Below are 230,686 nucleotides of genomic sequence, written 5' to 3' on the forward strand. Positions count from 1 at the left end.
TGTGTGGATCTCGGCAAGACGTCTCCTCCCTAGGATCACGCACTTCGCCGCGCGGTCACGGCGTCACGGCGCGTCACCCGGGAGAGACTGGCACAAACCGGCGAATCCCGTCACCGTCCAAAAGGATGGTGGGCACCTATCGCGCCAGGCGCGTGAGCAGGAAGACCGGCAGCGGGCGGCCGGCCTCCCGCTGCTCCATCGCGTACCCCGGCCAGAACTCCAGCAGCTCGCGCCACATCGCGGCGTACTCGTCGCCGTGCAGCTCCCGCGCGAGGGTGTCGGACGGCTTCCCCGCCAGCGCCACCTGGCACTTCGAGTTCGCCCGGAGGTTCAGCGCCCAGGCCGGGTCGTTCGGGCGGCCCCAGTTCGACGCCGTCAGCACCAGCTCGTCGCCGTGCGGGAAGTAGAGCAGGTTGGTACTGCGGGGCAGCCCGCTCTTGCGGCCGGTCGTCGTGAGGCGCAGCGACGGCAGCCCGGCGAGCGCCACGAGGCTCACCCGGCCGCCGAACGCCCGGTGCAGTTTCTTGTCCGCCCACACGACGGCACGAGCCGAGCGCATCAGCCACGGCTTCGTGCCGACGAGCCGGGCGAGCGCCCGGAGAGGATTAGCCACGCACCGATCTTGCCAGGCTCACCCCGAACCGCTGCTGGGAGTCGGTCCACCAGCGCGCCAGGTCGAACCCGGCCGCGGCCAGCTCGGCCTCGACGCCGGCGGGCCGGAACTTGGCCGAGATCTCCGTGCGGACGTGCTCGCCCTCGGCGAAGGCCACCGTCAGGTCCGCGCCGGGGATGTCGACCGACAGTGCGCGGCGGGCCCGCAGCCGCATCTCGATCCACTCGTTCTCCGCGTCCCAGTGGGACACGTGCTCGAATTCGTCGACGTCGAAGTTCGCGCCGAGGCGGGTGTTGATCACCCGCAGCACGTTCTTGTTGAACTCGCCGGTGACGCCGGCCGCGTCGTCGTAGGCGCGCTCGAGGATGCCCGGGTCCTTGACCAGGTCCGTGCCGAGCAGCAGCCACTCCCCTTCGTCGAGCACCTCCCGCACCGACCGCAGGAAAGCCGCCCGCTCAGCGGGCAGGAAGTTGCCGATCGTGCCGCCGAGGAAGGCCACCACCCGCGGCTGGCCGCCGGGCAGCAGGTCGAGGTGCTGGGTGAAGTCGCCGACGACCCCGCGGACGGTCAGCCCGGGATAGTCCGCGGAGATGGCTTCGGCGGCCTCGGCGAGCGCGGACTCGGACACGTCGAGCGGCACGAACGCCTCCAACGTGCCGTGCGCGGTGAGCGCGTCGAGCAGCAGCCGGGTCTTCTCGGACGACCCCGAGCCCAGCTCGACGAGCGTGTGCGCGCCGGACAGCTCCGCGACGTCGGCGGCGTGCGCGGCCAGCACCTCGCGCTCGCTGCGGGTCGGGTAGTACTCCGGCAGCTGGGTGATCTTCTCGAACAGCTCGCTGCCCTCGGCGTCGTAGAACCACTTGGGGGGCAGCCACTTCCGCTCGGCGGTGAGCCCGGCGACGACGTCCTCGCGCAGTTCCGCGGTGACGGCGTCGCCGGACCGGTGGTGGTCGAGATCGATCTCGGTCATGAACGCTCCTGGGTCAGGGGAAGCAGGTCGACGCCGGCCGCGGTGGCGCGCACGGCGTGGTGGTCGGGGACGGGTTTCCAGCGCGGATCTCCGTCGAGGGGTTCGGAGGCCAGCAGCACGCCCGCCGGGGTTTCCAGCAGGGACAGCGCGTGCGTCCAAGCGGTGCCGATCAGCGTCGCGCCGTCGGTGAGCAGGAAGTTGAGCCGGGAGCCGGGCGCGGCCGCCTCGACGGCGGTGGTCAGCCCGGCCACCGCCGTCAGCGGGTCCTCCCCCGCCGCCAGCCGGGCCCGCAGCAGAGCCCACAGCACCGCCGAGTCCGTCGGCGCCTCCAGGGTCAGAAGCTCGGTGACGGGCAGGGTCTTGGCCAGTTCGGCCAGCGAGTCCGGCCAGCCGCGGACGACGCCGTTGTGGCTGAACAGCCAGGGCCCGGCGGTGAACGGCGCCGCGGCCGCCTCGGTCACCGGCATGCCGGTGGTGCCGTTGCGGACCGCGGCGACGAACGCGCCCGAGGTCACCGACGCGGCCAGCGGCGGCAGCGTCTCGTCCGTCCACAGTGGAGTGGACCGGCGGTGCCTGAGGGGCGGCGAGCCCGGGCCGGGGTACCACCCCAGCCCGAACCCGTCGGCGTTCACCGAGCCGCCGCCCCGCATGTCGGCCGGTGCGTACGACTGCACCAGCAGCGCGTGCGGCGCGCGGAAAACCGCCTCGGCGGGCGAAATCGGCTCGCCGAGGTAGGCGATGTGCCTGCACATGGCGCCTAGCCCACCTCGCCGGGTGCCGCGTCACGGGCCGTGCGGAAGCCGGCGAAGATCTGCCGCCGGATCGGGTAGTCCCAGTTGCGGAACGTGCCCCGGATCGCCGCCGAGTCGGTGCCGAACGAGCCACCGCGCAGCACCTTGTACTCCGGCCCGAAGAACACCTCCGAGTACTCCCGGTACGGGAACGGCGCGAAGCCCGGGTAGCCGTGGAAGTCCGTGCTCGTCCACTCCCAGACGTCGCCGATCAGCTGGTGCACGCCGGTCGGCGACGCGCCGGCCGGGTACGCCCCCGCGGGCGCCGGGCGCAGGTGCCGCTGGCCGAGGTTGGCGTGCTCGGCCGACGGTTCCTCGTCACCCCACGGGAACCGGCGCGAGCGGCCGGTCGCCGGGTCGAAGCGCGCCGCCTTCTCCCACTCGGCCTCGGTCGGCAGCCGCCGCCCGGCCCAGGCGGCGTACGCCTCGGCCTCGAAGTAGGAGACGTGCACGACCGGCTCGTCGGCCGTGACGCGCTCGTGGACGCCGAACCGGGTGCGCCACCAGCCGTCCTGCTCCCGCTTCCAGAAGCGCGGCGCGGTGATGCCGTGCTCACGCAGGTACGCCCAGCCGCCCGGGCTCCACCACCGTTCGTCGTCGTAGCCGCCGCCGTCCAGGAACTCGGCGTAGGCCCCGCACGTCACCGGGGTCGTGTCCATCCAGAACGCCTCGACCGCGATCTCGTGCGCCGGGCGCTCGTTGTCCAGCGCCCACGGCTCGGCCGAAGTGCCCATCGTGAACGCGCCGCCCGGGACCAGCGCCTCGGCGGGCAGCGGGCCCGACCGCGCGGGCGGCGGTTCCGGCGCGTGCAGCACCGGATCGCCCTTGCGCAGCTGGTGGGTGGCCAGCATGGTCTCGTCGTGCTGCTGCTCGTGCTGGGTGATCATGCCGAACGCGAACGCCTGCTCGGTCAGCCGTCGCCCCGCCATCGGGGCGTGCTCCAGCACGTCGAACGCCTTTTCGCGGACCTGCTTGACGTAGGCGCGCGCCTCGGCCGGGCCGAGCAGCGGCAGCTCGGGCCGGTCGGCGCGGGCGTGCTGGAAGGCGTCGTAGATGTCGTCGATGTCCGGGCGCAGCGGTTCCCGGCCGCCGACGTCGCGGACCAGCCACAGCTCCTCCTGGACGCCGATGTGCGCCAGGTCCCAGACCAGCGGCGACATCAGCGGGGAGTGCTGGCGGACCAGGTCCTCGTCGTCGACCGCGTCGGTCAGCGCCACGCTGCGCGCCCGGGCCCTCGTCAGTGCTTCGGCGGCCCGGGCACGCAGGTCCTGCGCGCTCAGGTCACCCAGTGCTTCCGTGCTCATGCTTCGCTCCTCGATCGGTACACGCGCCCCTGCACGCTCTCGCTGATCTCGGTGATCGACTCCGCCGCCAGCCCGGTCGCGCCCAGCTCGGCGCACCCGAGGTCGGCCAGCGCCGCCGCGACGGCCGCCAGGTCCCGGTCCGCCAGGCCGCGCCGCGCCGCCGTGGTCCACCGGTCGGCGACCGGCGCGCAGATCTCGCGCACCTTGTCCACAGTGGACTGACGAACGAGCAGCGCGGCGACCAGGGCCACCGGTGGCAGCCACGCGCCGGGCGGCTGCGCGTCGAGGTACCGGATCTCCAGGTACCCCTGCGGGCGGACCGGGGTGAACATCGTGGTGAGGTGGTAGTCGAGGTCCGCCGCCGTCGGTCTCGGCAGCAGGGCGGCCGCGCCCCTGCCGTCGATCCAGTCGGCGAACGTCAGCCCCTCCGGCGCGTCCCACGGCCGGTCGCCGCGGGGCAGCACCATCAGGGGGACGTCCATCAGGCGCCCGGCCCACTCCGCTGCCGGGTCGCCCGCCACGCGGGCCGTGCGGGTGCGGACCGCCTCCGTGTCGTGCACCGCGAGCCAGCGCGCGGAGGCGTGTCCCGTGTCCCGTCCCGCGTGGACCCGGGAGGTGGCGAAGAGGGCGAGCAGCGGCGGGCCCATCGCGTGGGCCGCCGCCCACCGGGCCGCGTAGTGCTCGGACTCCCCCGCGTCGACGCACACCTGCAGGCCCGCGGTGCTGCACATCATCGTGAGGCCACCCGGGCCGATCGGCGCGAACCGGCGTTCCATCGCCGCGTAGCGCGGCGTGTGCAGGACCCGGCGGGGCGGCCGGTGGGCGTCGATGCCCGTTTCGCCCAGCACGAGGCCGTGCCGGGCGAGGCGGTCACGCAGGTGGTGGAGGTCGGCCGTGACCACTGCGGCGAGGTCGCGCAGGGAGGCCTGGGGAAGAGCGGAGATCTCGACCTGGCACCCGGGTTCGAGGCTCACCGGGGAGCCGGCCGGGAGGGGCGAGGCGGGGCTGTCGGGGCGGAGCGTCCGCGGGGTGTGCGGACCCAGCGCCGTGGCGAGGAGATCGGGATCGAGGGGTCTTGCCGGGTCGTCGGCGTGGTGCACGGTGAACTCCAGCTCGACGCCGGTCAGGCGCGGTGGTCCGTGCTTGAAACACACCGAAGCGACGTACGCCTCCCCGGCCGCGCGGTCCGCCAGGACCCGCGCGGTGCGGTTCGACGCACTCCCCGACTTCTCGGGAAAATCGTGCATCGTGGACGCCTCAGTCATGTCCGTTCCTGTTCCGCGTGATGGAACTTCTTGACTTCGGACGCTACACGCGGGGTACGACAAAATCAGGCCGGATCTTGCGCTGCGGGAGCGGTTCACCACTCCGTAAGAAGTCCCGGATCAGGGCAAAGCGGACTCGGTGCCCAGGCCCAGCTCGGCCGCCGACGCCCGCACGGCCTCGATCACCAGGTGCAACGCCGGCCGCCGGAACGCGGTGCGCCGGTAGGCGATCGACACCGTCCGCAGCAGCGGCGTGGTGAGCGCGACGACGTCGATGCCGGGCGGCCGCAGCAGCCGCAGGCCCAGGTCCGAGACCAGGGTGACGCCGAGCCCGGCGCCCACCATCGCCATCGCCGTGGACTGCTCTTCGACCTCGTGGTTGATCTTCGGGGCGAAGCCGTGGCGCCGGCAGGCCGTGCGCATCGCCCGGCCGAAGTGCGACTTCGGGCTGGCCAGGATCCACGGGTGCTCGGCGAGCTCGTCCAGGGAGGCCGACCCGGCCGGAACCGCGCCCCGCGGCACCGCGGCGTGCAGCCGTTCGACGGCCACGACGGCGCGTTCCAGCCCGGCGTCCCACGACGTCGGCGCGTCGGAGTAGTCGATCACGAACGACAGGTCGAGCGTGCCGTCGCGGACCGCCTCGGCGGTGTCCTCCGGCGCCAGCTCGCGGGTGCGCACCTCGATGCCGGGGTGCTCGCCCGCCAGCGCGGTCAGCGCCGTCGGCAGCAGCCCGGACGCGACCGACGCCCACACGCCGGCGACCAGCCGGACCGTGCGGGACTCCTGGGCCTCCTCCAGGGCGAGCGTCGCGCGCTCCACCGAACCGAGGATCTCCTCCGCGTGCTCGGTCAGCAGGTTGCCCAGCTCGGTCAGCTGGACGCGCCGGCCGAGCCGTTCGAACAGCTTCGCGCCGACGTCGCGTTCGAGCTGCGCGAGCTGCTGCGAGACCGCGGACGCGGTGTAGTGCAGCGATGCGGCGGCCGCGGTCACGGTGCCCCGGCGGTGCAGCTCGCGAAGCATCCGCAAGCGGTGCAACGAAAGCTCCATACACCAAACCTAAACGAGATCGTGCAGGTTCGTTAAATGGACGCGGCCGCCGTCCGGGGCGCACGCTCGGGAGGCGGCACGAGGCCGCCCCGGACTTCCTGGAGGTGAGTGGCCCCGATGACCCCGCGCAACGCCGAGCCGCTGATGCGGCTGACGTGGACCGATCCCATCACCGGCGCGAACGGCTACCTGGTCGTGCACAGCCTGGTCTCCGGCGTCGCCACCGGCGGCACCCGGATGCGAGCGGGCTGCACGATGAGCGAGGTCGAGGACCTCGCCCGGGGCATGGCCACCAAGACCGCGACCTTCAACCTGCCGGTCGGCGGGGCGAAGGGCGGCATCGACTTCGACCCGAAGGACCCGCGGGCCTTCGGCGTGCTGAAGCGGTTCTGCGCGTTCCTGCGGCCGTGGCTGGACGCGCACTGGGTGACCGCGGAAGACCTGGGCGTGCCCCAGCACCTGATCGACGAGGTGTTCGCCGAGCTCGGGCTGGAGCAGTCGTACCACGCGGCGATCCGCCGTTCGGCCGACCCGGCGCGCACCCTGCGGCGCGTGCAGGCGGGCCTCAACGCGCCGGTGCCCGGCGGGTTGCTGCTCGGCGACGTCGTCGGCGGCTACGGCGTGGCGCAGGCGTGCCTCGGCGTCGCGGCGGCGTGGAACTGGGACGTGCGCGAGACGACCGTGGCGATCCAGGGCATCGGCACGATGGGCGGCGGCGCGGCCTGGTACCTGCACGAGGCGGGGATGAAGGTCGTCGCGGTGGCCGACGCCGCGGGCACGCTCCACGACCCGGCGGGCCTCGACGTCCCGGCGCTGCTGGAGCTGCGTGACCGCTTCGGCGAGGTCGACCGGTCGCGGCTGCCCGACGGCGTGCGGTCGCTGCCCCGCGAGGCGGTCGTCGGCATCGACGCGGACGTCTTCGTGCCGGCCGCGATCTCGTACGCGCTGCGGCCGGACAACGAGAACCTCGTCAAGGCGTCCGTGGTCGTCGAGGCGGCCAACGCGGCGACGACGCCGGAGGCGGAAGCGGCGCTGTCGGCCCGCGGTGTCGCGGTGGTGCCGGACTTCGTCGCCAACGCGGGCGCGGCGGCGTGGGCGTGGTGGCTGCTGCTGGGCGAGGTCGGCGCGGACCCGGCCGACTCGTTCCTGCGGCTGCGCACGGAGATGCAGGCCAAGGTCGCGCTCCTGCTGACCGAGTGGACCATGGACCGGCTGCCGCTGCGCCTGACCGGGCTGAAGCTGGCCGAGACCACCCGGGCGCAGCGCGCCGAGGCGGCGCTCGCGCCGGAGGGTGAGCCGGCGCTGCTCATCCCGTGAGCCGGGGCCGCGCGGCGCCCGGGTGGGGCACCGCGCGGTTCCTTCACCGCGCGAAGCGGTCGGTCGCGCCGACGAGCACGTCCTGCATCGGGGCGTCCTGCGTCGAATGCCCGATGTTCTCCAGCATCACCAGCTCACTGCCCGGCCAAGCGTGGTGCATCAGCCAGGGCGTGCCGACGATGTTGCTCGTGTCGAGCACGCCCTGCGCCAGCACCGCGGGGATGCCGGCGAGCTTGCCGAGGTTCCGCAGGATTTCGCCGTCGGGCCGGAACGCCCGGTTGCTGAAGTAGTGCGTGACCAGCCGGGCGAAGCAGAGCCGGTAGACCGGATCCGCGAAGACGTCGTGCGGCGGCACGCCCGGGAGCATCGCGTCCTCCCAGGCGCACCAGTCGTCGGCCGCCTTGCGGTGGACGGCCGGGTCGGGATCCATCAGCAGCCGGTGGTAGGCGGCGGACAGGTCGCCGTCCCGCTCGCTCTCCGGTACGCCCTGGCGGAACTTCTCGAAGGCCTCCGGGAAGTACGCTCCCAGGCCACGGATGAGCATTTCGATCTCGATGAAGCGGTCGGTCGCCAGTCCCATGAGTACCAGCTCGCTGACCCGCTCGGTGTGCCGCAGCGCGTACGTCAGGCTGAGCACCGAGCCCCAGGAACCACCGAACAGCAGCCACTTCCCGATGCCGAGCCGCGTGCGGAGCAGTTCGAAGTCGGCGACGAGGTGGTCGGTCGTGTTGGCGGACAGGTCGGCGACCGGAGCACCGGCGTGCGGCGTGCTGCGCCCGCAGCCGCGCTGGTCGACGAGGACGACGCGGTACCTCGCCGGATCGAAGTAGCGGCGGAGGTTCGTCGAGCAGCCCGAGCCCGGGCCGCCGTGGACGACCAGTGCCGGCTTGCCGTCCGGGTTCCCGCAGGTTTCCCAGTAGATCTCGTGCCCGTCGCCGACGTCGAGCAGGTCGTGCTCGTACGGTTCGATCTCGGGGTACAGCATCAGCGCGTCCTTCCACCGGAATACAACAGCGCTGTCACATTAGCCCCGACGGCGCCGCTTCGCGCGGCCTTTTCCGGCTCAGACGAGAGCGCCGGCCAGCTCCATGAGCGTGTCGGCCAGTTCGCGCGGGCCCGCCGGGCCGATGTGGATCACGGCGTCGTCGCCCGCGCCGGAGGTGTAGCTGAGGTAGCGGCCCCAGTCCGTGTCGGCGTAGTGCAGCGGCTGCTGCAGGCAGGTGTGGCGCCCGACGTCGTCCCGCCGTCCGACGTAGAGCTCCCCGCTGCCCGAGACCGGCCGCTGGACCAGGCTCACGACGTCGGCGACCGCCGGGTCGAGCGGATAGGCGTCCTGGCCGCGGCGCGCGGCATCGGTCAGGTCGGCCACCCGGACGGTGCGCGGGTGACCGCCGCCCGCCCCCACCGGCGGCAGCTGCTCGACGAGCGACTCGGCGAGCCGGTTCCGGTCGATCTCCTGGACGCCGACCTGCGTCCCGTCGGAGACCGCGAGGATCGCTTGGAGGCCTTTCGCGGCGGCGAGGACGCCGTAGGTCCGGCCGTCGACGCCGACCCAGCCGTAGCACTCCCGCGCCGGGTTCACCAGCAGCGGGAGCCAGTCGAGGAAGTCGACGGTGGCCCGGCCGCGCGCGTCGACCAGCCCGGCCTCGTTCAGCGCTGCGTCGACCCGCTTGGCCGCCTCCTCGCGCTCCTCGTCCGAGAGCCACAGCGGCTCCGGGCGGAGGGTGAGGTGCAGCTGACCGACCTGCTCGCGCTCGGCCAGTGCGGCCAGCGCCTCGACCGGAACGTCCACCCGGCCTGTTGCCACGTCCACCCGCCTACTCGCCGATGACCGGCGGGCTGGTCCGCTGGTCGGTACCGAAGATCGCGTCCGGGTCCGCTTCGATCAGGAAGTCCGGCCGCTGGTGTTCATCATCTTCCTCGCCCTCGCCCCGCCGGCCCCCGGGCCCCATCGGCCCCAGCGGCCCGGACCGCCCGCCGGCCGCCCGAGCGGCGGCGGCCTCCGCGGCGGCCGCGTTGCCGAGGCTGCCCATGCCGGAGCCGCGGCCGCTGCCGAGCCCGCGCTCCCCCGCCGCGTTCCCGCTCCCGCTGCCGCTGCCCCCGATGGGCCGGCCGTTCGAGTCGAGCAGCCGGCTCCCGGCGTTCCCGCTGTTCGGCCCACGGCCGCCGGTGCCCGATTCGGGGTCGCTCCCGAAGGTGGTCGAGTAGTTCTGGCCACCCCCGCCGCCGGTGCCGGTCGGGTAGAAGTCGACCGGGTCGACGTTGGGCGGCGTCTTGCCAGGCCGGTCGGTCGACTGACCCGGCCGGGTCGGCACGGTGGGCACGGACGGGCGGCCGGAGCCGGTGGTGTGGGTGGAGTCGTCGCCGGTGCCGCCCGTGCTGCCGGTTCCTCCCGTGCCGCCAGGCCCGCCCGTGCCACTGGTCCCGCCGGTTCCCCCGGTGCCGCCGGGCTTGTCGGGTCCGCCGGTGTGGCCGGGGTCGAAGCCGGTGGTCGAGGTGTGGTCGTCGCTCCCGGGATTTCCCCCGGGGCCCCCCGAGAGCCACTTGCCCTGATCGGTCGGTCCGACCCGGCCCGGGCCCGACGGGGTGCTCACAGAGATGGCGGCACCGTCGGACTCGAGGACGCCGTAATCGGTCGGGAGCACGGCGCGGGTGCCCTCCGTGGCGCTGCTGTACTGGTCCATGACGCGGACGTTCGTCTCGTTCGCCGCGTTGTACTTCGCCATGCCCTGTTGGTAGTTGTCGATGTCGTCCTGAGCCATGAAGGGCCCGGCGATCGGGATGGCGGCCTTCAGCCCGGTGGTCCAGGGGTTCGGCTTGTCCGGCTTCGGCGGGACGACCACGACGGATCGGCTCGAGCTGTCGAAGAGGTCGGCCTGCGTGTCGACCGACGCCTTGGTCACGTCCAGCGGCTCGGCCGTTTCGGCGAAGGCCATTTCGAGCGGGCCGGCCCCGGAGTTCGCGGCGTCGGCGGCGTCACCGGTCCAGGAGTTCACCATGCGCGCCTGCAGGGCCTTGATGCTCGAACCGCGCTCCAGGTAGGAGTTCGACAGGCTGGCGACCGTTTCGGCCGTCGCGCGCAACCCGTTCGTGTCGCCCCCGGTGAAGTTGTCGAAGATCTGCTTTCCGTCCACTCGTCATGCCCCCTGGAGTGTCTTGATCACCGCGGCCGACAACTGCGTGGCCGTACCGCAGGAATCGTCCTGCCCCTGGTAGCCCTGGGCCTGGACGCTGAACGAGAGATCGTCGGCGATCCCGACGGCCATGGTGCAGGTGCCCATCGAACGTTCGTCGGCGGCGTCGAAGTAGATCGCCGGATACCCTTCGACGTCCGGGGCCCGCTCGAGGAACCGGACGACCTTGCCCGAGCGGTACGCCGCGTACTGGCCGGCGAGACCGCCGGCGCCGTTGTCCCGGTTGCCGGTGCCCAGGATGACCTGGGCCCCGATGCCCTCGCCCTGGATCTTCCAGGCGCAGGACGGGCCGGCCTTCGTCAACGGGGTGTCGCCCGCCTGGTGGGGCTCGCCCGCGTCGGTGTAGCGCAGGGTCGCGAGCAGGTCCTTCGGCACCAGTCCGCAGGGATCGGTGGCGTACTTGCCCGCGTCGAGCGGGTGCGCGACCTTGGGCACGTCCGGGTCGGCCGACGAAGTGCCCGCAGCCGCCGAAGCGCTCGGCGCCGGCGAGGCCGCGCCACCGGTCGTCGACGTGCAGCCGGCCAGGAGCGCGGCCGGGACCGCGACGAAGACGGCGAGGACGATGAGTTTGCTTCGCACGGGATCCGTTCCGCCTAAGCCTTGAAGGTGCCGGACAGGTCCTGGTCGGTGACCACCGTCTTCGACTGCGCTTCCTTCAGCTTCTTGATGTACTCCTGCGCGTACTTGCGCATCGAGTCGTTCTGCTTCAGCAGCGAGGCGATGGAGTCGCCGGTGGTCGAGGCGAAGCTGCCGCTGGCCGGGTCCTTGCCCGGCGCGACGTCGAAAACGGCGACGAGACTGTGGATCTTCTGCCCGTCTTCGACGATCTTGTCCAGCAGGTCCTCCCACTGGCCGATCACCGCCGACAGCTCCTGGGGGTCCATGGTGAACTGGCCACCCTTGCCCCCGCCGCCGTACACGCGGCTGCCGGTGCTCAGGACGTCGCCCCACAGCGCTTGAGCCGCCTGCCCGGCTTCGCCGATGATCACGAGCCGCACCTTCCCCTCGGTTCACCCACCGTGACGGTGCAAAGATTAGCCAACTGTCTCACGTCGTGTCAGCGAATCGCCGCAACGTTCCGACGATGGGGCCTCGGGTTCGGTTCCCGGGCACTCCGGGTCACAGTACGTACGTACGGATTGCGAGATCCCGGTCCGCGGTGCCAGGATTTCAGGATGCCACGCGTAAGCCAGGATCACCTCGACGCACGCCGGCGCCAGATCCTCGACGGCTCCCGCGTGTGCTTCGCGCGCTACGGCTATGAAGGTGCCACAGTCCGGCGCCTGGAGGAAGCCACCGGGCTGTCCCGCGGCGCGATCTTCCACCACTTCCGCGACAAGGAGTCGCTCTTCCTCGCCCTGGCCGAAGACGACGCCGTCCGGATGGCCGACGTCGTCGCCGAGCAGGGCCTGGTGCAGGTCATGCGCGACCTGCTGGCCGGCGGCGACCACCCGGCCGACTGGCTCGGCACCCGCCTCGAGGTGTCCCGCCGGCTGCGCACCGACCCCGAGTTCCGCGCCCGCTGGGCCGAGCGCTCCGAGCAGCTGACCACCGCCACCCGCCTGCGGCTGCTGCGCCAGCGCGAGGCCGGGATCCTGCGCGACGACGTCGACGTCGACGTCCTGACCGCGTTCCTCGAACTCGTCCTCGAAGGGCTGGTTTCGCACCTCGCGATGGGCCTGCCCGCGGCCGGCCTCGGGCCGGTGCTCGACCTCGTCGAGGAGACGGTGCGGCGGCACCGGCCGGGCACCGCCTGATCCGGCGTGGTCGAATGGCCCGCGGGTCCCGGTCCACCGGGCGCGGGGCCGGCCACCCGGCTCGTGGCCCCTGCTGGGACGCGAACCGCGCTGAATCACCCGCCAAGGTGAGCGGGCCGAGGTGAGCGCGCCGACACACCGATATCCCCGCGAGCCGCGTCCGGGACACGTTAAGATTGTCCGCATAGTCGCAGTACACGCCGATTCACTGCTAGGAGTGACCGTTTCGTGCGCGCAGCGCAGTCACCCGGTGACAGTACCGGGCCGGGTGACCGACCCGGCTGTCCGATAGGTTCATCCCCCGCCGACCGGGCGGGTGCGGAATGATCCACATCCTCTTCGCCGTGCTCGGCGTCCTCCTCTTCGTGCTGCTGACCGTCGGCACCGGCCTGGCCGTCGCCGCCGAGTTCTCGCTCACCGCTCTCGAGCGCAGCACCGTCGACGCCGACGTCCGCCAAGTCGGTGATCGGCGCTCCCTGACCGTGCAGAAGGCCCACCGGACGCTGTCGTTCCAGTTGTCCGGTGCCCAGGTCGCGATCACGCTGACCACGCTGATCACCGGGTACCTGGCCGAGCCGCTCATCGGCGAGCTCGTCCGGCCGGTGCTGACCGGCGTCGGGCTGCCCGCGGCGTTCGCCACCGGCGCGTCGATCGTGCTCGCCCTGGTCATCGCCACCTCGCTGTCGATGATCCTCGGCGAGATGGTGCCGAAGAACCTCGCCATCGCGCGGCCCCTTTCGACCGCGCGCGCCGTCACGGGCTACCACTCGCGGTTCTCGGCGCTGTTCCGGTGGCTCATCACGCTGATGAACAACAGCGCGAACTTCCTCGTGCGCAAGTTCGGCGTCGAGCCGCAGGAGGAGCTGCGGTCCGCGCGCTCGCCTCAGGAACTCGGCTCGATCGTGCGGTCCAGCGCCGAAAGCGGCACGCTCGACACGTCGACCGCCGAACTGCTGGACCGCTCGCTGCGGTTCGGCGAGCGCACCGCCGAGGAGCTGATGACCCCGCGCGTGCAGCTCGAATCGCTCGCGGTCGACGACACGATCGAGGACCTCATCGACATCTCGCGCCGCACCGGGTTCTCGCGGTTCCCGGTGCACGCCGAGGACCTCGACGACGTCCGCGGCGCCGTGCACGTCAAGCAGGCCTTCGCCGTACCCGCGGCCGAGCGCGCCACCGTGCCGATCGGCTCCGTCATGCGGCCGGTGCCGACCGTGCCCGAGTCCCTGCCCGGCGACGACCTGCTCAACCGCCTGCGCGACTCGCGCTTCCAGCTCGCCATCGTCGTCGACGAGTACGGCGGCACGGCCGGGCTGGTGACCCTCGAGGACGTCGTCGAGGAGATCATCGGCGACGTCCGCGACGAGCACGACGACCACGAAGGCCCGGCGTCGCAGCAGGTCGGCACGGACAGCTGGCTCGTCTCCGGGCAGCTGCGCGCCGACGAGGTCACCGACGTCACCGGGTTCCGGATGCCGGACGGCGACTACGAGACCATCGCCGGGCTGATCCTCGAGCGGCTGGGCAAGATCCCCGCCGAGGGTGACGCCGCCGAGGTCGACGACTGGCGGCTCACCGTCACCACGATGGACAAGCGCCGGATCGCCGAGGTCGAGGTCGCCCCGGTCCGGGCGGCCGAAGAATCCCCGGCACCCGCCGTAGCCGAGGTGACGTCGTGAACGACTGGCTGAACATCGCCCTCGTCGTGCTCCTGCTGCTGCTCAACGCCTTCTTCGTCGGCGCGGAGTTCACGCTGATCTCCTCGCGGCGGGACCGGCTGGAAGCGTTGCTGGAGCAGGGCAAGACGCGCGCGAAGATCGTCATCAACGCGAGCAAGCACGTGTCGCTGATGCTCGCCGGCGCCCAGCTGGGCATCACCATCTGCTCGCTGCTGCTCGGCCGCCTCGGGGAGCCCGCGGTCGCGCACCGGCTCTCGGCGTTCTTCGACCTGCTGGGCCTGCCCGAGGCGCTGCTGCACCCGATCTCGTTCGCGATCGCGCTGGCGTTCATCACCGTGCTGCACGTGCTGATCGGCGAGATGGTGCCGAAGAACCTCGCCATCGCCGAGCCCGAGCGGCTCGCGCTGTGGCTGGTGCCGGTGCACGTCGGGTGGGTGAAGATCGCCAACCCGTTCATCTGGCTGCTGAACTTCGTCGCCAACTCGCTGCTGCGCGCGGTGAAGGTCGAGCCGAAGGACGAGCTGGAGACGGCCTACACGTCCGACGAGCTGGCCGAGCTGCTCAGCGAGTCCCGCCGGGAGGGCCTGCTCGACCAGTCCGAGCACCAGCGGCTCGCCCAGACGCTGTCGTCGGTCCAGAAGACGGTGGCCGACGTGCTGGTGCCGACGGCCGAGCTGACCACGCTGCCGTGCGGGCCGACCGTCGGCGACGTCGAGCGGGCAGTCTCGTCGACCGGCTTCTCGCGGTTCCCGGTGTGCACCGACGACGGGCGGCTGACCGGCTACATCCACGTCAAGGACATCCTCGACCTGGCGGGCCAGGACCCGGCGACGATCGTGCCGTCGGCGAAGACGCGGGCGCTGACCGAGCTGCGTGCCGACGCCCGGCTCGACGTCGCGCTTTCGGCCATGCGCAAGGAAGGCAGCCACCTGGCGCGGGCGCTCGACCCGGGCGGCAACGCCGTCGGCGTCGTCGCGCTGGAGGACCTCGTCGAGGAGTACGTGGGCACCGTGCGCGACGGAACCCACGTCGGCGCATGACCGGCGTCGAGGTGCTCGCCGAACCGGACTGGCTGGCCCGGGAGGCGGCGCACGCCGAGCGGATGCGGCGGTGGACCGTCCCGCACCAGGAGCGGCGATCGCGCGGCGAGAAGCACCCGGTGCTGGACTTCCTGTTCACGTACTACTCGTACCGGCCGTCGCACCTGGAGCGGTGGCAGCCGGGGCCCGGCGTCGCGCTCGCCGGGCCCGCGGCGCGGCGCTTCCTCGACCGGAAGGGGTACGTCGACACCCCGGACGGCGTCGTCCTCGACCCGGCGGGCTTCACCGCGGGCAAGGCGCGGACGGCCGAGTTCGTCCTCGGCCTGCTGAAGGCGACGGCGTCGCGCGCGCCGCGGTTGAGCTGCTTCGGACTGCACGAGTGGGCGATGGTCTACCGCGAGCCCGCCGGCTCCGTGCGGCACGACCAGGTCCCGCTGCGGCTCGGGTCGGCGGGCACGGACGCCGTCGTCGAGTCGCTGGACATCCGGTGCGGGCACTTCGACGCGTTCCGGTTCTTCACCGCGGACGCCCGGCCGCGCAACGAGCTGACGCCGTCGCGGGAGACGCAGGTCGCACTCGAGCAGCCGGGGTGCCTGCACGCGAACATGGACCTGTTCAAATGGGCGTACAAGCTCGATCCGTTCGTGCCCGCGGAGCTGGTGGCGGACAGTTTCGAGCTGGCCGTCGAGATCCGGACGCTGGACATGCGGGCGAGCCCGTACGACCTGGCCGCGCTGGGCTACCCGCCGGTGCGGATCGAGACGGCAGCGGGACGGGCCGAATACGCCAGGGCCCAGGGTGACTTCGCCCGGCGGGCAGCGCCGGTGCGTGCTCGCCTGATCGCGCACTGCCATCGCCTGGTCAGCGCAGCACCCTGAGTACGCGCCACTGTGAGTCAGATTATTCTCTCACCGATACTCACCTGTTAGGGTGATAACGGTTTCATTGCATCGCAGCGCGTACTTGACATGCGCAGACGCCGAAAGGACGACCATGGGGCGACACGCCCGGGACGACGAGCCCGTGCCGCACCCTCAGGACCGTGCCGGGGCGCGGAGCGGACGCCGCTCGCCCCCCGACGAGGCCGTCGGCTCGCCCCGCGCCGAAGGGCGCGGCGAGACGTCCGGCGCGTACCCGGTTGCCAGCCGGACACCGAAGCGCAGCTCCATCTCGGACGCCTTCGGGATCGCCGGCCGCGGCGACGCTTCCCGCAGCACCCCGTCCGGCTACTTCGTCTCTCAGGGCGAGTCGACCGGCTCGCGTCCCGCTGCCCGCCGGGGCGAGGCTTCCGGCTCGTACCCCGTCGCCGGCCGTGGCGAGACCTCCGGCTCCTACCCGGTCGTGGGCCGCGGTGAGACTCCAGCTGCCGGTCGCCGCGGCGAGGCCTCCGGCTCGTACCCCGTGGTGAGCCGTGGTGAGGCCTCGGGTTCCTATCCGGTCGCCGGTCGCGGCGACGCCACCGGCTCCCACCCGACGCGCCGTGGTGAGACGTCTGGTTCCTACCCCGTCGCGAGCCGCGGCGAAGCGTCCGGTGTCTACTCCGCCGCAGGACGCACCGAAACTTCCGGCGTTGCTCGCCGCGGTGAGGCCTCGGATGCCTACCCCGTGGCCGACCGCCTTCAGACTCCCGCCGGCGGCCGCGGTGAGGCTTCGGGCTCCCACCCCGCCGCGGTTCGCGGCGAAGCCTCCGACTCCCACCCCGCCGTCGGCCGCGGTGAGACTTCCGGCTCCCACCCCATCGCGGGTCGCAGCGAAGCCTCCGACTCCCACCCCGCCGCGGGTCGCGGCGACGGCACCGGGTCGGCTGCGGCCGGTGGCCGCCGCCGTGGGAAGGCCGCTCCCGCGCGCCGCGACGAAAGCGCGGCCGAGCGGACCGAGGTCATCACCCGGCACGGTGAGGCGTCCGGCAACTACCCCATCACCGCGCGGAGCGAGACGTCCGGTTCGCTGCGGACCGTCGAACGCGACGAGAGCACCCCGCGCCGTGGCCGCCGTCGTGCCGAAGCCGCCGAAAGCGAGACTCCGGGCCGCCGCCGCGTCCCGGTTCGCGACGACGCCACCGGCCCCTCCGGCAAGAGCGAGACCACCGGCTCGCACCGGACGCTCGGCAAGGGCGAGGCCACCGGGTCGCACCGGATCGTCGGCAAGAAGGCCCCCCGGCGGCGGATCGCCACCTGGCCGATCGCCTGTGCCGTGCTCGCCGCCCTCATCGGGCTCGGCGTGATCGGCTGGAACTGGGCCGACAGCGAGCTCAACAGCCGCGCCGAAGCGCAGGCCGCCAGCTGCTCCGGTGGCACCTCGCAGATGCGGATCCTGGTGACGCCGAGCGTCCAGAAGCCGCTGACCGCCGCGGCGAACCGCTGGAACCAGGCCGCCACCGTCGTCCACGGCCAGTGCGTGCACGTGACGATCGACGCCAAGCCGTCCTCGCAGGTGCTGGACGCGCTGGTCGGCCGGACGAACCTGGACGCGATCGGCGGGCTCCCGGCGGCGTGGCTGCCCGAGTCGTCGTACTGGGTCAGCGAGCTGACCACCAAGAAGCCCGAGATGATCGGCTCCCCCGCCCAGTCGGTGGCCAGCGCCCGCTCGGCGGACTACCCGTTCATCGGGCTCACCGGGCAGGGCATCGACGACACCGTGCTCCGCGCCGCCCAGACGTTCCGCGAGTACCTCGAGCAGCCGGCCCAGCAGGCCGACTTCGCCGCCGCCGGGATCAAGACCGCCTGATCAAGACCGCCTAGACGCGCGTGCCGTTGTCGAGCTCGGCCACCACGGCGAGGTCGTCGTCGGCCAGCTCGAAGTCGAAGATCCCGAAGTTCTCGCGGGTCCGGGTCGTCGTGGCCGAGGCCGCCACCGCGACCGTGCCGGCCTGCAGGTGCCAGCGCAGCACGATCTGGGCCGGGGTCTTGCCGTACTTCGCCGCGAGCGCGGTGACCGTCTCGTCGGCGAGCAACCCGGCGTTCGCGGCCGGGCTCGACGCGGCGGTCACGATGCCGCGCTCGGCGTGGAACTCGCGCAGCGGCTGCTGCTGCAGCCACGGGTGCAGCTCGACCTGGTTCAGCACCGGGACCGCGCCCGTGGCGTCGATCAGCCGCCGCAGCTCCGAGACGCCGAACCCGGCGACGCCGACCGCGCGGACGCGGCCGTCGGCCCGCAGCCGGCTCAGCGCGCGCCAGGTGTCGGTGAACGCGCCCTTCGTGCCGTCGAGGAGGCACAGGTCGACCCGGTCGAGCTGGAGCGCGGCCAGTGCGTGGTCGGCGGCTCGGCGGGCCGTGTCGTAGCCCTGGGCGGGCACCTTGACGCTGATGAACAGCTCGTCGCGGGGCACGCCGGCCAGCGCGTCGCCGACCGCCGCCTCGGTGCCCGGCGCGGTGTCGAACCCGCGGTAGCCGGTGTCGAGGGCGATGCGGACGGCCCGGCCGGTTTCGGCCGCGGTCAGCCCCGCGACACCGAACAGCAGCTGGGGGATGCGGGTTCCGTCGGACAGGGCGAGCGAAGGCGGGACGGCCATCTACCGGTGATCCTCACGTCGGATGCTGCGCGGGTGCTGCCCATCATTCCACCGACGCAGCCCGCTCGCGCAGGTATGCGGCCGTCGCCGCGTCGGCCGGGAAGAACGACTCGATGACCAGCTCCGCGACCGTGACGTCCAGCGGTGTGCCGAAGGTGGCCACCGTGCTGAAGAACGTCAGGTCGGTGCCCTCGTGGCGGAACTTCAGCGGGACGAAGATGTCACCCGGTCCAGGGACCTCCACCTCGGGCACCGGCTGGTCGCACGGGTAGCCGCGCAGCTCGTCCAGCAGGCCGGCGAGCCCGGGGTCCGCGGTCTGGCTCACCTGGCGGCGCAGCCGGCCGAGGAGGTGGGCGCGCCACTCACCCAGGTTGCGGACGTGCGGGGCCATGCCGTCGGGGTGGAGCGTCGCGCGCAGGACGTTGGTGGTCAGCTCGGCCGGGATCCCGGCGACGAACAGGCCGGTGGCGGCGTTGGCGTCGACGAGGTTCCAGTTCCGGTCGACGACGGCGGCCGGGTAGGGCTCGTGGCTCGCGAGCAGCTGCCGGACGGCCTTGCGGACGGCGGCCATCTCCGGGCTCCCCAGCGCGTTTTCGGTGTAGGCGGGCGCGAAGCCGGCGGCGAGCAGCAGCCGGTTGCGTTCGCGCAGCGGCACGTCGAGGTGCTCGCCGAGGCGCAGCACCATGTCCCGGCTCGGCCGGGAGCGCCCGGTCTCCACGAAGCTGAGGTGGCGGGTGGAGATGTCCGCCGAGATCGCGAGGTCCAGCTGGCTGATCCGGCGCCGGTCGCGCCATTCCCGCAGCAGTTCCCCGACGGGCCGCTGCCGCGCGGCCGCCTGCACCGAAGTCGTCACGCGAGCGACGCTACGGTGATCACCGGGTCGCTGCCATTACTTCGGGGGTAATGACCGCGGCCGGCTCGATCGCCCCCGCGGCATTACCTCGCGCGTAATCGACGGGCCGCCGCTCGTCCGCCAAAGTCGGTCCCAGCGAAGGACGACGACGAAACCGTTGTCCCCCAACCGAAGGAGCAAGTCATGACCGACGTCCGCGGCATCGTCGAGCAGTACATCGCCGTCTGGAACGAGACCGACGGCGAGAAGCGCCGCGCCCTCATCGCCGACGTCTTCACCGACGGCGCCGGCTACACCGACCCGCTCGGGGCGGTCACCGGGCACGACGGGATCGACCAGTTCGTCGGCGGTGCCCAGCAGCAGTTCGCCGGGCTGAGCTTCAGCCTGCCCGCCGAGCCCGACGCGCACCACGACCTCGCGCGGTTCCAGTGGTACCTCGGCACGCCCGGTGCCGAGCCGGTCGCCATCGGGTTCGACGTCGTCGAACTGCGGGACGGCAAGATCGCGAAGGTGCACGGGTTCCTGGACAAGATGCCGGGCTGAACGCAAGCGTGCGGGCTCCCGGGCAGGGGAGCCCGCACGCCACCCCGCACCGCTAGTCCTTCAGCGCGCCCCGCCAGCGCACGGTCGGGCGCAGCTTGTCCGGGTTCACCCGGTGCTTGTTCGCACCCACGATGTCGAACATCGACTCGATCAGCGTGTCCGAGAGCAGGTGCGGCTCCAGTCCCAGCCCGACCAGCCCGGTGTGCTTCACGTTGTAGTAGTGCTCCGGCGCTTCGGTGCGGGGGTTCTCCAGCTGCTCGATCTGCACCGGGCCCGGGAACCGCTCGGCGACGAGGTCGGCGATCGCGGCCACCGACATGCTCTCGGTCATCTGGTTGAAGACGCGGAACTCCCCCGCCTCGGCCGGGTTCTCCACGGCGAGCCGGATGCATTCGACGGTGTCGCGGATGTCGATCAGGCCGCGTGTCTGGGCGCCCTTGCCGTACACGGTCAACGGCTGGCCGAGCACCGCCTGGATGACGAACCGGTTCAGCACCGTGCCGAACACCGCGTCGTAGTCGAAGCGGGTCGCCAGCCGCGGGTCGAGCGCGGTCTGCGGCGTCTGCTGGCCGTACACCACGCCCTGGTTGAGGTCCGTCGCGCGCAGGCCCCACGCGCGGCACGTGAATTCGATGTTGTGCGAATCGTGGACCTTGGTCAGGTGATAGAACGACCCGGGCCGCTTCGGGAACAGCACGCGGTCCGAGCGCCCGTTGTGCTGCAGGTCCAGCCAGCCTTCTTCGATGTCGACGTTCGGCGTGCCGTATTCGCCCATCGTGCCGAGCTTGACCAGGTGAATCGCCGGATTGATCTCCGCGATCGCGTACAGCAGGTTCAAGTTCCCGATCACGTTGTTGTGCTGGGTGTACACCGCGTGCTCGCGGTCGATCATCGAGTACGGCGCCGACCGCTGCTCGGCGTAGTGGACGACCGCGTCCGGCGCGAAGTCGCGCACCGCCTCGAACAGGAACTCCGCGTCCAGCAGGTCGCCTTCGTAGCGGCCGATCGTGCGCCCGGAGACCTCCTGCCAGGCGGCGATCCGGTCGGCCAGTGACTCGATCGGGACGAGGCTTTCGACGCCCAGTTCGGCGTCGTAGCCACGGCGGGCGAAATTGTCGAGGACGGCGACCTCGTGGCCTTTGTCCGATAAGTGCAACGCGGTCGGCCAGCCCAGATATCCGTCACCGCCGAGAACCAGCACTCGCATTGTGCCGCCTTTCCTGTTCGTTTACGCCACAAGCATGCCGATCCGACGAACGAGCAGCGGCTTGCGAGAACCCGACGTTATCTACCACGTGCTGATGACGACCTGGCAATGAGCTGTGAATCTCCTATGCGTAGGGGACCCGGACGGCGGCGCGGCGGGCCCACGGGGAGGATGGGGGCATGACGACCGTAACCAACGGCGTGCGGCCCCGCACAACGGAGAAGACCCGCCGCCGCGGCTGGGCCAGGCTGGCGCGTGCCGCGGCGACGTCCGTCGCGGCCACGGTCGTCAGCCAGGTGGTGCTGCTGGCGGTCCTCGCCACCGGCGGCGCCGCGGCCCTGGCGAGCACGCTGGCCTGGGCGGCCGGCGCGGTGCTGAACTTCGTCGTCACCCGCCGCTGGGTGTGGGGCCGGACCGGGCGCCCGCGCGTGCGCCGCGAACTGCTGCCCTACCTGGTCGTCATCGGCCTCGGCGGGCTCGCGTCGATCGGCCTGACGACGCTGGCGGGCTCGGCCCTGACGCCGCTGGACCTGCCGCACTTCTGGTGGGTCGTGCTCGTCGACGGCGCGTACGTGGCCAGTTACGCGCTGGTGTTCGCCGTCAAGTTCACCCTGCTCGACCGGTTCGTGTTCGGCCGCGGCGCAGCACGTAGCCCCGCCACCACGTCCCGGTCATGACCCGGGCGTAGTTGGCGCCGTAGACGACGCTGCCGCCCTTCTTGCTCTTGCCCGCCTTGCGCAGCCGCATGCTCATCGGCAGCTCCAGGACCCGGGCGCCGCGCGCGGTCACGCCGAGCATCAGCTCCGACGACTGGTACTGCGGCTCGTTGAGCGGGACCGAGCACGCCAGGTCCGCCCGCATCGCACGGAACCCGAACGACGTGTCGGTGATCCGCCGCGCGGTCAGCACCGACGCCAGCGCGGCGAACACGCGCACGCCCAGCCACCGGACGCGGCTGTCGGCCTCCTCGTGCCCGAGCCGCCGGGAGCCGGTGACGAAGTCCGCGGTGCCGTCGACGACCGGGCTGACCAGGGCTTCCAGTTCGCTGTTGTCGTACTGGCCGTCCGCGTCGGTCGTCACGACGTACTCGGCGCCGGACTCCGCCGCCAGGTGGTAGCCCAGCCGCAGCGCGGCGCCCTGGCCGCGGTTGCGCGGCGCGACGCAGACGTACGCGCCGTGCTCCTCGGCGATCGCGGCCGTGTCGTCGGTGCCGCCGTCGACCACGACGAGCACGTCGACCCGCATGCCGAGGCACCCGTCCGGCATCTTCTCGAGGACTTCGCCGATGCCGCCGGCTTCGTTGTAGGCCGCGATGACGACGGTCAGCGGCGCCAGCTCGAGGTCCGGGTGGCGGCCGCGGAAGTCGTCGAGCGCGCGCTGGTCGACGTCGTCGGGGAACGCGGCGAGGCGCTTCCGGCTGGCCGACGTCAGCGTCGTGAAGCCGAGCGCCCCGGCGACCGGGAGCAGCACCAGCGCGGGGATCTGGTAGCGCCAGGAGAACTGGAACACCGCCGACGCGAAGAGCAGCACGAGCCCGCTCGACGCCGCGAGCAGCGCGCCCGCGCGTGCCCGGTCCAGGGGCTTCTTACGCCGGAACACCGTTAGCAGGCCGAGCAGCGCGCCGATGCCGAGCACCGCGCCCGGGACGTACCCGCCGCCGAGCTGGTAGTCGCGCAGGATCTCGGCCAGTGGCCGGTCGACGCTCGCGACGACGCCGTCGTTCTGCTGCGTGACGAGGTCGATCAGCGACTGGTCGGCCCACTGCGGGTCGCTCAGCTGGAACTGCCAGCGGTCCAGCGGAACGTCGGTGGGGTCCTGCTCGCGCGTCCACGCGAAGCTCTTGGAGAAGTCCTTCAGGATCGCTTTCGCGACGTCGCCGGGTTGCTCCTTCAGGACGTCGATCGCGAACTCGTGCGCCAGCGCGGCTTTGTCGGCGCCCGGCGGCAGCGGTCCCGGCCAGTTCGGGTCGAGGTCGGCGTGGGTGTAGTTGTCCACCAGCCGCGTCTCACGCGGCTCGGTGGGGCAGAACACCTGAAGCTCCGGCGAGAGGTGGAGGTTCGGGCAGTCGGCGACGGCGGCGGTGCGGCCGTAGAGCATGCTCCCGGACGGCCCGGTCAGTCCCCACTTCCCGGTCTCCGAGTGGACCCGCGCCGCGTACGGCACGAGCACGACGAGCAGGCCCAGCACGCCGGCACCCGCGCGGCGCCAGCCCGCCCAGTGCCGCCACGCGCCCCCGGCGGCGACCAGGAACACCAGCAGTGGCAAGCCCAGCGAGATCCCGATCAGCCGCGTCAGCACGCCGAAACCGAGCAACAGCCCGGCGGCGCCCGCACGTTTCCAGCCGGGCGTGCCCCAGCCGAGCAGCAGCCAGAGGAGCCCGAGCAGCACCGCCTCGAAGACGACCTCGGACATGATGTTCTGCTCGATCTGCAGCTGGTAGGCGTCGAGCAGCACCGGCACCGCGGCGAGTGCGCCGACCCACGGACGGCCGCCGAGGCGCAGCACCAGCGCGTAGACGCCGATCGCGACGAGGATCCCGCCGGCGTGCTGCACCGCCGCGACCCAGGCGAGGCCGCCGACCGCCAGCAGCGGGCGCAGCACGAGGTCGTAGCCGATCGGGTTGAGCTGGTCGGCGCGCAGCGCGTGCAGGTTGTCGAGGTAGCGGAACGAGTCGATGTAGAGCAGCGCGGGCCGGTACGCGAGCCAGGTCAGCACCCGCAGGGCGATCGCGGGGACCAGCAGGAGGAGCAGCAGCCAGTGACGGCGCAGGAACGTCGTCACGGTGTCGCGTTTGGACGGTCGAGGCCGGAGAAGTACTTCCACGCCGTCGCCAGGCCGTCGGTGAGCGAGACTTCCGGGCGGTACCCGATGGTCTCCGCGCTGGCCGAGACGTCGACGACCACCGCGGGCATCTCCCCCGCCGGTGCCGCGACGTGCTCGACCGGCAGCTCGGCGCCGGTCACCTCGCGCACGGCCTCGACCATCTCCAGCACGGACACCGAGCGCCCGGAGCCGACGATCGCGCGGCCGGTGTGGCCGCTGGCGAAGGCCGAAAGGATCGCGCCGACGACGTCGTCGACGTGCACGAGGTCGCGGCACTGCCGGCCGTCGCCGTAGATCTTGACGCCGGAGCCGGTGAGCGCGGCGCGCATCATGCGCGGCACGAAACTGTCCTTGTGGGACATTCCCGGACCGTAGACGTTGGTGAACCGCAACGCACACGTCGTCATGCCGTACGCGCCGGCGTAGCCCGAGAGCAGCATTTCGCACGCGGCTTTCGTGGCGCCGTAGGGCGTCAGCGGCCGCAGCGGCAGGTCCGGGGTGATCGTCGCGCTGCCGACGTCGCCGATCACCGCGTTGGTCGAGGCGAGCAGGAACTTCGGCACCTCGCGGCGGCGCGCGAGCTCCAGCAGTTCCTGGGTCACCAGGACGTTGTCGGCGAAGGTGTCTTCGGGCAGCTCCACCGACTTCAGCACGGATGTCAGCGCGGCGAGGTGCACGATGCCGGCGGTTTCCGGCGTCACGGCCTCTTCGCGGACGGCGGCGTCGCGGAGGTCGCCGGTCACGACGCGGACACCGCCGAGGTCGTCGGGGAACGGGACCCGGTCCACGACGGTGACCGGGACGCCCCGGTCGCGGAGGGCCCGCACGACGGCCCGGCCGATGAAGCCGCTGCCGCCGGTCACGACCACGGACGTCCGATCGGGACCGTGCGCACTCGACATGGGCGTCAACCTACCTCCCGTTCCTGTGCGCCTCCCGTGCGGCCACGGGTCAGGCGAAGGCCTCCGGGGGCGGGCACGAGCACACCAGGTTGCGGTCCCCGGCCGCGCCGTCGATGCGGCGGACCGGCGGCCAGATCTTCGCCGCCGTCACCCCTGCCGGGAACACCGCCGTCTCGCGGCTGTAGGGCCGGTCCCACTCGCCCGCGACGCACCGCGCCGTGTGCGGAGCCTGCCGCAGCGGCGAGTGCTCCAGTGCCCACGCCCCCGCCGCGACGCGGTCGATCTCGGCGCGGATGGCGATCATCGCCGCGCAGAACCGGTCCAGCTCGGCCAGGTCCTCGCTCTCGGTCGGCTCCACCATCAGCGTGCCCGCCACCGGGAACGACATCGTCGGCGCGTGCAGCCCGTAGTCCGCCAGCCGCTTCGCGACGTCGTCGACCGTCACGCCGGTCGCCTTCGTCAGCGGCCGCAGGTCGAGAATGCATTCGTGCGCGACCAGGCCTTCGTGCCCCGCGTACAGCACCGGGTAGTGTCCCCCGAGCCGCTTCGCGATGTAGTTCGCATTGGCCACCGCCACGAGCGTCGCCCGGCGCAGGCCGTCCGCGCCCATCATCCGGACGTACGCCCACGAGATCGGCAGGATCGACGCGCTGCCCCACGGCGCCGCGCTGACCGGGCCGACGCCGGTCGCTGGACCGGCCGCCGGCTGCAGCGGGTGGTTCGGCAGGAACGGCGCCAGGTGCGCCCGGACGCCGATCGGTCCGACGCCGGGTCCGCCGCCGCCGTGCGGGATGCAGAAGGTCTTGTGCAGGTTGAGGTGCGAGACGTCGGCGCCGAACCGGCCGTACTGCGCGACACCGATGAGGGCGTTGAGGTTCGCGCCGTCGACGTACACCTGCCCGCCCGCGTCGTGCACCAGCGCGCACACCTCGCCGACGGTGTCCTCGTAGACCCCGTGCGTCGAGGGGTAGGTGATCATGATCGCGGCCAGGTCGGCGCGGTGATCGTCCACGGTGGACCGCAGGTGCGCCAGGTCGATGTTGCCGTCGTCGTCGCAGCGGACGACGACCACCCGCATGCCGGCCATCACCGCGCTGGCCGCGTTCGTGCCGTGCGCGCTGGCCGGGATGAGGCAGACGTCGCGCTCGCCCGCGCCGCGCGAACGGTGGTAGGCGCGGATGGCCAGCAGGCCCGCGAACTCGCCCTGGCTGCCCGCGTTGGGCTGCAGGGAAACCGTGTCGTAGCCGGTGATCCGCGCGAGCCAGGCACCGAGGTCGGCGACCACTTCCAGGAGCCCGGCGGCGTCCTCGGCGGGCGCGAACGGGTGCAGCCCGGCGAATTCCGGCCAGGTGATCGGCTCCATCTCGGCGGTGGCGTTGAGCTTCATCGTGCACGAGCCGAGCGGGATCATGCTGCGGTCCAGCGCGACGTCCTTGTCGGCCAGCTGCCGCAGGTAGCGCAGCAGCGCGGTTTCCGAGCGGTGGGCGTGGAACACGGGGTGGGTCAGGAACGCGCTCGTGCGCCGCAGCGGCGCCGGAAGCGCGTCCGCCGTGTCCGCGTCGAGTCCGTCCACATCGGACACCGAGACGCCGAACGCCTTCCACACGCACGAAAGCCGTTCCCGGGTGGTCGTCTCATCGCAGGCGACGCCGACGTGGTCGTCGTCGACCCGGCGCAGGTTGACGCCGAGGTCGCGGGCCGCCGCGACGACCGTGTCCGCGCGCCCGGGCACCGCCGCGACGACCGTGTCGAAGAATTCGCCGTACACGACCTCGACGCCGCCTTCACAGAGACCGGCGGCGAGCACGGTGGCCATCCGGTGGGCGCGCAGCGCGATGCCGCGCAGTCCGTCGGGTCCGTGGTACACCGCGTACATCGAGGCCATCACCGCGAGCAGGACCTGCGCGGTGCAGATGTTCGACGTCGCCTTCTCGCGGCGGATGTGCTGCTCCCGCGTCTGCAGCGCGAGCCGGTACGCGGGGGCGCCGTCGGCGTCCTTCGACACGCCGACCAAGCGTCCCGGCAGCTGCCGCTCGAGGCCCGTGCGGACGGCGAGGTAGGCGGCGTGCGGGCCGCCGAAGCCGAGCGGGACGCCGAACCGCTGCGTCGACCCGACGGCGACGTCGGCGCCGAGTTCGCCGGGCGGCCGCAAGAGCGTCAAGGCCAGGGGGTCGGCGGCGGCGATCACGGCGGCGCCGTGCTTCTTCGCGTCGGCGATGGTCAGGTCCAGCTCGCGCACGGCACCCGAAGCTCCTGGGTAGGACAGCAGGATGCCGAAGAAGTCTCCGCCGAGGCCGAGGCCGGTGAGTCCCTGGGAGAGGTCTTCGACGATCAGCTCGATGCCCAGCGGCTCGGCCCGCGTCCGCAGCACGGCGAGGGTCTGCGGCAGGGTGTCCTCGTCGACGACGAACCGGTTCGAGGACGACTTGCCCGCCCGGCGCACGAGCGTCATGGCCTCGGCGGCCGCGGTGGCTTCGTCGAGCAGGGAGGCGTTGGCGACTGGCAGGCCGGTGAGGTCCGAGACCATGGTCTGGAAGTTGAGCAGCGCTTCGAGCCGGCCTTGGGAGATCTCGGGCTGGTAGGGCGTGTAGGCGGTGTACCAGGCGGGGTTCTCGAGCACGTTCCGCCGGATGACGGGCGGGGTGACGGTGTCGTGGTAGCCGAGCCCGATCATCTGCGCCATGGGCCGGTTCCGCGCGGCGAGCGCCCGGAGTTCGGCGAGCGCCTGCGCTTCGGTGGCGGCGGGCGGAAGTTCGAGCGGCCCGGCAGAGGCGCGCAGCGACTCGGGAACGGCACGTTCGGAGAGCTCGTCGAGAGAAGCGACACCGACGACGTCGAGGATGTGCCGGAGTTCGTCGGGACCGGGCCCGATGTGCCGATCAGCAAAGCCGACACCCTGCTCGAGCGAGGCAAGCGACAGATCCACGAGGGCCTCCTCCGAACAGCAGTGTCTGCCCAACCCGACTGTAAACGCGAAGGTGACCACGGCGGGGGTCCGGGGGCGGAGCCCGCCGGGCGGGGTGTGGGGGTTGTACCCCACCAGACACGCCGGAGGGTTCAGGCAAGCGCTCTCCGCGAGCACAGCTCACCCAAACCCGGAGGAATCCTCCCCACTCTGTCCGTACCCCGAGGGGCGCCTGAGAGTTTCGCCCGAGGTTGAGCCGGGCTTGCACCGTCGGCGGGGGCGTCAGGTTGTGTCCTGGCGACCCGCTTTCCAGAGGCGTCTCGTCCGCGCGGTCCAGGGTGCCTGAGAGGTTCCGGGGAGGACTTGCTCCTTCGGCGCCGAGCTCAGTATGAGGCTCGGACTCTCCCGCGCGGATTCGTCGACCGCACGGGGAACCTTACTCCGTCCGCCGCGGCGGTGATCACCCGGTCTTGCGGGCGTTGCGGCGCTGGGTCAGCTCGTCCGGTTCGTGGGTCTCGACGATGCCGCCGTCGGCGCGTTCGGCCGGGAACTCGTGGATGGTTCCGCTGATCTCCTGCATGGCGCCGCTGACCGCGATGCCGAAGACGCCCTGGCCGCCCTGGAGCAGATCGACGATCTCCTCCGGCGAGGTGCACTCGTAGACGGTGGTGCCGTCGGAGAACAACGTCACGCGCGCGAGGTCGCGGACTCCGCGGACGCGCAGGTGGTCGACGGCGACGCGGATGTTCTGCAGGGAGACCCCGGTGTCCAGGAGCCGCTTGACGACCTTGAGGACCAGGATGTCCTTGAACGAGTACAGCCGCTGCGAGCCGGAGCCGTGGGCCGTGCGGATGCTGGGTGCGACCAGCTTCGTCCGGGCCCAGTAGTCGAGCTGGCGGTAGGTGATCCCGGCGATCTGGCACGCGGCCGGGCCGCGGTAGCCCACCAGCTCGTCCGGCAGCGAGTCGTCGGGGAACAGCTCACCCTGCTCGCCACTCGCGACCTCAACAGGCTGCTTCTCGGAACCAGCCTCGACCACGCAAGCCTCCCCTCGCCCGACCTGGCGGCCGGCGAATGACAGCCGGATGGTCCCAGGAGCGGGACCCGCCGGAGATCAACCGCCACGGTCCGGCCCCAGACCGTGAATGACACCGTGGCGATTTACCTCCTTCGACGGTAAGCGCCCGGACAGGGCGGGTCAACGCGACGCGCGGCAAGCCTCAACGACCGGATGAGCCTTTGCGCCGTTCGCCGTACCCCGGACGAGGTGGTTCAAACCTGTTGCGCGGTTTTACTCAGCCGAGTAACTTCTTACTCATGCAGGTAAACACCGACCTCATGGCGGAACTGGGGCTCAGCGGAACCGAGGCGGCCCGGCGAGCGCAGATCATCGGGGCGACCATCGGTGTCCTCGCCGACCTGGGGTACCGCAGGACGACGTTCGCCAAGATCAAGGAGCGGGCCGGCCTCAGCAGCACCCGGCTGATCTCCTACCACTTCACCACCAAGGCCGGCCTGATGCAGGCCGTCCTGAGCACGGTGGTCGAGACGAAGAGCGAGTTCCTGAAGGAACGCACCGGCGGCGGAGTGGACCCGGCGGACCGCCCGGGCTACCTGCGCGCCCACATCGAGACGTCGATCGCGTTCCTTCGCGCGTACCCGGAGTGCGTCCGTGTGCTGACCGAGCTGTCGGCCAACGCGGACGACGCCGACGGCTGGTCGATGACGAAGGTGCTGGTCGACGACATGCGCGTGCACGGCCTCGCCCGCCAGCTCAAGCAGGGTCAGGCCGAAGGGGTGTTCGGCGAGTTCACGCCGGAGGTGATGGCGATGTCCGTCGCGCAGGCGATCGACGGGGTGGCCGCGGCGTACGCGGCCGACCCGTCGCTCGACCTGGAGAAATACGGGCGCGAAGTGGCGGACACCTTCGTCAAAGCGACGGCACCGTGAGGGCCCGGTCGAGGCGGTCCTCGATGCGGGCCTTCGGGAACGCGCCGACGATCGTCTCGACCGGCTCGCCGCCCGAGAACAGGATCATCGTCGGCAGCGACATGACCTGGTAGGAGCGGGTGGTCTCCGGGTTCTCGTCGGCGTTGATCTTGCGGACGGCGAGCTTCCCGGCCCGCTCGGCGGCCAGCTGCTCCAGCACGGGGCCGACCATCCGGCAGGGGCCGCACCAGGTGGCCCAGAACTCGACCAGCACCGGGACATCGCCGGCGAGTACCTCGGGGAACGTGCTGTCGGTGACTTCGAGGACTTCGGACACGGGGGTCTCCTTCAGGGGCGCGGGGAAGCGGGCACGACACACGGATCGGGCGCTTGCCGGGCGAGCGCGCCGACGAGCTTCGCGGCAAGTTCCGCCCGGATTCCGCCAAGGCGGGCGAGGAGCGCGTCGGCTTCTTCGAGCTTGCGCCGGTAGACCTCGATCGAACTCGCGCAGGAGTCCCCGGTCTCGTGGCCGCTGCGCAGGCACTCGACGAAGGGGCGGGTCTCCTCGAGGGTCAGGCCGACCGTCTGCAGGGTCTGGATCTCCTTGACCAGCTGCAGGTCTTCGTCGTCGTACTCGCGGTAGCCGTTCGCCGCGCGACGGGCCGCCAGGAGACCCTGGGCCTCGTAAAACCGCAGCGCACGGGTGGTGACACCCGTGCGCTGCGCAAGCTCTCCGATCCGCATGCCTCCGACGCTAGACGTTGACGTCCGCGTCAAGGCAAGTTCCTACGTGTCCGCTCCGCGGAAGTCTTCCGGAGACACGGAGTCGAGGAACTCGCGGAACTTCTCGACCTCGTCCTCCTGCTCGTCCGGGATGATCAGGCCCGCCTCCTCCAGCACCGCGTCCACGGCGTGGATGGGGACGCCGATCCGCAGGGCCAGCGCGACCGAGTCGCTCGGCCGGGCGGACACCCGGATGTCGCCGTCGAACACGAGCTCCGCGAAGAACGTGCCTTCCTTGAGGTCGGTGATGACGACCTGCTCGAGCTCCCGGCCGAGTGCCCCGATGACCTCTTTCAGCAGGTCATGCGTGAGCGGACGGGCCGGCCGGACTCCCTGTTGCTCCAAGGCGATGGCGGTGGCTTCGACCGAGCCGATCCAGATCGGCAGGTACCGTTCACCCTCGGTCTCCCGCAGCAACAAGATCGGCTGATTCGCGGGCAGCTCGACCCGCACACCGACGACGCGCATCTCGCTCATCGGGCTTCGCCTCCCTCTCGTGCACACGGGCCCAAACGCTGGAACGGCTCGACGCCGCCACTGCCGACGCTACCCGTCATCCCTGCGCTGTGCTCGCTGTCGAGACTATCTCGGTTCGCCTGCCGCAAACCCTTGCCTTCACGGTACGGCATGCGGCACCGAACATTCAGTCATTGACATGGGACCGCAAAGAGGATCTCACTGCCCCGTTACGGCTCAACACCCCGTGACGCCGCGGATTCCCGCCTTGACGAGGAGCGTGTGGAGGGTCACGGACAGTGCCGCGAGCTCGCGGACGACCTCGTCCGCCCTCGACTTCGCTTCCGGGTCACGGTGCCGATACACCGGTGTCACGATCTGCTCCAGCAACCCGACCTCGCGGTCGGCCGCGGCGCGGAAGGCACGCAGGTGTCTCGGCTCGATACCGAATTCGGTCATCGCCTTCACCGTCCGCGCGACCAGCACCGCGTCGGGGTCGAAGAACCCCGCGGGACCGGACCGGACGAGGCCGTACTGCTGCAGCTCGGCCAGCGCCGGCGCGTCGATGCCGGCCCGCTCCAGAAGCTCCTCCTGGGTCAGGCGCAGCTCCTTGCCGGCGGCGAAGTCCTCCGCCACCGGCAGGCCGACGTTGTCCGCCGGGGCGTCGATCGGTACCAGCCGGCGCGGCGGGCGGGGCAGGGCCGCGGCGGGCTCGGCGCCCGAATCCGCCGCGTCCAGCTGCTCCTTGATGACCTTCAACGGGAGGTAGTGGTCCCGCTGGGCGGCCAGGACGAACCGCAGGCGCTCCACGTCCGCCGCGGCGAACTGCCGGTACCCCGAAGCCGTCCGGCCCGGTTGGACCAGGCCTTCCGCTTCGAGGAACCGGATCTTGGAGATGGTGACATCGGGGAAGTCCCCGCGCAGCTGCGCGAGTACCGCCCCGATGCTCAGTCCGTGGTTCTGTGGCCGCCCGGCCGCCGTCACTGCGCCCCCTGGCCCCCGTGACCCGGGCCGGTCAGGAAGACCAGGCGGAACTTCCCGATCTGCACCTCGTCGCCCCCGGCGAGGACGGCCTGGTCGACCGGCTCGCGGTTGACGTAGGTGCCGTTGAGGCTGCCGACGTCGATGACGACGAACTCGCCGCCCTCACGCCGGAACTCGGCGTGCCGGCGGGAGACCGTGACGTCGTCGAGGAAGATGTCGCTGTCCGGGTGCCGCCCGGCGCTGGTGGTGTCGCGGTCGAGCAGGAACCGCGAACCCGCGTTGGGCCCGCGCTTCACGACCAGCAGGGCCGAACCGGGCGGCAGGGCGTCGACGCCCTGGACCGGTGCCTCCGCGGCCGGGGCGGACTCGTGGCCTTCGGCTTCGGCCAGGAAGTCGGCCCGGAAGACAGAGGTCCGCTCCGGAGACTGCTCCGGGGGAACGCCGCCGGGCCCGTCGTTCGTGCTCACCTGAGCTCTCCTCCACACATGCTGTGTTGCCTAGTACTCAAGAACGTGTAGCTGCCAACGTACCGTGCCTGATCGATTCTCCGAGCCCCGGCTCCCCGAACCGGCGCAGTGCCGGTCCGGGCGGCCCGGAGCGCGGCTCAGCCCTTGGTCAGGGCGTCGTACGCCTCGGCTTCGAGCAGCGCTTCGAGCCCCGCCGGGTCGTCGAGACGGATCTCGATCAGCCAGCCCTCGCCGTAGGGGTCGCTGTTGATCAGCTCGGGCGAGTCGGCGACGGCGTCGTTGACCGCGACGACCTCCCCGTCGACCGGCGCGAACAGCTCGGACACGCTCTTCGTCGACTCGACCTCGCCGAAGACGTCGCCCGCGCTCACCTGGCGGCCGACCTCGGGCAGGTCGACGAACACGACGTCGCCGAGCTGGTCCTGCGCGTACTCGGTGATGCCGACGCGGACGAGGGTGTCCTCGCCGCGGGTGGCGACCCACTCGTGTTCCTCGGTGTAGCGAAGCTCTTCAGGAGCGGACACCGCCGGTCCCCTTTCATGCCCTCACTGGCGAAAACGTGCTGGGCGAAGTCTTACACCCACACGGCGCAGCCGCCGGGCACGCCCCGGGAAAGGGGTCGCGCTCAGTCGTCATCGGCGCCGCGCAGCGCGGCGCGGGCCTGCACGACGTAGAGCACGCCCGACCAGACGTAGAGGACCCCGCCCCAGATGGTGAAGGCGTACCCGATCGGCCGGGCGACCGCGGCGACGTCCGAGCCGCCCTGCGCGAGCAGCAGGAACGGGAAGGCGTACATCAGCACGAACGTCGCGCCCTTGCCGATGTAGGTCACCTCGGGCGGGGCGAAGCCGCGGCGGCGCAGGGTCAGCACGCAGACGCCGAGCACGGCCTCGCGCAGCACCAGCGGCACCACGACCCACCAGGGGATGATGTCGCGGACCAGGAACGCGATGAGCGTCGCGAGGATGTAGAGCCGGTCGGCCGCCGGGTCGAGGAGCCGGCCCAGCCGGGACATCTGGTTGAGCCAGCGGGCCAGCTTGCCGTCGAGCCAGTCGGTCAGCGCACTGAAGACCAGCAGGGCGAGCGCCCAGCCGTCCTCCCGCGGCCCCAGCAGCAGCCACAGGAACACCGGCACGCCGGCCAGCCGCAGCAGCGACAGCATGTTGGGGACGTTGAAGGCCTGCTTCAGCAGGGACGGCTCGGCGGCGCTCGCCTGAGCGGCGGGTTCGGGTGCGGCGGTGCTCACCCGGCCAGCGTAGTCAGCAGGCGCGGCGGCGGCTCCAGCCGCGCCGCTGCAGTTCGGCGCTGCTCAGCGCCTCGGGACGGCCCCGGTAGTCGGTGCCCATCCAGCGGGTGCGGCCGGGGCGCGCCTCGAGGACGTACGGGCGCCCGCAGCACCAAACGACGCTGCTGGGGACGGTCGGCGGGCCGGCCGGGCCGGTGGTCTCGTCGGTGCTGGCTTCGGGGCTGGTCACAGCGTCGGCGTTCATCGCTCTCACGGGCTCGGGACGGGCGTCGGGGACGGGAAGCTCTTCGGCCTCCACCAAGATCTTCGGCGCGCGGGGCCGGAGTGTTAACCGGCGCGGCCGGAATTAGACCGATCGATTCTTGATGGCAGCGTGAGGTTTCGGAGCGTGAACGGAATGTTAAACGTCCATTGTGGACATTCTGCCGGCGGCCACCGGACCGGGCCGCCACCCGGCTGGAGTAATCTGCCGCACACCTGTGGGCGAGCCGGTCCACGGGCCCCGGCCCGGATGGGCCAGAATGACCGGGCCAGCCTGACCGGGGAGGAACGATCGCGGTGCCCCACCCGACCACCACGAGGACGTGGCGGCCGTTGCTCGCCGCCTGCCTCGCCGTGCCCGCGCTCGCGGCCTGCTCCGCCGAGCCCGCCGCGCAGGCGCCGCCGTCGTCCACGGCCGTCACGACTTCGGCGGCTCCGGCGTCTTCGACCACCGCTCCCCCGCCGCCGCCCGCCGGCAGCAGCTCGTCCGCGCCCGCGCCGGTGACGAAGCCGGCCGGCGTGCCGCCGTCGGTGCCCGGGTCCTGCGGCACGGTGACCGCCGCCAGCGGGCTGACGCTCTACGTGTTCGACAGCGGCTCCGCCGGCGTCAGCTGCGCCGCCGCGACGAAGCTCGTCGGCGACTTCCACCGCAAGATCGCCGGGCGCCAGGGCGCCGGGTCGAACGACGCGGTGAACGAGACCGTCGACGGCTGGCTGTGCACGTCCGGGCCGCCGGCCGCCCAGGGCGGCACCACCTGCACCAAGGGCGAGCAGACGGTGTTCGCCGCCGTCGTGCCGTCCGAGTGAGCCATCCCGATCCGTTCCCGCTCCTGAAGGGCCCATGAAGACACTCGCGTACCCCCTGCTGCTCGTCGCCGCTTCCGCCGTCCTGGCCGGCTGCGGCGGTGGCGACCCGGCGCCCGCCGCGCCCTCGTCCCCGGCTGCGGCGGTCCCGGCCGCGGCCGCCGCGGCGGCGTCGACCGCCCCGGGCGTGCCGTGCGGCGACGTCACCGGCGCGGGCGGCGCGAAGACGGCGGTCGTCGCGCACGGCCAGGTCGACTGCGCGGCCGCGGCGAAGCTCCTGAAGGACTACTTCGCGAAGCTGACCCCGGCCGAGGCGGCCTCCGCCGACGGCCCCGGCCCGGTCGTCCTCGACGAGTGGACGTGCGGCAGCGGCCCGAACGACCCGGTGACCGTCTGCTCCACCGAAGACGGCCGCCAGGTCGAGGGCACCCGCGCCTGACGAGCGGACCGGGACGCGAGGAGCGTCCCCGCCGGCTCAGCCCTTGAGGTCCGGGAAGTCCTCTTCGCGGTACTCGGTTCCCTCGGCGCGCTTCGGGTCGCTCTCGCGCCCACGCAGTTCGACGCGGCGGATCTTGCCCGAGATCGTCTTCGGCAGCTCCGCGAACTCGAGCCGCCGGATCCGCTTGTACGGCGCCAGGTGCTCGCGGCAGTACGCGAGGATCGCCTTCGCCGTGTCGGCCGTCGGCTCGTGGCCGGGCGCCAGCACGACGTACGCCTTGGGCACCGCGAGCCGGATCGGGTCGGGCGCCGGGACGACCGCCGCCTCGGCGACGGCCTCGTGCTCGATCAGCACGCTCTCCAGCTCGAACGGCGAGATCCGGTAGTCCGACGCCTTGAACACGTCGTCGGTGCGCCCGACGTAGGTGATGTAGCCGCGTTCGTCGACCGAACCGACGTCACCGGTGTGGTAGAAGCCGCCCGCGAAGGCCGCCGACGTGCGCTCGTCGTCGCCGGCGTAGCCGGTCATCAGGCCCACCGGCCGGTGCCGCAGGTCGAGGCAGATCTCGCCTTCCGACGCCCGCTCGCCGCTGACCGGGTCGACCAGCGCCACCACGAACCCGGGCAGCGGGCGGCCCATCGAGCCGGGCACGACGTCCTGGCCGGGCGTGTTGGCGATCTGGACGCTGCTCTCGGTCTGGCCGAAACCGTCGCGGATCGTGACGCCCCACGACTTCCGGACCTGCTCGATCACCTCGGGATTCAGCGGCTCGCCCGCCCCGACGACCTTCTTCGGCGGGGTCTTGAGCGCCGTCAGGTCGGCCTGGATGAGCATCCGCCACACCGTCGGCGGCGCGCAGAAGCTCGTCACGCCGCACCGGTCCATCTGGGCCAGCAGCGCGCCCGCGTCGAACCGGTTGTAGTTGTAGAGGAACACCGTCGCTTCGGCGTTGAACGGGGCGAAGAAGTTGCTCCACGCGTGCTTCGCCCAGCCGGGCGAGGAGATGTTCAGGTGGACGTCGCCCGGCTCCAGCCCGATCCAGTACATCGTGGACAGGTGGCCCACCGGGTACGAGACGTGCGTGTGCTGCACCAGCTTCGGCTTCGCCGTCGTACCGGAGGTGAAGTAGAGCAGCAGCGGGTCGGCGGCCTTCGTCGGTCCGTCCGGGGCGAACTCCGGCGACTGCGCGAACGCGGCCGAGTACGGCTGCCAGCCCTCGACCGGCTCGCCGACCGCGATCCGCGTGTAGTCGCCCTCGACGCCGTCGAACTTCGGCGCGTCCACCGAGCGGACCACGACGTGCCTGGCCGCGCCGCGCTCGACGCGGTCGGTGAGGTCGGCCGGGCCGAGCAGCGTGGACGCCGGGATGATCACGGCGCCGAGCTTGATCGCGGCGAGGAACGTCTCCCACAGTTCGCCCTGGTTGCCCAGCATGAGGATCAGCCGGTCGCCGCGGCGGACGCCGAGGGTCCGCAGCCAGTTCGCCACCTGGTTGGACCGGCCGGACAGCTCCGGGTAGGTCCACCGGTTCTCGGTGCCGTCCTCCTCGACGATCCACAGCGCGTACCGCTCGGCGTTGTCGGGATCGTGCGCGACGACGTCGAACCAGTCGATCGCCCAGTTGAACTCGTCGAGTTCCGGCCAGGCGAAGTCCCGGTACGCCGTGTCGTAGTCCTCGCGGTGGGCCTGCAGGTAGTCCCGCGCGACGCGGAACGCGTGGTGGACCTCCGAAGCGGTCACAGTGCCTCCTTCATTCGCCCTTGAACTCCGGCGGGCGACGCTCCATGAACGCCTGGACCGCTTCGCCGAGGTCCTTGCTGGGCAGGAACGCCGAGTTCCACGCCGCGACGTACCGGAGGCCGTCGGCGACCTGGCGCTCGGTGTTCGTCGCCAGTACCTGCTTCGTACCCTGCACCACGAGCGGCGGGTTCGCAGCGATCTCCCCGGCGAGTTCCCGCGCGGCCTCGAGCAGCGTCTCCTGGTCGGCGCGGACGTCGTTGACGAGGCCGATCTTCTCGGCGCGGGCCGCGTCGATGTCCTTGCCGGTCAGCGCGAGCTCTCGCAGGTGACCCTCGCCGACGATCGAGGCGAGCCGCTGGAGGCTGCCGAGGTCGGCCACGATGGCGACGCGCACCTCGCGGACGCTGAACTTGGCGTCGGCGCTGGCCAGCCGGATGTCCGCGGCGGCGACGACGTCGACCCCACCCCCGATGCACCAGCCCGAAACCGCCGCGATGACCGGTTTGCGGCATTCCGCGATCGAGCTGACCGCCGCCTGCAGCGACCGGACCTGGTCGAGGAACGCCGTGCGCGGCCCGGCCAGGTTGTCCCCGCCGAGCATCGGCGCCCAGTCGCCCATCATCGCCGGCAGGTCGAGGCCGTAGGAGAAGTGCTTGCCGCTGCCGGTCAGCACCACGGCCCTGACCTGCGGGTCGGCGTCCAGCGCGCGGAAGACCAGCGGCAGCTCGCGCCAGAAGTCCGGCCCCATCGCGTTGCCCTTCGACGGGCCGAGGAGCGTCACTTCGGCCACGGGGCCGGCGACGTCGACCTTGAGGGAGACGAGGTCGGGCAGACTGTCAGCAGTAGCGGTCATGGGGTCATCTTCACCCATGCCCGTGACGAGCCGCCATTGGCACGTCGTCAATTGACGCCGGTGTCACTGTGCCAACGTGGTCAGGGGATGTTTTCCTGGACACAGGTGACCACGACGCGGGGAGGACGGTGGGACATGAGCCCGGCCGGCAGCGCGACCCTGATCGAGCCCGAACCCCCGGCCGCCCCGGCGCGGCGGGCGTCCCGGCCGATCGAGCTGACCGGCTCGTTCGACCACGAGGGGCACCGGCTCTGGTACACGGAGTTCGGCAGCGGCGACAAGGTCGTGGTGCTGACGCACGGCATCATGCTGACCCGCCGGATGCACGCGCCGCTCGCGCGCCGGCTGGCCCGCGCCGGGTTCCGCGTCGTCACGCTCGACCTGCTCGGCCACGGCGACTCCGACCGGCCGACCGAGTCGTGGCTGTACTCGATGCCGTCGTTCGCCGAGCAGACGCTCGCCTTGCTGGACCACCTCGAAGTGGAGTCCGCGGTGGTCGGTGGGACGTCACTCGGCGCGAACGTCTCGCTCGAAGTGGCGGTGTCGGCGCCTTCGCGGGTCCGCGGGCTGATCGTCGAGATGCCGGTGCTGGACAACGCGATCGTCGCGGGCCTGATCACGTTCGCGCCGCTGCTGATGGCGGCCCGGTTCCTGCCGGTGACGGTCCAGGCGGTGGCGCTCGTGGCGTCCCTGGTCCCGCACGGCAACCAGTGGGTCGACGTCGTCACGGACACGCTCTCCCAGCGCCCGGCCCCGATGGCGGCGCTGCTGCACGGCGTCCTGTTCGGCCGCATCGCGCCCCCGAAGTCGGTGCGCCGCAAGATCACGACGCGCGCGCTGGTGATCGGCCACCAGGGCGACCCGATCCACCCGTTCGGTGACGCGGACACGCTGGCGGTCGACATGCCGGAGGCGGAGTTCGTCCAGGCCCGCAGCCCGGTCGAGCTGCGCCTGGACCCGACCCGCCTGTCGGACGCGATCCGCGACTTCGCCGCGAGCTGCTACGACGACTGAATCGGCGTCAACCCGGCTCTCGCGTGATCAGAGCCGGAACTCGCGTGATCGGGCACGTATCTCACGTGATCGGGCGCGCATCTCGCGTGCTTAGCGGGGCATCTCACGTGATTGGAGGGGCATCTCACGTGATTGGAGGGGCATCGGGGTGATGCCCCTCTGATCACGCGTGATGCCCGCTGGAACACACGTGATGCCCCGGTCGCGCGCGCTTCGTCCGCACCGCCGACCGGGCTCCGCCGCGGTGCGGGAAGGCGCAGAGCGTCAGCGCTACGAGGACCGGACCGGCGACAAGCCGGCCACCGGGCCGACCACGATGATCGCCGGGGGGCGGACTCCGGAGGCCGCCGCGTCGGTGACCACGGTGTCCAAAGTGGACCGCAACGTGCGCTGGGTGCGCATCGTGCCGTCCTCGATGATCGCCACCGGGGTGTCCGCCGGGCGGCCGCCGTCGAGCAGGGCCTTGGCGAACTGCGGGAGGCGCTCCACGCCCATCATCAGCACGATCGTGCCGCGCATGCGGGCGAGCAGGTCCCAGTCGACCAGGGACCGGTCGTCGCCCGGGGCGACGTGGCCGGAGACCACCACCACCTCGTGCGCCACCCCGCGGTGGGTGACCGGGACGTCCGCCACCGCCGGGACGGCGAACGCGCTCGTGATGCCCGGGACCATCGTCACCGGGACGCCCGCCTCGGCGCAGGCCAGCACCTCTTCGAAGCCACGGCCGAACAGGTACGGGTCGCCGCCCTTGAGCCGGACGACGAACTTGCCCTCCTTGGCCCGCTCGATCAGCGTCCGGTTGATGACGTCCTGGCTGGCCGCACGGCCATAAGGGATCTTCGCGGCGTCGACGACCTCGACCTCGGGCGCCAGCTCGTCCAGCAGCTCGCGCGGGGCCAGCCGGTCGACGACCACGACGTCCGCGCGCGACAGCAGCCGGCGGCCGCGGACCGTGATCAGCTCCGGGTCGCCCGGGCCGCCGCCGACCAGGGCCACGCCCGGCAGGACGCCTTCCGGATGCGGCTGACGGCCGTCCTCGATCGTCCCGTTGTGCAGGCCGTCCAGCACCGAGTCGCGGACCGCGGCCGAGCGCAGGGGCTCGCCGCCCGAGAGCACGCCGAACAGCAGGCCGCCGTGCCGCCCGGACGCCGGGGTCACCGCGCTGCCCGACTCGCCTTCGTCGGCGCGGACGCAGAACACCCGCTCACGCTCGGCCTCGGCGCAGATCTCGGCGTTCACGGCCGGGTCGTTCGTGCAGGCCAGCGCGTACCAAGCGTCCTTCAGATCACCGGCGGCGTAGCGGCGTTCGTGCCAGACCAGCTCGCCGGCGTCCACCATCCCCTGCACCGACGGCGTCGTGTGCGGCGACACCAGTTCGACGCGGGCACCCGCGCTGATCAGCCGGGGCAGCCGTCGCTGCGCGACCGAGCCGCCGCCGAACAGCACGACGCGGCGGCCGGACAGCTGGAGGCCGGAGAGGTAGTGCGGGTCGTCCATGGGCGGGAGTTTATTGGCGGTTCACCCGCGCGCCAGCCCAGCGTGGGTCACGCCACGCCGGAGACCGGCCGGGCGGGCGGGCGTCGCCGACCTGCGGGCGCGACGCCCGGACCCGGTCACCCACGGCACAAGCCTCACGGGAGCGCGCCCCCGACCAGCTCGCGGGACGGTCGGCGGTCAGCGTGACGGCGACGGTGCTCAGCCGGACTTCGGGCCGCCAGGCGTGACCCGCCCGGCGGCCCGCAGCCGTACTTCAGCTCGCGCGCCCCGATGCCGGATACGGCAGCAGGGCCATCTCACGCGCGTTCTTGATCGCCGTGGCGACCTGTTTCTGTTGCTGCGGGGTCAATCCCGTCACGCGGCGGGCGCGGATCTTGCCGCGGTCGGAGATGAACTTCCGCAGCAGGTCGGCGTCCTTCCAGTCGACGTGGGTGATCTTGTGGGCGTGCAGCAGGTTCACCTTGCGCTTGGCCGGGCGGTCGCGGTGTGGCTTCGGCATCCGGCTCACCAGCTCGACTTCGTGACGCCCGGCAGCTCGCCACGGTGCGCGGCGGCCCGCATCTTCACCCGCGACAACCCGAACTTGCGCAGGTAGCCGCGCGGCCGCCCGTCGGCCGCGTCCCGGTTGCGGATCCGGGTCGGGCTCGCGTCGCGCGGCAGCTTCTGCAGCGCGACCACCGCCTCGGCCTTCTCCCCCGGGGACGACGACGGCGAGGCGATGACGGACTTCAGCGCACGACGGCGTTCCACGTACCGCGCGGCGATCACCTTGCGCTGCTCGTTCTTCGCGATCTTGGACTTCTTGGCCATCAGCGCTCTTCCTTGAACTCGACGTGCCTGCGCGCGACCGGGTCGTACTTGCGCAGGACCATCCGGTCCGGGTCGTTGCGGCGGTTCTTCCTCGTGACGTACGTGTAGCCGGTACCCGCGGTGGACCGCAGCTTGACCACCGGGCGGACGTCGGTGCTCTTCGCCACTACAGCTTCACTCCCCTTGCCTTCAGTTCGGTCACGACGGCCTCGATGCCCCGCTTGTCGATCGTCTTCATGCCCTTGACCGACACCCGCAGCCGCACCCAGCGGCCCTCACTGGGCACGAAATAGCGACGGTTCTGCAGATTCGGCTCCCACCGCCGCGACGTGCGGCGATGCGAGTGCGAGACCTGCTTGCCGTAGCCCGGCTTGCGGCCGGTGACCTGGCACACGGCGGACACGGACCCTCCCGAGTTGATAGTGGTTTTCGTTTTCATCTACTCTACGCACCGTACCCCGCCGCATTCCCGGAGCCCCCGTGACCCCCAAGCGTGGACAGCGCCGGCCAGGTCGAATGGTCCCGCGGCGGCTGATGAAGCACTTCCACGCGTCACGGTGCCGGTCGCCGGGCAAAACGTCCTCGCTTACCCGTTAGGGCCGGTCCGTCCGGGTTGATCAACCCAGGTTTATCAGTCTAGGTTGATGATCGTGACGGACGAGGAGCTCCTCCAGGCGAGCGCCGACCTGCGCGTCGCGCTGGGCCGGCTGATCCGGCGGTTGCGCAAGGGGTACGTCGTCGGGGAGCTGACGCTGCCCGAACGGTCCGTGCTCTCCCGGCTCGATCGCGAAGGGGCGGCCACCCCCGGCTGTCTCGCCGACCTCGAACGCGTGAAGCCGCAGGCCATGGGTGTCACCCTCGCCGGGCTCGTCGACCGCGGGCTCGTCGGACGGCGCAAGGACGACTCCGACGGCCGCAAGGTGCTGATGTCGGTCACCGAAGCCGGCGTCCGGCTGCTCACCGATCGCCGTTCGCAGACCACCCGGCAGATGGCCACCGCGCTGGCCGAGAAGTTCACCGTGGCCGAGCAGCGCAAGCTCGTCGCCGCGATCCCGCTGATCGAGCGGCTGGCGGACGAGCTGTGACCGTCACCGAAACCCCGAGCCGCTACAAGTGGGTTGCGCTCTCCAACACGACACTCGGCGTGCTGATGTCCGCGCTCGACGGCTCGATCGTGATCATCTCGCTGCCGGCGATCTTCCGCGGCATCGGCCTCGACCCGCTGGCCCCGGGCAACATCGGCTACCTGCTCTGGATGATCCTCGGCTACCTGCTGGTGCAGGCCGTGCTGGTGGTGACGCTCGGGCGGCTCGGCGACATGTTCGGCCGCGTCAAGATGTACAACCTCGGCTTCGTCGTGTTCAGCGTCGCGTCGGTGGCGCTGTCGTTCGACCCGTTCCACGCCGGCGGCGGCGCGCTCTGGCTGATCGGCTGGCGGGTCGTGCAGGCCGTCGGCGGGTCGATGCTGACGGCGAACTCGGCCGCCATCCTCACCGACGCCTTCCCGGCCGAGCAGCGCGGAATGGCGCTGGGCGTCAACCAGATCACCGCGCTCGCCGGGCAGTTCCTCGGCCTGGTCGTCGGCGGCCTGCTCGCCGAGATCGACTGGCGCGCGGTGTTCTGGGTGAGCGTCCCGTTCGGGCTGTTCGGCACGATCTGGTCGATCCGCAGCCTCCGCGAGGCCGGCACGCCGAAGCGCGCGAAGGTCGACTGGGGCGGCAACATCACCTTCGCGGCCGGGACCGCTGTGCTGCTGGCCGCGATCACCTACGGCATCCAGCCCTACGGCGGCGCCGCCACCGGCTGGGGCAGTCCGTGGGTGCTCGGCGGGATCGGCGCCGGCGTGCTGCTGCTCCTGCTGTTCGGCGTCATCGAGACCCGCGTCGCCGCGCCGATGTTCCACCTGGGGCTGTTCAAGATCCGCGCGTTCGCCGCGGGGAACATCGCCGCGTTGCTGACCTCGGTCGCCCGGGGTGGCATGCAGTTCATGCTCATCATCTGGCTGCAGGGGATCTGGCTGCCCCTGCACGGCTTCGACTACGAGCGGACGCCGTTGTGGGCGGGCATCTACCTGCTGCCGCTGACCGTCGGGTTCCTCCTCGCGGGGCCGGTGTCGGGCTACCTGTCCGACCGGTTCGGCGCAAGGCTGTTCTCCACCGGCGGGCTGCTGCTCGTCGCGGCGGCCTTCCTCGGGCTCTTGGCGCTGCCAGTGGACTTCCCCTACCCGGCGTTCGCCGCGCTGCTCGTGGTCAGCGGCATCGGGCAGGGCATGTTCTCCGCGCCGAACACGTCCGCGATCATGAGCAGCGTGCCGACCGAGCAGCGCGGGGTCGCCTCCGGCATGCGGGCGACCTTCCAGAATTCCGGCACGTCGCTGTCCATCGGCGTGTTCTTCTCGCTGATGATCGCCGGGCTGGCTTCTTCGCTGCCGCAGACGTTGACCAGCGGCCTGCAGGCGCACGGCGTCCCGGCGTCGGTCGCCGACGGCGTCGCGCAGCTGCCGCCGGTGAGCACGCTGTTCGCGGCGTTCCTCGGCAGCAACCCGGTCGGGCACCTGCTCGGCCCGGACGTCCTTTCCGGACTGTCGCCGGCCGACCGGTCGGCGCTGACCGGCGGGGAGTTCTTCCCGCGACTGGTGTCCGGCCCGTTCCACCACGGCCTGGTGGTCGTGTTCACGGCGGCCGCGGTGATGGCCGTCGTCGCCGCGGTGGCGTCCGCCTCGCGCGGCGCGCGGTACTTCCACACCCCCGAGGGATCGAAGGAGTCTCAATGACCGACGAGATCGTCGCCGGGACCGTCACCATCACCGGCCACGGCGGTGACGAGCTCGAGGCCTACCTGGCCAAGCCCACCGACACGACCCCGCGCGGCGGCGTCGTGGTGATCCACCACCTGCCCGGCTACGACGCGGCGACGAAGGAGATGGTGCGCCGCTTCGCCGTCGAGGGCTACAACGCGCTCTGCCCCAACCTGTACACCCGCGAAGCGCCGGGCGCGGACCCGGACGACGCGGCCGCCACGGTCCGCGCGGCCGGCGGCGTCCCGGACGACCGGCTGGTCGGCGACGTCTCCGGCGCCGCGGACTACCTCCGCGCCCTGGAGAACGCGAACGGTCGCGTGGGCGTCATCGGACACTGCTCCGGCGGGCGCCACGCGTTCCTCGCCGGCTGTTCCCTGGACCTCGACGCGGCGGTCGACTGCTACGGCGCGTTCGTCGTCAACGACCCGCCCGAGTCCATGAAGATGATGAAGCCGCTGCTCGGCATGGCTTCGCAGCTGTCGTGCCCGCTGCTGGGCATCTTCGGTGCCGACGACCAGTTCCCGAGCCCCGACGAGGTCGCGGTGCTGGCGGCCGAGCTGGAGAAGCTGGGCAAGGAGCACGAGTTCCACACGTACGCGGGCGCCGGCCACGCGTTCTTCGCCGTCGACCGCCCGAGCTACCGGCCGGAAGCCGCGAAGGACGGCTGGGAACGCATTCTCGACTTCTACTCCCGCACCCTCACCGCCTGAGAGGACTCGCCATGTGCACCTACCTGACGGAGAAGTTCGCCCTCGAAGGCAGCGGCAAGGGCGCCCGCGGCTGGTTCCGCCTGAACGAGGGAACCGTGTATGTGGACCACCCGGTCCACGCGCCGTACGCGCACACCGTGAACATCGACTTCCGCAACCCGGGCCTGGGCGCTTCGGCGCGCGTCGCCCTGGAACTCACCGAGGAGGACGCGCTGGCGCTGGCGGACGCGATCCACGCCGCCGTCAAGTCCGCCCCCGAAGGGCTGGCTTCGCGGGACCAGTGACGGTCAGGGCGTGTAGAGGGCGCCCAGGAATTCCAGCAGCAACCGCTCCCGCAACGGCGCCGGAGCCGTTGCGAGGAGCGCGTTGATCGGGGCCATCCGGTCCGGGAGGCCGGAAGCGCCGCCGAGACCTGCCGCCGCGAGAAGACCGGCGAACTGCTCCGACGTCAACGTCGCCGGGTCGAGGGCGGCCACGAACTCGGCCACGGCGGCGTCGATCACCACGGGACCCGCCGCGCGGGCCGCGTCCAAGGACGCCGCCAGGTCGGTCAGGAACTCCTTCTCGCTGCCGTGGTTGGCCGCCGTCACGGTCAGGTGCAGGTTCACCGGCGACGACAGGTGCGCGAACTGCGGCTGGACGTACCAGCCGCGGGCCTTCATCTCGTCGGCCACCGTGAAGAGGTCGAAGCCGTCGTCGCCGGTGAACGCGATCAGCGTCGACACCGGGTCGCCGAGGATCCGCAGGCCGGGCAGCTCCGAAATGCCCGCGCGGATCCGCGAAACAGCCTCCCGGGTGGCGGCGGCCAGCGAGAGGTAACCCTCCTCGCCGAGGTGCCGCACCACCGCCCACGCTGCCGCCAGCGGGCCGCCCGAGCGCGTGCTCTGGATCGTCGTGTTCAGCATCGTGTAGCCGGGCCAGGCCGCGCTCGCGAAGTAGTGCGACCGCCGCAGCTCCGCCGACGCGTGCAGCAGCACCGACGTGCCCTTCGGGCAGTACGCGTACTTGTGCAGGTCCACCGAAATGCTCGTGACGCCGGGGACGCGGAAGTCGAACGCCGGGACGTCCGCGCCCAGGCGGGCGAAGTACGGCAGCACCCAGCCGCCGATGCACGCGTCGACGTGCATCCGGACCCCGCGCTCGAGCGCCGAAGCCGCAATCGAAGCGATCGGGTCCAGCACGCCGTGCGCGTACGACGGCGCGCTCGCCACCACCAGCACCGTCGAGTCGTCGATCGCCGCGGCCATCGCCGCCGGGTCGGCGCGGAACGTCACCGGGTCGACCGGGACGTCGATCCGGCGCAGCCCGAACAGGTGCGCCGCCTTGTGGAACGCCGCGTGCGCGGTGGTCGGGAGCACCACCGAAGGCACGGCGATCTCCGGGTGCGCGTCCCGCGCGGCAAGCACCGCGAGCAGGCACGACTCGGTACCGCCCGACGTCACCGACCCGACCACGCCCGGCACGGCACCCAGCAACCGGGACGCCGCGAGAACGAGGTCGTTCTCCATCCGCAGCAGGCTCGGGAACGCCGTCGGGTCGAGGCCGTTGGCCGACGACGCCAGCGCGTGCGCGGCGGCGCCGAGGGTGTCCACTTCGGACAGACCGCTGTCGTAGACGTAGGCGAGCGTGCGGCCGCCGTGCGTCGGCAGGTCGCCCGCGCGCAGCTCCCGCAGGGCCGCGAGGACCTCCTCAGGCGAGTTCATGGCGCGGTTCCAGCACCTTCCGCCGCAGCAGCGGCAGCGCCAGCGCGATCAGCACGCCGGGGACGATCGACGCCCCGATCAGGATCGCCACGATCGCGCTGTGCGGCTGGGCGGCCGTGGCGTCCGTGCTGGAGACGTACCCGCCGAAGGCGAGGATGAGCGCCCAGAGGCCGCCGCCGAAGGCCAGCCCGAGCGTCTCCCCCGCGGTCCACACGCCGGCCGCGATCCCGGCGCGGGTCTCGCCGGTGCGCTCCTCTTCGCCGGTGATCAGGTCGGGCAGGATGGCCAGCGGGAACACCGAAATCCCGGCGTAGCCGACCCCGCACAGCGCGACGAAGACGAACGACAGCACCAGCGGGACCGACTGGGCGAAGACCAGGCCCAGCAGCCCGATCGCGAACGCCGCGGTCGCCAGGCGGAAGCCGTTGAGCTTGCCGACGCGGTCGCCCAGCCGCGGCCACAGCGGCATCGTGATCAGCGCCGGGCCGACGAAGATGACGAACAGGATCGTGCCGTAGCCCTCGCTGCCGAGGATCCGCTGGGCGAAGAACGGGATCGCGGCGAGCACCGTGCCGATGCCCAGCGCCTGGATGAAGTAGGTGCCGAGCAGCCAGCGGAACGGCCGCCAGCCGGCCAGCGTCCGCGTCAGCTCCTTCAGGCTCACGGTGTTCGGCCGCAGCGAACCCACCGGCGCGTCCTTGAGCCCGAAGTACACGAGCAGTGTCGCGGCCAGCACGATCAGCCCGATCACCACGGCCATCACCCGGTAGCCGGCGACCCCGCCGATGCCGGTGCTGATCGCCGGCGCGCCGCCGCCGCAGATCAGGATGGTCACGGCCAGCACGCCGATCCGGACGCTGGTGAGCTTCGTCCGCTCGGTCGCCGAGTCGGTCAGCTCGGCGGGCAGCGCGTTGAACGGCACCTGGAACAGCGCGTACGCCGTGGCGCAGGCGGCGAACATCAGCGCGACGTACAGCGCGTCCGGCAGCGGGCTCCCGAAGCCGGGGTGGGCGAACATCGCCGCGAACAGGATCGCGACGCCGATGCCGCCGATGAGCAGGAAGCGGCGGCGGCTGCCGGTCTTGAGCAGGTCGGCGTCCGACAGCCGGCCGGCGACCGGGTTGAACAGCACGTCCCAGGCCTTGGGCACGAACACGATCGCGGCCGCCCACCCGGCGGGCACGGCCATCGTGTCGGTCAGGTACTTGACCAGGACCAGGCCGGGAACCGTCCCGAAGGACCCGGTGACGAACGAGCCGAGCGAATAGCGGAACCTCGTCCGGCCGGACAGCGTCGCCATGGTCCTCCTCCGATGCGTACCGGGTGCAGGCCATGAGTATTCGATCTCGGCGGGCACCCGGTAGTGGTCGAAGGGAATCGTGCCATCGTCGTGACCAAGGCCACGGATCGACCCGCGCTAGCCGAGCGCGCGGGCGATCTTCTCCAGCGTCGCGGCGTCCCCGCGCAGCAGCAGCTGGGTCACCACCGTCTCCTCCCAGGCCTGCAGCTCGGCGCGGATCTTCGCCGCCGGGCCGATCAGCGACGTGTCCTCCACCAGCGACGTCGGGATCGCCGCGGTCGCCTCGTCCTTGCGGCCCGCGAGGTACAGCTCCTGGACCTTGTCCGCGACGTCCTCGTAGCCGAGCCGGGCGAAGACGTCGTGGTGGAAGTTCACGCTCTTCGCGCCCATCCCGCCGATGTACAACGCCAGCGACGGCTTGATCCACGAAGCCGCCTCCTCGACGTCGTCGTGCACGATCACCGGGATCGAGCACGGCACCTCGAACGTGTCGAAGGTGTGCCGGGCGCCTTCGCGGGCGAACCCTTCCGCCAGCGCCGCCCTGTAGAAGTCGTTGCTCTTGGGCGAAAAGAACAGCGGCAGCCAGCCGTCGCCGATCTCGGCGGCGAGGGCGACGTTCTTCGGGCCCTCCGCGGCGAGGTGGATCGGGATCTCCGTGCGCAGCGGGTGCACCGTTGGCTTGAGCGGCTTGCCGAGCCCGGTGCCGCCCTTGAGCGGCAGCTGGAAGTGCTGGCCGTCCAGGGTCACCGGGGCCTCGCGAGCGATCACCTGGCGGACGATGTCCACGTACTCCCGCGTCCGCGCGAGGGGCTTCGGGTACGGCTGGCCGTACCAGCCCTCGACGACCTGCGGGCCGGACGCGCCGAGCCCGAGCACCATCCGGCCGCCGGAGAGGTGATCGAGCGTCAGCGCGCTCATCGCCGTGGCCGTCGGGGTGCGCGCGGCCATCTGGACGATGTTCGTGCCGAGCCGGATCCGGCTGGTCGACGCGCCGTACCAGGCCAGCGGCGTGAACGCGTCCGAGCCGTACGCCTCCGCCGTCCACACCGAGTCGAAGCCGAGCTCCTCGGCCTTGAGCACCGCTTCGAGTGCGCCCGGGGTCGGGCCGCTGCCCCAGTACCCGACGTGGAATCCCAGCTTCACGAATGCCTCCTAGACGTTCGGCGCGTAGTGCTCGGGCTTGCCCCGCTCGGACAGCGGCGGCAGGTTCCTGCGTGGAGTCTCGACCACGGGCGCGTCCGCGGCCACCGCGCCGCGCACCCGGCGCCAGCCGGCCCGGGCGCGGGGGTGGTAGCGGCGGTCGTGCGGGACGAGCCGGAACACGGCGTTGATCAGCTTCCCCGCCCGCCGGTGCCGCCGCGCGTCGCGGTCGGTCCAGCGGAAGCGCAGCAGGTCGCGGATCTCGCGGTCGTACAGGCCGACGGTCAGCCAGACGAAGTTCTTGGCGATCAGCGCGCTCACCGGGCGCCACAGGAAGCCGGGCAGCCAGGGCAGGAACGGGGGTTTCGCGATCCCGCCGAGGTCGAGGACGTCCCGGGTGGCCTTGTTGTCCTCCAGGACCTCGGCGCACATGTGCTTCCAGTAGCGCTGGAAGTCCTCCCAGCTCTCCGGGACCGGGCGCATCGTCATGTCGTACATCCGCCACCACGTGACGTGCTCGTCGAACAGCCGCCGCTTCTCCGCCTCGCCGATGCCGCCCATGAAGTGGTCGGCGATGAGGATCGTGCTGACGAAGAACGTCGAGTGCGCCCAGTAGTAGGTGTCCGGGTCGAGCGCGTGGTAGCGGCGGCCCTGCGCGTCGACGCCCTTGATGCGGTCGTGGTACCCGCGGACTTCCCAGGCGGTCCGGTGCGCGCGGGGGCCGTCGTAGACCACGCCGCCGATCGGGTAGAGCGAACGGAACAGCCGCTGCCAGCGTTCCTCGAAGAACCGCGAGTGCTGCTCGACGCCGGCGCCGAGGCCCGGGTGCATGTTCTGCATCGAGCCGGCCCACAACGCGATGAGCAGGCCCCGCCAGTCGCCGAAGTACTTCCACGTCAGCGAGTCGGGGCCCAGTGGCTCCGGCGTTTCCCGTGGCATCGTCGGCACTCCTCGTCGAGTCGAAAACTGACTACGGTTGTTGTCAGGCTAGGATCTGACAACACATGTAGTCAACCGAGGAGCCACCATGCCGGGCCGCACGTGGGCGGGCACGACCCTGGACGACCGCAAGGCGCAGCGGCGCGAACAGCTCGTCGCCGCCGGTCTCGACCTGCTGGGCACCGAGGGGTCGGGCGGGACGAGCGTGCGCGCGGTGTGCCGGCACGCGAAGCTCACCGAGCGGTACTTCTACGAGAGCTTCACCGACCGCGAGGAGCTGGTCGCGGCCGTCTACGAGCACGTCGGCGAGCAGGCCCGCCAGGCGCTGGTCGACGCGGTGCGCGACGCGCCGAACCCGACGCTGCGGGCCGAGCACGCGGTGCGCGCGTTCGTCGAGCTGATCGTCGACGACCCCCGCAAGGGCCGCATCCTGCTGCTCGCGCCGCTGACCGACCCGGCGCTGACCCGCCGGGGCCTGCACCTGCTGCCGGTGTTCGCCGCGCTCGTCGGCGAGCAGCTGTCCCACGGCGACGAGACCGAACGGCGGCTGGTCGCCGTCGGGCTGGTGGGCGCGCTGAGCAACGTCTTCATCGCCTACCTCGACGGCTCGCTGAAGGTCTCGCGCGACCGGCTCGTCGCCCACTGCGTGAAACTGGTGCTCGGCGCCGACGACCACTGACCTCACCTCCGACCTCGTGACACTCGCGCGGCGGATCGGGCACACTCAACCCATGCGTACCGCTGGGCGGAACGACGGCGCGAGCGGCGACGGTCTCGTCGCGGCCCGGCTCGCCGCGCTCCTGGAAGCCTTCCGGCCGGGTGACGAGGCCCTCGGCGTCTCCGAGCTGGCCCGCCGGACCGGGCTGGCCAAGACGACCGTGCACCGGCTCGTCGGGCACCTCACCGGAACCGGCCTGCTCGAACGCGACGACGGCTCGGTGCGGCTCGGGCTGCGCCTGTTCGAAATCGGCCAACTGGCCTCCCCGCGCCGTGGGCTGGTCGAAGCGGCCCGGCCGTATCTCGCCGACCTCCGCGAAGCGACGCGCAACACCGTCCACCTCGCGATCCTCGAAGGCACCGAAGTCGTCTACCTCGACGTGCTGCGCGGCCCGGACGCGCCGACGCTGCCGTCGCGCATCGGCGGCCGGTTCCCCGCGCACGCCACCGGCGTCGGGAAGGCAATCCTCGCGTTTTCGCCGGAATCCGTGGTGAATCAGGTGATCGACGCCGGATTGCCCAGGATGAGCCCCAAGACGATCACCGCTCCCGGACTGCTGCGCCGCCAGCTGACCCGGGTCCGCGAGGACGGGATCGCGTTGGAGCGCGAAGAATCCGGCGTCGGCGTCGTCTGCGCGGCCAGCCCGCTGCTCGACGCGCGCGGCGTCGCGGTCGCGGCGGTCTCGATCTCCGGCTGGGCCAACCGGATGCGGACCGAACGGGTCGCGCCCGCCGTCCGCACGGTCGCACTCGCGTTGACCCGGACACTCTCCGGATCCACTCGGGACAGTCGGAAATAATCTTGCGGGACAAGGCTTTTCCGTGCTCTAGGCCGTCCGGCTGACGTAACCCTCCCGAGCTGGACGGGTGATCGGGAGCGGCTACGATCCGTCCAATGGCCCAGCACAGCTGGGGGACGACGTTCTCGGGCCGCTCCCCCGCGACGCTTCCCGAGCCGGCGGCCGGACACCGGTTGCTGTCGCTCGACATCGTGCTCGCGCTGCTGGCCCTCGCCGGCGGCCTGCGGGTGCTCTACCTCGCCGCGCCCGCCCCGGCCCTGCCCGCCGAAGCCGCGAACGTCGCCCACGCCTACGCGCTCGGCCACCTCACGCCGTTCACCGACGCGGGCGGCGCCGGCGTCAGTCCGTTCGGCTGGTGGCAGCTTTCGGCGTACACGATGGTCTCGGACGCGTTCGGCCGCTCGGCGACGGCGTTGGCGGCGGTGCGCGAGACGATGCTCGTCGCGGCGGTCGCCGGTGCCCTCCTGCTGTGGTTCCTCGCGCGCCGGCTCGGCCTGACGCGGTGGGCGTCGGCGGCCGCGGTGCTGCTGCTCGCGGCGTCCCCGCTGGCGCTCGGCCTGCAGCGGCTGGTCGTCGTCGAGCACCTCGCGGCGGTCTGGGCCCTGGGCGCACTCGTGCTGATCACCAAGCCGGACGCCCGCATCCGGCACGACGCACTGGCCGCGGCCTGCCTGCTGGCCGCGGTGCTCACCTCGCCGCTGGCGCTGTTCTTCCTGCCCGCGGCCGGCTGGCTGCTGGTGCGGCGCGCGCCGGTGCGGGCCGCGCTGGTGGCGGTGCTGCTCAACCTCGGGCTCGGCATCGCCTTCGGCCCGGCGGCGGGGATCCTGCGGCCGCACCTCGCGGCCGCGGGCCGCCCGTCGGTCGCGGACTGGGTCGCGCTCGACCCGGGGTGGGCGGTGCTGTCGACGGTCGCACTGGTGGCCGCGCTGGCCGTGACGGCCCTGCGGCCGTTCGCGGTGACCGGCCTGCTGCTCGCCGCCACCCTGGCCGTCCCGGGCGTCCCGCACACCGCCGTGCTCGCCCTGCTGCTGCCGGTCACGCCGCTGCTGCTGGCCGGGGTCGTGCAGGCCGTGACCCGGCAGCGCACCCCGGCCCACCGGCCGGGACCGGGGCGCCGCCGCGGGGTCGCGCCGGCCGCGCTCGTCCTCGTCGCCGTCGTCGCCGCTGGCTGGGTACACGGCTACTCGGCCTTGCGGCCTTCGACCGATCGCGGCGGTCCGCTGGCCGACGCGCAGGAATGGTTGCGGGCCAACGCTTCCGGCTCGCGCGTGCTCGTCGACGACGCCGCCTGGGCCGAGCTCGCCAAGGCGGGCTGGCCGACCGGCATGCTCGTCGCGCCCGCCGCGTGCGCGGCCGCCTGCCCACCCGCCGAGTGGGCGGTCTTCGCGGCCGACGCGGCCGACCTCCGCGGCCGCTACCCGGCCCTCGGCGCCGCTTTCGACGGCGCCGGGGCGACCGCGGTGTTCGGCACCGGCGACGGACTGGTCACCGTCTCCCGGCTCGGCCTGCCCCCGGCCGACCCGGCGGCGGCGTCGGAGGCGTCGGCCCGTGCCCACGCCGGCGTGGCCCTCCAGGCGTCGGCCCGCATCACCTTCGCCCCGGACGCCGCCGCCCTGCTCCGCGCGGGCCGCGTCGACCCCCGGCTGATCGCCACGATCGCCGCGCTCGCGGCCCTGCAGCCGGTCCGGGTCGCGGCGTTCCCCGAAGTCCCCGGCGAGGACCGCGCCGGGCAACCCCGCCGCCGGGTCCTGCTGACCGGCGGCGAAGACGGCGTGGCCGCGTTCTACACCGGCCAGCGCGACCTGTTCCGCCCCGCGTCGGCCGTCCGGACCGGCGGTGGCGTGCTCGTCACCTACCCGCTGTTCGCGCCACCGGGACTGCTCGTCCCGTTCTCCTCCCCCTGACCGGCGAAAGGCCCTCCGATGCGCACTCTCCCGAAGCTCCTGCTCAGACCCGGCGGGCTGACCGCCGCGGCCCTCCTGCTGGTCGCGCTGACGCCGGTGACCGCCGAGGCGGCGACCGGCCCCGGCCCCGGCGTCGGCTGGATCCGGGTCGGTCACCTCTCCCCCAAGGTGCCGCCGGTGGACATCTACTTCGCGCCGTTCGGCCAGGCCGAGAAGCTCGTCATCCGCAAGGCGGGCTACGGCGCGGTGACCCCGTACTCGTCGCTCGACCCCGGCAAGTACACGCTGTCGATGCGGCCCGCCGACGCCGCGTCCAGTACCCCGCCCGCGCTGTCGGCGACGATCGACGTCGCCGAGCGCACCGCCTACTCGCTGCTGGTCTTCGCGAACGGACCGGACGGCACCCTGAAGGGCGACCTCGTGACCGACGACCTCAGCGCGCCGGCCGCCGGCAGGGGCCGGGTCCGGGTCGTCGAGGGGTCGGCGGCGATCGCCCCGGTCAGCGTCGCGGGCCCGACCGGCGTCTCGATCGCCAAGGACGCCGCCTACGGTCAGACGTCGTCCTATGTGGACGTCCCGGAAGGACGGTGGCCGCTGCAGCTGACCGGCGGCACGGTGCAGTCGACCGCGAACGTCGACGTCAGGGCCGGGACGTCGACGACGCTGCTGGTCACCGAGAACTCCGGGGCGCTCAAGGTGAATCCGATCTCCGACGGCGCGTCCCTGCCGGAGCCGCCGAAGCTCGGCGTCGAGACCGGGGGTGGCGGCACCGCACCGTCGTCCGGCCGGCCCTGGTGGCCGGCGTTCGCGGCGGCCGGCCTGCTGGCCGCGCTGCTCGTGGGGCGCCGGGCGGCTCGTGCGCGCTGACCTCGGCGCGCTGCTCGTCGTGGCGGTGCTGGCCGCGGGCTGCTCGGCGGCCCCGGCCCAGCCCGCGGCTTCACCGCCGCCCGCGTCACCGACGACCGTGGCGGGCGGCCCGCTGCCGCTGCCGCCGCCGGCCGACGTCCGCCCGGTGCGGCTGCGGATCCCCGCCATCGGCGTCGACGCGCCCGCGCTCGTCCCGCTCGGGCTGGGCGCCGACCACCAGCTCGAAGCGCCCGCCCGGTTCGAGGACGTCGGCTGGTACGCCGCCGGCCCGGTGCCGGGCGACCCGGGCCCGGCGGTGATCGCCGCGCACGTCGACTCCCGGTCCGGGCCGGCGCCGTTCTTCCGGCTGCGCGACCTGCGCGACGGCGACCAAGTTTTCGTCGCGCGGTCCGACGGCCAGGAGACCCGGTTCGTCGTGGACACCGTCGAGCGCTACCCGAAGAACGCGTTCCCGACCGACGCGGTGTACGGGCCGGCGCCGGGCAGCGCGCTGCGGCTCATCACCTGCGGTGGCAGCTTCGACGCGGCGAAACGGTCCTATCGCGACAACATCGTCGTCTACGCCTCGACGCGCTGGGGCTAGTACTCCTTGAGCAGCCCGCGGCGCGCGAGTTCGGGCCGGACGCCGTCGCCGAACCAGTACGCCTCTTCGAGGTGCGGGTAGCCCGACAGCACGAACTCGCTGACGCCGACGCTGTGGTACTCCTCGATCAGGTCGGCGACCTCGGCGTGGCTGCCGACCAGCGCGGTCCCGGCGCCGCCGCGGACCAGGCCGACGCCGGCCCACAGGTTGGGGTGGATCTCGAGCCCGCGGACGCCGCCGTCCGTCCGGCCGCCGTGCAGCGCGACCATCCGCTGCTGCCCGACCGACTCGCTCGCGGCGAGTTGCGCCTGCGCCTTGGCGACCTGGTCCGGGCTCAGCGCGTCCAGGAGCTTTTGCGCCTCCGCCCACGCTTCGGCGGAGGTGTCGCGCGAGATCGTGTGCAGCCGGACGCCGAACCGGATCGGCCGGTCCCCGGCCAGCGCGCGGACCTTGCCGATCTTCTCCGCGACCTGAGCGGGCGGCTCGCCCCAGGTCAGGTAGACGTCGGCGTGCCGGGCGGCGACCGGGAGCGCGGCCGCCGACGACCCGCCGAAGTAGATCGGCGGCACCGGGTCGGGCGCGGCCAGCGTCGTCGCGCCTTCGACGCGCAGGTGCTCGCCTTCGAAGCTGAACGGCTCTCCCGACCAGACGCCGCGCACGATGGTCAGGAATTCGTCCGTGCGGGCGTACCGGGCGTCGTGGTCGTGCCAGTCGCCGAAGCGCCGCTGCTCCACCGCGTCGCCGCCGGTGACGATGTTGAGCAGCACCCGGCCGCTCGACAGCCGCTGGAAGGTACCGGCCATCTGCGCGGCGAGCGTCGGCGAAAGGACGCCGGGGCGGAACGCGACCAGGAACTTCAGCCTGCTCGTCTCGCGGATCAGCGCGGCCGTGGTCAGCCACGCGTCCTCGCACCACGTGCCGGTCGGGGTCAGGACGCCTTCGAAGCCCTGCCGCTCGGCGGCGCGGGCGACCTGGGCGAGGTAGTCCAGGTCGGGTGCGCGTTGCGCCGACGGGCCCTGGGACCGGTTGGCGTGGAAGCGTTCCACGATCGTGCGGCCGTCGCCGCTGGTGGGCAGGAACCAGTGCAGCGTGATGGTCATCCGTTGCTCCTCGCCCGGTCCAGGTCGGCGGCGAACCGCCGGTCGGCGAACGCGGCGAAGTCCACCTTGCCCGGCAACGTCTTCTCGTTGGTGAACGCGTCCGCGAGCTGTTGTTCGGACGCCACCACGGAGTCGTCCAGCGGGATCGGCTGGTCGCGGCCCGCGTCCACGGCCTTCTGAGCGACCTCGAGCTTCAGCCCGGTTTCCTTGGCCCACGCCGCCGCCCACTCCGGACGGTGCGTGTCGGCCCACTTCTGCGCCTTGACCACCCGCACCACGAGGTCGCGGATCGCCGAGTTCTTGCCGGGATCGGCCAGGGCCGCGGTGCTCGCGGTCTCGAAGGCCAGGCCGTTGGACGCGCCCCGCCCGTCGGCGAGCACCCGCGCCTTGGCCTCGATCTGGGCCTGCGCGGTGTAGGGGTCCCAGATCGCCCACGCGTCGATCGCGTGCTGGGTGAACGCGGCGTAGGCCTCGGCCGGCTGCAGATAGCTCACCTTGACGTCCTGGGTGGACAACCCGTGGTTGTGCAGCGTGTTCAGCAGCTGGCCGTGTGCGGAACTGCCCTTCGCGACCCCGATCGTCTTGCCCTTGAGCGAAGCGACGTCGGTGAGCGGCGAGTCGGACGGGACGAGGATGGTCTCCCGTTCGACGTTGCTGCGTGCGACGCTCACGACCGCGATCTTCGCCTTGGCGGCGGCGGCGAAGATCGGCGGCGTGTTCCCCACCCGGCCGATGTCGATCGCGCCCGCCGAGGCCGCTTCGAGCAGCGGCGGTCCCGAAGTGAACGTGGACCATTCGATCTTGTACGGCGTGCCCTCGAGCAGGTTTGCCGCCGTGAGCAGCGACTTCACACCACCCTTCTGGTCACCGACCTTGAGCGTCACCTTCGCCAGGTCCGCCGCGCTGACCGGACCCGGCACGGTCTTTTGGTCCGAACCGGTCGCCGAGCCGCACCCGGCCAGCACCAAGGCCGTCACGACGACCGCGATTCCGTTACGCCACTGCATCTTCGGTCACTCCCAAGTCCGCCAGCACGCGCCGGCGGAGGTCGTCGTGGTCGGCTTCGCGCGGCCGGTGCTCGGCCACGATCCGCCCGCCGTCGAGCACCAGGACCCGGCCGGCGAGCCGCAGGGCCTCGTCGACGTCGTGGGTCACCAGCAGCACGCCCGGCTGGTGGCGCTGCCAGAGGTCGTGGACCAGCCCGTGCATCGCGATCCGGGTGAGGGCGTCGAGGGCGCCGAACGGCTCGTCGAGTAGGAGCAGGCCGGGTTCGCGGACCAGGGCGCGGGCGAGCGAGACGCGCTGCGCTTCACCGCCGGACAGCGTGAGCGGCCAGTCGTCGGCGTGGTCGGCCAGGTGGACCTCGCCCAGCGCCTTCTCCGCGAGCGCGCGGTTGCGGGACTTGGAAACCCCGTCCTGGCGCAGGCCGAGCACCACGTTGCGCCAGACCTTCCGCCACGGCAGCAACCGCGGCTGCTGGAAGGCGACCGAGACGGTCCCGCCCACCACCACGTGGCCCTCGACGTCATCGTCGAGACCGGCGAGGACGCGCAGCAGCGTCGACTTGCCCGAGCCGCTGCGGCCGAGCAGGGCGACGAACTCGCCGCGCTCGACGGTCAGGTCGAGTCCGTTGAGGACGGTCCGGTCGCCGAACCGCTTGGTGAGGTTACGGACCTCCGCTACCGGGTTCGCCACCGCAGCACCTTCCGTTCGAGCAGCCGGACCAGCGCGTCGGTGACCAGGCCGAGCAGGGCGTACAGGACCAGGCCGACGACCACGACATCGGTGCGCAGGAACTCCCGCGCGTTGTTGATCAGGTAACCGACCCCGGCGTCGGCGTTGACGGTCTCGCCGACGATCAGCGCGAGCCAGGCCAGGCCGAGCGACTGCCGCAACCCGACCAGCGCCTGCGGCAACGCACCGGGGAGGACGACGTGCCAGAGCCGTTCCGCCCGGCTGAACCCCAGCGCCCGCGACGCTTCGACGAGGTCCGGGTCCGCGCCGCGGATTCCCGAGTGGACGTTCAGGTAGAGCGGGAATGCCACGCCGAGCGCGACCAGCACGATCTTGGTTTCCTCGCCGATGCCGAACCACAGGATGAACAGCGGGATCAGGCCGAGGAACGGCAGCGTGCGCAGCATCTGCACCGGCGGGTCGACCAGCGCCTCACCCCAGCTCGACAGCCCGGAGACGATGCCCAGCACCACCCCGGCGACCAGGCCGAGCGCGAACCCGGCACCGACCCGGCCCAGCGACACGGCGAAGGCATCGCCGAGTTCGCCGCTGCGCGCGACTTCGGCGCCGGCCTGCACCACCGTCCACGGTGAACTGAGCTTGTCCGGCGGCAGGACGCCGGTGGCACTGGCGGTCTGCCACGCGGCGACGAGCACCACCGGGCTGATCCAGCGCCGCAGATCGGGCCGCCACGCGAGCTTGCGCGGCGGCCCGTCGGCGCGTTTCCGGGCGCGCGGAAGCACGCCCGTGGTGGAAATCGACACGGATTTCTCCCGGGGACGGGGATGTTCGGGCTTGCGTGGTCCCGACATTCGAGCCCCGGGCAGGCAAAGTCAATCGGTGCCCAGTCCGTGAAATCGCGGTGTTTCAGCCCGTGGAACGGCTTGCTCAGCCGCCGAACATGACCTTCCACTCGTCGAGCGACCGCGGCCGGTAGACGAAGTTGGTGCGCTTGACCTCCGACAGCGAGGCCGACGGCTCGGCCGAGTACTGGTGCCCGGGGTAGACGACGGGATCACCGGGCAGGCCGGCGAGGGCCTGCAGGCTGCGGTAGATCTCCTCGGCGTCCCCGCCGGGGAAGTCCGTGCGGCCACAGCCTTCCAGGAAGAGCGTGTCGCCGGAGACCAGCTTGTCCTCGACGAGGAAGCACTGGCTGCCGGGCGTGTGACCGGGGGTGTGCAGCAACCGGATCGGGATCGACCCGACCTCGAGGACGTCGTCGTGGTCGTGCGCGCGCAGATCGGTGCCGGAGACCCCGGTGACCCGCCGGACCCACTCGCTTTCGGCGCCGTTGACGTGGATCGGCACGGGCTGCAGGGCGAGCAGGTCGGCGATGCCCGGCAGGTCGAAGCCCAGCATCTGACCGCCGACGTGGTCGGGGTGGTGGTGGGTGGCGAGCACCCCGGTGAGCCGCATGCCGTCGGCCTCGAGGACCCCGAGCAGGTCCTGCACGGCGTAGGCGGGGTCGACGACGACCGCTTCCCGGGTGTCCCGATCGCCGATGAGGTAGGCGAAGTTCACCATCTGCGTCGCGACCGGGTCGCCCACGGCGAAGTCCCGCCCGGCGAGCAGCTGCCGGAAGTAGAGCCGATCTGCCATGGCCACACCCTACGGGTCAGCTTTCCGCCGGGGTCAGCACGATCCTCCCGAACACTTCGCCGTCCTGCATCTTCCGGTGGGCCAGTACCGCTTGCTCCAGCGGCAGCACGTCGTGCACAACCGAAGTCAGCTCTCCCCGGTTCGCCGCGGCGAACAGCTCCGCGTCACCGCGCGCCGGTCGGCCAGGGGCACGGTGTTCGCGCTGAACGTCGCGAACGACAGCGACTTCTGGAACGCCGCGAACAGCTGCCTGCCGAAGTCGGCCGGGGGGTCGCCGGCGACCGCGCCGATCGTCACCAGGCGCCCGTTCGGGTTCAGCTTGGCGAAGAACGACGGCAGCTCCGGCCCGGCGACGACGTCGATGACGACGTCGTAGGTGTCCGCCGACCCCTCGCCGGCGCGGTCCAGCACGCGGGTCGCACCCAGCTCGCGCAGGCGGTCGCCGCGCTCGGGCGACGACGTCGTGACCGCGATCGCGCCCGCCCCGGCGCGGGCGGCGAGCTGGACGGTCATGATCCCGAGGCCGCCCGCCGCGCCGCGGACCAGCACCGACTCACCCGCGGTGAAGCGGGCGTGGCGGAGGCCGAAGTGGGCCACGGCACCGGAGCTGCCGAGCGTCACCGCGTCGACGGCGGACAGGGCCGCCGGGAGCGGGACGAGCGTCTCGGCCGGGGCGACCGCCTGCTCGGCGTAGCCACCGCCGACGCCGGTGAACGCCCACACGCGCCGTCCGGCCCACGCGCGGTCGACGCCGTCGCCGACCGCGGCGACGGTGCCCGCGATCTCACCGCCGAGGACGTGCCCGTCCTCGAACCCGTACGCGGCGAGGGCGCCGCTCCGGATCACCGCGTCGACGCCGCCGACGCCGATCGCCTCGGTGGCGATCAGGACCTGCCCTTCGCCCGGCTCCGGGACGGGGAGATCGAGGACCGCGAGCCCCTCGGGACCGCCGAATGCTTGCACCGCAACTGCTTTCATCGGCCCGACGGTAGTGGACGCCCGCGTCCACTTGGCTAAAGTGAGAGCGTGACCGAGCAGGTGCCTCACGTGTTGCGCTCCGACGCCCGCGACAACCGCGAACGCATCCTGGACGCGGCCCGCGCGGTGTTCGCCGCCGACGGCCTGGACGTGCCGATGCGCGAGATCGCCCGGCGCGCCGGCGTCGGGCCGGCCACGCTGTACCGCCGCTTCCCGACCAAGGAACTGCTGGTCACCGCGGCGTTCACCGACCAGATGCGGGCGTGCTACGCGATCGTCGACGAGGGACTCGCCGACCCCGATCCGTGGCGCGGTTTCGCCATGGTGGTCGAGAAGCTCTGCGAGCTGCACGCGCGCGACCGGGGCTTCACCGCGGCCTTCACGTCGGCGTTCCCGCACGCGATCGACTTCGCGGCCGACCGCGAACGGGCGTTGCGGTCGATCGCGGAGCTGATCCGCCGCGCGCAGCAGGCCGGGCACGTGCGCGCCGACGCCGTCCTGGACGACGTGGTCCTGATCCTCATGGCCAACGGCGGCATCCAGGCGCCCTCCCAGGAGGCTCGCGTTCGTGCTTCACGGCGCTTCGCCGCGCTCGCGCTCCGGGCGCTGCGGGCCTGATCACCGGGTGCACGCTGCCCGGCGCAGAACTACGTGCCCCGTAGTGCAAACCGACCAGCGCTCTCCAGCCACCGTTCCCCGGCCGCGCGACCCGGTCCTCACCCCGTCACTCGCCCACCTCCCCGTCGGCCAGTTCGCGCAGCAGGTCCAAGTGCCCCACGTGCCGCGCGGTCTCCTGGACCACGTGCGCCACCACCCACCGGACCGTGAACTCCCCGCGCCGCCGGGTCCGGTCGTCCGGGCCCAACCTCTGCACCGATTTCTCCGACCGCGCCCACTCGGCCTTGTACGCCGCCACCACCGAGACCGGCGTGTCGTCGGCCGCCAAATCCCAGCTCGGATCCGGCGAGCCCGCCCACAACGACGGTAGATCCGCTCCCCCGGCCTCGATCGACAACCACCACCGCTCCACCGCCGTCAAGTGCTTCACCACCCCCAGCGCACTCAGCCGCGGCGAGGTCGGCAACGGTGTGGCCGCCGCCAACCCCTCAGGCAGCCCCGCCAGCTTGTTCACCGCCGTCGCGCGGAGGAACTGCAGGAAGTCCAGTTGCAGGCGCAGTTCGTCCCCGGCCAGCGGGGTGGGCCAGGACCGATGCGTCTTCGAACCCGTGTTCGACATGACCGGAAGGTACCGCACCGGTCCGACAAAATAGAGTGACCGGCATGTGGTGGGGACTGCTTTGCGCCCTGGGCGCGGCGATCGCGTACGGCGTGGCTTCGGTGATGCAGTCGGTCGCGGCCAAGGCGACCGACACCGGCGCCGACGGCGTCGACCCGAAGCTGCTCGTCCGCGTCCTCGGCCAGTGGAAGTTCGTGCTCGGCCTGTCGCTGGACCTCCTCGGGTTCGTCGCGCAGATCGCCGCCCTGCACGTCCTTCCGCTGTTCGTCGTGCAGGCCGCGCTCGCTGCCAGCCTCGCCGTGACCGCCGTCGCCGCGCGGTTCCTCGGGGTGCGCCTCGGCAGACGAGAGTGGCTGGCCGTCGCCGTCGTGTGCGCCGGGCTGGGACTGCTCGGCGCGGCCGCCGAGAGCGAAGGCTCCGACCCGGTCGGGCTCGGCTTCCGGCTCGGGCTGATCAGCGCCGTCGTGGTGCTGGCCGGCGCCGGGATCGTCGCGGGCAAGACGAGCCGGCACGTCCGGACGCCCGCGCTCGGGCTGGTCGCCGGGCTGAGCTTCGGCGTCGTCGCCATCGCCGGGCGGATCATCCCCAGCCTCGCCCCGCTGGACCTGCTCACCGACCCCGCCACCTACACCGTCGCGGTCGCGGGCGGCATGGCGATGCTCTTCTACGCGACGGCGTTGCAACGCGGCAGCGTCACCACCAGCACCGCGATGATGGTGCTCGGCGAGACCGTCTTCCCGTCGCTGGTCGGCGTGCTCGTGCTCGGCGACCGCACCCGGCCCGGGTTCGCGGTCGTCGCGATCGCCGGGTTCGTCCTCGCCGTGGCCGCCGCGCTCGCGCTGGCCCGCTTCGGCGAGCCCGCGACGGAGGGAAGTGAGACGAAGCCGACCGTGCTCCCGTAACTTCTTTACTTAGACTAGCCTTACCTAATCCCACGACAGGACAGGGAGGCGCGGGTGAGCACGACCGGACGGGCAGTCCTCCGCCGTTCGATCACCGGGCAACGACGATCGGTGGCGCTCGCCGCGCTGCTGACCGCGTGCCACCAGGGTGGCGAAGCGCTGGTGCCGGTGGTGATCGGCGTGGTGATCGACCAGGCGGTCGCGGGGGGCTCGGCGGGCACCCTCGTCTGCTGGCTGGCGGTGCTGGGCGTGCTCTTCGCCGCGCTGTCGACCAGCTACCGCCTCGGCGCCCGCTTCGGCGAGCGCGCCGCCGAGCGCGCCGCCCACGACCTGCGCCTCGACGTCGGGCGCCGCGTGCTGCACCCCGGCGGCGGCGCCGAGGCCCTCGCGGGCGAGCTGGTGAGCATCGGGACGGCGGACGCCAAGCGGGTCGGGCAGCTCGGCGGCGTCCTGCCGTTCGGCGTCGCCGGCCTGGCCGGGCTGCTGGTCAGCGCGGTCGTGCTGCTCACCATGAGCGTCCCGCTCGGCCTGCTGGTGCTGCTCGGGACGCCGCCGATGCTGTACCTGGCCCACCTGATCGGCAAGCCGCTCGAACGCCGCAGCGAAGCCGAGCAGGAGCGATCCGCGTTCGCCTCCGGCATCGCCACCGACCTCGTCGCCGGGCTGCGCGTGCTCAAGGGCGTCGGGGCCGAACGCGCCGCCGTCGACCGCTACCGCCGCACCAGCCAGGACTCGCTCGAGGCGACCCTGCGCGCCGCGCGCGCCCAGGCCTGGCACAACGGCGCACTGCTTGCGCTGACCGGGATCTTCATCGCCGTCGTCGCGCTCGTCGGCGGGAACCTCGCGGCGGCGGGCGACATCAGCGTCGGCGACCTCGTCGCCGCGGTCGGGCTCGCGCAGTACCTGATCACGCCGTTCTCGATCTTCTCGTGGGTCAACGGCGAGCTGGCGCAAGGCCGCGCGTCGGCCGGGCGGATCGCCGACGTGCTGAACGCGCCACCCGCGGTCGACACCGGTGAAGCGACGCTGCCGTCCCCGGCCGCCGGGCACGTGCGGCTGTCCGCGCTGAGCCGGGGCGCACTGCGCGACGTCGACTTCGAAGCACGCCCGGGCGAGCTGCTCGGCGTCGTCGCCACCGATCCGGCCGCCGCGACCGACCTGCTCGACTGCCTCGGCCGCGCCGCCGACCCCGCGACCGGCTCGGTGTCGGTCGACGCGGTCGATCTGTCCACTGTGGACCCGAGCCGGGTGCGCGAGGTGGTGCTGGTGGCCGCGCACGACGCGGACCTGTTCGCCGGGACCGTCGCCGAGAACTTCGGAACCGGGCCGCTCGCCGAAGAAGCGGTGACCGCGGCCGCCGTCGACGAGGTGGCCGCCGCGCTGCCCGACGGCGTCGCGACCGCCGTCACCGAACGGGGCCGCTCCCTGTCGGGCGGGCAGCGCCAGCGGGTCGCGCTCGCCCGCGCGCTCGCGCTCGACGCGCCGGTGCTCGTGCTGCACGATCCGACGACCGCCGTCGACACCGTCACCGAGGCCCGCATCGCCGCGGGCCTGGCCGCACTGCGGCGCGGCCGCACGACCATCCTCGTGACCACCAGCCCGGCGCTGCTCGCCGCGACCGACCGCGTCGTCCTCCTCGACGACGGGCGGATCGCCGGCGAGGGCAGCCACGCCGAGCTGGCCGGTCGCGCCGACTACCGGGCGGCGGTGCTGTCTTGACCCGCGAACTCCTCCCCGTGGCCGACGGCCGCCGGATCCGCGCCGTCGTCGGCGAGCTCGCCGGCCGGTCGAAGGGCCGCGCGACGGCCGCGTTCACCACGCTGGTCGCGGCCACCGCGATCGGGCTGCTCACCGCTCCCCTGCTCGGCCGGGTCGTCGACGTCGTCGCGACGCGGCGGCCGGCGGCCGAGCTCGTCACGCCGGTCGCCGGGCTGGTCCTGGTCGCGGTGGGACAGGCCATCGCGACCGCGATCGGCGTGTCGCTGGTGGCGCGGCTGGGCGAGACGATCCTCGCCGAGCTGCGCGAACGCTTCATCGAGCGAGCCCTCGGGCTGCCGCTCGACCAGCTCGAACGGGCCGGGTCCGGCGATCTCACCACGCGCGTGACGAACGACGTCTCGGTCGTCGCGGAAGCCGTCCGGCAGGCGCTGCCGGAGCTGGGCCGGTCGGTGCTGACGGTGGTGCTCACCCTGGGCGCGCTGGCGGTGCTGGACTGGCGGTTCCTGCTGGCCGCGCTGGTCGCCGTGCCGATCCAGCTGTGGACCGTGCGCTGGTACGTGCCGCGCGCGAAGCCGCTGTACGCGAGCCAGCGCGAGGCGGTCGGGGCGCAACAGCAGCAGCTGCTGGACACCATCGGCGGCGCGAAGACCGTCCGCGCGTTCCGGCTCGCGGACACGCATCTCGACCGGGTGCGCACGCGCTCCGACACGGCCGTCGACCTGGCGCTGCGCGGGATCCGGCTGGTGACGCGGTTCTACGCGCGGCTGAACCTGGCGGAGTTCGTCGGGCTGTCCGCCGTGCTGGCCGTGGGGTTCCTGCTCGTCGGGGCGGACGCGGTGACGGTCGGGGTCGCGACGGCGGCGGCGCTCTACTTCCACAGCCTCTTCGGCCCGATCACGACGGCGCTGGCCCTGGTCGACGACGCGCAGGCGGCCGCGGCGGGGCTCGCGCGGCTGATCGGCGTCGCCGACCTGCCCGCCGAGGCGTCCCCCGCGCGGCCGGCGCGGCCGGTGGACGCCTCGGTGAAGACGGCAGCGGCCGGTTACTCCTATGTGGACGGTCATCCGGCGCTGCGGGACATCGACCTCGGGGTCGCACCCGGCGAGCGGGTGGCGCTGGTCGGGGCGAGCGGGGCCGGGAAGACGACGCTGGCCAAGCTGATCGCCGGGATCCACCGGCCGTCGTCGGGTTCGGTGACGCTCGGCGGGGTTCCCCTGGACGAACTCGGCCCCGAGGCCACGCGCCGCACGGTCGCGCTCATCAGCCAGGAAGTCCACGTCTTCGCGGGCCCCCTGGCCGACGACCTCCGCCTCGCGCGCCCGTCGGCGTCCGAGGCGGAGCTGCGCGCGGCGCTGGCGAAGGTGGGCGCACTGTCCTGGGTGGACAGTCTGCCGTCCGGGCTCGCGACGGTCGTCGGCGAGGGCGGTCACCAGCTGACCGTGACGCAGGCGCAGCAGCTCGCCCTGGTCCGCCTGGTGCTGGCCGACCCGCCGATCGCGATCCTCGACGAGGCCACGGCCGAGGCGGGCAGCGCGGGCTCGCGGATCCTGGAGTCGTCGGCCGCGGCGGCCCTCGAAGGCCGGACGGCACTGGTGGTGGCGCACCGCCTGACGCAGGCGGCGGCGTCCGACCGGATCGTGGTCCTCGACGCGGGCGCGGTGGTCGAGTCCGGCACGCACGACGAGCTGGTCGCGGCGGGCGGTCAGTATGCGACGCTCTGGGCGGCCTGGTCGGGCCAGCGCGCCTGACGCCGTGTCGTCCCCTGAATCACGCGAGTCGACCCTCTGATCACGTGTGTCGCCCCTTCCGGAACACGGGACTCGCGTGATTCGAGACGGAACTCGCGTGATGGGGCGCGGATCTCGCGTGATGGGGCGCGGAACTCGCGTGGCCGAAGGGGCATCACTCGTGATTGAGAGGGCATCACGGGTGATGGGAGGGGCATCACTCGTGATTGGGCGGACGACACGCCGGGAGCCACGCGGGCTTCCGGCGTGTCGGGTCGGGTCGGGTCGGGTCGGGGATGGTCAGTGGTCCATGGCGTCGGCCAGGGACTTGGGCCGCATGTCCGTCCAGTTCGCTTCCACGTGATCCAGGCACTCCTGGCGCCCCGCCGGGCCGAACGTGACCGTCCAGCCGGCCGGGACGTCCACGAACTCCGGCCACAGGCTGTGCTGGTTCTCGGCGTTCACCAGCACCAGGTACGTGCCGGACGGGTCTTCGAACGGGTTGGTCATGGCAGGCCTCCTCAGGCGGTGATGTCCGTGCGGGCGCCCTGGACGACCTCGGTCAGCTTCCGGATGACCGGGGCCGCGAGCACCGGGTTGAAGCGGGGTTCGGTCGACCAGTCGGCGAGCTGGTTGGCCTTCACCGCGGGCAGCTGCGCCCACGTCGGGAACTGCGCCATCTGCCGGCGCGACAGCGCGTACGTGCGGCTGTCGGTCAGGATCAGGTCGGCCGGGTACTTGCCGGCCTGCTCCCAGCTGAGCGTCTCGAAGTAGTCGTCCGTGCCGCCGCCGTTGACGATGTCCAGGCCCAGGTCGCGGTAGTACGCCAGGTCCGCGAAGAACTCCGGCTTGCCGACGTACAGGTTGTCCTTGTCGCTGGACACCACGAGCACCTTGAGGCCCGGCTTGGCCTTGATCGCGGCCTCGAGGTCGTCGGACGCCTGCCGGAAGTCGTCCTTGCCCTTCTTGATGACGTCGGAGTTCGCGTCGCCGCCGAGCGCCACCGCGAGCTGTTCGTACCGCTCGATCACCTTCGGCAGCGTGACTTTGTACTCCGAGAGCGCGACGATCGGCGCGACCTGCTGGACCTTGGTGCCGAGGTCGTCCTTGAGCACCCACAGGTCGGTCGGCTTGGCGCCGGTGAGGCCGGTGATCACCAGGTCCGGCTTCGTGGCCGCGAACTTCTCCATGCTGAAGTCGTCCCACGCGTTGCCGATCGACGTGACGGCGGTCAGGTCGATGTTGCCGGCCTGGATCTCCTTGCCGCCGTCGGCCGTCTTCTGCGGGCCGAACACGCCGACCGGGCGGACGCCGTAGTCCCACAGCGCGGCCCCGGAGCTGACGTAGGCCACCACCCGCGCCGGGCGCTGGTCGCGCGACGCCTTCTGGCCGCGGTCGTCGGTGAACTCCCACGGGCCGGAGGAGGCGGCGGGCTTGCCGTCGCTGCCGCACGCGGTCAACGCGGCGGCCGCGGCGAGCCCGCCCGCCCCGATCAGGAATCCGCGCCGGCTGAGCCCGGCGGCGCCTTGAAACACGGACATGAGCACCTCTCGCAGCTTTTAGGATAGGCACACCTTATTTAGGGCACCCTACGAAAAGCAACCGCCGGGACTTCGCTGTGTCAGCGCCCACCCCGGCCCGAGAGCTGCGCTTGCGCGCCGGGCACCGGCTCGGCCGGGTCGTGGCCCAGGTGGACCTGGCGGTTGTCCGCGTCCACGTGCACCACCCGCGGCCGGTGCCCGGCGCGCTCGGCCTCGTCGACCTGGGCGTAGGTGATGATGATGACGAGGTCGCCGGGGTGCACGAGGTGCGCGGCCGCGCCGTTGACGCCGATGACGCCGGTGCCCGGCTCGCCGGTGATGGCGTAGGTCTCCAGGCGGGCGCCGTTGGTGATGTCGACGACCTGAACGCGCTCGCCCTCGACGATGTCCGCGGCGGCCATCAGGTCGGCGTCGATGGTCAGCGAGCCAACGTAGTGCAGGTCGGCCTGGGTGACGGTGGCCCGGTGGATCTTGGCGTTCATCAGGGTGCGCTGCATCGGCTTCCTCGTGTCTCGGTCAGCAGCGCGGCGAGGCCGGCCACGGTGGGGGTGCGGAAGAACTCGGCGATCGGGACCGCGGTCCCGAGCCGCTCGGCGATCCGGTCGCGCAGGACCACCAGCAGCAGGGAATGCCCGCCGAGGGCGAACAGGTCGTCGTCGGCGCCGACGGCCGAGACGTCCAGCACCTCCGCGAAGATTTCGCAGAGGGCCTTCTCCAACGGCGTCTCGGGCGCCCGGCCGCGAGCCCCGAATTCGGGCACCGGCAGGGCGGCCTTGTCGAGCTTCCCGTTGGGCGTCACGGGAAACGCGTCGAGCGGGACGATCGCCGCAGGCACCATGTACTCCGGCAGCGACCGCGCCACGAACTCCCGCAGCCGCGCGGGATCCGCCGTCGCCGGGGTCGGGTAGGCGACCAGCCGGTCCTCGCGGACGACGACCAGCGCCTGCTCGACGTCGTCGTGGCGCGCCAGGACCGCCTCGATCTCGCCCGGCTCGATCCGGAAGCCGCGGATCTTGACCTGGTCGTCGGTGCGGCCGAGGTACTCGAGCTGCCCGTCGGGCCGCCACCGCACCAGGTCGCCGGTGCGGTACATCTGCTCCCCCCGCGGCCCGAACGGGTCGGCGACGAACCGGTCGGCGGTGAGCGCGGGACGCCCGTGATAGCCGCGGGCCAGCCCCGCACCGGCCAGGTACAGCTCGCCGGGGACGCCGGCCGGGACCGGGCCCAGGCCGCCGTCGAGGACGTACGCGCGGGCGTTGTGCACCGGGCGCCCGATGACCGGGCGCTCCGCGTCGGCGAACCGGCCGACCAGAGCGTCCACAGTGGCCTCGGTCGGGCCGTAGAGGTTGTACGCCGCCGTTTCCGGCATCGACCGCAGCTGCTCCCACAGTGCCTGGGACACCGCTTCACCGCCGACGCCGACGATCCCGAGGGCGCACTCGCCGTCTTCGACGACCCCGGCCGCGGCGACCTGCGCGAAGTGCGACGGCGTCAGTTCCAGGAAGTCGAGCCGGCGCTCGCGCACCACCGCGGCCAGCCGGTCGGGGTCGCGGCGCGTGCCGTCGTCGACGACGTGCACCTCGTGCCCGTCGAGCAGCCACAGCTGTGGCTGCCAGGAGGCGTCGAAGAAGAACGCCCACGCGTGCCCGATCCGCAGCCGTCGTCCGCCGGCCGCGGCGACCGCCGGGCGGTAGAGCGTCTCGCGGTGGCTGTGGAACAGGTTCACCAGCCCGGAATGCGGGATCACCACGCCTTTCGGCGTGCCCGTGGAGCCGGACGTGTAGAGCACGTACGCCGGGTTGGCGGGCGACGGTGCGGTCAGTGGCGTGTCACTGTCCACAATGTCCTCGATGGACAAAGCCCCGGGAAGCCGTGACGCCAGTGCGCGGCTGGTGAGCACGAGCGCGGCCCCGGCGTCGGCGAGGATCGCCGTGATCCGCTCGATCGGCTGGTCCGGGTCGATCGGCAGGTACGCCGCGCCCGTCTTGAACACGCCGAAGATCGCCTCGACGACGGCGGCGGACCGCGGCAGCAGCAAGGCGACGACCCGCTCCGGAGCCGCACCCCGGGAAGCCAGCCACCGGGCGAGGCGATCGGTGCGGGCCGCGAACTCCGCGAAGGTGACGCTGCGGTCCGCGTCGCTGAGGGCGGTCGCGTCCGGTGTCGCCGCGACCTGCGCCGCCAGCCGGTCGACGACCGTGGGCGCCGACGTCGGCAGCGGCTCGCCCCGCCCCCACTCGGCGACGATCCGGTGGCGCTCCGCCGGACCGAGCACGTCGATGCGGCTCAGCGGCCGGTCCGGGTCCGCGACGACGGCCGCCATCAGCCGCACCAGACGCTCGGCGAGCGTCCGGGCGGCCGGCTCGTCGAACAGGTCGAGGCTGAACTCGAGGTCGCCGTCGATGCCGTCGGCCGTTTCGACCAGGTCGAACGACAGGTCGAACTTCGCTTGCCGCAGCCCGGTGTCCCGATAGGACGCTTCGAGGCCGAGCAGCCGTTCCGGCTCCGAATCCGAGTGGTAGACCGCGAGCATGACCTGGAACAGCGGGTGCCGGGCCAGCGACCGGGCCGGGTTGAGCAGCTCGACGAGGTGCTCGAACGGCACGTCCTGGTGGGCGTACGCGGCCAGGTCGGCCTCCCGGACGCGGTCCAGCAGCTCCCGGAACGTCGGGTCGCCCGCGGTGTCCGTGCGCAGGACGAGCGTGTTGACGAAGAACCCGGCGAGGTCCTCCAGCGCGTGGTCGGCGCGGCCGGCGACCGGCGTGCCCAGCGGGATGTCGGTGCCCGCGCCGAGCCGGGTGAGCAGGGCCGCGACGGTTGCCTGCAGCACCATGAACGCGCTGGTGTCGCTGCCGTTGGCCAGCGCGCGCAGTCCACTGTGGACACCGGCGGGCACGGTGAACGGCACGGCGGCGCCGCGGTTGGTCGAACGGGCCGGTCGCGGCCGGTCCGCCGGGAGCGCCAGCTCGTCGGGGATCCCCGCGAGCGTGGCACGCCAGAACGCCGCCTGCCGCCCGAGGACGCTGTCCGGGTCACCGGCCCGGCCGAACAGCTCGCGCTGCCACAGCGTGTAGTCCGCGTACTGAACCGGCAACGGCGTCCACTGTGGACGCTCACCGCGCAGGCGCGCGGCGTAGGCGGTGTCGAGGTCGCGCTTCAGCGGCGGCAGCGACCAGCCGTCACCGGCGATGTGGTGCACCAGCAGCACGAACACGTGCCGCTCCGGCCCGGCCGAGACGAGCGTGGCGCGGACCGGGATCTCGGCGTCGAGGGTGAAGCAGTACGACGCCGCGGCGGTGACCCGCTCGTCGAGGTCGGCCACCGTTTCGGTGACCAGCTCCGGACGGGCGCGAGCGTCGCCGGGATCCAGCACGACCTGCCGCGGCGTTCCGCGGTCCTCGACCAGCATCGTCCGCAGGATCTCGTGCCGGGCGACGACGTCACCGAGTGCCGCCCGCAAGGCTTCGACGTCGACGGTTCCGCTCAGCTCCCACGCCCACGGGATGTTGTAGGTCGCGCTCAACCCGTCCAGGCGGTCGAGGAACCACAACCGCTGCTGGGCGAACGACAGCGGCAGCACCTCGGGCCGCTCCACCGGGACCAGCGCGGGCCGGCTCTCGCGGCCCGGGTCGAGCAGGCGCGCCAGGCGGGCCGGGGTCGGCGCGTCGAACACCGCGCGGATCGGGACCTCGACGCCGAGCAGCGCGCGGATCCGGCTGACCAGCCGCGTCGCCAGCAGCGAGTGCCCGCCGAGTGCGAAGAACCCGTCGTCCGGGCCGACCTGGGAAACGCCGAGGACGTCGGCGAAGAGGTCGCACAGCGCCTGCTCGGCCGGGGTCCGCGCGACCCGGCCGGACGTGCGGGCCCGAGGGTCGGGGAGGGCCGCGCGGTCGAGCTTGCCGTTGGCGTTCACCGGCAGTGCGGGCAGGACGACGATCGCCGAGGGCACCAGGTACTCGGGCAGCCGCTCGCCGAGCGAGGCGCGCAGTGCCGTCGGGTCGGCACTGTCCCCGGACGGCACGACGTAGGCGATCAGGCGCTCGGAGCGGGCGATCACCACCGCACGGGCCACCGCGGTGTCGGCGGTCAGCGCGGCTTCGACCTCGCCCGGTTCGACGCGGAACCCGCGGATCTGGATCTGCTGGTCCGCCCGGCCGAGGAATTCGAGAGCGCCGTCCGGACGCCGGCGGACGACGTCGCCGGTGCGGTACATCCGCTCCCCCGGTTCGCACGGCGACGCGACGAACCGTTCCGCGGTGAGCGCCGGGCGGCCGAGGTAGCCCCGCGCGAGCCCGGCGCCGGCCAGGTACAGCTCGCCGCGGACACCCGGCGGCACGGGCCGCAGCGCCGCGTCGAGGACGTACGCGCGGGTGTTCGCGACCGGCCGCCCGATCGCCACCGGCCCGCAGACCTGGGCCAGGCTGTCGCCCGCGACCTCGGAACAGCCGTACAGGTTGACCAGCTTCGCGGACGGCCAGCGACGCGCCACCTTCTCCGCAAGCGCCTCGGAAAGCGGTTCGCCACTGGTGATCCACGTGGTCACGGCGTCGAACGCGTCGACCGGACCGTCGTCGGCGAAGCTCTCGAGGAGGCTCGGCACGACCGTCAGCACCTGCGCACCGGACGTGCGCACCAGCTCGGCGAGCGCGGGCGGGTCGGTGGCCGTCGCGTCGTCGGCGAGGACCACCGGGTCGCCCGCGACGAGCCCGCCGAGCAGCTCGGTCGAGCCGTCGATGAACGTCAGCGCGCTCTTCGCGACGCGAACGCCTTCGGCGACGTCCCGGCCCCAGTGCAGCCGGTTGGCCAGCGCCCGCTGGGTCCCGGCGACCGCCTTCGGGCGTCCCGTGGAGCCGGACGTGAAGATCACGTACGCCGGGTGGTCCGGGCTGATCGACGGCCACGCCGGTTCGGGCCCGGTGTCGCCCGGCCGGACCAGCCTGTCGCCGAAGCCGTCTTCGGCGATGACCAGGTGCGGGTCGGCGTCGGTCAGCATCAGCTCGACTCGCTCGGCCGGGTGGTTGAGGTCCAGGGGCAGGTACGCCGCGCCGGTCTTGAGCACCGCCAGGAGTGCGACGACCAGGTCGGCCGAGCGCGGCAGCGCCACGGCCACCACGCGTTCGGGCTTCGCGCCCCGAGCGAGCAGTGCCCGGGCGAGCGTCATGGCCCGCGTGCCCAGTTCGGCGTAGCTCAGGTGCTCTTCGCCGATCACGAGCGCGGTGGCGTCCGGGGTACGAGCTACTTGGGCCGCGAACAGCTCGGCGGTCGTCTCCGCGGGCAGGGGCGTCGCGGGACCGGCGGCGAGCTGCTCGCGTTCGGCGGCGGTCAGCAGGTCGATCGCGCCGATCCGGGTGTCCGGATCGGCCACCGCGGCCCGCAGCAGCGTCCGGAGCCGGTCGAGGATCGCTTCGACGCTCGCACGGTCGAAGACGTCGCTGTTGTATTCCGCCGTGCCGCGGATCCCGGCCTGGTGGCCGGGCCGCTCGCCGACGAAGAACGTCAGGTCGGCGCGGGCGGTGCCGGTGCGGACCGGTTCCTCCGCGACGGTCAGGCCGGGCAGCGCGAGGTCGGCGACGGCGGTGTTCTGCCAGGCCAGCATCGTCTGGAACAGCGGGTGGTACGCGAGCGAGCGCACCGGGTTCAGCGCCTCGACCAGCCGCTCGAACGGGACGTCCTGGTGGGCGTAGGCGTCCAGGCTGCGCTCCCGCACGCGGGCGACGAGGTCGCGGAACGACGGGTCGCCGCCGGTGTCGACGCGCAGCACGAGCGTGTTGACGAAGAAGCCGACGAGGTCGTCGAGGGCTTGGTCGGTCCGGCCGGCGATGGACGTGCCGAGCGGGATGTCGGTGCCCGCGCCCAGCCGGGTGAGCACGGCGGTGAGCCCGGCGTGCACGACCATGAACACGCTGGCACCGCAGGCGCGGGCCAGCTCGACGAGTCCACTGTGGAGGTCGGCGTCCCAGCCGAACGCGAACTGCTCACCCCGGTAGGACGCCTCCGCCGGGTGCGGCCGGTCGGTCGGCAGCTCGATGCGCTCCGGCAGGCCGGCGAGGGTTTCGCGCCAGTAGGCCAGCTGCGGTTCGATGACCGGCTCGCCGAGGACGTCCCGCTGCCACAGCGTGTAGTCCGCGTACTGAACCGGCAGCGGGGTCCACTGAGGAGCGTCACCGGCCTGCCGGGCGGTGTAGGCCGTCGCGAGGTCGCGCCACAGCGGCGCGGTCGACCAGCCGTCCGACGCGATGTGGTGGAACACCAGCACCAGGACGTGCTCGCGCGCGCCGAGCCGCAGCAGCTCGGCCCGCAGCGGGAGCTCCGACTCCAGTTCGAAAGTCACCCGGGCCGCCTGCGACACCGTGTCGGCGAGGGCGGATTCGGTGACCGCACGAACCGGGAGGTCGACCGTGACGCCTGCGAGGATCTGCTGCCGTGCTTCGCCGTCGATCTCGGGGAAGACCGTGCGCAGGGCTTCATGGCGTTCGACCACATCGGACAGGGCGAGCTTCAACGCGGAGACGTCGAGGGCGCCGGTCAGCCGGACCGCGGTCGGCATGGTGTACGTCGCCGACGGACCCTCCAGCCGGTGGAGGAACCACAGCCGCTGCTGGGCGAACGACAGCGGCAAGGCGTTCGGCCGCGGCTCCACGCGTTCCAGCGCGGGCCGGGCGACCGCGGTGTCCGATGTGGACAGCAGCGCGGCCAGGCCGGCGACGGTCGGCGTCTCGAACACCGACCGCACCTGCAGTTCGACGCCGAACACCGCGCGCAGCCGCGCGACCAGGCGCGTCGCCATGAGGGAGTGCCCACCCAAGGCGAAGAAGTCGTCGTCGACGCCGATCGACGCGGTGTCGAGGACCTCGGCGAACAGTCCGCAGAGGACTTCCTCCACCGGGGTCCGCGGCGCGCGCTCCGCGGTGACGGCCTGCTTGTCCGGGCTCGGCAGCGCGCGGCGGTCGAGCTTGCCGGAGGCGAGCAGCGGCAGCCGGTCGAGGACGACGAACGCCGAGGGCACCATGTACTGCGGGAGCCGGTCGCGCACGTGCGCCCGCAGTGCTGAGACGAGGGCGCTGGTGTCGCGTTGCCCGGCCGGGTGGTTGCCGAGCGTGTCCAGGGCGGCCCGGACCGCACGCGCGCGGTGGATCCGGGTCGACTCACCGGTGGTGAACACGACGTCCAGGGTGCCCTCGTGCGCAGGTGCCGCGTACACGCGATAGCCCAGGCGGGATCCGATTTCCTGCAGTGTCTCGGGGTCCACTCCGGACGGCGCACTGTCCAAAGCGGACAAGGCCGCGTCGGTGTCCCCCTCGGCGAGTGCGGCGACGGCGGCCAGCTCGGTGGACAGCCGGGCGTCCGGGACACCGGTGACGCGCAGCCGCGCCGGACCCGCTTCCAGGAGCCGTTCCAGCCCCGTCAGCGAATCGAAGGCCGCGACCTCTTCGTCGACCGGCCCTGGCTTGGGCGCCTTCCGCAGGACGACGTCGTAGCGGTGCCGGGTCAGCTCGTTGTGCGCGTGGCCTCGCTTCACCCACAGGTCGACGTCGTCGAAGCCGTCCAGACCGCGGGCCAGGGCGGCGAAGAAGTCCGGGTCCAGCACCAGTTCGCCTTCGCGCCCGATGGCCTGGTCGACCGCGGCCGTGTCACGACGGCCGTGGCGCAGCTCGGTCGCCGTCCGGAACGCCCGCAGCGACCGCAGGTTCCGGACGTCACCGAGGAAGACCACCCCGCCCGGCCGGACTCGGGCGGCGACGGTCCGGACGACCTCGGCGAGGTAGCCGACGCTCGGGAAGTACTGCGCGACGGAGTTGACGATCACGGTGTCGAACGGCTCGTCCGGCAGCTCGCCCAGGTCGTGCGCCGGGCGGGCCGCCAGGTGGACCTTGTGCGCGAACGGCGTCGCCGCGAGTTCGCGTCGCAGGTTCGCGATGGCCCGTTCGGACAGGTCTACGCCCCAGTACGTTTCGGTGTCGGGTGCGATCCGGGACAGGATCAGGCCACTGCCGACACCGATTTCGAGAACTCGCTTCGGGGTGAGGGCGCGGATCCGGTCGATCGTCGCCGCGTGCCACTCGCGCATCTCGCCGAGGGGAATCTCGGACCCGTCGTAGCTGGAGTTCCAGCCGGTGAAGTTCTCCTCCCACCCGCCGGACGCGGCTTCGGTGAAGACGTTCTCGTGCAGCTCACGCCACTCGCCGACGTGGTCCAGCTCCGCTTCTTCGTCGCGGCCGGCGGCCGGGACGGCATAGGCGACGAGCCGGCCGTCCTGCGCGAGGACGACGGACTGCCCGACCGCCGGGTGCTCGGCGAGCACGGCTTCGATCTCGCCCGGCTCGATGCGGTAGCCGCGGATCTTGACCTGGTCGTCCGCGCGGCCCAGGAACACCAGCCGCCCGTCCGGCAGCCATTTCACCAGGTCACCGGTGCGGTAGAGGCGGCCGCCCGAGCCGAACGGGTCCGCGACGAACCGCTCCGACGTCAGCGCGGCGCGCCCGAGGTAGCCGCGGGCCAGGCCCGATCCGGCGAGGTACAGCTCCCCCACCACGCCGGGCGGGACCGGCCGCAGCCCGGCGTCGAGCACGTAAGCGCGCGTGCCCGGGTCGGGGATGCCGATCGGGACGACGGTCGCGTCCGCCCGCTCGACGGGGTCGCTCTCGCCGAGCGTCGAGTTGGTGGTCGCCTCGGTCGGGCCGTAGGCGTTGAACATCCGCCGCCCCGGCGCCCACCGCCGGACCAGCTCCGGCGACACGCGCTCGGTGCCGGCCAGCAGGACGCTGTCCCGCGGCAGGTCGCAGTCCTCGGGCAGCGCGTCGAGCAGCGCGGGCGGCAGGATCATGAAGTCCACGCCGTGCCGGTGCGCGTACTCGGTCAGTGCGGGCCCGGCGACCCGGCGCTCGGCCGGGACGATCACCAGGCGGCCGCCGGAGAGCAGGCCGAGGCAGAGGTCCCAGAACGCGACGTCGAAGCTCGGCGACGCGAACTGCAGCACCCGGCTGTGCGGGCCCACCCCGAACCGCTCGACCTGGGTGGCGACGAGCTTCGCGACGCCCGAGTGCTGGAGGACGACGCCCTTCGGCCGTCCCGACGAGCCGGACGTGTAGATCACGTACGCCGCGTTCTCCGGCCTCACGACGACGCAAGGGTCCTTTGTGGACAGTGTGTCGAGGGCCGGGTCATCGAGGAGCACGCGCGGAATCTCCGTGGGGAGCCTCGCGTCGATCTCGCGGGTCGTGACGACGCAGGCCGGGCGCGCGTCCTCGACCAGGTACGCGATCCGGTCGCCGGGGTAGTCGACGTCGACCGGGAGGTAAGCGGCCCCGGCCTTGAGCACCGCCAGCTCCGCGACGATCATCTCGAGCGACCGCGGCACGGCCAGCGCAACCACCCGCTCGGGTCCGGCACCGCGTTCGAGAAGCAGGTGCGCGAGCTGGTTGGCGCGCGCGTCGACCTCGGCATACGTCAGCTCGACGTCTTCGAAGACGAGTGCGATCGCCTCCGGGGCTTCGGCGACGCGGCGGGCGAACAGGCCGGGGAACGTCTCGGTGCCCGCGGGGTCGAGCGATCCGGCCCATTCGGTCAGGACGCGGGCGCGCTCCTCGCCCGCGAGGAGGTCGAGGGCGCCGACCGGGCGGTCCGGCTCGGCCAGCGCCGCGCGCAGCAGCACTTCGAGGCGGCGCAGGATCGCGTCCGCGCCCGGGTGGTCGAAGACGTCGGCGTTGAACTCCAGGACGCCCGCGATCCCGGCGTCGCGCTCGGTCAGCGAGATCGCCAGGTCGAACTTCGCCGTCCCGGTGGTCACCGGGATCTCGGTGACGGTCAGGCCGGGCAGGGTGACGTCGGCGCGGGCGTTGTTCTGCCCGGCGATCATCACCTGGAACAACGGGTGGCAGGACAGCGACCGGGCCGGGTTCAGCACTTCGACGAGCCGCTCGAACGGGACGTCCTGGTGGGCGTACGCGTCGAGGTTGCGCTCGCGCACGCGCGCCACGAGGTCGCGGAACGACGGCTCGCCGCCGGTGTCGACGCGCAGGACCAGCGTGTTGACGAAGAAGCCGACGAGGTCGTCGAGCGCTTGGTCGGTGCGGCCCGCGATGGGTGAGCCGATCGGGACGTCGGTGCCCGCGCCCAGCCGGGTGAGCAGGGCGGCGAGGGCCGCGTGGACGACCATGAACACGCTCGCGCCGCACTCCCGCGCCAGTTCGGTGAGCCGGGCGTGCAACCCGGCGTCCCAGGTGAAGGTGTGCAGCTCGCCGCGGAAGGTCGCGGTCGCCGGGTGTGGCCGGTCCAGGGGCAGCTCGATGCGGTCGGGCAGGCCGTCGAGGGTCTCGCGCCAGTAGTCCAGCTGCGTGCTCAGCACGCTGTCCGGGTCGTCCTCGGCGCCGAGCAAGTCTTGCTGCCACAGCGTGTAGTCCGCGTACTGGACCGGCAACGGCGTCCACTGTGGAGATTCGCCGGCGCGCCGGGCGGCGTAGGCCGTGGCGATGTCGCGCCACAGCGGGGCCATCGACCAGCCGTCGGAGGCGATGTGGTGGAACACCAGGGCCAGGACGTGCTCGCGGTCGGCCAGCCGCAGCAGCTCCACGCGCATCGGCGCCTGCCGCTCGAGATCGAACGAGCCGCGGACCAGGCCGGTCAGTGCGGTGTCGAGGTCGGTGACGTCCCGCACCGGCAGGTCGACCTCGATGGCCGGGATGACGTTCTGGTACGGAACGCCGTCGCGCTGGGGGAAGCGGGTCCGCAGGGCTTCGTGCCGGGCGACCACATCGGACAGTGCGGTGCGCAGCGCCTCGACGTCGACCACGCCTTCCAGACGCATGATCAACGGGACGTTGTAGGTGGCCGACGGGCCTTCGAGGTGGTGCAGGAACCACAGCCGCTGCTGCGCGCCGGACAGCGGCACGAGCGCCGGCCGGTCCCTCGGAACGAGCGGCGGCCGCGCGCTCGCCGTGCCGTTGCCGACCAGCGCGGCGAGGCCGGCGGCGGTGGGCGTCTCGAACACCGAGCGGACTTCCAGCTCGGCGTTCAGCGTCGTGCGGATGCGGGCGATCAGGCGGGTGGCCAGCAGCGAGTGGCCGCCGAGGGCGAAGAAGCTGTCGTCCGGGCCGACCCGCGGGAGGCCGAGGACGTCGGCGAACAGCTCGCACAACTGCCGTTCGACGGGCGTGCGCGGTTCGCGGTCGGACGTCGGCGCGACGGGATCGGGCGACGGCAGCGCGCGGCGGTCGAGCTTGCCGCTGGCCGTCACCGGGAGCGCGTCGAGGACGACGATCGCCGACGGCACCATGTGCTCCGGCAGCCGGTCGGCGGCGAGGGTCCGCAGGTCCGCCGCGAGGGTGGCGATCCGGCGGAAGCGGCCGGGGTTGCCCGTGTACGACAGCAAAGAGCCGGTCCCGGGCCGGAAGGCACCGGCGGGATCCCCGGTCGTGAAGAGAACGTCGACCGAGCCGTCGCCGGCCGCGGACCACGTGACGACCGCGCCGAGACCCCGGTTCTCGCCCAGTTCGTACCAGTCTTCCGGCTGCACGCCGTCGGTGGTCCGTCCGTTCGGGACGCCGTTCACGCGCAGGCCGTCGGTGAGCCGGTCCGCAACCTGGTCCATAGTGGACACTTCGGTGCCCCAGACGAGTGTCTCGACGAGCTGTGGTTCGGCGGTGCCCGGCCGCAGGACCACGTCGTAGCGGTACTGGGTCAGCTCGTTGACGCCGCGGCCGCGCTTGACGCGGATGTCCGCGGCCACTCCGTCGAGTCCGGCGAAGAACTCCGGCGCGACGAGGAGTTCCTTCTCCCGCACCAGGCTCTGCTCGACATCGCCGCCGCGCGCCTGCGCCACCGCGGCGTGGAACGCCCGGACCTGGCGCAGGTCGCGCACGTCGCCGACGAAGAGCGAGCCGCCCGGCGCGAGCAGGTCCAGGGCCTTCCGGAGCACGTCCACGAGGTAGGTGCCGCTCGGGAAGTACTGGACGACGGAGTTGAGCACGATCGTGTCGAAGAACCCGATCGGCAGGCCGGCGACGTCGGCGGCGTCGCCGGTGCGCAGTTCGACGCACCCGGCGAGTGCTGGATCCCCCGCGACCCGCTCGCTCAGGGAAGCGATGACTTCGGCGGAGAAGTCCGTGCCCCAGTAGGACTCGCAGTGCGGGGCCAGCTCGGTCAGCAGCAGGCCGGTGCCGACGCCGATCTCGAGGACGCGCCGCGGGTTCAGGTCGCGGATGCGCGTGACGATCGCGTCCCGCCACTCCCGCATCTCCGCCCGCGGAATCGGCTCGCCGGTGTAGCTGGAGTTCCAGCCGGCGAACTCGTCGCCGTCGCCCGAGTACATCGAGTCGTACAGCGCGCGCCACTCGCCGACCTGCTCGGTCTCTTCGTCCGGCGTACTCGCCGTGTCGGCGGGCACGACGTAGCCGACCAGCCGGACGTCGCCCGGCCGGTCCTCCCGCGCCACGACCACGGCGTGCGCGACGTCGTCGTGCGCGGCGAGGGTCGCGGCGATCTCGCCGGGCTCGACGCGGAAGCCGCGGATCTTGATCTGCTCGTCGCCGCGGCCCAGGAACTCCAGGACGCCGTCGGGGCGGAAGCGGGCCAGGTCGCCGGTGCGGTACATCCGCTTTCCCGGATCGAACGGCGAAGCGACGAACCGCTCCGCGCTGAGCCCGGGGCGGCCGAGGTAGCCGCGAGCCAGCTGAACGCCCGCGAGGTACAGCTCACCCGCGGTGCCCGGCGGCACCGGCCGCAAGGCGGCGTCGAGGACGTAGGTCCGGGTGTTCCACACCGGACGTCCGATCGGGACGGACGTGTCCTCGGTGGACGTCCGGTGTGCAGTGACGTCCACCGAAGCTTCGGTCGGGCCGTAGAGGTTGTGCAGCTCGGCGTCGAGGACCTGGCCGAACTGGACGACCGCGTCGGCGGGCAGGGCTTCGCCGCTGCACAGGACCTGGCGCAGGCTCGTGCACTCGCCCGCGGCGGGTTCCTGCAGGAACACCTGGAGCATCGACGGGACGAAGTGGACGGTCGTGACCCCGCGGTCGCGGATCAGCCCGGCCAGGTAAGCAGGATCCTTGTGGCCGTCGGGACGCGCGACGACCTCGGTGGCGCCGGTGATCAGCGGCCAGAGGAACTCCCAGACGGAGACGTCGAAGCTGGACGGCGTCTTCTGCAGGACGCGGTCGTCGCCGGTCAGGCCGTACTCGTCCTGCATCCACAGCAGCCGGTTGACGATGCCTTCGTGCGGCACGACGACGCCCTTGGGGCGGCCCGTCGACCCGGAGGTGTAGATGACGTACGCCGGGTTCTCCGGCCGGAGCACGACGTCGAGCAACGGCGTGTCCGAGACGCCGGCCAAGGTGTCCGGGTCGTCCAGCAGGAGCGCCCCGGGCACGGCCGTCGACGCGGTGGCCAGCACCAGCGCGGGAGCGGCGTCCTCGAACATGAACGCGAGGCGCTCGGCCGGATAGCCCGGGTCGAGCGGCAGGTAGGCCGCGCCCGTCTTGAGCACCGCGAGGATGGCCGTGACCAGGTGCGCCGAGCGCGGCAACGCCAGGGCGACGACCCGCTCGGGCCCGGCGCCCCGCTCGGCCAGCACCCGGGCGAGGCGGTTCGAGACGGCGTCCAGCTCGGCGTAGGTCAGCTCTTCGTCCTCGAAGACGAGCGCGGTGGCGCCGGGTGTCCGCGCGACCTGGGCGGCGAACAGCTCGGGCACGGTGACCGCGGGGACGTCCTCGACGGCACCCGACCAGACCGCGGGCAGGGCGTCGCGTTCGGCCGGGGTGAGGACGTCGAGGCTGCCGAGCCGGCGGTCCGACGCGGAAACGACCTGGCGCAGCAGGACTTCGAGGCGGTCGAGCAGGCCGGTCACGGTGGCCTGGTCGAAGACCTCGGCGTTGAACTCGGCCTGGCCGTGGATGCCGTCGGCGCGCTCGGTGAAGGAGAACCAGAGGTCGAACTTGGCGGTGCCGGTGCCGACGGGCCGCTCGGTGACGGTCAGCCCGGGCAGCTCGACACCGGCGCCGGGGGTGTTCTGCCAGGCGAGCATGGTCTGGAACAGCGGGTGGTGCGCGAGCGACCGCGCCGGGTTCAGCGCCTCGACCAGCCGCTCGAACGGGACGTCCTGGTGGGCGTAGGCGTCCAGGCTGCGTTCGCGCACGCGCGCCACGAGGTCGCGGAACGACGGGTCGCCGCCGGCGTCGACGCGCAGGACCAGCGTGTTGACGAAGAAGCCGACGAGGTCGGCCAGGGCTGGGTCGGTCCGGCCGGCGATCGGGGTGCCGATCGGGATGTCGGTGCCGCCGCCGAGCCGGGACAGCAGCGCGGTCAGGCCCGCGTGCACGACCATGAACGGGCTCGCACCGCACGTCCGGGCCAGCTCGGCCAGGCCGGCCTGCAGGGCGGCGTCCCAGGCGAAGGTGAGGAACTCGCCGCGGTGGGCCGACACCGCCGGGTGCGGCCGGTCGAGCGGGAGCGGGATGCGGTCGGGCAAGCCGTCGAGGGCCCTGCGCCAGTAGCCGAGCTGGACGGACTCCTCCGCCTCCAGGAGATCCCGCTGCCAGAGCGTGTAATCCGCGTACTGCACCGGAAGCGGTGTCCACTGAGGACTGTCACCGCGGAGCCGGGCGCGGTAGGCCGTGGCGATGTCCCGCCAGAGCGGCGCCAGCGACCAGCCGTCGGCGGCGATGTGGTGCACGACGAGGACCAGCACGTGCCGTCGCGCGTCGACGGTCAGCAGCGCGGCCCGCACCGGGACCCCGGCGCCGAGGTCGAACACCCCGCGGACCAGATCGTCCACTGCATTGTCCACTTCGGACTCCGGCACCGCACGGACGTCGAGGTCGACCGTCGCTTCGGCCAGGACCTGCTGGTACGGCACGCCGTCCGCGGTCGGGAACACCGTCCGCAACGCTTCGTGCCGGTCGAGGACGTCGTGCAGGGCCGTCCGCAGCGCCTCGACGTCCAGCTCACCCGCGAGCCGCAGGACGAGCGGGACGTTGTAGGTCGCCGACCCGCCTTCCAGGCCGTGCAGGAACCAGAGCCGCTGCTGCGCGAACGACAGCGGCAGCCGCTCGGGCCGGTCGGTGCCCCGGGCGAGCGGACGCCGCTCGGTTCCGGTCACCGGCCCGGCCAGCACCTCGGCGAGCGCGGCCGGGGTCGGCGCGTCGAACACCGCGCGCACCGGCACCTCGGCGCCGACGGCCGCGCGGATGCGCTGGATCAGCCTCGTGGCCGACAGCGAATGGCCGCCCAGGGCGAAGAAGTCGTCGTCCGGGCCGGCCTGTGGCACGCCGAGGACGTCGGCGAACATCTCGCACAGCAGCTGCTCGACGGGGTTGCGCGGCGCGCGGCCCGGCCCGGCGGTGAACCGCTCCGGGCTCGGCAGCGCCTTGCGGTCGAGCTTGCCCGACGCGAGCACCGGCAGCTTGTCCAGCACGACGAACGCCGAGGGCACCAGGTACAGCGGCAGCCGGTCGCGCACGTGCGCCCGCAGCGACGCCACCAGCGCGCCGGTCTCCCGCCGGGCCGCCGGATTGTTCGCATACGACGCCGGCGTGCCGGTTTGCCGTCCCGGGCGGTAAGCGGGGCCGTCCTCCCCCCTCGAGAAGACGGCTTCCAGCTCACCGCCCTCGGGCGCCCACGTCACCGCCACCCGGTAGCCGGCCCGGTCACCGAGCCGGTGCAGGGCTTCGGGGTCGACGCCGTCGCGACGCTCGAGCGCCTGCCGGGCGGCGGCCGGATCGCCCGCGTCCAGCGCGCGTACCGCGGCCAGCTCGCCGGTCAGCCGCGCGTCCGGGATCCCGGTGACCCGCAGCCGGGTGGGCGCCTCGGCGGCCAGGAACCGTTCCACCGCACCGAGATCCCCGAAGGCGACGACCTGCTCGTCGGCCGCGTCCGGCTTCGGTCCCTTCCGCAGGACGACGTCGTAGCGGTGCCGGGTCAGCTCGTTGTGGGCCTCGCCGCGCTTCACCCACAGGTCGACGTCGTCGAAGCTGTCCAGGCTCCGGGCCAGTGCCGGGAAGAAGTCCGGGTCGAGCACCAGCTCGCCCTCGCGCGCGACCGCCTGGTCGACCGCCGCGACGTCGGCCCGGCCGTGCCGCAGCTCGACGGCGGTGCGGAACGCGCGCAACGACCGGAGGTTGCGGATGTCGCCGAGGAAGATCGTGCCGCCCGGCCGCACGAGACCGGCCGCGGCCCGGACGACCTCGGTCAGGTACTCCGCGCTCGGGAAGTACTGCGCGACCGAGTTGACGATCACCGTGTCGAAGGGTTCGTCCGGCAGCTCGCCCAGGTCGTGCGCCGGGCGGGCCGCGAGGTGAACCCGATCGGCGAACGGGGTCGCGGCGACCTCGCGCCGGACGTTCTCGATGGCGCTCTCGGAAAGGTCGACGCCCCAGTACGTCTCGGCGTCCGGCGCGATCCGGGACAGGATGAGCCCGCTGCCGACCCCGATCTCCAGCACGCGCTTCGGCCGGAGGGCGCGGATCCGCTCGATCGTCGCCGCGTGCCACTCGCGCATCTCTTCGAGCGGGAGGTCCGAGCCGTCGTAGCTGGAGTTCCAGCCCGCGAAGTTCTCCTCGATGCCGGTCGATCCGGCGAGCATCTCTTCGTGGACGGCGTGCCACTCCTCGACGTGGCTCTGCTCGGCCGCCTGGTCGCGGTCGGGCACCGGCACGGCGTAGGCGACGAGCTGCCCGTCCTGGGCGACGACGACCGTCTGGCCGACGCGCGGGTGCTCGGCGAGCACCGACTCGACCTCGCCCAGCTCGATGCGGTAGCCGCGAATCTTGACCTGGTCGTCCGCGCGGCCCAGGAAAACGAGACGGCCGTCCGGCAGCCACTTCACGAGGTCGCCGGTGCGGTAGAGCCGGCCGCCCGTGCCGAAGGGGTCGGCCACGAACCGCTCCGCCGTCAGGCCCGGCCGCCCGAGGTAGCCGCGCGCCAGGCCGGAGCCGGCGAGGTACAGCTCGCCGACGACGCCGACCGGGACCGGCGCGAGGAACGCGTCGAGGACGTACGCGCGGGTACCCGGGTCCGGGACGCCGATCGGCACGGCCGAACCGGGCGCGATCTCCGGGTCGCACAGCCCGAGCGTCGAGTTGGTCGTGGCCTCGGTGGGACCGTAGGCGTTGAACATCCGCCGTCCCGGCGCCCAGCGGCGCACCAGCTCCGGCGACACGCGCTCGGTGCCGGCCAGCAGCACGCTGTCGCGCGGCAGGTCGCAGTCGCCGGGGAACTCGGCCAGGAGCGCGGGCGGCAGGATCATGAAGTCGACGCCCTTGGCGTGCGCGTAGTCCGCCAGCTCGGGCCCGGGCACGCGCCGTTCGGCGGGGACGATCACCAAGCGGCCGCCCGAAAGCAGGCCGAGGCACAGGTCCCAGAACGCGACGTCGAAGCTCGGCGACGCGAACTGCAGGACCCGGCTGTGCGGGCCCACCCCGAACCGTTCGGACTGCGTCGCGACGAGCTTCGCGACACCGGCGTGGGACACCACGACGCCCTTGGGGCGCCCGGTCGAGCCGGAGGTGTAGATGACGTAGGCCGCGTTCGCCGGGACGATCGCCGCGCCCGGGTCCGGCGCGGGCTCCCACGAGACTTCGTCCAGCAGCAGGACTTCGCCGTCGAAGCGGTCGGCGAGCTCGCGAGTGGTCACCACACAGACCGGACCGGCGTCGGACACCGTGAACGCGATCCGCTCGGCCGGGTGGTCCGGGTCCACCGGCAGGTACGCGGCGCCTGCCTTGAGGACGGCCAGCTCGGCGACGATCATCTCGACCGACCGGGGCACGGCGAGCGCGACGACGCGCTCGGGCCCCGCGCCACGCCCGATGAGGAGGTGCGCGAGCCGGTTCGCCCGCGCGTCCAGCTCGGCGTAGGTCAGCTCCTGGTCCTCGAACACGAGCGCCACGGCGTCCGGGGCCGCCCGGACCCGGGCGGCGAACAGCTCCGGCAGGGTGGCCGGCGGCGGGTCGAGGTCGGTGTCGTTCCACTCGTCCAGCAGCTGCCGCAGTTCCGGCGCTCGCATCGGGTCCAGCCGCTCGACCGGCCGCTGTGGCCGCTCCAGCGCGTCGGCCAGGAGGTTCCCCAGGTGGCCGAGCATCCGGTCCACTGTGGACTCGTCGAGGACGTCGGCGCGGTAGTGCGCGCCGTCCTCGGTCAGGTTCAGGTCGAGCGGGAGGTCCGTCTCGGCGCCGAAGCCGACGCTGACGAGCACCGAACCCCCGCGCCCGTGCTCCGGCGCCACCTCGGCGACCAGGTCGGCGAACGGGACTTCGTGCGCCAGCGCTTCCTCGCGCGCCGCGCGCACGCGCTCGACGACTTCGGCGAAGCCGGGCGAGCCACCGAGATCCACCCGCAGCGGCACCAGGGAACCGATCCCGAGCAGGACGTCCGCGGTGCCCGCGTAACGGGACAACAGCACGGTGAACGCGGCCAGCAGGGTCAGCTCGTCGGCCGCGGGCAGCGGCCGGGCCAGCCAGGCGCGGACGGGCTCGCCGGAGTACGGCCGGTCGACCGGCAGCGCGAGTTCCTTCGGCGCCGAGGAGAGCCGGTCACGCCAGAATTCCAGCTCCGCCACCTCCTGCAGAGCGTCACCGTTGCTCACCGGTAGACCAGCCTCCCGCTGCTCACGACGCCCCGACCGGGACATCAACTTAGGGGACCCTAACAAACGGATGGTGAGGATGCACTCCTGTACCATCGGTTAGCCTTACCTAAATGAGTACCAGTCGGAGGTGCGGTGCGAACAGACCCCGGAGGGATCGCTCTCACGCGACGCCCGCCACACACGGGCCGCGCGCTGGGTCTCCTGGCCGCCGTCGCCGTCCTGGTCCTCCTGTGCCTGCTGAGCATCTGGCTCGGCTCCAAGGAGATTTCGTTCGGCGCCGTCTGGCGGGTGCTGTGGCACGACGACGGCTCGGCGGACGCGGTGATCATCCACAGTGTCCGGATGCCGCGGACGCTGCTCGCCGTCCTCGTCGGCGCCGGGCTCGGGCTCGCCGGCACGGTGATGCAGGCGCTGACCCGCAATCCCCTCGCCGACCCGGGCCTGCTCGGCGTCAGCGCCGGCGCCGCGTTCGCGATCGTGTTCTCGAGCACCGTGCTGGGGATCAGTTCCCGCTACGGCTACATCTGGTTCGCCTTCGCCGGCGCGCTCGCCGCGACGACCGTCGTCTACTACCTGGGCACGCGCGGGCGGGCCGGGTCGAGCCCGGTCAAGCTGGCGCTCGCCGGCGCCGCGGTCACGGCGTTGCTTTCTTCGTTCACCAGCGCGATGGTCCTGTCGGATCCGGTGGCGCTCAACCGCTACCGCTTCTGGTCGGCCGGCTCACTGTCCGGAGTGGACGCGAACGCGGTGCTCCAGGTCCTGCCGTTCCTGGTCATCGGCGTCGTGCTGGCGATCGCGAGCGGCCCGGCTCTCAACAGCCTCGCCCTCGGCGACGACGTGGCGATCGCGCTCGGCCGCAGGCTCGGCCCGCTGCGGCTGCGCGGGGCGCTGGCGATCATGCTGCTGACCGGGGCCGCCGTCGCCGTCGCCGGGCCGATCGTGTTCCTCGGCCTGATCGTCCCGCACGCGGTGCGGTTCGTGCTCGGCCCCGACCACCGCTGGCTGCTGCCCTACACCGCCGTGCTCGCCCCGTGCCTGCTGCTCGCCGCGGACATCCTCGGCCGCGTCATGGCGCGGCCGGGCGAGATCCGCGCGGGCGTGATCGTCGCGTTCGTCGGCGCGCCGTTCTTCATCTACCTGGTCCGCCGCCGCAAGCTCGTGGAGTCCTGAGATGAGCCTGCTGCAGGTCCGGCGCGACCGTGTCACCTTTCGCGTCGGCGCGGTGTCCGGCCGGGTGCGGCCACGATTGCTGCTCGTCTCGGTCGTCCTCGCCGTGCTCGTATTCGCGCTCTTCTGCGTGGGCATGACGATCGGCGACGTCCCGATGACCGTGTCGGACGTGCTGTCCGGGCTCTTCGGCGGCGGCGACAGCGGAAACGCTTACATCGTCCAGGAACTGCGGTTGCCGCGGGCGCTCACCGGGCTGCTGGCCGGGTTCGCGTTCGGCGCGTCCGGCGCGGTGTTCCAGACGATCACCCGCAACCCGCTGGCCGGCCCGGACATGATCGGCATCAACGCCGGCGCGGCGACGGCGGTGGTCGCGGGGATCGCGTTCGGCTTCGGCGGCGGGCTCGGCACCACCACACTCGGCCTCCTCGGTGGCCTCTTCACCGCGCTGCTGGTGTACGCGCTGGCGTGGCGGCGCGGCACCACCGGGTACCGGATCCTGCTGGTGGGCATCGGGATCTTCGCGATGTGCACCAGCCTCACCGACTACCTGCTCAGCAAGGCGCAGATCACCGAGGCGCAGGCGTCGATCGGCTGGCTGGTGGGCAATCTCGCCAACCGCGGCTGGGAGCACGTCGTCCCGTTGTCCTGCGCGCTCGTCGTGCTGTTCCCGCTGGTGCTGGCGCTGGCGCGGTGGATGGGCACGTTGTCGCTCGGTGACGACGTGGCCGCCGGGCTCGGCACGCCGGTGCAGCCGGTCCGGCTCGGCCTGCTGCTGGCCGGCGCCGGGATGGTCGCGTTCGCGACGGCGTCGGCGGGCCCGATCTCGTTCGTCGCGCTGACCGCGCCGCAGGTCGCGCAGCGGCTCGCCCGGCTGTCGACGCCGCCGATCACGGCGTCCGCGCTCACCGGCGCGGTCGTGGTGCTGGGCAGCGACCTCATCGCGCGTTCGCTGACCGCGTCGGCGCTGCCGGTCGGCATCGTGACCGGCGTGCTCGGCGCCCCACTGCTGCTCTGGCTGCTGGCCAGGGCCAACCGATCCGGTTCCGGAGGCTGAGAAGATGACACCGTCCCTGCGCGTGCAGGACCTGCGCGTGGCCTACGACGACCGGGTCGTCATCGACGGTCTCGACCTCGACATCCCCGGGGGGCAGATCACGGCGATCGTCGGGCCGAACGCGTGCGGGAAGTCGACGCTGCTGCGCACGCTGGCCCGGTTGCTCACGCCGAAGTCGGGCGGGGTGTACCTCGACGGCCGGTCGATCCACGATCTGCCGACGCGCCAGGTCGCCCAGCGGCTCGGGATCCTGCCGCAGTCGCCGGTGGCGCCCGAGGGCATGACGGTGGCCGACCTCGTCGGCCGCGGCCGCGCCCCGCACCAGAGCTGGTGGCGCCAATGGTCCACATCGGACGAAGGCGCGGTCGCTTCCGCGTTGGCGGCCACCCAGACGACCGACCTGGCCGACCGCCCGGTGGACGAGCTGTCCGGCGGCCAGCGGCAACGCGCGTGGATCGCGATGGCGGTCGCGCAGGGCACGCCGGTGCTGCTGCTGGACGAGCCCACGACGTACCTGGATCTGGCGCACCAGATCGACGTGCTCGACCTGGTCGTCGACCTCAACCGCGGTGAAGGCCGGACGGTGGTCATGGTGCTGCACGACCTGCCCCAGGCCTGCCGCTACGCCGACCACGTGATCGCGATGAAGTCCGGGCGGATCGTGGCGTCGGGCAAGCCGGTGGAGGTCATCACCGAAGAACTGGTCGACGAGGTCTTCGACGTCCGCTGCCAGGTGACGCCGGATCCGGTGAGCGGCACGCCGATGGTGATCCCGATCAGCCGGCACCACCCGGCGCCGGTCGACTAGCGCTATCCTGGGCTCTCGCCGACTCCGGCACTCCCCTTCCAGAAAGCTGGTTCTTGTGTACGTGCTGCCCGAAAAGACCGCCGGCCCCGAGCGCGAGCTGCTCGAGGCCATGCTCGACCGCAACCGGCTCGCCCTCGTCGAGAACGCGCGCGGCCTGTCGGAAGCCGACGCCCGGCGGCGGCTGGTCTCGTCCCTGACCACGCCGATCAGCCTGGTCAAGCACGCCGCCGTCGCCGAGCGCCGCTGGTTCCAGTGGCTGGTGGCCGGGCTGAGCGAAGCGGAGTGCGACGGCCCGTCGACCCCCGGCGACCCGAGTTTCGCGGTCGCCGACGGCGAGACGGTGGCCGACGTGATCGCCGAATACGAGCGGACGAGCGCGCGCTCCCGCGAGATCGCGGCAGGCTGCTCGCTCGACGACCGGTGGACGCACCCGGTCGTCGGCGAGGTCACCCTGCGGTTCATCTACCTGTTCCTGATCGAGGAGTTCGCCCGCCACACCGGCCACGGCGACATCCTCCGGGAGCAGATCACCGCGCGCTGACCGCGTACTCCGCCACCGGTTCGGCCGCCACCCGGCGGTCCACAACGGACTGCAGGATCTCCCCCACCCGCACCGCGGTGTTCGACAGCAGCGACGACGTGATCCCGTGCGTGTGCTCGGTGCCGCCCTGCAGGTAGATCCCGCCGCGCAGGGGCGGCTCCGTCGTGAGCCGGTAGTCGCGCTCGACGCGGAGGCGGCCTTCGCCGTCGCGCAGGCAGCGTGGGCCCAGCTCGCCGAGCAGCGGCGTCGGGTCCGCGGGCCGGTAGCCGGTCGCGTACACCACCGCGTCGGCCTGGAGCACGGTGCGCTCGCCGCCGGTCAGGGACTCGACCGTCACCGTGCCCGCGTCCGTCACCGCCACCGGCCGCGAGACGTTGAACAGCCGCAGCCGTTCGACGCCGAGCACCTTTTCGCGGTAGACCCGGCGGTACAGCTCGTCGATCAGGTCGAGGTCGACGGCCGAATAGTTCGTCGCGCCGTGGTAACGCATCAGGCGATCCTTGACCGGCTCGCCCGCGCGGTAGAACCGGTCGACCGCCTCCGGGTCGAAGATCCGGTTCGCGAACGCGCTGTCGTCGGCCGGGCTGTAGCCGTAGCGCGCGAACACCGCGCACACCTCCGCGCGCGGGAACTCGTCGTGCAGCAGCGCGGCGACCTCGGCGGCGCTCTGCCCGGCGCCGACCACGACGAACCGCCGCGGATCGGTGCCGCGCAGGGCCTCCACGCGGAACAGCAGCTCGCTGTTGTGCCAGATCCGCTCGCCGGCGGTGACGCCCTCGGGCAGCTGGGGCCGCAAGCCCGTGCCCACCACCAGGTTCCGGGCGCGCAACCACGAACCGTCGGAGGCTTCGACGTCGAAGTAGGCGACTTCCGCACCGGCGTACACCGGCTTCACCGCGACGACCTCGGTGCCGTACGAGACGACGTCGTCGACCTTCGCGGCCGCCCACTCGAAGTAGTCGTGGAACTCGACGCGCAGCGGGAACAGGTTCTTGTGGTTGATGAAGTCGACCAGCCGACCGGCCGCGTGCAGGTAGTTGAGGAAGCTGAACTCGCTGGTCGGGTTCCGCAGGGTGACCAGGTCCTTGAGGAACGAGACCTGCATGGTCGCGGTGTCGATCAGCATCCCGCGGTGCCAGCCGAAGCGCGGCTGCCGCTCGAGGAAGTGCGCGGTCACCGGGCTGTCCTGAGCGGCGTTGCCCGCGTTGTGCTCGGCGAGGGCGATCGCGAGGGCCAGGTTCGACGGTCCGAAGCCCACGCCGACGATGTCGTGGATCGGGACCTCTGCAGCCATGGTGCTCCCTCGCGCGCTCCGATACGGTTCAGGGAACCCTAACCTAACTTAGGTGAGCCTCGCCTAGTACGTTCGGGGTGATGTTCGTCCCCCGATCTTGAAAGGCACCCTCCCATGCGCGTGGCGATGTTCGGCTACCAGACCTGGGGGCACCGGACCCTCCAGGCGCTCATCGACGCCGGCCACGAGGTCGCCCTCGTGGTCACGCACCCGAAGAGCGACCACGCCTACGAGCGGATCTGGGCCGACTCGGTCGCCGACCTCGCCGAGGCGAACGGCATCCGCGTCCTGCTGCGCACCCGCCCGGACGACGCCGAGCTGCTGGCCGAGCTGACGGCGGCGGACCTCGACCTGATCGTCGCGAACAACTGGCGCACGTGGCTGCCGCCGGAGATCTTCGAGCTGCCGCGCCACGGCACCCTGAACATCCACGACTCGCTGCTGCCGTCCTACGCGGGCTTCTCCCCGCTGATCTGGGCGATGATCAACGGCGAGCCGGAGATCGGCGTCACCGCCCACATGATGGACGGCGAGCTCGACGCGGGCGCCATCGTCCTGCAGCGCGCGATCCCGGTCGGCCCGGCCGACACGACGACGGACCTGTTCCACCGCACGGTCGACCTGATCGCCCCGATCACCGCCGACGCGCTCTCGAAGATCGAGACCGGCTATCCGCCGGTGCCGCAGGACCGCGCGAAGGCGAGCTTCTTCCACAAGCGCGCGGCACGCGACAGCCTCATCGACTGGACGTCTTCGCCGGTCGAGATCGAGCGGTTCGTGCGGGCGCTGTCCGACCCGTACCCGAACGCGTTCACCCACCACCGCGGCTCGCGGCTGCGGATCCTGAAGGCGTCGGTGTCCCAGGGGAACTACGGGGGCACGCCGGGCCGGATCTTCATCCGGGAGGGCGACGGCGTGGTGATCGTGGCCGGGCCGGACGCGCGTCGCGGCCGGTCTCCGGGCCTCGTGGTGGAGCAGGTCCGCACGGCCGACGGCACGGACCTCGCCGCGGCCGACTACTTCAAGACCATGGGCGGGTACCTCACCGACCGGCCCTGACCGATGAGCGGGACATCCCTTGGCCGCCGCTCGTCGCGGCGCCAGGATGTCCCGCATGGCCGGGATCCGTTACCTCGCAGACCACCGCACCTGGGTACTCACCGGCGAGTCGAGCACCTACGCCCTGCGGCTCGACGAAGACGACGTCCCGGCCCACGTCTTCTGGGGCCCGAAGCTGCCCCCAGAAGACGTCGCGGAGCTCAGCGGGAAAGCGCTTCCCTGGTGGGACGGCTTCAACGACCCCAACGAAGGTCTCGACGAACTCGCGGCGGACGGCGGCACCAAGTACTGGACCCCCGCCCTTCAACTCCGCTTCGCCGACGGCACCCGCGCCCTCGAATGGCGCTACGCGACCCACGAGATCGACCGGGACCACCTGACGATCCACTTCACCGACCGCCACTACCCGCTCCGCGTCAGCCTCCACTACCGCTGGAAATCCGGCGTCCTCGAACGCTGGACCGAACTGTCCGCCGACACCGACGTCGAGGTCGTCCGCGCCGACTCCGCGTCCTGGGTCCTGCCCGTCCTGGACGACTACCGGCTCAGCCACGTCACCGGCCGCTGGGCCGCCGAGACCCAGCTGCACCGCACCCCCGCGGCCCACGGCGAGACGACGTTCGCGAGCCGGCGCGGGATCACCGGGCACCACGCCAACCCCTGGGTGATGGTCGACGACGGCACAGCGACCGAGCGGCACGGCGAGGTCTACGGTGTCGCCCTCGCTTGGAGCGGTTCCTGGCGGCTCACCGCGACCCGCTCCTCCACCGGCCGGCTGACCGTCAGCGGCGGCTTCGGCCAGGAGGGCGTCGCGCACCGCGTCGGCCCCGGCAAGCCCCTGACCACGCCGGTGATCGCCGGTCTCTACACCGAAGGCGGCTTCGGCGCCGCCAGCCGCGCCTGGCACGCGTACGTCCGCGAGCACGTCCTCCCCCATCCGCAGGAACTCCGTCCGGTGCTCTACAACTCTTGGGAGGCAACGGGATTCGACGTCTCCGAAGAACAGCAGCGCATCCTCGCCGAGCGCGCCGCCGCCCTCGGGGTCGAGCTGTTCGTGATGGACGACGGCTGGTTCGGCGCCCGCACCGGCGACCACGCCGGGCTCGGCGACTGGCACGTCAACCGCCACCGCTTTCCGGACGGCCTCGAGCCCCTCGTCGACGCCGTGCACGGGCTCGGCATGAAATTCGGCATCTGGGTCGAGCCCGAGATGGTCAACCCCGACAGCGACCTTTACCGCGCCCACCCCGACTGGGTGCTGCACCACCCGCACCGGCGCCGGTCGGAGCTGCGCAACCAGCTCGTCCTCAACTTCGCACGGACCGACGTCGCCGAGTGGGCGCACGGCTGGCTCGACCGGCTCGTCGGCGACCACGGCGTCGACTTCCTCAAGTGGGACATGAACCGCCCGTTCAGCGAAGCGGGCTGGCCCGGCGACGCGGACCCGGACCGGCTGTGGGTCGAGCACACGCGAGCCGTGTACGCGCTCATGGACCGGCTCCGGGCAGACCACCCGGGCCTGCGGCTCGAGGCGTGCAGCGGCGGGGGCGGCCGGATCGACCTCGGCGTGCTCGCCCGCGCCGACCAGGTCTGGACGTCCGACAACACCGACGCCCTCGACCGGCTGCGCATCCAGCACGGCTACGGCCAGCTGTACCCGGCCGGCGCGATGTCGGCCTGGGTCACCGACAACCCGAACTTCGTCACCGGCCGCTCGGTGCCGCTGCGGTTCCGGTTCCACGTCGCCATGGCCGGCGTGCTCGGGGTCGGCGGCAACATCGTGGGTTGGCCTGAGGACGACCTCGCGCTCGCCCGCGAGCTGATCGCGCTAGCCAAGGACATCCGGCCCGTCGTGCAGCACGGCGCGCTGTACCGGCTGCGGCCGCCGGTCGACGACGGCGTCACCGCGCTCCAGTACGTCCACGAAGACCGCGCGGTCGTCTTCGCCTATCGGCAGGCCGCGCACTTCAACGCGCCGGAGCGGCCGATGCGGCTCGAAGGCCTCGATCCCGCTGAGCGGTACCTCGATTTGGACGCCGGCACCACGCACAGCGGCGCCGTCCTGCTCGCCCGCGGGCTGGCCCTCGGCCTGCCGACCGGGGACTTCGCGAGCAAAGTCGTCCGGTTGGAGCGAGTTCCCCGCTAGAGATCCGATCTCTCGGGCCGACATCGACGTTTTCTCGCGCACGACTCGCTTGACACCACATCAGACGTCCGATCAAATGCGTCGTACATCACATATGGTGGGTGGCATGCGGGAGGAACGATGAGGCGGTCCCTGGCGCTCGGAGCGGCGATGCTCCTGGCGGTGAGCGGGTGCTCGGTCGGCTCGAACGCCGGTGGCGGCGGCGGTGACCAGGAGATCACCTTCCTGACCTTCGAGACGCCGAACCTCACCCCGGCCTACTGGGACGCGGCCATCAAGCGCGTCACCGACAAGAACCCGGGGATCAAGGTCAAGAAGCTCGTCGCCCCGACGGCCGACGGCCGGACGTCGTACGCGAAGCAGCTCCTGCAGTCCGGCCAGTTCCCGGACGTGATGATCGCCGTCGATTCGGCGGGCTTCGCCGAAGCGGGCAACCTCTACGCCTGGACGCCCGACGAGCTCAAGGACTTCCAGTTCCCCGACGCCAACCCGGTGAAGGGCAAGTACTACCAGCTGCCGGCCAACACGCAGACGATCCCGCCGATCTACTACAACAAGAAGATGTTCGCCGACGCGGGCATCACCACCACGCCGAAGACCTGGGCCGAGCTGGAAGCCGACGCCGGCAAGCTCAAGGACAAGGGCCTCGCGCCGTTCACCATCGGCGGCGGCAAGGACGGCTTCCCGTCCTCGATGATCCTCTCCGGCCTGGTCAGCACCGAGGTCTACGCCACCATCCCGGACTGGCTGACCCAGCGCCGTCAGGACAAGGTCAAGTTCACCGACCCCGCGTTCCAGAACGCGTTCTCGAAGCTCGCCGACCTGGCCGCGAAGGGGTACGTGGACAAGACGAGCGTGTCGCGCGACTACGCGGCGACCGAGCAGGCCTTCCTCGACGGCAAGAGCGCGATGTACCCGATGGGCAACTGGTTCGCCGCCAACGCCGACACGAAGAAGCACGACTTCGAGGTGGGCGTGTTCAACTTCCCCACCGAGGACGGCAAGCTCGTCGTCCCGGCCTACACCGGCGGCGGCATGATCGTGAACGCCAAGGCGGCCAACCTCGACGCGGCCAAGAAGTTCGCCCTCGGCTTCCAGCTCGACAAGGACCAGCTCGACGCGTCGGTCAAGGCCGACGGCCTCTTCCCGGCCATCAAGGGCTACACCCCGCCCGCGGACGTCGGCCCGACGTTCAAGGCCGGCTACGACCTCTACACCCAGGCCGTGCAGCAGAACGCCGTGGTGCACGCCTTCCGCTGGGAGACCGCCGACGACGGCCTGCTGCCGGGCATGAAGGACAAGGTCGACCAGGCCGCCCAGGACGTCATCACCGGCCGCAAGTCGGTGGCCGACGCGTGCGCGTTCCTGGACACCGAGTGGGCGAAGGCGGGCTGACCGACTTGGCCGCCGTCATCAGCCCGCCCGCTCCCCCGAAGGCGCGCCGGACGTCCCACCGCGGCAGGCGGCGCAAGCCGATCCTGCCGCGGGTGGGGCACTTCGCGTCGTTCGGCGCGCCGGGCGTGCTCGTCTACCTGTGTTTCGTGATGGCCCCGATCCTGATCAGCTTCGGCTACAGCCTCACGAACTACAACCCGTTCAACCCGCCGGTGAAGTTCGTCGGCCTCGACAACTACCGGCTGCTCTTCACCGACGAACAGTTTCTCACGGCATTGAAGGTCACCACGATCCTGACGCTGATCGTGGTGATCGTGCCGAACGTGCTGGGCCTGGGCGTGGCGTTGCTGCTGGACCGGAAAGGCTGGCTGTACAACGCTTTGCGCAGCGTGTTCTTCACGCCGGTGATCCTCAGCTCGGTGGTCGTCTCGATCGTCTGGTCCCGGCTGCTCGACGACCAGGGTCCGCTCAACACCCTGTTGCGGTCCCTGGGGATCGAGCACCCTCCAGGCTGGCTGTCCGATCCGGATATCGCGCTCTACTCGGTCGCGTCGATCGTGAGCTGGCAGATGCTGGGGTTCTGCGTCGTCGTCTACCTCGCCGGACTGCAGGGCGTTCCGACGGAACTGCTGGAGGCCGCCGAGATCGACGGCGCCGGCCCGCTGCGGCGGTTCCGCGCGGTGACGTGGCCGCTGCTCGCGCCGTCGCTGACGATCAACACGGTCGTGCTGCTGATCTCGGCGTTCAAGACCTACGACTACGTCAAGGTGATCACCAACGGCGGCCCGGGTTCCGGGGCCACCGCGACGATCGCGTTCGACGTCCTGCAGACCGGGTTCGACTCGAACCACGTCGGCTACGCGTCCGCGATGGCCGTGCTGATGCTGGTGATCGTCGCGGTCGTGACGACCGTCGTGCTGAACTTCCTGCGCCGCCGGGAGGTGGACCTGTGACGCGGTCCTGGCTGCGGCCCACGGTCGCGCTCGTCGTCAGCGCGGTGTTCTTCGTGCCGCTGTATTTGGTGCTGGCGAACGTCGTGAAGCGCGGCGACCTGATCGCCGCGCAACCGGCCGCGCTGCCGCTGCCGCCGACCCTGGCCAACATCCACGCGGTGCTGACCCGGCCGGACGGGCTGTTCTGGGTCAGCCTGACCAACAGCGTCGTGGTCACCGTGCTGTCGATCCTGGTGCTGACCGTGCTGTCGGCGATGCTCGGCCACTACCTGGCGCGCTCGGGCAAGCGCTGGACCAAGGTGCTGACGCTCGTGCTGCTGGCCGGGCTGATGATCCCGCCTCAGGTCATCCTCATCCCGATCACCGACGTCCTGCGCGTCACGCACCTGATGGCGACGCTGCAGGGGCTGGTCCTGTTCAACGTCGGGTACTACGTGCCGTTCGGGGTGTTCATGTTCACCGGGTTCATCCGCGGGGTCCCGGTGGAGCTGGAGGAGGCGGCGCTCCTCGACGGCGCGAGCCGCATGCAGGTGTTCTGGCGCGTGGTGTTCCCGCTCCTGCGCCCGGCGACGGCCTCGGTGCTGATCTTCCTCGGCGTCTGGATCTGGAACGACTTCATCGACCCGCTGATCATCCTCGGCCCCAGCCAGGGCACGACGATCACGACCGGCATCTACCGTTCGATCGGCCAGTACCAGGCCGACCTCGGGAGCGTGTTCGCGCTGATGTTCCTGGCGACGCTGCCGGTGCTGATCTTCTACGTGGCATTGCAGAAGCAGTTCGTGAAGGGCCTGACCGGCGGGGCGACAAAGGGTTGAGCGGCGCTCTCGCGTGAGAGCGCTGCTCACACGCTGCGCGCAGCGGCGCTCACAACCGAGAGCACCGCTCTCTCCAGGGTCCGAGCCGTATCAACGAGATCACCGCTCACACGGAGCGGTGAGCAGCCGCGAAGAAGCAGGTCCCGTTGGCCATAGGTTGCGGGATCACCACGTTGCCGTCAGGGGGAACCACCAACGGCAGGTGATCTGCCAAGAGAACGTGTTCCAGATCTGCCGTGCGAACCCGATCATGGCGATGCGACCGAGGTCCGGTAAGGCCGACGAGTCTTGCAGCTGGCCTGCAGCCAGGTTGACCGGGGGTTGTACGCTTGCTACGTGGTGGTCTGTCGGGTGTTGGGGCCGACGGAGGTCGAAGCCGGCGGCGCTGGCGTGGATCTTGGGGGGCCGCTGCCCCGGCGGCTGTTCACCGCGCTGGTGATGGCCGAGGGGGAACCGGTTTCCGACGGGCGGCTGGCTGAAGCCGTGTGGGGTCCAGACCCGCCGTCTCGGGCGGCGGCCGCGCTGCAGGTATATGTTTCCCGGCTCCGCGCGGCGCTTGGTAGCGGCGGGCGAGATCTGTTGGAGCGCACCGGATCGGGCTACCGGTTGCGAGTGCCGCCGGGGGCCGTCGACGCGGATCGCTTCGTGCAGCAGGTCGAGCGGGGGCGGCGGTTGCTCGCCGAGGACAACGCCGCACCGGCGCTGCACGCGTTCACCGAGGCGTTGACCTGGTGGCATGGTGAGCCGTATGCGGATCTGCTGGCTGGTCCCGATGTGCTGGCCGCCCGCAGCCGGCTGGCCGAGCTGCGCGAGGTGGCGATCGAGGAGCGGCTGGCCGCGCGACTGTCAACAGGGGACGCACCGGGTGCGGTGGCCGAGTTGGACGCGGCGGTGCAGGCCGCGCCGTACCGCGAGCGACGGTGGGCGCTGCTCATCCTCGGGCTGTACCGCTGTGGCCGGCAGGGCGACACGCTCGCCGCGCTGCGTCGCGTGCGTGCGCTGCTCGCCGACGAGCTCGGCGTCGACCCCGGGCCGGAGCTGCAGCGGCTGGAGCGGCTCGTGCTGGCCCAGGACCTTCGGCTGCTGCTGCCCGAAACGCCCTCGACAGCCCCGCCCGCACCGGCCGGCGGCCTGGCCGCGGCGCGTTGCTTCGGGCGGCCGCTGTCCTCCTTCCTCGGCCGCGACCGTGAGCTGACCACCGTGGCCCGGCTGCTGGCCGAGCAGCGGCTGGTCACCCTTGTGGGCCCGGCCGGGGTGGGTAAGACCCGGCTGGCCGTCGAGTACGCCACCACCCTGCCCGACGCCGACGGTCCGTGGCTGGTCCGGTTGGCCGACGTCGGCCAACCCGAGGTGATCGTCCACGCGATCGCCAACGCCGTCGGCCTGGCGCAGGTGGCCGATGAGCCTCGGCATGCCCTGCGCGATGCGCTCGCCGGTCGGGTCGGGCTGCTCGTGCTGGACAACTGCGAGCACCTCGTCGACGCCACCGCCGAGCTCACCATCGAGCTCCTCGCCGCCTGCCCCATGCTGCGGGTCCTGGCCACGAGCCGGGAACCGCTGGGTATCGACGGCGAGGCCACCGTCACGGTGCACCCGCTACCGCTGCGATCCGGCGACGGCGCGGACGGCTCGGCGATGACGCTGCTGCTGGACCGGATCAGGGCGGTTCGTCCCGGCTGGACACCCTCGGATGAGGAACGAGCACAGGTTCGGCAGGTATGCGCGGCGTTGGACGGCCTGCCCTTGGCCATCGAACTGGCCGCCGCCCGCGCGCGGCTGCTCGGGCTCGGGGAGATCGCCGAGCACCTGCACGACCGGTTCGCCCTGCTCGGACCGGTCGCCCGCGGCTCGCTGGCCCCGCACGCCACGCTGCAGGCGGCGATCGCCTGGAGCGTCGAGTTGCTCTCCGACGACGACCGGGGCCTGCTGCTTCGGCTCTGGCCGTTCGAGGGCGGATTCCCGCTGGAGGCGGCCGAAGCGGTTCGCCCAGTGGGCTCGGCCGGCACCTCGGCGTTGGAGTCGTTGTCGTCGTTGGTCACCCGGTCGGTGGTCAGCGCGGACACCACCGTGGCACCCACCCGCTACCGGCTGCTGGAGACCATTCGGGCCTACTGCCAGGCCATCGACCCCGATCCGGGCGACACCCGGAAGGCGCACGCGACCTGGGTGCGCGACCTGGCCGCCCAGTGCGCAGCGGACGTCCGCGGACAACGACACGGCGGTCGGGCCTTGCGAATCCTCGACCGGGAGCTACCGAACCTGCGCGCGGGCATCGCGCACGACTTGGCCCACCAGCCGGAACACGCCCTGCGCACCGTCGGCCTGCTCGACTGGTTCTGGCTGCGGGGCGGCCACTCGGCCGAGGGCCGCCGGCTCATCGACGCCGCCCTACGCGCCGCACCCCACGCATCACACGCCAACCGCGCCCGCGCCTACCTGGCCCGCGTAATCAGCGCGGCCCTCTTCGCCGACGAGGCCGAGGTGCGGCGGATGTTCGAGGAAGCCCGTGTCGCGATCGGCGAGCCGACCGACGACGAACACCGTGCGCTGTACGCAAGCCTGCAGTACTACTGCGCCATGTTCTGGCAGACCACCGGCCAAGTCCAGGCCTCACACGACGCTGCCGACGAGGCTGCCACCCTCGGCACCCAACTGGGGCTGGACTGGATCCGTATCGCCGGGCTCAGGACCCGCAACGCTGCGCTCATCCATCTTGGACACGTCGCCGCCGGCGAAGCCGGACTCATCGACACCATCATGCAGGCCCAGCAAACCGGACAGCTCTGGTCAGCCGGCTGGTCGGAGCTCGCACTCGCCCTGTCCTACCTCAACCGCGCAACCGCGCATGCCGACCCGAGCAGCCGTGCGGCCCGCGGCATCGACGCGCTGTGCCGCGCACTGGCACGGTTTCGCCACCAAGAGGACAGCGTCTTCACTCTCGCCGTGCTCTATACCGGCGTCCATGCCCTGGTCCTCGCGGGGCGCCCGCACGACGCGGGACAGCTGCGCGCCGCCGTACACCACCACGCCATCCGGCTGGGCTTTCGACCCGACCTGTTGCGGCGCTTCAGCTCTCCCGACAGCGACCACATGGTCGACACCGCACTCAGCCCTGACGACCGCGACACCGCTGCCGCCGAAGGGGCCGACCTGAGCTGGCTCGACATGATCAACCTGCTCACGTCAGCGCGAACAGCCATCGGCTGAGCACATCCACCACACGGCTCACGGCATCCACAACGCGGCCATTCGTCGGGCAGGCGGGTCGCCGCCCGTGCGGTGGGGCAGGGCGGGCGCCATGGCCCGCAAGGCCGTCTTCGAGGCGTTGACCCAACGGTTGGACACCGTGCCGGCCCCCGATGCAGGCTGCGTGTTTCAGGCGCGTGGCCGACGTTGATCGCTGTCAGGTCACGTTTCGGGAAGACCTACGCGGCGGCTGTGGTGAGCAGCGCGGCGATGGCGGGGTGGCGGCGCAGGCGGCCCAGGCAGCGTTGCCGGGTTGGTCCGATGGCGCCGACGGGTATACGAAGCGTCATGCTGATCCGCGTGTAGGGGGTGGGCGGGTCGCAGAAGAGCATCGACAGCAGGTGCCGATCCCGGTCCGGCAGCGTCGCGATGGCGTGCTGCAGTGCGGTTCGCCGCTCCAGCTGCAGAAACCGTGCGTCGGGCTGCGGTTGGGTGTCGGCGACGTCCCATTCGTCGTGGCAGGTCTGACGAGTGTAGTGGCGCAGCAGGGCGAGGCATTCCCGCTGGGTGGTGACGGACAGCCAGCCGGGCAGTGCGGCGGGCGTGCGCAGGTCGGCCAGGTGGGTCACCAGTCGCAGCCAGACCACGCCGGCCACGTCGTCGGTATCCGCGGCGGCCAAGCCGTAGCGGCGGCACACCGACCGCACCAGCGGGGTGTAGCGCCGCACAATCTCCTGCCAACTGGATGGGTTGCCGCGCACCGCATCGTGCACCAGAGGCGCCACGAGATCGTCGTTGTTCGACATGGTGTCTCCATCGATGAGGATTCGGCCGTTTTCCGACCGGAATCGGTGCCCGCCTTTCTAAGCGGTCCAGCCTGCAGGCCGCCTGCAATACACATGCAGGAGCGGCGCGCGGTGGAGTCGCTGCCCGCCAACGCCCGGGTTCCTGCCCCACGACGAGTTGTTGCCGAAGGCCGACGTCTACGTCACCACCGGCGGTGCACCCCGGCAACGACACCAGAAACGTCCTCTTCTGCCGCTGACCGCGCGCAACGAGCACAGCTGGTCAGGGAGAGCGCGTATGGCGCGCTCGCGCTGCGTTGCGCCGGGCGTGCTCTTGCCCAGCATGAGGTCATGGAGCCCCTCAGACCTGGACGAAACGGTGTTACGACTGGCGGCTACGGCGTACCTGGGTCGTTATACGGGCGTCTCGCGGACGCACTCGGAGTCGGACCTGCGAATCTTCTTCACCTGGTGCCACGAACGCGAGCTCGCCCCACTGGCAGCGCGTCGGCCGCAGATCGAACTGTACGCGCTGGATGCAGGAGGTGCGAAGGTGCAAGCCCTCTACGGTGTCCGCAGGATGTCAGTGGTCACCGGCTTCTACCGGCACCTGCGTCATCGACACCGTGCTCGAGCACTCGCCGGCGGAGTACGTCCGGCGCCCGATGGTGCCCAACGAGTCACCAACCCTTGGTCTGTCGCACCTTCAGTTCGAGGCCCTGCTGAGCGCGGCGCGGGAATCGGTCAGCCCGTTCGACTTCGCACTGGTGGCGATGCTCGGGCTACTCGGCCTCCGCGTGTTCGAGGCCTGCGGCGCGAACATCAGCGACATCGGTGAGGAACACGGACACCGGGTACTGCGCGTGGTCGGCAAGGGCAGCAAGGTCGTGCCGGTGCCCTTGCCGCCGGCGGTCGGACGGGCAATCGGCCGAGCCGTTGGCGACCGCAATCACGGCCCGGTCCTGCTCAACCGACGAAGCGTACGCATGGACCGGCACTGCGCCACCCGGCGGCTCCGCCGGCTGGCCGAAACGTCAGTCGTGCGGCTACCTCGGATGCACCCCCACATGCTCCGCCACACTTCGTCACCACCATGCTCGACGCCGGCGTCGACCTCCGCGACGTCCAGATCGCAGCCCGCCACGCCGACCCACGCACAACCATGCGCTACGACCGCGCCCGCAAGAACCTCGACCGACACCCCAACTACATCCTCGCCGCGTACATGGCATCCGCAACCTGACACCCAACGCACTGTCTTGCCGAAACGAGACTTGTGGCGATGATCGGCAGGTCATACCCGATAGGGATAGATTTTGATCTTCTCCGGCCCGAGGTGGATCTCGACCTATGCGCCTGCCATCCCTTGCGGCAGGGCGTCAACATGACCGAGGTCGATCACCGCGTCAGCCAACTCCAGGTGCGCGAACGGCTGCGCCTCCGCAATCCCGGTGAGGCCGAGCCGTCCCCGGCAGCAGACTCCGCGTCCATCCTGGTACAGGCGTGGTTCCTCGACTGCGGCCGGCAAGCAGGTGAATCCCCACCGGAACTCTTCGTCCAGTTCCCACTCGACGTGGTACTCGCCCGCGGCCGCCTCCCAGCTCCCACCCCAACAGACCGGCACGGTCCCGAACGAGGTCCGCAGCGTGACTAGCGCGGCATCGCCGGGATTCGGGGAGCTTCGCTCTACCTCAACCAGCACTGGATCATCGTTCCGGATGCTACGCGCCCTGCCAAGTGCGCGCTCATGCCGAAGAGCGTTGCGACACGAGGTCGCACGTGGTGAGTGAGCTCTGTTGATTGGAGGTTCGGTCTAGTGCCGGAGACGTAGCTCCTGGTCAGTGTTCGTGACCGGTCCCCGCCTTGACGTGCGTGGCCAGTGATGGCTGGGTGCGAAGCTCAGGGAAAAGCCCAAGGGTTCCCGCTCCGTCCGGGGACCACAGGTCAGGGGAAGGCCGGAAGGGTGAACGTCAGTGAACCCTCGCTGATGCCTCGTTACGGCAAACTCCCGGGTCGGGTTGTTGTGCCGGGAGAGAGAAGAGGCCAGCCGCTGAGAGTCGGCAGACGACGGCCGAGGACGCTTCTACGGCCGTGGGAACACCGTCGCCTCCGGGGTACAGAGGGCACCCGACCCGGTCGCATCTCACACGCGCGGAACGTGGAAACCCCGTCCAGGTCCGCGACACCTCCGTGGTGTCGCGGTAAGCCGACCGCAAGGAAAGCCCAATCCCTGGGCGGGAACAGGACGCCCAAGAAGCGAACGCCGGCGGCCGAAAGGCAGCAGGAAAACGGAAGCGATATGACCGGTCCTCCACCGGTTGGTCTCCGCATAACTGGCCGGATACCGGGCCTGGTGCCCGGCTGCGAAAGCAGGCTGACATGTGGCGGGTGAGCCCGTGAAAACGAAGCACCGAACCCACCGGAACCGAAGGGCAAGTTAGACACCCATGGAGGTGAACGGACCCGAGGACGACATCCTCAACTGGGACGTCATTGACTGGCGGCACCACGAGGACAACGTACGGCGGTTACGGGGCAGGATCTTCACGGCGACGAAGGACGGGGACTGGCCCAAGGTCAGGAACCTGCAGAAGATGATGCTGCGAAGCTGGTCGAACACGCTGGTGAGCGTACGGCAGGTCGCGCAGCGCAACGCTGGCCGCAACACCGCGGGGATCGACGGGCAGGTCGCGCTGACCTCCCCGGTCAGGGCGGAGCTTGCGGTGCGGACGCATCGCACGGCCCGGTCCTGGAAACCCCGCGCGGTGAAGCGGGTGTTCATACCGAAAGCCAATGGGAAACAGCGGCCACTCGGAATTCCCGTGCTCGCCGACCGCGTCCACCAGGCGCGGCACCGCAACGCGTTGGAGCCCGAGTGGGAGGCCCGGTTCGAGCCTAGATCGTATGGGTTCCGGCCAGGCCGCAGCTGTCAGGACGCGATCTCGGTAATCCACGTGATGGCCTGCGGCAAGACCGCGAAACGCCTGTGGGTGCTGGACGCGGACCTCAGCGCCGCGTTCGACAGAATCGACCACGACCGGCTGCTTGCCGCGATCGGATCGTTTCCCGGTAAGGGAATGATCCGTGACTGGTTGCGGGCAGGCGTGTTCGAACCGGGCAAGGGATTCACCCCGACCGAGGAGGGAACCCCGCAAGGCGGGGTGATCAGTCCGCTGCTGTTGAACGTTGCGTTGCATGGGCTGGAGGAAGCGGCCGGAGTCCGCCAGGAACGCAGTGACACACGGCGAACCAAGCGAGGCTCTCCCGCGCTGGTCAGGTATGCCGACGACATGGTGGTGCTCTGCCATTCCAGGCAGGAGGCCGAGCAGGTCAAGGCGAAGCTCGCCCTTTGGCTGGCGCCCAGAGGTCTGTCCTTCAACGAGGACAAGACGAGGATCGTCCACCTCGACGACGGATTCGACTTTCTGGGATTCACCGCCCGCCGCTATCAGGGCAAGCTGATCATCAAACCCAGCAAAGCCGCTATCGCACGAGTCACCCAACGCCTTGCCGCGGAAATGCGTGCCCTGCGCGGCGCGAACGCGGCGATGGTCCTCGTCACGATCAACCCGATCACGCGAGGCTGGGCGAACTACTACCGCGGGGTGGCATCGTCGAGGGTCTTCGCGGCCCTGGACACCTACCTGTGGCGGCTCACTTACAAGTGGGCCTGCCACTGCCATCCCGACAAACCGAAGTCCTGGGTCATCACCCGGTACTTCGGCCGGTATCACAAAGCCAGGCAGGACCGCTGGGTGTTCGGCGACCGCGACAGCGGCGCCTACCTGCCCAAGTTCGCCTGGACCAAGATCGTCCGGCACCGGTTGGTCCGCAGCGAGGCGTCTCCGGACGACCCCGCACACGCCGACTACTGGGCCGACCGGCGACGCAAGCGCGCACCTCCGCTCGATCGCAGCGCCCTTTTCCTGCTACGCAAGCAGAAAGGACGTTGCCCGACATGCGGGGACCTGCTCCTGCACGCCGACCGTGAGCCACAAAGCCCCCGTGAATGGGAACAGTGGCACCGCACCACCCGCAAGGCGATCACCAGACAGCACATCATCGCCCATGGGACACGCGGCACGCCGGACGACACCCGACTCGTTCACTCCCACTGCCAGCGCCGGGCAACCGGCGCCGACAGGGAACCAGCAACTCTGTATTCCTGAAGCGCCCCAAGGGGCTTGCTTGAGCCGTGTGCATCGACGAGATGCACGCACGGTTCTGAGGGGGGCGGGGCGCAGCAATGCGTCCCGCCTACCCGGCGACACTTCCGCGCTGCTGTCGGTCGCTCCACGACTGGCAACGTGGTGGCCCCGCAACTCGCGGACATGATCAGCAGCGTTCGGCTCCAAGAGCACTGCTCACTCGCAACAGTGGACGCACACGTTCGCAAGAGCACCTGGCCGTGGCATCGTGATTTGGCCCCGGTTCGTGAGCGGGCCCCACCGATCGGGCGAATTCCTGCTCGTGGTGTGCGAGTCGGTGAGTCGAGGTGAGGGTCCTGGGTGGACAGTGCCAGTGAGGGGCCGTCCGCGTGGGAGCCGGGATGGTGTCCAGGGTGGAGTTGTTCGCACTGATCCGGCGGGATGCCCGCGTGGAGGGGCTCTCGGTCCGGGCGCTGGCTGAGCGGCACGGGGTGCATCGCCGCACGGTGCGCCAGGCGCTCGGCTCGGCGGTCCCGCCGCCGCGGAAGACCCCAGTCCGGTCGTCACCGGTGACGGATCCGTTGCGTGAGGCGATGGACGAGATGCTGCGGACCGATCTCGATGCGCCGCGCAAGCAGCGGCATACCGCGCACCGGATCTGGGAACGGCTGCTCGACGAGCACGACGCGACGATCGCCTACCGCACGGTGTCGAAGTATGTCGCGAAGCGACGTCCGGAGATCGCGCTGGAAGCGCGCAGCCGCGCGGGCGTGGTTGCCGGTTTCGTTCCCCAGACGCACCTTCCGGGGCAGGACGCCGAGGTCGACTTCGCCGAGGTCTGGGTCAACGTCGGTGGCGTCGACACCAAGTGCTTCCTGTTCACACTGCGCATGTCGTTCTCTGGCAAGGCAATCCACCGCGTCTACTCGTCGCAGGGTCAGGAGGCGTTCTTCGCCGGTCACATCGCCGCTTTCACTGAACTCGGCGGTATTCCAGCCGGAGAGATCCGATACGACAACCTGTCCTCGGCGGTCCGACGGGTCTGCTTCGGACGGTCCCGGGTCGAGACCGATCGCTGGGTGCTGTTCAAGTCCGCCTACGGGATCACGACCTTCTATTGCATGCCGGGCAAAGAAGGTGCTCACGAGAAGGGTGGGGTCGAGGGCGAAGGCGGCCGCTTCCGGCGCCGCTGGTTCGTCCCGGTCCCGAAGATCGCTGACATCTCCGGCCTGGCCGGGATCAACGACAAACTCGCCGCAGCGGATCGGGCCGAGGACGCCCGCCACATCGACCAGCGGACCGCCACGATCGGGCATGACTTCGCGCTCGAGGCGCCGCTGCTGGCGGCGTTGCCGACCGACGAGTTCGACATCGCGCTGACTACGACACCGCGAGTCGATCGCTACGCCAGAATCACCGTCCGCCAGGCGCTCTACTCGGTTCCAGCCCGGTTGATCGGGCAGACGGTCCGCGCGAAGCTCGACGCGGAAGAGCTGGTGGTGCTACACGGCTCCACCGAGGTCGCCCGGCACCCGCGGCTGACCACGAAAGGCGGTCAGCACTTGATGCTCGACCACTACCTGGAGGTCCTGGCCGGCAAACCCGGCGCGCTGCGCGGAGCGACCGCGCTGGTCCACGCGCGGCAGAAGGGCTGGTTCACCGCCACCCACGACGCGTTCTGGGCCGCTGCGCGGTCCAAGCACGGTGACCAGGCCGGGACCCGGTTGCTGATCGAGGTTCTGCTGCTGCACCGGCGGATGAGCCATGCGCATGTGATCGCCGGGATCCGCGTCACGCTGGAGGCCGGGTCGGTCTCACCGGACGTGGTCGCGATCGAGGCCCGCAAACACGCCGCCGCAGCCGGCGACACGGTGACGGTCGAGCCGCCGCGCCCGCGGCGCAGCCGCAGCAAGGTCGTCTCGCTGCCCGAGCGGCGCCGTGACACCGAGCTGCCGCAGGACTCCCGGCCGGCGCCGTCGGTCGCCGCCTACGACCAGCTGCTGCGCAACACTCCGAGGAAGGGAACTGCGTCATGACCCGCACCACCACCCGCGGCCGGGACCAGATCACCGAGGAAGCCGCCGATGCCGCGATCGAGCAGGCCTGCCGGATCCTGCGGCTGCCCACGATCCGCGACCGGTTCGGTGACCAGGCTGCTGCCGCGGCCCGTCAGCAGGCCACTTACAAAAGCTTCCTGTCAGAGCTGCTGTTCATCGAGTGCGAGGACCGCGAGGTCCGCCGCAAGGCCCGGCTGGTCAAGCAGGCCGGGTTCCCGCGCACCAAACGTATCGAGGACTTCGACTTCGCCGCGAATCCGAACGTCCCTCCCGCACTGGTCCACACCCTGGCCAAGGGCGCCTGGATCCGCGCCGGGCAGCCGGTCTGCCTGATCGGGGACTCCGGCACCGGCAAGAGCCACCTGCTGATCGGGCTGGGCACCGCCGCGGCCGAGGCCGGGTTCAAGGTCCGCTATGTCACCGCCGCCGCTCTGGTCAACGAGCTCGTCGAGGCCGCCGACGACAAGCACCTGTCGAAGACGATCGCCCGCTACGGCCGCGTCGACCTGCTCTGCCTGGATGAGCTCGGCTATCTCGAGCTGGACCGGCGCGGCGCGGAGCTGCTGTTCCAGGTGTTCACCGAGCGTGAGGAACGCTCAAGCATCGCCATCGCGAGCAACTCCGCCTTCAGCGAGTGGGCGCGCACCTTCACCGACCCGCGGCTCTGCGCCGCGATCGTGGATCGCTTGACCTTCGACGCGTCGATCATCGAAACCGGCATCGAATCCTTCCGGCTGCGCACCACCAAACGCCGACGCACCAACCGCGCCAGCTGACAACATCTGCCTGATCTTCGACCAGCCATATGCCATGCCCACGGCCCGGCATACGAGATCGTCGACGGCGCCCGTGTCATCGTGGTCGCTCGATATCAGGTGCGACACGGGGTGTGATCACGATGCACGAACTGCCCGAGCAGGTCCGGCGCTGGGTGAGCGACGCGGTGGGAGGCGGCGCCCACGTGGCCACAGCCACCGGCCTGCGCCAAGGAGCCAATCCTTGGTCTTTGACGTTCGAACCGGCTGGTCGGGTCGAGGCGGCCGTGCTGCGACTCGGGGACCCCGCTGATCCCGACCATCGCGAGCGGTTCGCCACCGAAGTCGCGGCACTGCAGGTCGCCGGCAACCACCAACTGCCCGCGGCCAGGCTGATCGCCACCGATCTCGACGGTTCCGCAGCAGGCGCCCTCGCAGTGCTGACCACCGTCCTGCCCGGACACAGCCGGATCCCATCGGTCGCCTCCACCGAGCGGCTCCAAGGCTTAGGGGCCACAGCCGCCGCTCTGCAGGCAGTTCCGTTGACGCCCCGAGCTGCACTTCCGCTGCGGACCCGCTCGATCGCCGACGTCGACTTCGCGGCCCAACGCCGCGAAAAGGGCACCACCGCGCTGCTGACGGCCGCCGAAGAACGCCTCGAACAGTTGCCCCCGCCGGGCGGCCCGACAGTCTTCGTGCATGGCGACCTGTGGTTCGGCAACACCCTCTGGTCCGGTGACCGCTGCACCGGCCTGGTCGATTGGGACTGCGCCGGCGCCGGATCGCCGGGAATCGACCTCAGCGGTGTACGCTTCGACGCTGCCCTGATGTTCGGGCTACCCGCCGCCGAGCAGGTCCTGGAGGGCTGGCAGCGCACAGCCGGCCGACGAGCCGAGCGGCTCGCCTACTGGGACGTCGTCGCGGCATTAGGCACCCTGGCCGACATGGCGTTCTGCGTTCCGGCGCTCCACGACCAGGGCAGACCAGACCTCGACGCGGACCTTCTCGGACAACGGCGGGACGCATTTCTCAGCGCCGCACTGAGCCGACTCGACGTCGACGATCAGTAGCCAGCTCGTCACTGGCGAGTGCAGGTCGACCAGCAGAAACGCGCGAATGAGGTGGGGCCAAATCAGAGGGCCGACCCCGTCTCGACCACAGGAGGTGGGGCCACAACAAGATGCCGACCGATCCTGCAACCCAGCTTCCGGGGCCAGATCAGAGTGCTTGGACCGGGGCCGATTCGACTTGCCGAAATCAAGCACCGCCCACCCGCGAGGCGGACAGCGCACGACTCGAGAGCACCGCTCTCTCCAGACCTGAGCCACGTTCCGAAACGAGAGCACCGCTCACCCAGAGCAGCGACCAGTATTCCGGTTCGAGAGCACCGCTCACACGACCGCAGACAGCACGCAACCGCGAGAGCGCCGCTCACGCACGGCGGCGAGCATTGCTCAGGTTCGAGAGCACTGCTCACCAGCACTTCCAGCGCAGCGCTCTCACCCGAGAGCACCGCTCACCAGCACCAGAGCCGACACACGCCGGGGGTCACAGCTCGCGGACCTTGCCACCGTCGACCTCCAGCCGGCGGGTGACGTGGACGGCGTCGAGCATCCGGCGGTCGTGCGTCACCAGCAGCAACGTCCCCGGGTACCTGTCCAGCGCCGCCTCGAGCTGCTCGATCGCCGGGAGGTCCAGGTGGTTGGTCGGCTCGTCCAGCACCAGCAGGTTCACCCCGCGGGCCTGCAGCAGCGCCAACGCCGCACGCGTCCGTTCGCCCGGTGAGAGCGTCGCGGCGGACCGCAGCACGTGGGCGGCCTTCAGCCCGAACTTGGCCAGCAGCGTCCGGACGTCGGCGTCGGGCAGCTCCGGCACCTCCTGCGCGAACGCGGAAGCGAGCGGGACGTCACCGAGGAACAGCTGCCGGGCCTGGTCGACCTCGCCGACCACGACACCCGGGCCCAGCGCGGAAGAACCCACGTCCAGCGGCACCCGGCCGAGGAGCGCGGCGAGCAGCGTCGACTTCCCGGAGCCGTTCGCGCCGGTGATCGCGACCTTGTCCGCCCAGTCGACCTGCAGGTCGACCGGCCCGAGCGTGAACTCGCCGCGGCGGACGACCGCGCCGCGCAGGGTGGCGACCACCGCGCCCGCCCGCGGGGCCGCGGCGATCTCCATCCGCAGCTCCCACTCCTTGCGCGGCTCCTCGACGACGTCCAGCCGCTCGATCATCCGGTCGGTCTGCCGGGCCTTCGACGCCTGCTTCTCGGTCGCCTCGGTGCGGAATTTGCGGGCGGCCTTGTCGTTGTCGGGCTGCTTCCGGCGGGCGTTCTTGACGCCCTTCTCCATCCACGCCCGCTGCATCCGCCCGCGCGCTTCGAGCGAAGCCTTCGTGTCGGCGTACTCCTCGTACTCCTCGCGCGCGTGCCGGCGCGCGACCTCGCGTTCCTCGAGGTACGCCTCGTAGCCGCCGCCGTAGACGTTCACCTGCTGCTGCACCAGGTCCAGCTCGACGACGCGGTCGACGGTCCGGGCCAGGAACTCGCGGTCGTGGCTGACCAGGACGGTCGCCGAGCGCAGCCCGGACACGAACCGCTCCAGCCGGGCCAGGCCGTCCAGGTCGAGGTCGTTGGTCGGCTCGTCGAGCAGGAAGACGTCGTAGCGGCTCAGCAAGAGCGACGCGAGCCCGGCGCGGGCCGCCTGCCCGCCCGACAGCGACGTCATCGGCTGGTCCAGGTCGACGGCGAGCCCGAGGTCGGCCGCGACTTCGGCGGACCGCTCGTCGAGGTCGGCGCCGCCCAGGTCGAGCCACCGGTCGAGCGCCACCGCGTAGCGGTCGTCCGCGCCGGCTTCCTCCGCGGTGAGCGCTTCGGTCGCCGCGTCGAGGTCCGCCTGCGCCGCCGCCACGCCGGTGCGGCGAGCCAGGAACGCGCGCACCGACTCGCCTTCGCGCCGCTCGGGTTCCTGGGGCAGGTGCCCGACGGTCGCCGTCGGCGGGTTCAGCCGGATCTCGCCGTCGTCCGGTTTGGCCAGGCCGGCCAGCGTCCGCAGGAGCGTCGACTTGCCGGCGCCGTTGACGCCGACCAGGCCGACGACGTCGCCGGGCGCGACCACGAGATCGAGGCCGGAGAAGAGGATGCGATCGCCGTGGCCCGCGGCCAGGTCCTTCGCGACGAGGGTTGCGCTCATGAGGTGGCCAAGTCTACGGGCACGTGCTGAACTGTCAGATCAAGGTCAAAGCCACCGACTGTGTGTGTCCGGTGGCGCTTTGATCACTCAGTGTGGGTAACCTGTTCGGTTGTCGATACCCCCGCGCAGTGAGGTGAAGCAGCATGGGCGAATCCGGTCCCCCGGTCACTCTCGGCCGCAGGCCGAAACCGAGGGAAGGCCGCCCCGCCGCGCCCCGGCCCACGGTGAGCCGTCGCCGGGAGGTCAGCCACGCGAGCGCGCGGTCGCTGTTGATGACCGTGCTCGGCGAGTACTCGCTGCCGCGGGACCAGCCGGTCTGGACGTCGATGCTGGTCGAGGTGCTCGGCATCCTCGACATCGAGGAGAAGTCGGCGCGGCAGGCGCTGGCCCGCTCGGCCGCCGAGGGCTGGGTGGTCTCCGAGCGCGTCGGGCGCCGGGTGCGCTGGTCACTGACCCCGCCGGGCCGCCGGCTCCTCACCGAGGGCGCCGACCGGATCTACGCGTTCGGCCGCGAAGAGCGGCCCTGGAACGGGCAGTGGCTGATGCTCATCGTCTCCGTCCCGGAGGCCAAGCGCGACCTGCGGCACCGCCTGCGCACGCGGCTGACCTGGGCGGGCTTCGGCTCGCCCGTCGCCGGCGTGTGGGTCAGCCCGGACCTCAGCCGGCAGCGGGAGGCCCAGCAGATCGTCAGCGAACTCGGTCTGGACGCCCAGGCGATGTCCTTCGCCGCCACCTACGGCGAGGTCGGCGAGCAGGACACCATGGTCGCCCGCTCCTGGGACCTGACCGAGCTCAAGGACCGCTACGAGGACTTCATCGACCGGTTCACCGGCCTGCACCCCACCGGCGGCCGCGCGGTGCTGCGCGCGCAGACCGAGCTGGTGCACGAGTGGCGGCGGTTCCCGTTCCTCGACCCGCAGCTGCCCGCCGAGCTCCTGCCGGCGAAGTGGAGCGGGACGAAGGCGGCGGAACTGTTCCATCACAAACACGTCGACTGGCGCCCCGAGGCCCAGCAGTATTGGGACGACATCGTCGCCGCCGAAGAAGCAGGGTGAACATGACCGACCAGGTCCGCCTCGACCGTGACGGCGGCCTCGCCGTCCTGACGATCGACGCTCCGCCGTTGAACCTCTACACGGCCTCCCTGCAGTCTTCGCTGGCGTCGGCGATCGATTCCCTGGAAGAGACGCCCGCGCGAGCACTGCTGATCCGCGCCGAGGGCAAGATCGTCAGCGGCGGTGTGGACGTTTCGCTGTTCGACGCGCAGGGCTCGCCCGCCGAGGCCAAGGTGCTCTTCGACGAGATGCTCGCGGTGCCGGACCGGATCGCGGCGCTGCCCTTCCCGACGGTGTTCGCCGCCCACGGCCTGTGCCTGACCTGGGCGTTCGAGGTCGCCGTGGCGTGCGACATCGTCCTCGCCGCGTCACGCGCGAAGTTCGGGCTGGTCGAGAAGGTCGTGGGGCTGACGCCGACCATGGGCGGCACCCAGCGGCTCGCCGCCCGCGCGGGCGTCGGGCGCGCCAAGGAGTTCGTGCTGACCGGCGACACCTACGACGCCGCGACCCTCGAACGCTGGAACGTCGTCAACCGCGTCCTCCCCGACGAAGGCTTCGACGACGCGGCCCGCGCTTTCGCCCAGCGGCTGGCCGACGGCCCGACGCGCGCCCACGCGGCGACCAAGCAGGTCCTCGACCACTTCTCCACCGGGGGCGTTCCGGAAGCCAACGCGCACATCACTTCGATCGCCGCTTCGCTGTTCGAGACCGAGGACCTGCGCAACGCCGTGAAGTCGTTCCTCGCCGACGGACCCGGGAAAGCGACCTTCTCGGGCCGGTGACACCTCCATCGGCGGTGTCGCGACGCTCGCCGCCGCGGCCGGTTCGCTGACCGCCACCCTGGCGACGAGCGGGACGACCGGCACCTACACCGTCGCGAACACCGGCACCGCGTCGGTGAGCAACACGGCGGCGGGCATCTTCGACGGCATCGACCTCGACCGGGAGTGGCCCGGCAGCGCCGACGGCCATCCCGACAACGGCTGACCCTCGGACTGGGGTTCAACGGGCGTGGCCGGCATGGCGAATGGCAGTCGGCGACCGGCGCGGCGCGGAGCTTCGCCGAGGAAGCGGGCACGCGCGGGTACGCGAACCTCGTGGCGAGCGTGCCGGCGTGGAAGATGTCGGGGGACATCGGGACGTTGATGAACGCGGTCACCGCGGGTCTCGGCTGATTCGTTCAGCCTGCTGAACGGAAATACTCGTCCGTTCAGCGGGCTGAACATTTTCCGGCTCTTTTCTTCACGAGACAAAGAAAGGGCTGTCCGGTTCTTGACGGGCGTTGGTCTGGACCATGACACTGTCCGCAGCGCGCTGCCCCGGACACCGTCGTCTCGAGGAGAGCCATGTCCCGCTTGAGAAAAGTCGTCACGCTCGCCGCACTGGTGCCCCTAGCCCTCGGCCTGGTCGCGACCCCGGCCCCCGCGGCACCGGCGACGTTCACCCACCCCGGCGTGCTGGTCAGCCGCCCGCAACTGGACTTCGTGAAGGCACAGGTGAACGCCGGCGCCCAGCCGTGGAAAGCCGCTTACGACCAGACCAAGTCGAGTGGGTACGCGTCGCTTTCGCGGACGCCGAAACCGCGCGCGGTCGTCGAATGCGGGCCGTATTCCAACCCGAACAACGGGTGTACCGACGAGCGGGAAGACGCGATCGCGGCGTACACGGACGCCCTGATCTGGTACATCTCCGGCGACGCCCGCTACGCGCAGAAAGCGATCGCGCTGATGGACGCGTGGTCGGCGACGATCACGAGTCACACCAACAGCAACGCGCCGCTGCAGACGGGCTGGGCGGGCTCGTCCTGGCCCCGCGCGGCGGAGATCATCAAGTACACGTACCCGAGCTGGCCCAATTCGGGCCGCTTCGGCACGATGCTGCGCACTGTGTACTTGAACAAAGTCATCAACGGCAGCAACAGCAACGGCAACTGGGAACTGTCCATGATGGAGGCCGCGGTCGGCATCTCGGTGTTCCTGGAGGACAAGGCGAACTTCGACAAGGCGGTGACCCGTTACCGCAACCGCGTCGCGGCATACGTGTACCTGTCTTCCGACGGCGCGCTCCCGAAGACGGTCCCCGGCAGCGGACTGTCCACGCGCGACCAGATCGTGAGCTACTGGCAGGGCCAGGCAACGTTCGTGGACGGCCTCACCCAGGAGACCTGCCGCGACTTCACCCACACGGGTTACGGCATCGCGGCGATAGCGGACGTGGCGGAGACGCTGCACATCCAGGCCCAGGACGTGTACGGAACGGACGTCGGCGAGCGCCTGCGCCAGGCGCTGGGGTTCCAGTCGAAGTACCAGCTGGGCACGGCGGTGCCGTCGTGGCTGTGTTCCGGTCACCTGAACCTCGGCTTGGGCCCGGTGACGGAGGTGGGCTTCAACGCGCTGCACACGCGCCTGGGCATCGCGATGGCGAACACGCAGACGTTGACGGAGCGCCAGCGCCCGGCGGGCTCGAACAACCTGTTCGTGGCGTGGCAGACGTTGACCCACGCCGGCAACACTGCGTGAGGCATCGCGATCCGCCTGCCCTGTTTCCGCAGGTCAGGCGGATCGAGGCCCCGCGTGCAGAAGGCTCGGGCGGGCACGCTAGAGTACTTCTCACGCACTCAGCGAGTGCGGGTCCGGGCTGTGGCGCAGTTTGGTAGCGCACTTGACTGGGGGTCAAGGGGTCGCAGGTTCAAATCCTGTCAGCCCGACCGGATAGGCCACGTTCACGCAGGTGGACGTGGCTTTTTTCATTCCCGAGGTAGCTCTGGACGCGACTCAGCCCCGGGGCTGCCCACATGCCCCGGGGCTGATCATCACGCCGCCATGCTCGCCAGCGCTTGGGTACGCCGGGCGTCGAGCACGTCCGCGACCTCATCGAGGCGGTCCGGGAACAGGTGGCCGTACCAGTCGTTGACCACCGCGATCGAGTCGGCTCGGTCGTCGAGGCCCAGGCGTTCGAGGGTTTCGGCGAGCCGGAAAGCCCGGCGGTCACCTCGGATGGCCTGCGCCCGGACCGCGGCCAGTAGTGCGAGCCCGGCCGGAATCGCCGCGAACACCCACAGCGCCGCGCTGCCGAACCGGCTTCGCCGGGCTCAGCCGCCGCCGGACGGCACTTTCGATGCGGTTTCTGCTCGCACGGCAACTGGTGAGGAGTGCAGGCTCACGGGTCTTCTACCGGAACGACGGACGGCTCAATCCACCCGTCGTGAATGGGGTGACAGGAGCCTTGCGTGCCGCACTCCGACCGTCGCGGGACACTGGCCGCGCGTCCGCTTGACTTGGAACTGCCTGGCGTCCCTGACGGCTCGGATCGGTTTCCCCCTGGGGCGAACCGCAATTCGCCCGGGGAACGGCCTCCTGCGTCAGGCCCGGACCCGGGTAAGCGCCGGAGACCCGCGCCGGTCAGGCCGGAAATGCGTAGCCCAGCAGGTGCTCGGTCGTCTGGCCTTCGCAGTCCGCGCTCGGCGAGATGAAGTGGTCGTCGCCGGCGATGCGGCAGCGAAACACCGGCCCGGTGCCCGGCTGCGGCGAGGTGTAGAGGAACCCGACCGGCCCGAGCGGCAGCAGACCGCCTTCGCAGCCCGGATCCTGGGTGAGCAGGTTGTGCGTGTTCACCTTGCACTCATACAGCGCGATCGTGCCCGGAACCTGCTCGCGGTAGAAGTGCCAGCGCTTTTCCACGGCGAACCCGGCGGGCAGCGCGCGGCTCGACGCCCAGTGCCCGCGACTGCCCGAGTACCCCCGGGTCACGGTGGTGTAGGGCAGCGTTTCGAACCCGCAGGACAGCTGCGGCGGATTGAGGTCGTTGCGGTTCGCCAGCGCCCACGTCGCCCACGCCGGCTTCGCGGCGCCCTGGGTGTCGTGCAGGCCCAATGCCAGCCCTGCAGCGACCTCGACCGGGTGGTCAGTCATCCGGTGGTAGACGTAGTTGCTGATCCCCGGCGTGCCCAGCACGTTGCGGAACGCCGTACAGATCGCGTTCGCCTGCGTCTGCGGTGACGACGGACTCAGCGAGTTGATCCCGCTCTCGGTCAGCTGGACGTCCCACGCGCTCGGCGTGCCGGGGAAGGTTGCGTGCAACCAACCGAGCAGGATCCCGACGTCGCCGTAGGTCACGTACGGGTAGTCGTCCGGGCCGAAGACCGCCGACCGCAACGGGTTCGGGTACGGGTGCATCGCAACCCGCCACGCCCGTCCGCCCGCGCGGGCGGCGAGCCCGCGCAACACGGTCGTCCCGGCGAGCACCGGCGCCGGACCGCCGGTGTGTTCCACCTCCTGGCCGAACTGGTGGTCCAGTGAGATCAGCACCTTGGCGTAGGGCTGCTCGGCGACGACCCGATCGTAAGCGCCGTCGTAGAGCGCGCCGATCTCGTCGAGCCAGCGATTCGTGTCACACGGCGCGTTCGCGCCGCAGCCGTAATCGAACCAGTCGTGCGTGTTGACCTCGTTCTGCACCACGAAGTCCGCCACTCGGCCGTGGCCGTGCAGGCCGTCGTAGCGTTGCGCGATCATCCCGGCGAACCGCGCGAAGTCGGCGGGGTCGGCGGGAGTGCAGAACTGCGGGCCGGACGCGGCCGAGCACGGCTTGCCGCCGAGCGCCCACGATGGCGTTCCGTACAGGACGCCGGTGACGACCAGCCCGCGCGCGGTCCAGTCGTGGATCGCGGAGTCGACGTCGGCGGGGACGGTGAAGCAGTGGGCGTCGTACTCCTGCTGCCCGTCGGCGCAGGGCGCGGCCGTGACCTGGCCTTCCCAGGCCGCCCAGACGAGGTTCATCGCGACGCCGCCGGTGTTGTTCCCGGCGATCTCGTCCTGGTTGGGCCAGAAGTCCGGCTGGATGGCCTTGATCCGGTAGTCACCGCGGTCCGGGTACGGCAACGGCACCGCCGCGTGCGCCACGGACGGTGCGACGAGGACGGCCAAGAGCGCGGCGGCGAGCACCGCTCCGGCTCGGCTGCGCAGGCGGTTCATCGAACTCCGTTTCCGGTTCGTCGGGAGGGCGACCGGTCCCAGCGGAAATGGGCGGGGACCGGCCGCTCGATCACAGGACTGCCGGGCGGCCCCGTCCGCAGGGCGCGGACGGGGCCGCCCGAATGCTCACGGCCGCAGGAGCAGGTAGCCGAGGGCGCCGTCGAGGTGGCTTCCTTCGCAGTTCGGATCGACCGAGTCGAAGTGATCGCCGTTCGGGACCGAGCACCGGAAGATCTGGGTGCTCGGGACACCGGCGGGTGGCTGCTGCCAGATGTTGCCGAGCAGCCCGTTCACCTGCCGGCCTTCGCAGTTCGGGTCGAGGGAGTCGAATTCGCCGCCGTTGTACCGGCAGCTGGTGAGCGGTTTCGTGCCTGGCTCGGCGTTCCAGGACAGGTAACCGAATGCTCCTTCGAACCGGTACCCGGACGGCAGGCCGCCGCCGTTGGTCGAATGGTGCCCGTCGCCGCGGTTGGTGCGGGACAGGACGGTCCGCGCGAGGAGGTAGCCGAGCTGTGCTTCGACCAGTTGGCCCTCGCAGTTCGGGTCGAAGGAGTCGAAGTGTTCCCCGGATGGGTTCTGCCGGCATCGGTAGATCGCGATGCTTTGTTTCCCGGCCGGCGGGTTCGTCCAGATCCAGCCGAGCGGCGCGACCTTGGCTTGCCCTTCGCAGTTCGGGTCGAGTGAGCTGAACTCGTCTCCGCCCATCATGCAGCTCGTCAGCAGCCGCGTGTCGGGCAGCGCGACCTGGGACAGCATCCCGAACGTCCACTCCGGACGGTACCCTGCGGGCAGGCCGCCGACGGTCGACCAGTGGTCGGCTCCGTTGTTGTACCGGGTGAACGTCGCGTAGCCGATGGTGTAGCCGAGCAGGTGCTCGACTCGCTGCCCTTCGCAGTCGGACGTGGTGGAGTCGAAGTGCTCGCCGGTCCCGGTCACCTGGCACCGGTACAGCGGCAGCGCGGGCTGGCTCGCGGGCGGCGTTTGGTAGAGGTAGCCGAGTGCCGCGACCTTCGCCTGGCCTTCGCAGTTCGGGTCGGTGGACAGGAACTCGTCCGATCCGGACATGCAGGCCATCAGTGCGACCGTGCCCGGATCCTGTACGCGGTCCAGCAGGCCCAGTGGCAGCTCAAACCGGTAGCCTGCCGGGACCGAGCCGACTGCCGAGTAGTGGTCCGCCCCGTTGGAGTACCGGGCCAGCTCGCCGTAGCCGGGGCCGTGGTTGGCCACCGACTGCGCGATCGGATCGATCGAGGACTGGTTCACCACGTTCAGGCCGGTGCAGTTGCCTGACCCGTTGCAGGTGTCCAGCAGGTCCGCCTCACCGCCGGAAACCTGGTAGATCGTGCCGCCTTCCACTGCGACGACCTTCGTGCCGTCGGCCGGGACCGCGTTCATGTGGTCTCGGGAGTCGACGCTCCATTGCGTGATGCTCACCGGGTTTCCGCAGTCCGCGTTGCAGTCCGACAGCCACAACGGCGAGCCGCCCACGATCTTGTAGATCGCGCCGGTCTCGGTGCGGACCGTGGTGCCGTCAGCCGGCACGGACCGCATGTGCTCGGTCCCGATGATCGACGCGCCGCTGATCCGGACCCAGCTCTGGCAGCCGAGATCACACGCGGACAGGTGGATCGGTGCGCCGCCGGCGAACCGGAACACGTCACCGGGCTCGTCGATGACGGTGGCACCGTCCGCGGGTACCGGGTTCATGTGGTCGAGCCCGATGATGGACGCGCCGCTGATCCCCAGCGGCTGACCGCAGTCGACCGCGCAGCTGGCCAGGTGGATCGGTGCGCCGCCGACGAACTTGAAGATGTCGCCCGGCTCGTCGACGATCGTCACCCCGTCCTGCGGGATCCGGGCGAGGTGGTCGAACTGGCTGATCACCGTGCTCGATACCCGGACCGGGCTGCCGCACCCGACCGCGCAGCTGGCCAGGTGGATCGGCGCACCGCCGACGATCTTGAAGATGTCGCCCGGCTCGTCCACGATCGTCGTGCCGTCGACCGGGACCGGGTTCATGTGGTCAAGCTGGACGATCGACGCGCCGCTGACGTGCACCGGGTTCCCGCAGTCCACCGCGCAGCTGGCCAGGTGCAGCGGGGCGCCGCCGGCGAACTTGAAGATGTCGCCGGGCTCGTCCTGGATGGTCGTGCCGTCGGCGGGCCGGGACCGCATGTGCTCGTTGTTCACGATGCTCCACGCCGTGATGGCCACCGGATTCCCGCAGCCGACCGCACAGCTCGCCAGATGAATCGGCGCACCGCCGGCGAACTTGAAGATGTTGCCCGCCTCGTCTTTGGCTGTCGCGCCGTTCGCCGGCGTCGCCGGCCCCGCGTCGATCACGCTCTGCTTGGTGGGCAACGGGTTCGGGCACAGGTTGGTGGCACAGCTGGAGACCCAGACCGGCGCGCCGCCCACCATCTTGTAGACGCGCTGTGAGTCGCGGGTCCACAGCACGGTGCCGTCGGCCAGCCCGTACACCGACGTCACATCCGGCGGCGGGCCACCTGGCGGCACGGGGCTGCCTTGCGGCGGGTTCGGATAGGAGATCGCGGTCATCATCCGGCCGGCGACCTGCTCACTGGTGAAGTCGACCCAGTCGGTGGAGCCGCAGCAGTCTGGGTACCTGCCGTGGACGCCGGAGTTGAAGGCGCCCTGGAGCAGCTTCCCGAACAGCACCTGCGGTGAGTCGCACACCGGGTCATTGAGAATGCACAGCTCGGTGGCGCGGTCGCGGATGTCCGGCGTCAGCCCGTTCCGGCCGAGGATCCCGCCGAGCTGCGGCCGGGGAACGCCCGCGCCATCCAACACCGGCAGCGACACGTTCGGCGTGTACTGGCCGAGAGGGTCGGACAGCAGCAGCACCGCACGCACGTGTCCGAGGTCGTAGCCGCCCAGGACGTTCACCGTGTTGTGGATGACCATGGCCCCTTGGGAATACCCGATCAGGCCGAACTTCTCGGCCGGGCACTTCGACGCCAGGTACTGGATCGAGTGCACCAGGTTTTCGACGCCGGTCTGCACCGACGCGGAGAAGTTGCCAAGGTCGCTGATCGCCGTCGCCGGGTAGTACAAGGAGTAGAACTGGGTGTTCAAGTTCGGGTTGAACCCGCGCAAGTAGACCCTCACCAGCCCGTAGTACGGGTCCACGGTGCCGCCCATGCCGTAGGCACCCTGCCCGTCGACCTGGCCCGAACCACGCACGCCGATGATCAAGTTGTCGGAACAGTCCGTGGGCAGTCCCGGAGCGAGCGGGAAATCGGCCGGTTTGGCCGGTGCCGCGACTGCCACACCGGGCAGCCAGGTCACTGTCATGAGCAGAACTCCCAATACCGCGGCGAGTCTGCGCCATCTCGGTCTTTTCATCAGCTTCCCGCTCCAGTCCTTGCCTAGGCCGGCTGATACGTGGCGGGCGCCCGGTGTCACCGTTTTCGCGGAAATCGCGCAGGGATATGACTTACAGAAGAGCTGTTCCCGGCTGCTGGTACATTTCGCGCACCGGTTCTGGTCTGCCTTCCAACGGCTTTCGATCCCCCAAGATCACTAGTTCCCCAGAACGCGCCCGCCGGAGCCTGGCACAGCCCGCGACCGCGCTGCAAGGACTTCGAGCCTCATCGAAACCCTGGCGCCCGGCGGGCAGGGCAGCTAGCGTCTGTCAAGCGAGCGGGTGCAACTCGGTTGAAGCGGAGCTACTTGCGTCCGGCGGCCAGGCGGCCGTCGAAGGTGTTCAGTGCGGATGGGACCGGCGGACAGAAAGCGCTTACCATGCGTGCCATGACCACCGACCTGCGAGACCGGATCGGGCTGTGCTCGGTCACGTTCCGGGCGTTGCCCGCCCGCCGGGTCGCCCACGAGGCCGCCGCAGCCGGCCTGCGCGTCGTTGAGTGGGGCGCGGACGTGCACGCTCCGCCGCGGTCGGCGGACGTCCTGCGCCAAGTGCGTGCGCAGACCGCCGCGAGCGGGTTGACGACGTGTTCCTACGGCTCGTACTGGCGTGCGGGCGTCGACCACGCCGAGGCGTTCGAGGTCCTGGCCGAGGCCGCGGCCGCGCTCGGGACCACGCGGATCCGGGTGTGGGCCGGTGCCGAAGGGTCCGCGGACGCTTCCGGCGCGCTGCGCTCCCGCGTCACCGGCGCACTGCGCGAAGCTGCCACCATCGCCGCTGCTCACGGGCTGTCGGTCGCGCTGGAGTTCCATTCGGGGACGCTCGCCGACACCGCGTGGGAAGCGTTGCGGCTGCTGGACGACGTCGGTCACGACACGCTCTCCACCTACTGGCAGCCCCCGGTCGGCGAACCCGACGACCGCGCCCTCGACGGCCTCCGCCTGATGCTCGACCGCGTCAGCGCCATCCACGTCTTCTCGTGGTGGCCGGGACAGACCCGGCTGCCCCTGCACGACCGCGACCGGCTCTGGCGCCCGGCGCTCGAACTCGCCGCCCGGGCCGCGCCGGTGGACCTCCTCCTCGAATTCGTCCCCGGCGACGACCCGGCCGTGCTGCCGCGGGAGTCCGCGACCCTGCTGCGCTGGCTGGCCTGAAGCCCGCGGCCGGGCCGGGCCGCCGTGGATCAGCCCGCCGCGACGATCCGCCAGCGCTGGTTCGGGCTGCTGCTGCCGCTGTACTGGCCGAGGTCGGCGCCATCGGCGGTGCGGCCCATGCTGTCGAGGTACTCGCCGGTGCCGACGTTCCTGATGCGGACGTTGTCGGCGTCGGTCACCACCGTCCACTTCTGGTTGGCGCTGCCGCTGTCCGCGTACTGGCCGACCACCGCGCCGTTGGCCGTGCGGCCCGCGCCGTCGAGGTAGAGGCCGGTGGCGCGGTTCTTGATGCGCACCGCGTTCCCCGAGTTCTCGACCACCCACTGCTGCCCGTCGCCGCCGCTACCGCTCGACTGGGCCGCCGTCGAACCGCCGGCCGTACGCCCCAGGCCGTCGATGTACAGCCCGGTCGCGGCGTTCACGATCTTCACGGAGGTGCTGCCGCCGTTGCCGATGCCCCACGCGTACCGCAGCCGCGTCAGCCCGGACGGGTTCACCAGCGACAGCTTGGTCCCGGCTCCGGTTCCGGTCCTGGTCGTCATGCTGTACCAGTCGCCGTCGCGCAGGCCCGGCCAGTAGACGCTGCCCATGCCGAGGCTGCGCAGCTTTTCGCTGACGCCGCGGACGTAGTCGGCGAAGAACGAGCCGCTCGGGATGCTGTAGTCGATCGCGTTGTAGTGGACGCCGTTCTTGGTGCCGGGGCCCATCGGGGCGCCCCATTCGGTGGCGACCGTGCGGTCGGCGTACGCGCCGATGGAGCCCGCGATGTGGTTGGCCCACTCGGTTTCGCTTTCGTAGCCGGCGAAGAACGAGTAGTCGTGCACCGCGAGGAGCGTGCCGTCGAGCCGGCTGTCGCCGCCGACCGCGGGGACGTTCTGGGCGTCGCCGGTGCCGTCGAGGATCACCCGGCCGCGCGGCACGCTCGGGTACCGGGCCAGCCAGTCGCGGTAGAAATTGGTCAGATCGCCGGCGTTGTAGGCGTACGGCTCGTTGATGACCTCGAAGTAGGCGTTCGGGTTGGCGCCGTACTTCGCGACCACCTTGTCCCACATCTGCTGGAACCCGGCCACGCTCGCGGGCTTGCCGCCGCTGTACGCCCAGTAGGCCAGGATCACCCGGCCCTTCTCCAGCGCCTTGTCGATGGCGCCGGTGTACGTGGCCCAGTAGCCCGAGACGGTCGGTTCGTTGATCGGCAGCCGGACCGTGTTGGCCCCGGTCATCGCGTACATCTGGCCGATCACCTGGTCCGCGGTCGCGGCGGCCGAGGAATACGTGTCCCCGGAACCGAGCCCGGACACGTAGAGCACGCCGTTGACGAAGTTGTCCCGCTGGTCGGCCCAGTTGACGCCCCGGAACCCGGCGGTGGACGCCCCGGCCGGCTCCGGGCCGGCGGTCAGCATCCCGCCCGCGAGCACGAGCAGGACCAGCAGTCGCACGGCCGCAGAAAGCGTTCTCCGCGCCGCGGTGCGATTCGACGATTTCACTGGCTCATTCCTTTCCGGCGGTTGTCCGGTACTCGTAACAGAGGCACCGGCGGTGAGCCAGGACAGCGAAACGAAACGCTCAGAATCGGTCAGGGAAGAACATCCGCCGGCCGATCATCTTGACGGCGTCGGTGCAGCAGGCGACACTCGCCGTCATGCGCCGTCGCCTGTCCGCCCTCGCGCTCGCCGTGGCCACCCTGGCCGGGATGTGCGCCGCACCAATGGCTTCCGCGGCACCCCGCCTGCCGGAGCGGCCCCGGCACCAGATCACGTTCGACAGGTATTCGCTGCTGCTGGACGGGCGGCGGCAGTTCGTCTGGTCCGGGGAGTTCCACCCGTTCCGGCTGCCGAGCCCCGGCCTGTGGCGGGACGTGCTGCAGAAGCTGAAGGCGAGCGGGTACACCGCGGTGTCGATCTACTTCGACTGGGACTACCACTCCCCCGCTCCCGGCGTCTACGACTTCACCGGCGTGCGCGACATGGACCGGCTGCTCGACCTCGCGCAGGAATCGGGCCTGTACGTGATCGCGCGGCCCGGGCCGTACATCAACGCGGAGGTCTCCGGCGGCGGCTTCCCCGGCTGGTTGTCCACCCAGACCGGCAAAGCCCGCAGCGACGCCCCCGACTACCTCGCCGCGGCCGACGAGTGGCTGACCGCGATCGACCGGGTCATCGCCCGGCACCAGTACGTCGACGGGCGCGGACCCGTGATCCTGTACCAGATCGAGAACGAGCTGGCCGCCACCGGCACGTCCCAGCGAAACTACATCGCGCACCTGTACGACAAGGTGCGTGCGGACGGCATCGGCGTGCCGATCTTCCACAACGACAAGGGACGCAACGGGATCTGGGTGCCGCCGAGCTCGGGAGTGCCGGGCACCGTGCCCGGCAAGGTCGACCTGTACGCCTGGGACACCTATCCCGGCGGCACCTGCCACACCGACGGCACCCCGGGCAGCCCGAGCACCGCACCGGACTGGGGGCTCTACGGACCGGGCGGGGCGAAAGGCGGCGCGAGCGCTTCGCCGGACACGCCCGGGTTCACCGCCGAGTTCGGTGGCGGCTGGTTCGACTACTGGGGCAGCAACGGCACCTACCCGTGCACCGCGGTGCGCGAGGGCCCGGGCTACGAGCGCGTCTTCTACGGCACCAACATCGCGAACGGCCTGAGCATCCAGAACTTCTACATGACCTTCGGCGGCACTTCGTGGGGCTGGCTGCCCGCGCCGGTGGTCTACACCTCGTACGACTACGGCGCGGCCGTCGACGAGGCTCGGCAGCTGCGCCCCAAAGCGGCGACGATGAAGGAGCTGGGCTACTTCCTGCAGGCCGTCCCGCCGATCACCAAGCAGGACAAGGCGGATCCCGTCACGCCGACCTCGACGGCCGTGAAGGTCTACCACAACGTCAACCCCGACACGAAGACTCATTTCTACGTGCCGATGCACGCCCCTTCGAACGCCACGACGAACGACACCTTCACCTTCCCGGTGTCCACACCGGACGGTTCGTACACCGTTCCGCAGGCCGGCACGCTGCGGCTGAACGGTCAGGACGCCAAGCAGCTGGTGGCGAACTACGACCTCGCGGGCCAGCACCTGGTGTACTCGACGTCGGAACTCATGACCGCGGTGGCCGGGACCGTGCTGCTGCACGGGCGGCCGGGCGAAGACGGCGAGACGACGCTGCGCTACGCCCGGGAACCGAAGGTCGAGGTGCTGGCCGGGACCGTCGCCGCCACCTGGAACGCCGGCGATCTACGCTTGAACTACGTCCACAATGGACTGGCCAGGGTGCGGATCTCCGGCGGCGGCCGGCCGCCGGTCACGCTGCTGCTCGCCGACGACGCCACCGCCGACACGTTCTGGCGGCAGGACACCGCGGCCGGGCCGGTGCTCGTCCGCGGGCCCGCGCTGCTGCGCACCGCGCGGTCGTCCGGCGGTCTCCTCGAACTCACCGGCGACACCGCGCAGGCCAGTGCACTGGAGGTGTGGGGCCCCGGCGCGGCGGTCACCTGGAACGGACGGTTCGTCCCGGCCCGCCGCACGCCCTCGTCGAGCCTGCTGGCGACGTCGCCGCTGCCCGGCCCGGACGCGGTCCGGCTGCCGACGCTGACCGGCTGGAAGCAGGCACCCGGGTCCCCCGAAGCCGCGGCCGGCTACGACGACACGGCGTGGCGCTCCGCGGACCTCACCACCACCGCGAGCACGACGAAACCGCCGGCCGGGCAACCGGTGCTGACCGCCGACGACTACGGCTTCCACACCGGCGACGTCTGGTATCGCGGCCACACCCGCGGTGCGGTGCCGGCCCGGCTCGGCTTCACCTACGGCGGCGGGGGCGCCGGAATGCTGCAGGCGTGGCTCGACGGCCGGTACCTCGGCCAGCACGTCTTGCCGAGCGCGCTCGCCTCCCCGCCGACGACCGGCACGGCGGCCTTCGACGTCCCGGAAGACCTGCGCGGGGACGGCGACCACGTCCTGTCGGTCATGGTGCGTGGCGACGGGCGCACCGAGGACGGCGGGGTCAACGACGCCCACAAGGAAGGCCGCGGGCTCATCTCCGCGTCCCTCACCGGCGTCGCGTGGAAGATCCGGGGCGGCGTCGCCGATCCGGTGCGGGGCCCGCTGAACAACGGCGGCCTCGACGGCGAACGGGCCGGCTGGACCCTGCCCGGCTACCCCGATCGCCGCTGGGCCCCGGCCGAGGTGCCCACCACGACCGCGGCGCCGGGCACCACGTGGTACCGGACCGGCTTCACCCTCGACGTTCCCCGGGGTCACGACGCGTCGCTGGGCCTGACCATCGGCGACCCGGCCGTGCCGAGGTCCGGCGGGCACTACCGGGCGCTGGTGTTCCTCAACGGCTGGAACCTGGGCCAGTACATCGCCGACGTCGGGCCGCAGCACACGTTCGTGCTGCCGACCGGGATCCTGAACCCCCACGGGCCCAACACCCTCGCTCTCGCCGTGACGAGCGACGGCGGCCCCGGCAACGGCCTGGAACCGGTGGCACTGACCAACCTCGCCACGGTCCGCGGCGGCGTACCCGTCAGGCTGGTCGATTCACCAGGCTACCGGCGCTGAATCGGCGGCGGCGCCGCAGGATTCGCGCACCACGAGCGTCGGCCAGAGCTGGACGCGGTGGACCGGGCGGTCGGCTCCTTCGGCGAGGCGGGCCAGGGCGAGTTCCGCGGCCAGTGCCCCGAGCCGGTGCTTCTGCGGGCGGACCGCGGTGAGCGGCGGGTCGGACACCGCCGCGACCTCGTCGTCGTAGGAGACCACCGCCAGTTCGCCGGGTACCGCGATGCCGCCGTCGCGGGCCCGCTCGATCAGGCCGATGGCTTCGCGGTCGGAATGCACCAGCAGGGCGCGGACGTCCTCGCGGCGGCAGCGGTCCAGCACACCGTCGTAGACCCCGGCCCAGTCCGGCGAGCCGTACGCCGGGACGTCGAAGTCCACGCCGGGTTCCTGGCCGAGCGACTCGATCGTCTCGCGCCAGCCGGTGCGCAGTGCGCGGCTGGTCGGGCTGGACCGGGACGTCACCAGGCCGACCCGGTGGTGGCCCAGCGACACCAGGTGCCGGACGGCCAGCCCCGCGCCGAGGGCGTGCGCGGTCGTGACGGCGTCCAGCGCGAGGGTCGGCAGTTCGGGCGGGGGCAGGCGTTCCACGAGGATCACCGGCACGGGCAGGGAACCCAGCCAGCGCAGCAGGTCCCGGGCGCCGCGGCCGCCGGTGTCCGGGGCGGCCAGCACCGTCTGCACGCCCCGTTCGAGCAGCTTGCCGACCTGGCGGCGGTCCTCCGCGGCGTCGTAGCGCGACGCCCGCAGGACCAGCCGCCCGCCCGCACCGGCCACTGTGGACTGCGCGCCCTGGATCACCGGCGGCCAGTAGTACTCCACCGACGGCGCGACCATGCCGATCAGCGCTCCCGGCGCGCTCCGGCCGGGCTCCGGCTGCGCGCCCCGCGGCCGGGCGAGGGTGACGCCGCCGTGGACCCGCGTCAGCAGGCCGCGGTCCGCCAGGTCGGTGACGTCGCGCCGGACCGTCACGGAACTGACGCCGAGCCGGCCCACGAGGTCGGCCAGCCGGACCGTGCCGTGCTGGCGCAGCAGCGACAGGATGATTTCGTGCCGTTCGGACGCCAGCATCACGGGACGCGCTCCAGCCGGACGCGGACCGGGCCGGCCCGCACCACCAGCGTCAGCCGGCCCAGGCGCTCGCCCCAGGCCGCGCGCAGCAGCGGGTCGTCCAGCTCCCGGTACTCGAATTCCGGGGTGGCGGACAGGGGGTCCCAGCTCAGCCGCAGCACCGGGGAATCGCCGTGTGAGACGACCGCGGACCCGGCACCGACCTCGACGTCTCCGGCGAGCACGTAGCGGAGCAGCCCCGTGGCGCCTTCGTCCTCGACGAGAACGCAGGCCTCGTCGCGGACCAGCCGGACGGTCCGGATCCACCGGCGCACCACCCCCTCCGGGTACGCACCGGCGAGGTCGGCGGACAACCCCGTCGCGGCCGCGGTGAGCTCCACGCGGACGTCCCGCGCGCCGTGCTCCGAGCCCGGTTGCTGCGGCGCGCCCGGCTCCGGCACGTTGTGCCACTCGCTGCGCAGTGGCCACGCCCGGTAGCGGTCCGGGCCGAAGCTGGCCGCGGTGTAGGTCGGCTGGCCGACGTCGGCCACCACGGGCACGCCGTCGACGGCGACCCAGAACGACCCGACGTCGAGGTGGTTGTGCCGTTCGCCGTTGTGGCCCGCCTTGACGGCCACCGTCAGCCCGGCCGGCGTCCCGGCCGTCTCGCGCGCGACGACCACCTGCACCCGCGGCAGCCATTCCTCGCGGGCGAACCAGGTTCCGGTGGGCTCCTCCCCCACGGCCCGGCGCCACCGCGGATCCGCCAGTCCCGCGAGTGCCCGGCCGAGCCCGGCGGCCGGCCACACGAGCCGCCCGCCCGCTCGCGCGCGACTGGCCGCATGGGCGCGGACGTCGGCGTCGCCGAGCCGCTCACCCCAGCGGTGGAGCACGTGCCACGGCTGCGCGGCCGGCAGGCGCGCGGGCGCGTCCCCGGCGTTGACGTAGGCGGCCCCGCCCAGGTGCATCCGGTGCGGGAAGCGGATCAACGGCGCCAGCACCGGGAGGTCCCGGGCGTCGAGGCCGGTCGCTTCGGCCAGGAGGTCGAGCGCTTCCAGCAGCCGGCAGGCGCCGTGCCACCAGTAGGCGACCCCTTCGTCGATCCCGCCGTCGTCGGGCAGCACGGCGACGTAGTGGTCGAGTCCCTCGACGACCAGCCGGACCAGCCGCAGGCGCCGCTCGCGATCGGGTTCGAGCAGGAGCGCGGCCGCGAGGACGGCGTGGTGGATCCACGGGTTCCAGTTGTGGGCGTCGCCGTGCAGGCCGAGCCAGTGCCAGTCGCGGACGCGCTCGAACGGCGTCAGGACGCGGCGGTCGGCTTCGCGCTGTAAGCGCTTTCTCAACCCCGGCGCGCGGGCGTCGAAAGCCGGGCCGAGGACGTGGTCCGCCCAGGCGAACAGCGTCACGACCTCGGCCGCGCCCAGGTCGAGGAACGGCTCGTCCGGGTCGGCCAGCACCTCGCCGCGCCCGGCGGCGAACCGCTCGTGCGGCGCCCAGCACCATGTGGTCGTCTCGGCCAACGCGACCAATCCGTCGATCGCGCCGTCGAGGAACGGCAACCCCTGGTCCAGCACCGCGGCGAGCACCAGCAGCGTCACGCGTTCCCGCAGGTCACCGGCCGCTTCTTCGTACTCGGTCCGGACGCCGTCGCGGAACGTCCGCGCCCACGCCGTGGCCGTCAGGACCGGCGCCGGGCGGGCGAGCACCGCCGCGGCCTCGGCGAGCAGGAGTTCGCCGTCCACCGCGTCCCAGACGGCCCGGTTCCGCACGTCCGGCACCGATTCCGGCGCCCGCAGCGGCACCGGGGAACCGTCGAAGAGCGCACTCAGCCGACCGCGGAGCGACATGGGCCTCCCTTGCGGTTCTGATCGCTTCTGATCGAATTTGTCGTTAATTGTTGACTCGAACTATGCCACACGATGGAGTGGCCGACATCACTCTCACGGAGGAGCAATGACGCTTCGGGGTCCGGCGGCCTTGTCCCGCCGAGGTTTCCTGGCCGGGTCGGCCGGTCTCGCGGCCGCAGGCCTGCTCGGCGGCTGCGCGTCGCCGACGACGGCGTCCGGCGCCACGCGCGTGCGGATCTGGTCCTGGCTGACCGGGATGGACAAGTACGTCGCCGCGTTCAACGCGGCGCAGCACGAGGTGGCGGTCGAGCTGAACGTGATCGCGTCCGGTCTGAAGGGCGGGTACGCCCAGCAGACGAACGCGCTGCGCGCGCACAACGCCCCGGACATCCTGCACGCCGAGTACCAGGGCCTGCCGCAGCTGCTCACCACCGGCGGGCTCCGCGACCTCACCGCGGACCTCGCCGACCTCGAGCCCGGCTGCTCCCCCGCGGCCTGGCAGGGCGTCCGCCCCGGCGGGCGCACGTGGGCGGTCCCGATGGACCTAGCGCCGATGGTGCTCTACTACCGCAAGGACCTCTTCGACCGGCACGGCATCCCGGTGCCGCGGACGTGGGACGAGTTCCGCACCGCGGCTCAGGCCGTCCGCGCGGCCGACGCGGCGGCGCGCATCACGACGTTCCCCCTCAACGACGGCTCGTTCTTCGCCGGGATGTGCTGGCAGGCGGGCGATCCGTGGTGGCGCGTCGACGGCGGGGCCTGGCGCGTGAACGTCGACGGCGAAGGCACCCTGCGCACCGCGGACTACTGGCAGCGGATGATCGCCGACGACCTGGTCGCCGCGGTGCCCACCGGGGACCAGGGCTGGATCGGCGCGATGCACCAGGGCCGGCTGTGGGGGCTGCTGGGCGCCGCCTGGAGTGTCGGCACGCTCGGCAAGTCCGTGCCGCAGGACAAGAACCGCTGGGCCGTCACCACCATGCCCACCTGGAACGGCCAGCCCGCCACCGGCGTGCAGGGCGGCAGCGCCTTCGCCGTCTCGGCCGAGAGCGACGTGCCGGCCGCGGCGGTGCGGTTCCTGCGCTGGCTGAGCACCGATCCCGCCGTGGCGAAGATCGGCACCACCTTCACCACCCCGTTCCCCGGCTACCTGCCGAGCCGGGCCGTGGCCGAAAAGGCGTACAAGGGCGGCTATTTCCTCGGCGACCCCGTCTACGGCGTGCTCGACGAAGCCGCCCGCCGCGTCCCGGACTGGACGTGGGGGCCGAACGCGCTGGGCCTCTTCTCCACCATCGCCGACCACCTGGGCGGCGTGAAGACCGGCAGCACCACCTTGACCGCCGCGGTCCGGCAGACGCAGGCGGACGCCGTCGCGAACCTCCGGTCGCGCGGGTTGACCGTGCTGGAAGGGACAGGGTGATGACCGTCCTCACTCCCGAACGGACCGTGAGCGCCCCGGCCGCTCCCACGGACGCCGGGCGGCCGCGGCACCGCCGTGGCCGCGCCGGGCTCGCGCTGGCGGCACCGTTCGCGCTGCTGCTGACCGGCACCGTGCTCGTGCCGATCCTCTACGCGCTGTACCTGAGCCTCTTCACGGACCGCCTGTCGGGCCTGGGATTCTCCGGGCCGCACCAGGTGTTCGTCGCGCTCGGCAACTACCTCGACGTCCTCACCGACCGCGCGTTCCACGCCGGCCTCGGCAACGTGGCGCTGTTCGTGCTGATCCACCTCCCGATCATGCTCGGCATGGCGCTGGTCCTGGCCCTGCTGCTCGATTCCGCCGTGGTGCGGCTGCGGCGGGTGTGGTCGCTGGCGATCTTCCTGCCCTACGCCGTTCCGGTGGTGATCACCGGGCTCGTCTGGGCCTACCTGTACAGCCCCGGCTCCGGCCTGTCCGCGCTGCTGCCGTTCGACCCGCTGGGCAAGAACGGGATCCTGCCCGCGATCGTCAACATCGCCACCTGGCAGTGGGTCGGGTACAACATGATCATCTTCTACACCGCGCTGCAGGCGGTGCCGCGCGACGTGCTCGAGGCGGCCCGCGCCGACGGCGCCGGGCAGCTGCGGACCGCGTGGTCGGTCAAGGTCCCGATGGTGCGGCCGACGCTCTTCGTCGCGCTGGTGTTCACCGTCATCGGCTCGCTGCAGCTGTTCACCGAACCGCTGGTGCTGCGCGGTTTCACGGGTTCGGTGACGAGCTCGTGGTCGCCCAGCCTGTACGTGTACGAAGCCGCGTTCGTCGAGGGCGACTACGGGCGGGCCGCCGCCGCGTCCGTACTGCTCGCCCTCGTTTCGGCCCTGCTCTCGGCGCTGGTGATGCGCCTGTCCGCCCGGAGGTCGCGTTGATCCACTCCCCCGCCGCTTCGACATCCGAGGCTCCGCCTCGGGCCGGGGGCTCCGCCACCCGGAACCCCCGGAAAGCAGGCTCGCGGTGGACGTCGCGCACGGTCGTGCACGTCCTGCTGGTGCTGGCTTCGCTGTACGCGGTCCTGCCGCTCGTCTGGCTCGTCACCTCGGCCACCAAGTCCGTCGGCGACTTCTCCACCACCAGCGCGTTCGAGTTCGGCCAGTGGAATCTCGGCGCCAACCTCGGCGCGCTGTTCACCCAGGACGGCGGCGTCTTCCTCGCCTGGATCCGCAACTCGCTGCTCTACGCCGGGCTCGGCGCGGTGCTCGGCACGCTGATCTGCGCCGCGTGCGGGTACGCGATCGCGAAACTCGACTTCCCCGGCCGGCGCACGCTGTTCGCGGTGACGCTGGCCGGCGTCCTCGTGCCCACCACGGCGCTGGCCCTGCCGCTCTACCTGCTGGCCTCCCAGCTGCACGTGGTGGGGACGTTCTGGGCGGTGTTCGTTCCCCTGCTCACCAACCCGTTCGGCGTCTACCTCGCCCGGGTGTACGCCGACGCCGCCGTGCCCGGCGAGGTCCTCGAAGCCGCGCGGACCGACGGCGCGAGCGAGCTGCGGACGTTCTTCACCATCGCGCTGCCGATGATGCGGCCGGGGCTCGTGACGATCTTCCTGTTCCAGTTCGTGGGGATCTGGAACAACTTCTTCCTGCCGCTGGTGATGCTCACCGACCCGAAGCTGTTCCCGATGAGCCTCGGCCTCTACCAGTGGAGCACCCGCGTGACCCAGTTCCCCCAGTACACCCCGCTCGTCATCACCGGTTCGCTGCTGGCGGTCGTGCCGCTGGCGATCGCGTTCGTGGTGCTGCACCGGCAATGGCGCTCCGGGCTGGCGGCGGGCAGCGTCAAATGACGCGGCGGCCGGAAACCCTGCTCGTGATGGCTCACGACACGATGCGCCTGCAGTTCGGCGAAGCGGAACTCGCCCGGTTGCGCGCCACCGCGCGCCTGGGCGAGCCGGTCTGCACCGACGAACTTCTGTCCGCGCCGGTGCGGGCGCGGCTGGCCGAGGCCGAAGTGCTCCTCACGTCCTGGGGGTGTCCGCCGCTCGACGACGCGGTGCTGCGGGCGGCGCCGAACCTGCGTGCGGTGCTGCACGCCGCGGGCAGCGTCCGCGACCACGTCGGCGCCGCGGTCTTCGACCGGGGGCTGCTGGTCACCACCGCCGCCGGGGCCAACGCCGAGCCGGTCGCCCAGTACACGCTGGGCGCGGTCCTGTGGGCGTTCAAGAAGGTGCCGTTCCTCGCCGCCGACGCCCGCGCGTACCGCGACGACTGGCGCTACCGCGAGCGGCACGGCGAGCTGTCCGGCCGGAACCGCACGGTCGTGCTCGTCGGGTTCTCGCGCGTCGGGCGGCGGGTCACCGAGCTGCTGCGGCAGCTCGACCTGGCGCGCGTCCTCGTCGTCGACCCGGTGGTCGCGCCCGCCCGGATCCGGGCCGCCGGTGCCGAACCGGCCACCCTGGCCGAGGCCCTGCCGCGGGCGGACGTGCTGAGCCTGCACGCGCCGTCGCTGCCCCAGACCCGGCACCTGATCGGCGCGGCCGAGCTGGCCGCGCTGCCGCCGGGCGCGGTGCTGATCAACACCGCGCGGGGCGCGCTCGTCGACACCGCGGCGCTCGAGCGCGCCTGCGCCGGCGGCCTGCACGCCGTCCTCGACGTCACCGAGCCGGAACCGCTGCCCGCCGGTTCGCCGCTCTACGACCTGCCGAACGTGGTGCTGACCCCGCACGTGGCAGGGTCGCTCGGTTCGGAGACCCGCCGGATGACCGCCGAGGCGCTCGACGAGCTCGAGCGGTACGCCGCGGGCACCCCGCCCCGGGCGCCGGTGACCCGGCAGGCGCTGGCCGTGCAGGCATGACCGCGCTTTCGCCGTACACCGGCTGGACCCGGCGGGACTGGACGGCGCTGGCCGACCGGATGCTCGCCGCAGTGGACCCGTACCGCTCCCCCGGCGGCGCCCGGATCGACCTCCCGGGCCCGGCCAGCCGCAACGGCCGCGTGTCGGACGGGCTGGAGGGCTTCGCCCGGACGTTCCTCCTGGCGGGCTTCCGGATCACCGGCGAAGCCGGCGCGGACCCGGGCAACCTGCTGGAACGCTACGCGGCCGGGTTGGCGGCCGGGACGGATCCCGCGTCGCCGGAAGCCTGGCCGCGGCCGGACGAACTCGGCCAGGCCAAGGTGGAGGCCGCGTCGATCGCCTTGGTGCTGCAGCTGACCCGCCCGTGGCTGTGGGACCGGCTCGACGACCGGGTCCGGGAGCGGACGATCGGCTGGCTGGGAACCGTGGTCGGGCAGCCGTACCCGCCGATCAACTGGGTCTGGTTCCGGCTCGTCGTCGAGTCGTTCCTGCGCGAGGCGGGCGGCCCGTGGTCGGCCACCGACGTCGAGGAGGACCTGGCCGTGCACGCGTCGCTGCGGCGGCCCGGCGGCTGGCTCAGCGACGGTGCCGAACGCGCCTACGACCACTACACGGGCTGGGCCCTGCACGTGTACCCGCTGCTGTGGACGCACCTGTTCGACGTGACCGGCAGCCTGTGCCCGCCGGTGCTGCGCAAGCAATGGGAAGCGGATCTGCGCCGGTACCTCGACGACGCGATACGGCTGGTCGGCGCGGACGGCTCGCCGTTGCTGCAGGGCCGGAGCCTGACCTACCGGTTCGCCGCGGCGGCCCCGTTCTGGGTCGGCGCGCTCACCGGCGCGGGACTGCGGCCCGGGCTGACCCGGCGCGTGGCCAGCGGCATGGTGCGGCACTTCACGGGCCACGAAGCCCTCGAACCGGACGGCCTGCTCGGTCTCGGCTGGCACCGCGCCTGGCCCGCGATGCGCCAGTCCTACTCCGGCCCCGGCTCCCCGTATTGGGCCGCGAAAGGGATGCTGGGGCTGGCGCTGCCTGCGGACCATCCCGTGTGGACGGACGCCGAGGAGCCGCTGCCGGTCGAGACCGGCGACGTCGCCCGGATCGTGGCCGCGCCCGGCTGGCTGGTCTCGGCCCGCCGCCGCGACGGCATCGCGGTGGTGCTCAACCACGGCACGGACCACGCCGCACCGGGCGACCGGCGGACGGACTCGCCGCTCTACGCCCGGCTCGGCTACTCGACGGCCACGGTCCCGCCGCTGACCGGGCCCACCGTGGCCGGCCCGCTCGACAACTCCGTGGTCCTGCTCGACGAACACGGCCGGGCTAGCCACCGCGCGGGCTTCGAGGCCTGCTACGCGACCGAACTCCCCGGCGGGGTCCTGGCCGCTGCCTCGCGCGGCCCGGTGCGCTGGGTCGACCCGGCCGGGGACGACTCGCCCGACCACGGCTCGGGCCGCTCCGGCCCGGTGGTGGCCGGCCCGGTCGTCACGGTCGTTTCGGTCGTCCGCGACGGCGTCGAAATCCGGCTCGTCCGGCTGGACACGATGAGCCCGGCCGGGCGGCGGTTGCGGCTCGGCGGCTGGCCGGTCGCCGGCGACACCCGTCCACTTCGCCGCGTCGACGGCACCGCCGCGACCGCGTCCGCCGGCGGCCTGCGGTCTTTCGTGCACGGGCTGCGCGGCTTCGCCACCGCGGAGGTCACCGTCGAGCAGGGCACGTCGCCGCTGGGCGCCTGGACGGCGATCCCGGCACTGTCCACAACGGACGTTCCCGCGCTGGGCGACGTGCTCGCGGCCGCGGTGGTCCTGGACCGCGGCGGCGCGCATTCTGCCGACGTGACCGTGGACCACGACGGCGACGACGTCACCCTCACCTGGCCGGATGGGCTGCGCACCACGGTGCCGCTGCCCCGGGGCTCGTGAGCGTGCGCTTCAGCCGGCTTGCCAGGCGCCGAGGCCCGGCGCCTGGCCCAGCGTGACCTTCGCGGCCGCGATGGCGGCAGCGAATGCGGATGGTCATCCTGCCCTCCGGCGAACTCGGCGGACTGGGCTTCCTGCCGGTTCCCGCACGAACCTCCATGCAGCGAACCCATCCTCGGAGATCGACGCAGCTGCTCCATCGAGCGGTATGGGGCTGCGCCGGCAGCTACCGATCTTCGGGTACGCCGCCGACAGCGGGGACCACCGCGAAGGTCTCCACGTACTCGATGGCTGCCTGCAGGGCGTCTTTCAGCGGGGCGATGTCGCGGGCGACCTGGGCGAGGAGCATGCCGCCCTGGAAGGCGGAGAGCAGGAGATGGGCCAGCCGGGTGGGATCCGCCTCGGCGCTGATGCGGCCGAGCCGCTGCATCCGTTCGAGGCCGTCTCGGAAGATGTCTTTCCACTGCTCGAACGCGTTCGCGAGTTCCGTGCGAACGTCCAGGTCGGTCTTGATGATCTCGCCGGCGAGCGAGCCGAGGGTGCAGCCTTCCTGGTAGGAGTGCTCGTAGGCGATGTAGTGGCCCGCCCACTCCCGAAGCGCATCGAGGCTTTCGAAGTGGGCGAACCGCGCACTGCGATGGAACGTGAGGACGCGCTCGGCCTGCCACTCGATGACCGCGAGGACAAGGCTCTCCTTCGTCGGGAAGTAGTGGTTGAGCTGTGACCCGCTGACGCCTGCGGCGCGGCGGAGCTGCTCGTTGTTCGTCGCGTGGACGCCCTTGGCGTAGATGAGCTCCGCGGCGTGCTCGAGGATGCGGGCTCGGGTCGCCTGCCCCTTGCCCGTGAGCTTCTGCGGCCCCCGAGCGTCCGTCGTGGCTTCCATGCCTCACACGGTACCCCAGATTGGGCTTGACAGCCCACTTCGGGTCGTGTTCACTGCCGTTAGTGGGCTAGCAGGCCCAAAATGGCGAACACGAGCTATCCGGAGGCACCGATGAAGGCAATCGTCGCGACGGACCAGGCCGCGGAAGCGGCCGGGATCACCCTGGCGCAGCGGCCTGAGCCGACGGCGGCGATCAACGACGTCGTCGTGGAAGTCCATGCGTCGGGCTTCGTCCCCGCAGAATGGGAGTGGCCCTCGACGTGGGTCGACCGCTCCGGTCACGATCGAGCCCCGGCGATCATCGGCCACGAGTTCGCCGGAGTGGTCTCCGCCCTCGGCTACGGCACGACGGGGCTCTCGCTGGGCCAGCGGGTGTTCGGGATCACCGACTGGCACCGCGACGGAACCCTCGCCGAGTACACGGCCGTGGAGGCACGCGACCTCGCGCCGCTGCCGGGGAACGTCGACTTCACGGTGGGTGCGAGCCTGCCCATCTCCGGCCTGACCGCGTGGCAGGGCCTGGTCCAGCACGGTCGCCTTCAGGCGGGGCAGAGTGTCCTGGCCCACGGCGCCGCCGGCGCGGTCGGGTCTGTGGTGACGCAGCTCGCCCGGGAGTTCGGCGCCTACGTCATCGGGACCGGGCGCGCGGCGGACCGCCAGGCGGCGCTCGACTTCGGCGCGAACGAGTTCCTCGACCTCGACCACGACGATCTCAAGGACATCGGCGGAGTCGACCTCGTCTTCGACGTCATCGGCGGTGAGACCCAACGGCGCTCGGCGAGCATCATCCGGCCCGGCGGGACGCTGGTGTCGGTGGTCGGGCCCGCTGAAGCCCGCCCTGCCGACGGCCTCGCGATCGACTTCGTCGTCGAGTCCGTGCCGAATCAGCTGGTGGAAATCGTCGACCGGGTGCGGGACGGGCGCCTGCGCACGCACATCGGAACGGTCGCACCCCTCGACGACGCCGTCCCCGCGCTCAACCCGACCGAGCGGCGCAAGGGAAAGACCGTCATCCGCGTGCGCCCCTGAACACGCTGGAACGCGTCCGGCTTGAGCTTCTGCCACGAGCGCTCGAGCTGCGGATCGTGCGGCTTGTAAATTCGTTGTAGAGGACGGCCAACGCGAGCTGAGCGTCGACACCTGCCTCACGCGACCGCGCGACGACCTGCGGTACGAACTTGGCCGGGCGTCGTTGCGAACAGCGCGAGCGCAGGCAGCAGCGTCGGCACCAAGCCGGCGACCAGCCGGTCCCGCGACGCCGCCAGGATGTCGGTGGACAAGGTGGCGACGTCGGCGGGCGGCCCCTTCGAGGCCGGTTCGCCGGGTCAGTTCCGCGTCCACTTCTGGTTGCTGCCGCCGGTGCAGGTGGCGAGGTCCACCAGCGTTCCGTTGCCGGTGCCGTTGGCGATGGCGTCCAGGCACAGGCCCGACTGGGTGCCCACGATCGTGCCGTCGGACTTGGGTGTCCACTTCTGGTTGGTACCGCCGGTGCAGGTCCAGATGATCGCCTTGGTGCCGGGGGTCGTGCCCTGGCCGCTGGCGTCGAGGCAGCTGCTGCCGTAGACGCGCAGCTCACCGGCGGCGGTCGCGGTCCACTGCTGGTTGGCGCCACCGTTGCAGTCCCACAGTTCCACCTGGGTGCCCGACGTCTGGGAAGCGTTGGGCACGTCCAGGCAGCGGCCCGACCCGGCGCCGACGACCGTCGACGTCGTGCCGCCGTTTCCGCCGCTGCCCGGGGTGACGGACAGGTTGTCGAACTGCGCCGTCTCGCCCTGGCTCGTCGCGTAGCCGACCTGACCGGCACCCCAGGTGGAGTCGTTCGCCGAGCCGACGGTCGCGCCGTCGACGGCGGCGGTGATGGTGCTGCCGGAGAAGGTGAGCGCGAGGGTGTGCCACCGGTTGGTGCCCAGCGCGGCGACCGTGCCGTGCGCGAGGGTGGCGACGTTGCCGTTGGTGTTCGAGTTCAGGATCGACCAGTTCCCCGTGTCGCTCACGCGCAGGTGGTAGGCGTTGAGCCCGGCGGCCCCGCTGTAGCTCTGGGTGCCGGCGCGCCCGATCACCTCGGCGTACCCGGGCTTTTCGAGCATCGCGTCGGACGAAACGGTGTAGTTGCTCCACCCCAGCTCACCGAGGAGGGTGTGCGGGTCGGTCAGCGGGTCCCAGGTGATCGGCGCCTGCGCACTCATCTGGCGGACGCACTGGCCCGCGCGGCCGCCGCCACAGCCGGCCACCTCGAACGAACCCTGCCAGTCCATCAGGTACTTCGCCTCCGTACCGGTCGCGTCGCTCTCGAAGGAGTCGCTGTAGGGCAGGCTCAGCGCGCCCGGCGCCGGGCCGGCCGCGGTGCCCTTGCCCTGCCCGGTCGTGGTGGTGAGGGTGTAGACGTACCCGGGTTGCACGGTGAGGCTGAAGCTGCCGCCGGAAGGGGTGAGGTCGGTGGTGTGCAGGAAGTAGTCGGCGGCGTTGCCGGAGTTGACGTTGGTGGCCCACACGTGCACGGCGCCCGTCGACAGGCCACCGGTCGCGGTGAAGGCCAGCGTCTGCGGCCCGCCCGCGTCCATCGTCTCGATGACCGTGCTGTAGTCCCGGTTGTTCGGCGACTTCAGCGAAACGTAGCTGCCGTTGTTCCGGTTGCCGCCGAGGTAGCCGCTGGAACCGTCGAGGTACTGCCAGCCGGGCGCGGTGAACTGACTGGTCTGGGCCATCACCCAGGCGTTCTTGCCGATCGCGTAGTGGCCGGACCACGGCTGCGCGGCCAGCGCGACACCCATGGTCGGGTACGGCAGGTTCGGGGTGATCGCGGCGATCACCGGCCAGTTGAGGTACGCGGTCATCTTCCCGTCGAGGTACCCGCGGTTGAGGCCGCGGGCCATCGCCTGCGCGCCGCCGTTGTAGTCGTCGGAGCCGTTTTCGCTGGCCCACAGCGCTTTTCCGGACGAAAGGGCCGCCGCCGGCACGCCACAGTTGGACTGGGACGAGCGGTAGCCGCACGGGTAGTGCGTGCCGATGATGCCGATGGCGGAAGCGAAGGAGGGGTTGGAGTCGACGTCGTTGGCGATCGTCCAGTCCGAGTCGGCGCCCACGATCTTCACCGCCGGATAGCCGGACGAGTTCAGCGTGGAGCGCAGGTTCTCGTACCAGCCGACGTTGTAGCCGCGTTCGTTCCACCCGCCGAGGTAGTCGATGGCCAGGTTGTGCTGCTTGGCGCAGCCCAGCCACGTGGTCAGGTAGCCGAGTGTGTCGGTGGACCAGAAGTTGCCGCCGCCGATCCAGCCGGGCGCTCCCCAGGCCAGCCCGTAGAGCTTGATGTTCGGGTTGCGGGCCTTGGCCTGTTCGGCGAGCCAGAACTCGTAGCCGACGTCGCAGTTGACGGTCCCCCGCGTGTGCTCGACGCTCGGCTCGGCACCGGAGGTGGAGTTGGTGTCGCCGCCGATCTCGATCTTGAGGATCTGCACCGAAGCGCCGTAGCCGGGCTTGAACAGGTAGTCCAGGATCTGGCCGCGCTCCGGCTCCGGGTAGTCGATCAGCAGGCGGGAGTTGCCGCCACCGCCGCTGATCGCGCCGACGCCGTCGAACGTGCGCCCGCCCGACGAGCCGTTGATCGTGATCGAAGTCGCGGCTTCGGCCGGCGCGGCGGTGACGGCCGCGACGCCACCGGCGGTCAGGGCGAGGCAGCCGAGCACGACCGCCGGGGCCCGCAAGCGCCGGACCAGCCTGCTGAACCTTGACATGACGAGTTCCTTTCCCAGCAAGGGCAAACGGGGGTGGTCGTGGCTACGCGGCTATCCGAGGGTCCATTGCTGGTTGTTCCGGCCGGTGCAGGTCCACAGTTCGACGAGGGCGCCGTTGGCGGTGGACGCGCCGGTGACGTCCAGGCAGAGCCCGGACTGCGCGCCGGTGACCGTGCCGTCGGAGTTGACGGTCCACTGCTGGTTGGCCTGGCCGTTGCAGGGCCAGATGATCACCTTGGTGCCGGGACTCGTGCCCCGGCTGCTGGCGTCCAGGCAGTCGCCGCCGCTGTACACGCTGAGCGCACCCGAGGAGGTGTGGGTGAAGGTCTGGTTCGATCCGCCCGAGCAGTCCCGGATCTGCAGCTGGGTTCCGGCCGTGGTGGTCGAGTTCGGCACGTCCAGGCACTTCCCCGCACCCACCGCGTGCAGCGGACCGGTTGCGCCACCGCCGCCCGGAGAGCCCCCGAGAGCCGTCGCGGTGGCGTTGTAGGCGGGCTTGGGCTGGTAGTTGCTGTCGTACACGGTCGCGGCGCCGTAGCCGGGGAAGGTGCCGGGGATCCAGGAATCGGCGTCGCCGACGCCCCACTGCGAGACGCCGGGGCAGCGGGTGACCGCCAGGCAGTCCTTCACCACGGTGGCGTAGTCGGTGGCCTGCTGCTGAAGGCTGCCGCTCGAGGCCGGCAACGGGACGCGGTCGTCGAGCTCGGTGATCGCGACGTCCAGTCCCAGTGCCGCGAAGCGCTGCATGTTCGCCAGCATGGACGACGGGACCTGGCCGACGATGAAGTGGCTTTCCAGGCCGATGCCGCCGAGCGGCACACCCTGGGACAGCAGGGACTGTGCGAGGCTGTAAAGAGCGTTGCTCTTGGCGTTCTCGCCTTCGATGTTGTAGTCGTTGATGTACAGCTTGGCGTTCGGGTCCGCGGTGTGCGCGGTGCGGATCGCGTCGGCGAGGTAGCCGGTGCCCATGGCGCCGGTGAAGGCGTCCTGGCGCAGGCTGCCGTCCTCGTTGAAGGGCTCGTTGATCACGTCCCAGGCGTAGATCTTGCCCTTGTAGTGGTTCACCTCGGTGGTGATGTGGGCTTCCATCGCGCCCTGGACCTGGGTGCGCGGCAGACTGTTCACCCACCCGGGCAGCTGTGCGTGCCAAACCAGGTTGTGCCCGCGCACGCGCATGGTGTGCGACTGTGCGACGGACACCACGTTGTCGCCGGGGCCGAAGTTGTACGCACCGTTGGCCGGCTCGGTGGTGTCCCACTTCATCTCGTTGCCGGGGGTCACCATGTCGAACTGGGTGCCGGCGAGCGAGGTGATCGTCGCGTTGTTCACCATGCCGCCGGTCAGCTCGGTGCCGATGTACCTGTTCTGGGCCTCGGCCAGCGAACGCAGCGTCGACGCCGCGTCCGCGGGCGGTGCCGCGGCCAAGACCGGCGCGACGGCGAGGCCCAACGCGACGGCGAGCGCACCGGGCCGGGAGCGGGGTGATCGACGCGGTTTGCGGGCGAAGGGGCGCATGCGAACTCCGATGGCGTCGTTGACATCTCTGGGGGTGGCGCGATCCCTGGTGTGACAGCGAAAACAGGAAACTCCCCGGCGGTGATCGCTGTCAAGTGACGCGTGAAAGGTGCACGGCAGACGGCCGGCCGCGACTGAAACTTTCATCGGCGTGCGGCCGAAACCCAGTGGTAGTCCGGTTTTCGGCTGTCCGCACGTTGACCGTGTCCGGCTCACGACGTAACGTCCGCCCGACCTTGCCGGTCGAACCGGTTCGATCCCGCCGGTCTGTTCCGGCGGTCGCGTGCAACGCAGGAGGACCCATGAGGACGAGAACCAGGCGCGGCCGGCTGCGGCCGGTGCTGGGTGCGGCGCTGGCGCTGGCCTGGTCGGTGCTGGCCCCGGCCACCAGCCAGGCGGCGGGCGAGTCGCTGTCGGTGGACCTTTCCGCGACGCGAGGACCGGCGACCGGTGTGGGGGAAGGCTTCCTCTACGGCATCACCCAGGACGGCAGCCAGCCGGCCGACCCGTTGCTCCAGCCGCTGAACATCAACGCCTTCCGGGGCGGCGGCTGGTTCTCCGGCGGCTGGATCAAGGACGGCTACCAGAACGGCTCCGCGACGAAGGCCGACCTCGACTCGATCACCGCGCAGGCGAAACGGCTCACCCGGCCGCCCTACCACGCGCAGTACCAGGTGCTCGTCACCGACATCTACGGCCTCAACGGCGGGCAGCCGTCGAACACGAGGTACCCGTGCGACAACGGCGACTGCTCGAACTGGATCAGCTTCATCGACGCCACGGTCGGCGCGTTGCAGGCGTCAGGGCTGAAGTTCGCCTACGACATCGACAACGAGCCGGACATCTCGGTGTTCTGGACGCGGGGGGTGAACAGCGCCCAGTACTTCCAGATGTGGGACACCGCCTACCGGGAGATCCGCCGGCTCGCGCCGGGAGCGCAGATCGTCGGGCCGTCGTTCGCGTACACCCCGCAGGGCCGGCCGGACCAATGGCGAACCTGGCTGGCGCACGTGAAGACGGCCGGCACGGTGCCGGACATGATCACCAACCACGACGAGGGCGACGTCGACGACCCGGTCGCCGTCTCGCAGTCCCTCAACACCGCGCTGACCGCGGCGGGGATCGGCGCGGTGCCGCTGTCGGCGAACGAATACCAGCCCGCCGACCGGCAGACCGCCGGCGTGACCGCGTGGTACCTCGCGCGCTTCGCCCAGTCCGGGTACACCAACGCGATGCGCGGCAACTGGGTCTGTTGCGTCACGCCGAACCTCACCGGTGTCCTCACCCAGAGCGGCGGAACCTGGCAGCCGACCGGCAACTGGTGGGTGATGCGCGACTACGCCGACCTCACCGGAACGCTCGTCGGCACCGCCGGCCAGGTCGGCTCGACGGCGATCTCGGCAGCCGAGGACGCCACCGCCAAGCACGCGGTCGCGATCATCGGCGACTCCAACGGGTACACCGGCGCCGCGTCCGTCACCTTCACCGGCTTGGGCTCGGTTCCCTGGCTGGCGAACAACGGCGGCGTGAACGTCACCGTGCAGCGCATCCCCGACCAGGCGCCCCTGGCCGCACCGCAGGTGGTGTACAGCCAGAACGTCGCCGCCGGCGCCGCGATCACCGTGCCGCTCACGTTCCAGGCGTCGCACGACGCGTTCGCCGTCTACCTGACACCCGCGTCGACGTCCGGCGGCGGCGGGTTCCCCGCCGGCTACCACCGGCTCGTCGCCGCCCACGACAACCTGTGCCTCGACGTCTACGGCAACACCTCGGCCGCGGGCGCGGCGATCGACCAGTGGACCTGCAACGGGCAGGCCAACCAGCAGTTCCAGTTCGTCCCGGGCACCGGCGGCTACGGCGAACTGCGGGCGCAGAACTCCGGCCAGGACGTGGCGGTGTCGGGCGGTTCCACCGCCCAGGGCACGCCCGACATCGTCCAGCAGCCCCCGAACACGGCCGCCGGCAACCTCTGGCAACCGGTCGCGCAGTCCGACGGCTCGTACGCATTCCGCAACCAGCACAGCGGGTTGTGCCTCGACGTGCCCAGTGCCGGCAGCAGTCCCGGTCAGCAACTGGATCAGTGGCCGTGCAAGGACGCACCCGGCACGAACCAGGACTTCCTGGTCGGCTGACCGGCCGGGAGCGCCGGAGGTGCCGGTCCGGAACGGGGGGGTAGTGCGGGCAAGCGGTTCCGGACCGGCCTCGATCGCTCACGCCACCCCGACCCCCGAGAGCACCGGCGGCGTCGCGCTCCGCCTCGGCCTCGCATGCGTCTGCCACCTCGGCGACACCGTGGCCGCCGCCGACTCGACCGCCGCACCCAAACAGCCCGGCTTCCGTGAGCGTCAACGGAACCCGGAACAACCGTCACCATCGACAGCCGGACATCACTGCCGGACCTCCTGCGCGTCCAGGACATCCCTTCACAGCAAGGAAAAGGTGTCCGCCGGGAACTGTTCCCGGCGGACACCCTCGCGCGCGGCGGAGTCAGGCGCGCTGCAACTGGAACCGCTGGTTGGGGTTGCCGGTGAACGTCCACTGGGAGATCCGCGCGCCGTCGGCGGTCGACACCCCCCACACGTCCAGCGCCAGGCCGCTCAGCCGGTTCACCAGGCTCACCGTGCCGCCGCCCTGGTCGACCACCCGCCACTGCTGCGCGGTCGAGTTGGCGTCGGCCTGCTGGCTGATGTCCGCACCGCTGCTCGCGTTGGCCGCCTGCAGGACCAGCCCGCTGTTGCGGGCCCGCACCCGGTAGTAGCCGTCACCGGAGTCGACGAAGTCGAACTGCTGGCTCAGACCGCCGGTGGCCGACTCCTGCTCGATGAGCGCCCCGGCCGCGGTGGAGGCGCCGGTGATGCCCACGAGCTTGTTGCTGTGCTGCGCCACCAGCTTGTAGTTCACGCCGGTCTGGACCGGCGATCCCGGTGGCTGGGTGGACGAGTCGAACTGCGTGATGAACTTCCAGACCTCACCGGAGGTCCAGGTCTGCCAGCCGTCGCAGGTGCAGCCGTCCCGCGGGCCGGGGTCGTGCCCGGCGCCGTCGAACGCGGCCCAGGTCACCGGATACCCGGGCTTGCAGCCGGAGTACGTCGTCACGATGTGGGTCAGGCTGCCTTGAGCGGGCTCCGGCGGGTTCTGCGGGGTGCAGCCGTTGTTCCGGACGAACTGGTCACGCAGGGCCCGTCCCGAGGCGATCGGCAGGACGTTGTCCCGCAGGCCGTGCAGGCCGATGTAGGCGACGGGCTGGGTCCCGCCGCTGCACCCGCTGAGGTTCGCCCCGGAGTAGACGGCGACCGCGCGGAACACCGTCGGCCGGGCGCAGGCCAGCGCGTAGCTCATCGCGGCGCCGTAGCTGAACCCGCCGGCGAAGACCTGCGAAGTGTCGACGCACAGGGCTCCTTCGAGCTGCTTCAGCAGGTCGTCGATGAAGGTGACGTCCTGGCCGCCGGGGTTGGCCCAGCCGTTGCCGTTGCCCTGGGGCGCCACGAAAATCGTGCCGTTGCCCGCATTGTCCGCGAGCCGCCGGAGCCCGTAGTAGGACCAGTTGTAGCCGTCGGTCCCGCCGGAGTCGACGTCGTTGGCCGTGCCGCCCCGCCAGTGGAGCCCGACGAACAGCCGGTAGTTGTGGTTGTTGTCGTAGTTGTTCGGCACCCGCAGGATGTAGCTGCGGTTCTGGCCGCCGCTGGAGATCGTGTGGCTGCCGCTCGCCAGTCCCGGAGCCTTCCCGCAGCCCGCGGTCCCGGCGGCGGGCGCGGCCGGCGACCGCTGCTGGGGAGCGGCGGCCTGCGCGGTGCCGGACGCCGCCAGCGCGAGCACGGCCCCGACCGCGATCGACGCGAACAGGGATCTATACCTCACCATCACCTGGCTCCCTTCGGTCTTCGGACATGGCGTTCTCCTTCGGTCGTCGTGGATCCCGCGTCAGGTGCGGGTCCACTGCTGGTTGGTGCGTTGCCGGTCTGGGTCAGCCGACCGGGGGCGGCGTGGTCCACTTCTGGTTCTGGCCGCCGGCGCAGGTGCCCAGCCGCACCGCGGTGCCGTTGGCGGTCGAGCCGGCGGCGACCTCCAGGCAGAGCCCGGACTGCGTCCCGGTGACGGTGCCGTCGGCGTTGACCTTCCACTGCTGGTTGGCGCCGCCGTGGCAGGCCCAGATGATCGCGGCCGTGCCCGGGCTGGTCCCGCCGCCCTCGGCGTCGAGGCAGCGCAGCGTGTCACCGGAATAGACGGTCAGCTGACCGGCGGCGGTGACCGTCCACGTCTGGTTGGTGCCGCCGTTGCAGTCCCAGACCTGCGTCCGCGTGCCCTGCGTAGTGGTGCGGCCCGGCACGTCGAGGCACCGGCCCGCCGCCACCGAGCGCACCGGGCCACTGGCGCTCCCGCCGCTGGTGTCGAGGCCGAGGAAGGAGATCGCGTACGCGAGCATCCCGGCCTGCGGCAGGGTGTGCCCGGTGCCCGCGATGACGACACCCTCGACAGTGGCCCGGGTACCGGTCTCGCCGTAGCGGGTCCGCGTCCAGGACGACTGCGGGTGGTCGGTGAAGGACGGTGTCTGGTTCAGCGAGTGCAGGGCGGTCCACTGCTTGATCTCTTCGCCGTAGTTCGGGTACGCCAGGGTGGTGTCCTGGTTCCCGTGCCACAGCTGCATCCGCGGGTAGGCGCCGGTGTAGCCGGGGTACATCGCGTGGGCCTGATCGGCCCACTGCTGCGCGGTCTTGATCACGTTCCCGCCGGCGCACTGGCTGTTCCACAGTGAGCCGTCCGTCGTCGCGAAGCACCCGGCGGGCACGCCCGAGAAGGCGGCCCCGGCGGCGAACACGTCCGGGTACTCCGCGGCCAGGACGTTCGTCATCATGGCCCCCGAGGAGAAGCCGCTGACCACGACGCGACCCGGGTCCACGTTGTAGTGCTGCCGGGTCCAGGCGACCATCGACATGATGCCGGTGGAGTCGCTGCCGCCGTTACGGGTCAGGCCCGCCTTCGTCGACACGTCGAAGCAGTGCCCGTCACGGGTGGCCTCCGGCACGACGATGACGTAGCCGTACCGGTCGGCCGCCGTCACGTAGTCGTGGCCGTTGCCGGTGAAGATCGCGCTCGCCGAGCCACCGCAGTAGTGCACCAGCACGAGCAGCGCCGGCTTGGGCGCCACGTTGTCCGGCACGTACACGTACATGCCGAGGTTGGTGGGGTTGGCGCCGAAGTCGCCGACCCGGGTCAACGTCGCGGCCGCGGCCGGACCGGCGGTCAGGACCGCCGCGGTGAGCGTCACGACCATCGCCAGCAAGGCGCGAAGAGTACGGGACAGCATTGTCACGGGTACTCACTTCCGGAGTGAATTCGTTCAGTTACCGAACTAAACAGGCAAGAGTCAAGATAGGAGCGGCGCGCGCCATGGTCAATGCGCCATTCGCGCCATGCCAACGGAACCGGCGTGAGGACCCCGCCGAACCGTTGCCATGCAAGCAAAGCAAGCACTGGAGCGGCACGTCAGACGTCCGAGTGAGCGCGCAAGACAATGAAAATTACCCGACCACAACGGGTTGTCTCCGCCGATCCACAAGGGAGTGAACGCGCGGCCGCGACCAGGACGGGCCACTTACGTGACCCTGCCGACAGGTCTCGGCGGCGGCCTCGATCGCGCACGCAGCTTGCTCGTCACGGGTCACGCGATAAGTATGACTTACTGCTCGATCCAGCACCCTACCCTGTTGCCCGCCGATCCGGTCGAAGATTGACAGTACGGCGTGAAACTTACATTCGGGCGGCCCGGCAAGCGCCGCGATACGGAGCAATGAGCATGCTCATTGCTTGACGCCGGGAACCCGCCCTGTTCTCATGGATCACCGAGCCGACAGCGGGAACCCGTCGCCGACCATCGAATCAGGCGGCGCCCGATCGGACTCGCCGCGCCGAATGAGTCATACACATCCTGCACCGGTTCGCCCACGGGGACCACGACGAAGTGGAGTAGCTGATGAGGGGCAGGAGCCGCACGTCCGTCATCACCGCGCTGTTCGCCACGGCCGTCGTCCCGGGGTGCGGGACCGGCACCGCACCGCAGGGCCGGAACGGTTTCACGCCGGCGCCGCAGGCCGCCGCGCAGCTGCTCGACACGCTCCTCAAGGCCGGCAGCGCCCCGGACTGCCGCCGTCGGTGGCCGCGCTCGTCTCCCGCGTCCACCCCGAGGCGACCGTCGTCGAGCTGGTCAACCTCGCCCCGGCCGCCGACCACACGGTGGTCGTGCCGGCCGGGGCGTTCGGCGAGCACACCATCCGCACCGCCTGCGACGACCCGTCGTGGGTCGGGGACCTGGACGACTACGGGCATTCCGAGCCCCGGGTGACGTCGGCCTCGACCCGCGTCGACGGCCCCCGGCTCGAGGTGCGGCTGCCGCGCTCCGCCACCGTCCGGCTCGGCCTGCGCACCCACCCGCCCTCGGCCCGCACCCCGTTCGACACCCCCAACCCCATCCCCTGAGAGGTCCCCACCATGCCGCCGCGCACCAGATCAGTGGCTGCCGCGCTCGCCACCGCCTTCGTGGTGACCGCGCTCGCCACGCCGCCCGCCCGGGCCGCGACCGTCACCATCGCCGTGTCCCCGGCCGGCAACGACGCCAACCCCGGCACGCCCGACCAGCCGGTCGCCACCCCCGCCAAGGCCCAGCAGCTCGCCCGCGCCCAGTCGGCGGGCAACGACGTGGTCGTGCAGCTCGCCGGCGGCACCTACCGGCTCTCCGCCCCGCTGGCGTTCACCAGCGCCGACTCGGCGCCGAACGGCCACACCGTCACCTGGCAGGCCGCCTCCGGCCAGACCCCGGTCCTGTCCGGTGGCAGCCAGGTCTCCGGCTGGACGGTGCAGGACTCCGGCCAGAACATCTGGATGGCTTCCGTGCCGCAGGGCGCCGACTCCCGGCAGCTCTTCGTCGACGGCGCGCTCGCCCCGCGCGCGTCGATCCCGCTGTCCCGCAACGACGTGCAGTTCACCACGAGCGGCATGAACATCACCAATTCCGCGCTGAACTACCTCGCCACGCTGCCGCAGCAGAACCGGATCGAGGTGGAGAGCCAGAACTCGTTCACCGACCGGTACTCCCCCGTCGACCACGTCGGCGGCACGACGATCACCATGCAGCAACCCGCCTGGAACAACAACAACTGGGGCTACGACACCCTCGCCAAGCCGTTCGGCGGCGGCCAGCTGTTCCTGGAGAACTCGTACTCGTTCCTCAAGAACGCCGGTCAGTGGTACCTGGACCCGCAGGCCGGGAAGCTCTACTACAAGGCGCCCTCCGGGTGGGTGCCCGGCAGCCACGACGTCGAACTGCCGCGGTTGACGTCGCTGCTGCAGATCAGCGGCAGCTACGACAACCCGGTGCGCGGCCTCGCCTTCAAGGGCCTGCACTTCGAGCACACCACCTGGCTCACGCCGAGCACGTCGGTCGGGTACGCGAACCAGCAGACCGGGACGTTCATCCCCGCCGCGGCCCCGATGCCGGCCGACTTCCTGACGTCCTGCCAGTCGGGCTGCCAGCAGTTCGAGGGCGCACGCGGCAGCTGGGCTCAGGCGCCCGCCGCCGTCCAGGTCTCGGCCGCGAGCGGGATCACCTTCAGCGGCGACACCTTCACCCACCTCGGCCAGGTGGCGCTGGGCATCGGCAACGACGCGAACGCCCACGCGTCCGGGATCGGCCTCGGGGCGTCGTCGATCACCGTCGACCACAACACGTTCACCGAGGACTCGGGCGGTGGCGTCATCGTCGGCGGCGTCCGCGCCGACTCGCACCACCCCTCCAACGCGGCGATGACGAACAAGGACATCACCATCTCGAACAACACGGTGAGCCGGGTCGCCCTGGACTACCGCGAAATGGCCGGCATCCTGTCGACCTACGTCACGCACGCCGTCGTCACGCACAACGACGTCTCGAACCTGACCTACGACGGCATCGACGTCGGCTGGGGCTGGGGTGCCAACGACCCGGGCGGCAGCCAGGACTACCGCAACCGCGGCCTGTACAACTACCAGCCCGTCTACACCACGCCGACGACGCTGCGGGACACGGTCGTCAGCTACAACCGGGTGCACGGCACCAAGAAGCTCATGCACGACGGCGGCAGCATCTACAACCTCTCCGCCAACCCCGGCAGCTCCATCGACCACAACTACGTCTACGACAACAACCGCACGGTCGGCCTGTACCTCGACGAAGGCTCGCGGTACGTGAACCTCTCGGCCAACGTGATCCAGGACTCCGGGGTGTGGGCCTTCACCAACGCCAACGGCAGCAACAACACCAACGACAACACGTTCAGCGGCAACTGGCTCAACGGCGGCGCGACCCAGGTGGCCACCGGGCCGCCGCACAACAACGTCCTGAGCGGGAACGTCCAGGTCAGCGGGACCAACTGGCCGTCGGGCGCCCAGCAGGTCATCGCCGCCGTCGGCCCGGGCGGCGGCAGCGGCCCGCCGGCGGGCCCGGTGCACGCGGTGGGTGCCGGCAAGTGCCTCGACGTCACCGGCGTCAGCACCACCCCCGGCGCCGCGGTCGAGATCTGGGACTGCAACAACGGCACGAACCAGTCCTGGACCCGCACCGGCGCCGGCGAGCTGTCCGTCTACAACGGCACCCGGTGCCTCGACGCCAGCGGCCAGGGCACCAGCCCCGGCACCAAGGTCGTCATCTGGAACTGCAACGGCCAGGCCAACCAGCAGTGGCAGGTCACCGCGAACGGCACCATCACCGGTGTCCAGTCCGGGCTCTGCCTCGACGTCACCGGATCCGCCACCGCCAACGGCACCCTGGTCCAGCTCGCCACCTGCACGGCCGCGAACAACCAGAAGTGGACGCTCGGCTGACCACGAATTCGCTGAGAGAGGTTTAGCCATGGCTTCAACGCTGAGAAGGAAACTGCTGACCGCGATCGCGGCCATCCCGCTCGTCACCGGCACGCTGCTCGGCATCGGCCCGGCGGCCCAGGCCGCCGGCCAGCAGGCGTGCGACATCTACGCCGCCGGCGGCACCCCGTGTGTGACGGCGCACAGCACCACGCGCGCGCTCTTCGGCGCCTACAACGGGCCGCTGTACCAGATCCAGCGCGCGTCCGACCAGAAGTACCTCGACGTCGGCCTGCTCTCGGCCGGCGGTTACGCCGACTCCGCCCCGCAGGTCTCCTTCTGCGCGGGCACCCGGTGCACGATCACGAAGATCTACGACCAGACCGCCAACCACAACGACCTGCCGATCTCGTGGGGCGGGTTCTGGAAGGGACCCGGCCCGAACGGGTCCGACATCGGCGCGGACGCGATGGCGCTGCCGGTGACCGTCGGCGGGCACCCGGCGTACGGGGTCAAGGTCAACCAGGGCGTCGGCTACCGGGTCGACAACGCCAAGAACGTGCCGGTCGGCGCCCAGCCCGAGGGGATCTACATGATCACCTCGTCGAACTACGTCAACCAGTGGTGCTGCTTCGACTACGGCAGCGGCGAAATCTCCCACAACGACACCGGCAACGCCACCATGAACGCCATCTACTGGGGCACCGCCTGCTGGTTCAACAACTGCACCGGCACCGGGCCGTGGGTCGAGGCCGACCTCGAGAACGGCATGTACCACACCGGAACCGGGTCCAACAAGGACCCGAACAATCCGGGTGTGCACCACCCGTTCGTCAGTGCGTGGGAGAAGAACAACGGCACCAGCAACTTCACCCTGAAGTACGGCGACGCCACCACCGGCGGTCTCACCACCCCGTACTCCGGCGGGCTGCCGCGCGGCTACTCGCCGATGAAGCTGGAGCCGTCGATCCTGCTGGGCACGGGCGGGGACAACAGCGTCTCCGGGGTCGGCGAGTTCTTCGAAGGCGCGGTGACCAGCGGCTTCCCGTCGGACGCCACGGAGAACGCGGTGCAGGCCAACCTCACCGCGGCCGGTTACAGCACCGGTGGCGGCCCGACGTCCACCGGACCGATGCACGCGGTGGGCGCGAACAAGTGCATGGACGTCAACGGCGTCAGCACCACCCCCGGCACCCAGGTCCAGATCTGGGACTGCCACAACGGCACCAACCAGACCTGGACCCATTCCGGCGCCGGCGAGCTGACCGTCTACGACGGCACGCGGTGCCTCGACGCCAACGCACGGGGGACCAGCCCCGGCACCAAGATCATCATCTGGAACTGCAACGGGCAGAACAACCAGCAGTGGACGTTCAACGCCAACGGAACGGTCACCGGCGTCCAGTCCGGGCTCTGCCTCGACGTCACCGGATCCGCCACCGGCAACGGCACCCCGCTCCAGCTCGCCACCTGCACCGGCGCCGGCAACCAGAAGTGGACCCTCGGCTGACCGCTCCCCTGAAAGGCTTTCCATGTCTTCGTCCAATTTCGAGCTGTCGCGGCGCAGGCTGATCGCGGTGGCCGGCGTCGCCGCGGCCACCGGCGTCTTCCGCGTCCGCACCGCGTGGGCCACCGACGGCCCGGGCAGCTACACCCCCAGCTGGTCGTCGGTCGACCAGCACCCCCCGGCCCCGGAATGGTTCCAGGACGCCAAGTTCGGCATCTACTACCACTGGGGCGTGTTCAGCGTCCCGGCGTTCGGCAACGAGTGGTACCCGCGAAACATGTACGTCGGCGGGTCGAACGAGAACAACCACCACAAGGCGGTGTACGGCGATCCGTCGGTGTGGCCGTACCAGAACTTCATCAACGGTGCCCGGGACAAGGCGGGCAACTGGGTCCAGTTCGCCCCGAAGCTGAAGTCGGCGGGCGGCAGCTTCGACCCGAACGAATGGGCGCAGCTGTTCGCCGACGCCGGCGCGAAGTTCGCCGGCCCGGTCGCCGAGCACCACGACGGCTTCTCGATGTGGAACAGCACCGCGAACGAGTGGAACTCGGTCCGGACCGGGCCGCAGCTGGACCTGCTGCGGCTGCACGCGGACGCCATCCGGGCCAAGGGCCTCAAGCTGGTGACCGCGCTGCACCACGCGTACCACTTCAACGGCTACTACGACCACGTGCCGAACCAGCCGACCGAGTCGCTGCGGCGGCTGTTCGGCCAGAACGGCCGCGCGGCCGAAAACCAGCTGTGGTACGACAAGCTCCGCGAAGTCGTCGACGGCTACCAGCCCGACCTGGTCTACCAGGACTTCGACCTGAACCTCGTGGACGAGTCACAGCGGCTCAACTTCCTCTCGCACTTCTACAACCAGGCCGTCGCGTGGAACAAGGACGTCGTGGCCAGCTACAAGGACGGGTTCGACACCCGCGGCGAGGTCTTCGACTTCGAACGCGGCGGCCCCGGAGACATCCTGAACCCGTACTGGCTGACCGACGACAGCATTTCCAGCTCCAGCTGGTGCTACACCGTGGGCATCGGCTACTACTCGGTCAAGGCCATGCTGCACTCGCTGATCGACCGGATCAGCAAGAACGGCACCATGCTCCTCAACATCGCCCCGATGGCCGACGGCACCATTCCCAGCGGCCAGCGGACGATCCTGCTCGGCATCGGCGACCACCTCAAGCGGTTCGGTGAATCGCTCTACGCCACCCGCGCCTGGGCGGTGTACGGCGAAGGGCCGACGAAGATGGGCGGCGGGTCGTTCACCACCCCGGTGGAGGGAACCAGCACCGACATCCGGTTCACCCGCAGCAAGGACAACACCGTGCTGTACGCGACCGTGCTGGGCTGGCCCGGGAGCACGTTGCACATCACGACCCTCGGCTCGAACCGGATCAACCTGGGCACGCTGGCGTCGGTCCAGCTGCTCGGCCCGGACGCCGGGGCCGCCACCACCCTGACCGGCCGCACCCAGGACGGCTCGGGGCTGCACATCACCATGCCGTCGTCGAACCCGCCGTTCGCCGCGCTGGCGTACGTCGTGAAGCTGACGTTCTCCGGACCGGTTCCCACGCCCGGCACCGGGCCGCTGCCGACCGGCTGGGCCCGGATCGCCAATGTCACCACCGGCCTGGTGCTCGACAGCGGCGGCAGCGTGGCGGCCGGCTCGGTGCTCAAGCAGTGGAACTACGACGGCAGCACCAACCTGCAGTGGCAGCTCGTCGACGCGGGCGGCGGCTACTACCGGATCGTCAACCGCACCAACGGGATGGTCGCCGACAGCGGCGGCAACAGCGCCAACGGCGCGAACGCCGTGCAGTCCGCGTGGACCGGCGGCAACAACCAGCAGTGGCGGCTGAACAGCCTGGGCAACGGCCGGTACCAGATCGTCAACCGGGGCACCGGGACGGCCCTCGACGGCATGGGCAACGCGACCGTGGGCTCGACGGTGGGCCTGTGGGCGCCCAACAGCAGCACCAACAACCAGTGGACCATCACCGGCCTCTGACCGCCCGAAGGCCCCGGCACTTTCGGAGTGAAAGTGCCGGGGCCTTCGTGGTCCGAACCGAAAGGAGAAGCATGCGCACGAAACTCGGGTCGCTCGCCGCGGCGGCGGCCGTGCTCGCCGGTGTCCTGCTGCCGGCCGCCCCCGCCGCCGCCGAATCCAACGGTGGCGTGCGGGTCATGCCGCTGGGCGACTCCATCACCGAAGGCACCCAGGTCCCCGGCGGCTACCGGATCGGGCTCTGGCAGCGGCTCACCGCGGGCGGCTACCAGGTCGACTTCGTCGGCTCGCAGTCCAACGGACCGGCGAGTCTCGGCGACCACGACCACGAAGGACACCCCGGCTGGCGCATCGACCAGATCGACGCGAACATCGTGTCCTGGCTGCGCACGACTACGCCGCACACCGTCCTGCTGCACATCGGCACCAACGACATCCTGCAGAACTACGACGTCGCCGGTGCGCCCGGCCGCCTGTCCGGGCTGATCGACCACATCACGGCGACCGCACCGGACGCCGAGGTCTTCGTCGCCCAGATCATCCCGCTCGCCAACGCGGGCCAAGACTCCGCGGCCCGCACGTTCAACACCGCGATCCCCGGCATCGTGCAGAACAAGCAGAACGCGGGCAAGCACGTGCACCTGGTGGACATGCACTCCGCGCTGACCGCCGCCGACCTGACCGACGGCGTCCACCCCACGGCCGCGGGCTACGACAAGATGGCCGCGACGTGGTTCACGGCGCTGCGGTCGGTCGCCGGGAGCATCGGTACCCCGGGGACCTCGCAGGCCAAGCAGCTCGTCGGCACGCAGTCGGGCCGCTGCGCGGACGCGTCCCCGGCCGCGAACGGCACCCAGCTGCAGCTGCAGGACTGCGGCGGCCAGACCGGCCAGGCGTGGACGGTGTCCGGCAAGCAGCTGACCGTCGCCGGGTCGAAGTGCCTGGACGCCTCCGGCCAGGGCACGGCCAACGGCACTGCGGTGATCGTCTGGGACTGCCACGGCCAGGCCAACCAGCAGTGGACCGTGAACGCGAACGGCACGATCACCGGCGTCCAGTCGAAACTCTGCCTCGACGCGAGCGGGCAGGGCACCGCCAACGGCACCAAGCTCGTCCTGTGGGCCTGCAACGGCCAGGCGAATCAGCAGTGGATCCTGCGCTGACGCTCAGCGCCCCGCTTCCCGGATCGGTCGGTTCGGGAAGCGGGGCGCCGGTCGTCAGCCGCAGGCCTTGCCGTTCACCGTGAAGGCCGCCGGGTTCGCGTTGGTCCCGGTGTAGCTGCCGGTGAAGCCGATCCAGACCGACTTGCCCGGCGCCACCGCGGCGTTCCACGGCAGCGCCGCGGCGGTCACGTCCCGGCCGGACTGGGACCACGTCGCCGACCAGCCCTGCGTCACCTTCTGGGTCCCTGGGAAGGCGAACTTCAGGGTCCAGGCCGGCCACACCGTGGTGCCGGTGTTGGTGACGTTCAGCGCGGCCGTGAAGCCGCCGTTCCAGGTGTTCGCCGTGTACGTCACCGTGCAACCGCCCACGGCGGACGTCGTGAAGCGCGCGGCGGGCGAGTCCGGACCGGCCAGGCCTGCGCCGTTGTGCGCCACCACGACCACGGAGTAGGCGGTCGACGGCGTGAGGCCGGTCAACGTCGCCGTCGTCCCGGTCACCGTGGCGAGCACCGTGCGGGTGGTTCCGTCGACACGGACCACGTCGTAGCCCCTGACCCCGCTCTCCGGATCCGCGGCCGCCGGCCACGTCACCGTCGCGCCGGTGGCGGACACCGCGGACACGACCGGCTGGCCGGCGGCGGACGGGGCGGTCGTGTCCACTCCGGACGGTGACTTCTCCGCGGTCCAGTTCGCCAGCCACGCCAGCGCCGAGTTCCAGTTGATCGCGACCTCGTTGACCGAGTACGCCTGGATGTCGTCCACGAAGCAGCGCTGAGGCGCGCAGCCCGCCAGCAACCGGGCCGCGGTCGGGTCCTGCAGACCGCTGTTGGGGCCGCCGGACAGCGCGCCGGGCGGGGCGATCGGCAGCGACGGGTCCAGCTCGTGCGCCCAGAACCGGTGGTGGACGTTCTGCACCGGCTGGGTGCCGTGGCCGGCGACGTACGAGTAGTTCGCGGGGTTGCGGCCCAGCAGGTAGTCCATCGCCTGGAACGCGCCGTCGCGGTACTTGTCCTGCTTGGTGAAGTCGTAGGCCAGGGCGAGCACCACGCCGTTGTTGGCCACCAGGCCGTTGGAACCCCACTCGTACGTGCCGTCGGCCGTGCGGTAGGGCGCCGGGTAGCCCATGGTCCGCATCTGCGCCAGGTGGCTGTCGGCGGTCGTGGTGATCGCCGTCCGGATCGCCGCGACGTCCGCCGCGGGCAGGTCGGTGGGCACCAGGGCGAGCGTGATGTCGCCGAGCGCGCCCGTCGAGCCCCAGTCGAAGCCGTGGGTGGTGAAGCTGACGCCGCGGTAGAGCGGAGAACCGGTGACGTCAGTGCGGTAGGTGCTCTTCCCGGTGGTCGTGTACAGCTCCGCGGCCGCCCAGTAGAACTCGTCGGTCACGGTGTTGTCGCTGTAGGTGCCGCCGCCCGTGCCGTCGTTCGGGTCGGCGAGCACGTTCGGATTGGCCTTCGCTGCCGCATAAGCCTTTTCGGCCGCGGCCAGCAGCTTCGCCGAGTACGCCGCGTCGATGGTCCGCCACAGCCGGGACGCCTGAGCCGCGACCGCGGCCAGGTTGAGCGTGGCCGCCGTGCTCGGCGGGGACAGCCGCCGCGCCTGGGCGTCCTGGTCGGGCCGGGTGGGCAGGGCCGTCCACTGCTCGTCGTGGATCTTGTGGTGCGCCATGCCCGCGTTCGGCTTGCCGTCCGGCACCTGCATTTCGAGCAGGAAGTCGACCTCCCAGCGGGCTTCGTCGAGGATGTCGGGCACGCCGTTGGCCCGTTCCGGGATCGCCAGCTTCCCGTCGCCGAGGGCACTCGCGTCGCCCATCCGCAGCGCCCGCTCGTACTCGTCGAGCAGCTCCCACGCGGCGATGCCGCCGTTGACCACGTACTTGCCCTGGTCGCCGGCGTCGTACCAGCCGCCGCGCACGTCGAGCGTGTAGCCGCAGTTCAGGTCCGACCGGCACGGAACGTTGTCGTCACCCTGGTTCGGTGCGACGTTCAGGTGACCCGCCGGCCGCGCGCGGTCGGCCCCGACGTACTGGGCGTCGATCGCGATCCCGCTGCGCTGGTTGTAGAAGAACGCGAGCGCGTCGTAGCGGAGTTTCTTCCGCGCGTCGGGCGAGATGGCGAACGGGAAGCTGGTCTGGCCGCCGGCGGTCAGCGTGTAGCGGGTGCCTGGGGTGGTGTAGGCGGAGAAGTCGATCTCGTGCACGTTCGCACCGGATGGAGCGTCCGCACCCTTCGGCGTCGTCTGCCCGGTGGCCACGGCGGTGCCCGCGGAGTTCTTGAGCGTCCAGGCAACCGGGGTGGTGGAGTCGCTGACCAGGGTGGCCCGTTCGGGCACGCCGGGCACGTAGCCGTCCTGGTCCACCTGGATGCCGCTGATCGGCTGCTGGCCGCCCGGCGGGAGCACGCCGCCGGTCAGGGAGATGTTGTCCAGGCAGATGGTGTTGTCGGCGGCCTGGCCGCCGAACCAGAAGGCCAGCTGGCCGTTGTCACCGTTCGGAAAGTCCAAAGTGGACGTGAAGGTGACCGAGAAGTGTTGCGTCGCCGGGGTGACGGTCAGATCGTTGCGCGCGATCTGCCGGTACGGCGACACGGCTTCCCCGGCGACGGCGGAGATCTGCTGGCTGGTCTTCGCGTGCGCGTCGAAGGTCAGGGTGTACTGCTGTCCGGTCTCGTAGGGCACGCCGTTCTGGCCGACCAGGGCGTCGTAGCCATTGGCCGTGCCGCCGGTGACGTCGGTGCAGAACTCCCCGTTCGCGACCCGGCCGCTGGTGCCCGCCCCGGCCCACCACGGATCGAGGGTGCCGCTGGAGAACGAGCCGTTGAGCAGCCGCTCGTAGTCCGTGGCGGCCGCGGGTCCGGCCCCGGCCGCCACGCCAAGCACCACCACGGCCAGCAACGTCAAGCCCCGGCGAAACTTTCGTACCCGCATGCACCGTCTCCTCGTCGTCGCCGATGGTCGTTCGCGGGCGAAGTCCGGTCGCCGCGGGGCCTGGGAACGCTCCCAGTACCGGAATGAAACCATTCCAGCCCGCGCTTTGGCAATCGACGAAAGGCAGCCTCGTGACGGAAGCGGAAAATTGATCACGGCCAGACCCTTTGCCGCGTGCTTTCACTGTGGTTACATCGGATGGCGTCACGCTGAGAGCGTTCCCAGAGCGCTGACCACGACGAAGTGGAGACGGCACGATGAAGCTCAGGCACACCCTTTCCGCGCTGGCGCTGGCCGCGGCCGGCCTCGCGGTCCCCATCGTCAACGCGCCGGCCGCGCACGCGGACACGCTGATCTGCGACCAGTACGGCTCGACCACGATCGGCGGCCGGTACGTCGTCATGAACAACCGCTGGGGCAGCAGCGCGCAGCAGTGCATCACCGTCACCGGCAGCGGGTTCCGCATCCAGACCCAGCAGGGCTCGACCAGTGGCGGCGCACCGCTGTCGTACCCGGCCATCTACGTCGGCTGCCACTACAGCAACTGCTCCCCCGGCACGAACCTGCCCCGGCAGCTCAGCCGGATCGGCAGCGCCCCGTCCTCGATCTCGTACAACTACGTCGGCGGTTCGGTCTTCGACGCCTCCTACGACATCTGGATGGACCCGACGGCGAAGACCACCGGGGTCAACCAGATGGAACTGATGATCTGGCTCAACCACACCGGAAACGTCCAGCCGGTCGGCGGCAAGGTCGGCACCGTCAGCCTCGGTGGCCGGAACTGGGACGTGTGGCAGGGCAACAACGGCGGCAACGACGTCCTGTCCTACGTGGCCCAGTCCCCGACGGCGAACTACTCGTTCAACGTCATGGACTTCGTGAACAACGTCGACGCCCGCACCCGCGTCGACCGCTCCTGGTACCTGACCAGCATCCAAGCCGGCTTCGAGCCGTGGAGCGGCGGCGTCGGGCTCGCGGTCAACTCCTTCTCCACGAGCGTCAACTAGCAGCACCCGCGAGGGGGTCTTCCACCCGGAAGCCCCCCTTCGTCGTCTCAGGACCCGCCGCAGCTCACCACCGTCGGCGTGCCGGACCCGGTGGCCTGGAAGCCGAACTCCGTGTACTGGCCGGTCGCGAGGTGGCCGTTGTAGGCCACGTTGGACCAGCCGTCGCCGCTGTGCTGGACGTTCCACGCGTTGGTCACCGAAGCGCCCGGCGGCAGGTTGAGCGTCACCGTCCACGAGTTCAGGTCCGCCGAACCGGCGGTCACCCGCACGGTCGCCACGAACCCGCCGTTCCACGCGTTCATCGAGACCGTCGCCGAACACGCGCCAGGCGGCGGTGCGCTCGTCGTGGTCGTGGGGGTCGTGGTCGGGGTCGTCGGCGTCGTGGAGACCGGCGGTGCACCGTTGAGCGCGTCGAGCACGCTGGTGTACGCGGCCTTCTTGGTGCCGTTCCCGTCGAACAGGAGCGGGTTCTCCCCCGAGCGCCAGGAATCGCTGTCCCGGATGCCCCAGGTGGTGATGCCGGTGCACCGCGGCACGTTCAGGCACGCGCGGGTGGTGGCGGCGTAGGCACTGGGGGACGCCTGGGCGATGTCCAGTTCGGTGAGCTGCACGTCCACGCCGAGGGCGGCGAAGTTGCTCAGCGTCGTCTGGAAGTTCCCCGGCGGGCCCCCCGCGCCGAAGTGCGCCTGGAAGCCGACGCAGTCGATCGGGACGCCGCGGGACTTGAAGTCCTGCACCATCCGGTAGACGCCCTGCGTCTTGGCCGCCGACCAGTCTTCGATGTTGTAGTCGTTGTAGCAGAGCTTGGCCCCGGGATCGGCGGCGCGTGCGGTGCGGAAGGCCACTTCGATCCAGTCGTTGCCGGTCCGCTGCAGGTTGGAGTCGCGGCGGCCACCGGACCCGCCGTCGGCGAAGGCTTCGTTCACCACGTCCCAGGCGTAGATCTTCCCGCGGTAGTGCCCGGCGACCTGGGTGATGTGGTTCAGCAGGGCAGACCGCAGCGGGGCGCCCTCCATGCTCTGCATCCAGCCGGGTTCCTGCTGGTACCAGGCGAGGTTGTGCCCGCGTATCCGCATGCCCGCGCTCAGCGCGTGGTTGACGATGCGGTCGGCGTTGCCGTAGCTGAACTGGCCCTGCTGCGGCTCGGTGGCGTCCGACTTCATCTCGTTCTCGGGCGTCACCATGGTGAACTCCCGGTCCAAAATGGACGTGTAAGTGGCGTCGGAGAGCTTGAAGGCGGCGACGGCGGTGCCGAAGTAGCGCCCGCTCTGCGCGGCGGACGCGCCGAGCGTGGTCGCCGCGCTGGCGGTGTGGGCGGTGAGCACCACGGCGCCCACCGCGACCACCGAGACGGTGGCCGCGGCCGCGGCGCGAAGTGCTGGTATCGAAGACGAGGTCATGTTCGGACACTTTCGGGATTCGGGTGGTGCTCCGGCGGTGCGAGATCGACCGGAACCGGGAAGCGGCTGCCCCCGCTGCATTCCGAGAGCGCTCCCAGTCCGGGTGACGCGCACACGGTAGCCACGCGAACCGGCTCGGTCAACGCCGTGAGCTGCGACGCAGCCCGCGACCGGCGGCGAACCCGGCGAAGCAGCGGAAGCCGGGCCCGCGCCGGAGCACGGCCCCGTGAAACTTTCACCTCGCCGGGCCCGTCCGCGGGCGAGATCGCGGCAATGTTCGCGCAGCTCACCGGCAGAGTGCCGGCAGCGCCTCCCTCGCCGACACGCTCGAGGGCCGCGTCAGGGAGCTCGCAGACGCTCAAACCGTCGTGCTCGGCTTCCCGGGTGAAGGTCTGGACGAGGTGGCTGTCCTGGCCGGCTACAACGGATCGCTGTGAGCGGCGCTGCTGATCACCAAGGCCGCGCCGGTCGACCGGCTGAGGACCACCGGCTCCGCCGCTCCCGTCGGCGTGTCCGCCGTGCTTTCCTATCCCTGCCAGGGTGTGGTTGCCACCTCAGGCGGTTGCCGATACTGGGGACATGGAAGCGAAACGACGGCTCGGCGAGTTCCTCCGGACCCGCCGCGCCGACCTGCGGCCCGACGACGTCGGCCTGGCCACCTACGGGGACCGCCGTCGCGTGCCGGGGCTGCGCCGCGAGGAACTGGCGCGCCTCGCCGGGGTGAGCGCGTCGTACTACTCGCGGCTCGAGCAGGGCCAGTCGGCCAACGCCTCCCCCGAAGTGCTCGACGCCATCGCGCGGGCCCTGCGGCTCGACGACACCGAACGCGCCTACCTCCACGAGCTCGCGACCGGCGCCCGGAGCCGGGTCCCGCGACGGCGTCCCGCCCCAGAGCGGCTCACCCTCGCCGTGCGGCAGCTCCTGACCGCCCTGGGCGACGTCCCGGCGATCGTGCTCGGCCGGCGCGGCGACGTCCTGGCGTGGAACCCCGCCGGGCACGCCCTGTTCGCGGGACACCTGCCGCCGGACGCCCCGGACCGGCCGGGCGAGCGTCCGAACATGGCGCGGCTGGTGTTCCTCGACCCGCACACCCGTGAGCTGTACGCCGACTGGCCCGCCAAAGCCCGTGCGGTGGTGGCGACGCTGAGGATGGCGTCCGGGCGCCACCCGGACGACCCGCTGCTGGCCACCCTGGTCGGGGACCTGTCGGTCCGGAGCCCGGACTTCCCGGCGCTGTGGGCGAACCAGCGGGTCAAGGCCGGCGGCGACGCGGTCTACGAGATGCGCCACCCCCTCGTGGGCACGATGGCGGTCACGCAGCAGGCGCTGCGGACCGAGCAGGACCAGCACGTCGTCGTCGCCACGACGGAGCCCGGGTCACCGTCGCACGCGGCGATGACCTTGCTGACCCACGCCGCCGCCACCACGCGCGCGGTGCGCCACAACGCGCCTGCGCACGACTAGAAACTCCCCACCCAAGCCAGGCACTCAAGAGAGTGCCGGACCGAGCGCGCCCAAAAAACGCGCAGGAAACGATCGAGAGAGAAATGTCCAAGAAGATCCTGACCACCGCCCTCGGGCTCGGCCTCGCCTCGGCCCTCGGGGCCGCACCCGCCACCGCCGCCGAACCGGCGCACCCGGCTCCGTCCCGGGTCGCCGTCCACTTCGGACTCGCGGCGGGGCAGCTGCCGGAAAACGTCGCGCTGGCACCCGATGGCACCGCCTACGTCACGTTCGCGGCCGCCCGCCAGGTCGCCTCGGTGACGCCGCAGGGCGTGATCCGCGTCCTGGCCACCCTGCCGGCCCCGCCCGACGGCGGGGCGGCGACCCCGGTGCTGAAGTTCGCCCTGACCACCGGCATCGTCCGCCTCGGCGACGGCACGCTGTACTTCCTCTACGCCAGCGGCGACGCGGGGACCACCGGCCTGTACCGGCTCCCGCCTGGCGGCACCCCGCAGCGCGTCGCGGCCCTGCCCGCCACCGGGTTGCCGAACGGGCTGGCCCTCGACGAACGCGGCCGCGCCTTCTACATCACCGACTCCGTGCTCGGCGTCGTCTTCCGCGTCCCACTCGGCGGCGGCACGGTGACGACCTGGTCGTCGGCGCCGGAGCTGGCGTCGACCGGTTTCCTCGGCGCCAACGGCGTGAAGGTGCACCGCGGCGCGGTCTGGATCACCAACCTCGACCGGGGCACCCTGCTGCGGATCCCGCTGCGGCCGGGGCCGGTCGCGGTCCGGGCCACCGGGCTGGCCGGCATCGACGACATCGCCTTCACCGGCGACGGGGACGAGGTGCTCGCCGCGCTCAACGGCCCGAACACGGTGGTGCGGATCGCCGCCGACGGGCGGGCGAGCACCGTCCTGACCGCCGCCGACGGGCTGCAGAACCCCACCTCGGTCGCCGTGCGCGGCACCACCGTGTACGTCTTCAGCGCCGCGTACACCACTCAGACCGATCCGAACCTGATCCTGACCCCGCGGCCGCGCTGCTGAACCCGGCCCGGCCGGTCTCGAGCCGGTCAGCCCGGCCCGAGACCGGCCGACAGAGGCGATCCGGTCACCCGGCCACAGCGCCGGTCCACCGGCACGTCCTCGCCGGCGGCACTCAGCCGAGTCGTGCCTTCACGAACTCCGCCGCCCGGTCGAGCGCTGCCGCGGCTTCGTCGAGGAGCCCGGCATAGCCCTGGAACACGTGCGGGACGCCCGGTACGACCTCGAGCGTGACCGCGACCTCGGCCATGGCGGCCCGCGCCGCGAGCCGGAGCGCGTCGCTGAGCAGGATCTCGTGCGATCCCCCCTGGATCAACAGCGGCGGCAGGCCACCGAGATCGCCGAAGATCGGGCTGATCAACGGGTCGGCGGCGTCGGCACCGGCGACGTACTCCGGAGCCCGGACGCGCAGTCCTTCGGGGGTCAGGATCGGGTCGAGCGACGGCCGTTCGGTCACCGTCTCGCCGGACAGCGTCAGGTCGGCGTACGGCGACATCAGGACCGCACCGGACGGCAGCGGCAGTCCGGCCTCCTTCGCCGCGAGGAGGGTAGCCACCGCCAGCCCACCTCCCGCCGAATCGCCGGCGAGCACGATCCGACCGGGGTCCACGCCTCGTGCGAGCAGTCCCTGGTAGGCGGCGAGCGCGTCTTCGACGGCGGCCGGATACGGGTGTTCGGGAGCGAGCCGGTAGTCGAGGGTGACGGCGGTGCCACCCGTTCGCCGGACGAGCTCGCCCACCAGCGGGACCGAGGTCGCCGCCGAGCCGATGACGTAGACACCGCCGTGGAAGTAGAGGAGTGCGCCCCCGGGCTCGGTGCCCGGGACCGTGACCTCGATGCCGCCGACCCCGCCGATCTCCACCGGCTTCTGCAGCACGTCCGCCGGCACGGGGACCTGGGCCATCAAGGCGGTGAACGCGGCTCGCACCGACGCGACGTCGGCGGCCGTGTCGAACCCGCCCTGGCGCAGGATGGCGTCCAGCCGGCCCTGTTGTTCTTTGCTCATCGGCAGTTCTCTCCTCGAGCGTCGGGCCCGGCTCGGCGCAGTTCGACGAGCTCGAGCCCGAGGGCCTCGATCTGGGCGAGGACACCGAACATCGCGGACCGGTCTTCGAGCACGCCGGTGAGGACGGTCTCGGTGCCGGTCAGCTCGGCCGCCATCATGGGGAAGGCGGACAGCGCGGTCGCTCCGAGCCGTCCCCGGATCCGGATCGTGTACACCCTCTGCGGCGCGGCCACTCCGTGATCGTGCGCCCTGGCCTGGTGAATCGGCGACGCCGGAATCCGGCGATCCGGCCGGCTGCTACTTCGGTGAAACTCGGCGTGACAGGAGCCGCAGCTCCCGGGCGCGCCGGACGGCGGCAGACCGGTCGCTCGCGCCGAGTTTGGCGTAGAGGTTGCGGATGTGGGTGTTGACCGTGTGGATCGACACGTGCAGATCGTGCGCGATCTCCGCCCGCGTCAGGTTCGTCGGAAGCAGTCCCAGGACGCGCAGCTCACTGGGGGTCAGATCGCCCGGGCGGGGAAGCGGCTCCTGGCCGGTGTTCGGCGGCGCCGCGCCGTTCAGCTGGTCGGCGATGTCGGTGCGCAGGGCACCGTGGGCCGTCTCGTGGTGCCGGAGCACGCCGAGCAACTCCGCGGCTTCGGTCAGGGCGAACGGGAAGATCAGCCGGTCGGGCTCGGCGGCCGCGAGGGCGGCCGCGGTGGCCGCCGCCGCGGCGTCCCGATCACCCAGCCGCAGATACGCGGTGCCGGCGAGCAGGTGCGCTTCGACGAGGGTGAACGATTCGACCGGGGGCCTGGCGTCCCGGACCGGCCGGAGTGCGTCCACCGCCATCCCGGGGTCCCCGTCCAGGAGGCCGATCCACGCTCGCGCGTTGGACAGGGCGCCCGTCCGCTCCGGTTCGGCGGAGAACCCGGCCAGCGTCGCGCGCGCTTCGGCCGGCATTCCCAGGCGGGCTTGCGTGGTGGCCAGCCAGCCGGCGATCCGGGGCGCGAGAGCATGCACACCGGTGAGCAGGGCCTGCGTCCGCGCGGCCGCCGTGAACGCCTCCAGCGCCGATCGCTGCTGCCCGCGACCGGCGTGCAGCATGCCGCCCGCCAAGTGCAGGAGCACCGCGATGGCGGGCTCGACGTGGGCGGAGCCGACCTCCCAGGCACGGTTCAGCCAGCGTTCCCCTTCGTCGAACTCACCCATCCAGATGGCCATGCCGCCGACGGCGCCCAGGGCGGGCGCGAGGATCGGCCGATCCGCCAGGCCATAATGTTCGGCCAGGGCCACCGCTTGGCGGCCGCGGTCACGTGCGGCCAGGACCGAGACCTGTTTCGACGGAAAGCCTTGGTGCGCCAGGCACGCGACTTCCAGGTAGGGCCGGCCCGTCCGGCGGGCGAGCGCGGCGCCGTCGGAGAGGTGCCGCTCGGCTTCGAGGAGCCGACCCGTCCACGTTTCGACGATCCCGAGGTTCAGCAGCGCGACCCCGTGCAGCTCACTTCCCATCGCGAACTGTTCGCTCGAGGTGTCCGCCACCGAGGCATCGAGCACCTCCACCTGCTCGATCACCTCGCTGAACCGGCCGCTGCGCCGGGCCACCGCCAGCCGGAGGGACGCGATCGCCACCGCCAGCCGGCCACGGCGCGCCGGCGGAGCGCTGGGGAGGCCGGCCTCGGCCAGCACCAGCTGAGCAGCCGCTTCCTGCGTCCGTCCCAGGTTCAGCTCCGCCGCCGCGTGGGCGAGCGCCAGGTCGGGATGATCGACCGAAGCGCCTTCGGGAAACGCCTGCAGGACAGCGCTGATCGTGCCCGCTTGCCCGTCGAGCACCCACCTGAACGAGTGATCCGCCACGAGCCGGGCGGCATCGGGCCAGTCGCCCGCGGCGATCGTGTGCCGCACCGCCTCGACGACGTCCCCTCGGTCGGCGAACCACCGCGCGGCCCGGCGGTGCAGACTGGGCACCTCGCCGGCGGACGTCCGGCGCAGCTCCAGGCGCAGGAAGTCCGCCAGGAGCTGGTGGTAGCGGAACCAGGTGCGCGCAGCGTCGAGCGAGACGACGAACGCGTTCGCTTCCTCCAGGGCCAGCAGCAGCTGCTCGGAACCCGAGCGGTCGGCCAGCAGGTCGGCCAGTTCGCCGTTCATCCGGTCGACCAGCGAGGTGCGCAGCAGCACGCGCTGCACCTCGCTCGGCTGGCGTTCGAGCATCTCGGCCATCAGGTACTCGCCGATGGCGCGGTCGGTCCCGGAGAACTCGGCCACGAAGCGCTCGGGCTGCGGGTGACCGCTCAGCGAGATCACCGCCAGGCGCAGGCCGGCCGCCCACCCTTCGGTGCGCTGGTGCAGCGCGGACACGCCTCGGCCGGACAACGTGATCGCGGAGCCGGCCAGCAGTTCGCGCGTCTCGTCCTCGGTGAACCGCAGATCACCGGCGCGGATCTCGGCAAGCGCGTCGGCCAGCCGGAGCTGGTGCAGCTTGATCGGCGGATCCCGGCGAGAGGACAGCACGACGCGCGCCGTGCCCGGCAGCTTCGCGAGAAACTGTTCGAGCTGTTCGACGACGTGCGCCGACTTCAGCTCGTGGAGGTCGTCGATGATCAGCACGACAGGTTCGGCATGGTCGGCGATCTCCGCCAGCACGCTCTCGATCACGTGGTCCACGTCGAGTGCCGCGTCGGCTGCCGTGCGCGCCGCGCCGCGGACGGCGTCGAGGACAGCACACCAGAACCGCTGATCGTCACGCTGGTCGCGCTCGACGGACACGAACACGACCCGGCGAAGCTTCCCGGCGTGGTCGGCCCACGCCCGCAACAGCGACGTCTTGCCACTCCCCGGAGGTGCCGAGACGACCGTCAAGCGTTTGGTCATGGCGCGGTCGAGCAGCCGAAGGAGATCTTTCCGGTCGAGCAGACCCCGCGTGCCCGTCATGGTGGCCTTCCAGCAAGCCCGGTCCGATACTACTGTCGAGCATCGCCCGCAGAAAGCCCTCCGCGGGCCGCCCCGGCATCACCGGAACCCGGCGATGCCACCTCACCCGCGCGACGGGGACGATTCGCCTTTCTCCTCCCATCCCGGAAGACAGGAGTTCGACATGAGCGACCCGCTCGATCGGAACACGAAGACCATCGCGGAGTTCCGGGCGAACGAGGGCAAGGTCGGCGGGGTCTTCGAGGGCGCTCCGCTGGTCCTGGTGCACCACCGCGGCCGCAAGAGCGGGCGGGAGTACGTCACCCCGATGATGTACCTCCCGCACGAGACCGAGCCGGACCTCGTCTACGTCTTCGCGACCATGGGCGGAGCGCCCGTCGACCCGGCCTGGTACCGCAACCTGACCGCCGCCGGTGCCGGCACTGTCGAACGCGGAACCGAGACGTACGACGTGACCGTCCGCGAGGTGACGGGCGGCGAACGCGACCGGATCTACGCCGAACAAGCACAGCGCTACCCGGGCTTCGCCGAGTACGAACGGCAAACCGACGGAATTCGCACGATTCCGGTGCTCGAACTCGGTCGTGTCCGGAGTTAGTCCGCTGCTATCGCGCGGTCATCGCGTCGGCGATGTTGTCCAGGATGCCGAGCTGGCCGAAGATGATCGTGCCTTCGGGGTAGCAGTCGAACCGCTTGATCTTGCCGTCCACGATTTCGAAGACGTCGCAGCACGGCGCGTCCATCTTGGTCCCGGTCGGCGGGAGCACGCCCATCGGCGTGGCGAGCGGGCCGGTCTGCGTGCCCTGCAAGGCAAGCTGGACCACGACGACGTTTCCGGCGACGTACACCTGGTACAGCTCGCGGTGCATGTCGGGGAACGCTTTCGCGTAGACCACGACCGTGTCGCCCAGCTCCTGCCCGCGGTAGGTGACGCCGATGGAGTTGTCGGTGAAGGTGCCGTCTTCGGTGAAGAGGGCGATCCACCCGGGAACGTCCTGCTCCTCGGCGACACGGTAGGCGTTGCGGACGACCTGTTCGGGATCGAAACCCATGGAAACTCCTGGATGCGCGAGGGGTGCTGAACCCAGGCTGCGCATCGGTCCGGTGAACCGGCGTCGCCGGATCCCGGTGATTCCGGTCGGCGGCCTCGGTGCGGTGTGGGTCAGGCGTGCGTCTCCGTTCGCCGGGCGGGAAAACTCCGCTGCAGCTCGGCACGCGCGTCGTCGTCGAGGACGACGTCTCCGGCACGGAGGTTCTCGGCCAGGTGGGCGCGCGTGCGGGTGCCCGGGATGAGCAGGACGTTCGGCGCGAGGTCGAGCAGCCACGCCAGCGCGACCTGCGTGGGCGTGGCCGCCAGCCTCGTCCCCAGCTCGGCGAGCACCGGGTTGTCGAGGATCCGCTGCCGTACGGCGAGCGGCCAGCCCAGCGGGCAGTACGGCACGAACGCGATGCCCCGCTGCGCGCATTCTTCGAGCACGTCGAGGGATCGCTGGTCCAGGAGGTGGAACAGGTTCTGCACGCAGACGACCTCGGTCTGCTCCAGTGCCCTGAGCAGGTGCTGCCGGGAGATGTTGCTGAGGCCGACGCCCTCGGCCAGTCCCTGTTCGCGCGCCTTCACGAGCGAGGCCAGCTGGGCGTCGAAGCCCCGGTCCGGCAGCGCGAACGGGTCCGGCACGCGCAGGTTGACCGCGGCCAGCCGGTCCAGGCCGAGCGCCCTCAGATTGTCTTCGATGCCCCGGTGCAGGTCGGCGGCGCGGGTGTCGTGGCCGACGGCCACCTTGCTGACGATCGCCAGGCCCGCCGGGTACGGGTGCAGCGCCTCGCGGATGAGGCCGTTCACCGTGCCCGACCCGTAGAACTGCGCCGTGTCGATGTGGTCGACCCGGCCGGCCACGGCGGCACACAGCACGCGGAGGGCCTCGTCGCGATCTCGCGGTGGCCCGGAGAATCCGTTCCCCGCGAGTTGCATGGCGCCGTAGCCGACCCGGCGGACGCGCCGGGAACCCAGCCCGAAGGTGCCGCCGGAGTCGACAGCCTCCGGCGAGGAACGATCGGCGGTTCGAGGGGACATGGGATCCTTCCGGGTTACGCGCAGGAGCACGCCACGCTCAGGGTCGCGGCGCGGCAGGTGAGCGGTCGCCACCGGATTCCGGCGATCCGCGATTAGGCTGGCCGCGTGTCCGACCTGATCGAGCGTCGTGACCTGGTCGCCGCGCTCGACCGCGCCGCCGGGAGCCGGGTCACGGTCGTTTCGGCGCCCGCCGGCAGCGGAAAGACGTCGCTGCTGCGCCTGTGGTGCGACCAGTACGGCCGGGGCCGGCGGATCGCCTTCATGTCGGTGCAGCCGGGGCAACACGACGCGCAGCTGTTCTGGCACACCTTGCTCGGCGCGGTGCACGCCGCCACCGGCGCGGACCGCGTGGAGCCGTCGACGACCCCCGGCTTCGACGGGCAGGCGATGGTGGACAAGGTGCTTTCGGCGATCGGCCCGTCCGGCGAGCCGATCTACCTCGTCATCGACGATCTGCACGAGCTGGGCTCGGCCGAGGCCGCCGACCGGCTCACGGCTCTGCTGACGCAGCTTCCGCCGCACGCGCACGTGATCGTCGCGACCCGCGGCGTCCCGCCGCTGCGCCTGCACCGGCTGCGGCTGGCCAGGGACCTGGCCGAGATCCGCGTCGCGCAGCTGCGCTTCACCGAAGCCGAAACCCGGGAACTCCTGGCCACGGCCCGGATCCCCCTGCGCGACGACGTGGCCGCCACCCTCCACCAGCGGACCGAGGGCTGGGCGGCCGGGCTGGGACTCGCGGTGCTCTCACTGGCCGGGCACCCGGACCCCGAACGGTTCGTGGCCGAGTTCTCCGGCAGCGACCGGACCGTCGCCGAGTACCTGATGGCCGAGCTGCTGGACCGTCAGCCGGCCGACGTGCGACGCCTGCTGCTGCGCACCTCGCTGCTGGACCGGGTCGACGGCGAGCTGGCGGACCTGCTCACCGGCGCGGCCGGGTCGGACCGGATCCTGCTGGAGCTCGAGGACGCGAACGCCTTCGTCGTCTCACTCGACGCCACTCGCACCTGGTTCCGCTACCACAACCTGTTCGCCGGGCTGCTGCGACTGGAGCTGCGCCGGACCCAGGCCGCCGAAATTCCGGCCCTGCACCGGCTCGCCGCGCGCTGGTTCGCGGAGCACGCGCTGCCCGCCGACGCCGTCCGGCACCTCCAGGCCGCCGGTGACTGGCCCGCGGCGGCCCGGCTGCTCGCCGACCATGCGCTCAGCATGACCCTCGACGGCCAAGGGGGCAGCGTGGCGGCCCTGCTGCGTGCCTTCCCGGCCGGGACCGGTGCGCGGTCCCCGGAGCTGGCCGTGGTGCACGCGATCGCCGACCTCGACCGGATGCACCTCGACGAGGCGGCGGCCCACCTGGCGATCGCGCGGTCCCACGCCGGCACGTCCGCGTCGCGGATGGTGATCACCGCACTGGACCTGCTGCTGGCCCGGCTGCGCGGCCACTTCTCCGCGGTCGTCGAGCAGGTGGAGGCGCTGCCGTCGCCGGTGACCGGCCGGTCGGACGCCGACATCGCGCTCGTGCGCGACCTGCAGGCCGTCGCCCTGCTGAACCTCGGCGTCACCGAGGCGTGGTCGATGCGGCTCGCCGAAGCCGAGCGTCACCTCTTGGACGGCGCCGCTCTCGCCCGGGACATCGGCCGGCCCTACCTCGAAGTGGCGTGCCTGGCCACCTCGGGTTCGCCTCCACGTTCCGGTCCTTCGCCCTGGCGCGGCGGCGCTGTGAAGAGGCGATCGCGCTGGCGGCCCACCACGGCTGGGAGGCCGAGCCCGTGATCGCGCCCGCGGCCGCGACGCTCGCCGGGATCTTCGCCGGGACGGGCGAGTTCGACCGGGGCGAGCAGTGGCTGGCGCGGGCCCAGCGCCTCACCCGGACCGAGGGCGAGCCCGGCACCCGGCTGCTGGTGCACCTGGTCGCCGGACTCCTCGCGGCGGCCCGCGGCCACCATCGCGAGGCGTTGCCCGAATTCGCCGCCGCGCGCCGGGTCCAGGCCGACATGGCGGGCGAGCACGCACTGAGCGCCCGGGTCACCGCGTGGCTGATCGCCACGCAGGCCCGTGGTGGGCTGATCGAAGAGGCGAAGGCGACCCTCGAGCACGCCGCGGGCGACGAGCTCGGCACCGCGGCGGCGGTCGTCCGGCTCGCCGAGGGCGATCCGGCCGGCGCTCGCGAGGAGTTGCGCACGGTTCCCGAGACCGCGTCCGTGCCGACCCGGATCGAGGCCCGGCTCGTGGCGGCGCTCGCCGGCTGGGAGCTGGGCGACAAGCGAGCGGCCGGAGCCCTGGTCGAAGACGCCTTGAACCTCGCGGAGCAGGACCGGCTGATCCTGCCGTTCGCGATGACCGGAGCAGGGGAACTGCTCGAGTCCCTGCGGGAGACGTCGCACGCCGCGCTCGTCGCCGACATCCTCGACGTCGTCCGCGGCGGCGCGCCCGCGAACCCGCTTCCCGCCGCAAAACTCAGTCCGAGCGAGCTACGGGTGCTGCGCTACCTGCCGACCAACCTCACCCGGCCCGAGATCGCCGGGCAGCTGTCGGTTTCGCTCAACACCGTCAACACGCACATCCGCCACATCTACGCGAAACTCGGCGCCACCGACCGGACGGCCGCCGTCCGGCGCGGCCGCGAACTGCGGCTGCTGGCTTCCGGCCGCGCCTGAACCATCGCGATCGCCCGGTGTCAGAGGACCCGCATGGTCCTGGCGATGGGCAGCCTGCGGATGCGGGTACCGGTGCCGGCCGCGATGGCGTTGGTCAGGGCGGGTGCGGCGGTGGGGACGCTGACCTCGCCGACGCCGGTCGGCGGCTCGCCCGACTCGATCAGGTGCACGTCGATCCGCGGTACCGACTGCATCCGCATGATCGGGTAGCGGTCGAAGTTCCGGGTGACGATCTCGCCGCCGCCGAGCACGACCTCACCCCACGCGGCGGCGCTCAGCGCGTAGATCAGGCCGCCTTCGACCTGCGCCCGGACCAGGTCCGGGTTGACGACGATGCCGCAGTCCAGCACGAACGTGACGCGCTCGACGCGGACGCGGTCGCGCCGGTCCAGGGAGATCTCGGTGACCTGGGCGCTGTGCGACAGGAAGCTGCTGGCGGCGATGCCCCGCGCCCGGCCTTCGGGCAGCGGGGTGCCCCAGCCGCCCAGCTCGGCGGCCAGCTCCAGCGCGTGCAAGGTGCGCGGATTCTCCGCCAGCAGGTCGCGGCGCAGGTCGACCTGGTCGCGCTCGGTGGCGATGGCGAGCTCGTCGAGCGCCGACTCGCGGGCGAACTCGGTGTGCGAGTTGCCGACCGACCGCCACACCATGATCGGCACGCCGGTCTCGACGACGCTGGTCTCCAGCTTGAAGTCCGCCACCGCGTACGGCGAGTTCACCGCGCCGCTGGTGGTCATGTAGTCGACGCCGTCGGTGAACAGGAAGTTCGCCACGACCGGCAGGGTGACCGAGGTCGGCTGGGCGGCGATCTGCTGGTGGAACGCGCGCACGCGACCGTCGGCGTCGGCTCCGGCGCGGACCCGGTGCACGGCCATCGCCCGGTACCGGCCGCTCTTGAACTCCTCCTCGCGCAGCGACTGGAGCTTGACCGGGTACTTCCAGTCCAGCGCCTTCGCGACCTGCACGGCCTCGCTGACCGGGTCGCGGCCGGACGAGCTGTGCAGGCCGAACGAACCGCCCGCGTACGGCACGTGCACCCGGACCCGGTCCTTCTCGACGCCGGCCGCGGCGGACGCCGCCATGCGGACGTATTCGGGTCCCTCGGTGCCCGCCCAGACCTCGAGAGTGCCGTCGTCGGCCATGCGGCACACGGCATTGTTCGGTTCCATCGGGGCGTGTGCGAGGTAGGGCAGCTCGTAGCTCGCGTCGACGACGTGCGCCGCCCGCGCGAGTGCGCCGTCGACGTCGCCGTCTTCCTTGACCACCAAGGCTTTCTCGCCGGACTCGAGCAGACGCCGGTGTTCGGCGAGGAGTTCCTCCGTGCTGCGCCGCTCGGCGTTCCGGTCGTCCCAGTCCACCCGCACCGCGCGGACGCCCCGCTGCGCGTCGTCGAACGTCTCGCCGACCACCGCGACACCCTCGTCGATCGGGATCACGGCGCTCACGCCGGGCAGGGCCAGCGCCGCGCCGTCGTCGATCGTGGCCACGGTGGCGCCGAACTTCGGCGGGTGCAGCACCACCGCGGTCACCATGCCGGGATGCGTGACGTCGATGGTGAACCGGGTCGTCCCGAGGATCTTCCCGGGAGCGTCGACCCGGAGCCGGCCTTCGCCGCCGATCAGCTTGTAGTGGGCCGGATCCTTCGGGCTGACGTCGTCCGGGACCGGCACCTGTTCCGCGCGGGCGGCCAGTTCGCCGATGCCGGCGCGTTTCCCACTCGGGTGGGTCAGCACGCCCGAGTCGATCTCGACCTCGTCGGCCGGCACCTGCCACACCTGCGCCGCGGCCGCCACCAGCCGGGCCCGCGCCTGCGCGGCGGCCAAGCGGTACCGGGCCCAGTACCCGACGGTCGACGTGGACGCACCGGTGAGCTGGAGGAATCCGCCGCCGGCGGGAGTCGCGTAGACGTCTCCCCCGGCGTTGCCGCCGTTCGCCGCGTTGACCACCCGGACCGACGCGAAGTCCGCGTCCAGTTCCTCGGCCACGATCGTCGCCAGCCCGGTGTGGGCGCCCTGGCCCATCTCGATCTGGTTCGAGAAGGCGACAACGGTCCCGTCCTCGTGGACGCGCACGTACGGATGGACCGGGTCGGCGAGTTCCTCCGGCGTCAGCCGCGGCGCCTCCACCTCCCCGGCAGCGGCCACCTGTTCCGGAGCGTCGCCGGCGGCCAGTGCCTCGGCCGCCGCGCCGATCGCCTTCCGGATCCGCGGATACGTGCCGCACCGGCACAGGTTCCCGTTCATCCAGCGGCCGATCGCCGCGTCGTCCGGCGCCGGGTCGGCCGTCAGCAGCGCGGTGGCGGCCAGCGTCTGGCCGGGCTGGCAGTACCCGCACTGCACCACGTTGCCCCGGTGCCACGCGTCCCGGACGGCTTCGACGACCGGACCCGAAGCGCCTTCGACCGTGGTGATCGCCTTGCCGGCGGCGGTCCCGGCCGGCGTCTGGCACGCCTTCGTGTTGCGGCCGTCGATCAGCACCGTGCACGCGGCGCAGAACCCGATCCCGCAGCCGTACTTGGTTCCCGTCAACCCCAGCACGTCGCGCAGCACCCACAACAGCGGGCTGGTCGCGAACCGGTCGTCCACGTCGACATCGGCGCCGTTCACCTTCAGCTTCACGAGAATCTCCTGGGCGGTACGTCCACATCGGACTGAAGTGGAGGCCGGTGCCCGGTCAGGCGGGCATGCCGGCGTCGATCCACCGCTGCAGCTTGTCCACCTGCTCGGCGGGCCACGCGCCGTCGCACGGCATCTGCCCGCTGCGCAGCGATCCCACGATGGCGTCCGCCTTCTCGACGACGTCGTCGTAGTCGAACAAGTCGAAGCCGGCCAGCATCGCGTCACGGTCCTTCTGCCGGAACAGCGGCTTGATGTCCTGCTCGAAGCCGAGCTTGTCGCCGGGTGCCGTCATGTCACGTCCTCGCTTTCCGGTCAGACCACTTCGGGTGTGCCGAAAGGGCCGGCCGTCAGCCTCACGGTGAGGGAGGTGAGACGTCCTCACCGGAATCCGATGATTCGCTCCCCGGCCGGCCGAGAGCCGCCATGGCGGCGAAACGTGTCGCGTTGGTGGCCGGTGCGGGCCGCTGGGCCGGGTTCACGGTGGTCGGGATCGACCGCGGTGAAGCGGGCGTGGCGCCTGACCCTGGCCAACATCGTCGGCGTGCTGACCGGCCGCCGGGGTGGCCGGCCTCCAGGCAGGCGCGCAGCCACCCGAGACCGGCGACGACGCACGGGAGCAGTAGCCAGCCGAAGTCACGTCCCAGGTCGGTGTTCCCTTTTGAGTGATCCTGAGTGACAATGGTGGAATCTGAGTTTTTACAACGTTGTAAATCCCGCTGGGAGGGCTCGATGCGTGGGCGACCGTCTTGGAGAAGAGCCTGGCCGCGCCGAGTGGCCGGCATCGCCTTGCTCGGACTCGCCGCGCAGGTGGCGTTCCTCGGCGTAGCGGACGCAGTCGAGGACACCGCAGTGCCCCGGCCGGTGGCAGCCACCGCGGGAACGCATTTCCTCGACCATGCCTCCGACCTGGCGGGGTTCGCGGATCCCGCGTGGTACGAGGCGAACATCCCGTTCGTGGACCTCCCGGACGCCACGATGCAGAGCGTCTACTACTACCGGTGGCGCGTCTTCAAGGAACACCTGCGTTACACCAACCCCGCCGACGGCTGGATCTCGACGGAGTTCCTCGACTGCTGCGGGTATGCCGCGCCCTACCAGGCGATCAACGCGGCGACCGGACACCAGCTGACCGAAGGCCGCTGGCTGCGCGACCCGGGCTACGGCCAGGACTACCTCAAGTTCTGGCTCACCGGCCCGGGCGCGGGACCCAAGCCCGCCACCGATGGCGTCAACGCCGACACCACCGACTGGGCGCACGAGTACAGCGTCTGGCTGGCCACCTCCGCCTACGGCCAAGCCCAGGTGACCGGCGACTTCGCGCCGCTGCGCGAACTGCTCCCATCGCTCGTGCGCCAGTACCGCGGCTGGGACAAGCAGTTCACCGCCGACCTCGGCCTGTACTGGTCGGTGCCGGTGTGGGACGCCATGGAGTACTCCGCCTCCTCCTACGAGTCGTCCGACCCGTACCACGGCGGCGCCGGGTACCGCCCGACGCTCAACTCCTACCAGTACGGCGACGCCGTCGCGATCAGCCGCATCGCCGACTCGGTCGGCGACCACCAGCTCGCCACCGAGTACGCCCAGCGCGCCGCCGGGCTCAAGACCGCGCTGCAGAAATGGCTGTGGGACCCGCAACGCGGCTTCTACTACGCCAAGGCCCGCGACAACAACCCGAGCCACCGGCTGTCCGGCAGCCGAGAGCAGATCGGCTTCCTGCCGTGGATGTTCGGCGCCGCCCAGCCGGCCGACAGCTCGGCGTGGTCCCAGCTGCTCGACCCCGCCGGGTTCGCGAGCGCCTACGGCCCGACCACCACCGAGCGCCGCAGCCCGTCGTTCATGAAGGACGCCGGCGGCTGCTGTCGCTGGGACGGACCGAGCTGGCCCTTCGCCACCTCGCAGACCCTGACCGGCCTCGCCAACCTGCTCGACGACTACCCCGCGCAAGGCTCGGTGTCCAAAGAGGACTACGCCGCGGCGCTGGCCACCTACGCCCGGACCCAGACCAAGAACGGCAAACCCTACGTCGCCGAGGCGCACGACCCCGACCGCGACACCTGGATCTACGACGGCCAGAACCACAGCGAGGACTACAACCACTCGACCTACACCGACCTGGTCCTGTCCGGACTGATCGGCCTGCGCCCGCAAACCGGCGACACACTCGACGTCCGGCCACTCACACCGTCCACATGGGACCACTTCGCCGTCGAAAACGTGCCCTACCACGGACACGACGTCACCGTGCTGTGGGACCGCGACGGCAATCACTACGGCCAGGGCGCCGGGATGCGTCTCTACCTCGACGGACGGCTCGTCCAGAGCTCCGCCACGCTGCGGAACACCACCATCGACGTCGGCCGCGCCCTGCTCCCCCGCCCCGACGACTTGGTCAACGACGCCGCCAACCCGCTGCGCACCGGCTACCCGCGGCCGATCACGTCCTACACCTGGACCTACGACAACGCGTGGAACGCCCTCGACGGCAAGGTCTGGTACAACGAGGTTCCCGAAAACACGCGGTGGACCAACTACGCTTCGCCGAACTCGAACGACTTCTACGGCGTCGACTTCGGCGCACCCACCCCCGTCGGCGACATCCGCTGGCACGGCTACGACGACGGCGGCGGAGTCAAGCCCGCCGCGGCCTACGCCCTCCAGTACTGGACCGGCTCGGCCTGGCAGGAGATCCCCGGCCAAGTCCGCGAGCAGCCGAGCCCGGCGGGCAACGGCGTCAACCGCATCACCTTCCCCACCCTGACCACCAGCAAGGTCCGGCTGGTGTTCACCAACCCGCCCGGCGCGTTCGTCGGCGTCACCGAATTCCAGTCGTGGGCGCCCTCGAGCCCGGCCGCCCGGATCGCCGTCGCCCCGGCCAACGCCAACGGCGTCGTCACCGTCAGCCGCACCACACCGCTCACCGTCACGGTCCGCAACACGACGCCGTCCCCGCTCATCACCCCGCGAGTGAGCATCGCCGCGCCGGACGGCTGGTCGGTCACCCCGACCAGCCGGCCCCCGGCCACGATCCCGCCCGGCCAGACGCGGACGGCGACGTACACCTTGACCGCACCGCCGGACGCGCCACCGGGCAGCGCCGCGGCCCTGACCGCAACCGTGTCCTACCACGGTCCCGGCGGGCAGACGGAAACCACGCACCAGCACCAGAACCTCCAAGTCGCCCACCCGGCCGGGCAACGCGCCCCGGTCGGCGCGTGGACCCTCGACGAGGGCAGCGGCACCACTGCCCACGACAGCGCGGGAACCCACGACGCCACCACGACCGGCGCACCCGCCTGGGTCCCCGGCGTCAGCGGCACCGCCCTGCAGCTCGACGGTTCCGGCCAGTACGCGGAAACGAGCGCCCCCGTCGTCGACACCACCGGCAACTTCTCGGTCAGCGCGTGGGTCCGGCTCGACCACACCGGTTCCTGGGCCACCGCGGTCAGCCAGGACGGCGACCCCAGCAGCGGCTTCTACCTCCAGTACTCCGCGGCCGACGACCGCCTGGCGTTCTCAACCAGCGCCGGGCGCGCGCTGTCGAACCTCGCCCCCCAACCCGGGCGCTGGTACCAGCTGACCGGCGTCCACGACGCCGACGCCGGCACCTACGTCCTCTACGTCGACGGCGTCGCCCAGGCCAAGACCTGGAACCAACCCGTCGGAGACGCCGCAGCCGGCCCGCTGGCCATCGGCCGTGCCGTCTCCGGCGGCCACCACAGCGACTTCTGGCCCGGCAGCATCGACGACGTCACCGTGTGGAACCGCGTTCTGACCGCGGCCGACGTCGCCGGCCGCTATCAGCCGCCACGCTGAACGCCGCCGCAGATCCGTCGGTGCCGTGGTGCCACCTCCGGCGGACCGGTCAACCGAGTTCGGGGCGCCGGTCCCGGACCGGGCTGACCGCCTCGAGCGCCGCACCCAGGCGCAGGATCGTCGTCTCGTCGTACCAGCGGGAGACGAGTTGGACGCCGATCGGCAGGCCCTCGGCGCTCACCCCGAACGGCAAGGCCAGCGCGGGCAGGCCGGTGAGGTTGAACGGAACGGTCGCCCGCATGATGCCGCGTGCCGGCACGGTGACGTCCCCGACGAGGAACTTCGACCGGGCATGCGGCGGCGCGGGAACGGGACACACCGGACACAGCAGCGCGTCGTAGTGCTCGAAGTATCCGGTGAACATGCCACTGAGTGCTTCGACCTGCTGCTGCGCGGCGACGTACTCGGCCAGGGCCGGCTCCGGCGCGCTGATCGTCCGCTGGATGACGGTGTGCACCTCGGTCTCTCGCCCCGTGACGACCCGGCGGAAGTACGGCACCACCTCGGCGGCGAACAGCACTGCACTGAACGCCGTCGAATCCACCGAGGCCAATCGGTCCAGCGGGGCGCGGTCCACCGTGCACCCCAGGTCCCGCAACGCATCGGCCGCAGCCATGACGGTCGCCGTCACCGCACGATCCACCGGGCCGAACACGGGCTCGCCGGCCCAGCCCACCCGCATCCCCGCCACCTCCGCCGGCCCGGGCGCGAGGGGCGGCGAAGACCGGACGTAACCGTCGATGCCATCGGGCCCGGCGAGGACGCCGAACGCGGTCCTGATGTCCCGCACACTGCGCGCCATCGGCCCGACATGCCAGTAGCGGCGCGGCACCTCCGGCCAGTGCCCGGTGACCGGTATCCGGCCCCGAGTCGCCTTCAGCGCCACGATGCCCGTGTCGTGAGCCGGTCCGCGCACCGAGATGGCCACGTCGCTCCCGAGCCCCAGCGGCGACATCCCCGCGGCGATCGCGGCCGACTCGCCGCCGCTGGAGCCACCGGGGGTCCGGTCCCCGTGCCACGGATTGCGGGACCGTCCGATCAGGAGGTTGTCGGTCTCGGTCCAGTAGGAGAACTCAGGCAGGTTGGTCTTCGCCAGTGGCAGCCCGCCGGCCGCCCGGAGCCGGGCGACCGCGGTGGCGTCCGCCGCCGGCACGTGGTCCCGGAACACCACCGAACCGCGCGTGGTCACCGCACCCGCCACGTCGAGCGCGTCCTTGACCGTGAACGGCACCCCGTGCAACGGTCCCAGTGGCTCACCGGCCGCCACCGCCTCGTCCGCCACGCGGGCCGCAGCGAGCGCTTGCTCGGCCAGCACCGTGATCATCGCGTTGACCACCGGATCGACCGCCTCGATGCGATCCAGGTGCGCCTGGACCACCTCCACCGCGGACACCTGCCGGGTGCCGATCAGCTTCGCCAGCCCGGTCGCGTCCTGGCGCCAAAGCTCCTGCTCGCTCATCAACCGGCCCTTCTCCGACGCCGTCGACAAGATCACCTTACAACCGGAGCGTGGCCATTCCGGGTGGGCGCAGCGTGGTCACGCTTTGCCCGGCGCGCTTGGGGAAAACATCTCGGCGTGGTCGGCGACGAACTGGCGGAAGGCCCGCGCCGGCCGGCCGAGCAGCGACGGTACGTCCTCGGTGACCCAGTCGGAGTCCCCCTCCGCGAACAGGCCGAGTGCTTGGGCGTTCATCCCGGCGACAGCTTCGGGAAACCCGGCGTCGATCATGGCCTGCCGCTGCTCTTCGAACGTAAGGGGATGGAAGGTGATCGGCCGGCCGAGCACGGTCGAGAGCACTCCTGCCGCGTCCGGGTAGGAGAGGCGCTCGGGCCCGGTGAGCCAGTACGTCTTTCCCGCGTGGGGAGCGGGTGAGACGGCGATTTCGGCGGCGACGGCAGCGACGTCGGGCTCCTCTCGCCGAGCGAGCGACAGCGCCGCCGCCGAGCCCACCTTGCCGGCGGTCGTGATGAGGATCATGGTTCGAGCAGGCCGTCGCGGAAGAGACCGACCCCCGTCAGCGCATCCGGACCTACCTCGCGGGCGTCGGCACCGCGATGCGCCTGCACGGCCCCGCGTTCTACGACGACATGGTCAGCTACGCACCGACGGCCCGGATCTACCGCAAGAACTCCGACGTCGCCGCCCGCCGGGTCCACGAGATGATCGACGAAGGCATCCGGGCCGGCGCCTTCCGCGATGTCGACGGGAACTTCGCCGCCCAGGTCGTCGCCATCACCATCGACGCGGTCCAGTCCGGCGCGCTGCTGCAGAGCACCGGACTTTCCGCGGGCGACGCGTTCTCCCGCCTCGGCGACCTCATCCTGGACGGCCTCAGCCTCCCGGCCACCTCGGAGCAATCCCTTATGCTCCCGCGGGAGTCCGGGAAAGCAAGCGAGCGGGCCGCCCCGGGAGTGGCTACGCGCCGGAAGCCGGGGGCGGCTCCGTGGCCGTGCGCCGGGTCAGCTGCTGCGCCAGCTCGAACACCGCCTTCGCCCGGGCGAACTCCGCCGGGGTGAACGGCAGCAGCCGGCGAGTGACGACCACCAGGCCGCCATCGCCGGTGACCAGCCGCATCGCGCTTCCCTCGAAGCCCTCGCCGGACCGCCGCCCGATCCCCGCCGGGGCCTGCTCGACCACGCAGTCCCCGAGCAGGCCCCGCAGTACCTGCGCCAGGTCGGCCTCCGCCGCCACCAACCGCGTGGCCAACGTCAGCACCCGGGCCGGCAGGTCGACGAACTCGTGCACATCGGCCGGCACGACCCGCACGTCCCGGCCGCCACCCAGTTCGGTGACCTCGGCGATCTCGTCCGCCGTCGCTCCGGCCGGCGCGCGCACGAGGAACTCGTCGATCGCGCCCTCCTCGGCCGCGAGGACCTGCATCGACACGATGTCGTACCGGTGGGCCGCCAACGCGGCCGTCACACCCGCGAGACTCCCGGGCACGTCCCGCACGGTCGCCCGGACCCGCCACGCCACCCCGGCCGGCGCTTCGCCCTCCGCGCTTTTCACCCGGGCACACCGGCGATGGGTCCACCACCGACGCCCGGCCGCCGAGACGACGAGCAGCCCACCGAGCACGAACAACACCACCGGCCCGACGCGGTTGTGCGACAGCGTGCTGACGAACAAGTCGGCGACGCCCGTGGCGATGAACAGGGCCGCGAGCTCGATCAGCTCACGCGTCGTGGACCGCTTCGCGTCGTCGGCGGCCGGCCGCCGGGTGTCGGATTCAGTCATGCGGACCAGCATCGGCGCCCGTCCTTACCTCGAACCTGCCCATCTGTCACGATTCAGTTAACCGCCGCGACAGAAACTCCGCGGCCGGCAACTCACCTGTTACCGCGACCGGGTCGTCGATGGGCCCAGTGCCGGGATCCGCTCCGGGCACCGGCGCGTCTTCGGCTCGGCGGCAAACGCTCCCGGTTGCCGCCGAGCCCCCATCTCCCTGCCGCCCTTGACAAAGCTGAGGTCGGCTGACGGCATTCAAGGTTCTCGCGGCCAGGGCAGAGGTGATCCATCGTGCGCCGTTCGATCCGGCAGCTGGGGAGAGTGCAAGCTGCGTCGGCCGATCGTCGCGCGGATGCTGTCGATCTGAATACCGAGGTACCCGCCGGCGGGCTTGTCGCCGGCCCGGCGGCTCCTTCGGGTCAGGCTTTGGCCACGCGTTCGCGGACCGCGGGGACGACCTCGGCGGCGAACCGGCGCAGGACGTCCGCCGAGTCGGCGCGATAGAGGAAGAACGTGTCGATCCGCTGGGTCAACGCCACCTCGGCGAGCTGTTCGGCCCACACCTCGGGCGCCCCCTGCAGGAACCCGGAGCCGGCGTCGATTCGGCCTTCGATGTTGTAACCGCGGCGGATGTTCGCCGGTGAGCGGCCGGCGGCCAACGCGGCTTCGTCGATGACCTGGTTGGCGGCCGGCAGGGCTTCCGGGGGAAAGAACGGCGAGCTCGGGATCCAGCCGTCGGCGATGGCCCCGGTCAGGCGCAGCAGTCGTGGCTGGTAGGCGCCGAACCAGATGCCCAGCTCGTGCAGCGGCGCCGGACCGGGCTTGACGCCGCCCAGCTGGTAGTGCTTGCCCGCGAATTCGACGTCCGCCTTGGCTGTCCACAAGGCACGGATGACGTGGACGGCTTCCTCCAGTGCCTCGATCGACTGACCGGCGGTGCGCCGCGGTCCGCCTTCCGCGACGATGTCGTCCCACATCTGCTGGGCGCCGGTCCCGAGGCCGAGTTCGAAACGTCCGCCACTGAGGATGTCGAGGGTGGCTGCAGTGCGGGCCAGCACGGCGGGCGGGCGCAGCGGGAGGTTGAGCAGGTTGGGCAGCACCGTGATCCGCGTCGTCCGGGCCACGATCGCGGAGAGCAGCGCGATGGTGTCCAGTCGCTCCGGCCAGTACGGGTGATCGGACAGGGTCACGACGTCGTAGCCGAGTTCTTCCATCAGCTCGGCCAGCCCGACGACGTCCTGCGGGCGATCCGCGGGCGGCTCGAGCAGGGCACCGAACTTGAGGTCGTGGGCGGTCACCGCGCTCCTCCGATGCGCTCGGGCGTGGCGGTGCCGTGCACCCGCTGGGCGTGCGCCGCGAAGGCTTGGGAGGCCAGGTCTCCGATGACCGCGCCGACCTCGGGCGGCAGGGACGCGACGATGTCCCGGACGGTGCCGGGGTCGGCCTCGTAGGCCATGAGCCCGAACATCAGCGGCATCTGCTCCGGGGCGACGTCGGCCGCGCCGGCGGCGACCATCTGTCCCCATTCGGCGGCGGTGATGTGCTTCTCGATGAGGGGAAGCGCTTTCTCCTCCTCGACGGCGAGGTGCTCGACGAGCCGCGCGTGCAGCCGGGTCACCGATTCGGCGAGCGCCGCACCCCGCGCGGGGTCGGCGCTGTCACGCCAAGAAGCCAGCTCCGCGCGCACCTCGCCCAGCAGTGCGTCGATGGCCTCGTGCTGTTCTTCCATGACCCGCACGACAGGCTCCGCGTCAGCGCCGGCTCGGTCGAGCAGCCGGTGCCAGAGGTGTTCGTCCTCGCTCGCGTGGTGGTGATGCAGCACAGTGTCCACGAGCCGGACGTGATCGGCGACGACCGCGGCGCGCTCGAGGTCTCCGTCGGCGACGCCGCGGATCAGTGCCGGGGCCAGGCCGATCTCCCGGCGGAACATGGTGTGCGCCAGATACATGTCGCGCACGTCGGCCAAGGGTTCGTTGGTCATGATTGCTTTTCTAACAGGAAAAAAGCCACCGGTAACGGAATTGTCCAGGATGCGAATCAGTTTATCCGCGAAGCGTACGCAGCGGTTTCTGGCCGTATTTGGCCTCGTGCGCGGCGGCGAACCGGCCGAGGTGGGCGAAGCCCCAGCGGCGGGCCACGTCGGCGACCGAGTCGGCGGACGGGTCGGCGGCGCGCAGCTCCTCGTGCGCCCGGCGCAGCCGGACGTCGCGGACGTATTCCATCGGAGACATCCCGAGGTGCTGCTGGAACCCTTTCTGCAGGGTGCGCGGGCCGACCCCGCACCGGGTCGCCAGCAGGGTCAGCGTGAGCGGCGCTTGCGGGTCCGATTCGATGAGGTCGATCGCGGCGCGGACCGACGCCGGCCGCGCGGCGACGACGGGTCCGGCGAGCGCCTCGGCGTGGGAGTGCGACGCCGCGAGGACGAAGCCGTTGAGCAAGCTCTCCGCCAGCGGCGCCGCGACCAGCGGCTGAGACAGCAGCCCACCCGGGAGCGAGAGCTGCCGATTGACGGAGAACAGCAGGTCGGCCCAGCTGCGGCCATAGCCGTCCCGGGTGTTCATGACGGGGTCGAAGGTGACCCGGCTCGAGGTGCGGTCGCCGACCAGGCGGGCCAGTGCGGTCTCCACGGCCGGCAGGTCGATCCGCACGCACAGGGCGCGATAGCCGACCGGCCACCGCCCGGTGAACTCGCCGCCGCCCGGCAGGTACACCGCCGAGGATCGGCTGTTGACGATCATGTCGACGCCGCGGTGCCGGGACTCGAACCGGCCGGTGATCGGCAGGTGGACGTAGAACCCGGTGCCGACGTCGTCGGTTTCGAGCCGCAGCTCTTCCTGGAACGCGACCTCGCCGATGGTGATCGGCCCGAGCGCGGCGTCCCGGTAGGTCGACACCGTCATCTCCGCCTGCGGCACGGTTTCGATCGTGGACGTGCGCACGAACATCTGCTACCCCCGCCGCGACGCGTTTCGTCGCTTTCAAGGATACGGACGGTCCGTCCTCCGGCGGCGACGGGCGGGTCGGGCAGTGGTCCACCGCGTCAGACGGTGTTCCCGGGCCGGGTCGCCTCGATCGCCTCCCGCAGTGCCCGGCGGCTGAGTCTGCTCAGCACCGTGCCGATCGGCACCTGCAGAATCCGAGTAGTCCCGGCCGAGCTACAGCTCCAGTTCCTGCCGGGCTGCTATCAGCTCCACCGATCAGAAATCCGCCGCCACGTCGTCAGTTCTGGTAGCCCCCTCGCACCGGTGGAAGGATCGACGACCATGACCGACGCCAGACCGCTGGGCGCCGACGAGGCCACGTTCATCGCGGTGGTCCGCTCAGGCGATCCGGCACGGTTCGCGCTCATCACGGAGCGCCACCGGCGTGAGCTGCAGGTGCACTGCTACCGGATGCTCGCGAACTACGAGGACGCCCAGGACATGACGCAGGAGACGTTCCTGCGAGCGTGGCACAAGCGGACGTCGTTCAAGGGCCACGCCGCGCTGCGGACCTGGCTGTACCGGATCGCGACGAACGTCTGCCTCGACTTCCTCGAGAAGCGCAATGACCGCACCCCCGTACCGTCCGAGCTGCCGGACGCCGGCTCCGAGCCGGCGTACCTGCAGCCGTACCCCGACCGGATGCTCCCCGAGGACCCGCAGGAATCGGTGGTGGCGCGGGAGACGATCGAGCTGGCGTTCATCGTCGCCGTCCAGCACCTGCCGCCGCGGCAGCGGGCGGTGCTCATCCTGCGCGACGTCCTCGGCTGGCCGGCGTCGAAGGCCGCCGACGCCCTCGAGCTGACCGTCGCCTCGGTCACCAGCGCCCTGCAGCGGGCGCGGGTGACGATGCGCGAGCAGCTGCCCGGCCGCCGCCTCGACTGGCGGAGCCCCGCCACCCACGAGCTGTCGAACGACGAGCGCGGCGTGGTGAAGGCCTACATCGACGCCCATGAGCGCAACGACCTCGACGGGCTGATGTCCCTGCTGCGCGACGACCTGCGCTTCGCGATGCTGCCCGAGCCGGGCACCCTGATCATGGGGGCCAAGGACGCGGTGGACGGCTGGGTCTCCGGCGGACTCTTCCAGCGCGGCAAGGACGACTGGCGCTGCATCGCCACGACGGTCAACCGCATGCCTGCCGCCGCGCTGTACCTGCGCACCCCCGACGACCCGGAGTACCGGTTGTTGAACATCGCGGTCCTGCACATCGTGGACGGGAAGATCGCCGAGCTCACCGGATTCGACGTGACCGGCAAACCATGGCTGGACCTGCCCCCGACACTGGGAAAGGTTCCCTCATAGCCGAGGGGCCCGTGTTCATCGCTTCGTCTCGTATCGGGTCAGCACCACGCCGCCGGGAAACGTCCGTGTCTCCACGAGGTCCAGGTTCACCCAGCTGTCCAGCGCCGTGAAGAACGGCGTGCCGCCGCCCACCAGGACCGGATGGGTGACGATCGCGTACGCGTCGATCAGCCCGGCCCGCATGGCCGCCCCGGCGAGCGTGGCGCCGCCGATGCCCATCGGGCCGCCGTCCTCGGCCTTGAGCCGGGTGATCTCGGCGACCGGGTCCCCGGTGACCAGGCGGGTGTTCCAGTCGACCTTGTCGATCGTCGAGGAGAACACCACTTTCGGCGTGTCCCGCCAGTTCCGCGCGAACTCGATCTGCGCCGGGGTGGCACCCGGCTGCTGGTCGCCGGTCGGCCAGTAGGAGCTCATCGCCTCCCACAGCTTGCGCCCGTACAGCGACAGATCGTTCGCCCGCTCCCAGTCGAGCCACCACTGGAACAGCTCGTCGCTCGGCGGCCCGCTCCAGCCGATGTCGACGCCGGTCGCGGCGATGTAGCCGTCCAGGGTCACGTTCATGCCGAAGATCAGTTTTCGCATCGTGCCAGCCTCTCGTGAGTCGATTTCACACGTTTAGACGGGTGCGGCGCGAAAACCTGATCGGTGCGCGATCCGCATCCGCAGGACCCCGGTATCGGCGGCACGGCTCAGCGACCGGGCCGGAACGCCGCGCGCCGGCCGAAGCCCACCGCGACGAGTGCCGCGGCCGCGAGGGCGACTATCGCCGCAGGCAGGGCCTTCGCTCCGACGCCGTCGACGAAGACCGCCCCCACCGCGCCGGCCGCGAAGATCGCCAGGTTGAACGCCGTGGTGACCATGGCGATGGCCGCGTCGGCGTGCTCGCCGGTGGCCGCGCCTGCGGCGGTCTGCAGCTGCGTCGCCGAGCCACCGAAGGCGAGTCCCCACAGGATGATGGCGAGGATCGCGAACGGCGTGGACCCCAGCGCCGGCAGCGGAAACCGCGGCGGTGGTCGATAGGACGTGGGCATGGCGCCGGTAGCGGCCGGCGCCTGGGTGATGTCGGACATGGTGACTCCTTGTGGTCCTTGCCGCGCCGGGTGGCCGGCGCGACAAGGACGGTGACGAAGGGGCGGCGGCGCTCAGGCGGAAGTGGTGACGCCGAGGGAGAAGTCGAAGTTGCCCGCGCCGTGGCGGCCCAGGCCCATCATCACCAGGCCCGTTCCTTCCAGCCAGCGCGCCATTTCCAAGGGGCCGGTGTCCAGCGGGCGCAGCCCGAGGCTCGTGATGAACGTCGACACGGTCGCCTTGGGCTGGGCGTCGTCGCCGGCGATGAGCACGTCCAGCGGGCCGCCCCGGGCCAGGACGTGGCCGAAGACGGTGTTGAACGCAGCGACGTCGGCGCCAGCGGGCCGACGTGTGCGGGCTCCGCCTCCGCGGCTGTGGCGGGCACGACCGCCGCGGCGAGCGCGAACGCAACGACGACGGCCCGTCTCTTCATCGAGGTTCACGACCGGCGCATGAACGTCTCCTGACGTCATAAAACGTTTCAATCAGCCGAGGGACTTCTTACACCTTCGTCGCGAGGAAACAAGGAATCGCCTCGATCCTGTCCGGAGGACGCCGAACAGGACATTCGATCAGCTCAGCGCGCCTTGTTCGCGCAGGTGATGCAGATCCGCGTCGCCGGGAGGGCAACGAGCCGGCCTTCCGCGATCGGTCCCCCGCAGCGTTCGCAGGTTTCGTAGACGCCGGCACGCACGCGCTCGAGGGCGCGGTCGAGGTCCGCGAGGTCGTCCTGTGCCTGCCGCAGCAACGCCTGGACCTGCGCCCGTTCGAACGCGATCGTGACCCCTTCCGGATCGTGTTCGTCGTCGTTGCTGGTGAACTCCGACGCTGCCACGATTCCGTCCCGCTGCCGGGCGAGCGCGCCGGCGAGCCGCGCGGTCTCGGCGCGGGCGCGGGCGATGAGGTCCGCCGCGGCGTGATCGTCCATGCGCGAAGTCTGCCACGAACCTTGACGAGCGTGACCCCCGTAGGTTGCCACGTTGAATCGTTTCATGTACTCCGCTGAGCGAGGCAGGAGACCACCCATGAGGATTCTTCGCCCGCTCGTTCTCGCCCTCGTGGCCATGCTGACCCTGGCAGTCCCCGTGAGCGCGTCCCCGTTCACCACCACCGTGACCAACTTCGACGCGCAGGGCCACCCGCCCGGCGGGGGCGGCCGGCCGCTCGTACCTGCCGATCGCCGGGGACTCCGCGCCGGCAAAGGCGGCGGTGACCGAATTCATCGAGTCCATCGGGTACGGCGTGGTGGATGCGGGACCGCTGGCGACAGCTGGCGGCAGGCGACGGGCACGCCGGTGTGGGGAACCCCATACGGGCCGTACACGGACGAGAAGGGCCAGCCGGTCGACGAGGACGCCATCCGCGCGGCACTGGCCACCGCGACGCGGTAGCCGCAGGTTGGCGCGGGCGGCGGTAGGGGCCGCCGCGTCGTGGCCCCGTCGGGTAGGCGCCGGGCGGGGCCACGACGCAGAAGTCGTTGCCGTCCGGAAGCACGGCCACTCCCAAGCTGGTGTCCCGGCGGACCTCATCGGTGATCACAACCGGCCGGTACGCGCGATCACCTGGCCGGCGAAGTCCAGCATCTGGTCAAGGCTGGTGAACACCGCGAAGGCATCGAAATACGCCTCATCGACACCGGACTCGGCGTACCGCTGGAGCTTGTCCGCGAGCGAGCCGGCGGACGTGCCCGGTCGAGGTTGATCCGCATGGCCGTCTTCAGCGCGTCGGGATCGCGGCCGGCGTCCCTGCGCCGCTCGGCGCGCGATCGACCACAGGCGGTCGGCGCCCTCGTCATGACCGGTGCTCGACGCGGCGGGCGCCGCCCCGTCGACCGCGAGCCAGCCGACCCCGCTGCGGCCCACTCGGCGCATCGCGGCCTCGCTGGCACCGCCGATCCAGATCGGTGGCCTGCCCGCCTGGACCGGGCGCAGGTCGGCGTGGACCGGTGGCAAGGTGAAGAACTCGCTGTCCCAGGACACCGGATTGGTCGTCCACCACGCGTGCAGGAACGCCAGCACGTCGTCGAGCATCTTGCCGCGCCGGTGCCAGTCCGCGTTGCGGGCGGTGTCGTATTCCTGCTTCATCCACCCCAGCCCCACCCCGACGCCGAGGCGGCCGTCGCTGAGCACGTCGAGCGTGGTCAGCAGCCGGGCCAGGTGCGGCGGCTCGTAGTAGAACGTGCTGAGTGTGCTGGCGTTCAGGCGCATCCGGCTGGTCGCCGCCGCGGCGACGGTCCACAGCAGCACCGGATCGAGGGAGCGGGTCATCTGCGGCCCGTGGGCCAGGTAGCTGCTGTCCACGTCGACCGGCGTGATCAGGCGATCGCCGACCCACAGGGTGTCGTAGCCGAGGTCCTCCAGCCCGCCGCAGAACGCGCTCAGTGCGGGGGCGCCGCGGACGGCGGGCCCGACAATGGGAATCACGAAACCGAGCTTCATCGCGTCTCAGCCGGCGAATTCGTTGACGCCGAGGGCGAAGTCCCCGTGACCGACCCCGTTTCCGGCGAGGCCAACCGTGACCACTCCCATTCCTTCCAGCCAGTGCGCCATTCTCAGGCCGCCGACGTCCAGCGGGCGCAGCCCGAGGCTCTTGACGAACGCCGCCACGTCCGCCTTGGCCTGTGCGTCGTCGCCGGCGAAGAAGACATCGGGCCGGCCCTTCTCCAGGACACCACGGAAAATCGTGTTGAACGCCTTCACCACGCTGGCGCCGGCCGGGGCCACCTTCGCAACTTCCTGCGCGATCGACGTCTCCTCGCCGTGGGCCAGTCCGTCGAACGTGGCGTTGAAGGGATTGCTGATGTCGACGATGACCTTGCCCGCGAGCGCGGCTCCGTACTCGGCGACGACCGGAACGACACCGTCGTACAACAGGGCCGTGATGACGATGTCCCCGGCCGGTACGGTGCCCCACTTGCCCGTCGTCGCGCCGCCGCCCAGCGCCTCGGCCAGGTCGTCGGCCTTGGCCTGATCGCGGCCCATGACCTCGACGGTGTTTCCGCCCGCCACCGCGAGCGCGCCGATCGTGCGGGCCATGTTGCCCGTGCCGATGAGGGTGATGCTGCTCATGAGATGTGCTCTCTTCCCGTTCTCGAGGTGTCCGCGTTCGAAATCAGATGGCGGTGGTGCCGCCGTCGGTGACCAGCTCCAGGCCGTTGACGTAGCTGGAGTCGTCGGAGGCGAGGAACAGCGCGACGGCGGCGATCTCCTCGGGGCGGCCCATCTTTCCCCGCGGGATCAGGGATTCGAACGCGGCCCTGGTGGCCTCGTCGAACAGTTCTTCCTGCTTGGCCGTGGCGACCTGGCCGGGGGTCAGGACGTTCACCCGGATCTTGCGGTCCTTCAGCTCGTTGAGCCACACGCGGGCCCAGGCCTGCTGCACGGCTTTGCTTCCCGCGTACAGGCTCCAGCCGGGGAAGGCCCCGAGGGACGCGTTCGACCCGGTCATCAAGATCGAGGCGCCGTCGTTGAGCAGCGGCAGCGCCTTCTGCACGGTGAACAGGGTGCCGCGCGCGTTCAGCGAGAACGCGCGGTGGAACTGTTCCTCGGTGATCTCGCCGAGAACGGCGGGTTCGCCCATTCCGGCGCTGGCCCACAGCACGTCGATCGAGCCCTTTTCCCGCTTCACCGTGTCGTACAAGCGATCCAGGTCGGCCAGTTCCGCCGCGTCGCCCTGCACGGCGGTCACGTTGCGGCCGATCAGCTCGACGGCCTCGTCCAGCGCGTCCTGCCGCCGGGCCTGGATGAAGACGTGCGCTCCTTCCTCGACGAACGATTTCGCGCCGGCCAGTGCCATCCCGGTCGATCCGCCGGTGATCACCGCTACCTTGCCATCGAGCTTGCCCACGAGCACTCCGTTGAATTGAGGGATTTCCGGATCACGCCGGTTCTTAAGTACACCGCTCTGTGTAGATAACGTACCCGACGGCCGGCGGGGGACGCAAGCTACGTACACCGTTCGGTACCGAACGCTCTATACTGCGAGGATGACGGAGTTGGAGAAGGGCCCCTCGGGCCGGCGCCGCGGCCGGGGCGCCCGCGAGCGCATCCTCGGCGCGTCCCAGCAGCTGTTCCGCGACCAGGGCATCAACCGCACGGGCATGGACCAGCTCTGCGCCGTGGCCCAGGTGTCCAAACGCACGGCCTACCAGCACTTCACCAGCAAGGACGACCTCGTCGCCGAATACCTGCGCCGCTTCGATCCCGACGTCATGCCCGAGGTGTTCGACCGCACCGACCTCACCCCTCGCGAACGGCTCCTCGCCGCCTTCGACATGCCCGCCTCGACGCCGCTGTGCCCCTACATCGGGGCAGCCGTCGAACTCCACGACCCCGATCACCCCGCGGCCCAGTACGCGCGCGACTACAAGAAAGCCATCGCCGCGCGGCTCACCGAAACCGCCCGCGAAGCCGGCGCCACCGAACCCGAACAGCTCGGCGAACAGCTGGCACTGCTCATCGACGGCGCCTCCGCCCGCACCCGGGTCCTCAACAGCGGGTCATTCCCCACCGCCGCCGCCATCGCCGCCATCCTCATCGACAACGCCCTCCCCGCCTCACCGCCTCGACAGTCCAGCGATGCCACCGGGCCTGCTCAGGACGCGCCGCCGCGAGGCCGATGACGGCTCGCCGGCCGGAAACCGACGCCGAGTTCGTTGAGGCCGGAGTCCGGCAGCTGCCGGACTCCGGCTACCTGCACTGTCGACGGATTGTCGACGGCGGCTGGCACCGTGGCCTGTGAGCGGCACATCCGGCGTGGGGCAGCTGGCACGAACCCCTTCCTCAGTGCCCTTTTCCGAAGCACGACGTCGCCGGGGCAGTAATCCACGATCAGGAGGGTCACCATGAAATTCCGCAAACTTCCCGTCACTGCCGCTGCCGCCGGCGCGGTCACCGTGCTCGGCGCCGGCGTTTTGGTCACCACTCAGGCGGACGCCGCGGACAGCAGCATCAGCTTCGCCATGGTCAGATCCGGCGTCGCCGCCAACGCCAACTGCCTCGCGGCGGCCACCGCGAAGGTACGTGTGGTGACGCACGGGCAGAACGAAACCATGACCCTGCACGCGGCCGGGCTGCCGGCCGACACCGGGTTCGACCTGTTCATCACGCAGGTGCCGAACGGGCCGTTCGGCGTGTCGTGGTACCAGAGTGACCTGCAATCCGGCGACGACGGCACCGCGTCGGTCACCGTGATCGGCCGGTTCAACGTCGAAACCTTCGCCGTGGCGCCGAACACCGCACCGGCGCCGGTGGTCCACCCCGGCGACGCGGCGAGCAATCCGGCGTTCGCCCCGATCCACACCTTCCACGTCGGCTTCTGGTTCAACTCGCCCGCCGACGCGGTCAAAGCGGGCTGCCCCGGCACGGTCACTCCGTTCAACGGAGAACACAACGCCGGAGTCCAGGCCATGAGCACCCGCAACTTCGCCGACGACAACGGGCCGCTGCGCCAGCTCGTGTCCTGAGAAGAACGCTACCGAGTTCGCGGCCCGACCCGGTCCCGGCGTCACCGCCGGCTGAATTCGTCCCGTTCGCCGAGGTGAAGAGCGTCAGCCGGTGCAGGCCGAGGCCGGGATCGCGCAGGTGGGTGCGTTCGAGCAGGACGGCGGGGTGGGGGTCGTCGTCGGCGACGGCGATGGTGAACATTCCGCGGCGCAGCTCGAGGCGAAGGTCGGTGCGGCGGATCGTGCACTCGGTTCGCCGCCGGATCGTGTGCGCTGGTGGCGTTCCTGGCCGTTCTGACGGATCCCGATGGCGAGCAGATCGTGGCTGCCAGGCGATCCGGCCATGGCCGTCAGGGCCCTCCAGGCGCATCCTGTGAAGTGCGCGGAGTGGGCGGGCGTGGCCAGAGCATGCTGGGTTCTGGCCGGCGAGGAGGAATAAATGGAAAGCGCGCCGAGCAGGACGGCGATGTTTGCGGCCGTGTCGCGCGGATTGTTTCGCCTGGAGACGGCGTCGCCGTGGGTACTGGACGATGTGCTGGCCCTGGTGCTTGTCGGCCCGGTGTGGCAGCAGCTGCGAGACCAGTTCGATCCGCTGTTCCCCGCCCCGGTCCGCCGCGAGTCACGAGCGGCTGTCTGCACCCGCAGCCGGTACGCCGAGGACCGGCTGGCTGCCGGTGCCTTCACGCAGTACGTGATCCTTGGCGCGGGGCTTGACTCGTTCGCGTGGCGGCGGCCGGATCTGCTCGGCTCGCTGACGGTGTTCGAGGTTGATCACCCTGCCTCCCAGGCCTGGAAGCTCGAGCGGGTCAGGGAGCTCGGCCTGCCGCTCAGCGACTCGCAGGTATTCGTGCCGGTTGATTTCGAGGCCGGACCGGTTCAGGATGCGCTGGGCCCGGCCGGGTTCGACTGGGCGCAGCCGGCGATGTTCTGCTGGACGGGCGTCGCCCCCTATCTGACGGCACAGGCGATCGAGTCGACGTTGCACACGATCGCGGCGGCTGCTCCCGGGTCTGAGGTGGTGTTCTCCTACCGGGCCGAGGACGGTGCGCTCGACGACGTGGGGACGGAATTCGCCCGTATCTACACGCCGATCGCGGCTTCTGTCGGCGAGCCTCTTCAGCCTGGCTGGCCGGTATCCGAGATCGAGAGGCTGATCAGCCGGTGCGGGCTCAAGGTCGTGGACCACCCCGCACGGGCAGACCTCCAGCAGCGGTACTTCGCCGGCCGTACCGATGGCCTGCGGCCCTATGCCTTCGAGACCCTGGTGGCCGCGCGGGTCACCTGAGCGAGCGCAGGCCACGTCGGCAACTTCACCGTCTGCGAGGGCCAGGCGGTGACGGTACGGCAGAGGTGTACCGCAACCTCCAGGGCCTCGGCGTCGCCGCGTCGCGTCCGTTTTGCTCATGCTGGGCGCAGTCCGAGGGTTTCGAGGATCCGGGTGGCGTCCCGGGCGTGGTGCCTGCAGGCGGCGATGCTGGCGTGCCCGGCCGTTTTCAAGATGCCGATGGCCAAGTTGCGCAGGGCGGCCATGGCCTGGGGTCCGCTGCCGGTGCGGATCTGGGCGGCCGCGGTAACCGGTCACGACAAGCCCTGCTGTGGTGAGTCGTTGTCAATCTCTTGACAGTTACCGGCAAATCTTGTCGTCATCAGTTAATCGAGTGAATCCGGCGATCTGCGCAGTCACCGTCGGCAGCGTCGCAGTACTGTTTTCCATTCTGAGTGCGATTCGGCTCGACCAACGCAGAGGCGGCGGATTTACGGCATGGATGCGGACGGCCCGCTGACCTGTGAACTGTCCCAGCTGCACGGAGCGATGATCGTCCGACCGTCGGGTGTCCTGGACGTCCGCACCTATCCGGTGCTGCGTGATGTGCTGCTCAAGTGCGCGGCCGACCAGCCCCGCGCGGTGATCGTCGACCTCGACGAACTCGAGATCGCCAGCGACTACCTGGCCAGCGTGTTCGTCACGGTGTGGCTGCGCGTCTCGCAATGGTCGACGGTGCGGCTGGTGGTGGTTCCCGGACCGGTGCACGCGGAGTTGTCGTGGCGCGGCCCGATGCGACGCTTCCTCACGATCGAGCCCACTGTGCTCGCCGCGCTGGACAACCTCGACGAGCCGGCGCCGCGCCGCCGCACCGAGTTGTGGCTACCGCCTTCGCCACTGAGCGTGCAGCCGGCAACGCGGTTCGTCACCGACACCTGTGCCAACTGGAGCATCGAGCCGCTGACGGCGCCGGCCGCCACCGTGGCCGGCGAGCTCGTCGAAAACGCCGCCGAACACGCCCGTTCACCGGCGCGCCTCCGGCTGGAACTGCGGCTGGGCCGCTTGACCGTCGCCGTCGCCGATGACGACACGCGACCGGTCTCGCTGCCCCGGCCGCGCCCGGAAAGGGGGGAACCGCGCAGCGGCCTGCAGCTTGTCGCGCACTTGGCGCACGCCGCCGGCTGGTCTCGGACGCAGTCCGGCGGCAAGGTGGTCTGGGCCGTACTCCGGCAGCCACGCGTGCGGACACCTTCGGCGATCGACTCGAACAGCGACTGAGCTGCGTGGCACGACACCGTCTTCTCAAAACCACGGCCCTGCGAACCAAGGGCTGTGCCCGCGAGTGTGGGCGTTGCTGCTCGCCACTCTCGGGCTCGAACCCGCCGACGGCATCGGCGATCCACCACGGCCGCCGGCCCGTCCCGCAGGCCCAGGCAGCCGAACCTCGGACCCGGCGAATGTGGTGACCTGAAGTCCACAGTGAACACTGTGCGCCGGCGCACCCGGCAGTGCACTGTTCAGTCACCCCGTCGCAGAGGAACACCGCACCGGAGCGCTCCAGCGTGGGTGCCAGGCGCTCCCCAGGGGGCGCCGGAACCGCTACCACGTGCCCCCGCGGTGACGTGCCCGGAGCACAGTAGTACCGCGGTACTACGGGCGGCGCCGGATTCCCTCCTCCGGTACCACGATCTCCCTCCCCGCCGTCCCTAGCGTTGGGCAGCGAACGGACCGGGCTGTCCGGTCCGGGATCTCAGGGGATGAGCGATGATCGAGGCACACCAGCTGACGAAGCGATACGGGGAAAAGACCGCGGTGGACAGAGTGGACTTCACCGTCCGGCCGGGCACCGTCACCGGATTTCTCGGGCCCAACGGCGCGGGCAAGTCGACCACGATGCGGATGATCGTCGGGCTCGACGCGCCGACCAGTGGCTCGGTCCTGGTCAACGGCCGCCGCTATGCCGAGCACCGCGCGCCGCTGCAGGAAGTCGGGGTTCTGCTCGAGGCCAAGTCGGTGCATCCCGGCCGGTCGGCGTTCGACCACCTGCTCGCGCAGGCCCAGACCCACGGCATTCCCCGGCGGCGGGTGCACGAGGTGATCGAGCTGGCCGGGCTGCAGTCGGTCGCGAAGAAGCGCGCGGGGAACTTCTCGCTCGGGATGGGTCAGCGGCTGGGGATCGCCGCGGCCCTGCTGGGCGACCCGGCGACGGTCATCCTCGACGAGCCGGTCAACGGCCTGGACCCCGAGGGCGTCCTCTGGATCCGCACCCTGCTCACCGACCTCGCCGCCGACGGCCGGACCGTCTTCGTTTCCTCGCACCTCATGAGCGAGATGGCCCTCGTCGCCGAGCACCTCATCGTCGTCGGCCGGGGACGGCTGCTCGCCGACACCACCGTGCACGACCTCGTCCGGGACGCCGGCGGCGACACCGTGCACGTGGCCACGGACCAACCGGGCCGGCTGCGTGACCTCCTGGCCGGGCCGGGCGTCGAGATCGTCGGCCGCACGGGCTCCGAGGAACTCCAGGTGAGCGGCCTCTCGGCCCGCTCCATCGGGCGAAAGGCCGCCGAGCACGGCATCACCCTGTTCGAACTCTCCCCCCGGACCGTCTCCCTCGAGGACGCCTTCATGGACCTGACCCGCGACGCCGTCGAGTACCACGGCGCCACCACCGGCATCGACTCGCTCGGGAGCGCGGCATGAGCACCCTGACGACGCCTGCGGCCCACACCGCCCGGGCTGCCCGCCCGGCCTACCGCGTGACCGGACGCCACGTCCTGCGCTCGGAGTGGACGAAACTCTGGTCACTGCGCTCCACCTGGATCACCCTCGGCCTCGGCCTGGTGTTCCTGGTGGCGTTCGGGCTGATCTCCGCCGCGCGGTACCAGTCCAACATCAGCTCGGGCCAGCGTCTCGACCCGGACTTCGCCAACGCCACCGCACTCAGCCTGTCCCTCTTCGGCACGAACTTCGCGCAACTGGCGTTGGGCGTGCTCGGGGTGCTGGTCACCGCCGGTGAGTACTCCACCGGCATGATCCGCTCGACGCTGACCGGAGTTCCGCGCCGGCTGCCCGTGCTGTGGTCCAAGTCGGCGGTGTTCGGCGCCGTCGCGCTGCTCGTCGGCGTGGCCGGCGCGTTCCTCGCCTTCGTGTTCGGCAGCGCCATCGTGGCTGGGACACCCGCGGCGATGACCCTGTCGCAGGCGGGGGTCCTGCGCAGCCTGCTGGGCGCCGGTCTCTACCTGGGCCTGGTCGGCGTGATCGGCGTCGCGCTCGGGATGCTGCTGCGTTCGGTCGCCGGCGGTATCTCGGTCCTGGTCGGGGCGCTCATGCTGATCCCGGGCCTGGTCTCGCTGCTGCCGGCTTCGTGGCAGGGCAACATCAGCCCGTACCTGCCGAGCAATGCGGGCCAGTCGATGTTCGCACTGACCCACGACGCGACCAGCCTGTCGCCGACCGCCGGTCTGCTGGTCTTCCTGGGCTGGACCGTCCTGCTGCTGGGCGGAGCGGCCTACCGGCTGGCGAGGTCGGACGCTTGAGCAAGGCTCCGCCGGTGCGGCACCCGGGTGCCGCACCGGCGGTTTTCCGCGACGATGGGCAGGTGAGGCACGTGCGCAGCGACGACCAGGTGGGCCACCCGCCTTCGTCGTGGACCGCTCCCCTGCCGGCGCACCCGCTGGTCACCCGGCTGACGCGGCTCGGCCAGCGGGTCCGGCAGGCGGACCGACGTCGCCCGTGGGTGCTGGACCTGGCCGTCGTCGCCGCGCTGTTCGCGATGCTTTGCCTGCCGGATCTGGTTCCGCACCACGAAGACCGCGGCCCGGAGGAACTTCTCGTCACCTTCACGCACTTGCCGCCGGTGGGCACCCTGGCGCTGCAGGCCGGCCTGGTGCTGCCCCTGCTGTGGCGGCGGCGGGCACCGTCGGTGGCGCTGGCCCTGACCGCGGCGGCATTTCTGGTCCAGTGGTCGCTCGGGGTCTTCCTGCGCGCCGACGTCGCGCTGCTCGTGGCGCTCTACAGCGTGACCCTGCACGGGCGCCTGCGGCACCTGCCGTGGGCCTGCGCGGCCGAGGTCGCGCTCCTGATTCCCGTGGCCGCCCGGGTTTCCGGGTTCGTGTCCTTCTGGGAGGCCCTGTTCTTCCTGCTGACGGCGGTCACCGCCGCCGTCGCGCTGGGGCTGGCCGTGCGGATCCGCCGGGCCCAGCTCGCGAGCCTGCGCGACCGCGCGGCCCAGCTGGAGATCGAACGCGACCAGCGCAGCCGGCTGGCGGCCGCCACCGAGCGCGTCCGGGTGGCCCGCGAGATGCACGACATCGTCGGCCACAACCTGTCGGTCATCATCACGCTGGCCGACGGCGGCGCCTACGCGGCCGACGTCGCCCCGGAGCGCAGCAAGGAAGCGCTCCGGCTGGTCGGCGACGCCGGTCGTCAGGCACTGGGCGAGCTGCGGCGCATGCTGGGCGTCCTGCGCGAGAAGGCGGACGTACCCGAGCTGGATCCCCAGCCGGGAATCGCCGACCTCGACGCCCTGTGCGCGCGGATCCGCGCGGCCGGCCCGGAGGTGGTCTACCGGTCCGCCGGCGAACTGGACACGCTCGACCGGGGCGTGCAGCTGATGGCGTACCGCATCGTCCAGGAAGCACTCACCAACACGCTCAACCACGCCGGCCCCCGCACCCGGATCGACGTCCAGGTCGCCGCCGACGGCGTGGAGCTGCGCATCCGCGTCCGGGACAGCGGGCGCGGTGACGGCCCGCCGCAAGCCCTCGACCCGTCGGACAAGGGAAACGGGCTGGCGGGGATGCGGGAGCGTGCCGCCCTGTACGGCGGGACGGTCGACGCGGGCCCCACGCCCGGCGGCGGGTGGGCCGTGCAGGCCGTTCTCGACGTCGCGCCGCTGCCCGGTGCACCTGGCGGGACACCGTGACGACCATCCTCATCGCCGACGACCAGCCGTTGCAGCGCTTCGGTTTCCGGATGCTGCTGGATGCGACGCCGGACACCGAAGTCGTCGGCGAAGCGGCCCACGGCGCGGAAGCCGTACGCCGGACCGCGGAGCTGCGGCCCGACGTCGTCCTCATGGACATCCGCATGCCCGGCATGGACGGCATCGAAGCCACCCGCCGGATCCTCGCCACCGGCGGCCGGTCCCGCGTCCTCGTCATGACCACCTTCGACATGGACGAATACGCCTACGCCGCCCTCCGCGCGGGAGCCAGCGGATTCCTCCTCAAAGACGCCCACCCCGAAGAACTGCTCGCCGGCATCCGGGCCGTCGCCGGCGGCGACGCCGTCATCGCCCCCGCCCTGACCCGCCGGCTGCTCGACACCTACGGCCACCGGCTCCCCGACGCCGGAGCCACGCCGACGCCACCCGCCGATCCTCGCTGGCAGTCCCTGACCGCCCGGGAACAGGACATCCTGGTCGCGATCGGGCAAGGATGCACCAACGGAGAAATCGCCGAGCGCCTCGTGCTGTCCGAATCGACGGTCAAGACCCACGTCGGCCGGGTGCTCGCGAAGGTGGGGGCCCGCGACCGCATCCAGGCGGTCATCCTCGCCTACGACCTCGGCCTGACCCAACCGAACCCGCCCGCCTGAGCTGGTCCCGACGCCACGTCTCGATGGCGAAGTGTCCTCCACCGCTCGGGACTCGGGCCGGCCATCGTCGACCAGGTGCTCACCCAGCACGGCGGCCGCGCCGAGGCCGGCCGGGCCGACACCGGGGCGCGCGGTTCGATCTCCTCCCGCCGGCCGCTTCTTAACGAAACCGCGCGTGATCTTCATCGAACTCTCATGGACGGGCACCACCGTCTGAAGGGTGACTCAACGGTCCGCGCTCTCGCCCAGTCCGCTGGCGACCCTGACGCTGGTGATGGCCGCCGTCGCCCAGGCCATCATCGCCGGGCTGACCCTCGGTTTCGCCGGCAACGTCAGCCCCTGGCACGACCCGGTCAGCGACTACGCCTGGCACCGCGGCGGCCGGTTCCTGTTCGCGGTGGCCGTCGTGCTCCTGCTCGCGGCCGCCGCGGCGCTGGCGGCCGCCGCCCACCTCGCCGCGCTGCCCCGGACGCCCCTCGTGAGCGCCCTGTTCCTGCTCTGGACGGCCGGGCTCGTCGTGGTCCTGCTGTTCCGCAGCAACTTCAGCGCCGCGGACGCGACGGCGTCCGGGGAGATCCACCGCGCCGGCGGGGCCGTGCTGTTCGCCAGTCTCCCGCTGGCCGCGTGGGCGCTGAGCACGCGGCTGCGGACCGACACGCGCTGGCTCGCCGCAGCGGCCACCCTCCGGCGTGGGGCGGTCGCGGGAGTCGTGACGGCGGCGGCGTTCGGCCTGGCGCAGGTCGTCGGCTGGCTCCCGGCCGGCCTGCTCGAACGCGTCGCCCTCCTGGCCGAGTTCCTGATCATCGCCACCATGGCGACCGCCCTGCGGCGGGCCGTCCGATGACCGCCATCGCCATCGCCTGCGCCCTGCTCGCCGCGGTTCTCTTCGCGGCGGCGGCCACCCGGCAGCACGACGAGGTCGCCGGCCTGGCCGTCGACGGCACGCCCCGGCTGCGCACCCTCGCCCGGCTGCTGCGGTCGCGCGGGTGGTGGGCCGGGACGTCGCTGGCCACCGGCGGGAGCCTGCTGCACGTCGTCGCCCTGTCCCTGGCCCCGCTTCCCGTCGTCCAGCCGCTGGGCGTGTTCAGCCTGGTCCTCACGGTCGTCTTCGCCCGCCGCGCCCGCAACCGCCGGGTCCTCGGCGCCGTGGTCCTGGTCCTGCTCGGTGTCGCCGGTTTCGTGACGCTCGCGGCGTCCGCCACCACGGACATGCCGATCGGCTCGGGAACGGCCGAGTCGGTCGCGGTGGCCGGGTTCGCGCTGGCCGCGGTCGTCTGGTTCATCCGGGCGAGCTGTGCCGTGCTGGCCGGGGCGGCGGCCGTCCTCTTCGGACTCGGCTCGGCGGTCGTGCACGCCGCCGTCACCCAGCCGCTCGCGGCCGCCGTCCTGCTGGGCGCGCAGGCCCTGCTCCTGCTGGGTGCCGGTGGGGTGGTCCTGCACCGCGCGTACGCCGCCGGGCACACCGCCGTCGTCGTCGGCACCACGACCGTGCTCGACCCGCTGACCGCCGTCGCCGTGGCCGCCCTGGCCTACGGCGAAGCGCCACACCTCACCACGACCACCGCGGTCCTCGCGGCCGCGGCCGCCTTCGTCGCTCTCGCCGGCGTGCGCGTGCTCGCCGGTGCCCTTCCGCACAACCCGTCCCGAGCCAAGGAGAACTCCGTGCCCGAGCACCCGTCCGGCCTTCGCGTCCTGATCGGCGCCGACACCTTCCCGCCCAACGTCAACGGCGCGTCGTTCTTCGCCGAACGGCTGGCCCGGGGCCTCGCCCAGCGCGGACACGAGGTCCACGTCGCCTGCCCGTCCGCCGACGGTCCGTCGCACACCGAGGAGCGCGACGGCTACACCGTGCACCGGATCCGGTCCCGGGCCATCCCGTTCCACGGCGACTACCGGTTCTGCACCCCGGGCGGCGCCCGCACGGAGGTCGGGCCGCTCCTGGACCGGCTGCGCCCCGACGTCGTCCACGTCCAAGCCCACTTCGGAGTCGGCCGCGCCCTCCTCGAAGCGGCCGCCGAACGCGGGCTCCCCGGCATGGCCACGAACCACTTCATGCCGGACAACCTGCTCGGCTACACACCCTTCCCTCGGAGGGTGAAGGACTCGATCGCCCGCTGGGCCTGGCGAGACCTACTCCGCGTCTACCGCGACGCGCGCATCGTCACCACGCCCACCCCGCGGGCCGCCGAAGTCCTCGCCGGGATCGGGCTCGACCGGCCGGTCCAGGTCGTCTCCTGCGGCATCGATCTCGCCCACTACGCCGCGCCCGCGCGGCCGGCCGGGGAACCGATGTCGGTCTTGTTCGTCGGCCGCCTGGACGCGGAGAAGAACATCGACCAGCTGCTGCGCGCCCTCGCCCCGCTGCCGCACGTCCGCGCGGACCTCGTCGGCGACGGCACCCGCCGTCACGACCTCGAGACGCTCGCCACCGAACTGGGTATCACCGATCGCGTGACCTTCCACGGCTTCGTTCCCGACGCCGAGCTCGTCCACCGGTACGCCGAGGCCGACGTGTTCTGCATGCCCGGCACGGCCGAGCTGCAGAGCCTCGCCACGATGGAGGCGATGGCCGCCGGCCTGCCCGTGATCGCCGCCGACGCGCTCGCCCTCCCGCACCTCGTGCACCACGGCACCAACGGCTACCTGTTCGAGCCGGGCGCGATCACCAGCATTTCCCGGTGGATTGCCGAGCTGGCCGCGGATCCCGACACTCGTGCCAGGATGGGCGCGAAGTCCCGGGCCATCGTCGCCCGCCACGACATCGACGAAGCGCTGGGCACTTTCGAAGCCCAGTACCGGATCCTGCTCGGCCTGCCCGCGCCGACCATGATCGCCCAAACCGCGTAGCCCGGCAGGGACGGGCAGGCGCTCGATCAACCTCGGTTGGCCGGGCGCTTGTCCGTTCCACCGGAAGAAGTACCCGAGCACCGCGGCGATCGCGCCGAGCTGGGCCAGTGACAGCGCCATCTGTTCGCGCGCCGCCGGCGTGTCCCGGCCGGGCGTACCATCCGAGCATCGCCGACGAGTCGGTCGCGGAGTCCGACAGCGGCACTGCCGGAGCAGGAAGCGGGAATCGACGGAACAACCGTGAAAGGTGACGTCGTGGACGTGCAGTTCATCACCAGCGTTGCCGTCATCACCGCTGACCCGAACGTCAGCCGCAGGTTGTACGTCGACGCGCTTGGCTTGGCGCTGACCGCAGAAGGTGACGGCTACCTGCACAGCGAAAACATCGAAGGGTGCAAGTCCTTCGGGATCTGGCCCCTGACTCAGGCCGCGCAGGCGTGCTTCGGCACGCCTACCTGGCCAGTGGAGCGGCCGGTGCCACAAACGAGCATAGAGTTCGAGGTCGCCGACGCCGAGACCGTCCAGGTTGCAGCGGACGAGTTGAGGGAGAAGGGCTACACGCTGCTTCACGACGCACGTACCGAGCCGTGGGGACAGACCGTCGCTCGACTGCAGTCCAGCGAGGGTGCCATCATCGGCATCTCTTACGTGCCCTCGATGCATTAGCAACGAGAAAGAACGTTCCTGAGACCGAATCCGCTGCCGGCACGATAGTCGAGCGCTTCTTTGCCCCACCCGTGGGGCGAATGCGCCGCTGCACGGGCCGGAGAAAGTGTCGCAGCGCGGTCGTCTCCGCGGTGAACCGCCCTCGCGCCGGCGAGGCTCAGGCCGCGTGGCCGACCGGGCCACCGTCCCCGAGTCACCGGCCGGCCGGACACGCCCTTGACGCCACGTCCACGCCCATCGGAGGTCGCGGGGGTCCGACGGCGATGGGGCCTTCCCAGCGGGAAGACCCCATCGCTGCTTCGGCCCTAGGACCCCGCGAGGTGGGCGCGCAGCGGGGTGGACCACTTCTGCTGCGGCCCGCCGTTGACACTCCAGATCTGCAGGGCGTTGCCGTTGGCGGTGCTGCCGAACTGGTCGTCGAGGACGTTCCCCGCACCGACGTTGACCAGGTACCCGTTCGGCTGGACGTCCCACTGCTGGGTCGACGAACCCGAGCACGGGTTCTTGATCACTCCGCTGCCCGGGGCGGTGGCGCCCGTGTCCAGGCATTTGCCCTGCGCCTGGAACGTGCCGTCCCCATTGGTGTTGAAGAACTGCGGAGCCGTCTGGTCGCAGTCCCAGAGGTGCACCGTCGCGTTGTCCGCCACGTCGCTGTCGACGCACTTGCCGCCGATCCCGACGAGCTGGCCACGCACCTGCGTCTGGGCGGCCAGGTGCCACTGCTGCATCGCGCCGCCGGAGCAGGTGTCGACCACCACGCCGGCGTGGAGGTCACCGGAAAGCGCGGCGAGGCAGAGGCCGGACACCGGGTTCACGAGCGCACCACCCGGCTGGGCCACCCACTGCTGGGTCGAAGCGCCGGAGCACGGCAGCTGCGGTACACCGATTCCCGGCGCGTCGACGCCGGTCTGCGGGTTGCCGCCGCTGTCGAGGCACTTCCCGTCGACGCGCAGGGTGCCGTCCCCGACGGACACCCACTGCTGCGCCGGCGAACGGTTGCAGTCGTACAGGAACACCGAATCCTGCGTCGGGTCGTTGCCCGGCACGTCGAGGCAGCGCCCGCCCGGGCCGGTCACCTCCCCCACCAGACCGCGCTGAGCCGGCAGCTGCCAGCCCTGCGTCGACCCGCTGCCGGCGGTGCAGTCCTGCAGCGAGAGGCTCGCCCGCGCGGACGGGCCCGACGCGGTCAAGCACCGCCCCGACGCCGCACCGATGAGCGAGCCGTCGTCGCGGGCCACCCACTGCTGGGCCAGCGAGCCGTCGCAGGGCCGCAGTCCGACCGGGGTACCGCCGTCGGTGCCACCGCCGGCGTCGACGCACCGGCCGGCCGGCCTGCTCGAGTCCATAGTGGACACCGGCGGAGCGGGTGGCCGGGGTGGCGGAGTCCCACATCTGCCCGGCGGGCAGCACGCCGAAGATCTGGTCCCCGGCGACGAGCTCGACGTCCCCGGCGGCGTTGAGCCGCGGCCGCAGGCCGGTGAGGGCGAGCGTGTAGGTGTACGACGCGGGTGCGTCGCGACCGGCCAGCACGAGCTGCTCGGTCAGCCCGGCCGGGGTCGCGGCGAGGCGGACGTCGACGCCGGGCAGGGTCCTCGCGTAGGTCACCTGGGTGCCCTCGGCCTCGCCCGCCACCGGCGCGGCGCCGTCGAGGCCGTACGCGAGGGCGTGGGTCGCGTCGAAGGCGAGCCGGGCGAGGGCCGGATCGTTCGCCGTGGTCGCGAAGTCGACGTCGGCACCGGGCGTCTTCGGGCGGAGTCTGCCCTGCTGGGGCGAGAGGGTCACGTCGATCGGCTGCCAGCTGCCGTCGCGCCGGTGGGCGAAGCGCTGATCGGGGAAGACCCGCAGCGTGCGGCTGCCGTCCGGGTTCTGGAAGGTCTGGGTGGTGGCGGTGCGGTCCTGCGGGCGCTCGGTGGCCTTCGGATCGATCGCCGGTCCGGTGAACTGCTGGCGCACGACGGGCTTCTCGTGCTGCGGCCCGGTGGTGCGCACTTGCACGGGCAGCACCGCCGTGGCATCCGGGACCGCGCCCGGCGGGCGAGGCTGGTCGCGGTTGCCCGCCGCGAGCTTCGCGTGGGAATCACCGTTCGCCGCGACGTCCGAGGCGGATCCGGACTGCTGGACCGGCGCGTCCGCCGACGCGCCGGCCGGCAGTCCCGCGCGCTGCGGTGCCGGCACCGGCGTCGTCACGACGGCGACGACGGCCAGGACCAGGAAAGAGCCGGCCGACACTCCAGTGCGCAGGACGAAGTCTTCGGTAACCCACCGCTTGCCCCCACTGTTCGGCGGACCGCCCGGTGCGGCCCACATGACAGACGGGAGAACAGGTCTCCCACGCGAGGCGGCGCCAGCAAGCCTTTCGAGCGACCTCGAATAGCCCGCCGAGACGCCTCCGCCGGACCTCGGGGCGTCACGGGTCACCGATCACCGGGATGCGGCGCGGATCCGATCGGACAGCCGCTCGATGCTCTGCCCCAAGGAAAGCCTCTCACCACCGGCACGCCACCCGATCCGGCGCGTTTCTCCACTCGATGGCGTGACCCCGCGAGTCGGAACGACAAAGCTGTGCCCGGGGTTCCGCAGAGTACGTCGCGTGAAGCACAACTCAATGGACGACGCCGGGTGCTGCCTGCTCTCCGTGGCCTGGAACATCGCCCCGCCGGCCGCGGGGCTGCCGGATTCGAGGCGCGGTGCCCTGCGGTGCACGGTCGAGTCCGTGTGCCGGACCGCCGGGCACGGGGCGCGGGACTGGGCCGCGCGGAACGGGGCCGGCCGCGAAGCCGAGTACCGGCCCTTCCTGCAGCTTGCCGACGTAGCCTACGAGATCACCACGTTGCTGCTGCTCGTCGAGGACTTCCTGGTGCCGGACCTCGAGCGCGAACACCGGCGGTGGGCCGAGATCGAAGAGCTGGCGTCGCGGCTCACGGAGCTGGCCGACTGGACGTCGGCGTTCTTGAGCCGGTCAGGCTCGGCCTTACCCGCGTGACGCCTGAGGTTTGACGCCCACCCCGGCGTAGAGGCCGTCCTCTTCGGGGTCGACGACGGGGGTGAGCCGGTCCGGCCGCCAGTTCGCCGAGGTGGTCAAACCCGGCTCGACGAGTTCGAAGCCGTCGAAGAGGGCGAGGACCTCGTCGCGCGAACGGGGGTAGATGTGGTCCTGGGTCGACCGCATGGTCTCGGCGATCTTGGGGTCCCGCAGGACGGCGAAGTCGTTGGTCAGGTGGGTGAGCGCGAGGTGGCTGCCGGGGGCGAGCGCGTCCCGGTAGGCGCCGAAGACACTCCGCACGTCCGGCAGGTAGTGCCCCAGCGTGATGGCCAGCAGCCCGACCGGTTTCCCGAGGTCGAGCAGGTGCTCGACCGGCCCGGAACCCAGCACGGCTTCGGTGTTCGTGGCGTCGGCCTCGAGCGCCTCGGCGTTCGGGTTGTCCTTGAGCAGCATGAGGCTGTGCGCGACGGCCACCGGTTCGTAGTCGACGTAGACGACCTTGGCGTCGGGATCGACGCTCTGCGCGACTTCGTGGACGTTGCCGACGGTCGGGATGCCGGAGCCGAGGTCGAGGAACTGCCGGACGCCCTGCTCGAGCATGAACCGCACGACGCGCCGCAGGAACGCCCGGTTCCGCCTGGCCACCGTGGCGACCTGGGGCTGGATGGCTTCGAGCTTCTGGGCGACGGCTCGATCGGCGGCGAGGTTGTGCGCCCCGCCGAGCAGGTAGTCGTAGATCCGGGCGACGCTGGGCCGCGAAATGTCGGCGCCGGGCGGGATCCAGTCCGCGCCTTCCTGGTCGGTCATCGCTTCCCCCTCGCATCGGCTCGACCCACCCTAGCGAGTCTCGGCGGGCGGTGGGCGCGACTCCGGCGGACCGGTCACCGACGCCCGGCCAGCATCGGGAGCGAGACGAAGTCCGCCAGGGCCTGCTGGCCCGCCGCGTTGGCGTGGATGCCGTCGCCGTTGTCGTAGGCCGGGAGGATGCGGTTGGGCTTCAGCGGGTCCTTGAGCACCTGGTCGAAGTCCACCACGCCGGCACACGTGCCGCCGCACGAGTCCCAGCGGGAGACGAACAGCCCGATCTCGTGCCGGGCCAGGTTGGCCCGGTCGTCGTAGCCGGGGCGCGGCGTGCTCGGCGTGACGTAGACGGCGATCCCGGCCGCGCGCAGCCGCTGGAACACCGCACGGTAGCTGTCGAGGATCGTCGCGCCGTCGCAGCCGTAGGCGAGGTCGTTCGTGCCGTAGTAGTAGAGCACCGCCGTGACGCCGTGCAGCGCCAGGACGTCGCGGTCGAGGCGGCTCGACGCGTCCAGGCCCGCCACCGACGGCGGCATCGCCGGGCACGACGGCGCACTCGTCGTGCCCGAGACGCCCGCGTTGGCCACCGCCAGCTGGGCCGAAGGGGGCGCCTGGGCGACGATGCGCCGCGCCAGGTCGTCGGTCCAGCGCCGGTCGGCGCCGAGCTGGGTGCAGCCGGGGCCGCAGTTGGTGCTGCCGATGCCGTCGACGACCGAGCTGCCGAACGGGACGACCGTGCCCTTCAGCGCCGTGTTGTGCACGTCGACGGCGCTGACCACGTACGTCGAGCCGACGGTGGAAGTGAACGCGTCGCCCGAACCATCGGCCGTGTGGTCCCCCGAGCCGGCCGCCGTCAGGTAGTTGTCCCGCAGGCCCGCGCCGTGGCGGCCGGGCGTAGCCGTGCCCGCCACGAACATGCTCACCGCGAGGTTCGTGTCCGGGCGCGTCGTGAGCCGGGTTTCGTCGCTCCAGACGTCGCCACCCACCGGGATCGTGACGGCGGGCCGGCCGGCGAAGGTCAGGTCGCGCACCCCCGAAACCGCGGCGCCGCTGGTGCTGAGCCCAGCGGTGGCGTGCCCGATGGTCAGCGGGCCGGTGCCGAAGGTGTTCTGGAGCCGGACGCGCACGGCGTCGCCGCCCTGGCTGAGGTGGGTGATCATGCGCAGCGACTGGCCGGACACGGGCGCGTCCGCGTGCCCGTCCTGCGACTGCGCCCACGACGTGAACCAGGCGTGGCCGGCCCCGTCCGCACTGGGCGCCGAGGCGACGACCACCGCGGAAATCGTGACCAGCAAGGCGATTCGGTGGGCTGCTCGCACGGTGCCTCCCGGTCCACAAAGGACTTCGTGGCGACGTCGGCGTCACCACTCCCCCGCCCGATCGTAGGGAGCCGGTCACGAAAGCGGCAAGCAGCTTGTCCGATCTTGTCAGCGACCGGGTCTAGCCCTTGGCCAGCGCCTGGACGCGGCCGATCGGGCCGTTGTAGTAGTTCTGGTCCCCCGGCAGCCCGCCGCCGCGGGCGAACTGCCAGATGCTCTGCTTGTCCCAGCCCGCCGGGAGCTCGCCGATCTGCGGGGCGTAGCGCGCGAGCCACAGCGGGTCGGTGTTCCCGAACCGGCCGGTGTTGCCGGTGCACCGCTTCCACCAGCCCGTGCTCGTGTAGATCAGCGCGCTGCGCTGCACCTTCGCCAGGTACGTGCGCGTGAAGTCCGCGATCCACGCCGTCATGTCGGCCGGGCTCTTGCCGTAGCAGACGTCGCCGTACGGGTTGTATTCGATGTCCAGCGCGCCCGGCAGCGTCGTGCCGTCGGGGCGCCAGCCGCCGCCGTGGGCGATGAAGTACTCGGCCTGTTCGGCGCCGCCCGAGACGTCCGGGCGGGCGAAGTGGTACGCGCCGCGGATCAGGCCGGCGGTGTGCGCGCCGTCGTACTGCCCGCTGAACTGCGGGTTGACGAACCCGGTGCCCTCGGTCGCCTTGACGTAGGCGAACTTCGCGCCGGCGCCGGCCGCGGCGCCCCAGTCGACCGCGCCCTGGTGCCCGCTGACGTCATGGCCGAGCGTCTGGTCGGTCGTCTCGGCGCGGGCGGTGCCCTGGACGCCTTCGTGCACCGCGATCTGCGTGCCGGCGAAGTTCGTTTCGGCGAGCGAATAGTCGGGCGCGGCCTGCGCGGGCGTCGTGACGACCACCGCAGCGAACACGGCCAGCGCGCAGGCTCCCGCGAACCGGGCCCGCCACCGCCGTTCGTCGTGTCCGGCAACGGTTCGGCTCATGGGGGCTCCGATCTCGGTACGGGCACGTTCGCCGCCCATGCTGCCTGTCCCGGTCGCTCCCCGCGAGCGATGTGTCACTCGATGTGGTGATCTATAGCTCCGTGGTGATGATCGCCTCGACCAGCACCTCCCCCGCCGGGGTGAGTGCGACAACGCCGGGCTGCAGCTCGACGAGCCCGCGCGCGGCCAGCGAGCGGAACTTGCCGAGCCACGGCTCCGCGAACAGCGAACGCCCCGGGAAGCGTACCGCGTGCACGGAATCCCGCAGGGGCTGCAACGTCGTCAGCGCCATCTTCACCGCCCGGGCCTCCTGGGCATCGGGGGTGAACCGCGTCGCCGAACCCAGTGGGATTCGGCCGTCCGAAACGGTTTCGGCGTACCGCCGGGAGTCGACGTCGGTGATCGCCTCGGACGCGCGGCAGCTCGAACTGCCGCCCAGGCCGATCGCGACTTCGGGCTCCTGCTTGTCCTGGTCGACCATGATGGCCTTCCACTTCTCGGGCCCGAGGCCGTCGCGTGCGAAGTACATCGTCGGGTGTTCGGTGTAGCCCGCGGCGCGCAGGCCGTCGGTGAGCAGCTCGCGCATCTGGTACTGCTCGCCGAGCGTCGGCCAGCGGTGGCCGTCGCGCACCAGCTTGTCCCGGTACGACGGCAGCTGCCACGCGGCGGGCTTCTCGCCGGTGACGCCCGTGCGCGTGTCGCTATAGGACGCCAGGTGCAGCTTCGTGCACACCACCGCCGTGACCTCGTTCTCCAGCACGACGTCGAGGTCGCGGCGGACGCTGTCCAGGGTCTGGTCGAGCAGGCCGTACATCAGGTCGATGCTGACCCACTCGAAGCCCAGCGACGCCGCGTTGCGCACGAAGTCGACGCACATCTGCGACGTGTGCTCCCGGCCGCACAGCTGAAGGACGTGGTCGTCGAACGATTGGACGCCACTGGAGAGCTTGGTGCAGCCCAGATCCCGGAGCAGCTCGAGCTTCGACGGCGTGAACGTGCTCGGGTCGCCTTCGAACCGGATCGTCGTGCTGTCGGTGAACCCGAAGTGCGAGCGGTAGAAGTCCAGCAGCCGGCGGATCTCCGGCTCGGGCAGCAGCGACGGTGTGCCACCGAAGACGTTGAACTCCCCCACTTCGGCCCCGGCCAGGTGCGGCACGGCGTCGAGCCACAGCCGCGCCTCGGCGATGTTGAGGTCGACCCAGTGCTTCGCCTTCTCGTACTGCACTTCGGGCTTGCCCTTGACGAGCACGACGGGGTACTGGCAGAACCGGCAGCGATAGGCGCAGGTCGGGATGTAGGACCAGAGGTGGATCGGGCCGGACGAAGCCAGCTGCGTGTCGAGGTCGCGCAGGAACTCCGACGGCGAGCCGGGCACGTTGCCCGGGAATACGTGCGCCCCGAACGGGTCCTCCTGCACGAAGTCGAGGAGGTGCCGGTTCGCCGGCGCCTCGAGGACGTCGAGCACCGCGGGCCGCGGCCACGCCGGGTCGAGCGCGTGCAGCGAGCCGATCGCCTCTTCGTAGGCGAGAGTCATCAGAACACCCCTCCGTTGCCGAAGTAGTTGTGGGCCTCTCCGGATTCCCGGTCCTCGCAGTAGTAGTGGACGAACTCCGCGAAGCGCTCCGGCGGGATCTCCGCGAGGCACGGCGGGAGGGGCGGCGGGAAGCCGATGTCCTCGCCGACGTGCCGTCGGAGGCAGGCGAACAGCTCGTCGGCGAACTCGAAGTACAGCCGGTACGACGGCGTCTTGTACGCGTGGATCGGCGTGAAGTCGACGACACGCATCTCGTCGCGGATTTCGGCGATCCGCCGCGCGAGCCGGGAGGCCAGGTCGGCGCCGAAAAACGTGATGACCGCGTCGTCTTCGAGCAGCGTGGGCGTCAACAGCACCGGCAGGATCGTGTTCTTCGGCGTGAAGTCCTTGATCGAGAACTCCCACGCCTGCCGGGCCTCGGCCTCGGTCAGATCCGAAGCGGCAGCGGGCGCCGAAGGCCGGATGTCGCGCATGACGATGATGCCGTCGGAGCCGTAGGCGCGGCCGGCGATGACCTCGTCGATGGCGTGGTCGACGCGGCGCGGGTTGATCTCGACGCGCGAGCGCGGCGCGTACGTGATCGCGTCGCCGCCGCCGGCGACCTTGATCCCGAAGTCCCAGTCGTCGGAGAGGTGGCTGACGAACTTCCCGTCCTGCAGCTGGTAGAAGATTTCGATGCCGCCGGCGCGCTCGTACGCGTCACGCTCGACGGCGAAGCCCTTGCCGTCCGGGAACCCGCCGAACAGCGAGAACGTGACGGCACGGCACCGCAGCGTCCGCTGGATCGCGTCCCACAGCCGGGGACGGCCGGTGAAGTGGCCGGCGTCGTAGTAGTAGTCGCAGACGCCGATCGCGGCTTTGCTCTCCTCCATCGCGGTGAACAGCTCGCTCAGCCAGTGCGGGTCGACGCGGCAGTCGGCGTCGGCCGACACGAGGTAGAACCGCTCCCCCGGGTCGGTGTCCGGCCGGTTCCGGCTGCGCGCCGCGGCGAAGTCCATCCCCGCCCGCCGCGCGCACGAGACGCCCTGCTCGACTTCGGCGATGACGTGCAGCGCGAGGTCCGGGTGCGACGCCGCGAAGGCGCGCGCGACGGCCACGGTGTCGTCGGTCGAGTTGTTGTCGACGAGCACGACTTCGTACCGGCTCTTGTCGAGCGGATCGTCGCCGTCACGCTGCTCGTGCAGCGTCCGCAGGACCTCCGGCAGGTTAGCGGCCTCGTTGAACACCGGCAGCACGACGGAAAGCCGGGTGGCCGCGCCCATCGGCGGTGGGTAGAGCCGGTCGACGAGGTCGTCGACGACCCGCGTGCCGAAGTGCGCCTGTCCGAGTTCGGAGTTCGCCCGCACCACGTCCGCTCGTGTCCCTTCGTCGGTGATCAGCTCGGCGACTTCGCGGGCGAACGCCGCGTCCGGCAGGTCGCGGGCCCGGAGGTCCAGCACGGGCGCCCGGAACCCCTTGCGGCCGTGGACGACGTCGTACAGCTCGTACCCGCTGGTGAGGTACGGCGTCCCGGACGCGATCGCCTCGCTGATCGGGTTGCCGTAGCTCTCGTAGTCGTAGGAGGTCAGGAAGGACACGACCGTCGCGTGCGCGAGCAGGTCCCGCACCGAGTACCGGCCGGGCACGGCCGTGTCGTACGGCGTCAGCCAGCCGCCGAACACCACGCGGTCGCGGACGCCCAGCCGGTCCGCCAGATCCGTGAGGCGCACGTGCTCGGCGGGCGCTTCGCCGACGTCGCCCGCGACGAACAGCCAGGCGTCCGGCAGGAGCGCCAGGAGGTGGAGGTCCCGGTCGACGCGCTTCTGCGGGATGATCCGCGTGATCCGGGCGAGCAGCGGGACGCCGTCGGGAATGCCGTGGTCACGCCGGAAGCCCGCGTTGCGCTCGTCGATCCGCGCCGGCGCGATGGCGAACGCGTTCGGCAGGACGTCGATGTTCCGCAGGCCGGGCACCCACTCCAGGGTTTTGGCCAGCGCCTGGTCGTGGAGCGCGAAGTAGTGGATGTGCGGCGAGTTCCGCGGTGCGGGAACCCCGGGGTAGGGGAAGTGGCCGTACTTGGCGATGCCCGGCTCGCTCTGCCACATGAGGTCGTGGTCGCGCCAGAACACGAACCGGCCCAGGCGGTGGCGGCTGCCGTAGCGGTCGATCGCGCGGTAGAGCGCTTCGGTGTAGGCGATGTTCTCGGGCAGGGTGCCGTTCTCGACCATCACCACCGTGACGCCGAGGCGTTCCCACGTCGCCACGATCTTCTCGGCCAGCTCGGAGGCGATCCGGTCGATCTCCGGACGCGGCGTCTCGTCGCCGTGCTGGACGACGTCGTGCAGCACGCGTTCGACGAATTCGCGGTCGTAGCCGCGGATCCCGTCGAGGCCTGCCACGCGGTCGAGCGTGACCCACTCCGGCAGCAGGGTGGCTTCGTCGCGGTAGGGCCGGAAGAACGCGCCCTTGTCGGCCTTGATGTCGTAGCCGAGGTCGAGGTGGACGCGGTGCCCGGCGAACCGGCGCGCCGTCTTGAGGAACTCGACGACGACGCCGGACAGCGCGGTGGCGTCGAAGGACACACCCCAGAGGACTGACATCGATGTCGGACTCCCGCCTCGGCTTCGCCGTCGTTCCCAGCGTAAGCCGCGGCGCGCCGGACGGCCGCGTGAGCGGCGCGGTGGGAGTGGTCGGCGCTGAGCCGATCGGCGGAAGGCCGGGCCTGGCCGTCGTTGCCGACGGACAGGCCCGGCGTCCCGCGCCGGGTCAGGGCGCCCAGGGCTGAGCGACGACCCAGCTGACGTCGTCGTTGTACGACGTCGCGCTGTCGAACGCGTGCGCACCGCTCGTGTCGGCGATGTACACGGTGTTGTTGTAGTGCCGCAGGTACTTCCCGGAGTAGTTGTACGAGCGGAACGACGTGCCCTGCCCGCTCTTCCCGGCGACCGGGCAGAACGTGGCGTCGGCGCGGAAGGCCGCGCTGCCGTCCATCGGCTGGCGGTACACCTGGAAGTTGAAGTGGCGCAGGAAGTCCCCGGGGTAGTTGCGGGATTCGAACGACACGCAGGACGCACTGGCCAGCCCGCGGCGGACGATCCAGGTGGCGTCGTTCTTGTCCAGGGTGGAGCTGACCGGCGAGATCACCGCGTTGTCGTTCTGGTGACGGAGGTAGTCGCTCGTGCAGCACGCGGTGGTCGCGCGCACGGAGATCTCCGAGCCGGGGTTCAGGGTGCCGGTGGCGCCGGTCGGGCCGCCGTAGCCGACCGAGACGACGTTGGCCTGCACCGCGTTGTCCGCCGCGTCGGTCGGCAGCCCGGCCGTCATCACGCCTTCGAAGAACGACCCGATCGAGCCGTTGCTGTTGTCACCGCCGGTGCCCAGGACGATCGCGCCCTCCTGGTGCATCGGCGAGTACCCGGCGCGCGTCGGCTCGGAGCCGGAGTAGGTCGTCCGGAGGCCGCCCGACTGCGCGTTGCCGTCCTTGAGCGCGAAGAAGTTCTGGCCGTTGTTCTTCAGCAGCGCGGTGACGAACGGTGCCGTGACGCCGGTGTTCGCGGAGTTCTGGCTGCCGCCCGCGCCGGACTGGAACAGCCCGTTCTCCAGGTCGGCCTGCACCCAGGGACCGGCGCCGTAGCACGGCTGGAACCAGCACTCGGTGCCGAAGTTGAGGGCGTCCATGTGCCCGTTGCCGGTGTCCTGGTTGTTCGTCTCGGCGTTGCCGTAGTCGAAGCAGCAGGCGCCGTTGACGTGGGTGCCGGAGGTGATCATGTACATGCCCTCGGGCTGGCCGTTCTTCGCGACGCCGGACGTCGAGTTGTCGCGGTAGCCCATCCGGCCGGAGAACGAGGCGCCGTAGACCTGGTGGCCGCCGGCGGTGACCGGCAGGGCGTCCGCGGGGACGCCGGTGTCCTGGCCGCCCGCACCGCCGGGACCTTCGATCGTCAGGTCGTTGTGCCGCGGGGACTGGTCGTAGATCTCGGTGATCAGGCAGGTCGTCCCGGCGCAGAAGGAGTCCTGGGCCGCCGCGTTGGCGTAGCCGCCCGCCGCCAGCAGGCCGATGTTGGTCTTCGCGCCGTCGGATGCGCGCTGGACTTGGTACAGCGGGCCGTTGTAGGTGCCGTAGAGAGCGCGCGTGGTGCTGTGCGCGGCGACGCACGCCGTGCCCGCCGCCCCGTAGATGTCACACGGCAGCGAAGCGGCGGCCGAAGCGGTCGAGGCGGTCATCAAGCTCGCGAGTGCCAGTACCACGGCACCGGCGAGCGAGAGCAAAACCCTCGGCCTACTGTTAGCGCTAACATTCTTGCCGTCTCGACGTTGAGACATAAAGCCTCCATGGCTTGGCCGAATTATGTGAGCGTTACCAGCGAGCACTATCCAGTCCGGTCCCCGGTTCGTCAACGCTCTCATCGGGCGCAAAACGGACGCCCGCTCGACCTAAAACGATTTAGGGAGCCGCGGGCCGACTCGGCGCGGGCGTCCCCGCGGAGTATTGCCAACGTGTGAGTTCGTGATTACAGTCACGTATCACGTCTGATTGAAACGTTCAAACTCGTCGCCCATCCCCGCCTCCAGGGAGCCCGTATGCTGCCCTCCAAGCTTTGGCGCGCGACCACCACGACGCTCGCCGCGATCCTGGTCCTCTCCGCCGCCTCGGTGCCCCCGGCCGGGGCCGCTCCCCCGGTCGACCTGGCCGGCGCGCACTGGATCTGGTACCCGGAAGGCAACGCCCGCGCCGACGCGCCGGCCGCGACCCGGTACTTCCGCACCACCTTCACCGTCCCCGCCGCCGCGGTCAGCGACGCTCGGTTCGTCGTGACCGGCGACGACACCGCCGACGTCTGGCTCAACGGCCGGCCACTGGCCTCCTCCGCGCGCACCACGGACTCGTGGCGGACGGCGCTGGCCGTCGACCTGCGGCCCGCGCTCACCCCCGGCGTCAACACGCTCGCCGTCGCCGTCCGCAACGCCGGCGGCCCGGCGGGCCTGCTGGGGCGGCTGCGGGTGACGACCGCGTCGGGCACCACCGACCTGACCACCGGCGCCGGCTGGAAGAGCGCGACGAGCGCGCCGGACGGCTGGGAACAGCCGGGCTTCGCCGACGGCACCTGGGCGGCGGCGGCCGATCTCGGCACCTATGGCGCCGCGCCGTGGGGCAGCGGCGTCAGCACGCCCGGCGCGTCCGACAAGACGCCGCTCTCCGTCGCGAGCGCCACGGTCGGGCAGCGAACCGACCCGATCGGCGTCGATCAGCCCCGGTTCGGCTGGAAGCTCGCGTCCTCGGCTCCGCAGCAACGGCAGTCGGCGTACGAAATCCTCGTGTCGACCGGCGGCAAGGACGTCTGGGACAGCGGCCGCGTCACCTCCGGGCAGCAGGCGGACGTCGCCTACGGCGGCCCGGCGCTGACCTCGCTGACCGCCTACACGTGGAAGGTCCGCGTCTGGGACGGCCAGGGCCGGATGAGCGGCTGGAGCCCGGTGCAGCGCTTCGAAACGGCGTTGCGCGACCCCGCGTCCGAGTGGACCGGCGCGTTCCTCGGCCGCGCCACCGCGGGCCCGGACCTCGCCGGAGCGAACTGGATCTGGTACCCCGAGGGCGACCCGGCCGGTGGCGTGCCGCCGGCCACCCGGTTCTTCCGCAAGACCGTCGACCTGGCCGCGGCGCCGACGAAGGCCACCCTCGTCGTGACCGGTGACGACACCGCGACGGTGTGGGTCAACGGCACCCAGGTCAGCGACTCCCCGCGGGTCGCCGACTCCTGGAAGACGGCCGCCGTCGTCGACGTGAGCGGCCTGCTCACCGCCGGGACGAACACGATCGCCGTCAGCACGGAGAACACCACGCAGAGCCCGGCCGGGATGATCGCGAAGCTGACCGTCCAAGATGGACCGACGGTCGGCACCGACGGCACGTGGAAGGCCGCCCAGACCGGCCCGTCCGGCTGGCAGCAGCGCGGGTTCGACGACACCGCGTGGCCGGCGGCGAAGGCGGTGGCCGGCTACGGCAGCGGCCCGTGGGGCGCGAACGTCGCCGTCGCCGCACCTTCTCCCCTGCTGCGCAAGAGTTTCACGGTCTCGAAGCCGGTCGCGAGCGCGCGGCTGCTCACCACCGCGCTCGGCCTGCAGGAGACGCACCTCAACGGCGCCAAGGTCGGCGGCGAGGTCCTGGCCCCGGGCTGGACCGACTACACGAAACGCCTGCAGTACCGCGTTTCCGACGTCACCGGCCAGCTCCGGTCCGGCGAGAACGTCCTCGGCGCGATGGTCGGCAACGGCTGGTACTCCGGCAGCATCGGCATCGCCGGGAGCCAGAAGTACGGCACCGAGCCGTGGTACTCGGCGCAGCTGAAGCTGACGTTCACCGACGGCACGTCCACCACGGTCGCGACCGACGGCACCTGGAAGACCGCCGACGGCCCGATCCGCGCCGACGACCTCTACCAGGGCGAGACGTACGACGCGCGGCTCGCGGCGGCGGGCTGGGACCGGCCGGGGTTCGACGACCGCGCCTGGGCGGCACCCCGGGTGAAGACCGGCGCCAAGCCGAACCTGGTGTCCCAGGTGGACAACGGCGTCACGGTGCAGCAGGAGTTCAAGCCGGTCGCGTGGACGCAGCCGAAGCCCGGCGTGTGGGTGGCCGACCTCGGCCAGAACTTCAGCGGCGTCGACCGGCTGTCGGTGACCGGCCCGGCCGGCACCACGGTCACCGTGCGCCACGCCGAGGTGCTCAACCCGGACGGCACGATCTACACGGCGAACCTGCGCGCGGCCCAGGCGACCGACCGGTTCACCCTGGCGGGCACCGGGAGCGCGGAGACGTACGAGCCGCGCTTCACCGTGCACGGCTACCGGTACGTCGAGCTGACCGGCCTGCCGTCCGCTCCGACGGCCGCGACGTTGACCGGGCGGGCGATGTGGACGTCCGGCGCGCAGACGGGGACGTTCACGACGTCGAACGCGCTGGTGAACCAGCTGCAGCACAACATCCTGTGGGGTGAGCGCTCGAACATGCTGTCCGTGCCGAGCGACTGCCCGCAGCGCGACGAGCGGCTCGGCTGGACCGGCGACATCGGCATCTTCTCCGGCACGTCGACGTTCAACCTCGACGTCGCGAACTTCCTCGGCAAGTTCAGCGACGACCTGGTCGACGCGCAGCACGACGACGGATCGTTCACCGACGTCGCGCCGGGTGTGCTGGGCGGTTCGGGCACGGCGGGCTGGGGTGACGCGGGCGTCATCGTGCCCTACACCCTCTGGCAGCGCTACGGCGACACGAGCGTGATCGACGAGCACTTCGCGGCGATGGTCAAGTGGGTCGAGTACCTGCGCTCGACGTCCGGCGCCGACCTGATCCGCGACCATCAGACGTACGGGGACTGGCTCAACGTCAACGACAACACCGCGCAGGACCTGATCTCGACGGCGTTCTTCGCGTGGTCGTCGCGGCTGGTGTCGCGGATGGCCGCGGCCACCGGCCACGCGGCCGAGGCGGCGAAGTACGGGACGCTCGCCGACCAGATCGGGGCGGCGTTCACGAACCGGTTCGTCCAGGCCGACGGCACGGTCGGGTCGAACACGCAGACCGGGTACGTCCTGGCACTGGCGTTCGGGCTGCTGCCGGCTTCGCAGGTACAGCCGGCGGCGGACAAGCTGGCCGCTCGGGTCGCCGCGGCGAACGGGCACCTCAGTGTCGGGTTCCTCGGCGTCGAGAACCTGCTCCCGGTGCTGGCCGCGCACGGCCACGCGGACGTCGCGTACCAGGTGCTGCTGCAGCCGGACTTCCCCGGCTGGGGCTACATGATCGGCCACGGCGCGACCACGATCTGGGAGCGCTGGGACGGGATCAAGCCGGACGGCTCGTTCAACGACCCCGGGATGAACTCGTTCAACCACTACGGCCTCGGCTCGGTGGGCGACTTCCTGTACCGCTCGGTCGGCGGCCTCTCGCCCGCGTCCCCGGGCTACGCGTCGCTGCTGGTGGCGCCGCGGCCGGGCGGCGGGCTGACGTCGGCGAAGTCGGCGTACGAGACGCCGTACGGCGGCGCGGCCAGCGACTGGTCGATCTCGGCCGGGAAGCTGACGCTGAAGGTGACCGTCCCGGCCGGTTCGTCGGCGACGGTCCAGGTGCCGACGTCGCAGCCGGGATCGGTGGTCGCGCCACCGGAAGCGGTGCCGTCGTCGGCGGGGTCGTACTTCGTGCCCGCCGGGTCGTACGTCTTCACGGCTTCGGCGTGAAACCGAGCCGGTACCGCCGCTTCCCCGCGGCGGTACCGGCTCAGTCCACGAGCCTGAACTTCAGGTGGAAGTTGTCCAGGCCGGCCGGGAGCGGGCGGTCCGGGGCCAGTACCGGCCCGGACGCCTGCTCGAAACCGTGCTGCCGCAGCAGGTTGGCGAGCATCGTGCTCGCGCAGAACTGGACGAGGTCGCGGCCGGGGCAGATCGCCGGGCCCGCGCTGAACGGCACGAGAGCGGGGTTTTCCGCCGCGCGGCCGTCGAGCCAGAGGTCCGGGTCGAAGGAGTCCGCATAGGACAGACGCGCGTCGCGGTGGAAGAACGGGGTGAAGACCAGCAGCGTCGTGCCCGCCGGACCCCACTCCGTTTCTTCCGTCGTTTCGCGCAGCAGCATCGGCGTCGTCGGCCAGAGCCGGACGGACTCCAGCACGCACGCCCGCAGGTAGCTCAGCTGGTGCGGCTCGGCGGGGTCCACATCGGACAGTTCGGTGCGGACGCGGTCCAGCGCCGCCGGGTGGGCCGCCAGCAGGGCCAGGGCCCGGAACGTCGCCATGCCCGCGGCGTCGAACGCGAACAGCCAGTGCGCCACCTGGTCGGCCGCGCTGCCGTCGGCACCGGCGTCCGCGATCACCGCCGCCAGGCTGCCCGGCTCGGCCCGGCCGAGGTGCGCGGTGAGCCGGGCGCGGAACTGCTCCCGCAACTGCTTGCGCCGCGGGTGCAGGTACGCCCAGTTCGCGTCGAACCGCAGCCGTTCCAGCAGGTCGGTGAGGGTTTCGTCGTCGCGTGCGCCCGGCCCGAGCACGACCGTCCGGACCACGCGCCACCACGCGACGTCGAAGGCGTCCCAATCGAGCGAGCCGTCGTGCGTGACCTCGCTCAGCAGCACGGCGGCCTCGTCCGCGATCGCCCGCGCGAACGGTGTCGCGAGTTCGTGCAGCGGACGCCCCGGTTCGAGCACGGCCTCGGTGAAGCGGCGACGCGGCGCGCGGTCGGCCGCGTCCGAGATGAGCACGCCGTGCGGCTGGAAGTGGCCCAGCGCGGCTCGTTTCTCCACTGTGGACGGACTGAACGGCGTCGGCGCGCCGGCCAGCAGCGTCCCGACGTCCGCACCGGACAGCACCAGTTCGACCGACCGGCCCGGGACGCGCAGCTTGAGCGGACGCCCGTCGTGCTTCGCCCGCAGCCGCGCCAGCAGGTGCACGGCCAGCCGGTCGGCCCCCAGCTTCGCGGCCACGGCCATCGCCGCGGGACGCCGTTTGATCACCCCGCCGGCCAGCGTGGGCACCGCCACCTCCAGCGCGACTCGGACCGTCTCGGCCACCGATGCGGTCGCCGGGCGCGTGAGCTTTCCCTGGGTCGACGTCATGGACGTGCGGCTACCCGGGACCGCCGGACCGGAAACGCGATCAGTGCCGCAGCGCGAGGTTCAGCATGTCCCCGGCGTGGTCCAGGCAGTCGAGGCAGATCACCGCGTCCCGCTGGGCGCAGGTGACGCGCAGCAGCGGGCGGCGCAGGCCGAGGAACGTCCGGCGCTCGCGGCGGCCGCAGAACTCGCAGACCGCGGCCAGCGGCGACGTGACCGCCGCCAGTACGTCCCCGCTCGGCGTCTCGCGATCGGCGCCGTCCCGCGCCACCCGCAGGCCGGTCCGCACGCAGTCCACGCAGATCGGCCCGGCCTTGCCGGGGACCCGCGGGCCCCGCACCGTTCCGCAGAACCGGCAGGGCCGCCCGGCCCCGTTCGCCGCCGTCACACCGCCTCCAACCCGGTTTCGCCGCACGCACCCCCGGGAACCCCGGACGCGACGCCACCACCCGGTCACGCTACCCGCATCCGGCCGGGCGGGGGCAACGGCGGAACCCGGCTCACGCTCGGCCGGGGGCCGCGGGCACGGACCTCCCGCCCGGGCGGCACGGCACGAGCGGGCAGGAGGGAACGTTGTCGTCGTTGACGGTGCTGTTCGGCGTGGCCGGGCTGCTGGCCCTGGCCGCCGCGATCGTGCCGAAGCTCGTCGCCGACCGGCCGTTCTCGGTGCCGCTGGCGATGCTGATGGCCGGGATCGTGCTGGGCCTGCTGCCACTGCCCGCGCCCTACGGCAACGGCTGGAGCGACCCCGCCGCCCACCTGCACGGCGTCGAGTCCTTTACCCAGCTGGGTATTCTCGTCGCGCTCGCCGGAGCGGGCCTGTCCGTCGACCGGCCGTTCGGCCTGAAGCGCTGGGGCTCGACGTGGCGGCTGCTCGCGGTGACCATGCCGCTGTCGATCCTGGCGATCGCCGCGCTCGGGTACTGGTGGCTCGCGCTGGCGCCGGGCGTCGCCTTGCTGCTGGCCGCGGCCCTGGCGCCGACCGACCCGGTGCTCGCGGGCGACATCGGCGTGCCGCACCCCGACGTCGAACCGGAACTCGCTCGCGACAACGAAATCCGCTTCACGCTGACCACCGAGGCGGGCTTCAACGACGGCCTGGCCATGCCGTTCGTCCTGCTCGGCCTGGCGATGGCGGGCAGCAGGCCGAACCTGGACCTCTCGTGGGTGCTCGTCGAGCTGCTGCTGCCCATCGCGACCGGCGTCGTGCTCGGCCTGGTCGCCGGGCGCGGGCTCGGCTGGGCGATCTTCCACACGTCGTCGGACCGGCTGCGGCTCGCCGAGTACGGCGACGGGCTGGTCCTGCTGGCGCTCGCCTTCCTGCCGTACGCACTGGCGGAACTGGCCCACGGCAACGGGTTCGTCGCGGTGTTCACCGCCGCGGTCGTGGTGCGCAAGCAGGAGCGGGAGCACGACTACCACGGCGTCCTGCACGCCTTCGGCCACCAGCTGGAACGCCTGTTCGTGCCGCTCGCCCTGCTCGGGCTGGGCCTCGCCATCGGCGACGGGCTGCTGCGCGGCCTCCGCCCCCTGGAGGTGGTGATCGCGGTGGTCGCGGTGCTGGTGGTGCGGCCCGTGGTCGGGTGGGTTTCGCTGCTCGGGTCGTCGGCCGGGCGCCCGGCGAGGCTGGCGATCGCGTTCTTCGGCGTCCGCGGTATCGGCACGCTCTACTACCTCGCGTACGCGCTCGACCGGCTGCCGATGGCGCGGCAGGACGCGCTGTGGCGGGTCGGCGCCCTCGCCGTCGCCGTGTCGGTGCTGGTCCACGGCATTCTCGCGGAGCCAGCCATCCAGCGGATCGAACGGATGGGCGGCCACCTGCCGGCGCGCTGAGCCCGGTTGGCGACGGTGTCCGCGGGGTACCCGGCCCGGCGTGCGGATGACATCCGAGGTGCTGCCGTGGTGGCTCGGCCTGACCGGCCTGTGGGTCTTGACGCTGTCGACCCCCTCGCTGCCGGAGATCGTGGCCGCGGCCGTCGCCGCCGTGCCGTGCGCGTTCGCGGCCCGTGCCGCGCACCGGGCCGTCGGCGGCGCGTGGCGGCCGCGGGCGCGCTGGGTCCGGTGGCTGTTCGCCGTGCCCTGGACCGCGGTCCGCGAGACCGGCCGGGCCCTGGTCGAGGTCGTGCGGCACCCGCGCGCGGGCCGATTCGACTCGCTGGACGTACCCGACGAACCGGACGCCGTCCACGCGGCCCGGGCGGCCTGCGCGGCCGTCGTGGTGAGCAGCACGCCCGGGACGATGGTGGTCGCCACTCCCCCGGGTGACCACGCACTCGTCGTCCACCGGCTGCTCGAGGGCGACTCGCGCCTGCTGGACGAGGTGCGCCGGTGACCGGCTGGCTGATCGCCGCCGTGCTGCTCATGGCGGGCGGCCTCGGCCCCGCGCTGTGGCTGGCCGCGCGCGGGGACGCCATCGGCCGGCTCGCCGGGCTGCAGCTCGCCGGCCCGGTCACCGTGCTCACGCTGCTCCTGCTCGTGCAGGCCTACGGCCCGTCGAGCGCGGTGCTCCTGCCGCTGGCGCTGACCGTGCTGGCCTTCGCCGGCACGCTCGTGTTCATCCGGCTGCTGGGGACGACCGAATGACCGTCTTCGCGCAGGTCCTGGTCTTCGCCGGAATCGCCGTCGTCGTGGTGTCGGCGCTGACGATGCTGCGGGCGCGCACCCTGCTCAACCGGCTGCACCTGCTCGCCCCGGTGACCACGCTGGGCGCGCCGCTCGTCGGGCTCGGGCTGGCGCTGGCGAACGGCTGGAACCTCGGCTCCGGGGCCATCCTGCTCACCGTCGCGCTGCTCGCGGTGACCGGCCCCGTGCTGCAGTCCGCCGCCGGGCGCATCGAGGCGCAGCGGCGGGGCGCGATCGACGAGGACCTGCCGTCGTGACGACCGTCGTGCTGCTCGTCGCCCTCGCGTTCGTCGCCGTCGCGGGGTTCGCGGTGGTGGCCACCCCGGACCCGCGGCGGCAGGCGATCACGCTGTCGCTGTTCAGCCTCTGCCTCGCGCTGCTGTTCGTCGCGCTCCAGGCGCCGGACGTCGCGCTCTCGGAACTGGCCGTCGGCTCCGCCCTGGTGCCGCTCCTGGTGCTGCTCACGATCCGGAAGGTCGGCGGGCGATGACGCTGCGGGCCCGGACGTGGCTGTGCGCGGCCGGCGCGCTCGGCGTGGCGGTGCTGCTGGTGACGGCGTTCCTGCGGATGCCGCAGTTCGGCGGCGCCCTGCACGTCTACCGCGACCTCGCGCTGCCGGCCGCGCTCGCGCACGCGACGCCGAACGTGGTGTCCTCGGTCAACTTCGACCTGCGTGCCCTCGACACCCTGGGCGAGGAGACGATCGTCGCCGCGGCGGTCGTCGGCACGCTTTCGTTGCTGCAACCGTCCAAAGCGGAACGAGAGCGGATCGAGGTCGAGCGCGGGTACGTCATGCCCGTGGTCAAGCTCGCCGGCTACCTGATGCTCCCGGTGACCCTGCTGCTCGGCATCGACGTCGTGGCGCACGGCCACCTCACCCCGGGCGGCGGCTTCCAGGGTGGTGTCGTCCTGGCGACCGGGTGGCACCTGCTCTACATCTCCGGCAGCTACCCGGCGCTGGAGCGGCTGCGCCCGATCGACTGGTGCGAGTACGCCGAAGCGGCGGGAACCGGCCTCTACGTCGTCACCGGGCTCGCCGGCCTGGTCGCCGGCGGCGCGTTCCTGGCCAACGTGCTGCCGAAGGGCCAGTTCGGCTCGCTGCTGTCGGCCGGGACCGTGCCGGTGCTGAGCGTGCTCGTCGGGATCGAGGTCGCCGCCGGGCTCGTCGTGCTGCTGGCCCAGTTCCTCGGCCAGGGCCTGATCCGGGAGGAGCAGTCGTGACCGGCCTGGCCTGCTACTGCGTCGCGGGGTGGCTGCTGCTGGTCGGCGCGGTCGGGATCGTGCGCAGCCGGCACCTCGTCCACACCGTCGTCTCGCTCTCGGTGGCACAGGCCGGGACGTACGTGCTGCTGCTCGGCATCGGCTACCAGGACCAGGCCGGCGCCCCGATCGTCGTGCAGGACCAGCGCCAGCCCGTGGTCGACCCGATGGTGCAGGCGATGACGCTGACCGACATCGTCGTGTCGGCGACGATCACCGCGCTGCTGCTCGGGCTCACCATCCAGATCTCGCAGCGCCACGGGACGGTCGATCCCGACGAGCTGCGCGCGCTGCGCGGCTGAGGCGATGAACGCGCTCCCGTCCCTCATCGTGGCCGTGCCGCTGCTGGCCGCGTGCGTGCTGCTCGGCCTCGGCGTGAAGCTGCCGCGGGTGGTGGCCGACGGCGTCGCGACCGCCGCGGCGCTGGCCGTCACGGTCCTGACCGCGGTGCTGCTCGTGGCCGTCCGGCACGGCCGGGTCGTCAGCTGGCTCGGCGGGCACCGGCCCGAAGGCACGCGCTCGGTCGGGATCGTCCTGGCCGCTGACGGCCTCAACACGACGCTCGCGCTGGTGGCGTCGTTCCTGACGACGTGCGCGCTGGTCTACAGCTGGCGCTACTTCGAGGCGGTCGAATCCCGCTACCACGCGATGATGCTGCTGTTCCTCACCGGCATGCTCGGCTTCCTGCTCACCGGCGACCTGTTCACCCTGTTCGTCTTCTTCGAGCTGATGAGCGGCGTCGCGTACGCGCTCACCGGGTACCGGGTCGAGGAAGCCGACTCCGTCCAGGGAGCGCTGAACTTCGGCATCGTGAACTCCCTCGGCGCGTACTTCACGCTGCTGGGCATCGGCCTGCTCTACGCGCGCGGCGGCCAGCTCGGGCTCGCGCAGCTCGGCGTCGCGCTCGACGGAAAGCCGGCCGACGCGCTGGTGCTCGCCGCGTTCGTGCTCGTCTGCACCGGCCTGCTGGTCAAGGCGGCCGCGGTGCCGTTCCACTTCTGGCTCGCCGACGCGCACGCGGTGGCGCCGACGCCGGTGTGCGTGCTCTTCTCGGGCGTCATGGTGGAGCTGGGCGTATACGGCGTGCTGCGGGTCCGGCGCACGGTGTTCGGCGGCGTGCTCGACGACGGCGCGTTCGCCCGCGTGCTGCTGGTGCTCGGGCTAGCCAGTGCGCTGCTCGGTGCCGTCCTCTCCTTCAACCAGCGGCACCTGAAACGCCTGCTGGCCTACTCCACGATCGCGCACACCGGGCTGTTCCTGTGCGGCCTGGCCGCCGCCGACGGCGAGGCGAGCGCGGGCTTCGTGCTGGCGGTGGCCGGGCACGCGGGCGCCAAGGCGGCGCTGTTCCTGCTCGTCGGGGTGCTGAAGGACCGCTACGGCAGCGTCGACGAGGACGAGCTGTTCGGCAAGTGCGGCCATTCCCGCCTGGAGGGCGGGCTGTTCCTCCTGGCGGCGCTGGTGCTGGCCGGGCTGCCGCCGTTCGGCGTCGCGTTCGGCACGGACGTCACCGACCACGCGCTCGAGGGAACGGGGCACGGCTGGCTGCTGCCGGTTTCCGTGCTGGTCACCGCCGTGACGGCGGCCGCGGTCCTGCGCGCGGGCCTGGGTGTCTACTTCGGACGGGGCCGGCCACCCCGCCGCGACGACGGCGACCGGACCGCCGGGACGGACGAGGAACCCGAGACGGGCAACCGCATCGAGCGCACCCCGGCGACGATGACCGCCGCGATCGTCGCGGTGCTGGCCGCGGCGCTCGCGGCCCCGTGGCTGGGGAAAGCCGCCGTCACGGCCGGGCGGCAGGAGGCGGACCGCGGCGGCTACCTGCACGACGTCCTGCCCGCGGCCGGGGCTTCCGGGCACCTGCCGCCGGTGACGGCGGAGTGGACGTCGGCCGGCGTGCTGACCGGCGGGATCACGGTGCTGCTGGCGCTCGGCATCGCCGCGGCGGCGCTCTGGCCCCACCGGCTGCCGTCCTGGCCGCGGCCGGTCCGGGTCGCGCTGGACGTCCTGCACCGCGGCCATTCGGGCCACGTCGGGGACTACGTCGCGTGGCTCCTGGTCGGCGTGACGGCCCTCACGGCGCTCGTCTGGTTGTGATGTGTACGCGCTCGGTAAGTGGGTATCCGAACGTCAAGGCCCTTTTGGCGACTGGCCGATCCGGAAATGTCGCCGCGACGGAAGGTGCACTTCATGAACGACAAGATCGAGAACAAGGGCGAAGAGCTCAAGGGCCGGGCGAAGGAAGCCGTCGGCGACGCCACGGGCAACGAGCAGTGGCAGGCCGAGGGCAAGTCCGACCAGGCCAAGGGCTCGCTGAAGCAGGCGGGCGAGAAGGTCAAGGACGCCGTCAAGGGCGTCACGAACAAGGACTGACCTGCCCGGCGACCGCCGCACTCCGGACTTCCGGGGTGCGGCGGTTCCGTGTCTTCGGCGCCGCTCGAGCCGCGCCCGCTGCGGGATCACCAGGTCCTTCGGGTCCCTTGTGGACTCCGGCCCTCTCGGCACAGTAGCGACCACCCACGGTTCAGCGGCCTACTCGCTCATGCGGCGGGTTCCGTCGCCCAGCGGTTCCGTCCGGCCCGCCGCGTCGAGGCGTTCCAGGAGCGGGACCATCACCCGGCGGGTGCTGTCCAACGCGCGCCGCGCCTCCGAGACCGTGAACGGCTGAGGCAGCCCGCGCAGCTCGGCCGCCGCCCGCTCCTCGGCGTCCGGCCCGAGCACGACGCCCTCCGCGACCGCCGTCAGCCTGCCGAGACGCACGGCCGCCGCCAGCTCGCGGCGGCCCAGGCCCAGCGCGCGCAGCTCGTCCGCCTCCGGGGCGCGGAACGGGTGCTCGGCGAGCCGCTTCGCCACCGTCTCCAGCGCCTTCTCGACGGCCGGGGCGAGACCCGCGCCGGGCCGCCGGACGAGGCCGCCCGCGACCTCGAACCCCGTTCCCGCCAGCAGCGGGGCGACCAGCTCCGGCGCGGGCAGGCCGAGCCGCTGCCGCAGCGCCTCCACCGGCACGCCCGCCGCGGTGGCATCCCACCCCCGCACGATGGCCGCGGCCTCGGCGCGCAGCCCGGCGAACCGTGCCGGGTCGGCACGCCACTCGCCGACCTCGTCGCCCGGCACGGGCAGGCCCATCGCCGCGAAGTCCGCGGAACGGACAAAACCGTTGCGACGCAGGTAGGTCCGGGCGAGATCCGGGTCGGCCAGCTCGGCACCCCGCGCCCGCGCCGCACCCCGGCGGGCCAAGGACGGCGGCCGGACGTCGAGGACGTCGAACCCGGCGGCGATCCGGTGCTCGCCGGTGTCGCGCACCAGCCCGCGATCGCCCACGCGCAGGGGCAGCGCGACGCCCGTGGTGAGCCGCGCGGTGTCCGTCCCAAGTGGACGGATCCGCACCGGCAGCGCCGCGGTCCCCAGGTGCAGCACCAGGTTCCGGTGCAGGTCGGCGGCGGCCGCGCCGCGCAGCCGGACGTCGAACTCGGCCGTCGCGTGCCAGCGGCCCGGCGTGAGCAGGACGGCACCGCGCCGCACGTCGGTCCGCGCGGTGCCACGCAGGTTCACCGCCACCCGGGCCACCGCCGCCACCCGGTCGTGCGGTTCGCCGAGCGCCTGCAGGCCCCGGACCTTCACCCGCGATCCGCCCAGCAGCAGCTCGTCGCCGACGGCGATCGTCCCCGCCGCGAGGGTGCCGGTGACGACCGTGCCCGCGCCCGAGACGGTGAACGCCCGGTCGATCCACAGCCGGACGTCGGCGCCCGGATCGGGCGTCGGCAACCCGCCGGCCAGCTCCGTGATCGCCGCCCGCAGCTCGTCGAAGCCCGCGCCCGTGGTCCCGCTGACCGCGACGAACGGCACCGCGCCCAGCGACGTCCGGGCGAACTCGGCCAGGGCGGCCTCGGTCGCGGCCGCCGGATCGGCCCGGTCGGCCTTGGTGACCACGAGCAGACCGCGCCGGACGCCGAACGCGGCGAGCGCGGCGAGGTGCTCGGCCGACTGCGGCATCCAGCCCTCGTCGGCCGCGACCACGAACAGCACCGCCGGCGCGGGCCCGGCACCCGCGAGCATGTTGGGCACGAACCGTTCGTGGCCCGGCACGTCCACGAAGGCGACGTCCTCGGCGCCGATCCGCGTCCACGCGAACCCGAGGTCGATCGTGAGCCCGCGGCGGCGTTCCTCGGCCCAGCGGTCCGGCTCCATCCCGGTCAGCCGCCGGACCAGGGTGGACTTCCCGTGGTCGACGTGCCCGGCGGTGACGATCACCCGCATCGGCGGACCGCTTCCAGGAGCTTCGCGTCCTCTTCCGGCCGCACGGTCCGCAGGTCGAGCAGGCACCGGTCCCGCTCGACCCGGCCGACGACCGCGGGCTCGCCCGTCCGCAGCGCGCCGGCGTACCGGGCGGGCAGGCTCACCGCGACGCTGGGGAGTTCGACGCCGGGCGCTCCCCCGCCGCCGACGGCCGCAACGGACGAGACGGCACGGGCGTCCACGCCGTCCAAGGCCCCGACCAGGGCTTCGGCTCGCTGCCGGAGGCTCTCGACGGGCTCGTCGAGGGCCTGCCGCACCGGCGGTCGCGGCCCGCGCAGCGTCGCTTCGAGCGCGGCGAGCGTGAGCTTGTCGACGCGCAGGGCCCGCGCGGCGGGGTGGCGCCGCAGCCGTCCGACGACGTCCGCGTCCCCGAACAGCAGGCCGGCCTGCGGACCGCCGAGCAGCTTGTCCCCGCTGGCCGTGACGACCGTGGCGCCCGCCCGCAGCGCGCTCGCGGCGTCCGGCTCGTCCGGCAGGAGCGGGTGCGGCGCCAGCAGGCCGGACCCGATGTCGGCGACCACGGGCACGCCGAGCCCGGCCAGTTCGCCGAGGGGCACTTCGGACGTGAAACCGGTGACGCGGTAGTTCGACGGGTGGACCTTGAGCACGAACCCGGTGTCCGCGCCGAGAGCGTCGGCGTAGTCGCGGACCGAGGTCCGGTTGGTCGTGCCGACTTCGCGCAGCCGGGCGCCGGTCGACGCGAGCAGGTCGGGGATGCGGAAGCCGTCGCCGATCTCGACCAGCTCGCCCCGGCTGACGACGATCTCGCGACCCGGCGCCAAGGCGAGCGCGCAGAGCAGCAGGGCGGCCGCGTTGTTGTTGACGACGTGCACCGCCCCGGCGTCCGGCACGGCGGCGGCGAGCGCCGCCAGGGCACCCCGCCCGCGACGGGCCCGCTCGCCGGTCGCGAGGTCGAACTCGACGTCGGTGGCGCCGCCCGCCGCGACCAGGGCGTCGAGCGCGGCCGCCGACAGCGGGGCGCGCCCGAGGTTCGTGTGCACGACGACGCCGGTCGCGTTGACCACCGGCCGCAGCGACGCCGCGCTCGCCGGGAGCCGCGCGAGCACGACGTCCACGACGTCACCCGGCTCGACTTCCCCGGCTCGCGCGGCCCGCTGGACCTCGGTGACCACGGACTTGACCAGGTCGCGCCCGAGCGTCCCGGCCGCCTTCGCGACGCGGGGCTCGGCCAGGACCGCGTCGGTCCGCGGGATCGCGCGGCGGGGGTCAGACATGGCGGAGGCGGACGGGAATCGAACCCGCCAGCGGCAGGACCTGCCGCTCAACGGTTTTGAAGACCGTGCCGGTCACCAGGCCGGATACGCCTCCCTGCACCATGCGGTCATCCTGCCAAGGTTGCGGCGAACGGGCACGATGAACCCGTGGCTTTCCGACTGACGCAGTACGCGCACGGCGGCGGCTGTGCGTGCAAGATCCCGCCCGGCGAGCTGGAGGAGGCCGTCCGCGGCCTCACCGGCAGCTCCCCCGCCGACCCCGTCGGCGAGCTGCTCGTCGGCCTCGACACCGGCGACGACGCGGCCGCGGTCCGGATCTCCGGGTCGACCGCGCTCATCGCGACCACCGACTTCTTCACCCCGGTCGTCGACGACGCCTACGACTGGGGCCGGATCGCCGCGGCCAACGCGCTGTCCGACGTCTACGCCATGGGCGGCACGCCGGTGGTGGCGGTCAACCTGCTCGGCTGGCCGCGGGAGAAGCTGCCCTTCGAGCTGGCCGGCGAGGTGCTGCGCGGCGGCCTCGACGTCTGCGGCAAGGCGGGCTGCCACCTGGCCGGCGGGCACAGCATCGACGACCCGGAGCCGAAGTACGGCCTCGCCGTCACCGGCATCGCGGATCCTTCGCGGCTGCTGCGCAACGACGCCGGCCGCGCGGGCGTGCCGCTGACGCTCACGAAACCGCTCGGGATCGGCGTGCTCAACTCGCGGCACAAGGCCACCGGCGAACGGTTCGCGCAGGCGATCGACGTCATGACGACGTTGAACGACGCCGCCGCGCGGGCCGCGCTCGCCGCCGGAGCCGTCTGCGCCACCGACGTCACCGGCTTCGGCCTGCTCGGCCACCTGCACAAGCTGGCCAGGGCCAGCGGCGTCACCGCCCGCCTCGACCCGGCGGCGGTCCCCTACCTGGACGGGGCGCGCGAAGCCCTGCGCGACGGGTACGTCAGCGGCGGCACGCGCCGCAACCTCGACTGGGTGCGCCCGCACGCGGACCTGTCCCGGATCTCGTCCGACGAAGCCCTGCTGCTGGCCGACGCGCAGACGTCCGGCGGGCTGCTGGTGGCCGGAGAGCTGCCGGGGCACCCGGTGATCGGGGAGCTGGTGCCGCGCGGGGACCACACGATCGTCGCCGGCTGAGTTTCGCGGCCGCCGCCCTAAGCGAGCCGCTCGACGGCGTCGCGCGCTTCCTTCAAGTCGGCGCCCGTGCGCTCGCGGTAGGTCTTGATCGCCTGGATCTTCTTGCCTTCGCGCAGCAGCGCGGTGACCTCGGCGAGCCCCGGCTCCTCGACGGTCACGCCGAGCTGCGCGACGATCGCGTCCAGCTTCCGTTCCATCCGCTCGAGCCGGCGGCTGAGCCTGCGTTCGGTGGCCGACGAGCCCAGGCCGACGACCACGACGAGCAGGACGATCCCGAGCAGCAGCATCCCGTAGTCCATGGCCGGTGATGCTACGTCGCGGAAACTGTCGGTGCCCGCGGTTAAGGTGACGGCATGACGACACTGACCGACCGACCGAACACCGCCCTGCTCGTCGTCGACGTGCAGAACGGCGTCATGCAGGGCGCTCACGACCGTTCGGCCGTCCTCGCGAACATCACCGCCCTGGTCGAAAAGGCGCGCGCGAACGGGGTCGAGGTGGTGTGGGTGCAGCACACCAGCGACGAGCTGCCCCGCGGGAGCGAGGTGTGGGAGTACGTCCCGGAGCTGGTCCGGCGCGAGCCGGAACCCTTGGTGCACAAGGCTTACGGCGACTCGTTCGAGGACACGGACCTCGAAGCGCTGCTGGCCGAGCGCGGCATCGGCCGGCTGGTGGTGGCGGGCGCCCAGACGGACGCGTGCATCAGGTCCACGCTGCACGGCGCGATCACCCGCGGCTACGACGCGACACTGGTGTCGGACGCGCACACGACCGAGGACTTGTCCGCGTACGGGGCCCCGGGGCCCGGGGAGGTCATCGCGCACACGAACCTGTACTGGCAGTACCACACCGCGCCGGGCCGCACGGCGGAAACGGTGAAGACGGCGGAGGTGGAGTTCGGG

188 protein-coding genes, 2 tRNA genes, 2 pseudogenes and 1 riboswitch (1 of these 193 only partly in view) are annotated in these 230,686 nt (G+C 71.6%); of the genes and pseudogenes, 92 read left to right on the forward strand and 100 right to left on the reverse strand.

The features are described from left to right. Positions 1-136: 136 nt before the first annotated feature. The 6 genes from OG738_RS35620 to OG738_RS35645 form a co-directional block, all read right to left on the reverse strand. Positions 137-559 carry a nitroreductase family deazaflavin-dependent oxidoreductase gene (locus OG738_RS35620; RefSeq protein WP_329056940.1) on the reverse strand — a complete coding sequence of 141 codons (423 nt, stop codon included), beginning with the start codon at positions 557-559 and terminating at the stop codon, positions 137-139. Between the two features lie 46 nt (positions 560-605). Beyond that, entirely contained in the window at positions 606-1,583 is a 978-nt protein-coding gene (gene egtD / locus OG738_RS35625) for an L-histidine N(alpha)-methyltransferase (protein WP_329047552.1), read from the reverse strand. Continuing rightward, the gene (egtC, locus tag OG738_RS35630) at positions 1,580-2,335 is read right to left on the reverse strand and encodes an ergothioneine biosynthesis protein EgtC (RefSeq protein WP_329047553.1); all 756 of its coding nucleotides are present in this window, start codon (positions 2,333-2,335) and stop codon (positions 1,580-1,582) included. The genes egtD and egtC overlap by 4 nt, the downstream gene beginning before the upstream one ends. Before the next feature lie 5 nt (positions 2,336-2,340). Next, positions 2,341-3,678 carry an ergothioneine biosynthesis protein EgtB gene (egtB, locus tag OG738_RS35635; protein WP_329047554.1) on the reverse strand — a complete coding sequence of 446 codons (1,338 nt, stop codon included), beginning with the start codon at positions 3,676-3,678 and terminating at the stop codon, positions 2,341-2,343. Then, the gene (locus OG738_RS35640; protein ID WP_329047555.1) at positions 3,675-4,943 is read right to left on the reverse strand and encodes a glutamate-cysteine ligase family protein; all 1,269 of its coding nucleotides are present in this window, start codon (positions 4,941-4,943) and stop codon (positions 3,675-3,677) included. Before OG738_RS35640 ends, egtB begins: the two co-directional genes overlap by 4 nt. 120 nt (positions 4,944-5,063) lie before the next feature. Further along, on the reverse strand, positions 5,064-5,990 hold the full coding sequence (locus tag OG738_RS35645; RefSeq protein ID WP_329047556.1) for a LysR family transcriptional regulator: 927 nt from the start codon (positions 5,988-5,990) through the stop codon (positions 5,064-5,066). 117 nt (positions 5,991-6,107) lie between these two features. Between OG738_RS35645 and OG738_RS35650 the strand changes: the two genes are divergently transcribed. After that, positions 6,108-7,307: a Glu/Leu/Phe/Val dehydrogenase dimerization domain-containing protein gene (locus tag OG738_RS35650; RefSeq protein ID WP_329047557.1), complete on the forward strand. Its 1,200-nt coding sequence runs from the start codon at positions 6,108-6,110 to the stop codon at positions 7,305-7,307. A gap of 43 nt (positions 7,308-7,350) precedes the next feature. Here the strand turns inward: OG738_RS35650 and pip are convergent, their stop codons facing one another. From pip to OG738_RS35675, 5 genes are all read right to left on the reverse strand, one after another. Beyond that, positions 7,351-8,292 (reverse strand): prolyl aminopeptidase, encoded by a 942-nt coding sequence (pip, locus tag OG738_RS35655; RefSeq protein WP_329047558.1) that lies wholly within the window; start codon positions 8,290-8,292, stop codon positions 7,351-7,353. 78 nt (positions 8,293-8,370) lie between these two features. After that, positions 8,371-9,099 carry an ESX secretion-associated protein EspG gene (locus OG738_RS35660; protein WP_329056942.1) on the reverse strand — a complete coding sequence of 243 codons (729 nt, stop codon included), beginning with the start codon at positions 9,097-9,099 and terminating at the stop codon, positions 8,371-8,373. A 25-nt stretch (positions 9,100-9,124) separates the two neighbouring features. Next, the gene (locus OG738_RS35665; protein ID WP_329047559.1) at positions 9,125-10,441 is read right to left on the reverse strand and encodes a hypothetical protein; all 1,317 of its coding nucleotides are present in this window, start codon (positions 10,439-10,441) and stop codon (positions 9,125-9,127) included. 3 nt (positions 10,442-10,444) lie between these two features. Further along, complete coding sequence (locus OG738_RS35670) at positions 10,445-11,080, reverse strand: DUF3558 domain-containing protein (protein ID WP_329047560.1); 636 nt, start codon at positions 11,078-11,080, stop codon at positions 10,445-10,447. 14 nt (positions 11,081-11,094) lie between these two features. Beyond that, on the reverse strand, positions 11,095-11,490 hold the full coding sequence (locus OG738_RS35675) for a hypothetical protein (RefSeq protein WP_329047561.1): 396 nt from the start codon (positions 11,488-11,490) through the stop codon (positions 11,095-11,097). Between the two features lie 186 nt (positions 11,491-11,676). On the opposite strand from OG738_RS35675, the gene OG738_RS35680 reads away from it, so the two are divergent. The 5 genes from OG738_RS35680 to OG738_RS35700 all read left to right on the forward strand — a co-directional run bounded on the left by OG738_RS35680 (position 11,677) and on the right by OG738_RS35700 (position 17,704). After that, entirely contained in the window at positions 11,677-12,258 is a 582-nt protein-coding gene (locus tag OG738_RS35680) for a TetR/AcrR family transcriptional regulator (RefSeq protein WP_329047563.1), read from the forward strand. 323 nt (positions 12,259-12,581) lie between these two features. Further along, the gene (locus tag OG738_RS35685; RefSeq protein ID WP_329047564.1) at positions 12,582-13,937 is read left to right on the forward strand and encodes a hemolysin family protein; all 1,356 of its coding nucleotides are present in this window, start codon (positions 12,582-12,584) and stop codon (positions 13,935-13,937) included. Continuing rightward, positions 13,934-14,977, forward strand: a complete 1,044-nt coding sequence (locus tag OG738_RS35690; RefSeq protein ID WP_329047565.1) for a hemolysin family protein — start codon at positions 13,934-13,936, stop codon at positions 14,975-14,977. The genes OG738_RS35685 and OG738_RS35690 overlap by 4 nt, the downstream gene beginning before the upstream one ends. Continuing rightward, positions 14,974-15,855 (forward strand): 3-methyladenine DNA glycosylase, encoded by an 882-nt coding sequence (locus OG738_RS35695; RefSeq protein ID WP_329047567.1) that lies wholly within the window; start codon positions 14,974-14,976, stop codon positions 15,853-15,855. Before OG738_RS35690 ends, OG738_RS35695 begins: the two co-directional genes overlap by 4 nt. 727 nt (positions 15,856-16,582) lie before the next feature. Further along, positions 16,583-17,704, forward strand: coding sequence for a hypothetical protein (locus tag OG738_RS35700; protein ID WP_329047569.1), 1,122 nt, complete (start codon positions 16,583-16,585; stop codon positions 17,702-17,704). Between the two features lie 10 nt (positions 17,705-17,714). Here the strand turns inward: OG738_RS35700 and OG738_RS35705 are convergent, their stop codons facing one another. Both OG738_RS35705 and OG738_RS35710 read right to left on the reverse strand, forming a co-directional pair. Continuing rightward, the gene (locus OG738_RS35705) at positions 17,715-18,488 is read right to left on the reverse strand and encodes an aldo/keto reductase (RefSeq protein WP_329047571.1); all 774 of its coding nucleotides are present in this window, start codon (positions 18,486-18,488) and stop codon (positions 17,715-17,717) included. 43 nt (positions 18,489-18,531) lie between these two features. Continuing rightward, positions 18,532-19,341, reverse strand: a complete 810-nt coding sequence (locus OG738_RS35710; protein WP_329047573.1) for a helix-turn-helix domain-containing protein — start codon at positions 19,339-19,341, stop codon at positions 18,532-18,534. Between the two features lie 183 nt (positions 19,342-19,524). Between OG738_RS35710 and OG738_RS35715 the strand changes: the two genes are divergently transcribed. Then, complete coding sequence (locus OG738_RS35715) at positions 19,525-19,884, forward strand: nuclear transport factor 2 family protein (RefSeq protein ID WP_329047575.1); 360 nt, start codon at positions 19,525-19,527, stop codon at positions 19,882-19,884. Between the two features lie 52 nt (positions 19,885-19,936). Here the strand turns inward: OG738_RS35715 and OG738_RS35720 are convergent, their stop codons facing one another. Next, positions 19,937-21,091 (reverse strand): NAD-dependent epimerase/dehydratase family protein, encoded by a 1,155-nt coding sequence (locus tag OG738_RS35720; protein WP_329047577.1) that lies wholly within the window; start codon positions 21,089-21,091, stop codon positions 19,937-19,939. A gap of 179 nt (positions 21,092-21,270) precedes the next feature. Between OG738_RS35720 and OG738_RS35725 the strand changes: the two genes are divergently transcribed. Further along, on the forward strand, positions 21,271-21,768 hold the full coding sequence (locus OG738_RS35725; RefSeq protein ID WP_329047579.1) for a GtrA family protein: 498 nt from the start codon (positions 21,271-21,273) through the stop codon (positions 21,766-21,768). Here OG738_RS35725 and OG738_RS35730 read toward each other — a convergent pair. The 4 genes from OG738_RS35730 to OG738_RS35745 form a co-directional block, all read right to left on the reverse strand. After that, positions 21,698-23,872 (reverse strand): glycosyltransferase family 2 protein, encoded by a 2,175-nt coding sequence (locus tag OG738_RS35730; protein ID WP_329047582.1) that lies wholly within the window; start codon positions 23,870-23,872, stop codon positions 21,698-21,700. The genes OG738_RS35725 and OG738_RS35730 overlap by 71 nt on opposite strands. Further along, positions 23,869-24,816, reverse strand: a complete 948-nt coding sequence (locus tag OG738_RS35735; RefSeq protein WP_329047584.1) for an NAD-dependent epimerase/dehydratase family protein — start codon at positions 24,814-24,816, stop codon at positions 23,869-23,871. Before OG738_RS35735 ends, OG738_RS35730 begins: the two co-directional genes overlap by 4 nt. Positions 24,817-24,865: 49 nt before the next feature. Continuing rightward, positions 24,866-27,742, reverse strand: a complete 2,877-nt coding sequence (gene gcvP / locus OG738_RS35740; protein ID WP_329047586.1) for an aminomethyl-transferring glycine dehydrogenase — start codon at positions 27,740-27,742, stop codon at positions 24,866-24,868. Positions 27,743-28,040: 298 nt separating this feature from the next. Further along, a riboswitch (glycine riboswitch) is annotated at positions 28,041-28,139 on the reverse strand. A gap of 42 nt (positions 28,140-28,181) precedes the next feature. Next, positions 28,182-28,760, reverse strand: coding sequence for a MerR family transcriptional regulator (locus OG738_RS35745; protein ID WP_329047588.1), 579 nt, complete (start codon positions 28,758-28,760; stop codon positions 28,182-28,184). Positions 28,761-29,038: 278 nt separating this feature from the next. Between OG738_RS35745 and OG738_RS35750 the strand changes: the two genes are divergently transcribed. Continuing rightward, complete coding sequence (locus OG738_RS35750) at positions 29,039-29,671, forward strand: TetR/AcrR family transcriptional regulator (RefSeq protein ID WP_329047589.1); 633 nt, start codon at positions 29,039-29,041, stop codon at positions 29,669-29,671. On the opposite strand, the gene trxA is transcribed toward OG738_RS35750, so the two are convergent. The 8 genes from trxA to OG738_RS35790 all read right to left on the reverse strand — a co-directional run bounded on the left by trxA (position 29,652) and on the right by OG738_RS35790 (position 33,830). Then, the gene (gene trxA / locus OG738_RS35755) at positions 29,652-29,987 is read right to left on the reverse strand and encodes a thioredoxin (protein WP_329047592.1); all 336 of its coding nucleotides are present in this window, start codon (positions 29,985-29,987) and stop codon (positions 29,652-29,654) included. The genes OG738_RS35750 and trxA overlap by 20 nt on opposite strands. A gap of 11 nt (positions 29,988-29,998) precedes the next feature. Next, the gene (locus OG738_RS35760; protein ID WP_329047594.1) at positions 29,999-30,394 is read right to left on the reverse strand and encodes a MerR family transcriptional regulator; all 396 of its coding nucleotides are present in this window, start codon (positions 30,392-30,394) and stop codon (positions 29,999-30,001) included. A gap of 42 nt (positions 30,395-30,436) precedes the next feature. Beyond that, a complete protein-coding gene (locus OG738_RS35765; RefSeq protein ID WP_009078856.1) occupies positions 30,437-30,910 on the reverse strand; it encodes a bifunctional nuclease family protein in 474 nt (157 codons plus the stop codon). Positions 30,911-31,126: 216 nt separating this feature from the next. Then, a complete protein-coding gene (gene ftsR, locus OG738_RS35770; RefSeq protein ID WP_329047607.1) occupies positions 31,127-31,873 on the reverse strand; it encodes a transcriptional regulator FtsR in 747 nt (248 codons plus the stop codon). Continuing rightward, positions 31,870-32,340, reverse strand: coding sequence for a glycogen accumulation regulator GarA (garA, locus tag OG738_RS35775; protein WP_072478754.1), 471 nt, complete (start codon positions 32,338-32,340; stop codon positions 31,870-31,872). The genes ftsR and garA overlap by 4 nt, the downstream gene beginning before the upstream one ends. Before the next feature lie 137 nt (positions 32,341-32,477). Continuing rightward, complete coding sequence (gene gcvH / locus OG738_RS35780; RefSeq protein ID WP_072478753.1) at positions 32,478-32,864, reverse strand: glycine cleavage system protein GcvH; 387 nt, start codon at positions 32,862-32,864, stop codon at positions 32,478-32,480. A 101-nt stretch (positions 32,865-32,965) separates the two neighbouring features. Next, a complete protein-coding gene (locus OG738_RS35785) occupies positions 32,966-33,586 on the reverse strand; it encodes a CDP-alcohol phosphatidyltransferase family protein (RefSeq protein ID WP_329047612.1) in 621 nt (206 codons plus the stop codon). A gap of 13 nt (positions 33,587-33,599) precedes the next feature. Next, the gene (locus OG738_RS35790; protein ID WP_329047613.1) at positions 33,600-33,830 is read right to left on the reverse strand and encodes a hypothetical protein; all 231 of its coding nucleotides are present in this window, start codon (positions 33,828-33,830) and stop codon (positions 33,600-33,602) included. A 314-nt stretch (positions 33,831-34,144) separates the two neighbouring features. Between OG738_RS35790 and OG738_RS35795 the strand changes: the two genes are divergently transcribed. Together OG738_RS35795 and OG738_RS35800 are read left to right on the forward strand one after the other, a co-directional pair. Further along, positions 34,145-34,654, forward strand: a complete 510-nt coding sequence (locus tag OG738_RS35795) for a hypothetical protein (protein ID WP_329047616.1) — start codon at positions 34,145-34,147, stop codon at positions 34,652-34,654. A gap of 34 nt (positions 34,655-34,688) precedes the next feature. Beyond that, positions 34,689-35,090, forward strand: coding sequence for a hypothetical protein (locus tag OG738_RS35800; protein WP_329047617.1), 402 nt, complete (start codon positions 34,689-34,691; stop codon positions 35,088-35,090). 36 nt (positions 35,091-35,126) lie between these two features. Here the strand turns inward: OG738_RS35800 and OG738_RS35805 are convergent, their stop codons facing one another. Both OG738_RS35805 and OG738_RS35810 read right to left on the reverse strand, forming a co-directional pair. Next, a complete protein-coding gene (locus OG738_RS35805) occupies positions 35,127-36,830 on the reverse strand; it encodes an AMP-binding protein (RefSeq protein WP_329047619.1) in 1,704 nt (567 codons plus the stop codon). A gap of 10 nt (positions 36,831-36,840) precedes the next feature. Continuing rightward, positions 36,841-37,683: a crotonase/enoyl-CoA hydratase family protein gene (locus OG738_RS35810; RefSeq protein WP_329047621.1), complete on the reverse strand. Its 843-nt coding sequence runs from the start codon at positions 37,681-37,683 to the stop codon at positions 36,841-36,843. 135 nt (positions 37,684-37,818) lie between these two features. Between OG738_RS35810 and OG738_RS35815 the strand changes: the two genes are divergently transcribed. Next, positions 37,819-38,697 carry an alpha/beta fold hydrolase gene (locus OG738_RS35815; RefSeq protein ID WP_329047623.1) on the forward strand — a complete coding sequence of 293 codons (879 nt, stop codon included), beginning with the start codon at positions 37,819-37,821 and terminating at the stop codon, positions 38,695-38,697. Positions 38,698-38,967: 270 nt separating this feature from the next. On the opposite strand, the gene cobA is transcribed toward OG738_RS35815, so the two are convergent. The 5 genes from cobA to rpmB all read right to left on the reverse strand — a co-directional run bounded on the left by cobA (position 38,968) and on the right by rpmB (position 41,407). Next, on the reverse strand, positions 38,968-40,194 hold the full coding sequence (gene cobA, locus OG738_RS35820) for a uroporphyrinogen-III C-methyltransferase (RefSeq protein ID WP_329047625.1): 1,227 nt from the start codon (positions 40,192-40,194) through the stop codon (positions 38,968-38,970). Positions 40,195-40,447: 253 nt separating this feature from the next. Then, positions 40,448-40,702 (reverse strand): 30S ribosomal protein S18, encoded by a 255-nt coding sequence (rpsR, locus tag OG738_RS35825; protein ID WP_329047626.1) that lies wholly within the window; start codon positions 40,700-40,702, stop codon positions 40,448-40,450. After that, positions 40,699-41,004: a 30S ribosomal protein S14 gene (gene rpsN, locus OG738_RS35830; RefSeq protein WP_329047627.1), complete on the reverse strand. Its 306-nt coding sequence runs from the start codon at positions 41,002-41,004 to the stop codon at positions 40,699-40,701. Before rpsN ends, rpsR begins: the two co-directional genes overlap by 4 nt. Then, positions 41,004-41,171 carry a 50S ribosomal protein L33 gene (gene rpmG, locus OG738_RS35835; RefSeq protein ID WP_329047628.1) on the reverse strand — a complete coding sequence of 56 codons (168 nt, stop codon included), beginning with the start codon at positions 41,169-41,171 and terminating at the stop codon, positions 41,004-41,006. The genes rpsN and rpmG overlap by 1 nt, the downstream gene beginning before the upstream one ends. Next, positions 41,171-41,407: a 50S ribosomal protein L28 gene (rpmB, locus tag OG738_RS35840; protein ID WP_329047630.1), complete on the reverse strand. Its 237-nt coding sequence runs from the start codon at positions 41,405-41,407 to the stop codon at positions 41,171-41,173. Before rpmB ends, rpmG begins: the two co-directional genes overlap by 1 nt. Positions 41,408-41,648: 241 nt before the next feature. On the opposite strand from rpmB, the gene OG738_RS35845 reads away from it, so the two are divergent. The 4 genes from OG738_RS35845 to OG738_RS35860 are packed head-to-tail and all read left to right on the forward strand — an operon-like array spanning position 41,649 to position 44,798. Then, a complete protein-coding gene (locus OG738_RS35845; protein WP_329047632.1) occupies positions 41,649-42,089 on the forward strand; it encodes a MarR family winged helix-turn-helix transcriptional regulator in 441 nt (146 codons plus the stop codon). After that, on the forward strand, positions 42,086-43,777 hold the full coding sequence (locus OG738_RS35850) for an MFS transporter (RefSeq protein ID WP_329047634.1): 1,692 nt from the start codon (positions 42,086-42,088) through the stop codon (positions 43,775-43,777). The genes OG738_RS35845 and OG738_RS35850 overlap by 4 nt, the downstream gene beginning before the upstream one ends. After that, on the forward strand, positions 43,774-44,514 hold the full coding sequence (locus OG738_RS35855) for a dienelactone hydrolase family protein (RefSeq protein WP_329047635.1): 741 nt from the start codon (positions 43,774-43,776) through the stop codon (positions 44,512-44,514). Before OG738_RS35850 ends, OG738_RS35855 begins: the two co-directional genes overlap by 4 nt. A gap of 11 nt (positions 44,515-44,525) precedes the next feature. After that, positions 44,526-44,798, forward strand: coding sequence for a DUF6295 family protein (locus OG738_RS35860; RefSeq protein WP_329047636.1), 273 nt, complete (start codon positions 44,526-44,528; stop codon positions 44,796-44,798). A 3-nt stretch (positions 44,799-44,801) separates the two neighbouring features. Here OG738_RS35860 and OG738_RS35865 read toward each other — a convergent pair whose 3' ends face one another. The 4 genes from OG738_RS35865 to OG738_RS35880 form a co-directional block, all read right to left on the reverse strand. Further along, positions 44,802-46,217 carry a pyridoxal phosphate-dependent decarboxylase family protein gene (locus tag OG738_RS35865; protein WP_329047639.1) on the reverse strand — a complete coding sequence of 472 codons (1,416 nt, stop codon included), beginning with the start codon at positions 46,215-46,217 and terminating at the stop codon, positions 44,802-44,804. Then, positions 46,204-47,517 carry an MFS transporter gene (locus OG738_RS35870; protein ID WP_329047640.1) on the reverse strand — a complete coding sequence of 438 codons (1,314 nt, stop codon included), beginning with the start codon at positions 47,515-47,517 and terminating at the stop codon, positions 46,204-46,206. The genes OG738_RS35865 and OG738_RS35870 overlap by 14 nt, the downstream gene beginning before the upstream one ends. Positions 47,518-47,634: 117 nt before the next feature. Continuing rightward, a complete protein-coding gene (locus OG738_RS35875; protein WP_329047641.1) occupies positions 47,635-48,660 on the reverse strand; it encodes an LLM class F420-dependent oxidoreductase in 1,026 nt (341 codons plus the stop codon). A 9-nt stretch (positions 48,661-48,669) separates the two neighbouring features. After that, positions 48,670-49,596, reverse strand: a complete 927-nt coding sequence (locus OG738_RS35880) for an oxygenase MpaB family protein (RefSeq protein WP_329047642.1) — start codon at positions 49,594-49,596, stop codon at positions 48,670-48,672. 88 nt (positions 49,597-49,684) lie between these two features. Between OG738_RS35880 and OG738_RS35885 the strand changes: the two genes are divergently transcribed. From OG738_RS35885 to OG738_RS35905, 5 genes are all read left to right on the forward strand, one after another. Then, positions 49,685-50,275 carry a TetR/AcrR family transcriptional regulator gene (locus OG738_RS35885; protein WP_329047645.1) on the forward strand — a complete coding sequence of 197 codons (591 nt, stop codon included), beginning with the start codon at positions 49,685-49,687 and terminating at the stop codon, positions 50,273-50,275. 52 nt (positions 50,276-50,327) lie between these two features. Next, positions 50,328-51,113, forward strand: coding sequence for an IclR family transcriptional regulator (locus OG738_RS35890; RefSeq protein WP_329047647.1), 786 nt, complete (start codon positions 50,328-50,330; stop codon positions 51,111-51,113). A gap of 95 nt (positions 51,114-51,208) precedes the next feature. Then, entirely contained in the window at positions 51,209-53,017 is a 1,809-nt protein-coding gene (locus tag OG738_RS35895; RefSeq protein WP_329047648.1) for a glycosyl transferase, read from the forward strand. Between the two features lie 18 nt (positions 53,018-53,035). Then, positions 53,036-53,884 (forward strand): DUF4397 domain-containing protein, encoded by an 849-nt coding sequence (locus tag OG738_RS35900; protein ID WP_329047650.1) that lies wholly within the window; start codon positions 53,036-53,038, stop codon positions 53,882-53,884. After that, on the forward strand, positions 53,874-54,467 hold the full coding sequence (locus OG738_RS35905) for a class F sortase (protein WP_329047652.1): 594 nt from the start codon (positions 53,874-53,876) through the stop codon (positions 54,465-54,467). Before OG738_RS35900 ends, OG738_RS35905 begins: the two co-directional genes overlap by 11 nt. Here OG738_RS35905 and OG738_RS35910 read toward each other — a convergent pair. From OG738_RS35910 to OG738_RS35935, 6 genes and pseudogenes are all read right to left on the reverse strand, one after another. Continuing rightward, the gene (locus OG738_RS35910) at positions 54,464-55,567 is read right to left on the reverse strand and encodes an LLM class flavin-dependent oxidoreductase (RefSeq protein WP_329047653.1); all 1,104 of its coding nucleotides are present in this window, start codon (positions 55,565-55,567) and stop codon (positions 54,464-54,466) included. The two genes, OG738_RS35905 and OG738_RS35910, sit on opposite strands and share 4 nt — an antisense overlap. Then, positions 55,564-56,574 carry an ABC transporter substrate-binding protein gene (locus OG738_RS35915; RefSeq protein ID WP_329047655.1) on the reverse strand — a complete coding sequence of 337 codons (1,011 nt, stop codon included), beginning with the start codon at positions 56,572-56,574 and terminating at the stop codon, positions 55,564-55,566. Before OG738_RS35915 ends, OG738_RS35910 begins: the two co-directional genes overlap by 4 nt. Continuing rightward, positions 56,561-57,262, reverse strand: coding sequence for an ABC transporter ATP-binding protein (locus OG738_RS35920; RefSeq protein WP_329047658.1), 702 nt, complete (start codon positions 57,260-57,262; stop codon positions 56,561-56,563). The genes OG738_RS35915 and OG738_RS35920 overlap by 14 nt, the downstream gene beginning before the upstream one ends. Further along, positions 57,247-58,065, reverse strand: a complete 819-nt coding sequence (locus OG738_RS35925) for an ABC transporter permease (protein ID WP_329047660.1) — start codon at positions 58,063-58,065, stop codon at positions 57,247-57,249. Before OG738_RS35925 ends, OG738_RS35920 begins: the two co-directional genes overlap by 16 nt. 124 nt (positions 58,066-58,189) lie before the next feature. Next, entirely contained in the window at positions 58,190-58,900 is a 711-nt protein-coding gene (locus OG738_RS35930; protein WP_329047661.1) for an MBL fold metallo-hydrolase, read from the reverse strand. Positions 58,901-58,916: 16 nt separating this feature from the next. After that, a pseudogene (locus OG738_RS35935) lies at positions 58,917-59,878 on the reverse strand (zinc-binding dehydrogenase). 48 nt (positions 59,879-59,926) lie between these two features. Here OG738_RS35935 and OG738_RS35940 point away from each other — a divergent pair. After that, entirely contained in the window at positions 59,927-60,496 is a 570-nt protein-coding gene (locus OG738_RS35940) for a TetR/AcrR family transcriptional regulator (RefSeq protein WP_329047662.1), read from the forward strand. A 106-nt stretch (positions 60,497-60,602) separates the two neighbouring features. Here the strand turns inward: OG738_RS35940 and OG738_RS35945 are convergent, their stop codons facing one another. Further along, entirely contained in the window at positions 60,603-61,115 is a 513-nt protein-coding gene (locus OG738_RS35945; protein WP_329047664.1) for a DinB family protein, read from the reverse strand. Positions 61,116-61,159: 44 nt separating this feature from the next. Between OG738_RS35945 and OG738_RS35950 the strand changes: the two genes are divergently transcribed. The 3 genes from OG738_RS35950 to OG738_RS35960 are packed head-to-tail and all read left to right on the forward strand — an operon-like array spanning position 61,160 to position 65,484. Then, positions 61,160-62,017, forward strand: coding sequence for a hypothetical protein (locus tag OG738_RS35950; protein WP_329047666.1), 858 nt, complete (start codon positions 61,160-61,162; stop codon positions 62,015-62,017). A 54-nt stretch (positions 62,018-62,071) separates the two neighbouring features. Next, complete coding sequence (locus tag OG738_RS35955; RefSeq protein WP_329047667.1) at positions 62,072-63,736, forward strand: ABC transporter ATP-binding protein; 1,665 nt, start codon at positions 62,072-62,074, stop codon at positions 63,734-63,736. Beyond that, positions 63,733-65,484, forward strand: coding sequence for an ABC transporter ATP-binding protein (locus OG738_RS35960; protein ID WP_329047669.1), 1,752 nt, complete (start codon positions 63,733-63,735; stop codon positions 65,482-65,484). The genes OG738_RS35955 and OG738_RS35960 overlap by 4 nt, the downstream gene beginning before the upstream one ends. Positions 65,485-65,763: 279 nt before the next feature. Here OG738_RS35960 and OG738_RS35965 read toward each other — a convergent pair whose 3' ends face one another. From OG738_RS35965 to OG738_RS35980, 4 genes are all read right to left on the reverse strand, one after another. Beyond that, the gene (locus tag OG738_RS35965) at positions 65,764-65,973 is read right to left on the reverse strand and encodes an MbtH family protein (RefSeq protein ID WP_329047670.1); all 210 of its coding nucleotides are present in this window, start codon (positions 65,971-65,973) and stop codon (positions 65,764-65,766) included. Between the two features lie 11 nt (positions 65,974-65,984). Continuing rightward, complete coding sequence (locus OG738_RS35970; RefSeq protein WP_329047672.1) at positions 65,985-67,004, reverse strand: ABC transporter substrate-binding protein; 1,020 nt, start codon at positions 67,002-67,004, stop codon at positions 65,985-65,987. A gap of 80 nt (positions 67,005-67,084) precedes the next feature. Next, complete coding sequence (panD, locus tag OG738_RS35975; protein ID WP_329047674.1) at positions 67,085-67,501, reverse strand: aspartate 1-decarboxylase; 417 nt, start codon at positions 67,499-67,501, stop codon at positions 67,085-67,087. After that, positions 67,486-85,578: a non-ribosomal peptide synthetase gene (locus OG738_RS35980; RefSeq protein WP_329047676.1), complete on the reverse strand. Its 18,093-nt coding sequence runs from the start codon at positions 85,576-85,578 to the stop codon at positions 67,486-67,488. The genes panD and OG738_RS35980 overlap by 16 nt, the downstream gene beginning before the upstream one ends. Before the next feature lie 135 nt (positions 85,579-85,713). Here OG738_RS35980 and OG738_RS35985 point away from each other — a divergent pair, with 135 nt between their 5' ends. From OG738_RS35985 to OG738_RS36000, 4 genes are read left to right on the forward strand one after another with little or no spacing between them, the layout of a single operon-like run. Continuing rightward, complete coding sequence (locus tag OG738_RS35985) at positions 85,714-86,751, forward strand: FecCD family ABC transporter permease (RefSeq protein ID WP_329047678.1); 1,038 nt, start codon at positions 85,714-85,716, stop codon at positions 86,749-86,751. Position 86,752: 1 nt separating this feature from the next. After that, positions 86,753-87,805, forward strand: coding sequence for a FecCD family ABC transporter permease (locus OG738_RS35990; protein WP_329047680.1), 1,053 nt, complete (start codon positions 86,753-86,755; stop codon positions 87,803-87,805). 4 nt (positions 87,806-87,809) lie between these two features. Beyond that, complete coding sequence (locus tag OG738_RS35995; protein ID WP_329047681.1) at positions 87,810-88,613, forward strand: ABC transporter ATP-binding protein; 804 nt, start codon at positions 87,810-87,812, stop codon at positions 88,611-88,613. A gap of 55 nt (positions 88,614-88,668) precedes the next feature. Then, on the forward strand, positions 88,669-89,154 hold the full coding sequence (locus tag OG738_RS36000; RefSeq protein WP_329047682.1) for a DinB family protein: 486 nt from the start codon (positions 88,669-88,671) through the stop codon (positions 89,152-89,154). Here OG738_RS36000 and OG738_RS36005 read toward each other — a convergent pair. Continuing rightward, complete coding sequence (locus OG738_RS36005) at positions 89,141-90,448, reverse strand: lysine N(6)-hydroxylase/L-ornithine N(5)-oxygenase family protein (protein WP_329047684.1); 1,308 nt, start codon at positions 90,446-90,448, stop codon at positions 89,141-89,143. The two genes, OG738_RS36000 and OG738_RS36005, sit on opposite strands and share 14 nt — an antisense overlap. Positions 90,449-90,562: 114 nt before the next feature. Here OG738_RS36005 and OG738_RS36010 point away from each other — a divergent pair, with 114 nt between their 5' ends. The 6 genes from OG738_RS36010 to OG738_RS36035 all read left to right on the forward strand — a co-directional run bounded on the left by OG738_RS36010 (position 90,563) and on the right by OG738_RS36035 (position 100,026). Continuing rightward, complete coding sequence (locus tag OG738_RS36010; RefSeq protein WP_329047686.1) at positions 90,563-91,507, forward strand: methionyl-tRNA formyltransferase; 945 nt, start codon at positions 90,563-90,565, stop codon at positions 91,505-91,507. A gap of 55 nt (positions 91,508-91,562) precedes the next feature. Further along, positions 91,563-93,653 (forward strand): alpha-galactosidase, encoded by a 2,091-nt coding sequence (locus tag OG738_RS36015; protein ID WP_329047688.1) that lies wholly within the window; start codon positions 91,563-91,565, stop codon positions 93,651-93,653. Positions 93,654-93,773: 120 nt separating this feature from the next. After that, the gene (locus OG738_RS36020) at positions 93,774-95,048 is read left to right on the forward strand and encodes an extracellular solute-binding protein (protein ID WP_329047689.1); all 1,275 of its coding nucleotides are present in this window, start codon (positions 93,774-93,776) and stop codon (positions 95,046-95,048) included. Continuing rightward, positions 95,030-96,001, forward strand: coding sequence for a carbohydrate ABC transporter permease (locus tag OG738_RS36025; RefSeq protein WP_329047691.1), 972 nt, complete (start codon positions 95,030-95,032; stop codon positions 95,999-96,001). The genes OG738_RS36020 and OG738_RS36025 overlap by 19 nt, the downstream gene beginning before the upstream one ends. Then, complete coding sequence (locus OG738_RS36030) at positions 95,998-96,819, forward strand: carbohydrate ABC transporter permease (protein WP_329047692.1); 822 nt, start codon at positions 95,998-96,000, stop codon at positions 96,817-96,819. The genes OG738_RS36025 and OG738_RS36030 overlap by 4 nt, the downstream gene beginning before the upstream one ends. Before the next feature lie 336 nt (positions 96,820-97,155). Beyond that, positions 97,156-100,026 (forward strand): BTAD domain-containing putative transcriptional regulator, encoded by a 2,871-nt coding sequence (locus tag OG738_RS36035; protein WP_329047694.1) that lies wholly within the window; start codon positions 97,156-97,158, stop codon positions 100,024-100,026. Between the two features lie 218 nt (positions 100,027-100,244). On the opposite strand, the gene OG738_RS36040 is transcribed toward OG738_RS36035, so the two are convergent. Continuing rightward, positions 100,245-100,811 carry an RNA polymerase sigma factor gene (locus tag OG738_RS36040; RefSeq protein ID WP_329047696.1) on the reverse strand — a complete coding sequence of 189 codons (567 nt, stop codon included), beginning with the start codon at positions 100,809-100,811 and terminating at the stop codon, positions 100,245-100,247. Positions 100,812-101,455: 644 nt separating this feature from the next. Between OG738_RS36040 and OG738_RS44800 the strand changes: the two are divergent. Together OG738_RS44800 and OG738_RS36050 are read left to right on the forward strand one after the other, a co-directional pair. Further along, a pseudogene (locus OG738_RS44800) lies at positions 101,456-101,815 on the forward strand (tyrosine-type recombinase/integrase); the annotation flags it as partial. Positions 101,816-101,883: 68 nt separating this feature from the next. Continuing rightward, positions 101,884-102,033: a hypothetical protein gene (locus OG738_RS36050; protein ID WP_329047698.1), complete on the forward strand. Its 150-nt coding sequence runs from the start codon at positions 101,884-101,886 to the stop codon at positions 102,031-102,033. 105 nt (positions 102,034-102,138) lie between these two features. Here OG738_RS36050 and OG738_RS36055 read toward each other — a convergent pair whose 3' ends face one another. After that, positions 102,139-102,492: a hypothetical protein gene (locus tag OG738_RS36055; RefSeq protein WP_329047699.1), complete on the reverse strand. Its 354-nt coding sequence runs from the start codon at positions 102,490-102,492 to the stop codon at positions 102,139-102,141. Positions 102,493-103,237: 745 nt separating this feature from the next. Here OG738_RS36055 and ltrA point away from each other — a divergent pair. The 4 genes from ltrA to OG738_RS36075 all read left to right on the forward strand — a co-directional run bounded on the left by ltrA (position 103,238) and on the right by OG738_RS36075 (position 108,820). Further along, positions 103,238-104,959 (forward strand): group II intron reverse transcriptase/maturase, encoded by a 1,722-nt coding sequence (ltrA, locus tag OG738_RS36060; RefSeq protein ID WP_329047700.1) that lies wholly within the window; start codon positions 103,238-103,240, stop codon positions 104,957-104,959. Positions 104,960-105,339: 380 nt separating this feature from the next. Continuing rightward, complete coding sequence (istA, locus tag OG738_RS36065; RefSeq protein WP_329056943.1) at positions 105,340-106,974, forward strand: IS21 family transposase; 1,635 nt, start codon at positions 105,340-105,342, stop codon at positions 106,972-106,974. Continuing rightward, positions 106,971-107,771 (forward strand): IS21-like element helper ATPase IstB, encoded by an 801-nt coding sequence (istB, locus tag OG738_RS36070; protein ID WP_329047701.1) that lies wholly within the window; start codon positions 106,971-106,973, stop codon positions 107,769-107,771. Before istA ends, istB begins: the two co-directional genes overlap by 4 nt. 122 nt (positions 107,772-107,893) lie before the next feature. After that, positions 107,894-108,820, forward strand: coding sequence for a phosphotransferase family protein (locus OG738_RS36075; RefSeq protein ID WP_329047703.1), 927 nt, complete (start codon positions 107,894-107,896; stop codon positions 108,818-108,820). A 478-nt stretch (positions 108,821-109,298) separates the two neighbouring features. Here OG738_RS36075 and OG738_RS36080 read toward each other — a convergent pair whose 3' ends face one another. After that, positions 109,299-110,936 (reverse strand): ABC-F family ATP-binding cassette domain-containing protein, encoded by a 1,638-nt coding sequence (locus OG738_RS36080; RefSeq protein ID WP_329047705.1) that lies wholly within the window; start codon positions 110,934-110,936, stop codon positions 109,299-109,301. 143 nt (positions 110,937-111,079) lie between these two features. On the opposite strand from OG738_RS36080, the gene OG738_RS36085 reads away from it, so the two are divergent. The 4 genes from OG738_RS36085 (at position 111,080) to OG738_RS36105 (ending at position 114,698) form a co-directional block, all read left to right on the forward strand. Continuing rightward, on the forward strand, positions 111,080-111,991 hold the full coding sequence (locus tag OG738_RS36085; RefSeq protein ID WP_442875833.1) for a PaaX family transcriptional regulator: 912 nt from the start codon (positions 111,080-111,082) through the stop codon (positions 111,989-111,991). A 2-nt stretch (positions 111,992-111,993) separates the two neighbouring features. Beyond that, positions 111,994-112,773, forward strand: coding sequence for an enoyl-CoA hydratase/isomerase family protein (locus OG738_RS36090; RefSeq protein WP_329047706.1), 780 nt, complete (start codon positions 111,994-111,996; stop codon positions 112,771-112,773). A 564-nt stretch (positions 112,774-113,337) separates the two neighbouring features. Then, positions 113,338-114,510 carry an alginate lyase family protein gene (locus OG738_RS36100; protein WP_329047708.1) on the forward strand — a complete coding sequence of 391 codons (1,173 nt, stop codon included), beginning with the start codon at positions 113,338-113,340 and terminating at the stop codon, positions 114,508-114,510. A 114-nt stretch (positions 114,511-114,624) separates the two neighbouring features. Beyond that, positions 114,625-114,698, forward strand: a tRNA-Pro gene (locus tag OG738_RS36105). A gap of 105 nt (positions 114,699-114,803) precedes the next feature. Here OG738_RS36105 and OG738_RS36110 read toward each other — a convergent pair. The 3 genes from OG738_RS36110 to OG738_RS36120 all read right to left on the reverse strand — a co-directional run bounded on the left by OG738_RS36110 (position 114,804) and on the right by OG738_RS36120 (position 120,276). Beyond that, positions 114,804-115,046, reverse strand: a complete 243-nt coding sequence (locus OG738_RS36110) for a hypothetical protein (protein ID WP_329047709.1) — start codon at positions 115,044-115,046, stop codon at positions 114,804-114,806. Between the two features lie 346 nt (positions 115,047-115,392). Further along, positions 115,393-116,961 carry a DUF5722 domain-containing protein gene (locus OG738_RS36115; RefSeq protein ID WP_329047711.1) on the reverse strand — a complete coding sequence of 523 codons (1,569 nt, stop codon included), beginning with the start codon at positions 116,959-116,961 and terminating at the stop codon, positions 115,393-115,395. Positions 116,962-117,087: 126 nt separating this feature from the next. Beyond that, on the reverse strand, positions 117,088-120,276 hold the full coding sequence (locus OG738_RS36120) for a cutinase family protein (protein ID WP_329047713.1): 3,189 nt from the start codon (positions 120,274-120,276) through the stop codon (positions 117,088-117,090). Positions 120,277-120,735: 459 nt separating this feature from the next. On the opposite strand from OG738_RS36120, the gene OG738_RS36125 reads away from it, so the two are divergent. Next, a complete protein-coding gene (locus OG738_RS36125; protein WP_329047715.1) occupies positions 120,736-121,500 on the forward strand; it encodes a sugar phosphate isomerase/epimerase family protein in 765 nt (254 codons plus the stop codon). A 29-nt stretch (positions 121,501-121,529) separates the two neighbouring features. On the opposite strand, the gene OG738_RS36130 is transcribed toward OG738_RS36125, so the two are convergent. Further along, positions 121,530-122,936 (reverse strand): RICIN domain-containing protein, encoded by a 1,407-nt coding sequence (locus tag OG738_RS36130; RefSeq protein ID WP_329047717.1) that lies wholly within the window; start codon positions 122,934-122,936, stop codon positions 121,530-121,532. 203 nt (positions 122,937-123,139) lie between these two features. On the opposite strand from OG738_RS36130, the gene OG738_RS36135 reads away from it, so the two are divergent. Next, entirely contained in the window at positions 123,140-126,070 is a 2,931-nt protein-coding gene (locus OG738_RS36135) for a beta-galactosidase (protein WP_329047719.1), read from the forward strand. Here OG738_RS36135 and OG738_RS36140 read toward each other — a convergent pair. Together OG738_RS36140 and OG738_RS36145 are read right to left on the reverse strand one after the other, a co-directional pair. Continuing rightward, positions 126,050-127,135: a substrate-binding domain-containing protein gene (locus OG738_RS36140; protein ID WP_329047720.1), complete on the reverse strand. Its 1,086-nt coding sequence runs from the start codon at positions 127,133-127,135 to the stop codon at positions 126,050-126,052. The two genes, OG738_RS36135 and OG738_RS36140, sit on opposite strands and share 21 nt — an antisense overlap. Beyond that, positions 127,135-128,961, reverse strand: coding sequence for a heparinase II/III family protein (locus tag OG738_RS36145; protein WP_329047721.1), 1,827 nt, complete (start codon positions 128,959-128,961; stop codon positions 127,135-127,137). The genes OG738_RS36140 and OG738_RS36145 overlap by 1 nt, the downstream gene beginning before the upstream one ends. 106 nt (positions 128,962-129,067) lie before the next feature. On the opposite strand from OG738_RS36145, the gene OG738_RS36150 reads away from it, so the two are divergent. The 5 genes from OG738_RS36150 to OG738_RS36170 all read left to right on the forward strand — a co-directional run bounded on the left by OG738_RS36150 (position 129,068) and on the right by OG738_RS36170 (position 135,150). Continuing rightward, positions 129,068-130,381, forward strand: a complete 1,314-nt coding sequence (locus OG738_RS36150) for an extracellular solute-binding protein (RefSeq protein ID WP_329047722.1) — start codon at positions 129,068-129,070, stop codon at positions 130,379-130,381. Beyond that, entirely contained in the window at positions 130,381-131,307 is a 927-nt protein-coding gene (locus tag OG738_RS36155) for a carbohydrate ABC transporter permease (protein WP_329047723.1), read from the forward strand. Before OG738_RS36150 ends, OG738_RS36155 begins: the two co-directional genes overlap by 1 nt. A gap of 104 nt (positions 131,308-131,411) precedes the next feature. After that, entirely contained in the window at positions 131,412-132,221 is an 810-nt protein-coding gene (locus OG738_RS36160) for a carbohydrate ABC transporter permease (RefSeq protein WP_329047725.1), read from the forward strand. Beyond that, positions 132,218-133,228, forward strand: coding sequence for a hydroxyacid dehydrogenase (locus OG738_RS36165; protein ID WP_329047726.1), 1,011 nt, complete (start codon positions 132,218-132,220; stop codon positions 133,226-133,228). The genes OG738_RS36160 and OG738_RS36165 overlap by 4 nt, the downstream gene beginning before the upstream one ends. Continuing rightward, complete coding sequence (locus tag OG738_RS36170; protein ID WP_329047728.1) at positions 133,225-135,150, forward strand: DUF2264 domain-containing protein; 1,926 nt, start codon at positions 133,225-133,227, stop codon at positions 135,148-135,150. Before OG738_RS36165 ends, OG738_RS36170 begins: the two co-directional genes overlap by 4 nt. Positions 135,151-135,373: 223 nt before the next feature. Here OG738_RS36170 and OG738_RS36175 read toward each other — a convergent pair whose 3' ends face one another. Then, positions 135,374-136,030, reverse strand: a complete 657-nt coding sequence (locus OG738_RS36175; RefSeq protein ID WP_329047730.1) for a TetR/AcrR family transcriptional regulator — start codon at positions 136,028-136,030, stop codon at positions 135,374-135,376. Between the two features lie 111 nt (positions 136,031-136,141). On the opposite strand from OG738_RS36175, the gene OG738_RS36180 reads away from it, so the two are divergent. Then, the gene (locus OG738_RS36180; protein WP_329047732.1) at positions 136,142-137,059 is read left to right on the forward strand and encodes an NADP-dependent oxidoreductase; all 918 of its coding nucleotides are present in this window, start codon (positions 136,142-136,144) and stop codon (positions 137,057-137,059) included. A gap of 116 nt (positions 137,060-137,175) precedes the next feature. Here OG738_RS36180 and OG738_RS36185 read toward each other — a convergent pair whose 3' ends face one another. Genes OG738_RS36185 through OG738_RS36195 form a run of 3 tightly spaced genes read right to left on the reverse strand, consistent with a single transcriptional unit; the run spans position 137,176 to position 141,276 of the window. Then, positions 137,176-137,310, reverse strand: a complete 135-nt coding sequence (locus OG738_RS36185; RefSeq protein ID WP_329047733.1) for a hypothetical protein — start codon at positions 137,308-137,310, stop codon at positions 137,176-137,178. 45 nt (positions 137,311-137,355) lie between these two features. Then, on the reverse strand, positions 137,356-139,761 hold the full coding sequence (locus OG738_RS36190; RefSeq protein WP_329047734.1) for a ricin-type beta-trefoil lectin domain protein: 2,406 nt from the start codon (positions 139,759-139,761) through the stop codon (positions 137,356-137,358). Between the two features lie 51 nt (positions 139,762-139,812). Continuing rightward, positions 139,813-141,276 (reverse strand): endo-1,4-beta-xylanase, encoded by a 1,464-nt coding sequence (locus OG738_RS36195; protein ID WP_329047735.1) that lies wholly within the window; start codon positions 141,274-141,276, stop codon positions 139,813-139,815. A 302-nt stretch (positions 141,277-141,578) separates the two neighbouring features. Between OG738_RS36195 and OG738_RS36200 the strand changes: the two genes are divergently transcribed. Beyond that, positions 141,579-143,408, forward strand: a complete 1,830-nt coding sequence (locus OG738_RS36200) for an RICIN domain-containing protein (RefSeq protein WP_329047737.1) — start codon at positions 141,579-141,581, stop codon at positions 143,406-143,408. 355 nt (positions 143,409-143,763) lie between these two features. Here OG738_RS36200 and OG738_RS36205 read toward each other — a convergent pair whose 3' ends face one another. Both OG738_RS36205 and OG738_RS36210 read right to left on the reverse strand, forming a co-directional pair. Next, positions 143,764-145,137, reverse strand: a complete 1,374-nt coding sequence (locus OG738_RS36205) for an RICIN domain-containing protein (protein ID WP_329047738.1) — start codon at positions 145,135-145,137, stop codon at positions 143,764-143,766. Positions 145,138-145,240: 103 nt separating this feature from the next. After that, a complete protein-coding gene (locus OG738_RS36210) occupies positions 145,241-146,548 on the reverse strand; it encodes an extracellular catalytic domain type 1 short-chain-length polyhydroxyalkanoate depolymerase (protein WP_329056946.1) in 1,308 nt (435 codons plus the stop codon). Positions 146,549-147,426: 878 nt separating this feature from the next. Between OG738_RS36210 and OG738_RS36215 the strand changes: the two genes are divergently transcribed. The 5 genes from OG738_RS36215 (at position 147,427) to OG738_RS36235 (ending at position 154,780) form a co-directional block, all read left to right on the forward strand. Continuing rightward, positions 147,427-147,750 (forward strand): hypothetical protein, encoded by a 324-nt coding sequence (locus OG738_RS36215; protein ID WP_329047739.1) that lies wholly within the window; start codon positions 147,427-147,429, stop codon positions 147,748-147,750. 12 nt (positions 147,751-147,762) lie between these two features. Then, positions 147,763-150,129 carry an RICIN domain-containing protein gene (locus OG738_RS36220; protein WP_329047740.1) on the forward strand — a complete coding sequence of 789 codons (2,367 nt, stop codon included), beginning with the start codon at positions 147,763-147,765 and terminating at the stop codon, positions 150,127-150,129. A 28-nt stretch (positions 150,130-150,157) separates the two neighbouring features. Further along, positions 150,158-151,618 carry an arabinofuranosidase catalytic domain-containing protein gene (locus tag OG738_RS36225; protein WP_329047742.1) on the forward strand — a complete coding sequence of 487 codons (1,461 nt, stop codon included), beginning with the start codon at positions 150,158-150,160 and terminating at the stop codon, positions 151,616-151,618. A gap of 22 nt (positions 151,619-151,640) precedes the next feature. Further along, positions 151,641-153,620, forward strand: coding sequence for an alpha-L-fucosidase (locus tag OG738_RS36230; RefSeq protein WP_329047744.1), 1,980 nt, complete (start codon positions 151,641-151,643; stop codon positions 153,618-153,620). 71 nt (positions 153,621-153,691) lie between these two features. After that, positions 153,692-154,780 (forward strand): ricin-type beta-trefoil lectin domain protein, encoded by a 1,089-nt coding sequence (locus OG738_RS36235; protein WP_329047745.1) that lies wholly within the window; start codon positions 153,692-153,694, stop codon positions 154,778-154,780. Between the two features lie 54 nt (positions 154,781-154,834). Here OG738_RS36235 and OG738_RS36240 read toward each other — a convergent pair whose 3' ends face one another. Then, positions 154,835-157,702 (reverse strand): glycoside hydrolase family 9 protein, encoded by a 2,868-nt coding sequence (locus OG738_RS36240; RefSeq protein WP_329047746.1) that lies wholly within the window; start codon positions 157,700-157,702, stop codon positions 154,835-154,837. A gap of 257 nt (positions 157,703-157,959) precedes the next feature. Here OG738_RS36240 and OG738_RS36245 point away from each other — a divergent pair, with 257 nt between their 5' ends. After that, positions 157,960-158,709 carry a GH12 family glycosyl hydrolase domain-containing protein gene (locus tag OG738_RS36245; RefSeq protein WP_329047748.1) on the forward strand — a complete coding sequence of 250 codons (750 nt, stop codon included), beginning with the start codon at positions 157,960-157,962 and terminating at the stop codon, positions 158,707-158,709. Between the two features lie 47 nt (positions 158,710-158,756). On the opposite strand, the gene OG738_RS36250 is transcribed toward OG738_RS36245, so the two are convergent. Beyond that, positions 158,757-160,109, reverse strand: a complete 1,353-nt coding sequence (locus OG738_RS36250; protein WP_329047749.1) for an endo-1,4-beta-xylanase — start codon at positions 160,107-160,109, stop codon at positions 158,757-158,759. Between the two features lie 579 nt (positions 160,110-160,688). Here OG738_RS36250 and OG738_RS36255 point away from each other — a divergent pair. Both OG738_RS36255 and OG738_RS36260 read left to right on the forward strand, forming a co-directional pair. Further along, entirely contained in the window at positions 160,689-161,573 is an 885-nt protein-coding gene (locus tag OG738_RS36255) for a helix-turn-helix domain-containing protein (RefSeq protein WP_329047751.1), read from the forward strand. An 83-nt stretch (positions 161,574-161,656) separates the two neighbouring features. After that, positions 161,657-162,601 (forward strand): hypothetical protein, encoded by a 945-nt coding sequence (locus tag OG738_RS36260; protein ID WP_329047752.1) that lies wholly within the window; start codon positions 161,657-161,659, stop codon positions 162,599-162,601. Positions 162,602-162,713: 112 nt separating this feature from the next. Here OG738_RS36260 and OG738_RS36265 read toward each other — a convergent pair whose 3' ends face one another. The 3 genes from OG738_RS36265 to OG738_RS36275 all read right to left on the reverse strand — a co-directional run bounded on the left by OG738_RS36265 (position 162,714) and on the right by OG738_RS36275 (position 166,514). Beyond that, on the reverse strand, positions 162,714-163,604 hold the full coding sequence (locus OG738_RS36265) for an alpha/beta hydrolase (protein WP_329047754.1): 891 nt from the start codon (positions 163,602-163,604) through the stop codon (positions 162,714-162,716). Next, positions 163,601-163,837 (reverse strand): hypothetical protein, encoded by a 237-nt coding sequence (locus OG738_RS36270; RefSeq protein ID WP_329047756.1) that lies wholly within the window; start codon positions 163,835-163,837, stop codon positions 163,601-163,603. The genes OG738_RS36265 and OG738_RS36270 overlap by 4 nt, the downstream gene beginning before the upstream one ends. Before the next feature lie 64 nt (positions 163,838-163,901). Continuing rightward, positions 163,902-166,514, reverse strand: a complete 2,613-nt coding sequence (locus OG738_RS36275) for a LuxR C-terminal-related transcriptional regulator (RefSeq protein WP_329047757.1) — start codon at positions 166,512-166,514, stop codon at positions 163,902-163,904. Between the two features lie 163 nt (positions 166,515-166,677). Here OG738_RS36275 and OG738_RS36280 point away from each other — a divergent pair, with 163 nt between their 5' ends. Continuing rightward, positions 166,678-167,112 (forward strand): nitroreductase family deazaflavin-dependent oxidoreductase, encoded by a 435-nt coding sequence (locus OG738_RS36280; RefSeq protein ID WP_329047759.1) that lies wholly within the window; start codon positions 166,678-166,680, stop codon positions 167,110-167,112. A 7-nt stretch (positions 167,113-167,119) separates the two neighbouring features. Here OG738_RS36280 and OG738_RS36285 read toward each other — a convergent pair whose 3' ends face one another. Next, positions 167,120-167,566: a nuclear transport factor 2 family protein gene (locus OG738_RS36285; RefSeq protein ID WP_329047760.1), complete on the reverse strand. Its 447-nt coding sequence runs from the start codon at positions 167,564-167,566 to the stop codon at positions 167,120-167,122. Positions 167,567-167,676: 110 nt separating this feature from the next. Continuing rightward, positions 167,677-168,585, reverse strand: coding sequence for an aldo/keto reductase (locus tag OG738_RS36290; RefSeq protein ID WP_329047762.1), 909 nt, complete (start codon positions 168,583-168,585; stop codon positions 167,677-167,679). Between the two features lie 105 nt (positions 168,586-168,690). Here OG738_RS36290 and OG738_RS36295 point away from each other — a divergent pair, with 105 nt between their 5' ends. Both OG738_RS36295 and OG738_RS36300 read left to right on the forward strand, forming a co-directional pair. Continuing rightward, entirely contained in the window at positions 168,691-170,355 is a 1,665-nt protein-coding gene (locus tag OG738_RS36295; RefSeq protein WP_329047763.1) for an AAA family ATPase, read from the forward strand. Then, positions 170,352-171,239 (forward strand): LuxR C-terminal-related transcriptional regulator, encoded by an 888-nt coding sequence (locus OG738_RS36300; protein WP_329047765.1) that lies wholly within the window; start codon positions 170,352-170,354, stop codon positions 171,237-171,239. Before OG738_RS36295 ends, OG738_RS36300 begins: the two co-directional genes overlap by 4 nt. Positions 171,240-171,259: 20 nt before the next feature. Here OG738_RS36300 and OG738_RS36305 read toward each other — a convergent pair whose 3' ends face one another. Next, positions 171,260-173,854 (reverse strand): molybdopterin cofactor-binding domain-containing protein, encoded by a 2,595-nt coding sequence (locus OG738_RS36305; protein WP_329047766.1) that lies wholly within the window; start codon positions 173,852-173,854, stop codon positions 171,260-171,262. 55 nt (positions 173,855-173,909) lie between these two features. Continuing rightward, on the reverse strand, positions 173,910-174,146 hold the full coding sequence (locus OG738_RS36310; protein ID WP_013228247.1) for a hypothetical protein: 237 nt from the start codon (positions 174,144-174,146) through the stop codon (positions 173,910-173,912). Positions 174,147-174,625: 479 nt separating this feature from the next. Between OG738_RS36310 and OG738_RS36315 the strand changes: the two genes are divergently transcribed. Further along, on the forward strand, positions 174,626-177,667 hold the full coding sequence (locus OG738_RS36315; protein WP_329047770.1) for an MGH1-like glycoside hydrolase domain-containing protein: 3,042 nt from the start codon (positions 174,626-174,628) through the stop codon (positions 177,665-177,667). A gap of 49 nt (positions 177,668-177,716) precedes the next feature. Here OG738_RS36315 and OG738_RS36320 read toward each other — a convergent pair whose 3' ends face one another. The 7 genes from OG738_RS36320 to OG738_RS36350 form a co-directional block, all read right to left on the reverse strand. Then, complete coding sequence (locus tag OG738_RS36320) at positions 177,717-179,162, reverse strand: amidase (RefSeq protein WP_329047772.1); 1,446 nt, start codon at positions 179,160-179,162, stop codon at positions 177,717-177,719. Between the two features lie 42 nt (positions 179,163-179,204). Next, positions 179,205-179,645, reverse strand: a complete 441-nt coding sequence (locus OG738_RS36325; protein ID WP_329047774.1) for a hypothetical protein — start codon at positions 179,643-179,645, stop codon at positions 179,205-179,207. Beyond that, a complete protein-coding gene (locus OG738_RS36330) occupies positions 179,642-180,025 on the reverse strand; it encodes a hypothetical protein (protein WP_329047776.1) in 384 nt (127 codons plus the stop codon). The genes OG738_RS36325 and OG738_RS36330 overlap by 4 nt, the downstream gene beginning before the upstream one ends. Before the next feature lie 58 nt (positions 180,026-180,083). Further along, the gene (locus OG738_RS36335) at positions 180,084-180,905 is read right to left on the reverse strand and encodes an ACT domain-containing protein (protein ID WP_329047778.1); all 822 of its coding nucleotides are present in this window, start codon (positions 180,903-180,905) and stop codon (positions 180,084-180,086) included. Between the two features lie 410 nt (positions 180,906-181,315). Next, positions 181,316-182,194, reverse strand: coding sequence for an LLM class flavin-dependent oxidoreductase (locus tag OG738_RS36340; RefSeq protein WP_329047779.1), 879 nt, complete (start codon positions 182,192-182,194; stop codon positions 181,316-181,318). Then, on the reverse strand, positions 182,191-182,877 hold the full coding sequence (locus tag OG738_RS36345) for a hemerythrin domain-containing protein (protein WP_329047781.1): 687 nt from the start codon (positions 182,875-182,877) through the stop codon (positions 182,191-182,193). The genes OG738_RS36340 and OG738_RS36345 overlap by 4 nt, the downstream gene beginning before the upstream one ends. Positions 182,878-182,938: 61 nt before the next feature. Further along, positions 182,939-183,835: a helix-turn-helix transcriptional regulator gene (locus OG738_RS36350; protein ID WP_329047782.1), complete on the reverse strand. Its 897-nt coding sequence runs from the start codon at positions 183,833-183,835 to the stop codon at positions 182,939-182,941. Positions 183,836-184,159: 324 nt separating this feature from the next. Between OG738_RS36350 and OG738_RS36355 the strand changes: the two genes are divergently transcribed. Further along, positions 184,160-185,182, forward strand: coding sequence for an RNA polymerase subunit sigma-70 (locus OG738_RS36355; protein ID WP_329047784.1), 1,023 nt, complete (start codon positions 184,160-184,162; stop codon positions 185,180-185,182). Between the two features lie 15 nt (positions 185,183-185,197). Here the strand turns inward: OG738_RS36355 and OG738_RS36360 are convergent, their stop codons facing one another. The 7 genes from OG738_RS36360 to OG738_RS36390 all read right to left on the reverse strand — a co-directional run bounded on the left by OG738_RS36360 (position 185,198) and on the right by OG738_RS36390 (position 190,096). Beyond that, positions 185,198-185,764, reverse strand: a complete 567-nt coding sequence (locus OG738_RS36360; protein WP_329047786.1) for a dihydrofolate reductase family protein — start codon at positions 185,762-185,764, stop codon at positions 185,198-185,200. Between the two features lie 107 nt (positions 185,765-185,871). Then, a complete protein-coding gene (locus OG738_RS36365) occupies positions 185,872-186,252 on the reverse strand; it encodes an MFS transporter (protein ID WP_329047788.1) in 381 nt (126 codons plus the stop codon). A gap of 72 nt (positions 186,253-186,324) precedes the next feature. Next, positions 186,325-186,522, reverse strand: a complete 198-nt coding sequence (locus tag OG738_RS36370) for a hypothetical protein (protein ID WP_329047789.1) — start codon at positions 186,520-186,522, stop codon at positions 186,325-186,327. A 305-nt stretch (positions 186,523-186,827) separates the two neighbouring features. Then, complete coding sequence (locus OG738_RS36375) at positions 186,828-187,178, reverse strand: TraR/DksA family transcriptional regulator (protein ID WP_329047790.1); 351 nt, start codon at positions 187,176-187,178, stop codon at positions 186,828-186,830. A gap of 607 nt (positions 187,179-187,785) precedes the next feature. After that, a complete protein-coding gene (locus tag OG738_RS36380) occupies positions 187,786-188,673 on the reverse strand; it encodes a TIGR03619 family F420-dependent LLM class oxidoreductase (protein WP_329047792.1) in 888 nt (295 codons plus the stop codon). Between the two features lie 21 nt (positions 188,674-188,694). Continuing rightward, positions 188,695-189,318, reverse strand: a complete 624-nt coding sequence (locus OG738_RS36385; protein ID WP_329047793.1) for an NADPH-dependent F420 reductase — start codon at positions 189,316-189,318, stop codon at positions 188,695-188,697. 43 nt (positions 189,319-189,361) lie between these two features. Next, positions 189,362-190,096, reverse strand: coding sequence for an SDR family NAD(P)-dependent oxidoreductase (locus tag OG738_RS36390; protein WP_329047795.1), 735 nt, complete (start codon positions 190,094-190,096; stop codon positions 189,362-189,364). Positions 190,097-190,235: 139 nt separating this feature from the next. On the opposite strand from OG738_RS36390, the gene OG738_RS36395 reads away from it, so the two are divergent. The 12 genes from OG738_RS36395 to OG738_RS36450 all read left to right on the forward strand — a co-directional run bounded on the left by OG738_RS36395 (position 190,236) and on the right by OG738_RS36450 (position 202,071). Continuing rightward, positions 190,236-190,871 carry a TetR/AcrR family transcriptional regulator gene (locus OG738_RS36395; protein ID WP_329047796.1) on the forward strand — a complete coding sequence of 212 codons (636 nt, stop codon included), beginning with the start codon at positions 190,236-190,238 and terminating at the stop codon, positions 190,869-190,871. A gap of 222 nt (positions 190,872-191,093) precedes the next feature. After that, on the forward strand, positions 191,094-191,714 hold the full coding sequence (locus OG738_RS36400; RefSeq protein ID WP_329047797.1) for a hypothetical protein: 621 nt from the start codon (positions 191,094-191,096) through the stop codon (positions 191,712-191,714). Positions 191,715-191,805: 91 nt separating this feature from the next. Beyond that, a complete protein-coding gene (locus OG738_RS44805; RefSeq protein ID WP_442875834.1) occupies positions 191,806-191,991 on the forward strand; it encodes a hypothetical protein in 186 nt (61 codons plus the stop codon). Positions 191,992-192,132: 141 nt separating this feature from the next. Then, positions 192,133-192,978 (forward strand): class I SAM-dependent methyltransferase, encoded by an 846-nt coding sequence (locus OG738_RS36410; protein ID WP_329047799.1) that lies wholly within the window; start codon positions 192,133-192,135, stop codon positions 192,976-192,978. 477 nt (positions 192,979-193,455) lie between these two features. Continuing rightward, positions 193,456-194,235 (forward strand): hypothetical protein, encoded by a 780-nt coding sequence (locus OG738_RS36415; protein ID WP_329047801.1) that lies wholly within the window; start codon positions 193,456-193,458, stop codon positions 194,233-194,235. 486 nt (positions 194,236-194,721) lie between these two features. Next, positions 194,722-195,660, forward strand: coding sequence for an ABC transporter ATP-binding protein (locus OG738_RS36420; RefSeq protein ID WP_329047803.1), 939 nt, complete (start codon positions 194,722-194,724; stop codon positions 195,658-195,660). Beyond that, positions 195,657-196,496 carry an ABC transporter permease gene (locus OG738_RS36425; protein ID WP_329047805.1) on the forward strand — a complete coding sequence of 280 codons (840 nt, stop codon included), beginning with the start codon at positions 195,657-195,659 and terminating at the stop codon, positions 196,494-196,496. The genes OG738_RS36420 and OG738_RS36425 overlap by 4 nt, the downstream gene beginning before the upstream one ends. 71 nt (positions 196,497-196,567) lie before the next feature. Continuing rightward, complete coding sequence (locus OG738_RS36430) at positions 196,568-197,884, forward strand: sensor histidine kinase (protein WP_329047806.1); 1,317 nt, start codon at positions 196,568-196,570, stop codon at positions 197,882-197,884. Beyond that, on the forward strand, positions 197,881-198,558 hold the full coding sequence (locus tag OG738_RS36435) for a response regulator transcription factor (RefSeq protein WP_329047808.1): 678 nt from the start codon (positions 197,881-197,883) through the stop codon (positions 198,556-198,558). The genes OG738_RS36430 and OG738_RS36435 overlap by 4 nt, the downstream gene beginning before the upstream one ends. 220 nt (positions 198,559-198,778) lie before the next feature. Continuing rightward, positions 198,779-199,402 (forward strand): DUF998 domain-containing protein, encoded by a 624-nt coding sequence (locus OG738_RS36440; protein WP_329047810.1) that lies wholly within the window; start codon positions 198,779-198,781, stop codon positions 199,400-199,402. Further along, positions 199,399-201,405 (forward strand): glycosyltransferase family 4 protein, encoded by a 2,007-nt coding sequence (locus OG738_RS36445; RefSeq protein ID WP_329047812.1) that lies wholly within the window; start codon positions 199,399-199,401, stop codon positions 201,403-201,405. Before OG738_RS36440 ends, OG738_RS36445 begins: the two co-directional genes overlap by 4 nt. Before the next feature lie 255 nt (positions 201,406-201,660). After that, positions 201,661-202,071, forward strand: a complete 411-nt coding sequence (locus tag OG738_RS36450) for a VOC family protein (protein WP_329047813.1) — start codon at positions 201,661-201,663, stop codon at positions 202,069-202,071. Between the two features lie 305 nt (positions 202,072-202,376). On the opposite strand, the gene OG738_RS36455 is transcribed toward OG738_RS36450, so the two are convergent. Further along, positions 202,377-203,417: an RICIN domain-containing protein gene (locus OG738_RS36455; RefSeq protein WP_329047815.1), complete on the reverse strand. Its 1,041-nt coding sequence runs from the start codon at positions 203,415-203,417 to the stop codon at positions 202,377-202,379. A gap of 1,244 nt (positions 203,418-204,661) precedes the next feature. Here OG738_RS36455 and OG738_RS36460 point away from each other — a divergent pair. Beyond that, positions 204,662-205,054 carry a hypothetical protein gene (locus OG738_RS36460; RefSeq protein WP_329047817.1) on the forward strand — a complete coding sequence of 131 codons (393 nt, stop codon included), beginning with the start codon at positions 204,662-204,664 and terminating at the stop codon, positions 205,052-205,054. On the opposite strand, the gene OG738_RS36465 is transcribed toward OG738_RS36460, so the two are convergent. From OG738_RS36465 to OG738_RS36490, 6 genes are all read right to left on the reverse strand, one after another. Then, entirely contained in the window at positions 205,043-205,861 is an 819-nt protein-coding gene (locus tag OG738_RS36465) for an SAM-dependent methyltransferase (protein ID WP_329047819.1), read from the reverse strand. The two genes, OG738_RS36460 and OG738_RS36465, sit on opposite strands and share 12 nt — an antisense overlap. Positions 205,862-205,935: 74 nt before the next feature. After that, on the reverse strand, positions 205,936-207,174 hold the full coding sequence (locus tag OG738_RS36470; RefSeq protein ID WP_329047820.1) for a GDSL-type esterase/lipase family protein: 1,239 nt from the start codon (positions 207,172-207,174) through the stop codon (positions 205,936-205,938). A 121-nt stretch (positions 207,175-207,295) separates the two neighbouring features. Continuing rightward, entirely contained in the window at positions 207,296-208,126 is an 831-nt protein-coding gene (locus tag OG738_RS36475) for a GH25 family lysozyme (RefSeq protein ID WP_329047821.1), read from the reverse strand. Between the two features lie 91 nt (positions 208,127-208,217). Continuing rightward, positions 208,218-209,660, reverse strand: coding sequence for a radical SAM protein (locus OG738_RS36480; protein WP_329047822.1), 1,443 nt, complete (start codon positions 209,658-209,660; stop codon positions 208,218-208,220). After that, a complete protein-coding gene (locus OG738_RS36485) occupies positions 209,660-212,239 on the reverse strand; it encodes a glycosyltransferase (protein WP_329047823.1) in 2,580 nt (859 codons plus the stop codon). The genes OG738_RS36480 and OG738_RS36485 overlap by 1 nt, the downstream gene beginning before the upstream one ends. A 166-nt stretch (positions 212,240-212,405) precedes the next feature. Further along, on the reverse strand, positions 212,406-213,863 hold the full coding sequence (locus OG738_RS36490; RefSeq protein ID WP_329047824.1) for an alpha-L-arabinofuranosidase B: 1,458 nt from the start codon (positions 213,861-213,863) through the stop codon (positions 212,406-212,408). A 357-nt stretch (positions 213,864-214,220) separates the two neighbouring features. On the opposite strand from OG738_RS36490, the gene OG738_RS36495 reads away from it, so the two are divergent. After that, positions 214,221-217,871, forward strand: coding sequence for a family 78 glycoside hydrolase catalytic domain (locus OG738_RS36495; protein ID WP_329047825.1), 3,651 nt, complete (start codon positions 214,221-214,223; stop codon positions 217,869-217,871). A gap of 40 nt (positions 217,872-217,911) precedes the next feature. On the opposite strand, the gene OG738_RS36500 is transcribed toward OG738_RS36495, so the two are convergent. Together OG738_RS36500 and OG738_RS36505 are read right to left on the reverse strand one after the other, a co-directional pair. Continuing rightward, entirely contained in the window at positions 217,912-219,234 is a 1,323-nt protein-coding gene (locus tag OG738_RS36500; protein ID WP_329047826.1) for a cytochrome P450, read from the reverse strand. 40 nt (positions 219,235-219,274) lie between these two features. Further along, complete coding sequence (locus OG738_RS36505) at positions 219,275-219,619, reverse strand: hypothetical protein (protein ID WP_329047827.1); 345 nt, start codon at positions 219,617-219,619, stop codon at positions 219,275-219,277. Between the two features lie 185 nt (positions 219,620-219,804). Between OG738_RS36505 and OG738_RS36510 the strand changes: the two genes are divergently transcribed. From OG738_RS36510 to OG738_RS36550, 9 genes are all read left to right on the forward strand, one after another. After that, a complete protein-coding gene (locus OG738_RS36510) occupies positions 219,805-221,064 on the forward strand; it encodes a cation:proton antiporter domain-containing protein (RefSeq protein WP_329047828.1) in 1,260 nt (419 codons plus the stop codon). Between the two features lie 40 nt (positions 221,065-221,104). After that, a complete protein-coding gene (locus OG738_RS36515; RefSeq protein ID WP_329047830.1) occupies positions 221,105-221,563 on the forward strand; it encodes a Na+/H+ antiporter subunit E in 459 nt (152 codons plus the stop codon). Next, positions 221,560-221,814: a hypothetical protein gene (locus OG738_RS36520; RefSeq protein ID WP_329047832.1), complete on the forward strand. Its 255-nt coding sequence runs from the start codon at positions 221,560-221,562 to the stop codon at positions 221,812-221,814. The genes OG738_RS36515 and OG738_RS36520 overlap by 4 nt, the downstream gene beginning before the upstream one ends. Further along, positions 221,811-222,110, forward strand: coding sequence for a monovalent cation/H(+) antiporter subunit G (locus OG738_RS36525; RefSeq protein ID WP_329047834.1), 300 nt, complete (start codon positions 221,811-221,813; stop codon positions 222,108-222,110). The genes OG738_RS36520 and OG738_RS36525 overlap by 4 nt, the downstream gene beginning before the upstream one ends. Further along, positions 222,107-222,343, forward strand: coding sequence for a Na(+)/H(+) antiporter subunit B (locus OG738_RS36530; RefSeq protein ID WP_329047836.1), 237 nt, complete (start codon positions 222,107-222,109; stop codon positions 222,341-222,343). Before OG738_RS36525 ends, OG738_RS36530 begins: the two co-directional genes overlap by 4 nt. Continuing rightward, positions 222,340-223,074, forward strand: a complete 735-nt coding sequence (locus OG738_RS36535; RefSeq protein WP_329047838.1) for an MnhB domain-containing protein — start codon at positions 222,340-222,342, stop codon at positions 223,072-223,074. Before OG738_RS36530 ends, OG738_RS36535 begins: the two co-directional genes overlap by 4 nt. Further along, entirely contained in the window at positions 223,071-223,415 is a 345-nt protein-coding gene (locus tag OG738_RS36540; RefSeq protein ID WP_329047840.1) for a sodium:proton antiporter, read from the forward strand. Before OG738_RS36535 ends, OG738_RS36540 begins: the two co-directional genes overlap by 4 nt. Positions 223,416-223,419: 4 nt before the next feature. Continuing rightward, positions 223,420-225,210, forward strand: a complete 1,791-nt coding sequence (locus tag OG738_RS36545) for a complex I subunit 5 family protein (protein ID WP_329047842.1) — start codon at positions 223,420-223,422, stop codon at positions 225,208-225,210. Positions 225,211-225,303: 93 nt separating this feature from the next. Beyond that, positions 225,304-225,486 carry a CsbD family protein gene (locus OG738_RS36550; protein WP_329047843.1) on the forward strand — a complete coding sequence of 61 codons (183 nt, stop codon included), beginning with the start codon at positions 225,304-225,306 and terminating at the stop codon, positions 225,484-225,486. 159 nt (positions 225,487-225,645) lie between these two features. Here OG738_RS36550 and selB read toward each other — a convergent pair whose 3' ends face one another. The 3 genes from selB to OG738_RS36565 all read right to left on the reverse strand — a co-directional run bounded on the left by selB (position 225,646) and on the right by OG738_RS36565 (position 228,738). Then, entirely contained in the window at positions 225,646-227,370 is a 1,725-nt protein-coding gene (selB, locus tag OG738_RS36555) for a selenocysteine-specific translation elongation factor (RefSeq protein ID WP_329047844.1), read from the reverse strand. Further along, on the reverse strand, positions 227,361-228,644 hold the full coding sequence (gene selA / locus OG738_RS36560) for an L-seryl-tRNA(Sec) selenium transferase (protein ID WP_329047846.1): 1,284 nt from the start codon (positions 228,642-228,644) through the stop codon (positions 227,361-227,363). Before selA ends, selB begins: the two co-directional genes overlap by 10 nt. After that, positions 228,644-228,738 (reverse strand) — tRNA-Sec (locus OG738_RS36565). The genes selA and OG738_RS36565 overlap by 1 nt, the downstream gene beginning before the upstream one ends. Positions 228,739-228,791: 53 nt before the next feature. Between OG738_RS36565 and selD the strand changes: the two genes are divergently transcribed. Beyond that, a complete protein-coding gene (gene selD / locus OG738_RS36570) occupies positions 228,792-229,784 on the forward strand; it encodes a selenide, water dikinase SelD (RefSeq protein ID WP_329047847.1) in 993 nt (330 codons plus the stop codon). A gap of 17 nt (positions 229,785-229,801) precedes the next feature. Here the strand turns inward: selD and OG738_RS36575 are convergent, their stop codons facing one another. Then, on the reverse strand, positions 229,802-230,083 hold the full coding sequence (locus tag OG738_RS36575; protein WP_329047848.1) for a hypothetical protein: 282 nt from the start codon (positions 230,081-230,083) through the stop codon (positions 229,802-229,804). Positions 230,084-230,137: 54 nt separating this feature from the next. Between OG738_RS36575 and OG738_RS36580 the strand changes: the two genes are divergently transcribed. Beyond that, on the forward strand, positions 230,138-230,686 hold the 5' portion of the coding sequence (locus OG738_RS36580; protein WP_329047849.1) for a cysteine hydrolase family protein. 18 nt of this gene lie beyond the right edge of the window; the window shows 549 of its 567 coding nt (coding positions 1-549); its start codon is at positions 230,138-230,140; its stop codon lies beyond the right edge, outside the window.

Source organism: Amycolatopsis sp. NBC_01488 (genome assembly GCF_036227105.1).
Classification (GTDB): Bacteria; Actinomycetota; Actinomycetes; order Mycobacteriales; family Pseudonocardiaceae; genus Amycolatopsis.

Excerpts from the sequence above, each read along its gene's own strand:
- OG738_RS35620 (WP_329056940.1), bottom strand. The coding sequence starts at position 559 with ATGCGCTCGGCTCGTGCCGTCGTGTGGGCGGACAAGAAACTGCACCGG.
- egtD (WP_329047552.1), bottom strand. The coding sequence starts at position 1,583 with ATGACCGAGATCGATCTCGACCACCACCGGTCCGGCGACGCCGTCACC.
- egtC (WP_329047553.1), bottom strand. The coding sequence starts at position 2,335 with ATGTGCAGGCACATCGCCTACCTCGGCGAGCCGATTTCGCCCGCCGAG.
- egtB (WP_329047554.1), bottom strand. The coding sequence starts at position 3,678 with ATGAGCACGGAAGCACTGGGTGACCTGAGCGCGCAGGACCTGCGTGCC.
- OG738_RS35640 (WP_329047555.1), bottom strand. The coding sequence starts at position 4,943 with ATGACTGAGGCGTCCACGATGCACGATTTTCCCGAGAAGTCGGGGAGT.
- OG738_RS35645 (WP_329047556.1), bottom strand. The coding sequence starts at position 5,990 with ATGGAGCTTTCGTTGCACCGCTTGCGGATGCTTCGCGAGCTGCACCGC.
- OG738_RS35650 (WP_329047557.1), top strand. The coding sequence starts at position 6,108 with ATGACCCCGCGCAACGCCGAGCCGCTGATGCGGCTGACGTGGACCGAT.
- pip (WP_329047558.1), bottom strand. The coding sequence starts at position 8,292 with ATGCTGTACCCCGAGATCGAACCGTACGAGCACGACCTGCTCGACGTC.
- OG738_RS35680 (WP_329047563.1), top strand. The coding sequence starts at position 11,677 with ATGCCACGCGTAAGCCAGGATCACCTCGACGCACGCCGGCGCCAGATC.
- OG738_RS35685 (WP_329047564.1), top strand. The coding sequence starts at position 12,582 with ATGATCCACATCCTCTTCGCCGTGCTCGGCGTCCTCCTCTTCGTGCTG.
- OG738_RS35695 (WP_329047567.1), top strand. The coding sequence starts at position 14,974 with ATGACCGGCGTCGAGGTGCTCGCCGAACCGGACTGGCTGGCCCGGGAG.
- OG738_RS35705 (WP_329047571.1), bottom strand. The coding sequence starts at position 18,488 with ATGGCCGTCCCGCCTTCGCTCGCCCTGTCCGACGGAACCCGCATCCCC.
- OG738_RS35715 (WP_329047575.1), top strand. The coding sequence starts at position 19,525 with ATGACCGACGTCCGCGGCATCGTCGAGCAGTACATCGCCGTCTGGAAC.
- OG738_RS35720 (WP_329047577.1), bottom strand. The coding sequence starts at position 21,091 with ATGCGAGTGCTGGTTCTCGGCGGTGACGGATATCTGGGCTGGCCGACC.
- OG738_RS35725 (WP_329047579.1), top strand. The coding sequence starts at position 21,271 with ATGACGACCGTAACCAACGGCGTGCGGCCCCGCACAACGGAGAAGACC.
- OG738_RS35735 (WP_329047584.1), bottom strand. The coding sequence starts at position 24,816 with ATGTCGAGTGCGCACGGTCCCGATCGGACGTCCGTGGTCGTGACCGGC.
- OG738_RS35750 (WP_329047589.1), top strand. The coding sequence starts at position 29,039 with ATGCAGGTAAACACCGACCTCATGGCGGAACTGGGGCTCAGCGGAACC.
- OG738_RS35760 (WP_329047594.1), bottom strand. The coding sequence starts at position 30,394 with ATGCGGATCGGAGAGCTTGCGCAGCGCACGGGTGTCACCACCCGTGCG.
- OG738_RS35765 (WP_009078856.1), bottom strand. The coding sequence starts at position 30,910 with ATGAGCGAGATGCGCGTCGTCGGTGTGCGGGTCGAGCTGCCCGCGAAT.
- OG738_RS35790 (WP_329047613.1), bottom strand. The coding sequence starts at position 33,830 with ATGAACGCCGACGCTGTGACCAGCCCCGAAGCCAGCACCGACGAGACC.
- OG738_RS35800 (WP_329047617.1), top strand. The coding sequence starts at position 34,689 with ATGAAGACACTCGCGTACCCCCTGCTGCTCGTCGCCGCTTCCGCCGTC.
- OG738_RS35810 (WP_329047621.1), bottom strand. The coding sequence starts at position 37,683 with ATGACCGCTACTGCTGACAGTCTGCCCGACCTCGTCTCCCTCAAGGTC.
- OG738_RS35815 (WP_329047623.1), top strand. The coding sequence starts at position 37,819 with ATGAGCCCGGCCGGCAGCGCGACCCTGATCGAGCCCGAACCCCCGGCC.
- cobA (WP_329047625.1), bottom strand. The coding sequence starts at position 40,194 with ATGGACGACCCGCACTACCTCTCCGGCCTCCAGCTGTCCGGCCGCCGC.
- rpsN (WP_329047627.1), bottom strand. The coding sequence starts at position 41,004 with ATGGCCAAGAAGTCCAAGATCGCGAAGAACGAGCAGCGCAAGGTGATC.
- OG738_RS35845 (WP_329047632.1), top strand. The coding sequence starts at position 41,649 with ATGATCGTGACGGACGAGGAGCTCCTCCAGGCGAGCGCCGACCTGCGC.
- OG738_RS35855 (WP_329047635.1), top strand. The coding sequence starts at position 43,774 with ATGACCGACGAGATCGTCGCCGGGACCGTCACCATCACCGGCCACGGC.
- OG738_RS35860 (WP_329047636.1), top strand. The coding sequence starts at position 44,526 with ATGTGCACCTACCTGACGGAGAAGTTCGCCCTCGAAGGCAGCGGCAAG.
- OG738_RS35865 (WP_329047639.1), bottom strand. The coding sequence starts at position 46,217 with ATGAACTCGCCTGAGGAGGTCCTCGCGGCCCTGCGGGAGCTGCGCGCG.
- OG738_RS35870 (WP_329047640.1), bottom strand. The coding sequence starts at position 47,517 with ATGGCGACGCTGTCCGGCCGGACGAGGTTCCGCTATTCGCTCGGCTCG.
- OG738_RS35880 (WP_329047642.1), bottom strand. The coding sequence starts at position 49,596 with ATGCCACGGGAAACGCCGGAGCCACTGGGCCCCGACTCGCTGACGTGG.
- OG738_RS35885 (WP_329047645.1), top strand. The coding sequence starts at position 49,685 with ATGCCGGGCCGCACGTGGGCGGGCACGACCCTGGACGACCGCAAGGCG.
- OG738_RS35890 (WP_329047647.1), top strand. The coding sequence starts at position 50,328 with ATGCGTACCGCTGGGCGGAACGACGGCGCGAGCGGCGACGGTCTCGTC.
- OG738_RS35895 (WP_329047648.1), top strand. The coding sequence starts at position 51,209 with ATGGCCCAGCACAGCTGGGGGACGACGTTCTCGGGCCGCTCCCCCGCG.
- OG738_RS35900 (WP_329047650.1), top strand. The coding sequence starts at position 53,036 with ATGCGCACTCTCCCGAAGCTCCTGCTCAGACCCGGCGGGCTGACCGCC.
- OG738_RS35910 (WP_329047653.1), bottom strand. The coding sequence starts at position 55,567 with ATGACCATCACGCTGCACTGGTTCCTGCCCACCAGCGGCGACGGCCGC.
- OG738_RS35915 (WP_329047655.1), bottom strand. The coding sequence starts at position 56,574 with ATGCAGTGGCGTAACGGAATCGCGGTCGTCGTGACGGCCTTGGTGCTG.
- OG738_RS35930 (WP_329047661.1), bottom strand. The coding sequence starts at position 58,900 with ATGGCAGATCGGCTCTACTTCCGGCAGCTGCTCGCCGGGCGGGACTTC.
- OG738_RS35945 (WP_329047664.1), bottom strand. The coding sequence starts at position 61,115 with ATGTCGAACACGGGTTCGAAGACGCATCGGTCCTGGCCCACCCCGCTG.
- OG738_RS35950 (WP_329047666.1), top strand. The coding sequence starts at position 61,160 with ATGTGGTGGGGACTGCTTTGCGCCCTGGGCGCGGCGATCGCGTACGGC.
- OG738_RS35965 (WP_329047670.1), bottom strand. The coding sequence starts at position 65,973 with ATGACCAACCCGTTCGAAGACCCGTCCGGCACGTACCTGGTGCTGGTG.
- OG738_RS35970 (WP_329047672.1), bottom strand. The coding sequence starts at position 67,004 with ATGTCCGTGTTTCAAGGCGCCGCCGGGCTCAGCCGGCGCGGATTCCTG.
- panD (WP_329047674.1), bottom strand. The coding sequence starts at position 67,501 with ATGCAGCGCACCCTGATGAACGCCAAGATCCACCGGGCCACCGTCACC.
- OG738_RS35990 (WP_329047680.1), top strand. The coding sequence starts at position 86,753 with ATGAGCCTGCTGCAGGTCCGGCGCGACCGTGTCACCTTTCGCGTCGGC.
- OG738_RS35995 (WP_329047681.1), top strand. The coding sequence starts at position 87,810 with ATGACACCGTCCCTGCGCGTGCAGGACCTGCGCGTGGCCTACGACGAC.
- OG738_RS36005 (WP_329047684.1), bottom strand. The coding sequence starts at position 90,448 with ATGGCTGCAGAGGTCCCGATCCACGACATCGTCGGCGTGGGCTTCGGA.
- OG738_RS36010 (WP_329047686.1), top strand. The coding sequence starts at position 90,563 with ATGCGCGTGGCGATGTTCGGCTACCAGACCTGGGGGCACCGGACCCTC.
- OG738_RS36015 (WP_329047688.1), top strand. The coding sequence starts at position 91,563 with ATGGCCGGGATCCGTTACCTCGCAGACCACCGCACCTGGGTACTCACC.
- OG738_RS36020 (WP_329047689.1), top strand. The coding sequence starts at position 93,774 with ATGAGGCGGTCCCTGGCGCTCGGAGCGGCGATGCTCCTGGCGGTGAGC.
- OG738_RS36040 (WP_329047696.1), bottom strand. The coding sequence starts at position 100,811 with ATGTCGAACAACGACGATCTCGTGGCGCCTCTGGTGCACGATGCGGTG.
- OG738_RS36050 (WP_329047698.1), top strand. The coding sequence starts at position 101,884 with ATGCTCGACGCCGGCGTCGACCTCCGCGACGTCCAGATCGCAGCCCGC.
- ltrA (WP_329047700.1), top strand. The coding sequence starts at position 103,238 with ATGGAGGTGAACGGACCCGAGGACGACATCCTCAACTGGGACGTCATT.
- istA (WP_329056943.1), top strand. The coding sequence starts at position 105,340 with ATGGTGTCCAGGGTGGAGTTGTTCGCACTGATCCGGCGGGATGCCCGC.
- istB (WP_329047701.1), top strand. The coding sequence starts at position 106,971 with ATGACCCGCACCACCACCCGCGGCCGGGACCAGATCACCGAGGAAGCC.
- OG738_RS36075 (WP_329047703.1), top strand. The coding sequence starts at position 107,894 with ATGCACGAACTGCCCGAGCAGGTCCGGCGCTGGGTGAGCGACGCGGTG.
- OG738_RS36080 (WP_329047705.1), bottom strand. The coding sequence starts at position 110,936 with ATGAGCGCAACCCTCGTCGCGAAGGACCTGGCCGCGGGCCACGGCGAT.
- OG738_RS36085 (WP_442875833.1), top strand. The coding sequence starts at position 111,080 with ATGGGCGAATCCGGTCCCCCGGTCACTCTCGGCCGCAGGCCGAAACCG.
- OG738_RS36090 (WP_329047706.1), top strand. The coding sequence starts at position 111,994 with ATGACCGACCAGGTCCGCCTCGACCGTGACGGCGGCCTCGCCGTCCTG.
- OG738_RS36100 (WP_329047708.1), top strand. The coding sequence starts at position 113,338 with ATGTCCCGCTTGAGAAAAGTCGTCACGCTCGCCGCACTGGTGCCCCTA.
- OG738_RS36115 (WP_329047711.1), bottom strand. The coding sequence starts at position 116,961 with ATGAACCGCCTGCGCAGCCGAGCCGGAGCGGTGCTCGCCGCCGCGCTC.
- OG738_RS36120 (WP_329047713.1), bottom strand. The coding sequence starts at position 120,276 with ATGACAGTGACCTGGCTGCCCGGTGTGGCAGTCGCGGCACCGGCCAAA.
- OG738_RS36125 (WP_329047715.1), top strand. The coding sequence starts at position 120,736 with ATGACCACCGACCTGCGAGACCGGATCGGGCTGTGCTCGGTCACGTTC.
- OG738_RS36135 (WP_329047719.1), top strand. The coding sequence starts at position 123,140 with ATGCGCCGTCGCCTGTCCGCCCTCGCGCTCGCCGTGGCCACCCTGGCC.
- OG738_RS36140 (WP_329047720.1), bottom strand. The coding sequence starts at position 127,135 with ATGCTGGCGTCCGAACGGCACGAAATCATCCTGTCGCTGCTGCGCCAG.
- OG738_RS36145 (WP_329047721.1), bottom strand. The coding sequence starts at position 128,961 with ATGTCGCTCCGCGGTCGGCTGAGTGCGCTCTTCGACGGTTCCCCGGTG.
- OG738_RS36150 (WP_329047722.1), top strand. The coding sequence starts at position 129,068 with ATGACGCTTCGGGGTCCGGCGGCCTTGTCCCGCCGAGGTTTCCTGGCC.
- OG738_RS36155 (WP_329047723.1), top strand. The coding sequence starts at position 130,381 with ATGACCGTCCTCACTCCCGAACGGACCGTGAGCGCCCCGGCCGCTCCC.
- OG738_RS36165 (WP_329047726.1), top strand. The coding sequence starts at position 132,218 with ATGACGCGGCGGCCGGAAACCCTGCTCGTGATGGCTCACGACACGATG.
- OG738_RS36170 (WP_329047728.1), top strand. The coding sequence starts at position 133,225 with ATGACCGCGCTTTCGCCGTACACCGGCTGGACCCGGCGGGACTGGACG.
- OG738_RS36175 (WP_329047730.1), bottom strand. The coding sequence starts at position 136,030 with ATGGAAGCCACGACGGACGCTCGGGGGCCGCAGAAGCTCACGGGCAAG.
- OG738_RS36180 (WP_329047732.1), top strand. The coding sequence starts at position 136,142 with ATGAAGGCAATCGTCGCGACGGACCAGGCCGCGGAAGCGGCCGGGATC.
- OG738_RS36190 (WP_329047734.1), bottom strand. The coding sequence starts at position 139,761 with ATGTCAAGGTTCAGCAGGCTGGTCCGGCGCTTGCGGGCCCCGGCGGTC.
- OG738_RS36195 (WP_329047735.1), bottom strand. The coding sequence starts at position 141,276 with ATGCGCCCCTTCGCCCGCAAACCGCGTCGATCACCCCGCTCCCGGCCC.
- OG738_RS36200 (WP_329047737.1), top strand. The coding sequence starts at position 141,579 with ATGAGGACGAGAACCAGGCGCGGCCGGCTGCGGCCGGTGCTGGGTGCG.
- OG738_RS36205 (WP_329047738.1), bottom strand. The coding sequence starts at position 145,137 with ATGGTGAGGTATAGATCCCTGTTCGCGTCGATCGCGGTCGGGGCCGTG.
- OG738_RS36210 (WP_329056946.1), bottom strand. The coding sequence starts at position 146,548 with ATGGTCGTGACGCTCACCGCGGCGGTCCTGACCGCCGGTCCGGCCGCG.
- OG738_RS36220 (WP_329047740.1), top strand. The coding sequence starts at position 147,763 with ATGCCGCCGCGCACCAGATCAGTGGCTGCCGCGCTCGCCACCGCCTTC.
- OG738_RS36225 (WP_329047742.1), top strand. The coding sequence starts at position 150,158 with ATGGCTTCAACGCTGAGAAGGAAACTGCTGACCGCGATCGCGGCCATC.
- OG738_RS36230 (WP_329047744.1), top strand. The coding sequence starts at position 151,641 with ATGTCTTCGTCCAATTTCGAGCTGTCGCGGCGCAGGCTGATCGCGGTG.
- OG738_RS36235 (WP_329047745.1), top strand. The coding sequence starts at position 153,692 with ATGCGCACGAAACTCGGGTCGCTCGCCGCGGCGGCGGCCGTGCTCGCC.
- OG738_RS36240 (WP_329047746.1), bottom strand. The coding sequence starts at position 157,702 with ATGCGGGTACGAAAGTTTCGCCGGGGCTTGACGTTGCTGGCCGTGGTG.
- OG738_RS36245 (WP_329047748.1), top strand. The coding sequence starts at position 157,960 with ATGAAGCTCAGGCACACCCTTTCCGCGCTGGCGCTGGCCGCGGCCGGC.
- OG738_RS36250 (WP_329047749.1), bottom strand. The coding sequence starts at position 160,109 with ATGACCTCGTCTTCGATACCAGCACTTCGCGCCGCGGCCGCGGCCACC.
- OG738_RS36255 (WP_329047751.1), top strand. The coding sequence starts at position 160,689 with ATGGAAGCGAAACGACGGCTCGGCGAGTTCCTCCGGACCCGCCGCGCC.
- OG738_RS36260 (WP_329047752.1), top strand. The coding sequence starts at position 161,657 with ATGTCCAAGAAGATCCTGACCACCGCCCTCGGGCTCGGCCTCGCCTCG.
- OG738_RS36265 (WP_329047754.1), bottom strand. The coding sequence starts at position 163,604 with ATGAGCAAAGAACAACAGGGCCGGCTGGACGCCATCCTGCGCCAGGGC.
- OG738_RS36275 (WP_329047757.1), bottom strand. The coding sequence starts at position 166,514 with ATGACGGGCACGCGGGGTCTGCTCGACCGGAAAGATCTCCTTCGGCTG.
- OG738_RS36280 (WP_329047759.1), top strand. The coding sequence starts at position 166,678 with ATGAGCGACCCGCTCGATCGGAACACGAAGACCATCGCGGAGTTCCGG.
- OG738_RS36285 (WP_329047760.1), bottom strand. The coding sequence starts at position 167,566 with ATGGGTTTCGATCCCGAACAGGTCGTCCGCAACGCCTACCGTGTCGCC.
- OG738_RS36290 (WP_329047762.1), bottom strand. The coding sequence starts at position 168,585 with ATGTCCCCTCGAACCGCCGATCGTTCCTCGCCGGAGGCTGTCGACTCC.
- OG738_RS36310 (WP_013228247.1), bottom strand. The coding sequence starts at position 174,146 with ATGACGGCACCCGGCGACAAGCTCGGCTTCGAGCAGGACATCAAGCCG.
- OG738_RS36325 (WP_329047774.1), bottom strand. The coding sequence starts at position 179,645 with ATGATCCTCATCACGACCGCCGGCAAGGTGGGCTCGGCGGCGGCGCTG.
- OG738_RS36335 (WP_329047778.1), bottom strand. The coding sequence starts at position 180,905 with ATGACTGAATCCGACACCCGGCGGCCGGCCGCCGACGACGCGAAGCGG.
- OG738_RS36345 (WP_329047781.1), bottom strand. The coding sequence starts at position 182,877 with ATGACCAACGAACCCTTGGCCGACGTGCGCGACATGTATCTGGCGCAC.
- OG738_RS36355 (WP_329047784.1), top strand. The coding sequence starts at position 184,160 with ATGACCGACGCCAGACCGCTGGGCGCCGACGAGGCCACGTTCATCGCG.
- OG738_RS36360 (WP_329047786.1), bottom strand. The coding sequence starts at position 185,764 with ATGCGAAAACTGATCTTCGGCATGAACGTGACCCTGGACGGCTACATC.
- OG738_RS36365 (WP_329047788.1), bottom strand. The coding sequence starts at position 186,252 with ATGTCCGACATCACCCAGGCGCCGGCCGCTACCGGCGCCATGCCCACG.
- OG738_RS36375 (WP_329047790.1), bottom strand. The coding sequence starts at position 187,178 with ATGGACGATCACGCCGCGGCGGACCTCATCGCCCGCGCCCGCGCCGAG.
- OG738_RS36385 (WP_329047793.1), bottom strand. The coding sequence starts at position 189,318 with ATGAGCAGCATCACCCTCATCGGCACGGGCAACATGGCCCGCACGATC.
- OG738_RS36395 (WP_329047796.1), top strand. The coding sequence starts at position 190,236 with ATGACGGAGTTGGAGAAGGGCCCCTCGGGCCGGCGCCGCGGCCGGGGC.
- OG738_RS36400 (WP_329047797.1), top strand. The coding sequence starts at position 191,094 with ATGAAATTCCGCAAACTTCCCGTCACTGCCGCTGCCGCCGGCGCGGTC.
- OG738_RS36410 (WP_329047799.1), top strand. The coding sequence starts at position 192,133 with ATGGAAAGCGCGCCGAGCAGGACGGCGATGTTTGCGGCCGTGTCGCGC.
- OG738_RS36415 (WP_329047801.1), top strand. The coding sequence starts at position 193,456 with ATGGATGCGGACGGCCCGCTGACCTGTGAACTGTCCCAGCTGCACGGA.
- OG738_RS36420 (WP_329047803.1), top strand. The coding sequence starts at position 194,722 with ATGATCGAGGCACACCAGCTGACGAAGCGATACGGGGAAAAGACCGCG.
- OG738_RS36425 (WP_329047805.1), top strand. The coding sequence starts at position 195,657 with ATGAGCACCCTGACGACGCCTGCGGCCCACACCGCCCGGGCTGCCCGC.
- OG738_RS36445 (WP_329047812.1), top strand. The coding sequence starts at position 199,399 with ATGACCGCCATCGCCATCGCCTGCGCCCTGCTCGCCGCGGTTCTCTTC.
- OG738_RS36455 (WP_329047815.1), bottom strand. The coding sequence starts at position 203,417 with ATGGACTCGAGCAGGCCGGCCGGCCGGTGCGTCGACGCCGGCGGTGGC.
- OG738_RS36465 (WP_329047819.1), bottom strand. The coding sequence starts at position 205,861 with ATGACCGACCAGGAAGGCGCGGACTGGATCCCGCCCGGCGCCGACATT.
- OG738_RS36475 (WP_329047821.1), bottom strand. The coding sequence starts at position 208,126 with ATGAGCCGAACCGTTGCCGGACACGACGAACGGCGGTGGCGGGCCCGG.
- OG738_RS36480 (WP_329047822.1), bottom strand. The coding sequence starts at position 209,660 with ATGACTCTCGCCTACGAAGAGGCGATCGGCTCGCTGCACGCGCTCGAC.
- OG738_RS36485 (WP_329047823.1), bottom strand. The coding sequence starts at position 212,239 with ATGTCAGTCCTCTGGGGTGTGTCCTTCGACGCCACCGCGCTGTCCGGC.
- OG738_RS36490 (WP_329047824.1), bottom strand. The coding sequence starts at position 213,863 with ATGACCGCCTCGACCGCTTCGGCCGCCGCTTCGCTGCCGTGTGACATC.
- OG738_RS36495 (WP_329047825.1), top strand. The coding sequence starts at position 214,221 with ATGCTGCCCTCCAAGCTTTGGCGCGCGACCACCACGACGCTCGCCGCG.
- OG738_RS36500 (WP_329047826.1), bottom strand. The coding sequence starts at position 219,234 with ATGACGTCGACCCAGGGAAAGCTCACGCGCCCGGCGACCGCATCGGTG.
- OG738_RS36525 (WP_329047834.1), top strand. The coding sequence starts at position 221,811 with ATGACCGTCTTCGCGCAGGTCCTGGTCTTCGCCGGAATCGCCGTCGTC.
- OG738_RS36535 (WP_329047838.1), top strand. The coding sequence starts at position 222,340 with ATGACGCTGCGGGCCCGGACGTGGCTGTGCGCGGCCGGCGCGCTCGGC.
- OG738_RS36545 (WP_329047842.1), top strand. The coding sequence starts at position 223,420 with ATGAACGCGCTCCCGTCCCTCATCGTGGCCGTGCCGCTGCTGGCCGCG.
- OG738_RS36550 (WP_329047843.1), top strand. The coding sequence starts at position 225,304 with ATGAACGACAAGATCGAGAACAAGGGCGAAGAGCTCAAGGGCCGGGCG.
- selB (WP_329047844.1), bottom strand. The coding sequence starts at position 227,370 with ATGCGGGTGATCGTCACCGCCGGGCACGTCGACCACGGGAAGTCCACC.
- selA (WP_329047846.1), bottom strand. The coding sequence starts at position 228,644 with ATGTCTGACCCCCGCCGCGCGATCCCGCGGACCGACGCGGTCCTGGCC.
- OG738_RS36575 (WP_329047848.1), bottom strand. The coding sequence starts at position 230,083 with ATGGACTACGGGATGCTGCTGCTCGGGATCGTCCTGCTCGTCGTGGTC.